Annotated in this window: 199 protein-coding genes, 1 tRNA gene and 1 riboswitch (1 of these 201 running past the window's edge); of the genes, 93 read left to right on the forward strand and 107 right to left on the reverse strand. The window is 47.5% G+C overall.

Annotated elements, in window-relative coordinates:
* Window positions 1–7: 7 nt before the first annotated feature.
* Entirely contained in the window at window positions 8–724 is a 717-nt protein-coding gene (locus EXU85_RS25040) for an SDR family oxidoreductase (protein WP_142774707.1), read from the forward strand.
* A 167-nt stretch (window positions 725–891) separates the two neighbouring features.
* Here EXU85_RS25040 and EXU85_RS25045 read toward each other — a convergent pair whose 3' ends face one another.
* Window positions 892–1,371 (reverse strand): ankyrin repeat domain-containing protein, encoded by a 480-nt coding sequence (locus EXU85_RS25045; protein WP_142774708.1) that lies wholly within the window; start codon window positions 1,369–1,371, stop codon window positions 892–894.
* 87 nt (window positions 1,372–1,458) lie between these two features.
* Between EXU85_RS25045 and EXU85_RS25050 the strand changes: the two genes are divergently transcribed.
* Together EXU85_RS25050 and EXU85_RS25055 are read left to right on the forward strand one after the other, a co-directional pair.
* Window positions 1,459–2,685, forward strand: a complete 1,227-nt coding sequence (locus tag EXU85_RS25050) for an FAD-dependent oxidoreductase (protein ID WP_142774709.1) — start codon at window positions 1,459–1,461, stop codon at window positions 2,683–2,685.
* A 171-nt stretch (window positions 2,686–2,856) separates the two neighbouring features.
* The gene (locus tag EXU85_RS25055; protein WP_142774710.1) at window positions 2,857–4,029 is read left to right on the forward strand and encodes an exo-beta-N-acetylmuramidase NamZ domain-containing protein; all 1,173 of its coding nucleotides are present in this window, start codon (window positions 2,857–2,859) and stop codon (window positions 4,027–4,029) included.
* Between the two features lie 151 nt (window positions 4,030–4,180).
* Here EXU85_RS25055 and EXU85_RS25060 read toward each other — a convergent pair whose 3' ends face one another.
* The 3 genes from EXU85_RS25060 to EXU85_RS25070 all read right to left on the reverse strand — a co-directional run bounded on the left by EXU85_RS25060 (window position 4,181) and on the right by EXU85_RS25070 (window position 10,191).
* Window positions 4,181–5,323 carry an efflux RND transporter periplasmic adaptor subunit gene (locus EXU85_RS25060; protein WP_142774711.1) on the reverse strand — a complete coding sequence of 381 codons (1,143 nt, stop codon included), beginning with the start codon at window positions 5,321–5,323 and terminating at the stop codon, window positions 4,181–4,183.
* Window positions 5,324–5,436: 113 nt separating this feature from the next.
* On the reverse strand, window positions 5,437–8,664 hold the full coding sequence (locus EXU85_RS25065; protein ID WP_142774712.1) for an efflux RND transporter permease subunit: 3,228 nt from the start codon (window positions 8,662–8,664) through the stop codon (window positions 5,437–5,439).
* An 87-nt stretch (window positions 8,665–8,751) separates the two neighbouring features.
* Window positions 8,752–10,191 carry a TolC family protein gene (locus tag EXU85_RS25070; protein WP_142774713.1) on the reverse strand — a complete coding sequence of 480 codons (1,440 nt, stop codon included), beginning with the start codon at window positions 10,189–10,191 and terminating at the stop codon, window positions 8,752–8,754.
* Window positions 10,192–10,421: 230 nt separating this feature from the next.
* Between EXU85_RS25070 and EXU85_RS25075 the strand changes: the two genes are divergently transcribed.
* The 3 genes from EXU85_RS25075 to EXU85_RS25085 are packed head-to-tail and all read left to right on the forward strand — an operon-like array spanning window position 10,422 to window position 12,136.
* Entirely contained in the window at window positions 10,422–11,279 is an 858-nt protein-coding gene (locus EXU85_RS25075) for an Rpn family recombination-promoting nuclease/putative transposase (RefSeq protein ID WP_142774714.1), read from the forward strand.
* A 51-nt stretch (window positions 11,280–11,330) separates the two neighbouring features.
* Window positions 11,331–11,774 (forward strand): GNAT family N-acetyltransferase, encoded by a 444-nt coding sequence (locus EXU85_RS25080; RefSeq protein WP_142774715.1) that lies wholly within the window; start codon window positions 11,331–11,333, stop codon window positions 11,772–11,774.
* Window positions 11,775–11,815: 41 nt separating this feature from the next.
* Window positions 11,816–12,136, forward strand: coding sequence for a hypothetical protein (locus tag EXU85_RS25085; RefSeq protein WP_142774716.1), 321 nt, complete (start codon window positions 11,816–11,818; stop codon window positions 12,134–12,136).
* Window positions 12,137–12,239: 103 nt separating this feature from the next.
* On the opposite strand, the gene EXU85_RS25090 is transcribed toward EXU85_RS25085, so the two are convergent.
* Complete coding sequence (locus EXU85_RS25090; protein WP_142774717.1) at window positions 12,240–12,833, reverse strand: Crp/Fnr family transcriptional regulator; 594 nt, start codon at window positions 12,831–12,833, stop codon at window positions 12,240–12,242.
* Between the two features lie 111 nt (window positions 12,834–12,944).
* Between EXU85_RS25090 and EXU85_RS25095 the strand changes: the two genes are divergently transcribed.
* Window positions 12,945–13,361 (forward strand): OsmC family protein, encoded by a 417-nt coding sequence (locus EXU85_RS25095; protein WP_142774718.1) that lies wholly within the window; start codon window positions 12,945–12,947, stop codon window positions 13,359–13,361.
* A gap of 359 nt (window positions 13,362–13,720) precedes the next feature.
* On the opposite strand, the gene EXU85_RS25100 is transcribed toward EXU85_RS25095, so the two are convergent.
* Window positions 13,721–13,921, reverse strand: a complete 201-nt coding sequence (locus EXU85_RS25100; RefSeq protein ID WP_142774719.1) for a hypothetical protein — start codon at window positions 13,919–13,921, stop codon at window positions 13,721–13,723.
* Window positions 13,922–14,115: 194 nt separating this feature from the next.
* On the opposite strand from EXU85_RS25100, the gene EXU85_RS25105 reads away from it, so the two are divergent.
* Window positions 14,116–14,703: a hypothetical protein gene (locus EXU85_RS25105; protein ID WP_142774720.1), complete on the forward strand. Its 588-nt coding sequence runs from the start codon at window positions 14,116–14,118 to the stop codon at window positions 14,701–14,703.
* Window positions 14,704–14,732: 29 nt separating this feature from the next.
* Here EXU85_RS25105 and EXU85_RS36035 read toward each other — a convergent pair whose 3' ends face one another.
* On the reverse strand, window positions 14,733–14,861 hold the full coding sequence (locus EXU85_RS36035; RefSeq protein WP_256366006.1) for a hypothetical protein: 129 nt from the start codon (window positions 14,859–14,861) through the stop codon (window positions 14,733–14,735).
* A 148-nt stretch (window positions 14,862–15,009) separates the two neighbouring features.
* Complete coding sequence (locus EXU85_RS25110) at window positions 15,010–16,122, reverse strand: TlpA disulfide reductase family protein (protein ID WP_142774721.1); 1,113 nt, start codon at window positions 16,120–16,122, stop codon at window positions 15,010–15,012.
* Window positions 16,123–16,305: 183 nt separating this feature from the next.
* Here EXU85_RS25110 and EXU85_RS25115 point away from each other — a divergent pair, with 183 nt between their 5' ends.
* The 3 genes from EXU85_RS25115 (at window position 16,306) to EXU85_RS25125 (ending at window position 19,171) form a co-directional block, all read left to right on the forward strand.
* Entirely contained in the window at window positions 16,306–17,079 is a 774-nt protein-coding gene (locus EXU85_RS25115) for a MerR family transcriptional regulator (RefSeq protein ID WP_142774722.1), read from the forward strand.
* A 152-nt stretch (window positions 17,080–17,231) separates the two neighbouring features.
* A complete protein-coding gene (locus tag EXU85_RS25120) occupies window positions 17,232–17,909 on the forward strand; it encodes a response regulator transcription factor (RefSeq protein WP_142774723.1) in 678 nt (225 codons plus the stop codon).
* The gene (locus EXU85_RS25125; RefSeq protein ID WP_142774724.1) at window positions 17,906–19,171 is read left to right on the forward strand and encodes a HAMP domain-containing sensor histidine kinase; all 1,266 of its coding nucleotides are present in this window, start codon (window positions 17,906–17,908) and stop codon (window positions 19,169–19,171) included. Before EXU85_RS25120 ends, EXU85_RS25125 begins: the two co-directional genes overlap by 4 nt.
* 78 nt (window positions 19,172–19,249) lie before the next feature.
* On the opposite strand, the gene EXU85_RS25130 is transcribed toward EXU85_RS25125, so the two are convergent.
* Window positions 19,250–20,062, reverse strand: a complete 813-nt coding sequence (locus EXU85_RS25130; RefSeq protein ID WP_246859239.1) for a DUF2490 domain-containing protein — start codon at window positions 20,060–20,062, stop codon at window positions 19,250–19,252.
* Window positions 20,063–20,274: 212 nt separating this feature from the next.
* On the opposite strand from EXU85_RS25130, the gene EXU85_RS25135 reads away from it, so the two are divergent.
* Window positions 20,275–22,185: a S9 family peptidase gene (locus EXU85_RS25135; protein WP_142774726.1), complete on the forward strand. Its 1,911-nt coding sequence runs from the start codon at window positions 20,275–20,277 to the stop codon at window positions 22,183–22,185.
* Between the two features lie 171 nt (window positions 22,186–22,356).
* Here EXU85_RS25135 and EXU85_RS25140 read toward each other — a convergent pair whose 3' ends face one another.
* The 6 genes from EXU85_RS25140 to rsmA form a co-directional block, all read right to left on the reverse strand.
* Entirely contained in the window at window positions 22,357–22,911 is a 555-nt protein-coding gene (locus EXU85_RS25140) for an arsinothricin resistance N-acetyltransferase ArsN1 family B (protein ID WP_142774727.1), read from the reverse strand.
* 86 nt (window positions 22,912–22,997) lie between these two features.
* Window positions 22,998–23,315 (reverse strand): DUF3817 domain-containing protein, encoded by a 318-nt coding sequence (locus EXU85_RS25145; RefSeq protein ID WP_142774728.1) that lies wholly within the window; start codon window positions 23,313–23,315, stop codon window positions 22,998–23,000.
* Between the two features lie 2 nt (window positions 23,316–23,317).
* Window positions 23,318–23,782, reverse strand: coding sequence for a hypothetical protein (locus EXU85_RS25150; protein ID WP_142774729.1), 465 nt, complete (start codon window positions 23,780–23,782; stop codon window positions 23,318–23,320).
* A gap of 113 nt (window positions 23,783–23,895) precedes the next feature.
* On the reverse strand, window positions 23,896–24,810 hold the full coding sequence (locus tag EXU85_RS25155; protein ID WP_210422405.1) for an AraC family transcriptional regulator: 915 nt from the start codon (window positions 24,808–24,810) through the stop codon (window positions 23,896–23,898).
* A gap of 13 nt (window positions 24,811–24,823) precedes the next feature.
* Window positions 24,824–26,176 (reverse strand): magnesium transporter, encoded by a 1,353-nt coding sequence (gene mgtE / locus EXU85_RS25160; RefSeq protein WP_142774730.1) that lies wholly within the window; start codon window positions 26,174–26,176, stop codon window positions 24,824–24,826.
* 67 nt (window positions 26,177–26,243) lie between these two features.
* Window positions 26,244–27,050, reverse strand: a complete 807-nt coding sequence (gene rsmA / locus EXU85_RS25165; RefSeq protein WP_142774731.1) for a 16S rRNA (adenine(1518)-N(6)/adenine(1519)-N(6))-dimethyltransferase RsmA — start codon at window positions 27,048–27,050, stop codon at window positions 26,244–26,246.
* Between the two features lie 142 nt (window positions 27,051–27,192).
* Here rsmA and EXU85_RS25170 point away from each other — a divergent pair, with 142 nt between their 5' ends.
* Complete coding sequence (locus EXU85_RS25170; protein ID WP_142774732.1) at window positions 27,193–28,575, forward strand: TlpA disulfide reductase family protein; 1,383 nt, start codon at window positions 27,193–27,195, stop codon at window positions 28,573–28,575.
* Window positions 28,576–28,580: 5 nt separating this feature from the next.
* Here EXU85_RS25170 and EXU85_RS25175 read toward each other — a convergent pair whose 3' ends face one another.
* Entirely contained in the window at window positions 28,581–30,326 is a 1,746-nt protein-coding gene (locus EXU85_RS25175) for an Ig-like domain-containing domain (RefSeq protein WP_142774733.1), read from the reverse strand.
* 153 nt (window positions 30,327–30,479) lie between these two features.
* Here EXU85_RS25175 and EXU85_RS25180 point away from each other — a divergent pair, with 153 nt between their 5' ends.
* From EXU85_RS25180 to EXU85_RS25215, 8 genes are all read left to right on the forward strand, one after another.
* Complete coding sequence (locus EXU85_RS25180; protein WP_142774734.1) at window positions 30,480–31,985, forward strand: hypothetical protein; 1,506 nt, start codon at window positions 30,480–30,482, stop codon at window positions 31,983–31,985.
* A gap of 100 nt (window positions 31,986–32,085) precedes the next feature.
* Entirely contained in the window at window positions 32,086–32,529 is a 444-nt protein-coding gene (locus EXU85_RS25185; protein ID WP_142774735.1) for a hypothetical protein, read from the forward strand.
* Window positions 32,530–32,629: 100 nt separating this feature from the next.
* Window positions 32,630–34,120 (forward strand): hypothetical protein, encoded by a 1,491-nt coding sequence (locus EXU85_RS25190; RefSeq protein WP_142774736.1) that lies wholly within the window; start codon window positions 32,630–32,632, stop codon window positions 34,118–34,120.
* Between the two features lie 101 nt (window positions 34,121–34,221).
* Window positions 34,222–37,656, forward strand: a complete 3,435-nt coding sequence (locus EXU85_RS25195) for a hypothetical protein (protein ID WP_142774737.1) — start codon at window positions 34,222–34,224, stop codon at window positions 37,654–37,656.
* 104 nt (window positions 37,657–37,760) lie between these two features.
* Window positions 37,761–39,083, forward strand: a complete 1,323-nt coding sequence (locus tag EXU85_RS25200) for a hypothetical protein (RefSeq protein WP_142774738.1) — start codon at window positions 37,761–37,763, stop codon at window positions 39,081–39,083.
* A gap of 231 nt (window positions 39,084–39,314) precedes the next feature.
* Window positions 39,315–39,917: a TIGR02281 family clan AA aspartic protease gene (locus EXU85_RS25205; RefSeq protein ID WP_142774739.1), complete on the forward strand. Its 603-nt coding sequence runs from the start codon at window positions 39,315–39,317 to the stop codon at window positions 39,915–39,917.
* Between the two features lie 48 nt (window positions 39,918–39,965).
* The gene (locus tag EXU85_RS25210; RefSeq protein WP_142774740.1) at window positions 39,966–40,703 is read left to right on the forward strand and encodes an FkbM family methyltransferase; all 738 of its coding nucleotides are present in this window, start codon (window positions 39,966–39,968) and stop codon (window positions 40,701–40,703) included.
* A 119-nt stretch (window positions 40,704–40,822) separates the two neighbouring features.
* On the forward strand, window positions 40,823–42,232 hold the full coding sequence (locus EXU85_RS25215; RefSeq protein ID WP_142774741.1) for a WG repeat-containing protein: 1,410 nt from the start codon (window positions 40,823–40,825) through the stop codon (window positions 42,230–42,232).
* A gap of 126 nt (window positions 42,233–42,358) precedes the next feature.
* On the opposite strand, the gene EXU85_RS25220 is transcribed toward EXU85_RS25215, so the two are convergent.
* The 3 genes from EXU85_RS25220 to EXU85_RS25230 all read right to left on the reverse strand — a co-directional run bounded on the left by EXU85_RS25220 (window position 42,359) and on the right by EXU85_RS25230 (window position 44,759).
* Window positions 42,359–43,180 carry a hypothetical protein gene (locus EXU85_RS25220; RefSeq protein ID WP_142774742.1) on the reverse strand — a complete coding sequence of 274 codons (822 nt, stop codon included), beginning with the start codon at window positions 43,178–43,180 and terminating at the stop codon, window positions 42,359–42,361.
* A 94-nt stretch (window positions 43,181–43,274) separates the two neighbouring features.
* Window positions 43,275–44,417 (reverse strand): hypothetical protein, encoded by a 1,143-nt coding sequence (locus EXU85_RS25225; protein WP_142774743.1) that lies wholly within the window; start codon window positions 44,415–44,417, stop codon window positions 43,275–43,277.
* Window positions 44,418–44,423: 6 nt separating this feature from the next.
* Window positions 44,424–44,759 carry a PKD domain-containing protein gene (locus tag EXU85_RS25230; protein ID WP_142774744.1) on the reverse strand — a complete coding sequence of 112 codons (336 nt, stop codon included), beginning with the start codon at window positions 44,757–44,759 and terminating at the stop codon, window positions 44,424–44,426.
* A 162-nt stretch (window positions 44,760–44,921) separates the two neighbouring features.
* Between EXU85_RS25230 and EXU85_RS25235 the strand changes: the two genes are divergently transcribed.
* Window positions 44,922–48,617 carry a PAS domain S-box protein gene (locus EXU85_RS25235; RefSeq protein ID WP_142774745.1) on the forward strand — a complete coding sequence of 1,232 codons (3,696 nt, stop codon included), beginning with the start codon at window positions 44,922–44,924 and terminating at the stop codon, window positions 48,615–48,617.
* Between the two features lie 582 nt (window positions 48,618–49,199).
* On the forward strand, window positions 49,200–51,290 hold the full coding sequence (locus EXU85_RS25240; RefSeq protein ID WP_142774746.1) for a reprolysin-like metallopeptidase: 2,091 nt from the start codon (window positions 49,200–49,202) through the stop codon (window positions 51,288–51,290).
* Window positions 51,291–51,381: 91 nt separating this feature from the next.
* Here the strand turns inward: EXU85_RS25240 and EXU85_RS25245 are convergent, their stop codons facing one another.
* The 3 genes from EXU85_RS25245 to namA form a co-directional block, all read right to left on the reverse strand.
* Complete coding sequence (locus EXU85_RS25245; RefSeq protein ID WP_142774747.1) at window positions 51,382–51,942, reverse strand: collagen-like protein; 561 nt, start codon at window positions 51,940–51,942, stop codon at window positions 51,382–51,384.
* A 237-nt stretch (window positions 51,943–52,179) separates the two neighbouring features.
* A complete protein-coding gene (locus tag EXU85_RS25250; protein WP_142774748.1) occupies window positions 52,180–53,037 on the reverse strand; it encodes a neutral zinc metallopeptidase in 858 nt (285 codons plus the stop codon).
* A gap of 104 nt (window positions 53,038–53,141) precedes the next feature.
* Window positions 53,142–54,212: an NADPH dehydrogenase NamA gene (gene namA / locus EXU85_RS25255; protein WP_142774749.1), complete on the reverse strand. Its 1,071-nt coding sequence runs from the start codon at window positions 54,210–54,212 to the stop codon at window positions 53,142–53,144.
* Window positions 54,213–54,386: 174 nt separating this feature from the next.
* On the opposite strand from namA, the gene EXU85_RS35860 reads away from it, so the two are divergent.
* Entirely contained in the window at window positions 54,387–54,569 is a 183-nt protein-coding gene (locus EXU85_RS35860) for a DUF6582 domain-containing protein (RefSeq protein ID WP_246859240.1), read from the forward strand.
* A gap of 37 nt (window positions 54,570–54,606) precedes the next feature.
* On the forward strand, window positions 54,607–54,675 hold the full coding sequence (locus EXU85_RS36245; RefSeq protein ID WP_371732054.1) for a hypothetical protein: 69 nt from the start codon (window positions 54,607–54,609) through the stop codon (window positions 54,673–54,675).
* Window positions 54,676–54,771: 96 nt separating this feature from the next.
* On the opposite strand, the gene EXU85_RS25265 is transcribed toward EXU85_RS36245, so the two are convergent.
* The 8 genes from EXU85_RS25265 to EXU85_RS25300 form a co-directional block, all read right to left on the reverse strand.
* Window positions 54,772–55,056 carry a hypothetical protein gene (locus EXU85_RS25265; RefSeq protein ID WP_142774750.1) on the reverse strand — a complete coding sequence of 95 codons (285 nt, stop codon included), beginning with the start codon at window positions 55,054–55,056 and terminating at the stop codon, window positions 54,772–54,774.
* Window positions 55,057–55,172: 116 nt separating this feature from the next.
* Complete coding sequence (locus tag EXU85_RS25270) at window positions 55,173–56,204, reverse strand: SDR family oxidoreductase (RefSeq protein ID WP_142774751.1); 1,032 nt, start codon at window positions 56,202–56,204, stop codon at window positions 55,173–55,175.
* Window positions 56,205–56,288: 84 nt separating this feature from the next.
* On the reverse strand, window positions 56,289–56,885 hold the full coding sequence (locus EXU85_RS25275) for a chemotaxis protein CheB (RefSeq protein WP_142774752.1): 597 nt from the start codon (window positions 56,883–56,885) through the stop codon (window positions 56,289–56,291).
* Window positions 56,867–57,676 (reverse strand): protein-glutamate O-methyltransferase CheR, encoded by an 810-nt coding sequence (locus tag EXU85_RS25280; protein ID WP_142774753.1) that lies wholly within the window; start codon window positions 57,674–57,676, stop codon window positions 56,867–56,869. Before EXU85_RS25280 ends, EXU85_RS25275 begins: the two co-directional genes overlap by 19 nt.
* A gap of 109 nt (window positions 57,677–57,785) precedes the next feature.
* Window positions 57,786–58,151: a response regulator gene (locus EXU85_RS25285; RefSeq protein WP_142774754.1), complete on the reverse strand. Its 366-nt coding sequence runs from the start codon at window positions 58,149–58,151 to the stop codon at window positions 57,786–57,788.
* Between the two features lie 95 nt (window positions 58,152–58,246).
* Window positions 58,247–61,861 carry a response regulator gene (locus EXU85_RS25290; protein WP_142774755.1) on the reverse strand — a complete coding sequence of 1,205 codons (3,615 nt, stop codon included), beginning with the start codon at window positions 61,859–61,861 and terminating at the stop codon, window positions 58,247–58,249.
* A 20-nt stretch (window positions 61,862–61,881) separates the two neighbouring features.
* Window positions 61,882–63,474: a response regulator gene (locus EXU85_RS25295; protein WP_142774756.1), complete on the reverse strand. Its 1,593-nt coding sequence runs from the start codon at window positions 63,472–63,474 to the stop codon at window positions 61,882–61,884.
* Window positions 63,475–63,901: 427 nt separating this feature from the next.
* Complete coding sequence (locus EXU85_RS25300; RefSeq protein WP_142774757.1) at window positions 63,902–64,966, reverse strand: winged helix DNA-binding domain-containing protein; 1,065 nt, start codon at window positions 64,964–64,966, stop codon at window positions 63,902–63,904.
* A 192-nt stretch (window positions 64,967–65,158) separates the two neighbouring features.
* On the opposite strand from EXU85_RS25300, the gene EXU85_RS25305 reads away from it, so the two are divergent.
* The gene (locus EXU85_RS25305; RefSeq protein WP_142774758.1) at window positions 65,159–65,926 is read left to right on the forward strand and encodes a cupin domain-containing protein; all 768 of its coding nucleotides are present in this window, start codon (window positions 65,159–65,161) and stop codon (window positions 65,924–65,926) included.
* A gap of 147 nt (window positions 65,927–66,073) precedes the next feature.
* Here the strand turns inward: EXU85_RS25305 and EXU85_RS25310 are convergent, their stop codons facing one another.
* The 4 genes from EXU85_RS25310 to EXU85_RS25330 all read right to left on the reverse strand — a co-directional run bounded on the left by EXU85_RS25310 (window position 66,074) and on the right by EXU85_RS25330 (window position 70,311).
* Complete coding sequence (locus EXU85_RS25310) at window positions 66,074–67,120, reverse strand: SMP-30/gluconolactonase/LRE family protein (RefSeq protein WP_142774759.1); 1,047 nt, start codon at window positions 67,118–67,120, stop codon at window positions 66,074–66,076.
* 77 nt (window positions 67,121–67,197) lie between these two features.
* A complete protein-coding gene (locus tag EXU85_RS25315; protein ID WP_142774760.1) occupies window positions 67,198–67,986 on the reverse strand; it encodes an alpha/beta hydrolase in 789 nt (262 codons plus the stop codon).
* A 556-nt stretch (window positions 67,987–68,542) separates the two neighbouring features.
* Window positions 68,543–69,433, reverse strand: a complete 891-nt coding sequence (locus EXU85_RS25325; protein WP_142776830.1) for an alpha/beta hydrolase — start codon at window positions 69,431–69,433, stop codon at window positions 68,543–68,545.
* A gap of 227 nt (window positions 69,434–69,660) precedes the next feature.
* Window positions 69,661–70,311 (reverse strand): hypothetical protein, encoded by a 651-nt coding sequence (locus EXU85_RS25330; protein WP_142774761.1) that lies wholly within the window; start codon window positions 70,309–70,311, stop codon window positions 69,661–69,663.
* 299 nt (window positions 70,312–70,610) lie between these two features.
* Between EXU85_RS25330 and EXU85_RS25335 the strand changes: the two genes are divergently transcribed.
* From EXU85_RS25335 to EXU85_RS25345, 3 genes are read left to right on the forward strand one after another with little or no spacing between them, the layout of a single operon-like run.
* Window positions 70,611–71,162: a DUF4468 domain-containing protein gene (locus EXU85_RS25335; RefSeq protein WP_142774762.1), complete on the forward strand. Its 552-nt coding sequence runs from the start codon at window positions 70,611–70,613 to the stop codon at window positions 71,160–71,162.
* Between the two features lie 25 nt (window positions 71,163–71,187).
* A complete protein-coding gene (locus tag EXU85_RS25340) occupies window positions 71,188–71,670 on the forward strand; it encodes a hypothetical protein (protein ID WP_142774763.1) in 483 nt (160 codons plus the stop codon).
* A 2-nt stretch (window positions 71,671–71,672) separates the two neighbouring features.
* Window positions 71,673–72,176, forward strand: coding sequence for a hypothetical protein (locus EXU85_RS25345; protein WP_142774764.1), 504 nt, complete (start codon window positions 71,673–71,675; stop codon window positions 72,174–72,176).
* A gap of 5 nt (window positions 72,177–72,181) precedes the next feature.
* On the opposite strand, the gene EXU85_RS25350 is transcribed toward EXU85_RS25345, so the two are convergent.
* The 5 genes from EXU85_RS25350 to EXU85_RS25370 form a co-directional block, all read right to left on the reverse strand.
* Window positions 72,182–74,020, reverse strand: a complete 1,839-nt coding sequence (locus tag EXU85_RS25350; RefSeq protein ID WP_142774765.1) for a hypothetical protein — start codon at window positions 74,018–74,020, stop codon at window positions 72,182–72,184.
* 42 nt (window positions 74,021–74,062) lie between these two features.
* Complete coding sequence (locus EXU85_RS25355) at window positions 74,063–75,307, reverse strand: VCBS repeat-containing protein (protein WP_142774766.1); 1,245 nt, start codon at window positions 75,305–75,307, stop codon at window positions 74,063–74,065.
* 96 nt (window positions 75,308–75,403) lie between these two features.
* On the reverse strand, window positions 75,404–78,268 hold the full coding sequence (locus EXU85_RS25360; RefSeq protein ID WP_142774767.1) for a PVC-type heme-binding CxxCH protein: 2,865 nt from the start codon (window positions 78,266–78,268) through the stop codon (window positions 75,404–75,406).
* Between the two features lie 95 nt (window positions 78,269–78,363).
* Entirely contained in the window at window positions 78,364–78,966 is a 603-nt protein-coding gene (locus EXU85_RS25365; protein WP_246859241.1) for a DUF1080 domain-containing protein, read from the reverse strand.
* Window positions 78,967–79,310: 344 nt separating this feature from the next.
* Window positions 79,311–80,978, reverse strand: coding sequence for a tannase/feruloyl esterase family alpha/beta hydrolase (locus EXU85_RS25370; RefSeq protein WP_142774769.1), 1,668 nt, complete (start codon window positions 80,976–80,978; stop codon window positions 79,311–79,313).
* Between EXU85_RS25370 and EXU85_RS35500 the strand changes: the two genes are divergently transcribed.
* From EXU85_RS35500 to EXU85_RS25380, 3 genes are all read left to right on the forward strand, one after another.
* Window positions 80,977–81,138 carry a hypothetical protein gene (locus EXU85_RS35500; RefSeq protein ID WP_168207869.1) on the forward strand — a complete coding sequence of 54 codons (162 nt, stop codon included), beginning with the start codon at window positions 80,977–80,979 and terminating at the stop codon, window positions 81,136–81,138. The two genes, EXU85_RS25370 and EXU85_RS35500, sit on opposite strands and share 2 nt — an antisense overlap.
* Before the next feature lie 103 nt (window positions 81,139–81,241).
* On the forward strand, window positions 81,242–81,589 hold the full coding sequence (locus EXU85_RS25375; protein ID WP_142774770.1) for a hypothetical protein: 348 nt from the start codon (window positions 81,242–81,244) through the stop codon (window positions 81,587–81,589).
* Window positions 81,590–81,705: 116 nt separating this feature from the next.
* Window positions 81,706–82,227 (forward strand): ferritin, encoded by a 522-nt coding sequence (locus EXU85_RS25380; protein WP_142774771.1) that lies wholly within the window; start codon window positions 81,706–81,708, stop codon window positions 82,225–82,227.
* Between the two features lie 61 nt (window positions 82,228–82,288).
* Here EXU85_RS25380 and EXU85_RS25385 read toward each other — a convergent pair whose 3' ends face one another.
* Together EXU85_RS25385 and EXU85_RS25390 are read right to left on the reverse strand one after the other, a co-directional pair.
* Window positions 82,289–82,555 carry a ferredoxin gene (locus EXU85_RS25385; RefSeq protein WP_142774772.1) on the reverse strand — a complete coding sequence of 89 codons (267 nt, stop codon included), beginning with the start codon at window positions 82,553–82,555 and terminating at the stop codon, window positions 82,289–82,291.
* 51 nt (window positions 82,556–82,606) lie between these two features.
* On the reverse strand, window positions 82,607–83,815 hold the full coding sequence (locus EXU85_RS25390; protein ID WP_142774773.1) for a DUF6371 domain-containing protein: 1,209 nt from the start codon (window positions 83,813–83,815) through the stop codon (window positions 82,607–82,609).
* Between the two features lie 286 nt (window positions 83,816–84,101).
* On the opposite strand from EXU85_RS25390, the gene EXU85_RS25395 reads away from it, so the two are divergent.
* A complete protein-coding gene (locus EXU85_RS25395; protein ID WP_142774774.1) occupies window positions 84,102–87,137 on the forward strand; it encodes an NHL repeat-containing protein in 3,036 nt (1,011 codons plus the stop codon).
* A 95-nt stretch (window positions 87,138–87,232) separates the two neighbouring features.
* On the opposite strand, the gene EXU85_RS25400 is transcribed toward EXU85_RS25395, so the two are convergent.
* Window positions 87,233–88,273 (reverse strand): exo-alpha-sialidase, encoded by a 1,041-nt coding sequence (locus tag EXU85_RS25400; RefSeq protein WP_142774775.1) that lies wholly within the window; start codon window positions 88,271–88,273, stop codon window positions 87,233–87,235.
* A gap of 482 nt (window positions 88,274–88,755) precedes the next feature.
* Here EXU85_RS25400 and EXU85_RS25405 point away from each other — a divergent pair, with 482 nt between their 5' ends.
* Window positions 88,756–92,640 (forward strand): sialate O-acetylesterase, encoded by a 3,885-nt coding sequence (locus tag EXU85_RS25405; RefSeq protein WP_142774776.1) that lies wholly within the window; start codon window positions 88,756–88,758, stop codon window positions 92,638–92,640.
* A 22-nt stretch (window positions 92,641–92,662) separates the two neighbouring features.
* On the opposite strand, the gene EXU85_RS25410 is transcribed toward EXU85_RS25405, so the two are convergent.
* Together EXU85_RS25410 and EXU85_RS25415 are read right to left on the reverse strand one after the other, a co-directional pair.
* The gene (locus EXU85_RS25410; RefSeq protein WP_142774777.1) at window positions 92,663–93,397 is read right to left on the reverse strand and encodes a LytTR family DNA-binding domain-containing protein; all 735 of its coding nucleotides are present in this window, start codon (window positions 93,395–93,397) and stop codon (window positions 92,663–92,665) included.
* 79 nt (window positions 93,398–93,476) lie between these two features.
* Window positions 93,477–94,532 (reverse strand): sensor histidine kinase, encoded by a 1,056-nt coding sequence (locus EXU85_RS25415; RefSeq protein ID WP_246859242.1) that lies wholly within the window; start codon window positions 94,530–94,532, stop codon window positions 93,477–93,479.
* A 304-nt stretch (window positions 94,533–94,836) separates the two neighbouring features.
* Here EXU85_RS25415 and EXU85_RS25420 point away from each other — a divergent pair, with 304 nt between their 5' ends.
* Together EXU85_RS25420 and EXU85_RS25425 are read left to right on the forward strand one after the other, a co-directional pair.
* Window positions 94,837–95,472: an intradiol ring-cleavage dioxygenase gene (locus EXU85_RS25420; protein WP_142774779.1), complete on the forward strand. Its 636-nt coding sequence runs from the start codon at window positions 94,837–94,839 to the stop codon at window positions 95,470–95,472.
* A gap of 108 nt (window positions 95,473–95,580) precedes the next feature.
* The gene (locus EXU85_RS25425; protein WP_142774780.1) at window positions 95,581–97,968 is read left to right on the forward strand and encodes a TonB-dependent receptor; all 2,388 of its coding nucleotides are present in this window, start codon (window positions 95,581–95,583) and stop codon (window positions 97,966–97,968) included.
* Window positions 97,969–98,040: 72 nt separating this feature from the next.
* Here the strand turns inward: EXU85_RS25425 and EXU85_RS25430 are convergent, their stop codons facing one another.
* The 7 genes from EXU85_RS25430 to EXU85_RS25460 all read right to left on the reverse strand — a co-directional run bounded on the left by EXU85_RS25430 (window position 98,041) and on the right by EXU85_RS25460 (window position 108,306).
* Window positions 98,041–98,436, reverse strand: coding sequence for a VOC family protein (locus EXU85_RS25430; protein WP_142774781.1), 396 nt, complete (start codon window positions 98,434–98,436; stop codon window positions 98,041–98,043).
* A 166-nt stretch (window positions 98,437–98,602) separates the two neighbouring features.
* Window positions 98,603–101,251 carry an ABC transporter permease gene (locus EXU85_RS25435; RefSeq protein WP_142774782.1) on the reverse strand — a complete coding sequence of 883 codons (2,649 nt, stop codon included), beginning with the start codon at window positions 101,249–101,251 and terminating at the stop codon, window positions 98,603–98,605.
* Window positions 101,252–101,261: 10 nt separating this feature from the next.
* Window positions 101,262–101,948: a hypothetical protein gene (locus EXU85_RS25440; protein ID WP_142774783.1), complete on the reverse strand. Its 687-nt coding sequence runs from the start codon at window positions 101,946–101,948 to the stop codon at window positions 101,262–101,264.
* A gap of 147 nt (window positions 101,949–102,095) precedes the next feature.
* Entirely contained in the window at window positions 102,096–104,723 is a 2,628-nt protein-coding gene (locus EXU85_RS25445) for an ABC transporter permease (RefSeq protein WP_246859243.1), read from the reverse strand.
* Window positions 104,720–105,058 carry a PadR family transcriptional regulator gene (locus tag EXU85_RS25450; RefSeq protein ID WP_142774784.1) on the reverse strand — a complete coding sequence of 113 codons (339 nt, stop codon included), beginning with the start codon at window positions 105,056–105,058 and terminating at the stop codon, window positions 104,720–104,722. The genes EXU85_RS25445 and EXU85_RS25450 overlap by 4 nt, the downstream gene beginning before the upstream one ends.
* A 232-nt stretch (window positions 105,059–105,290) precedes the next feature.
* Entirely contained in the window at window positions 105,291–107,924 is a 2,634-nt protein-coding gene (locus EXU85_RS25455; protein ID WP_246859244.1) for an ABC transporter permease, read from the reverse strand.
* A 43-nt stretch (window positions 107,925–107,967) separates the two neighbouring features.
* Entirely contained in the window at window positions 107,968–108,306 is a 339-nt protein-coding gene (locus EXU85_RS25460; protein ID WP_142774785.1) for a PadR family transcriptional regulator, read from the reverse strand.
* Between the two features lie 328 nt (window positions 108,307–108,634).
* Here EXU85_RS25460 and EXU85_RS25465 point away from each other — a divergent pair, with 328 nt between their 5' ends.
* The 3 genes from EXU85_RS25465 (at window position 108,635) to EXU85_RS25475 (ending at window position 112,833) form a co-directional block, all read left to right on the forward strand.
* A complete protein-coding gene (locus EXU85_RS25465; protein ID WP_142774786.1) occupies window positions 108,635–109,609 on the forward strand; it encodes a YihY/virulence factor BrkB family protein in 975 nt (324 codons plus the stop codon).
* Between the two features lie 197 nt (window positions 109,610–109,806).
* Complete coding sequence (locus EXU85_RS25470; RefSeq protein ID WP_142774787.1) at window positions 109,807–111,504, forward strand: sodium/solute symporter; 1,698 nt, start codon at window positions 109,807–109,809, stop codon at window positions 111,502–111,504.
* A 102-nt stretch (window positions 111,505–111,606) separates the two neighbouring features.
* Window positions 111,607–112,833 carry an MFS transporter gene (locus tag EXU85_RS25475; protein WP_142774788.1) on the forward strand — a complete coding sequence of 409 codons (1,227 nt, stop codon included), beginning with the start codon at window positions 111,607–111,609 and terminating at the stop codon, window positions 112,831–112,833.
* Window positions 112,834–112,960: 127 nt separating this feature from the next.
* Here EXU85_RS25475 and EXU85_RS25480 read toward each other — a convergent pair whose 3' ends face one another.
* From EXU85_RS25480 to EXU85_RS25505, 6 genes are all read right to left on the reverse strand, one after another.
* A complete protein-coding gene (locus EXU85_RS25480) occupies window positions 112,961–113,473 on the reverse strand; it encodes a GNAT family N-acetyltransferase (protein WP_142774789.1) in 513 nt (170 codons plus the stop codon).
* Between the two features lie 151 nt (window positions 113,474–113,624).
* Window positions 113,625–113,978: a hypothetical protein gene (locus EXU85_RS25485; RefSeq protein ID WP_142774790.1), complete on the reverse strand. Its 354-nt coding sequence runs from the start codon at window positions 113,976–113,978 to the stop codon at window positions 113,625–113,627.
* A 38-nt stretch (window positions 113,979–114,016) separates the two neighbouring features.
* Window positions 114,017–115,531 (reverse strand): amidase, encoded by a 1,515-nt coding sequence (locus EXU85_RS25490; protein ID WP_142774791.1) that lies wholly within the window; start codon window positions 115,529–115,531, stop codon window positions 114,017–114,019.
* A 176-nt stretch (window positions 115,532–115,707) separates the two neighbouring features.
* On the reverse strand, window positions 115,708–116,280 hold the full coding sequence (locus tag EXU85_RS25495) for a hypothetical protein (protein ID WP_142774792.1): 573 nt from the start codon (window positions 116,278–116,280) through the stop codon (window positions 115,708–115,710).
* A gap of 158 nt (window positions 116,281–116,438) precedes the next feature.
* The gene (locus tag EXU85_RS25500; RefSeq protein WP_142774793.1) at window positions 116,439–117,530 is read right to left on the reverse strand and encodes a glycoside hydrolase family 130 protein; all 1,092 of its coding nucleotides are present in this window, start codon (window positions 117,528–117,530) and stop codon (window positions 116,439–116,441) included.
* A gap of 69 nt (window positions 117,531–117,599) precedes the next feature.
* Window positions 117,600–119,168, reverse strand: coding sequence for a M61 family metallopeptidase (locus tag EXU85_RS25505; protein WP_142774794.1), 1,569 nt, complete (start codon window positions 119,166–119,168; stop codon window positions 117,600–117,602).
* Between the two features lie 206 nt (window positions 119,169–119,374).
* On the opposite strand from EXU85_RS25505, the gene rpmH reads away from it, so the two are divergent.
* From rpmH to EXU85_RS25535, 6 genes are all read left to right on the forward strand, one after another.
* A complete protein-coding gene (gene rpmH, locus EXU85_RS25510; RefSeq protein WP_046576258.1) occupies window positions 119,375–119,542 on the forward strand; it encodes a 50S ribosomal protein L34 in 168 nt (55 codons plus the stop codon).
* Window positions 119,543–119,638: 96 nt separating this feature from the next.
* Complete coding sequence (locus EXU85_RS25515) at window positions 119,639–120,064, forward strand: ribonuclease P protein component (protein WP_142774795.1); 426 nt, start codon at window positions 119,639–119,641, stop codon at window positions 120,062–120,064.
* Between the two features lie 75 nt (window positions 120,065–120,139).
* The gene (locus EXU85_RS25520; RefSeq protein ID WP_142774796.1) at window positions 120,140–121,798 is read left to right on the forward strand and encodes a S41 family peptidase; all 1,659 of its coding nucleotides are present in this window, start codon (window positions 120,140–120,142) and stop codon (window positions 121,796–121,798) included.
* Between the two features lie 121 nt (window positions 121,799–121,919).
* Window positions 121,920–122,609 carry a tRNA (adenosine(37)-N6)-threonylcarbamoyltransferase complex dimerization subunit type 1 TsaB gene (gene tsaB / locus EXU85_RS25525; protein WP_142774797.1) on the forward strand — a complete coding sequence of 230 codons (690 nt, stop codon included), beginning with the start codon at window positions 121,920–121,922 and terminating at the stop codon, window positions 122,607–122,609.
* A gap of 178 nt (window positions 122,610–122,787) precedes the next feature.
* Complete coding sequence (locus tag EXU85_RS25530; protein ID WP_142774798.1) at window positions 122,788–123,570, forward strand: type III pantothenate kinase; 783 nt, start codon at window positions 122,788–122,790, stop codon at window positions 123,568–123,570.
* Between the two features lie 371 nt (window positions 123,571–123,941).
* Entirely contained in the window at window positions 123,942–124,625 is a 684-nt protein-coding gene (locus EXU85_RS25535; RefSeq protein WP_142774799.1) for a hypothetical protein, read from the forward strand.
* A gap of 3 nt (window positions 124,626–124,628) precedes the next feature.
* On the opposite strand, the gene EXU85_RS25540 is transcribed toward EXU85_RS25535, so the two are convergent.
* The 3 genes from EXU85_RS25540 to EXU85_RS25550 all read right to left on the reverse strand — a co-directional run bounded on the left by EXU85_RS25540 (window position 124,629) and on the right by EXU85_RS25550 (window position 126,772).
* The gene (locus EXU85_RS25540) at window positions 124,629–124,820 is read right to left on the reverse strand and encodes an Arc family DNA-binding protein (RefSeq protein WP_142774800.1); all 192 of its coding nucleotides are present in this window, start codon (window positions 124,818–124,820) and stop codon (window positions 124,629–124,631) included.
* Window positions 124,821–124,924: 104 nt separating this feature from the next.
* Window positions 124,925–125,773, reverse strand: a complete 849-nt coding sequence (locus EXU85_RS25545; protein WP_142774801.1) for an SPFH domain-containing protein — start codon at window positions 125,771–125,773, stop codon at window positions 124,925–124,927.
* A gap of 126 nt (window positions 125,774–125,899) precedes the next feature.
* Window positions 125,900–126,772, reverse strand: a complete 873-nt coding sequence (locus tag EXU85_RS25550) for an AraC family transcriptional regulator (protein WP_142774802.1) — start codon at window positions 126,770–126,772, stop codon at window positions 125,900–125,902.
* A 148-nt stretch (window positions 126,773–126,920) separates the two neighbouring features.
* Between EXU85_RS25550 and fucP the strand changes: the two genes are divergently transcribed.
* The 4 genes from fucP to lysS all read left to right on the forward strand — a co-directional run bounded on the left by fucP (window position 126,921) and on the right by lysS (window position 132,175).
* The gene (fucP, locus tag EXU85_RS25555; protein ID WP_142774803.1) at window positions 126,921–128,174 is read left to right on the forward strand and encodes an L-fucose:H+ symporter permease; all 1,254 of its coding nucleotides are present in this window, start codon (window positions 126,921–126,923) and stop codon (window positions 128,172–128,174) included.
* 245 nt (window positions 128,175–128,419) lie between these two features.
* Complete coding sequence (locus tag EXU85_RS25560) at window positions 128,420–129,211, forward strand: SDR family oxidoreductase (protein WP_142774804.1); 792 nt, start codon at window positions 128,420–128,422, stop codon at window positions 129,209–129,211.
* Window positions 129,212–129,302: 91 nt separating this feature from the next.
* Entirely contained in the window at window positions 129,303–130,322 is a 1,020-nt protein-coding gene (locus tag EXU85_RS25565) for a zinc-binding alcohol dehydrogenase family protein (RefSeq protein WP_142774805.1), read from the forward strand.
* Window positions 130,323–130,420: 98 nt separating this feature from the next.
* A complete protein-coding gene (gene lysS / locus EXU85_RS25570) occupies window positions 130,421–132,175 on the forward strand; it encodes a lysine--tRNA ligase (protein WP_142774806.1) in 1,755 nt (584 codons plus the stop codon).
* 70 nt (window positions 132,176–132,245) lie between these two features.
* On the opposite strand, the gene EXU85_RS25575 is transcribed toward lysS, so the two are convergent.
* Entirely contained in the window at window positions 132,246–132,443 is a 198-nt protein-coding gene (locus EXU85_RS25575; protein ID WP_142774807.1) for a cold-shock protein, read from the reverse strand.
* Window positions 132,444–132,781: 338 nt separating this feature from the next.
* Between EXU85_RS25575 and EXU85_RS25580 the strand changes: the two genes are divergently transcribed.
* Window positions 132,782–133,003, forward strand: coding sequence for a PspC domain-containing protein (locus EXU85_RS25580; protein ID WP_142774808.1), 222 nt, complete (start codon window positions 132,782–132,784; stop codon window positions 133,001–133,003).
* A gap of 70 nt (window positions 133,004–133,073) precedes the next feature.
* On the opposite strand, the gene EXU85_RS25585 is transcribed toward EXU85_RS25580, so the two are convergent.
* From EXU85_RS25585 to EXU85_RS25595, 3 genes are all read right to left on the reverse strand, one after another.
* Window positions 133,074–134,105, reverse strand: a complete 1,032-nt coding sequence (locus EXU85_RS25585; RefSeq protein WP_142774809.1) for a glycosyltransferase family 2 protein — start codon at window positions 134,103–134,105, stop codon at window positions 133,074–133,076.
* A 105-nt stretch (window positions 134,106–134,210) separates the two neighbouring features.
* Window positions 134,211–134,543: a YbaB/EbfC family nucleoid-associated protein gene (locus EXU85_RS25590; RefSeq protein WP_142774810.1), complete on the reverse strand. Its 333-nt coding sequence runs from the start codon at window positions 134,541–134,543 to the stop codon at window positions 134,211–134,213.
* 101 nt (window positions 134,544–134,644) lie between these two features.
* Entirely contained in the window at window positions 134,645–136,660 is a 2,016-nt protein-coding gene (locus EXU85_RS25595; RefSeq protein WP_142774811.1) for a gliding motility-associated C-terminal domain-containing protein, read from the reverse strand.
* Window positions 136,661–136,868: 208 nt separating this feature from the next.
* Between EXU85_RS25595 and EXU85_RS25600 the strand changes: the two genes are divergently transcribed.
* Both EXU85_RS25600 and trxA read left to right on the forward strand, forming a co-directional pair.
* Window positions 136,869–138,176: a bifunctional 3,4-dihydroxy-2-butanone-4-phosphate synthase/GTP cyclohydrolase II gene (locus tag EXU85_RS25600; protein ID WP_142776833.1), complete on the forward strand. Its 1,308-nt coding sequence runs from the start codon at window positions 136,869–136,871 to the stop codon at window positions 138,174–138,176.
* Between the two features lie 89 nt (window positions 138,177–138,265).
* A complete protein-coding gene (gene trxA / locus EXU85_RS25605; protein ID WP_142774812.1) occupies window positions 138,266–138,571 on the forward strand; it encodes a thioredoxin in 306 nt (101 codons plus the stop codon).
* A 76-nt stretch (window positions 138,572–138,647) separates the two neighbouring features.
* On the opposite strand, the gene EXU85_RS25610 is transcribed toward trxA, so the two are convergent.
* From EXU85_RS25610 to EXU85_RS25620, 3 genes are all read right to left on the reverse strand, one after another.
* Window positions 138,648–139,118, reverse strand: coding sequence for a hypothetical protein (locus EXU85_RS25610; RefSeq protein WP_142774813.1), 471 nt, complete (start codon window positions 139,116–139,118; stop codon window positions 138,648–138,650).
* A 131-nt stretch (window positions 139,119–139,249) separates the two neighbouring features.
* Window positions 139,250–140,527 (reverse strand): AGE family epimerase/isomerase, encoded by a 1,278-nt coding sequence (locus EXU85_RS25615; protein ID WP_142774814.1) that lies wholly within the window; start codon window positions 140,525–140,527, stop codon window positions 139,250–139,252.
* A complete protein-coding gene (locus tag EXU85_RS25620) occupies window positions 140,520–141,533 on the reverse strand; it encodes a bifunctional heptose 7-phosphate kinase/heptose 1-phosphate adenyltransferase (RefSeq protein WP_142774815.1) in 1,014 nt (337 codons plus the stop codon). The genes EXU85_RS25615 and EXU85_RS25620 overlap by 8 nt, the downstream gene beginning before the upstream one ends.
* 210 nt (window positions 141,534–141,743) lie before the next feature.
* Here EXU85_RS25620 and EXU85_RS25625 point away from each other — a divergent pair, with 210 nt between their 5' ends.
* Entirely contained in the window at window positions 141,744–142,784 is a 1,041-nt protein-coding gene (locus EXU85_RS25625) for a methyltransferase (protein ID WP_142774816.1), read from the forward strand.
* 26 nt (window positions 142,785–142,810) lie between these two features.
* On the opposite strand, the gene EXU85_RS25630 is transcribed toward EXU85_RS25625, so the two are convergent.
* The 3 genes from EXU85_RS25630 to EXU85_RS25640 all read right to left on the reverse strand — a co-directional run bounded on the left by EXU85_RS25630 (window position 142,811) and on the right by EXU85_RS25640 (window position 146,278).
* A complete protein-coding gene (locus EXU85_RS25630; RefSeq protein ID WP_142774817.1) occupies window positions 142,811–143,497 on the reverse strand; it encodes a CAP domain-containing protein in 687 nt (228 codons plus the stop codon).
* A 556-nt stretch (window positions 143,498–144,053) separates the two neighbouring features.
* A complete protein-coding gene (locus tag EXU85_RS25635) occupies window positions 144,054–144,413 on the reverse strand; it encodes a DUF5958 family protein (protein WP_142774818.1) in 360 nt (119 codons plus the stop codon).
* 65 nt (window positions 144,414–144,478) lie between these two features.
* Window positions 144,479–146,278 carry a thiamine pyrophosphate-dependent enzyme gene (locus EXU85_RS25640; RefSeq protein WP_142774819.1) on the reverse strand — a complete coding sequence of 600 codons (1,800 nt, stop codon included), beginning with the start codon at window positions 146,276–146,278 and terminating at the stop codon, window positions 144,479–144,481.
* A 229-nt stretch (window positions 146,279–146,507) separates the two neighbouring features.
* Between EXU85_RS25640 and EXU85_RS25645 the strand changes: the two genes are divergently transcribed.
* Entirely contained in the window at window positions 146,508–146,966 is a 459-nt protein-coding gene (locus EXU85_RS25645; RefSeq protein WP_142774820.1) for a hypothetical protein, read from the forward strand.
* 133 nt (window positions 146,967–147,099) lie between these two features.
* Here EXU85_RS25645 and EXU85_RS25650 read toward each other — a convergent pair whose 3' ends face one another.
* The 4 genes from EXU85_RS25650 to EXU85_RS25665 form a co-directional block, all read right to left on the reverse strand.
* The gene (locus EXU85_RS25650) at window positions 147,100–147,288 is read right to left on the reverse strand and encodes a hypothetical protein (protein WP_142774821.1); all 189 of its coding nucleotides are present in this window, start codon (window positions 147,286–147,288) and stop codon (window positions 147,100–147,102) included.
* 123 nt (window positions 147,289–147,411) lie between these two features.
* Window positions 147,412–147,855: a cold-shock protein gene (locus tag EXU85_RS25655; RefSeq protein ID WP_142774822.1), complete on the reverse strand. Its 444-nt coding sequence runs from the start codon at window positions 147,853–147,855 to the stop codon at window positions 147,412–147,414.
* 277 nt (window positions 147,856–148,132) lie between these two features.
* A complete protein-coding gene (locus tag EXU85_RS25660; protein ID WP_142774823.1) occupies window positions 148,133–148,738 on the reverse strand; it encodes a DUF1684 domain-containing protein in 606 nt (201 codons plus the stop codon).
* 48 nt (window positions 148,739–148,786) lie between these two features.
* Window positions 148,787–150,364 (reverse strand): M20/M25/M40 family metallo-hydrolase, encoded by a 1,578-nt coding sequence (locus EXU85_RS25665; RefSeq protein ID WP_246859245.1) that lies wholly within the window; start codon window positions 150,362–150,364, stop codon window positions 148,787–148,789.
* 139 nt (window positions 150,365–150,503) lie between these two features.
* Here EXU85_RS25665 and EXU85_RS25670 point away from each other — a divergent pair, with 139 nt between their 5' ends.
* Window positions 150,504–152,147, forward strand: coding sequence for an amidohydrolase family protein (locus EXU85_RS25670; protein WP_142774824.1), 1,644 nt, complete (start codon window positions 150,504–150,506; stop codon window positions 152,145–152,147).
* An 11-nt stretch (window positions 152,148–152,158) separates the two neighbouring features.
* Here EXU85_RS25670 and EXU85_RS25675 read toward each other — a convergent pair whose 3' ends face one another.
* The 3 genes from EXU85_RS25675 to EXU85_RS25685 all read right to left on the reverse strand — a co-directional run bounded on the left by EXU85_RS25675 (window position 152,159) and on the right by EXU85_RS25685 (window position 156,291).
* A complete protein-coding gene (locus tag EXU85_RS25675; RefSeq protein ID WP_142774825.1) occupies window positions 152,159–152,467 on the reverse strand; it encodes a hypothetical protein in 309 nt (102 codons plus the stop codon).
* Between the two features lie 581 nt (window positions 152,468–153,048).
* Window positions 153,049–153,435: a hypothetical protein gene (locus tag EXU85_RS25680; protein WP_142774826.1), complete on the reverse strand. Its 387-nt coding sequence runs from the start codon at window positions 153,433–153,435 to the stop codon at window positions 153,049–153,051.
* Between the two features lie 375 nt (window positions 153,436–153,810).
* On the reverse strand, window positions 153,811–156,291 hold the full coding sequence (locus tag EXU85_RS25685) for a ribonucleoside-diphosphate reductase subunit alpha (RefSeq protein WP_142774827.1): 2,481 nt from the start codon (window positions 156,289–156,291) through the stop codon (window positions 153,811–153,813).
* A gap of 610 nt (window positions 156,292–156,901) precedes the next feature.
* On the opposite strand from EXU85_RS25685, the gene EXU85_RS25690 reads away from it, so the two are divergent.
* From EXU85_RS25690 to EXU85_RS25715, 6 genes are all read left to right on the forward strand, one after another.
* Window positions 156,902–157,171 (forward strand): type B 50S ribosomal protein L31, encoded by a 270-nt coding sequence (locus tag EXU85_RS25690; protein WP_111348381.1) that lies wholly within the window; start codon window positions 156,902–156,904, stop codon window positions 157,169–157,171.
* A gap of 145 nt (window positions 157,172–157,316) precedes the next feature.
* A complete protein-coding gene (locus tag EXU85_RS25695; RefSeq protein WP_142774828.1) occupies window positions 157,317–158,003 on the forward strand; it encodes a response regulator transcription factor in 687 nt (228 codons plus the stop codon).
* Window positions 158,004–158,111: 108 nt separating this feature from the next.
* Complete coding sequence (locus tag EXU85_RS25700; RefSeq protein WP_142774829.1) at window positions 158,112–159,479, forward strand: cell wall metabolism sensor histidine kinase WalK; 1,368 nt, start codon at window positions 158,112–158,114, stop codon at window positions 159,477–159,479.
* A gap of 187 nt (window positions 159,480–159,666) precedes the next feature.
* Window positions 159,667–160,929 carry a TolC family protein gene (locus EXU85_RS25705; protein WP_142774830.1) on the forward strand — a complete coding sequence of 421 codons (1,263 nt, stop codon included), beginning with the start codon at window positions 159,667–159,669 and terminating at the stop codon, window positions 160,927–160,929.
* Between the two features lie 83 nt (window positions 160,930–161,012).
* Complete coding sequence (locus tag EXU85_RS25710) at window positions 161,013–162,092, forward strand: efflux RND transporter periplasmic adaptor subunit (RefSeq protein ID WP_142774831.1); 1,080 nt, start codon at window positions 161,013–161,015, stop codon at window positions 162,090–162,092.
* A 131-nt stretch (window positions 162,093–162,223) separates the two neighbouring features.
* Complete coding sequence (locus tag EXU85_RS25715) at window positions 162,224–165,355, forward strand: efflux RND transporter permease subunit (protein WP_142774832.1); 3,132 nt, start codon at window positions 162,224–162,226, stop codon at window positions 165,353–165,355.
* 57 nt (window positions 165,356–165,412) lie between these two features.
* Here EXU85_RS25715 and EXU85_RS25720 read toward each other — a convergent pair whose 3' ends face one another.
* Window positions 165,413–165,994 carry a hypothetical protein gene (locus tag EXU85_RS25720; protein ID WP_246859246.1) on the reverse strand — a complete coding sequence of 194 codons (582 nt, stop codon included), beginning with the start codon at window positions 165,992–165,994 and terminating at the stop codon, window positions 165,413–165,415.
* 72 nt (window positions 165,995–166,066) lie between these two features.
* On the opposite strand from EXU85_RS25720, the gene EXU85_RS25725 reads away from it, so the two are divergent.
* The 3 genes from EXU85_RS25725 to EXU85_RS25735 all read left to right on the forward strand — a co-directional run bounded on the left by EXU85_RS25725 (window position 166,067) and on the right by EXU85_RS25735 (window position 168,724).
* Entirely contained in the window at window positions 166,067–166,825 is a 759-nt protein-coding gene (locus EXU85_RS25725) for an acyl-[acyl-carrier-protein] thioesterase (protein ID WP_142774833.1), read from the forward strand.
* A gap of 106 nt (window positions 166,826–166,931) precedes the next feature.
* Window positions 166,932–167,837, forward strand: coding sequence for a DUF1338 domain-containing protein (locus tag EXU85_RS25730; protein ID WP_142774834.1), 906 nt, complete (start codon window positions 166,932–166,934; stop codon window positions 167,835–167,837).
* Between the two features lie 47 nt (window positions 167,838–167,884).
* A complete protein-coding gene (locus EXU85_RS25735) occupies window positions 167,885–168,724 on the forward strand; it encodes a sugar phosphate isomerase/epimerase (protein ID WP_142774835.1) in 840 nt (279 codons plus the stop codon).
* Between the two features lie 78 nt (window positions 168,725–168,802).
* On the opposite strand, the gene EXU85_RS25740 is transcribed toward EXU85_RS25735, so the two are convergent.
* The 9 genes from EXU85_RS25740 to EXU85_RS25780 form a co-directional block, all read right to left on the reverse strand.
* On the reverse strand, window positions 168,803–169,873 hold the full coding sequence (locus tag EXU85_RS25740; protein WP_142774836.1) for an aminotransferase class I/II-fold pyridoxal phosphate-dependent enzyme: 1,071 nt from the start codon (window positions 169,871–169,873) through the stop codon (window positions 168,803–168,805).
* Entirely contained in the window at window positions 169,870–170,898 is a 1,029-nt protein-coding gene (locus EXU85_RS25745) for a dipeptide epimerase (protein ID WP_142774837.1), read from the reverse strand. Before EXU85_RS25745 ends, EXU85_RS25740 begins: the two co-directional genes overlap by 4 nt.
* Window positions 170,899–171,015: 117 nt before the next feature.
* On the reverse strand, window positions 171,016–171,663 hold the full coding sequence (locus tag EXU85_RS25750; RefSeq protein WP_142774838.1) for a response regulator transcription factor: 648 nt from the start codon (window positions 171,661–171,663) through the stop codon (window positions 171,016–171,018).
* An 82-nt stretch (window positions 171,664–171,745) separates the two neighbouring features.
* Window positions 171,746–172,573, reverse strand: a complete 828-nt coding sequence (locus tag EXU85_RS25755; protein WP_246859247.1) for a sensor histidine kinase — start codon at window positions 172,571–172,573, stop codon at window positions 171,746–171,748.
* Window positions 172,570–173,223 (reverse strand): hypothetical protein, encoded by a 654-nt coding sequence (locus EXU85_RS25760; protein ID WP_142774839.1) that lies wholly within the window; start codon window positions 173,221–173,223, stop codon window positions 172,570–172,572. Before EXU85_RS25760 ends, EXU85_RS25755 begins: the two co-directional genes overlap by 4 nt.
* 185 nt (window positions 173,224–173,408) lie before the next feature.
* Window positions 173,409–173,969, reverse strand: coding sequence for a hypothetical protein (locus EXU85_RS25765; protein ID WP_142774840.1), 561 nt, complete (start codon window positions 173,967–173,969; stop codon window positions 173,409–173,411).
* 330 nt (window positions 173,970–174,299) lie between these two features.
* Window positions 174,300–174,950, reverse strand: a complete 651-nt coding sequence (locus tag EXU85_RS25770; RefSeq protein WP_142774841.1) for a response regulator transcription factor — start codon at window positions 174,948–174,950, stop codon at window positions 174,300–174,302.
* A 106-nt stretch (window positions 174,951–175,056) separates the two neighbouring features.
* Window positions 175,057–175,866 carry a sensor histidine kinase gene (locus tag EXU85_RS25775; protein WP_142774842.1) on the reverse strand — a complete coding sequence of 270 codons (810 nt, stop codon included), beginning with the start codon at window positions 175,864–175,866 and terminating at the stop codon, window positions 175,057–175,059.
* 680 nt (window positions 175,867–176,546) lie between these two features.
* A complete protein-coding gene (locus tag EXU85_RS25780; RefSeq protein WP_142774843.1) occupies window positions 176,547–176,867 on the reverse strand; it encodes a hypothetical protein in 321 nt (106 codons plus the stop codon).
* A gap of 511 nt (window positions 176,868–177,378) precedes the next feature.
* On the opposite strand from EXU85_RS25780, the gene EXU85_RS25785 reads away from it, so the two are divergent.
* On the forward strand, window positions 177,379–177,930 hold the full coding sequence (locus EXU85_RS25785) for a fasciclin domain-containing protein (protein WP_142774844.1): 552 nt from the start codon (window positions 177,379–177,381) through the stop codon (window positions 177,928–177,930).
* Between the two features lie 80 nt (window positions 177,931–178,010).
* Here the strand turns inward: EXU85_RS25785 and metH are convergent, their stop codons facing one another.
* The 5 genes from metH to EXU85_RS25805 all read right to left on the reverse strand — a co-directional run bounded on the left by metH (window position 178,011) and on the right by EXU85_RS25805 (window position 185,702).
* The gene (metH, locus tag EXU85_RS25790; protein WP_142774845.1) at window positions 178,011–181,802 is read right to left on the reverse strand and encodes a methionine synthase; all 3,792 of its coding nucleotides are present in this window, start codon (window positions 181,800–181,802) and stop codon (window positions 178,011–178,013) included.
* 104 nt (window positions 181,803–181,906) lie between these two features.
* Window positions 181,907–182,014: riboswitch (SAM riboswitch) on the reverse strand.
* Window positions 182,015–182,122: 108 nt separating this feature from the next.
* A complete protein-coding gene (locus tag EXU85_RS25795; RefSeq protein WP_142774846.1) occupies window positions 182,123–182,485 on the reverse strand; it encodes an SxtJ family membrane protein in 363 nt (120 codons plus the stop codon).
* Window positions 182,486–182,488: 3 nt separating this feature from the next.
* The gene (locus EXU85_RS35505; RefSeq protein ID WP_012928744.1) at window positions 182,489–182,638 is read right to left on the reverse strand and encodes a DUF5989 family protein; all 150 of its coding nucleotides are present in this window, start codon (window positions 182,636–182,638) and stop codon (window positions 182,489–182,491) included.
* A gap of 8 nt (window positions 182,639–182,646) precedes the next feature.
* The gene (locus tag EXU85_RS25800; protein ID WP_142774847.1) at window positions 182,647–183,810 is read right to left on the reverse strand and encodes an SGNH/GDSL hydrolase family protein; all 1,164 of its coding nucleotides are present in this window, start codon (window positions 183,808–183,810) and stop codon (window positions 182,647–182,649) included.
* Window positions 183,811–183,839: 29 nt separating this feature from the next.
* Window positions 183,840–185,702, reverse strand: coding sequence for a carbamoyltransferase (locus tag EXU85_RS25805; protein WP_142774848.1), 1,863 nt, complete (start codon window positions 185,700–185,702; stop codon window positions 183,840–183,842).
* A 233-nt stretch (window positions 185,703–185,935) separates the two neighbouring features.
* Here EXU85_RS25805 and EXU85_RS25810 point away from each other — a divergent pair, with 233 nt between their 5' ends.
* Window positions 185,936–186,823: a Ppx/GppA phosphatase family protein gene (locus EXU85_RS25810; protein WP_142774849.1), complete on the forward strand. Its 888-nt coding sequence runs from the start codon at window positions 185,936–185,938 to the stop codon at window positions 186,821–186,823.
* A gap of 201 nt (window positions 186,824–187,024) precedes the next feature.
* Window positions 187,025–188,392, forward strand: coding sequence for an ATP-binding protein (locus EXU85_RS25815; RefSeq protein ID WP_142774850.1), 1,368 nt, complete (start codon window positions 187,025–187,027; stop codon window positions 188,390–188,392).
* A 128-nt stretch (window positions 188,393–188,520) separates the two neighbouring features.
* On the opposite strand, the gene EXU85_RS25820 is transcribed toward EXU85_RS25815, so the two are convergent.
* A complete protein-coding gene (locus tag EXU85_RS25820; protein WP_246859248.1) occupies window positions 188,521–189,372 on the reverse strand; it encodes a hypothetical protein in 852 nt (283 codons plus the stop codon).
* Between the two features lie 145 nt (window positions 189,373–189,517).
* On the opposite strand from EXU85_RS25820, the gene EXU85_RS25825 reads away from it, so the two are divergent.
* From EXU85_RS25825 to EXU85_RS25900, 16 genes are all read left to right on the forward strand, one after another.
* Window positions 189,518–190,468 carry a GNAT family N-acetyltransferase gene (locus EXU85_RS25825; RefSeq protein WP_142774851.1) on the forward strand — a complete coding sequence of 317 codons (951 nt, stop codon included), beginning with the start codon at window positions 189,518–189,520 and terminating at the stop codon, window positions 190,466–190,468.
* 153 nt (window positions 190,469–190,621) lie between these two features.
* Window positions 190,622–191,524 (forward strand): hypothetical protein, encoded by a 903-nt coding sequence (locus tag EXU85_RS25830; RefSeq protein ID WP_142774852.1) that lies wholly within the window; start codon window positions 190,622–190,624, stop codon window positions 191,522–191,524.
* Between the two features lie 17 nt (window positions 191,525–191,541).
* Complete coding sequence (locus EXU85_RS25835; protein WP_142774853.1) at window positions 191,542–193,062, forward strand: arylsulfatase; 1,521 nt, start codon at window positions 191,542–191,544, stop codon at window positions 193,060–193,062.
* 45 nt (window positions 193,063–193,107) lie between these two features.
* Window positions 193,108–194,124, forward strand: a complete 1,017-nt coding sequence (pseB, locus tag EXU85_RS25840; RefSeq protein WP_142774854.1) for a UDP-N-acetylglucosamine 4,6-dehydratase (inverting) — start codon at window positions 193,108–193,110, stop codon at window positions 194,122–194,124.
* 95 nt (window positions 194,125–194,219) lie between these two features.
* Entirely contained in the window at window positions 194,220–195,392 is a 1,173-nt protein-coding gene (gene pseC / locus EXU85_RS25845) for a UDP-4-amino-4,6-dideoxy-N-acetyl-beta-L-altrosamine transaminase (protein WP_142774855.1), read from the forward strand.
* Entirely contained in the window at window positions 195,389–196,075 is a 687-nt protein-coding gene (pseF, locus tag EXU85_RS25850; protein WP_142774856.1) for a pseudaminic acid cytidylyltransferase, read from the forward strand. The genes pseC and pseF overlap by 4 nt, the downstream gene beginning before the upstream one ends.
* Window positions 196,076–196,167: 92 nt before the next feature.
* Window positions 196,168–197,199, forward strand: a complete 1,032-nt coding sequence (pseG, locus tag EXU85_RS25855) for a UDP-2,4-diacetamido-2,4,6-trideoxy-beta-L-altropyranose hydrolase (protein WP_142774857.1) — start codon at window positions 196,168–196,170, stop codon at window positions 197,197–197,199.
* Window positions 197,200–197,225: 26 nt separating this feature from the next.
* A complete protein-coding gene (locus EXU85_RS25860) occupies window positions 197,226–197,717 on the forward strand; it encodes a GNAT family N-acetyltransferase (RefSeq protein ID WP_210422407.1) in 492 nt (163 codons plus the stop codon).
* 47 nt (window positions 197,718–197,764) lie between these two features.
* Window positions 197,765–198,826, forward strand: a complete 1,062-nt coding sequence (pseI, locus tag EXU85_RS25865) for a pseudaminic acid synthase (RefSeq protein ID WP_142774859.1) — start codon at window positions 197,765–197,767, stop codon at window positions 198,824–198,826.
* A gap of 85 nt (window positions 198,827–198,911) precedes the next feature.
* The gene (locus EXU85_RS25870; RefSeq protein ID WP_142774860.1) at window positions 198,912–200,411 is read left to right on the forward strand and encodes a lipopolysaccharide biosynthesis protein; all 1,500 of its coding nucleotides are present in this window, start codon (window positions 198,912–198,914) and stop codon (window positions 200,409–200,411) included.
* 106 nt (window positions 200,412–200,517) lie between these two features.
* The gene (locus EXU85_RS25875; RefSeq protein WP_142774861.1) at window positions 200,518–201,324 is read left to right on the forward strand and encodes an FkbM family methyltransferase; all 807 of its coding nucleotides are present in this window, start codon (window positions 200,518–200,520) and stop codon (window positions 201,322–201,324) included.
* A 97-nt stretch (window positions 201,325–201,421) separates the two neighbouring features.
* A complete protein-coding gene (locus EXU85_RS25880) occupies window positions 201,422–202,393 on the forward strand; it encodes an FkbM family methyltransferase (protein WP_142774862.1) in 972 nt (323 codons plus the stop codon).
* Window positions 202,390–203,682: a glycosyltransferase family 4 protein gene (locus EXU85_RS25885; protein WP_142774863.1), complete on the forward strand. Its 1,293-nt coding sequence runs from the start codon at window positions 202,390–202,392 to the stop codon at window positions 203,680–203,682. The genes EXU85_RS25880 and EXU85_RS25885 overlap by 4 nt, the downstream gene beginning before the upstream one ends.
* Before the next feature lie 58 nt (window positions 203,683–203,740).
* The gene (locus EXU85_RS25890; RefSeq protein ID WP_142774864.1) at window positions 203,741–204,499 is read left to right on the forward strand and encodes a glycosyltransferase family 2 protein; all 759 of its coding nucleotides are present in this window, start codon (window positions 203,741–203,743) and stop codon (window positions 204,497–204,499) included.
* A gap of 239 nt (window positions 204,500–204,738) precedes the next feature.
* Window positions 204,739–205,713, forward strand: coding sequence for a 6-phosphofructokinase (gene pfkA, locus EXU85_RS25895; protein WP_142774865.1), 975 nt, complete (start codon window positions 204,739–204,741; stop codon window positions 205,711–205,713).
* A gap of 187 nt (window positions 205,714–205,900) precedes the next feature.
* Window positions 205,901–207,397: a thioredoxin-like domain-containing protein gene (locus tag EXU85_RS25900; RefSeq protein ID WP_142774866.1), complete on the forward strand. Its 1,497-nt coding sequence runs from the start codon at window positions 205,901–205,903 to the stop codon at window positions 207,395–207,397.
* A 102-nt stretch (window positions 207,398–207,499) separates the two neighbouring features.
* Here the strand turns inward: EXU85_RS25900 and EXU85_RS25905 are convergent, their stop codons facing one another.
* Window positions 207,500–208,411 (reverse strand): DUF58 domain-containing protein, encoded by a 912-nt coding sequence (locus EXU85_RS25905; protein WP_142774867.1) that lies wholly within the window; start codon window positions 208,409–208,411, stop codon window positions 207,500–207,502.
* Window positions 208,412–208,628: 217 nt separating this feature from the next.
* Window positions 208,629–209,063 carry a septal ring lytic transglycosylase RlpA family protein gene (locus tag EXU85_RS25910; RefSeq protein WP_142774868.1) on the reverse strand — a complete coding sequence of 145 codons (435 nt, stop codon included), beginning with the start codon at window positions 209,061–209,063 and terminating at the stop codon, window positions 208,629–208,631.
* A gap of 273 nt (window positions 209,064–209,336) precedes the next feature.
* Between EXU85_RS25910 and EXU85_RS25915 the strand changes: the two genes are divergently transcribed.
* Both EXU85_RS25915 and ychF read left to right on the forward strand, forming a co-directional pair.
* On the forward strand, window positions 209,337–209,663 hold the full coding sequence (locus EXU85_RS25915) for a DUF3276 family protein (RefSeq protein ID WP_142774869.1): 327 nt from the start codon (window positions 209,337–209,339) through the stop codon (window positions 209,661–209,663).
* Window positions 209,664–209,941: 278 nt separating this feature from the next.
* Window positions 209,942–211,042, forward strand: coding sequence for a redox-regulated ATPase YchF (gene ychF / locus EXU85_RS25920; RefSeq protein WP_142774870.1), 1,101 nt, complete (start codon window positions 209,942–209,944; stop codon window positions 211,040–211,042).
* Window positions 211,043–211,127: 85 nt separating this feature from the next.
* Here ychF and EXU85_RS25925 read toward each other — a convergent pair whose 3' ends face one another.
* Entirely contained in the window at window positions 211,128–212,441 is a 1,314-nt protein-coding gene (locus tag EXU85_RS25925; RefSeq protein ID WP_142776838.1) for a DUF5103 domain-containing protein, read from the reverse strand.
* A gap of 157 nt (window positions 212,442–212,598) precedes the next feature.
* On the opposite strand from EXU85_RS25925, the gene EXU85_RS25930 reads away from it, so the two are divergent.
* Window positions 212,599–213,543, forward strand: coding sequence for a bestrophin family protein (locus EXU85_RS25930; RefSeq protein ID WP_142774871.1), 945 nt, complete (start codon window positions 212,599–212,601; stop codon window positions 213,541–213,543).
* Between the two features lie 37 nt (window positions 213,544–213,580).
* Here EXU85_RS25930 and EXU85_RS25935 read toward each other — a convergent pair whose 3' ends face one another.
* Complete coding sequence (locus EXU85_RS25935) at window positions 213,581–214,639, reverse strand: PA0069 family radical SAM protein (protein WP_142774872.1); 1,059 nt, start codon at window positions 214,637–214,639, stop codon at window positions 213,581–213,583.
* Between the two features lie 153 nt (window positions 214,640–214,792).
* Window positions 214,793–216,775, reverse strand: coding sequence for a ribosomal protection-like ABC-F family protein (gene abc-f, locus EXU85_RS25940; RefSeq protein WP_142774873.1), 1,983 nt, complete (start codon window positions 216,773–216,775; stop codon window positions 214,793–214,795).
* Between the two features lie 111 nt (window positions 216,776–216,886).
* Between abc-f and EXU85_RS25945 the strand changes: the two genes are divergently transcribed.
* The 4 genes from EXU85_RS25945 (at window position 216,887) to EXU85_RS25960 (ending at window position 219,119) form a co-directional block, all read left to right on the forward strand.
* Window positions 216,887–216,959, forward strand: a tRNA-Thr gene (locus EXU85_RS25945).
* A gap of 323 nt (window positions 216,960–217,282) precedes the next feature.
* Window positions 217,283–217,639 carry a Crp/Fnr family transcriptional regulator gene (locus tag EXU85_RS25950; protein WP_142774874.1) on the forward strand — a complete coding sequence of 119 codons (357 nt, stop codon included), beginning with the start codon at window positions 217,283–217,285 and terminating at the stop codon, window positions 217,637–217,639.
* Between the two features lie 271 nt (window positions 217,640–217,910).
* Entirely contained in the window at window positions 217,911–218,345 is a 435-nt protein-coding gene (locus tag EXU85_RS25955) for an ester cyclase (protein WP_142774875.1), read from the forward strand.
* A gap of 453 nt (window positions 218,346–218,798) precedes the next feature.
* Window positions 218,799–219,119 (forward strand): hypothetical protein, encoded by a 321-nt coding sequence (locus tag EXU85_RS25960; protein WP_246859249.1) that lies wholly within the window; start codon window positions 218,799–218,801, stop codon window positions 219,117–219,119.
* 239 nt (window positions 219,120–219,358) lie between these two features.
* Here EXU85_RS25960 and EXU85_RS25965 read toward each other — a convergent pair whose 3' ends face one another.
* The 3 genes from EXU85_RS25965 to EXU85_RS25975 form a co-directional block, all read right to left on the reverse strand.
* Complete coding sequence (locus tag EXU85_RS25965; protein WP_142774876.1) at window positions 219,359–219,835, reverse strand: DUF2269 family protein; 477 nt, start codon at window positions 219,833–219,835, stop codon at window positions 219,359–219,361.
* The gene (locus tag EXU85_RS25970) at window positions 219,835–220,254 is read right to left on the reverse strand and encodes a DUF4267 domain-containing protein (protein WP_142774877.1); all 420 of its coding nucleotides are present in this window, start codon (window positions 220,252–220,254) and stop codon (window positions 219,835–219,837) included. The genes EXU85_RS25965 and EXU85_RS25970 overlap by 1 nt, the downstream gene beginning before the upstream one ends.
* 73 nt (window positions 220,255–220,327) lie before the next feature.
* Entirely contained in the window at window positions 220,328–220,903 is a 576-nt protein-coding gene (locus EXU85_RS25975; RefSeq protein WP_142774878.1) for a Crp/Fnr family transcriptional regulator, read from the reverse strand.
* A 233-nt stretch (window positions 220,904–221,136) separates the two neighbouring features.
* On the opposite strand from EXU85_RS25975, the gene EXU85_RS25980 reads away from it, so the two are divergent.
* A complete protein-coding gene (locus EXU85_RS25980) occupies window positions 221,137–221,442 on the forward strand; it encodes a hypothetical protein (RefSeq protein ID WP_142774879.1) in 306 nt (101 codons plus the stop codon).
* A gap of 7 nt (window positions 221,443–221,449) precedes the next feature.
* On the opposite strand, the gene EXU85_RS25985 is transcribed toward EXU85_RS25980, so the two are convergent.
* Window positions 221,450–221,641, reverse strand: a complete 192-nt coding sequence (locus tag EXU85_RS25985) for a hypothetical protein (RefSeq protein ID WP_142774880.1) — start codon at window positions 221,639–221,641, stop codon at window positions 221,450–221,452.
* A gap of 271 nt (window positions 221,642–221,912) precedes the next feature.
* Here EXU85_RS25985 and EXU85_RS25990 point away from each other — a divergent pair, with 271 nt between their 5' ends.
* On the forward strand, window positions 221,913–222,518 hold the full coding sequence (locus tag EXU85_RS25990) for a hypothetical protein (RefSeq protein ID WP_142774881.1): 606 nt from the start codon (window positions 221,913–221,915) through the stop codon (window positions 222,516–222,518).
* Between the two features lie 229 nt (window positions 222,519–222,747).
* Here EXU85_RS25990 and EXU85_RS25995 read toward each other — a convergent pair whose 3' ends face one another.
* Window positions 222,748–224,133 (reverse strand): serine hydrolase, encoded by a 1,386-nt coding sequence (locus EXU85_RS25995; protein ID WP_168207870.1) that lies wholly within the window; start codon window positions 224,131–224,133, stop codon window positions 222,748–222,750.
* 140 nt (window positions 224,134–224,273) lie between these two features.
* Between EXU85_RS25995 and EXU85_RS26000 the strand changes: the two genes are divergently transcribed.
* Window positions 224,274–224,750 (forward strand): hypothetical protein, encoded by a 477-nt coding sequence (locus EXU85_RS26000; RefSeq protein WP_142774883.1) that lies wholly within the window; start codon window positions 224,274–224,276, stop codon window positions 224,748–224,750.
* 618 nt (window positions 224,751–225,368) lie between these two features.
* Here EXU85_RS26000 and EXU85_RS26005 read toward each other — a convergent pair.
* The 4 genes from EXU85_RS26005 to EXU85_RS26020 all read right to left on the reverse strand — a co-directional run.
* A complete protein-coding gene (locus EXU85_RS26005; protein WP_142774884.1) occupies window positions 225,369–226,541 on the reverse strand; it encodes a glycosyltransferase 87 family protein in 1,173 nt (390 codons plus the stop codon).
* 219 nt (window positions 226,542–226,760) lie between these two features.
* On the reverse strand, window positions 226,761–228,191 hold the full coding sequence (locus tag EXU85_RS26010) for a hypothetical protein (protein ID WP_142774885.1): 1,431 nt from the start codon (window positions 228,189–228,191) through the stop codon (window positions 226,761–226,763).
* Window positions 228,192–228,660: 469 nt separating this feature from the next.
* A complete protein-coding gene (locus EXU85_RS26015) occupies window positions 228,661–229,767 on the reverse strand; it encodes a hypothetical protein (RefSeq protein WP_142774886.1) in 1,107 nt (368 codons plus the stop codon).
* An 836-nt stretch (window positions 229,768–230,603) separates the two neighbouring features.
* Window positions 230,604–230,686: the final stretch of a hypothetical protein gene (locus EXU85_RS26020; protein ID WP_142774887.1), read on the reverse strand. 97 nt of this gene lie beyond the right edge of the window; only the last 83 of its 180 coding nucleotides appear in the window; its start codon lies beyond the right edge, outside the window; the stop codon is at window positions 230,604–230,606.

Here is a 230,686-nt window from a genome sequence, read left to right on the forward strand (position 1 = left end):
ATTTCTCATGGCAGATAGTACAAAAACAGCCCTTATTACAGGCGGATCGAAAGGCATTGGCTACGGCATTGCCGAAGTGTTAATTAACGAAGGTATCAAGGTTGCCATTACCAGTCGCTCATCGGTAGCCGCTGAGTTAGCAGCCGCGAAATTGAATGAAATTAAGCCGGGTTATGCGCTCGGTGTAGCCGCCGATGTGCGTGATCTGGCATCGCAGCAGAAAGCGGTAGAGACTATTTTAAGCCAATGGGGACAACTGGACTATGTAATTGCCAATGCAGGCGTAGGTCACTTTGCTCCCATCCAGGAACTCACCCCCGAACAATGGCACGAAACCATCGACATCAACCTGACCGGCGTTTTTTACACCGCTAAGGCCACGCTGAATGCGTTGAAAAAATCGGAAGGGTACTTCATTACGATTGCGAGTCTGGCAGGCACCAATTTCTTCGAGAACGGAGCTGCCTATAATGCCAGCAAGTTCGGTTTGGTAGGCTTCACGCAGGCCGTTATGCTCGATCTGCGTAAAGAAGGCATCAAAGTATCGACCATCATGCCGGGTTCTGTGGCTACCTATTTCAATGACCACCAGCCCAGCGACAAAGATGCCTGGAAAATCCAGCCCGAAGACATTGGCCAGATCGTTTCCGATTTACTGAAAATGAACCCTCGTACGTTACCCAGCAAAATTGAGGTACGCCCTACCCGACCAGGCGGGAAGTAAGCGAGTCGATGGCTTGATGGCGCAAGGCTCCAGCCTTGTGCCTACTATTCACTTGTGCCTACTATTCACCAGCCTCCGGCCGGAACTTGCTAAGTTTAGTTCGTATAGGCCAGAGGCCGGTGAATAATGGGCACAAGACAAGAGCCTTGCGCCATCGGCTTGTTTCATTACAACAGTTGCAACGCTTCCTCATTTCCCTGCTGAATAGCCAGATCACGAGCGCTCAGCCCGCGATTATCTAAAATGGACGTATCTGCTCCTGCCTCGAGTAGTACTTTCACTAGCTGATTCCGGCCAAATAATGTAGCGAACATCAGCGCGGTACCCCCATTTCCATTTTGCAGGTTCAAGTCAGCCCCGTGCTCAATTAGCAGGCGGGCAATCTCGGGATACCCTTTGAACGAAACGCCCATTAATGCCGTATTACCACTCGCGTCCTGCCCATTCACATCAGCCTTGGTATCCAACAAGACCTTAGTGGCGTCCAGATGGCCGCCATAGGCAGCTAAAATCAAGGGTGAGAAACCTTTTTCATCCTGTATATTCACATCGACGCCAGAAGCAGTCAGCTGATTAATAGTAGCAACATCGCCTTTTCGAGCGGCATCAAAAAGTAAATAGTCGGGAGGGTACGAATAAAAAGACATGAGAAACTGTATGATTGAAAATTCGTTGTCAATAAAGGAGTAAACAACCTCAACAGGATTATTTGTTTCAAAAACGACCATATAGCGATGCAACAGGCTCACCAAAATCAGAGAGTACTTACAACACGTTGCTGTATTGTGGGCGGTGGCCCAGCTGGTATGATGCTGGGTTTTCTATTGGCCCGGTCGGGGGTAGAGGTGATTATCCTGGAAAAACATAAAGATTTCCTGCGCGATTTTCGGGGTGATACCATTCACCCATCCACGCTGGAATTACTGGTTGAACTGGGTTTGTTAGATGAGTTCCTTAAACTTCCTCATCAGGAACTACGGGCGGTTCATGCAACCATTGAGGGAAAAACTATTCCGATCGCCGATTTTGCTCACTTACCCACAACCTGCAAGTTCATTGCCTTCATGCCCCAGTGGGACTTCCTGAACTTCCTGGCCGACAAAGCCAGGCAATTCCCGACGTTTCATCTGCACCTGGAAACCGAAGCCACTGATCTGATTGAGGAAAGTGGGAAGGTCGTAGGTGTGCGAGCTACTTCACCCACGGGTGAATTGGAAATACGGGCCGATTTAGTCGTGGGCACCGATGGCCGCAAGTCTATCATCAGGGAAAAAGCGGGCCTGACAGTTCAGGATTTTGGGGTTCCGATTGATGTATTGTGGATGCGGATTCCGAAAGATCCTGCGCTCGGCGAACAGTCATTAGGGTATTTTAAATCGGGCCAGTTCATGGTTCTGATTGACCGTCAGGATTATTCCCAATGTGGCTATATCATTCCGAAAGGTCAATTTGAGCCATTAAAACAACGGGGTATTGCGGCCTTACAAGCCGATATTCTGAGCCTGGCCCCGTTCGTCGGCAACTATGTAAAGGAATTAAAAACCTGGGATCAAATCAGTCTGCTGACCGTCAAAATTGACCGTTTACGGCAATGGTATAAACCGGGCCTCTTGTGCATTGGCGATGCCGCTCACGCCATGTCGCCAGCGGGTGGTGTGGGGGTCAACATGGCCATTCAGGATGCCGTTGCTGCGGCTAATCAACTGACAGCTTCGCTTCAAAAGGGCCCTGTTACTAGTGCCGAATTAGACCGTATTCAACGCCGACGTCTGTGGCCGGTTCGAATTATTCAATCGGGACAAATTTTCGTTCACAAGCGGCTGATCAATGCCTCAGTAACCAACCCGGCTACTTTTCCCCCAGTCATTCTCTGGTTGTTCAAACACGTATCGTTGATCCGTCGCTTGCCCGCTTACCTGATTGGTGTTGGCCCGCGGCCCGAGCATATTCGTATGAAATAAGATGGTCATCCCATCAACCTGAACCATCTTGTATGTGGTGTCGGACTCTAAAACCCGACACCGTGAGGCTTCTCAAAACCTACTGTAATTCTGTTTAAAAAGGTTTTGAGAAACCTCACGTGTCAGTTTTAAGAAACTGACATCACGATATAACACAAAGCTCCTCTTTCCATGACAGTCGAATTTGGCGTAGATATTTTTCTAAAACAAGCAGCTCACTATCAACACCAACGTTTGGCACTCGTCACCAATCAGGCGGCTACAACTGCGGCTTATGTACCATCACGGCAGGCGTTACTTTCTGCTGGCTACCAAATCGTTAAGCTATTTTCTCCTGAACATGGCTTGGAAGCAATTGGCGAGGATGGCCTGTTGATGCCTAATGGACTTGATGCCTTAACTGGCCTACCAATTATCAGTTTATACGGTAACAAGCTTCAACCTTCAGCTGTAGATTTAGCCGATGTGGATGCTGTTATCTTGGACTTACCTGACGTCGGTTGTCGCTTTTACACATACTTGTGGACGCTCACGTACATCATGGAAGCCTGTACGCTCCACCAGAAGCCGTTAATTCTCCTTGATAGGCCCAATCCTATTTCGGGGCGCATGGAGTTGGCAGAAGGGCCGTTATTAAATGAGCGTGTATGTTCTTCATTCATTGGCCGGTGGCGTATGCCATTGCGCCACTCCTGTACGTTTGGCGAACTGGCCATGTATTGGCAACGGCAACGAATGTCTACCTTACATCTCACGATTAGTAAAGCAGAAGGCTGGCATCGGGAAGCGTTTTCGAGGGATTGGAAGCCGTCTTTTGTACCAACTTCACCCGCTATGGTCAATGCCGAAGCGGCTTTATTGTATCCCGGTTTAGGTCTGCTCGAAGCTACCAACCTCAGCGAAGGTCGCGGCACGGCAACGCCCTTTCAAATCGCGGGAGCACCCTGGCTGAAGGCCAATCAAGTAACTACTCAGTTCAATGAATTGGGCTTATCAGGCATTATCGGACGAGCCATTACATTTACACCACAAAGTGGCAAATACGCAGGACAACTATGCCGGGGAGTCATGTTTCATGTTATGGATGCAGCTAGCTTCAAACCCGTTTTGTCTGGACTGCTTTTCATCAAACTAGTCTATGATCACCAGCCAGATGACTTTACATGGGCGACCTATCCAACCCACGTCAATCCGAGCGGAAAACATCATCTGGATAAGCTGTTAGGCATTCCCGATTCGGAATCACTTTTTGAGTTCCCTATTGCAGAGTTCACAAAAACGCTTCACAAACTGCTGATTTGTGAAGCGTGGGTTGGCGAGATAAGGCCGTATTTGTTGTACTGAAATGTGGTGATTCCGGATTTACAGTGGTGTCGGATTCTTAAAATCCGACACCGTGAGGTTTCTCAAAACCTACTGTAATTCGTTAGGTTTTGAGAAACCTCGCGTGTCAGTTTCTTAAAACTGACATCACAATAACCTCACAATAGAAACTCTACTTCTTCACACTCTTTACTTCCTGACCGTCCCGAATTTCTTCGGAAGCGGTTTTCACAATGGTCATGCCGGGTTGTACATCGCCAAAGACTTCGACTAAGCTATCCAGCACGTTGCCTTTTTGTACCGATACCCATTGCGCCCGGTTGTCGTTGACTTTGATCACAAACATTTTTTCGCTGGAGCTAACCACCGATGTTGTAGGCACGAACATGGTTTTGCCCGTTCGTTCGATTGGCATTAACACTTCAGCGTACATACCCGCTTTCAGTTCGTGGCCGGGATTGGCAACGTCAAATTCAGCCATCATAGAGCGATTGGCTTCGACCAGACTTTGGGCAGAACGGGCCAGTTTCGCTTTGAACTGGCGGTTAGGCATGGCGTTCACCGTAAAGGAAACGGCACTTTTTGCCTTTAGCTGATTGGCAAACGACTCCGGAATGGCCACCGTCAACCGCAACGTCCGACTGTCTTCCAGTACGAACAACGGCTTGCCACTATCGCCTGCACCAACTAAGGCACCAGGACTGATGTTCCGTTCAATTACCATACCATCGAAAGGAGCCGTAATAGTGAGGTATTGCCGAAGTTCGGTTTTGGCCTGGTAGTTCGACCGGGCAGCCTGAACCGTACCCCTCGCTACGGCTACCATGGCACTGTCGCCCTGCATTCTGGCCAGTGCCTGATCGATTTCATTCGCTGATACAGCACCTTCCATCTTCGCCGTTTGTAGCAAGCGGTTATACGTTAATCGGCTGGCACGAGCACGAGTTGTTTGCTCCACCAACGTAGCTTCCTGCGCCTGAACCTGCGCCTGTGCCTGGCTCAACTCCGAAATCACTTCGGGCGCATCGAGTCGGGCCAGCACCTGCCCTTTGCGAACCAGCGTTCCCCGATCCACCGAAATATCGCGCACAAAACCTTTCACTTTGGCGTACATGTTCACCCGATTCCAGGGCTTCAATTCGCCGGGCAAGGTAACGCGTTTGCTGGGTTGTAATTCCTGCACAGTCGTCACCGCAACCTGCTGGGCTTCGGGTTCTTTCGCGGCAGTCGTTTTATTATCGCTGCTGGCCGTCGAGCAGGCGGCAATTCCGGCAGCAGTGGCGACAGATATGGTTAGATTAAAAAACGATTTCATATAGACAATGGTTGACTAATTGACTGTTCTTAACTGGTGATTCTGTAGATTCTAAATCGTAGTTATTTTATTCCTCAGAAACCATAGAATCTTCAGAATCAAAAGAATCTATACTACACACTATGACTCAGTTCCTGATGGTAGAATTTGCTTTCCGGATCTTCCGGGTCGAGTGATACAGATTGGGTCGTGGCTTTCGCCTGAAGCTGCGTAAATACACAGGGCAAAATCAGGAGAGCCGCCAGTGTAGAGGCAATCAGTCCACCGATAACGGCTTGTCCAAGTGGGGCAATCTGATCACCCCCTTCACCCAGCCCCGACGCCATCGGCACCATACCAGCAATCATGGCAATACTGGTCATCAGAATCGGCCGAATCCGGCTGTTAGCAGCCAATACCACCGCCTTACGCGTATCGCCAATTTCCAGCCGCAGGTTCTCCGCATTGGTTACCATCAGGATGGCGTTAGCTACCGATACCCCCACCGACATAATCAGCCCCATGTACGATTGCAGATTCAGCGTAGCGCCACAAGCCAGCAGCATAAGTAACGCACCAGCAACCACGGCAGGAATAGCCGCCAGAATCACTAGTGATAACTTAAACGATTGATAGTTAGCCGCCAGCAACAGGAAGATGATCACAATGGCTACCAGCAGACCCGTTTGCAGACTGTTCAGTGTATCGGTCAGCAGATTCGTTTGTCCACCCATTTCGACAAGCACACCCCGAGGAGGTTCACCCGCTTCTTTGATGGCATTTTCCACCGCTTTCTGAGCCGACCCAAGGTCTTTTTTCTGCAAGTTTGCCGTAATCGTTACCAGTCGGTTTGGGCCAGCGCGGTCATATTCGCCCGGTGCCGTACTCTCCGAAAACGTGGCCACATCTGATAACAGCGGGCGCATTTCGCCACTTCGCAGGGGAATGTTACCAATGTCGCTGGCACTGCTCATCTGGTATTCAGGAATCTGCACCTGTACCTGATAGGCCAATCCTTTCGACTCATCAAGCCAGAGATTTTTATCCGTAAAACGGCTGGACGATGTAGCGGCCACCATTGAGCGGGCAACTTGTGTCGATGTAACACCCAGTTGACCAGCCCGTTCGCGGTTCATGGTTACGTTCAGAACCGGGTAAGCGAGTGGTTGGGGAATCTGCACATCGCGCAGGAAATCAATTGTCAACATCCGCTCCCGAATCTTGTTGGCAAAGCGTCCGGCTTCTTTGATGTCTTTAGCGGCAACCGTCACCTCAATTGGCGTCGAGGCTCCCTGACTCATGATTTTTTCGGTCAGCTCAATCGGTTCAAACGAAATGCTGGCAGCCGGCAACGCTTTGGCAATTTTCGTCCGAAGTTCTTCTTTTAGATCATCCATTTTAACAGGATGCTCTTCCTTTAGCGAGACCTGCAAAACAGCTTCATGAGGCCCACTGTTGAACACGAAAATGTTGGACGTACCGTAGCTGGAAGGAACCGTTCCGACATAAGCCGATGAGATTTCTACGTTATTTTTTCCGACAGATTCTTTAATGATATCCAGCACTTTCAGCGTAGCCATTTCAGTTCGTTCCACCCGCGTTCCATCGGGAATACGAAGGCGCATCTGAAACTGGTGGCTGTTGCCGTGCGGCAGAATATCCGTTCCAATGAATAGAAAGCAGGCAACGATAATAGCCAAACTACCAACCAAATAGCCGCCAACAATCAATCCTCTTCGGTTCAGGATTTTTTCAAGTAGCGAAGAATACCGTTGCTTGAATTTCTCAAAACCAGTCGCATTCTTGACTGGATGAGCACCCTCCTCAAGCATGGCATGGCGCTCCTGCGCATCAAGTGCTAATGTTGGCGCTTCATGAGTTGGATGGCTTTTCAGCAGCCAGTTGGCTAGCACTGGAACGAACGTTTGCGAGAGCAGGAACGACGCGATCATGGCAAAACCTACGGATAGCGACAGTGGCAGGAACATGGATCGGGGTACGCCACTCATCACGAACGCGGGGGCAAACACAGCCAGAATAGCCAGCAGAATCAGGAATTCCGGGAAAACAATTTCCTTACAGGCATCCCAGATGGCAACAGCTTTCGGTTTACCGGTTTCCAGATGCTGGTGAATATTCTCAATCGTCACCGTAGCCTGATCCACCAGAATCCCGATGGCCAGCGCCAACCCCGATAGGGTCATGATGTTGATGGTTTGCCCACACAGATTCAGCATGATCACCGCCGACAGGATCGAAATCGGGATGGTCACAACTACAATGATTACACTTCGCCAGTCGCGGAGGAAAAGTAGTACCATCAAACCGGTTAGAACAGCTCCAAGAATACCCTCGGTTACGAGGCTTTTCAGAGCGTTGGTTACGTACACCGACTGGTCGAATTCGTAGGAAATCTTGACATCTTCCGGCACCGCAGCGCGAAGTTCAGGTAGGGCTTTTCGAATGTTATTCACCACATCTAGCGTGGAGGCATCCGACTTTTTAACCACCGGAATATAGACAGCCCGACGCCCATTCACCAACGCGTAACTCACCGTTACGTCGGCACCATCTTCTACCGTACCAATGTCCCGCACGAATACTGTCGGTCCTGAGCCAACCCGAATCGGGATGTTCAGAAAATCTTCCGGGCGTTTTATCAGCGAGTTAACCGGTGTCATCAACGCCTTATCGCCGATGCGAATATTACCCGCTGGCGAAGGCTGGTTATTCGTCACAATCGATTTAATAACCTCTTCGGGCGTTAGCTGATAGCTACGCACCAGTTGCGGATTCACCTTGATGATCACCGTCCGCTGGTTACCACCGAACGGCGGTGGACTGGATACCCCCGGAATCCTGGAGAACATCGGCCGCACCCGCGACGAAGCATAATCCTGTATTTCGTTCAGTGATCGGCTCTGGCTCTCAAACACCAGCTGTCCAACCGGCACCGAACTGGCATCGAATCGGACGACCTGGGGCGGCACCGTTCCCTCCGGCATATAGGCTTTAGCCCGCGACACGTTATTGGCAACTTCGGCAGCCGCCTGCGCCATGTCCGTTCCCGGATAGAACGAGAGTTTAATCAGCGAAAGCCCCTGAATGGTTTTCACGTCGATGTCGCGGATACCCGACACATACAGGAAGTGATCCTGATAACGCGTCGCGATGAAGCCGTCCATCTGGTCGGGGGCCATACCGCCATAGGGCTGCACCACATAAATGGTGGGCAAATCGAGGTTCGGGAAAATGTCGACCGGAATGGTAAACAGCGACATCACCGAAAAAAATAGAAGCCCCATAACCGCCACAACCACCGAAATGGGTTTACGCAGCGCGGAACGAATGATGTTGTACATAAAAAACTGGGTTTGCAGTTTGATGTTCGAGGTTTGGAGTTAGGCATTCGCAACCTCGAACGTCAAACTGCAAACCTCAAACTGCCTTTATTTCACCTGATTCATAAACAGCGATAAATCCCCTTCAGCAGCCGCTTTGAGCAACAGAAACCGCCATACATTACTAACGGCCACATACCCATCGACTTCAGCACGATTCAGCGTAACGACCGTTTGGAGTAGGGTTACCAAATCCGTTAAGCCGCTTTCATAGCGCGATCTTGCCTGATTGTAGGCTTGCCGGGCGGCCTGTAACTGAATGGGGGCTTGCCGGGCCTGTTCAAGCGCAACCTGATATTGCGTGTCGGCTTCCTGGTATTGACGGGTGATCTGCAATCGCTGCGTGTTAAATAACTGCCGCGATCGTTCCACCTGAAATTGATCGGCCTGATAATCCTGCCGGGTACGGAGCATGTTGGTCAGATTCCAGCGGGCCACAACACCAACCAGGTAATTACCAACCTGATAACCAAGGCCCTTCAGTTGATTAGTCTGAAAAATATCGCCCTGCTGATTCGAGAATCCCGAACCCCGTGCATTCCCTACGCCAACCAGCGAAATAACGGGCATTCCAGATCGCTGGGTCGCCAGACTGCGAGCCGCCGACAGGTTTATCTGCGATTGAAATAACTGCAAGGTCGGGTTCTTGGGCGAAAGCGAATCGGAGAGAAAAGTACCGTTTGGGAGCGCGGTATAAAAACGCATACTATCTACCCGCATAGTAGGCTGGAGCTGGCCTGCCAGTTCGGAGAGCCGGAGCCGCTGCACTTGCTCCTGCTGCTGGCTGCTTAGTAAAAGCAAGCGTGCCCGAACGGCTTCGGCGGTAGCCAGCGAACTATCGACACCCGCCCGCATCCCCGACCGGACACCCGCATCGACTACTCGCTTGAAGGTCTGCGCCCGATCCAGGTTACTACGCTGGATTTGAACCAGTTTCTGGTTGATCAGCAGGAGCAAGTAAGCATCAATGGTGCGAACCTGGTGCTGAAAGATCTCATTCTCGTAATCAACCTGACTCCGCTGAAGATCGGCTTTAGCGACGCCCAGATTAGCTTTGATACGCCCAAATGTAATGGCTCGCCACTCGATGGACGCGCTGGCATAACTCCCGAAACTTCCCTGGGAAATGGCGTTAGCCCGAACACCGCCCGAAGTCGAGATATTCGTGCCTTCGTTCGGAAAAAAGGAATTATTTAGGCTGTTACTGGTGGCATAATTGTACTGATCCTGAAGAATCACCGTGGGCAGTAATTCGGTCCGACTGGCCTGGAGTCGTCGCTCGGCGCTACTAACTTCGGCCTGTTTGGATTTCAGGAACGGATATTGCCGAACCGACTGCTCGACTACCTGATTCAGCGTGAGCGATTGCCCCGACGCCTGAAACGTCAGCAGGCTCGTACCCAGCACCAGAAGACAACCGGTTCGGGTTCGGTACGCAAGACGACTAGAGAATCGCTGCCGGGAGCAATGAAAAAGAGCGTGTTTCATTCACAACAACCTGACCGACCTTAGGCGACGGTACGATCAGGTGTCTACAAAACACGATCTCAAATTTGGAAACATTTGGGAAAAAGGGGCTTTGGCAGAAAGAATTGGGGGTGTTTGGAAGATTTGTCGAACAGAATAGAGTTCTCAACAAAGTAGAATTAATGTCACAAAAATCATCAAAATAAATACTAAACTTTTCTGAAGTTAATTCTTGTGGTTAATATTGGGCTATGGAAATACCCGAAATTAGTGAACAACGCTTTATACCAATTATATCCGACTATGGATTTAAAGCCACTTTTGGGAATGAAGCGAATACGCTTTTTCTACGTACTTCTCTTCAGGCTTTAATTAAATCTTCGGTTCCAATCAATGATGTGCAATTTGAAAAGAATGCTTTTGAAGCCCTCACCGTGGATAGTCGAAGTGGAATCTATGATTTAGCCTGCACTGACGAACAGGGCAATCAGTTTATAGTTGAAATGCAGTTAGCCCATGCGCCTAACTTCATCCAACGCATGAAATTCTATGCTCTTCATAAATTCAATACCTTAGTCGAACGTGGGCAATTCAATTATTCAAACCTTCCTAAAATATATTGCATCGCATTTTTAGAAAAGAGTATCCTACCGATCACCAGTTACCATACTATAGCCAATCTACGAAGTGAATCAGGCGAACTCATAGATAGTCAAATGTCGTTTATCACTGTAGAATTAGCTAAATTTGACAAGGATACAGCTGATATTCAAACTGATTTAGAAAAACTGATTTTCACCATGAAGACGTTGCACACGGTCACGGAACCAACTCAGTATCCGGCTTTTTGGAATGAAGAATGGTTGAAGAAAGCTATTGACGAGTTAGACACGCGAAAAATGTCTCCTGAGGAGCGATTTCAGTTTGCCCGTATCACAGCTATCAATGCAGAGGCTGTGAATGCAGAAAAGAGAAAGATTGAGGAAATGAAGGCAGAAGCAGTGAAAAAAGCACTAATTCGACAAAAATTATCAATTGAAGAGATTGCTGAGGATAATGACGTTTCAACTGATTTTGTCCTTAATATTCAGAATCAACTCACTGAATGATAGCGACTTAAAAGTTAATATACATCTATTCCACTTAACAAAAGGATGGATATGATCCTCCTCCCTATCCACCAAACCCTCTCCGAAAACACCCAATTTCTCAATCACCCCGATTGTGAACCGGGGCTTTCGATGACGATTGAGTTTTTTAACAAAATAGGCTACCATCCGCCCTGGATCGGCTATTACGCCCAACTCGATGGCAACTTGGTGGGTGGTTGTGCATTCAAAGGAAAGCCTAAAAACGGGCGGGTGGAAATCGCGTATGGTACCTTCCCTCAATACCAGCATCAGGGCGTTGGTGCCGAAATGTGTAACCAACTGGTACAGCTTGCGCTAGAAACCGATCCTACCGTTACGGTCACAGCCCGGACATTGCCCGAGGAAAGTTACTCCACCCGTATTCTCAAGAAAAATGGCTTTGTGCACCTCGGAACCATCTGGGATGACGACGATGGCGACGTGTGGGAATGGGAATATATTCGATCAAAATGAGCCGAAATTAGTTAACCGTTTATACACTACATTTTATCCGGATGACTATAGAACTGTATACGGCTCCCATCAACGATTCGCAGGGGCCCGTTGATTCCCCCATCTCCAACACAATCGGAGAACTCCCCGACCAGGAACCCACGCTCGATCTGGGTGATTTGCTGGGTAGCTTCGATTCACAGGACGAAGCGCTGGATTTTATTCAGAACCAGACATTATCTCAGGGCCAGTCCGTTATCGACACCGTGACCGTCCTATTCAACCCCTATACGCATGTTGAATTATTGACGGTCACGATTCAGAACGAAGATCAGTCAACCCATCCTAAGAGCTATTATCTGGTCACGGATGAGGGCTATTAGATAATTGTCATTGATTGTCATTGGTTGTCATTGATTGTTATCTAGTGGAAGATTCTGATAATCAATAACTGCCAATGTCTACTAATGATAATCAATGACAATCTTATTTATGGGCTAGTTGCGCCCGGATACGGCTGAGGGATGGTCCTTTGATACCCAGATAAGACGAAATATGACCCAGAGACACCCGGTTCAGAATATCCGGAAAGTTTTCTACCAGATCAATGTAGCGTTCCTCGGCTGTTTGCGTCAGTAAACTTTCCGAGCGCATTTGATTGAACAGAAAATACTGCTCGGCAAGGATACGACCGAAGCGCTCCCAACTGTGCGATCGTGGGTAAAGTTGTTGTAGATCTTCCCGGTCAATCACCAGTAGCTCTGCATCTTCCAGCGCTTCAATCAGGTAGGGGCAGGTGGTTCTGGTCAACAGTCCTTTCAGCGAGGTTAGGAACATGTGCTCGGGAATGAAATAGAGATTGTGTTCCAGTTCAGTTTTTGGATCAATGTAATACACCCGAAACATGCCTTTCAGCACGAACCCCACTTGCCGACAAACCGAATTCTGGAAATTAAAGAAGTCATGTTTGGCAATTTTCCTGACGTGCCAGAATTCATCCGCCAGTTGCATATCCGCTTCAGGAAGTTGGGCAAACTGTTGTAAATGTTGGTGTAGTACGTCGTGTGGGCCAGAAATCATATTTTTATCTTATTCTTACGCTTTTTAACATAGGTGAAAAATAGGCAACAATTGACCGTCTACTTTTGTCCTATCAAAAACAAATCGCTAACAAATCTAAATCATACACTCATGAAAATCACACGCAGCTCTTCAGCACATTGGGCCGGAACCGGAAAAGATGGAAAAGGTAGCCTGACTACAGCCAGTACCGTTCTCAATCAAACACAATATTCGTTCAACACCCGTTTCGCTGATGGCGTGGGCACCAATCCAGAAGAACTGGTAGCGGCTGCACATGCAGGCTGCTTCGCTATGCAATTAGCCTTCAATATTCAGGGAGCAGGTTTTGCCGCCGATTCATTGGATGTCAAATGCACTATTACGCTGGAAGACAGTGGCATTACCAGCTCTAAATTGACGCTTACGGCTAGTGTACCAGGCCTGGACAAAGCTAAATTCGATGAACTGGTTGACCACGCCGAACACAATTGCCCCATCTCGAAACTATTCAATACCACCATCAGCGTCGACGCTACGCTGGCGTAAGAGACTGTCTAAAAACCCCTAAATCCCCTGAAGGGGACTTTCTCTAAGCACGAGCAAAGTCCCCTTCAGGGGATTTAGGGGTTTTTAGACAGCTTTTTAGTAGAATTTAATAAGCCAAAGACCGTCAGGATGCTCTTTACAAATGGCATCCTGACGGTCTTTGGCTTATTAACTAACGAAGCCGTTTAAACTTTCATTTTCTAGCTAGAATTTGCGTGATTTTTTGTCCTGGCGTCGGGCCGGGTGGCCGGAGCCATGACAAAAAACAATTCAGTTTTAACGAAATTTAGAAAGTTTAAACAGCTTCAATGAACAAAATGGCAAACCAGTTTGAACTTGTTTACCAACAAAGCTGAATTTCAGAGAGGACGATTAACTGTTGGACGATCGTTAGGAACATGTCGTGCCGGTAACATAGTCATCTTGCGAGGGGCATATTTCGACGCAATAACAACTCGTTCAGGAGTGGCCTGGGTCATTGGTTTACTAACCATAACCAGTGCAATGATCAACAGAGATGCGAAAAAGACGCTGATGAGCAAACAGTGTTGGAATTTCATGGCTATAGAGAGTTTATGAAAAATAACTTAAATTCGTCTGATACACTCCTTACGTCTCAGGCTACTTTCGTGTTGCACTCAATTGCAGGAGATATGAAGTGTAACGGCCTAATCCGGCAAAAACACCGTCTATTTGGCTTATTTTAACGTTTTTTAATAAGCGTACATCCATTTTGGGTGATCAACTCCTTGCCATGACTACACCGCTGAAATTGCTCACATCGCTGGACTGGACGATTCAAACAGTTCGGTTTTTCAAAAATCACTTTTTATTCATCTTCGGATTAGGGCTGATCGCTGCATTTGGGCGGGCTATTCAATTGAAGGCTTTCGGCCCCATCAGTCCAGTATCGCATACACTGCTCGAAATCGTAGTAGAGTCGGCCCGTGTCCTGATTTTCGTCTATGCGTTAGGGCTTACCCATATAAAAACGGGCATCGTTCGCCTTAGCCAGCTTATTACAAACAAGCAGAGCCGTAAACAGAACTGGCGGTTGGCGATCCAAAAAATGAGGGATAAATGGCCTAGCTTACTGATTAATCTACTAGCGTTTTCGCTTATCGCGCTGCTGTTCAATAAGCTGATTAATCACATTGCGTATGAGACGTGCCTGTACATTACGTTAAAGGCTCGCGAGATTATTTCCAGCCAATCGTCGGAATGGGCGATCATTCTGTTCTTCAAGAATATATCTGTTATTCCCTTCACGCTGGTTTTCAATGCCCTGTTTTGTCTTTGGCTCGTGAATCGGTTACCCAAGCCTGTAGCCTTTAGGGGATAAAATTGGCCGATCACAACCTACGGGCAAGACTATTGATCCAGTGTTTTCACCATACCAATAGCTCCCTCATGGGGCGCTGTCATACTTAGCGTAATTAAGGTACCAATAAGTAGTGAAGCGAAGATGACACCGAGTAATAAGCAGTGTTTGAATTTCATGAGTAGTGTTGTTTCAGATGGAAGGATGATACAAAAATGAGGTATAACCTCCCCTCCTCCTACCCTAAATTGACCAAGCGTCTATTATAGCCGATAAACGGCCCAAAAACGAGTGTAAATCACATTGAGACCTATTCTCAACTGGGTATTACTTCTTTAACAACTGCTGTAATTTCTCGTCCAGTTCTGGAACAGACATATCGCGTCCAATCATTATTTTGTTGGCGTCGAGCAATAGATTATCAGGCATTTGGTCTATAGCAAATGCTTCCATTACTGATGACTGGCTAATGGAATCCAAAACCTGAAGCCATGGTAAACGGTCTGGCGTAGTGGGTATGATACCAGCATTTTTATCGATATCGAATGCGACCGTAACTATTTCCAATCCGAGTGGGTGATAGGTAGCGTACAGCTTCTTTAAATCATAATGCCGTTTCTGGCAGGGTAATATGTACTGGCTGGAAAAATCGACTAAAATATACGTTCGTTCAAGTTTTGATAACGTAATTACTGAACCAGATGGGCTGGGTAAGCTAAAGTCTGGGGCTTTATTTCCCAGCTTTTTACGATCCAGTTTCTCGTTCAATTCCCGGTAAGATGGATAAGTAGCAAAAGCAGACAAGCTGTCGAATAAACGTGATGTTTGAGAATAGGAGAACGAGTTAGATGCAAAAAGATACCAACTACAGGGTAGTAACGGGTGGTTCTGAATTAAGCTGATTAGCTGATCGTCATCGACCTTACGTAGGGAATCTGCAGTCTGTTCAAGTTTGAAGGCAACAAGCGAATCACCAGCTTGTAGGGCAGAAAATGTTTCGGAATGCAGATCAGGTCGGGATTCGCGAATCTGCATCAGGAAATCTAGTTGATCTACCCATAACTCGCTGCTGGCAGAGCCCGTAATTAACGGCTTAGCGAAGGCTCCTGGCTCAATCCCAATATTGATGGTTGGTGAGTCGATAAAAAAGTGGATGTCGTCTTGATTCCCCTCAATCCAAAGATAAGCCGGACTAGGTTCACCTAACCTGACGGTGAATGTAGCACTCCGGTTCATTATCGTAGTGGTGTCAATAATAGGTGACCCATGTATTGGTTTAGCCACGACCATTGCCTGTTTACCTTCCCAATCTTTAGGAAAGAAACCGTTAATTTTACTAGTAAGCTGCGCTTGCAAACAGCCCGGTACGGCTAGGAGAAACACAGCCCATAACCAACCTAAAGACCAGTACTTTTTTTCTTCCTGTAGAATTACTTTCATCTGAGTCGTTATGTAGAACAGCCAGTTTTTAACAGCGATTAGTAACTGGATAAGAACGTTATATTGCCTTATTATAATCTAAGGAGTAGGTTCATATCCAAATAAAAAAAGTGAAACTTTCTCTTGACTCTCCCCTTACGTCATAGCCTACATTTGTTTCGTCAATCTGAACAAGGCGTTTCCATGAGACAGTATTCTGTGAATAATCTGGCGAAACTAGCGGGTGTTAGCGTGCGCACGCTGCACCACTACGATCGTCTGGGTCTGTTAAAACCAGCTATCCGTACGGAGGCTAATTACCGGCTATATAGTGAGCAAGAGTTAATCCGACTGCAGCAGATTCTCTTTTACAAAGAACTCGACTTCTCGTTAAGCGAGATTCTGGCTATTCTGGAAAACCCGGGTTTCAACATGATAACGGCGCTGGAAAGCCATAAGCTGGCACTCCAGGCCCGGCAATACCGGCTCTCAACGCTACTCATGACGATTGACAAAACAATTTCAACCTTAAAAGGAGAACGAGTCATGTTAACGAACGAAGAGTTATACGAAGGCTTTCCCAAGGGTCTGGCATACCGGCAGGAAGCCATTACCAAATACGGAACCGAGGAAGTTGACGCCAGCGAGCAAAACCTGCGTCAACGAGGTAAAGCGGGCTTTGAGCAATTAAAAGCCGACCAGAAGGACATTGCCAAAACACTGGCTGGAATGCTTACGATAGACCCGACCAGCACGGCAGTGCAGGAACAGATCGCCCGCCATTATGCCAACATCCAAGGGTTCTGGGGCGAAGAACTTTGTCAATCAAAAAATATGTCGGAGGCCTATAAAGGGTTGGCGAAGTTGTACATGGATGATCCTCGCTTCACGAGCCAAAATGGACAGGAAAACCCTGAATACGCGGCTTTTTTGAACAAGGCAATGGTGTATTTTGCAGATACACAGATTAAAGCGTAGAGACGCAATCCCTTGCGTCTCATTTCGCGTCAGCATTTTTTTGTTCAGTAAAAAACCATCCGGGGTATGAGACGCAAAGGATTGCGTCTCTACTTCCAGAATCTTTCCAACATTGCCCCCTACATTAGTGCTCTGGTAGAACAGACAACGGGATGAAAGTACTGGTCGTAGAGGATGAACAGGGGTTAGCCGAAAGTATTACGGACTACATGGTGAAGGATGGGTACATCTGCGAAACGGCCGCTACGTTTCGGGATGCCGAGGAGAAAATTCACCTGTACACCTACGATTGCGTAATCGTTGACCTGACCCTGCCCGATGGCAATGGGTTTCAGATCATCGAAATGCTGAAACGACTCATTGCCACCACGGGCGTCATTATTATATCGGCCCGTAACGCATTGGAAGACAAACTAAAAGGGCTGGAAATCGGCTCCGATGATTACCTCACAAAACCATTTCACCTATCTGAACTGAACGCGCGTGTAAAGTCCTTGCTCCGTCGGCGGCAGTTTGGTGGCCATACCGAAATTCGGTTTCAGGAAATCGTGGTGGTGCCGCTTACCCGCAAGGTGTTTGTAAATGGACAGCTCACAACCCTGTCCAGGAAGGAGTATGATTTGTTGCTGTATTTCCTGTCTAATGTGGATGTAGCGCTGACTAAAGCGTCTATCGCCGAGCACCTGTGGGGCGACAACATTGACTCCGCCGATTCGTTCGATATGGTGTATTCGCATATCAAAAATTTGCGTCGGAAATTGCTGGAAAAAGGGGCCGCCGATTACGTACAATCCATCTACGGCATCGGCTATAAATTCAGTCAGCCTTGAAACTGCTCACCAAAACCAACCAGATTTACTTAGGTTTCTCGCTGGTCATTTACCTGCTCACGGCACTGGTATTTTACCAGATTATCCGGTTGTTGATTTACGACGAAGTTGAAAGCCGGTTGCGGGTTGAACGGCGGGATTTTGAAACCTACGTACGTGCCCATAACACCTGGACAGACAGCCCTTATTTTGTTGAAAACAAGATTGAAGTAGTCCCAGTCAGCAAACGAGGGACCATTAGAGAAGCCTTCACCGATACGCTTATCAAAAATCGATATGACGACAAACTGATTCCATTTCGGCAATTGACGTTCTATGAACCCATTCAGGGTGTTATCCATCGCGTATCGATTCGCAAATCACTGATTCAGACGTACCGACTCATCGAAGTGATCAGCGTAGCGATGGTACTCTTTTTGGGCTTGTTATTACTGGGCATGTTCTGGTTCCAGCGAAAACTGTCGGGGCGTCTCTGGCTTCCGTTCTACGATACCTTGTCACGCATTAAACGGTTCGATCTTAACAACGACACATCCCTGGAATTGGACAAACCGGAAATTACGGAGTTCAATGAGTTGAATGATGTGTTGCAGAAAATGGCGGCTAAAATGCAGCAGGACTATCGGAGTCTGAAAGAATTTACCGAGAATGCCTCCCACGAAATGCAAACACCGCTGGCGCTCATCAATGCCAAGGTCGAGCAACTTATTCAAACAGAACAACTTACTGAAACGCAGACCAACTGGATCGAAACCATCTATCAGGCCTCCCGGCGCATCTCGCGCCTGAATCAGGGATTATTGCTGCTGGCTAAGATCGAAAATCGGCAGTTCAACGATACGCATATCGTGGATTTAGCAAGCCTGTTAACCGAAAAGCTAGCCGACATGGACGAAGTTCTATCGTTCAAACAGTTGTCGGTACAGGTACAAACAACGACGCCATTTGCCGTTCAGCTTCCGTCCTCGTTAGCCGATAGTCTGGTCACGAATCTGGTCAATAATGCCATCAAGCACAATCAACCAAATGGGCATATTGAATTGACTTCAACCGCTGAACTACTGTGTTTAAGCAACACCGGCGGTCAGTTGGTATCAGACCCGGAACGATTATTTGAACGGTTCAAAAAGGAAAGTACCGGCCCCGATTCGGTGGGATTAGGGCTGGCCATTGTTCGGCAAATCTGCGATAGTTATGGGCTTCAGATTTCCTATCGGGAAACAGGGGGCATCCACCAATTTTGCATTTCCCGGATAGATTAGTTTCGACAGGATTTACAGGATGAACAGGATTGGTTTTACAGAGGCTATCCTGTTCATCCTGTAAATCCTGTCGAAAAATTAATCTGGCTGTGTTGGTAATCTCTCCGACGCACTTTTACGTTTAAGCCGATAAATCAGTCCTACAACAAGGTTATTTTTTCCGGTTGCCGACTGGGGTGTATAAACGCCACTTTCAAACGTAGCTGGGTTATAATTCGTCTGGTTTACCCAGCCAACCTGCAAAATTAATTGCTGATCAAACTGATAGCCGATACCCGCATAAATCCGGTTTCGCTCAAAGGTTGGCCCGATTGGATTCAGGAAAATCTCGTCGTACATCGACAAAAAGGCCGTTTTAGCCGTAACCGTGTGGTTATTGAGTGGCACGAACATATTTAGTCGATAGCGAATCCGGTTTCGATACGGGGTAGTCCCGTCGCGATTATCAAACCACCGCTGTTCTATCCGGTACCGGTGTTCAAACTTCAGCCGGGACAGATACTGATTGATAGTGAATTGCTCCCACAGGCGTTTTTCAATTGTCAGCGGTCCATCCGATAAGGCCTGGTAGTCATAGGTTGCGTATCGACCACCGGCAACCATAACCGAGAAATTCTTGTCTATATCGTAACTGATCCCACCTTTCAGTTCATTGTAGAAATACTGATTAAATACGCCATTACTCCGGGCCTGTACTTCGGCAAAACCGCCCCATTTTTTTTCACCTCCCGGCAACACGAGTGTACCAATTAACCAGGTTCCCCAGGGCGTGGCCGGTGTTAACGATGTTTGTGCCAGACTACGGCTGAGGGTACAAATGAATAAACTGATTGTAAAATAAAACGTGACTCGAAAGCGGTTCACCATTGTATGGTTTGTTACGGTTTGCAAAAGTAGAGCAGATTATGCAGACATTACTATCTGTATAGCACTATTAACAATTTGATAATAATACCTATCCTGCACCTCAGAAATACCTATAAATCAAATCATTACGAAAATTCTACATTCAACCGCTCTGGTTAGATTTTAATTGCCAACTTTGTTCAAATCAGTATTGTGCCCGGAACGTCCGAACTCATTTCTCACCAAACTAGCCAGACATGAAAACACCCTTAGTCCAACAGTTGCGTTTCGCACTAATCCTTTCTCTATGCTTCAGTAGAGTTTTAGCCGGTCCTGCACCTAAGCCAGCTGCCGTTCCCAAATACACGATCGAGCAGTTCATGAAAACCATCCGGTTTGGTGGCTCAGACATTTCGCCCGATGAACAGAAAGTACTTTACAGCAGTAATCAGGATGGTGTGTTCAACCTGTATGAAATTCCGTTCAATGGAACCGGCCAGCCTAAACAACTGACTTCCTCTAAAACCAACGCTATTTTCGCTATTGGCTACCTGCCCGATGGCCGAATTCTCTACAGCAGTGACCAGGGTGGTAACGAACTGAATCACATTTATTTGCGCGAAAAAGATGGGCGCATAAAAGACCTTACTACAGCCGACAAAGCAAAGTTTCAGTTTGGGGGACTGAGTCACGACCGCAAGAGTTTTTTCTATCAATCCAACCTGCGGAACCCGGCGGCTTTTGATCTGTACGAGATGGACATAGCGACCCTGAAACCCAAACTCCTGTTCGAAAATCCGGGCGGTTTCTTCCCCGGCGATGTGTCGCCCGATAAACGCTATATCGCCCTTGCCAAAACGATCACAACGACTAACAGCGATACGTACCTCTACGATTTACAAACCAAAGAAACCAAACTTCTGACGAAGCACACCGGCGACGTAAGCAACGGCCCAGAAGGATTCACGCCCGATAGCAAGAAGCTTCTCATCTCAACTGATGATGGCAATGAATTCTCCTACGTAAAAGCCTATGATCTGGCTACGGGACAAAGCACAGTGCTTGACAAGGCGAATTGGGATATTTCGAGTGATTATCTCTCCTATCGTGGTCGTTACCGCGTGCTCTCGGTCAATAACGATGCCCGTACCGAACTAAAGATTATTGACAACCGTACGAATCAGCCAATCAGTTTACCGGCGCTACCGGGTGGCGACATCACCGGCGTAAACATCACGGACAGCGAAGATCGGATGACCTTTTTCGTCAATAGTTCCAATTCGCCTGCAACGTTGTATTCGTACGATTTCAAATCCGGCAAGGTAACCCCACTGGTCCGTGGGTTAAATCCAGAAATCAATGCGGAGGACCTGGTTTCGGGCGAAGTGATTCGGTACAAGTCGTTTGATGGTATGGAAATTCCGGCCCTGCTCTACAAACCGAAAGATGCCAAACCGGGCGATAAACTCCCGGCGATCTTATCCATTCACGGTGGTCCGGGCGGCCAAACCCGGTTGAACTACTCGCCTTTGGTACAGTACCTGGTGAACAACGGTTATGTGGTTTTGGCCGTGAACAACCGGGGCAGCTCAGGCTACGGCAAAACGTTTTATGCCGCCGATGACCGCAAGCACGGCGACGCGGATTTGAAAGACTGTGTCGAATCGAAGAAGTTTCTGTCCGCAACCGGCTATGTTGACCCACTGAAAATTGGTATTATGGGTGGTTCCTACGGCGGTTATATGACACTGGCGGGCCTGGCATTTACACCCGATGAGTTTGCGGTTGGCGTCGATATTTTTGGTGTAGCGAACTGGATTCGCACCCTGAACAGCATGCCCGAATGGTGGGGTCCCCAACGAGATGCCATGTTCAAGGAAATCGGTCATCCCAAAACAGACTCTGTTGCGCTTTACAACAAGTCGCCGTTGTTTCACACGAACCGGATCAAGAAACCGCTGCTCGTTATCCAAGGAGCCAACGACCCACGCGTGTTAAAGATTGAGTCGGATGAGATTGTGGCGAATGTGAAGAAAAACGGCGTGCCAGTCGAATACGTTACCTTCCCGAATGAAGGGCACGGTTTCGTAAAAAAGGAAAACGAAATTACCGCCAACAAAGCGATCAAAGAATTTCTGGACAAATACCTCCGTGGACCAGGGCAATGATGCCAAACGCAGTTATTGAAGCGTGATGTAGCGTGATGTCAGCTACTTATAGCTGACAAATGAGGTTTCTCAAAACCTACTGTTTGTACCGTTAGGTTTTGAGAAACCTGAGGTGTCGGTTATAAGTAACCGACACCACACCGGCACAGCAAAGTGGTCTCTAGCAGTCGTCTAGAGGCCATTTTTCATTAATTCTAACTGGGTTATCGAAACTGGCAGAACTGGGTTTGACTGATAGGGTTGCAGCGCTAATTGAAACCAGGCTACACTATGCCACGCCCCCATTTTATAACCGATATTCGAGTAGGTTCCAATGTGTTCGAAACCTACCGAGCGATGAAACGATTCGCTTTTGTGATTGGGCAAGGTAATCCCCGCATAGGCATTGTAGTACCCCTGCCGACGCAACAACTCAAACAATCGGGCATACAACTGCCGGGCAATCCCTTGCCTATGGCCATCCGGGTGTACATAAACCGATGTTTCAACAGACCATTGGTAGGCCGTTCGGTCGCGGTGTTTCGATGCGTAGGCGTAACCCAATAATCGCCCGTCGGACTCGGCTACCAGATAGGGAAGCTGCTGCTGAATGGTCTGGACTCGGTCGGTAAATTCTGCCACCGTTGGCACATCATATTCAAACGTAATGGTCGATCCCGTAATGTAAGGCGCATAAATGGCCAGAATAGCGGGGACGTCGGCAGGAGTAGCAAAACGAACGGTCATAGCCCAGGCAAGATAAGAAAACCTTACCAACGAGCCGTCGGCAGACTAATTTCATATGCCATATCTTGGAGATATGGCATATGAAATTAGTCTGCCGACGGCTCTATTTTGCTCAGTATCTTTTTATCGATGTAGAATGTACCAAATGGAACCAGACAAGCGAGCAATACCTTCCAGGTCGTAGTTTTAAATTTCCACTGGTACTCAACGCCGACACTTATCGTATTGAAAACGAACAGTAAAAACAGTACGCCATGCACGGGCCCGATTGCTTTCACGAGGGTCGGATCGCCAAACATGTGTTTTGCCGGAACGGCAATACCGATCAACAGCAGTAACGAAATACCTTCTAAAAGGCCAAGGAGCCGCAACCGGCCAATGTTTGTAGTGAGGAAGTTTTTCATGGTTAATAGGATCGAAAATAAGGTCGGGTCGCCAGGGGCGAGAATGGCCACGGAATGGCGATAAAGATGATGAACAACGCAATGGAAAACCAGATCAACATCGTCCTGAATTTCTCATGATCGGTTGGCCGACGCTTTGCCAGGGCAGAACCAACGGTCAAAATGACCACCGAAACAAGCATCAGCAGGATATGGATGAGTCCGAAAAATGCCGTGTCGATATGGCCAATTTCGCCTTTAGCATTAGCCCAAAAGTACTTAATAACCGGACTCGTGAAGTAGAGTGTGAAGCCTATTACTAACTGAATGTGAGCAATCGTAGCCGTCCAGTGACGCACTGAATTATCCGTCTTCGTAAATACAGTACCTGATCTATAACCTCGGTACGCCCTTACAATGGCATAGACCAAACTTAACAAAACCAACCAGCGAAACAGCGAATGGGCGACCAATAAAGACGAATACATATTCCTGTCAGTACGATAGTGGCCCGCCTGTTTAGCAGTCCCTATTCCATAAAAAAGAGTCCTGCAAAGGTCACGGTTATGGCAAAATCAGGCTAGGACTAACAACGCGACTTTTAGGACGTTTCAATCATCTTACGAAACGCTACGGGCGTAATACCCTCCTGTTTTTTGAACAGCCGACTAAAGTAGGAAGGGTCAGCCAGGCCAATTTCAGTAGCTATTTCACTGATCGACAACTTACTTTGATACAGCAGCACTTTTGCTTCCAATACAATGGCTTCGTCGATCCATTTGGTAGGCGATTTTCCTGTAATTGTCCTGACTGCTTTATTCAGGTGGTTTGGCGTGATATTCAATTCGGATGCGTAATCGGTTACACGATGGCTGGTTTTGATCCGATCGACCAATAGTTCTCTAAATCGGTTCGCAATACCCACCGAATGAGTTTGTGTACTGGCCGAAACTGGTTTATATACCCGGTTCACCTCGCACAGTAATGCAATAAAATACGACTGAATGATGTCCAGGTTCGCCAGGCCATTCTCTGAATAATCGAGCAAGATTCGTTTAAGCAGACGACGGACAAATTTTGAGGTCTGTTTATCCAGTTGAATACGTGGATTACCCCAAACCCGCAGAAACTCGAAGTCTTTGAGCAACTCGTTTTTACCAAATTTCCCGATCACAATGTCGTCGTGAAAATTGCACAGATAGCCGTGATTTTCATCAACGTTATTGAACGAATACACCTGGCCAGCGGGCACAACTAAACACTCATTCTTGAAAATCGTGTAGGTTTCACTACCAATCGTCATTACCGCTTCGCCATCGGTGAGGTAAATAAACGTATGCGTTGTGGAGCGAATAGGCGGAACCGGAAGCTTGATCAGGCGAATCAGTTCCTCAACTTTTACGATAAAGAACTTCCCGAAATCGGACTTTAAAATAGCATCCAACTGCTGTTCGGGCTGCATATACGCATCCCGAAATGTTTCTGTACTGTAGATTCGTATGTTAGTTTTCGGCACCCCTATTGATGAATTAAACCTCCGCCAGTAACCACTGTGCAATCAGGAAATACACGCCGATGCCAATCAGGTCATTGGCCGTTGTGATAAACGGCCCTGATGCCACCGCCGGATTAATTCCGATTCGATTAAGCAACAACGGCGTAACCGTCCCCATAAACGAAGCCAGTAACACCACTGCCAGCAACGACGTTGCGACGACAAAAAATAGCCGTGGCTCGCCAATAATGAAGGTATAGGTACCCGCAATCAGGCCTACAACCAGTCCGTTAATGATCGCCACTAGCAGGGTTCGTACGAGCCGCTTTGCCATGGTCATGCTCAATCCAGTTGTATCTGTCAGGCTTTGCAAAATCAGGGACGACGTTTGAATACCCACATTCCCGCCCGTTGAGCCAATAATGGGAATAAACGCAGCCAGGGCAGCTACTTTCCCTAATTCACTCTGAAAACCATTGATAACGGTTGCCGCCAACAGGCTCCCAACGGCACCCGCTACGAGCCAGGGAAGCTGTACTTTCGAGCGCTGCCAAACGCTATCGTCCTCCTCTACTTCGCCCGATAAACCCGAAATAACCTGAATATCTTCTTCAGCCTGTTCAGTAATTACGTCGACCACGTCATCAATCGTAATCCGACCAAGCAGGCGCTGCTGCACGTTCACGACCGGAATGGCGTCCAAATCGTACTTCTGCATCAACTCGGCCACTTCGGCAACAGGTCGATAGGTTTCGACAAAGACAACATCGTCGTCGTAGAGGTCAGCAATTTTGGCGTTTTTGCGAGCCAGCACGATCTTCTTCAGCGATATCAACCCAAGCAGTTTGCCTACTTCATCGACCACATAAACGGCATAGACATTTTCGACATCTTCGGCTTGCTGGCGGATTTCTTCGATGCAGGCATTGACCGTCAGGTTGACGCTGATCTTGATCAACTCCTTCTGCATCAAACTACCTGCAACGCCGTCTTCATAATGCAGTAAATCCAGGATAAAACGGGCCTGCTCCCGATCTTCCAGAAACCCAATAACCTCTTCCCGCACCTGAATAGGCTGCTCATTCAGCAAATCCACGGCATCGTCGGAATCCATCTGGTTAATGAACGGAGCCAGTTCTTCCGACGTAAAAAGTTTGAGCAGGTTGGTTCGTTCAGTAGGGTCGCTATTGGCCAGGATTTCGGCCCCAACCGATTTATCCAGCAGGCTTAGCAGATAATGCGCTGATTCGGGCTCCAGCTCGTCCAGAATCCCCGAAATATCGGCCGGAAACAACTCCTCCATCTCAGTCCGCAGCAGCTTCTCATCGCTCGCTTCAATAGCCGACTGAATATGATCGAGATAGTCTTTTGTGAGTTCGAAAGTCATTGGGTAAGGGGGAGAAATGGGAGGAGCGGGAGTAAAGGGAGAAAGGTTTGCAACGTTCCTCCTCCCTTTACTCTCGCTCCTCCCTTTCCTCCGTCATAAGCTTTGTTAATTCCACAAACTGCGCTACGCTTAATTGCTCGGCGCGTTTATCCATGAACGGACTGGCGAGGGCAGCTTCGGGTGGATTTAGGGGTTTCAGGGCGTTACGAAGCGTTTTCCGTCGCTGACTGAATCCATGCTTTACCACCTGCGTAAATTTGCGTACATCGCAACCGAGGTCTGTTGTGGCATTTCGCCGGAGGGATAAAACACCCGAAAACACTTTTGGTGGCGGATTGAACACCGTCGGGTCGACGGTAAATTCATACTTAATATCGTACCAGGCTTGCAGCAATACGCTCAGAATACCGTAGTCTTTATTGCCCGGCCCAGAGGCCACCCGTTGCGCTACTTCGCGCTGAAACATACCCACAACTTCGGGCACCCGATCGCGCATGTCCAGCACTTTGAACAGAATCTGGGTCGAAATATTGTAGGGAAAGTTGCCGATTATGGCAAACGACTCGGTGCTATCCGGCTGCTTGGTCGGGAGTAAATCGGGGCGGATATTCAGAAAATCGGCGGGTAAAATATGACCTTCCAGCACAGGAAAATTCAGTTTTAAGTAGTCAACCGATTCTCTGTCAATCTCGATCACGTAGGTTTCGAAGCGCGTATCCTGCAGTATAAACTGCGTCAGAACGCCCATACCCGGCCCAATTTCAAGGACTTTCTTGTATTCACCATGGCCGGTCAGAAGCTCAGCAATGCGTTGGGCGATGCTAAGATCTTTCAGAAAGTGCTGACCGAGTTCTTTTTTGGGTTTGACGTACATGGACGGGCTTGTTTTTGATCGTTTCAGCGATCCGGCGCAAAGGTACGGGGCCAGGCGTGAATAATCAGTGTTTACCTGTCACCCTGACTTGCCAATATCCGGATTATTGGTAATATTTACAGACGATCAAGCCTTACTACCCATGAACCCTATCCGCACGTCTTTAACACTAAGTCTTTTTCTTATAACAACTGATTTCCAGGGTTTTGCCCAAACGCCAAAACCCTCAGCGGCTTTTTTCTTTAACCAGTTTCAACAATCTATTTCTCATAAGAATCTTGACTCCGCTTTTTATAATGCGGAGCAACTTGCTTTAGAAAATAAGGCAATTTTGAACTCCCTCCTCCACGATAGCTTTGCCCAAAGCTTTATTACACCTGTAAACCCAAGAGTTGATACAGTCTTTGTTAAACAGCTCCTGGAAAAGCTATATACCGGTAATGTACCTTTACAGCAAGCTGTATATCCATTGTATAAATGGGTAGAGGTAAGAACTAAGATTAGCGATACCGCCAAAATCCACCAATTGATCAATAGTTTTCTAATTGCACAGGCGCGGTCTGAAGAAGAGATAGGAAATCGGATTGATCGCTATTCGCTATTGATATGCAGAACCTTAAAACTACGTCCCGTTTACTCTGCACTGGCTGATACCTTATTTGAACGAACACGCCAACGACTGGAGCACGCTGTTAATGGCGTTTATTATCAAGCCACCGAAGATCGACGTCAACGTACGATCAGAGCCTATTTTCGCTACCTAATGGCGTACACAAACTTAACAAAAGCGAATGAAGCCTTACAACAAAATAAGCTTACCAGGGCGGAATCGTATCTGAAAGAAGCTTCCCTAGCCGGTCCAGATGACACAGATCGGCAAATGAAGTCAGCTTATTTCTACGAAGCTGTATTTCTACTAAATGGGCAGGAAGATTTCCACGCACGTTATGCCAACTTCCTGGTAGCCAAAGGGGATACAGCTAGTGCCGTCGATGTATTGACAGAATTGACACTAGCTGATCCTGGAAATATTGACTTACTCAAAACCTATTACCAGAAGTCTGCTTATTCTAAAACCCCTTTTCAAACCTACTGGACACAACAACTGAATGCCAAATTAAAGCCGACAGAATCATTTCGACTAACTGATTTAGACGGAAAGATTATTGACTATGAGCAATATCGAGGAAAATGGGTACTGATTGATTTCTGGGGCACCTGGTGCAAGCCTTGTGTAGAAGAACTCCCTCGTTTCCAGAAATTCTACAGCGATCTACTGAAGACCGAGCAAAAAAATATTGTCGTTTTTACAGCGGCATCCCGTGATACCGAGCCGAAAGTTCGAGAATTCATGAAGAAACAAGCTTATACCTTTCCCGTTGTTATGGCCAACGACGCTTTTATCAAACAATTCCGCGTAGGTGAATTTCCGACTAAAGTACTTATTACTCCTCAGGGCAATCGGATGAAAATTCCGTTTGGATCAAATTGGGTAGAAAGGATCAAAATTTATTCGGAGAACTGAATTACTCAGAAATCAGTATCCGTTAACTCAAAGTTTTGCTTGACCCGAATTGTGCCGTTCTCCTCCGTGCCGGGGGCATAAATGATACGTTCGGGCTGGAGTCCCTTTTGCACATTACCAATGTCGCGCTTTCGGTTGCCGTTGGCGTCAACAATCAGGCGAACGCGATAGAGACCAGGTTTGAGCCGACCGAAACTGTAGTTTGAGTTGCCGTAAGCCGTTCGAATTACGTTGTACTTCTCATCCAGCAGTTCTACAATGAAATTCTTTCCTGCCGAGCCAAGCGTAGTGGGGCTAACACGACCGGCAATCAGGCCGTAGCTGTCTTCTTCAGCAATTGTATATCGCGCTGAATACCGCGCCATTGTATCGCCCTGAACACTAATAAACGCGCCTTTTTGCAGCCTGAACAGCAGCGTATCGCGCAAATTGGATTGCCGTTTGATAATCAGGCGCGAGTTGTTGTTGCTCCAGGTCAGATCTGCCGCCGTGAGCTTGAGCGGTTTCGTACTATCTGGGCCGATGATGATCAGGTCGGTCTTAAACTGAAAGATCGGCTTGTTAAATACCAGCGTGAATTCCAGATTTTTATCAATGGGTTCGCCCGACGGAGGGTTTATCTGAGCCGTTAGCGCCGTTCTGTTTTTAGCCTTGGTTTTCAGAGGAGAAAAATAAATTCGCTCCCTAAGTTCGGTAACGTTTCCCACGGAGTCCTCAGCCACAATGGTCAGATGAAGCGTATCACCGGCCGCGCGGTTGGCGGGCCGGAAAAGCCGAATCATCTTGGGATTTTCCAGAAACGACACCAGCGTATCCCCGGTGTAAGGCGCCAGGGCGGTCGTGGTGGATGCAACTGGGGTAGCCGTAGCCGTGGTAGAAACTCCTGATGTTGATACGCCCGACGTAGATACAGCTGTTGTCGTTATCGGCTTTCCATAGCGCAACTTATAACTGGCAATGCCACTGCTCAATTCCAGCCCCAGGGTTTCATCGGTACGTTCACGTCGGCTAATGCGCGGCTTCCCATAGCCCCGGAAAGCTACCAGATTCACATCGCTATAGTTGTGGGTAAAGTTTAGGACACTATCCCGGAAGGCCACCCGCTCACCCGGTGTGTTATTTACCAGATTCAGGTCTTTGTCATCGAAGCCGTAGACTTTATACAATCCCGCCTTTACGTTTTCGATGCGAAAGTTGCCACTGCTGTCTGTACGGGCAAAGTACTGCGGACGTTTTCGGTTAATGGGTAGCGTGTCGGTCGAGGCAAACAGGCCCACTACAAACCCTAATAACGGCGTGCGACTTTCGTCATCCACCACGTTGCCTGTCAGAAAAAGGGAGTCGATAACCGGTCCCGTACTGAAAACAACTTTGGTATTTTTGGCAATGTTCCGTTCCGTAATGTCCTTGATCCCATCGGCAAAATCAATGGTATAGGTTGTATTGGGCAGGAACGGCTTATTAAAGTTTAACCGGATACCCAGGGGCAGCGATTTCACGACAAACGTATTGCTGTCCTGGGGCGTAATGGTAATTTTTTGCTGGAGGTTTTCGCTGTTCACGTATTCGTCAAACTCCAGTTCAATCGTTTTCCCCGAGTAGTTCAACTGGCGGGGAGTGGGCATACTGCTCACTAATTTGGGGGCCAGGGTATCTTTCTTACCCCCAGGTGGTTGAGCCACCTGCGCGCAGTTTTGGAGAAGAATCGGGAGAGACAGTAAGAAAATTACGACAAAGTGGCGAAACGTCATGTTGGGGAATTCAAAGTCTGTTCGGTGACACCGAACTACGTATTCAGAACTACAAAGGTAAACGTCCGTTCATCGTTAATCTGTACCGATTGACATAAAATGGGTCGCTGGTTCGTTACGTTCTATAGAAATTTAAGAAAAATTAACCGTTGCATGACCCACCCCCGTTTTTATGTACTAGTACTTCTCGTTGTATCGGCGGGATGGTTATCGGGCTGTTCCAGTTCAGCAGACCAGTTAGACGAGCAAATTAGCGATGCACTGGATGATAATACCATCGACGTAACTGAAGCCGATGCCCTTCGGGTATTTGTAGGACAGGAAAGTAAAGAACTTGGCAAAGATAAAAAGACGGCAGCCCTGCTCACTCCCGATGGTAAGCTCGAAGAATCGGCCCTGCTGGCTTACATTAAACGTAATCGCACCTACCGCAAATTAGCGAAAGAAGGAAAAACCCCTGCCGTCAAGTTGTCGGGTGCGGTGGCTTCGAGTAAACCCATGCGGCTGAAACTCTATCTGGAAGCCAGTGGCAGTATGTTTCCCTACGATGCTCCGGGCGGAAATGGCGCGTTCAAACGTACGCTCAATGATGTGTTGACCGAGTTCGACGCGGTCAATCCGGGTCAGGGGAAGCTATTCGTGGTAAACACCGAAGTTAATGATCTGGGCTTGACACTGCCGCAGTTTTTTAAGGAGAAAAACATCTTTACAGTAGCAAAGACCAAAGGCAAAACTACCAGTACTGACTTCGAGAAGATTTTCACGGATATCCTCAGCAACACCTCCGGCGACGATCTAAGTATTTTAGTATCAGACCTGATTTATTCCGACGCCAATCTGACGGGCATGAGCGCTCAGAAAACCCTGGATGCGGCCAGTTCGCTACTTACAACGGTGTTTAATCCTTACGCCAGTACGCACTCGATGCTGGTGCTGAAATTCAACGCCGATTTTGACGGAACGTATTATAGCTGGAACAACGCCAAGAAAAAGTACACGGGCGAACGTCCATATTACCTCTGCCTGATTGGTCGTAATGAAACCATGCAACGGCTCTACCAGGATCAGGCCTACCAAACCATCCGTCGATTCGATCAGCTACCGGGCTTTTCTGATTCGTGGTTCTTCGGTCGAGATGAGAAAGCTACTACCCCATTCTACAGCATATTGGTAACTGACCCGGCTCGCAAAGGACGTTTCAAACGGTCTGACGACGAAGTGCGTAGTCATGCCAAAGCGGTTCACGCCATTACGGATATTCAGCCTGACGTAACCGACAAAAGCCTGACGATTCCCGTAGCCGTTGATCTGTCGGCCTTGCGGGTGCCAGCCTCGTTGTTGACGGATGCCAGTCAGTATGCCGTAGAGGGGAAAGACAACTTCAAGGTGTCAGCGGTACAAACGTATTCTGGCGCTAATGGAACTACCCATAAACTAGTACTGACGACAGACAAACCCGCGCGAGGTGAGCGTACAGCAACGATTCGGCTTCGTCGGCAGTTCCCCCCCCGCTGGATCGCCAATACCAACACTACCAACGATGCCGCGCCCGATGCCAACTCAACATTTGGCCTTCAGAACCTGTTACAAGGTGTCGAACGTGCTTACAACCCAAACAACCAAACCGAGTATTTTACGTTGACTATTAAGTTAAACTAGGTTTGAGGTTTGTAGCTTGAAGTTTGAAGTTGGCCGAGGCTGGAGAAACGTCAAACCTCAAACTACTAACCTCAAACCTTACTTATCAAACTAATCCCACATGGAAGAATCACTCTATAACTTTTACAATCTGTTTGTTAACGGCAACCTGCTCGAAGATCTGTATCAGGAAGAACTGCTGTCACCACTTACCTGGACGGCTATCGGGCTGGCCTTTGTAGTTGCGTTTGCATTCTACATCTGGCCGTTCAATAAGGTGAGCTTCAGCGGCATGGGCAGCTGGCTGCTTATGGATGGCATAAGCGCGCTATTGTTGTTCATCATTACGCTGGTCACCTGTTACCAAAAAGCGAATCAGGATATCCCGCGCGACGAAGCCGACCCCAATCAGGGAACCTTATTCGATCAGGGCATCAGCGTATTTTTGAGTTACGCCTTCGAAATGGCCTTACTCACCGCTCTCATTTTCTTCATTATCTCCATGGTGATGAAGAATTTCAGTAAAAACGCAAAACACCGGCCCATGCTGTGGCCATCAAAGTAAGTTCCAAGTTTGTAGTCTGATGTTTGAGGCTGGCTGACGCGTCCAGAATCCTGCGTCAGCCAACCTCAAACATCAGACTACAAACGTCAAACCAACAACTATGGCTAAACTATTTGTCTTCGCGATTGGCGGAACGGGTTCTCGGGTGCTGAAAGCCCTGACGTTTTTGCTGGCCTCTGGGGTTAAACTCAACAATACGGATGAGGTAATTCCCATTGTGCTGGATCCTCATGCCACCAACGACGACCTGCTCCGGACCAAAGATTTACTGCGTGAGTACGGCAACATCCGCGCGGCTCTGCAAACCAAACCGACTTCCGGTTTTTTTGGCACTGAGATTAAAACTCTGAACCGTTCAATTGGGGGCAATGCCACCATTGCTGATACCTATGTTTTTGAATTACAGGGGGTTCAACAGGAAAAATTTCGGGATTACATCAATTATGAGGGCTTAGATGGCCCCAGTAAAGCCTTCGCCAGTTTGCTGTTTTCGGAGGAAAATCTGGAAACCAAAATGGATATTGGGTTTGTAGGCAACCCAAATATTGGGAGTACGGTATTGAATCAGTTCCGCTACTCCGATGTGTTTCAGGCCTTTGCAGAGAACTTCGGAGCCAACGACCGGATCTTTATTGTTAGTTCAATTTTTGGTGGAACCGGCGCGGCTGGTTTCCCGATTCTGCTCAAAAATATTCGGGGAGCGCAGGCCATTGGACAGATTCCCAACCCGGCTTTTCTAACCAACGCCAAGATCGGTGCGGTATCGGTGATGCCGTATTTCAGCCTGACCACCAACGACAACAAGCTGATTGATCCGGCTTCGTTCATCGCCAAAACCAAAGCGGCTCTCAATTACTACCAGAAGGGTGTGAACCCATCCGTAAACGCGCTCTATTACATCGGCGACGATCAGACGAAAGCCTATACCTACGACCCCGGCGCAGGCGGGCAGAAAAACGAAGCCCATTTTGTGGAAATGGCATCAGCTCTGGCCATTGTCGATTTCATGAATATAGACGATGGTAGCCTATCGGTCACCAATGGCAAGCCAACGAACCCGGTTTACAAAGAGTTTGGTATCGAGCAGGACAGCATCAGCATTCAGCTGGGCCATCTCGCCAATCCGACCAAGCAACTCATTAGTTTACCCCTGTCCAAAATGGCGCTGTTCAGTACGTATCTGAGCCAACGAATTCGGCAGGCGGCTGGCACGGTTCAGTGGTCAAAGGCCAATCCAACCATTTCGACTTCATTCCTGAATTCTGGCTTTTTCAACAGCGTCAAAAATTTCGATGCGGCTTTCCGGCAGTGGCTGTCCGAAATGCGTGAGAACAAACGTTCGTTTGAGCCCTTCCTGCTCGATGCGGGCAATCTGGGCCATACGGTTCGGGGGTTCGAGCCAAAAAAACGCAGTATTTTCGGTGGGGAATCGGATGTAAAACTGGACATCGTAGACGATTTCGACCAGACGCTCAACAAAACCGCCGAGGGAAAAGCCTACGGCAGCGAAGCCGATAAATTCATTCAGTTATTCTCGGAAGGAACCGACCAGTTCGTCCGCGAGAAACTGCCTAAAGTGATGGACTATTAAAACGTCATTAGGTTGTCATTGATGGTCATTACTTGTCATTCCTGGTGTCTAACAATTAATGACAAATAATGACCATCAATGACAACAAATGACCCTTATTTATGCCAACAACATTCAGCTTACATAACCCTACTCCTGGCCTGCACTGGTACGTCAGCAAACCGCTGGGCACCGACCAGATTGCGGCCATTCGTGACCCTCAGGGTGGTCAAACCATAAAACAGCCCACCTCTATTCCAAGTCCATTTGCCCGGATGGATCTGGTGCGTTCGGCCTTCCTCAATCTGGCTCTTAGGCCCGACCTGAGCGGCACCATGAACGATCAGCGTGTGGTATCCGACGCGCTCGATGTGGGTGAGTTATTTTTCAACTACGACAAGCTCAAGACTTACATCACCATTACTCCCTTCGACGTTCAAACCGATCTCAACCGGCTTCGCCAGTCGACCAATCAGGGGCACAAACGTCTTGGTGATGCGCTAAAACTCTTTCTGGATCAGGATGCGCCCGAGTACAATTTCGGGGATATCAACCGCCTGTTCGTACTGAGCTACCGGGGGCGGGTGGTTGGCGGAACATCACCCAAAACGTTGTTTTTCAGTTCAGGCAACGATCTAAGTTGGGTCGATGTATCGATGGGAAATGATCGACTGTTCGACGCATCCGTTTGCCCGTTGCACCAGCGTGACATTGAATACCAGAAGTTCTGGTACGCAATCAAGCAGTTCATGCCCAACTTCCGCGACCGCTTCCGCGAAGTAGACGACTACCTGAACCGAAGCCGTAGTCTGTTGCAGCAGCAAAACCCGAGCTTGTTCTACGAACATATCGAGTCGCATAATGGGCAACCGTTGCTAACACGCGAAAAATTCGATCAGGATTTCGATGAACTGACCACCGGACCGGGTGATATTGTGGAAGTACTGGGTTTCCCGCTTCGTAAGAAAAAGTCCGATGCCCGCGCAATCGACAAAGTCAGTGATTTCATTATCAAGTCTGATAAGTACGCCCGGCTGAATCCAAATCAACCACGGCCAATGGCGCTACAAAACCGCTTTTTCCGGCAGTTCATGTACGTACCACAGGCGCAGTGGAACTCGAATACGCCGGTGCCCTACTACGCCCGCGAGTCGTGGCGCGACAACCAGCGTCCCTTACCAGGTCAGCCCGGAAATTACCCCTGGCTCACGGTCAGTGATTTGCTGGAGCCCTACCTGATCCGGCTACCCTTCCCAACCGATCGGGGTCGGTTCTTCGATGGAAATCTACAAACGCCCGCTACCGACAAAGGCTTTCTGCTTCCGCTCAAAAAGGATTTCTTTGACTTCTTCGATGTCGATGATTTGCTCACGGGTCGGGTTCGATTGAAGATGACCCCACAGGGGGGCGGGATCAATGTAACGCTCGATATTCCGGTCACAGCGCCCAACCAACCCGGTAACCAGTTCGTCACTTTCGAACGGGTGTATAGTCTCACAGCGGGCACCTCAAGTGCACCGAACGAAGCCAGTAACGAGGGCATCATTGTCGAGAATTCATTTACGGTCAACATCTATCCGTTTGTTCGGTCGGGTGCGGTTACTGTACCTGCCGATTATCGGGTGCAGCTTATTGAATCGGGTTTCGATAGCCAGAACCAATATGAGCTGGCCTATTTCGGCCAGAAGGACAATGCAGAGGTAAAAGCGGAATCGAAGCATCAGCGCACAGTCCGTCAACAGAATACGGATGGATCGAGTGTGTATTATGTACTGCGCGAGGAGTTCGATTACTTACAGGCGAACATCCGTGGCGATGGCCGTGAAATGAATGGGGTGCTCATTCCGCGCTGGCAGTTGTATAACGGCGGTAGCAAGCAGTTTGAGTTTTCGGTGGATTTTGGGACAACCAATACCCACGTTGAATACAAAGTGGATGGGGGATCACCCCGCCCGTTCGACGTGGCCGAACTGACCCCACAGGTAGCTACTTTAGTAGCTCCGGCGCAGTACAATCCGGCCCTGTTCGAGTTGTTTTTGCTGTACGACCTGGAGTTCGTTCCGCCAACTATCGGTCCCGGTCGCCCGGATAATTTCCCGACACGAACGGCCATTGCCGAGCCGATGAATCTAAGTTTCAATCAGCAGACGCAGGCGCTCGCCGATTTCAATATTCCATTCTACGTAGAGCGGCAACCGGCCGGTTCCAACCGCATCACCACCAACTTAAAATGGGCCAAAACCAGCGACCAGACCGAACGTCGTGTCGAGGCTTTCCTGGAAGAGTTGCTGATGCTCATCAAGAATAAGGTGCTGACCGAAGGTGGCAATCTGGCCCAAACTACAGTGTACTGGTTCTTCCCCGCCAGTATGACCCCCGGCCGGGTGAGTCAACTCCGCGCCGACTGGCAGTTGCTGTATGACCGCTATATTGGCGGGTCGGCGGGTCGATTGCGCGAGGTGTCGGAGTCGGTAGCTCCATTCTATTATTACAAACAGAATCCAACGTTGAGTGCATCGGCCCGGCCTGTTATTAACGTGGATATTGGTGGTGGCACATCTGATGTGGTCGTGTATGAACGCAACGAGCCTAAGCTGTTGACCTCGTTCCGGTTTGCGGGTAATGCCATCTACGGTGATGCCTTCAGCGAATACGGTGCGGCCAGTCACAACGGTTTCGTGCGCAAATACGCCGACCGGATTCAGACATTGCTGGATAGCCAGAGCCTAGGTAACCTGAGTGATAACAACCGGCGAATTCTGGATACAAATCGGTCGGAAGACATTATGGCATTCTGGTTCTCCATCGAAAAAAGCAACGATGTGAAAGCCAAAAGTATGCTGTCGTTCAACGGCATACTAGCCAAAGATGAGGATCTGAAAGTAGTATTCGTGTTGTTCTATTCGGCGCTGCTTTACCATATTGCGCGGCTGATGAAGCACCGGAATATCAGTTTACCGGGAGCCATTACGTTTAGCGGGACGGGCTCGAAACTGCTCACCATCATTAGTTCCGACGATCAGATGCTGGGTAAACTGGCACGGGCAATTTTCGAGAAAGTATACGATCAAACGTACGATCCCAGTGGACTAACGCTGTTTTATGAACGTAAGGGCCCTAAAGAAGTAACCTGCAAAGGCGCACTTATGCAGCCCGCCAACAGCCGCCCGGTTGATACCGAGGCTATTAATTATGTCTATCCGGCTACCTTTAATGACGAGTTTCCGGCATTAACGTACGCTGACTTACGCAAGCCGGAAGTGATCGACTCGTTGCTGAAAGAAACCAATGCGTTCATCGACTTCTTCTTCGCCATCAACCAGCAGTTTAGTTTCGTCAGAAACCTGAATGTATCGGCACGGTCGCTGGTGATTGCGCAGCAGGAGCTACGAACGCACCTGGACACCTCGCTTATGGACGGTATTCAACGGAAAGAGGGCGATGTGGCTGCGGAGTACAGTGGCATGACCGACGCCCTTGGCGCACCGATTGAAGAAACGTTGTTCTTTTATCCACTCATTGGCGCCATTAACAAATTAGCCAACGCATTAGCGTAAAATAGGGTCATTCATGGTCAATAATTGTCATTGGTAGTCATGTATGGTTACAAATTACAATCACTGGCTATGAATGACAACTAATGACTATGAATGACAAACTTATGCGAACAATCCTCTTTTTTATACTAACTCTGCTTACAACCGGATCCTTCGCTCAGAGCATCAACCAATCGGCGGTTGATACGATGACGAAGGATGTGGCCATTGCTGTTTTTGGTAAAATCAGCCAGGAAAAAGGTCAGTTGAAAGCGCAAACCATTTATACCCAGTTACTAAGTTGCAGCGATGGGTGCGATCCGCAGACCATTATCCGCACCGTTGGGAGCTGGGATCAGGTTGGCGTAAAAATGCAGGAGCTGAGTGAACTAAAAAACACAGCGGCCTTTAACACGATGTCGCCAGAAGAAGCAAACGCGGCTATTCGGAAGCAGTTAGGTACTTTCTATGCTCGATACAAAGCCGACAACAATTATGGTAAGCCGCTCAACTCATCGGTACAGGCGCAGATATTGGCTAAAATTGACCGCATGCTACCGCCCGCTGTGGCCCCTGAGCCAACCCCAACGGTTTCGGAAAGTGCATCGGTTTCTGAAGCGGTGCCAGGTAATGATATAGACCCGGCAGCCTTTCAAATTGGCAAGCTAGAGCGTGAAGGAAAGGAACGAGAGGAAAAACAACTCTGGATGATGATCGTCAGTGGATTAGTTGGATTGTTGGTCGGCGCAGGAGCCATTTATTTATTATTATACCGGTCAGCGCAGGCCGAACTGCAAGCGTTACTGGCGGAAAACAATCGGCTGCGAAATTCCCTGGAATCATTCCAGAAAGCTAATTCTGGTAACAATGTCAATACGGTACGAGTCGACTATCGTCAGAAAGCAGATGCTTACGACGCGATTGCTAGGGAACTGGATACTGATAAACCGCTGGTTGTGATTCGGCAACTGAAAAAACAAAGTGGCGATGTCCCGCCAAAATCCGCGCCCGTTGTGCGCTCGAGTGAGCCCATTGTTGAGCCAGTTACAGCGCCTGAACCCGTTCAGATTCAGGAGCCGACACCCATCGTTCAGGTGCCTGAGCCTCTACCAGCCCCTACCCGCTCGGAAGTATTCTATTTCCCCCCACCCGATCCAAACGGACAATTCGATCTATCCCAGAAATCCGGCTCACTCTCCCCCGAATCGGCCTACCGGTTCAGTGTTAGCGCCGAAAACCCATCGGTAGCTTCGTTCCGGTTTGAGGCCGAACCAGGCCGTCTAGCACGGTTTCTGACGTATCGAAACTACATGATTGAACCCGCCTGCGAGAGTGAGAATAGCTATACGGCTACCCACACCCGTATTACGATGCGTCGGGATGGGACCGCAATGCTCGAAAACGGAGTCTGGCGCGTGAAGACAAAGGCATTGATTCGGTACGAATAAACAAGGCCGATGGCAGTGCGAGGATTGTCTATATCACCACTGTCGCTGAAATCTTTGAGAAGTTATACCACAAGAAAGAAGAGCACCACGCCTGAGATATGCTCATTTTTTGACAGGATTACAGGATTAACAGGATTGATTTTATCACCAAAAATTCTGTTAATCCTGTAATCCTGTCAAAAAATTATGTACCCAGGCGTCTTGTCCGGGTCGCTCATTCGTTACATAGGTATGAAAACCACACATGTTAGCTTATTGGCTATCCGATTCACTATATTCATCTGCCTGTTCGCAATAACCGTTTACCTGTCAGGTTGTTCGGGATGTTCACGATCTGGAAGTCATCAGCCGCGCAAAAGCAAACATAGTAAGGCAGATCAGCCCAGGAGTCAAACGGCCCAGACAGCAGCCCCGATACCAAAACCAACCCTAACCCAAATTGGGAGTGGCCCCACGGAAGTGGCTATGGAAAAAGAAAAAGGCGTTTATAAAGTCCCGGTTATCATTAATGGCCATCCCATGAAATTCATTCTGGATACCGGCGCCAGCCTGATTTCTATATCCTCCACCGAAGCCGAGTTCATGATGAAACAAGGCACAATTACCGAAGATGATATTGTAGGCCAGTCGCGGTTTGAAGATGCAAATGGCGACTTATCGCCCGGTGATCTAATTCGGCTAAAATCCGTGCAGATCGGAGACCGGGTTCTCGAAAATGTGACGGCCAATGTAGTGCGTAGTACAAAGGCTCCTTTGCTGCTGGGTCAGTCGGCGTTATCGAAGTTTGGTAAAATTTCCGTGGATTATCGACGGAACACGGTGACGTTCGACTGAAATTTGGTGTTTATTGCAGGATACTGCATTCCGACCCATTTGACGACCATGAATAAAACGGTAATTGACTACGTAAAATCGGTTTTTTCCGCCTTTGGCCTATTCGTTGCTCGTCGATATCCAAACGCGGTAAATGGTCATGACCTTACGTATGATCTGAAGGTAGTGGTCCACAAGGAAAATCCGCTTTGTTTTGATATAGGTGCTAATCGTGGGCAAACCATAGAACTACTTAAAAGCTGCTTCCGCAGCCCAGCTATTCATGCGTTTGAACCCTCATCTGCTACCTTTGCGGCCTTAGCAAGCCAATCGTTCGGTCCACAGGTAAAGCTTCACCAGCTTGCCTTGGGGGAACAGGCAGGCGTTGCTGAGTTTCGGAATTACACTCAATCGGAACTGAGTTCATTTCTTCCGATGAATGTCAACAAATCAGAAAATATATTTGCGGAAGAGAAGCTAATTTTGGCCGAATCCGTTCAGGTAGATACGCTGGATCATTTCTGTGCAACACACAGTATTGAGCAGATTGATTTACTTAAAATTGATACGCAGGGCTTTGAACTTCCAGTGTTGCGCGGAGGAGCTGAACTGTTCCGAAAAAAACGGGTTGGAGCCGTCTTACTGGAACTGAATTTTGCCCCCCTGTACGAAGGGCAATCCGATCCGCTGGAAATTCTTGCGCTGATGCGCATCCACAACATGCGACTGGTTGATTACTATGAAAAAGAACGGGCAAGTGGTATGGAGCTTTCCTGGACAACTGCCCTCTTTATGCGATATTCTTAAAACAAATAGAACGCTGATTCTTATGATCTTTAAGAACAGGTATGATTTTAAAAACTAATTTAAAGATCATCCTAAATCATATTAATCATAACAATCAGCGTTCTATTCAACGCCATCCAATGACTGAAACCGAACTGACCGACCGACTTCGCGAAGCCATTGTTCTCGACGGGCCCGACGTTTGGCGAACCAACGGCTACCTTCAGGATGCACAACAGGCAGGCCTTCCGTTGACCGACGCGCTGAAGCGGGCAAACGAAATAAGCCAGGAAGTAGCCAATAACAGCCTGTTGTTCCAAAACATACAGGCTCGTATTGCCCGTCTGGCTCAGCCTTCACGCGCTCACCTGATTGATCAGGATCTGAATCAGATTGTCAATGCGGCTACTTCGTTAAAGCTCTCTGCGGATTTTGTCCGGAATCGCTGGGTTCCCCTTGTCCTGCAACGTCTGGCTCCTACTCCGGCTCCAAAACCAGTTGAGCCTGTTGTAGTGGTGCCTCCTGCACCTGTAGTCGCTCCTATTGCTAAACCCGACACGTTTGAGGAGTTAATCAAATCAGAACCGGAATTACCCAAACCAGAGCCTCAACAGATTACGGTTCGTGATCCAGAGCCAATCAAACCACCTGTTACGCCACCACCTGTAGTGGTTGAACAACCGGCCCCAACAACGTCATCTAGCCTGCCAGAGCCCCCGCCTATTGTGCGCTCCTTTACGGCTACTCCTGCCCGTGTGCATAAGGGCCAATCCGTAACACTGGCCTGGGAAGTCGAGAATTTGCTGGCCGTAACAATTGATGATTTAGGAGAGGGTCTGTCGCCCACTAATCGGGGCTGGGTTAAACCGACGAAAAGTACAGACTATACCCTTTTTGATGCGAATAACAATCCATTGAGCACCGTTCGGGTAGATGTGATTCCCCGCGACCGGAGTGGCGTTTATGGCGTTTTATTCGCGATGGCGCTGTTGGCCATTATCTATTGGTTTATCAAAAGCAGTAACTCTCGCCCCCCTGAGCCAAAACCAAAGCGTAAAACTGAACAAAGAACCAGTTCGAGACAGGAAGAACAGTCAACCGAAGTTTCGGCAGTAAGCCATCAGGAACCCGATAAAGAACCCCCAACAAGTGAAGCGATCGATTCGCCAACGGCTGCTCCAAACGAACCGACCGTTGCCTCGACCGATGTCCCTCAACGCGAAGACAAACCTATAAACAAGCCTCTAGAAGCGAAACCCGTTATACCCGAGCCTGAAACAAAGCCCGCTACCCCAGCCGATGCCCGGCAGGGAAAATACGAAGAAGCTTTCGGCAACAAATTGTACGACAAAGTAGAACTCGGAGCCGATGAACGCGGCTGGCGACGGGCCCGTAGCAAAGGACGCTGGGGATACATCAATGAAGATGACGAATGGGTAATTCAGCCCGAATTTGAAGCCGTTACGCCCTTCCGCGGCAACACAGCCGCCGTATTCCTCAACGGCCAGCTCATGACCATCAACCGAAACGGCGAACAGGTGAGGAATTAATGTTGGTGAAAGTAGTGTAGTTAGTGTAATGAGTGAAGTAAGTGCAGTAGGAAAAACACTCCTCCACCAACTTCACTTACTTCACTCATTACACTAACTACACTACTACACTCACTCCACCAATCGCTAATTCCCCAACACTACACTTAGCTTCTGGAACGATGTCCAATAGCCCGAAGCGGCTAACCCGATGCCATTTCCGGGAAGCATTTTGAAGGCGTAGGGACTCGTTCGGATTTCCTGGGCGTTAATGTAAAATCGTAGCGTTTCTCCTTTGCGCTGAATCATCAGTCTATTCCGGTTCTTTTCAACCGACACGCCGGGCAGGAAGTAATCGCCGGGCATATAATCGCTAAAGGTTTTTCCGTTGGCCACGCGGATAATCGATACTTCGCCCTTCACATTCAGCATAAAGGCCGAATAATTGAGCGAATCTTTTACCCCAAAGAGCACTCCACCTGTTGGAACCTGACCAGAATCGGCTAATACATCAACTTTTATCGTGAAAAGATCAGCCCGGTTCAGATTGATATCGGTGGGCAACTCAACAGCACTGAACGCCACTTGCTGGGTGTTTGTATTACGCTTTCGAATGCTGTAACGCCCCATCCCAATCTGATAATTGTAATCCCCATGATTACCCGCTTTCCAGCCATTCCGGTTGGTTGCAAAATCGCCTGTAAAAGCGGGCCGAAAGTCGGGACTGGACGACGTGATAACAGGAGCAGGCTCCGCTTGTTCAGTGGGCTGGACTACCGGTTGAGGAACAGGGGCCGCTGGCGTATTAACAGGCCGGGCAGTGGCCAATCGAGCGGTTGCTTTAAGCGTTACTTTTTTCCATTCGCTGGAAGCCGAATAAACTGCCGATTTTGTACGTCGCCCCGTCGACTGCGCAACGCTGATGACCGATACCAGAACGATAAAGCTACTTGTCAGGAACAGACGCATAATTAATGAGTGAAAGAATGAGAGAGTAAAAGAGCGAAAAGCTGCATTAGAATTTTCACCACAACGGAGAAGCATTCTTTCACTCTTTCGCTCTTTAAAACGAGTACCGTACAACAGCCGTCATCTGTCCGGCCTGAAGACCGGGCCGAAGTGAAACCCCATCAATACGCCGGGCTTCTTTCTGAATCTGAGTATTACGCAGGCCTTTAATAAAGGTTAGAATCACATCGGCAGCCGCCACAACTACAGCACCTCGGGTAGCCATGAAATACCGATGGTGGTGGTCGTTGGCAGTTTGGTAGTAGGGTTCCCCCGCCGTCGCGTTCTTCTGATCCTCGTAAATAGCAAAGGCATCCTGCGATTTTTTCCGCTCTGCCAATCCATAGGCAATCAGCCCATAACAGCCGACCGTCAATAACGGACGCAGGCCAATTTTGGGTTTCGGCAGTTGCACAAAAATATTCCCAATACCCGGTGCCACGGCCGACAATAATGCCCAGGCGGGTCCGGCATAGCGCATTCGTTTAGGCCGAACCGTATCCGCTACCGCAGCCGTCGGGGCAGGTTCAACAGATTGCACTACGGCGATGGTTTGTGAGGCTGGTTGTTGTGGAACCGGCGTTGAAACCCCTACTGAAGCCGGTGGCTGAGAGGGCGGCACAGCAACCACAGGCGTGGGCGTGACTGGCTGCGAGGGTACAGAATCAGCTGCGAAAATGGATGGTTTTGGTCGAGTTGTTCGGTTACGTGATGATGTCGACGTTTTCGATATGGGTTCTTCACGAACGACAGATTCTTTTGCTGTTGGCTTTGGCGGAACAGGCTCCGGTTTAGGCGTTGTCACAACCGGCTTCTGAACGGCTACGGGCTCCGGTAGGGTTGTGGGTTGGGAAGCAACGAGCGGAACGCTTGTTTTCACCAGCACTTTTGCCTGAACTTCTTCATTTAATGAATACCCATTGGCCAGCGCATCCCAGATAATCCGTCGATCAGACCCCGCCGTAATCTGAGTGCCTACATCGCCCCGCACAAATTCGGGCAGTATGCGTAACGGTCCCCGCAAGCGACTACGTATCTCAAAATAGACAGAGTCGCCAGCACGGGCATTCATGAGATCATACCGAATTTCGAGTTGTACCGAATCAACCACATAAATCCGAACATTTCGGACGCGCTCCTGCGCCTGGCCCGGCAAAACCAGAAATAGGCAAAGAAAAAAGAGGAGAAGTAGGCGCATAATGAGTTAATTGCTGACAGTAACTTGCCGGGTAGCCGTAAATTTATCATCGCACGAATTGGCAATACTGAGCGTAATCGTGTACGTGCCAGGTTGATCGTAGCTGTACGTTACTCGTGTACCAACGCGGGTTTTCCCTTTATTATCGCCCGGGTCCCAGCCAGCAACGCCGATGTCGCCCTGGGGATTATCCAGAAAAAAAGTAACATCTAACTGCCCAACTGTATAGCCAATCGAAGCCGACGGTTTCGCGCATACAGGGAAGTTTTTTTTCGTTAGATCAAAGGGCTCACAGGCTATTGTAGCCAGCCATACCAGTAAAAAAACAGAACGCTTTAGCATAATTATCTGCTCGGACGTAACAAAGTAAGCAATACTTATGGAACGAAATACAGTCTATTAGGGAAATCCGTTTCTTGTGCTGATTTCCAATTTCAGATTCAGTCGTTAACGGAACCCAACATTTTCGTAAATTTATACAACTCACTGCCTTTGCCTTACGCCATGCGCTGGTCTGCCAAAACCAAAGATGAATTAGTGGCCGAAATTCAACGACTACACCACGAACGCGACGGACTCACCTTGTCTGACGCTCAGCCTATATTCAACGTTCGCCAAACCGTTGACCAACTCAATTTAGTTGGTCTCACCATTGAGCGCGACGGAACCCTTAGCTATGCCAATCCGTATACGTACCGCGTTACAGCCTGGCAACCCGAGGATGTTATCGGCAAAAACTTTTTCGAAATCTTCATTCCTCCTACCGACCGTGCCCGACTCGAAATCGAATTCGAAGACGCTTTAGTGAAAGGAGGATTTCCCGAACAAAAAGAAATCACCCTCCTTGCCCGCTCGGGTGCTTTGCGCAATGTGCAACTCAACTCCGTAATTATCAATGGCGATGATGGCCATGTGTCGTCGTTTACCGTTATTGGCGAAGATGTAACAAACAAACGTCGGGTTGCTTCTGCCCTATCCAATACCAACGCGCAGCTTCAGGATTTGGTCGATAACACGTCCGATCTGATTCAGTTACTAACGCTCGATGGCAAATTTATCTTCGTGAACCGTGCCTGGCGCGAAGCGCTTGGATATAGCTCCGAAGAGATTTCGGCACTGAACCTGCGGGATGTTCTTCACCCCGATTATGCCACCAGTACACTCGGTCTGCTCAGACGCATTCAGGAAGGCGATAAACTCCCTTATGTTGAAACCGTTTTTCGGAGTAAAACCGGCAAAACCCTGTTTCTATCCGGGAGTGTCAACTGCCGGTTCGATAACGGTCGTCCTACGGCCTTCCGCTGTATTCTGCACGATACAACAGGCAAAATCCGGGCCGAAAAATCGCAAAAGCTCTATTACAGTATTGCCAACTGGACAATTAATACACCCAATCTTGGCGAACTATATCATAAAATTCATGAAGAACTAGGCAACATTATCGACGCGCGTAATTTCTTCATTGCGCTCTATGACTCCACCAAAACGTTTTTATCCTTCCCGTACTATGTTGATGAGTACTTCGGGAGTAATATGCGATTTACCAAACGGAAATTAGGGAATGGCATTATTGAATACACCATTCTGGCCAACAAGCCTTTATTTCTGTACGAGCGGGACATTCGTCAACTGGAAGAGCATCATAACATTGATCTGTATGGGCAACGCCAGCCGCAGGTAATGCTAACGGCCCCCCTTCGAATTGGCGACGAGATTACGGGGATCATCGGCGTAAAATCGTACGACGATGCGCAGACCTATGGACCCCGTGATCTGGAGTTGCTGGAGTTTATTTCGGGACAGGTGGCGCTGGCCATTGCCCGAAAGCAGTCGGAGGCACGCCTGGATAAGCAGAACGCCCGGCTGAACGCCATTTTCGACAGTAGTACGTATTTGATCTGGTCGGTGAATAAAGCGCTGCAACTCACCTCGTTCAACAAAAACTACGCCCGTCTGATTGAATATCAAGTCCATGAAACACCAGCCATCAAGGCCAGCGCGCCCGAACTTGGCTGGCGCATGATTGGGGATGACAATCGACAACGACTCGAAGAACATTACCGGAAAGCTTTCCGGGGGCATGCTCAGAATTTTGAACTCCATTTTATGACCCCCAGCGGTGAAACGTATTATGAGTTTCACCTCAACCCAATTTTACTGGCGGGTGGTGTTATTGACGAAGTATCGGGGATTGCCCGGAACATCACCAACCGCCGACGGGCTGAAATTGCCACCCGGCAGAGTGAAGAAAAATTCCGGGGTATCTTCGAAAATCTACAGGACATTTATGCCCGGGTAGATCGAAAAGGGCGCGTTACGATGATCAGCCCATCCATCTTTAAACGAATGGGGTACACGCCGGACGAAGTGCTGGGCCAGGAGATAACCAAGTTCTTTATCGACGAAAATGCGATTCGGCATGCCATGTTCAAACTAGGCCGGAATCGGAGCCTACGTAATTTCGAAGCGAGTATGCGTCGGAAAGATGGCAGCGAACGCCAGTACATGTTTAACATGCTGATGTTGAACGATGAACCGGGCAGTAACTCGGTAGTAGCTGTACTGGCCCGTGATATCACCGAGCTGAAAAAGCAATCGGCCGAGTTAGTAAAAGCAAAAGACGAAGCCGAACGGTCATTGAAAGTAAAAGAGCAGTTTCTGGCCAACATGAGTCACGAAATCCGAACGCCCATGAACGGGGTTATCGGCATGATTGATCTGCTGAACGATACGCAGTTGGACGAGGAACAGCGTAGCTATGTAAGAACCGTTAAACGCTCGTCGGAAACGCTGCTGAACATTCTGAACGACATTCTGGACCTCTCCAAAATTGAGGCCGGAAAGATGGTTCTTCACGAGTCGCCGGTAGCGTTTAAGGAGATTTTTGAGAAGCTGATTGCGCTCTTTGGTCAGCAGGCCAATTCTAAAAACAATGATCTAACGTATCATCTTGGGCCAGACCTGCCCACGTTTGTCATTGCCGACCAGACCCGGTTACTGCAAATTCTGTCGAATCTAACCAGCAATGCCATCAAATTCACTGAGCACGGTTCCATCCGGGTTGAGGCTTCGCTGATTAGCAAGCGGGGTAAATTCAACCGGATTCGGGTGGCGGTTAAGGATTCAGGGATCGGTATTTCTCCCCAGAATATTAACCTGCTGTTCAATTCGTTCAGTCAGGTAGATACGTCCTCCCGGAAATCATTCGGTGGTACGGGACTTGGGCTGGCCATTTCGAAAGAACTGGCTCACCTGATGAAAGGTGAAGTGGGCGTGGAATCAACGGTTGGCATGGGTAGCACCTTCTGGTTCACGATTGAACTGAAAGAAACCGCCATAAGCCCAACGCAACAGGCGACCGAAGTGGCCGAGATTGCCCTGGCCAACTTCTTCAGCACCTACCATCCGAATGTATTATTGGTCGATGATAATGCGGTGAACCGCAAAGTAGCGAGCGAAATCCTTCGAAAGTCAGGCTGCATTGTCACTACCGCCGACAGTGGCCCGGCCGCTATTCGGGAAGTAGAATCCAGAGAAGCAGGCGCTACTACCGGCGAATACGCGGGGTTTGATGTCATTTTTATGGACATACAGATGCCGGATATGGACGGTGTTGAAGCCACTCGCCGACTGCGCGAACAGTTTGGCAAACGCCTACCGACCATTGTAGCCATGACGGCCTATTCGATGAAGGAAGATCGGGAACGCTTCATCAGTCAGGGTCTGGACGACTATATTGCCAAGCCAATCCGTGCGCAGAGTCTGGTTGCCAAGGTCAAAGAGCTGACGGATGCAAATCGTGCCAAACATGCTCCTGAGCTTCCGGTGGCACCCGTAGCCAAACCCATCATGAAGGTTGCCGAACCCGCTTTACCCATTATTGACGAAGAGATTGTTGGGCAACTTCGCGACATAGGCGGTCAGGATTTGGTAGACAGCATCATGGAAGAATTCGTAACAGAAGCCAGTGACCTGGTCAACGGCTCGCTATCGGCTTACTCGTTGGGTGATATTCCGACCGTTAAGAGCCATCTGCATACCTTGAAAGGCAGTGCTGGTACCATCGGAGTATCCCGCGTAGCTGATATTGCGCGTACCGCCGAAGGTAAATTGAAACTCAACGATACCAGTGGGTTGGCCGAAGCATTACAGGCACTCGAGCAGGCATTCGAGGAGTTTTTGGCGGAGTGGAAGAAGTAAGTACGTACAGACGACTTTTATATACCCGGCAATGGAAAATACCAGTTCATTGCCGGGTATTTTAGTTAGTCATCCGCCAAACTCGCGTAGGCTTGGACATCGAATTCCTGAGCAATCCGTCACTCGGTTGGGAGCCTCCAGAATAACGTGATTAACCCTCCATAGTGGCCAATTTGCGCATGGCATGAATCTTGTATACCTGCATCAACCAAGGAGTTCTCAATCATTTATAGGAGCGATTTCTCCCCGGATTCGTTTCATCATCTCCCAAAACAGTCAGTAGATTATCAGTAGTCACCCGAATTTGACCGGCGAGTATATACTTGGCTTTAAAATTGCCGTTCACTAGGTTACTTATTTATAATCACTGGACAGGGAAGTTGAACAAACCAGGCTATTGAGGCCTTTGTCCATACTTTCCTGAATACCTCACTAATCAGTTAGGGTATCGCATGCTCAATTGGCTATACTAAAAAGAGTCATACGATCGCATTTGGCACTATGAGTTACTGATCTATGGGCCTACTGATTCGTGCTATAAACGAGCATCTGTGACATCGACTTTACTTAACCAACTCCTACATGCAGCCAAGGTTTTACCTAAGCAAGATTGCCTTTTCTATCATGTTCGTCATGGGGACTTTCATTGTCAAAGCCCAGCAAACCTATTTTACATCAGCCCCAACAGGTCGGATGAAAATGGATGTTTCCATGACCAGAAACATAAAAAAGCTATCGTTTTATTTACTCAAAGAAGATCAATTACGAAGCTATTTAGCCAAAGCACCCCTTGAATTCAGAAATAATGGCACGCCACTACCCCTGGAGGTCCCGTTACCAAACGGTATGCTGGAAACATTTGCGATGCAGGAGTCGCCAATACTTTCCGAAACAGTAGCTGCCAAACATCCCGAGATCAAAACGTATACAGGTAAGGGTAAAACCAACTCAAGCTATACTATTCGAATAAGCTTCACAGCCTTAGGCTTTAATGCTATAATGTTAGGCCCAAACCACGATGCAGTTTATTACGATAAAGTATCGAAAGACAACTCGGATCCTTTATACCGGGTTTATTTCGCCAGTGATGCCGAAAAACAACCATTGACAAAAACGTTTGGGCAATCCAGTAAATGCGGAAGCCCGGATGCAAAAAATCGCCTGAAATTCCCGGATAAAGATACCAAAGGAGCCCGCAGAAGTGCGGCTGGTTCGGGCGATATGCTTCGCACGTTCCGGTTAGCCGTAGCTGCCGATGCTGAGTTTACGAATCAGGTTGCTTATGGCGGAAACGGGGTTTCGGGGGGAAATGTCAATCTCGCATTTGCCGGTTTGGTTGGTTATGTTAACCGGATCAATGCCATCTATAGGACAGAGCTGAGTGTTGCCTTTACCCTGATTAGTGATCTAAACCTGGTGTATGCCAACACTGCCACCGACCCCTACTCGAATGATGATCAGATTACAATGATGGATGAAAACCAGGCCAATCTGGACGCCGTGATCGGAAACGCCAATTATGATGTAGGTCATGTGTTGGGGTATACAGGTGGATCTGGCGGAGGTATTGCCAGCAGTCCATCGGTATGCGATGACCCATACAAAGGGCAAGGCGTATCCGGCGTAGGCGACGGTTCGTACGCCCCCGTTTTTGACGATCAGTTAATCGCACATGAAATGGGGCATCAGTTTGGCATGAGCCACAGCTACAATAGCAGCGTGCCTGTTTGCACAACTCGTACGCCCGAAACGTCCGTTGAGCCTGGTTCTGGCACAACCATCATGAGTTATGGATTTACCTGTAGTGATGCCACCGGAAATGATGATTATGAAGCTACGTATCAACCATTTTTGAATTTCCATACGGTCAATTACGATCAGGCCCAGGCGTACATCAGTACATTAACCTGTTTCACCGCTACAGCAACGAATAACTCGATTCCGGTCATTTCGTTACTTCCTGCCAATACAACCATTCCCAAATCTACCCCATTCGCCTTGACCGGTACGGCTACCGATTCGGATGCGGGTAATGTGCTGAGTTACTCCTGGGAAGGAACCAATACGGGCCTGATTAATCCTGATGTAACAACACTAGCCAATACGGCTCAGCCTCCTTTTTTCAGGAGCTATGAGCCGGTAGCTTCCGGAACTCGCTCATTCCCTCGCTTAACCAGCATCTTAGATGGCACGAATTCGGCAAAAGGAGATAAACTTCCATCGGTAGGTATTACCACAACTCACCGACTCACGGTACGCGACAATGCCGGTGGTGTTACGTATGGTGACGTAACGGTAACGATTGCCGACAATTCTGGGCCGTTTTTAGAAACGACCAATTTAGCGGGATCTTACCCCGGCAATTCAACAAAGACGATCACCTGGGATGTAGCCAATACAACAGCGGCCCCGGTTAGTTGTACGAGCGTAGCTATTTTATTGTCGACCGATGGTGGGTTAACCTTTCCGACCACGCTGGTTGCCAACACGCCCAATGATGGCAGTGAAACCATTACGCTTCCGGCGGTTCTGACCAGTGCGGCCCGCATCAAAGTGCAGAGCAGCAACAACATTTTCTTCGACATTTCAAATACCGACTTTTCCATTGTGGCTCCTCAGGCGGTGATCTGCCAGTGTCCACCCATAACCGTCACGGTAATCTCAGCAAAGTAGAAACCAGTCGATGTCACGCCAGCGAAGGTTGGAAAAGGGCTCTTTTCCAACCTTCTTTTTATGGGTTAGGAAATGGTATCTGGAAACCTAGTTAATCAGGAATATTGAAGGCTTTTTTAACGGCAGCATAATCGCTGTAGTCAATGGCTGCTTTACGCCCGCCCACAGCCAGAGCACCGGGTATAATCACATATCGGAATTGCTGCGTACCCAATGCATAGGAAGCTTTCAGTTCAACGCGTCCTACATAAATACGTTGGTGAACTGTGTATGTAGTACTGCCAAAGGTCTCGGCATAGGGTAGGCTGAGAACGCGCCCACCTTCACTCCAGTACACCCGGATATCGGCTTTGTCCAGTACTTCCTGAGTAATGGGCGTAGCTGTTATGTTACCAGTATAGCTACTCCCGCTTCCCGTAAACGTAGTACTAATCCAGGGCGAGTACTGCACATTAGCGGTTCCGGTAGCTCCGGTAGCACCTGTAGCCCCCGTTGGACCAGCCGGCCCGGCAGCACCTGGGGCTCCAGGTGCTCCGGTTGCCCCCGTATCACCTTTAGGACCAGGATCACCCGCTTTGGGCTGACAGCGTTGAAAACTAAATGCAGCAAAAAACAAAACAGAAGCAACGGCAAATACATGTAAACGTTTCATGGTGCAAGTTGATTAGTAGTTTAACATTCTCTTGACTAGGCGAATGTCTAAACCATTTTATCAACCCACTAAAAAACAACCTCAAATCACGTAGTAATACGCTCACTATCAGGACAAAGCCCCATTCAACCTCTGCCGTTAACTCAATATCCACTCATAAGTACAGCTATTGTAGCTGTGTCAACGCACAAAAAAACCGGAGCTGGCTGGCTCCGGTCTTTGGGCTGGGAAGCAACCCTACTGCAAGTTTGCGTCTTCGCGGCTGTTAAAGGTATCGCCCTGATTGATATCACCTGTTTTAAGTCCTTTCTTGAACCAGTACACACGTTGGGCAGAACTGCCATGTGTAAACGCATCGGGTACAACACGCCCCTGAGTCTGCTCCTGAATCTTATCGTCGCCAATGGCATTGGCCGCCGTCAGAGCAGCCTCGACGTCATTTTCGTCAAGCGCAATACTTTGTCCCTGGGCATGATGCGCCCATACGCCCGCAAAAAAATCGGCCTGTAGCTCCAGGCGAACCGATACTTTATTGTAGTCACGTTCGCTCAATCGCTGGCGCAGCTGGTCTGTTTTGTCCATAATACCCAGTTGCTTCTGCACATGGTGCCCAATTTCGTGCGCCACTACATAGGCCATGGCAAAGTCGCCGGGGGCCTGGAAACGCTGAGCGAGTTCATCATAGAACGACAAATCAATATATACCTTCTGATCTTCAGGGCAGTAGAACGGACCCATTGCCTGCTGTGCCGTTCCGCAACCTGACGACGTTGCTCCCCGAAACATCACCAAAACTGGTTTCCGATACTGGGCACCCTGTTCTGAAAATAATTTCGTCCAGACATCTTCCGTACTGGCCAGCACTTTTTTCGTAAAGTGAGCTGCATCATCGTCGGCCTGTGGGCCAGACGGGGCTTGTGAAGTTGCCTGATCAGGTGAACTCTGGTTCAGAATATCTGACGGATTGCCACCCAGCAACATAACAATAATGGCTATCACGACGGAGCCAATTCCACCGCCAACGAGTAGTCCTCCCCCACCGCTTCCCCGGCGGTCATCTACATTATCGCTTTCTCGTCCTCCTAACCAACGCATAAATTTTCCTGGTTAATAAATGGTGATTATAAAAATGGTTCTTTACTTCCTGCTGGCAAGATTACTGTTTCTAGCGCTAAAATGTTTAGTTCTACCGCAATTATTCATCGGGGCCGGGCTCGTTCGTACTGGACTGGCCAGCTGATGGCATTGTCCATTGCCTGAGCGGCATGAAGTGGGAAATACGGGTCTCGCAAAAACTCGCGGGCCAGCAGTACCAGATCAGCCTGGCCCGAGGCCAGAATTGTATCGGCCTGTTTGGGCGATGTAATCAACCCCACCGCAGCTGTCATGATACCCGTTTCCTGTTTAATACGCTCTGAAAACGGAACCTGATAGCCGGGTTTAACCGGAATTTTAGCCGTTGCCACATTACCCCCTGTTGAACAATCCACAACATCAACCCCTTTCGTTTTAAGAATACCCGCCAACTGAACTGAGTCGTCGATTGTCCAGCCGCCTTCGGTCCAGTCGGTAGCCGAGATTCGCACAAAAAGTGGTAGTTCGTGTGGCCATACGGTTTGGACGCGCTCGATCACCTCCAGTAACAGCCGAATCCGATTATCGAAAGAACCTCCATACTCGTCCGTTCGATGGTTACTCAAGGGCGACAGGAACTGATGGAGTAAATAGCCGTGGGCGGCATGGATTTCGGCAACCTGAAAACCTGCGGTAAGTGCCCGTTGAGCCGCCGTCTGAAAATCCGCCAGCACCTTGTCAAGGCCTTCGATTGTCAAGGCCAGTGGGGCATGTTCGGTTCCCTGAAACGGAATAGTGCTGGGGGCTACGGTTTGCCAGCCCCGCTCTTCGGTTGGGGCAATCATGTTGCCACCTTCCCAGGGTCGACGGTGGCTTGCTTTACGACCAGCGTGGGCTAGCTGAATACCCGCCACGGCACCGTTCTGTTTGATAAATTTGGTAATGCGTTTCAAACCGTCGATGTGATCCTCTTTCCAAATGCCTAAGTCATCGGGAGATATTCGACCTTCGGGAGAAATGGCGGTTGCTTCGGTAAAAATAAGGCCTGCGCCCCCAACCGCCCGGCTACCGAGATGCACAAGATGCCAGTCGTTGGAGAAACCATCCTCGCTGGAATACTGGCACATAGGCGAGACAACAATACGATTTTTAAGCTGAATGCTCCGGATGGATAACGGAGAAAAAAGTGCTGACATAGGGCTAAGTAAATGGATAATGTAGAATGAACAATGGACAATGCAGGATGGATAAACGTCCTGATTAATAGCGTGTTAACCATTATTCATTAGCCATTATTCATTGTCCATTAATTTGTAAACATTCAATTCCTGATTATCGTTGATTAAATCTACTCAAACAACTCAACGACCATGGCAAATGACCCTAAAATTGATCGGCGCGATGACCGCAACGGCGGACCGGTCACACCAACCGAAGGAGAGCACAAGTACGGCGACGTTGAATTCGCCGATCGAACCAACAAAAAATACCCGATCGATACACCCGAGCACGTTCGGGCTGCGTGGAGCTACCGAGCGGGCGGCCCCGATTAACCATAAGGACAACGCAGCTAAATATGATTCTGAAGAAGTGACTACCATTAAAGAGCGCATCAAAAAAGCTGCCAAGAAGCACGATGTAGCTATTGAGGACGCATAATTACAGACTGTAGTACCGACCGGGCCGGTCGGCATTACAACAAAACGCCCGGCTTAAAAGTCGGGCGTTTTGTTTATGCAGTACCGTAAGTCAGGCCTACAGCTTTTCTTTTACAACCTTAACGTCTTTCTTAGCGCGGTCTTTTACTAATTCGCCTTCCATTTTCACACGCTCCTTCCGATGTTCTTTGAGTGCGGCTTTATCGCCCGTCATTTTAGCGGTTTCCCGTGCGGCTTTGTTAGCTTTCAGAGCGGCCTTATCGCCTGCTACTTCCGCTTTCGCTTCCACAACATCCGCTTTTTTCTTCAGTTTACTATCCTGGGCCTGAGCCATGCTCAACGAGAACGCAAGCGCTGCAACAACAACAAGTACTTTTTTCATAACATTTTTGGGCAAGCCCGTTAGTGAGTGATTTATTCGTACAACCATCAGAATGACCGAAGCACGATATATACTTAACACGAACTAAGTAATCTTGTTTAAAATCCGGTCGGAGCTCAACGTCGAATTTCATTGTTTTGCTGAGCGGCCTGGTCAGTGAGGGTCGTCAGTACCGATTCTGACAAAGCAGTTTCACTGTTTTGTCCCAGGGCACGTTGTTCACCTATGCCGCCGGCATCAGGTAGCATTCGGGCAGCAACTGACATTAACTCAGCTATCAGGTTGGGAGCACTTCCTTGAATAGAGACCCCTAGTTTAGCGGGAAGCGTAATGATGCGTTCGGCTTCTCCATACCGGCAGGCATCAATAATTTCACGGGCCGCTTCGGTTGAGTTTATTGTTAGTAACGGTATTGAGTCACTGATTTTAAACGCGGCATATTCTTTCTCGTTCTGGCCTTTGAAGAGGGCATTTCGCGGGCTACCCGTTCGCATCAGGCCTGGGCAGATGGTCGTTACATACACGCCGTCTTTTTGCACTTCGGTACGGAGCCCCTCAGAGTAGCCCACAAGTGCGAACTTGCTGGTTGAGTACGTCAATAGGTGCGGTACCGCTATTTTGCCTCCCAATGAAGCAATATTGACAATACGACCTTGTTTGCGTAGCCGCATCTGAGGTAGTACTGCATTGATCATGTGGTAAGCTGCCCAGAAGTTCGTATCCATCGACTCCCGAAAATCAGCCTCGGTCGTATTTTCATAGGGCGATACCAGAATAATTCCGGCATTGTTGATCAGCACATCAACCGGGCCAAGTGCTTGCCGAGCGTTTTCGACAAAGTCCTCAAGTTGGGTCTTATCGGTAAGGTCGCAGGTTTGCGTATAAACAGCTACACCGTAGCTAAGCAATTCCGTCCGGGCTTTGTTGAGTTCGTCCTGGTCACGGGCACACAGGGCAAGGTTTGCGCCTTCTTTCGCCAGCAACCGGGCCAGTTCAAGTCCCAGTCCGCGTGAACCGCCCGTAATAAGTACGGTTTTACGCTGGAAATCCAGTTTGCGTTTCTGAGCCAAACCAGCCTTGAGTGCCACCCAGGCACCCATACCCGCTAATCCCCACAGAATAGCCTTTGTTTGAATTGAAACAGTCATATGCAGCAATCATATCGTTGAACTCACATAACTGCTGATTAACTGAAAGGTTATCTGTCTCGAATTTAGGTTCTACTGAGAAGATCACTGGTGTGGTACCTGATTCAGCGCGTTGACAAATGAAATGAGTCCCTTAATGTCAAGCACATAATCAACAGGAGCACTCAGGATGGCCTGTTGCGGCATAAAGGCCACCTGGGCCGTTTCGGGTTGTTGAACCACACTCATACCCCCTGCTCGTTTAATAGCATTCAGCCCGTTAGTGCCGTCGGCATTAGCACCTGATAATAAGATGCCCACCAGAGAAGGGCCATAAACATCGGCAGCCGACTCAAACGTGACGTCAATTGAAGGGCGACTATAGTTCACCTTTTCAGAGTCGTCCAGGGAGAAGGTGCCATCCTGTTCGATCAGTAAATGGTAGTCGGCGGGGGCCAGGTAAATTGCGCCCGGCTCAATAACATCTTTATCATCTACCTCTTTAAGCGGAAGGCTGGTTTTAAGCGAAAAGAGATTCGCCAATGTAGAATCAGCGGTATTTTTTCGGTGAAGAATAATAATCAGGGCAAACGACAAACTGGGCTTTAGGGCCGGTAGCAGTTTCAGCAAAACGTCGATACTACCCGTAGACCCACCAATGAGCACCACGTTACAGGTCGACATTAGTTTACTTTCCGCCATATCTTTTCGTTCTCAACTTGCTTGAATTTAGGCTGTATGCTGGAAAACTTCAGGGTTTCTTTAGCGCCGAGTGCCAGGTAGCTAAGAGGCCCCAGACTTTCGTTGAACAGCGTTAAGACGCGTTCCTGTAAGGCTTTGTCGAAATAGATCAGCACGTTACGGCATAGAATCAGATCAAACTCATTGAATGAGCGATCTGATACTAAGTTATGGGTAGAGAAGACCATTTTCTCAGCCAGCTCTTCTTTGAATTTAACGTGGCCATATTGCGCCGTGTAGTAGGTTGAAAAATCCTTTTTGCCGCCCGAGAGAATATAGTTTTCGGAATACTGTTTCATGGGTGCCAACGCAAAAATACCTTTTCGGGCCGCTTCCAGTACTTCCGAGTTGAGGTCTGTGGCGTACAGTAGCGATTTGTGCAGCAGATTGGCTTCTTTAAGCAGAATAGCCATGGAAAACACCTCCTCTCCCGTTGAACAACCCGCATGCCAGATTCGGATAAACGGCTTGGCAGCCAATGTACTGAGCACCTCTGTTCGGAGGGTTTTATAGAAGATCGGGTCACGGAACATCTCCGTTACATTCACCGTCAGTTCTTCAACAAATCGCTTCAGGTAATCCGTATCCGACCGTATCCGGTAACGCATCTCGGCAAAACTCGGGAACTTATCTAAGGACCAGAGCCGGTTAATCCGACGCTTCAACGACGCTCTGGCGTAATGGGTAAAGTCGTACCCATGCACCTCAAGCAAATCATTCAGCAATAGATCAACCTCTTTTTCATCAATCATAACTAATTAATTGATAGATGATTTCATACAATCTAACGTCGATTTCTTACTTAAGCGAAGTTAAACTGAGCTATATTTTTTATGTGGCCCCAGCGGGTCATACATTTCCTTAAACGCCGGATAGCAGTTGTAACAGGCGGTCTACATCAATAGGTTTTGCAATGTAATCCGTTGCTCCGGCCCGCAAACACTTTTCCCGATCACCAACCATGGCCTGTGCTGTAACCGAAAAAATAGGCGTGTCTTTTCGGTTTTCCAGGTTTTTGATGCGCGGAATCGCTTCGTATCCGTCCATATCAGGCATCATCATGTCAATCAGGATCGCGTCGATTACCGCATCGGTTCTAAGTATGTCCAGGGCATCCCGAGCGTTCAGGCAAGACAGACACTCAAACGACTTGGCCTTCAGCGTAGCCGTCAGCGCAAAAATGTTCCTTGAATCATCATCGATTATCATGACTCGTTTTTTAGGCATAGTGTTGGAATGTTTGGTTTGAGGTTTGTCGTTTGAGGTCTGAGGTTCCTCCGGTAGCAGTCAACATCAAACGTCAGACGTCAAACCTCAAACTGTTACGATCGATCATACAACCAGACGCGCAGTAGGGACACAAGCTGGTCAATATCAACGGGTTTAGTAATATAATCGGATGCGCCCGCCTGAATGCACTTTTCCCGGTCGCCGGTCATGGCCTTGGCTGTAACGGCAATAACGGGCAGGTGCTTCCACTTGTAATGCTCCCGAATTTTCCGGGCCGTTTCGTACCCGTCCATCTGAGGCATCATCATATCCAGCAATACGATATCAACGGCCGGATTTTCATCTAGCTTTTGTAAGGCTTCTTTTCCATCCAAAGCGGCAACAACGGTCATGTTATATTGCTCCAGTGCCTTTGAGAGGGAGAAAATATTCCGTACATCATCATCGGCAACCAGCACCGTTTTATTGGTAAGCACCTGGCTTAGTCCCCGCATCTGCTTCGACCCACCGTTGCTGCTACTCTGCTGTTTGTTCTCCTCCACCAAATGCAAAAAGAGCGACACCTCATCGAGCATTCGCTGATACGAATGAGCCGTCTTGACAATAATCGAGTCGGCGTATTTTTTGATCTTCAGTTCCTCGGCCATCGACAAACTTTTGCCCGTAAAAATGATGATAGGCAGGTTTTCCAGTCCAGGGTTTTTCTTGGCTTCTTCAAGCGTTTCGTAGGCTTTATGATCTGGAATACCCATGTCCAGAATCACGCAATCTACTTCTTTTCGTTTCAGGGCATTAACCCCCTCCGCAATGTTACTTTTCAGTTCCGACGTAATGTTGAACGTTTCCAGAAAGTAAGCTAATGCTTTGGCATGCTTGGGGTTATCTTCAATGATCAGTACTTTTTTATGATTCCGATCCAGGACATACTCCAGCTTTTTGAATACATCCTGCATCTGTTCAAACGCCATTGGCTTATCTACGAAGTCGATGGCTCCTTTCAGCAAGCTTTCATTCTTGAGTTTGTGCGACGACATGATGTGCACTGGAATAGGTCGGGTTCGAGGGTCCGCTTTCAGGGCGTCCATTACCTCCCAGCCACTCATGACCGGCAACTGAATATCCAGCAGAATACCAATTGGTTTATAGATAGCGGCCAGTTTCAGCCCTTCATCACCCCGCACCGATACAACGCCTTTATAGCCTTTTTTCCGGGCATAGTCCAGCAACGATTTCGCGAAGTTCGTGTCGTCTTCAATAATCAGAATGGTTTTGTCTCCTTCCGCAATTGTGTTTCGATCATCGGGGATGTCGGCCGGAATGGTGGCGCTGATGTATTTATCAGGAACCCTGGTTTCAACGGGTACTGGCAGCTCCAGGGTTGCTGGCTTTATCGTTTTTTCGGTCGGTGTTTCTACATCAGCCCCAGATACGGGCAGGAGTACCGTGAATTCGCTCCCTTCATTAACTGTACTTTTAAGCTTGATCTCCCCACCCAGCAGTTTAGCCAGTTCACGGCTAATGGATAAGCCTAAGCCTGTTCCACCATATTTGCGTTTGGTTGAGCCATCCGCCTGCTGGAACGCTTCGAACACAAGCGGCTGTTTTTGAACAGGTATGCCAATACCCGTATCCTTGACCACAAAACAGAGTGTTTGTTCGCTGCTTCGGTTTTGTGCTTTGTTTTTCTGGATCGTTAAGGTGACACTGCCAGTAGATGTGAACTTGATGGCGTTTGACAGTAAATTCTTAAGAATCTGCCCCAACCGCATTTTATCCGTTTCAATAATCTTCGGCACATCAGGCTCAACGAGAATGGAAAAGTCCAACCCTTTCTCTTTAGCCAGAAGGCCAAACAGAGACTGCAACTCATCGGTCACTTCAGGAATAGCCACCTGCTGATAATCCAGTTTCATCTGTCCGGCTTCAATCTTGGACAGGTCGAGAATTTCGTCAATGAGACCAAGCAGCCCGTTACCCGACGACTGAATCACCTTGGCGTATTCGACCTGATCATCGTTCAGGTTCTCCTCCGTATTTTCGGCCAGCAATCGGCTCAATAACAGAATGGAGTTGAGCGGGGTCCGAAGTTCGTGCGACATGTTGGCCAGGAACTCCGATTTGTACCGGGTTGCCAGTTCCAGCTCATCGGCCTTTTTCTGGATCTCATTGGTTTTCTCTTCCAGCAGAAGGCCTCGTTCTTCGAGTTCTGTATTGGTTTGCTGGAGTTCCTCCTGTTGTACCCGAAGTTCTTCTTCCGAGGCCTGGAGTTTCTGCGCCTGCATCTCCAGCTCTGCATTCAGGTTTTCCAGTTCATTGTGCTGGGCCTGTAGCTCCTCCGACTGTGCCTGCGTTTCTTCCAGAAAATTTTGCAGCTTACTATAATCCAGAGCAGCATTAACCCCAATGGCTATTGCTTCCAGATTACGTTCGATAAAGTCGATAACTAACGGATCAGGTTTGCGCAGGAAACCCAGTTCAAGGGCACCAACGCAGGTATCGGCGTACACCAGTGGGGCAATTACTAAAGAGGTCGGATGTGTATCGCCCAGGGAAGACGAAATCCGGCTATAATCCTGAGGTACATCTTCGACAATAATTGTTTTTTTACGTTCAATCACCTGTCCAAGCAGCCCTTCGCCGGTTCTGACCATAGTGGACACTTCTCGGGTAGCATAACTACCGGCCAGCTTAAAACTCGCGTCGCTATCAACCAGGTAAACCGTTCCCAGTGGTGCGTTCACATAGTTGGCGATGGTATCGATTAACTGGGTGCCCAACTTTTTCAAATCTTTCTCACCCCGGATTGAATCGCTCAGCGCAACCGAACCAGCCTGTAGCCAGTTTTTATCGTTTAAGTCTTTGAATGTCTGCTCGAGTGAGGACGCCATCTGGTTCAGCGCCTTCGATATACGACCTAGCTCATCGTCCCGTTCGTCTGTGCTTCGTACGGAATAGTCACCTCCCGCAATTTCCTGGGTGATGTCTTCCATGACGGCAATCCGGCCAGCCGTTTCAATGTATTTCTCCTCGTCCAGCTTCTGCCGGGCAATCCGGTCATCCAGGTCCTTTTTGATTCGAAAGTACGTAAAGGCCGTAATCAACATGGAGACTATGGCGGCAATGACAAGCAGGAAGGGTGTATAGGTGATATAAATCTGTTGCTGTTCTGTCCGGGATTTAAGTAAGTTTTCTTCCTCAGCTTTCATCTTGCTGATAATGATCCGAAGGTTATCCATGACGAGCTTACCCTTCAGCATTTCTCGATGCCGCTCAATGGTATCGCGAAGGAATCCCCTATTTCGCCTGACCAGACCAATAACCCGCTGCATCTGCGCAAACTTGGCGTCGTAAAGTTCTTTTGCCTCGGCGAGGTTCTTTTGTTGATCTGGATTATCAATGGTTAATTGACTGAGTCGGTCATAGCTGCCCTGTACTTTTCCAAAACTGCCGTTGTAGGGTTGCAGAAAGAGGGGATCGAGCGTAACCAAATAACCGCGCTGGCCCGTTTCGGCATCTTTCATGAACGAGATAATGTTCTCCGCTTCAATAAGTACCTGATTGGTATGATTAACCAATTTTGAATTGCTGATCAATTTCTGGATGCTGTAAAATGACGCAACAAGGCTAATCAACAATAAAAGGGTTGATATCGTAAAGACGATTTGTAATTGGCGGATAACCGAATTCGACGTTGAATATCTGGGCATGAGTGTGTGGCAGGGGTAGCTTAAATAGGTTCGTTAACAACCAGTTGACTGGCTTGTTGTACGGGTAAAACGAGAATAAACCGAGTACCTTCATCAACGCGACTCTGGGCCCAGATTAGGCCGTGGTGCTTATCAACATTCTTTTTAGCAATTGCCAGGCCAATTCCGGTACCTTCGTAGGTAGTTCGATTATGCAGACGCTGGAAAATTACGAATATGCGATCCAGAAACTTTTCGTCAAATCCAATCCCATTGTCCTGCACTATAATCCGGCAATACGCACCTTCTGACGACGGACTACCCTCAACATCTTTTGTATCAATTAGCTCGGCACTAATCTGAATGAGAGGAGGTACCCCATCCTTGTAAAATTTGAGTGCATTGCTAATCAGATTTTGAAAAATTTGCCGCATCCGGCTCGGCATTGTTTCAATAACGGGCAGTTTATCAATCGTAATTGTAGCCTTTGTTCTACTAATCGCTTCGTCAAAATCCAGTAGCAGTTCGTCCAATAAGACATTCAGGTCAGTGGGTTGGAACGACTCGGGATTCGAGAGCCGGGAATAGGCCAGTAAATCATTGATCAGTGACGACATCCGGGCCGACGATCGGATGGATCGGTCGAGGTAGGCAACGGCTTCCTCATTGTCTTTGAGGTACTTTTGTTTTATCGTATCGTTGAGCAGTTGAATCTTTCGGAGGGGCTCTTTTAAATCGTGCGATACCACCCAGGTGAATTGCTGTAATTCATGGTTGGCCCGCTCCAGTTCTACGTTTTTTAGCAGGAGTTCATTGGTTCGTAACTCGACTTGCTGTTCCAGCAGTTCGGCAGCCAGTTTTTGCGGATGGATATCCGTAAAGGTTCCAATCCAGCGTGTTAATACATCCTGCTGCCGGATGGGGAGTATACGTAACAGATGATAGCGGTATTCACCTGTCAGTAAATCCTTCAGGCGCACCTCACGGGTAAACTCCATTCCCTGCTCCAGTGCCATTTCCCACTCATGACAAACGTCATCCTGCGGGTGAGTTTCGGGAAACGACTTTGAATTGGTAGAATAGCGATACCAATGTTGATTCACATATTCGATCTGGCCATCCGATGCCACCGTGAAGGCCATTTGGGGCAGCGAGGCCAGAACGGCCTGTAACTCCTGAAAACGGGCCGCTAATTCTTCCTGCGCCTGCTTTCGAACGTCAACTTCTTTCCGGAGTGAATCCTGCGTGGCTCGCAGTTCCTGTTGCTGCTCGTAAAGCCTGTGCAGTGTTTTCACTTTTAAGACCAGAATATCCGGATCAACAGGCTTGGTCAGGTAATCAACTCCGCCAGAGGTATAGCCCTGGGTAATGAATTTTTTTTCGGTATTGACTGCCGATAGGAATATAATGGATGTATCGCGGGCTTTGCTGAATCCAGAAATAGCATTGGCTACTTCAAAGCCATCCATACCTGGCATTTGTACATCAAGAATGATAACTGCATAGTCCGTTTTAAGGATTTTCTTCAAGGCTTCTTCCCCAGATTCGGCAGTATCCACTGAAAATCGATGCAGTTCAAGAATCTTCTTTAGGGGAAGAATATTCTCCTGTCTGTCATCAACAATTAGAATCATGTCAGGCTGTTAATTAGAACGTTGAATAAAAAGTCAGGGGACTCTTGAAGAGCGAGTTACAGCAAAATATATATACCATATTTTACTTTTTATCACCTTAACGCTCCCAAAACTTACCCAGGACACAAAATAAACTGATAGTTAGCCCTATTCCCTGATTATGGAGCAAGTAAATAAGCAACTAATCAATTAAAGAAACATAAAATTAGTGAGTTGAGTGGATATTCCCCAGTTCTATAGCACTTGGCTAAAAATAGAACCCTGTGCTTAACTAAGGCGAATATAGTCTTACAGTCCTGATTATGAAGAATTTCACGGAGCCTAATCGACCAGGCGGGGCATGACTCACGAAGGGGAAGTATTACTTACTGGCACTGGTTTACATTGTGCCCTCACAGTAACTATGAGGGCAGGAATTTTCAGTTACTTAGTAAAACCCCAGAAAGGCACGGTATTGGCTACCTGCGACTGAAACAGCCTGAAGCTGCTCCTCCGACAGCGGGAAGAATAAACTCGTTTCAATAGAAACGGTATCTTTTTTCAGGGTTCGTTTCCAGGTGCCTGCTACCTGTCCGTCAACGACTACGACTGGACTAAATATACCATTCCCGGCGCTTACAATCTGGCTAAACTCCAGGGTTCCTAACGCGGCCGACCGGTCTTTATACGCCACCAGGTACTCATCAAATGAAGGCAACAGATGAACCAGTGGGGAGAGGTTCTGCAAAGAAGAAGTAGCCGACGCCATCCAGTACGTCTGCCCATGCATGGTTTCGGATACGAGTGCCGCTTTTGCCAGTTGCAGGCCTTCTTTAGCTTCTGTACTTGTCAGCCCCGACCACCACACAAAATCCGACAGCGTAGCCGGGCCGTGGCTCGTGAAATAGCGCCTGGTGAGTGTAGCTACTGCTTCATCACGTTCCAGCGCCTTCGTGCCGGGTGCCCATTCGTCCAGTAGGGTGAATGTAAACTCTTTTTCCCGTCGGTTACCGAAACAGATGAGCCCATCGAAAGCGGCATTACCTAACAAAAAATTCAGGCGTAAGTCGTGGGTGAGAATACCCGCCCGGTCGAGTGCCAGTTTCAATTCGGGGCGGGTTAGTTGCTGGCCACCTGCTAACGCCAGCGCTATAACCTCCTTGCTTTTCTCCAGCACATTATCGTCCAGATTGAGTTTACGATAGTGAGTTCCACAAATTAAGCGGAGCCGGTGTCTTACCAATGCCAATACCCAGCGAATATCCTCAGCGGCTACGAAGTGTAATGTACCCCGTAAAGCCCAGGTACGAATGATCGATTTGTCGGCAATGGCCTGCTCAATGGCAGCATCGGTTACCCTGGGTAGCCGAAGGCCAACAGCCCACTTGGCTGCGGCATAATCCTGAGCCTGCATAGCGCCAAACCAGCCCACCACATCGGATGGCCTGGTAAACAGGGGCTGAACCAGCTGCTGATGAATAAGTCGATTCTGAACGAGTATGGGGTCTGACATAAGAAGCCATTTGATAAAACCGCCTATACGGTTTGTCGTACAAAGTAATGTACCACCCCTGACAGCTCTATGTCAGCAGCAAATTCCCGTTCGTAAATTTCCGCAAATTCAGTGCACGTTCTTCCTTTTCAACGGCCCAGGAGTAGTCATTTCGGCCAGTTGTCTTATGATACCAAATTTTTCCATTTTGTCATGGTGTCCCGCGCTACGTTCTTTGTTCTTTTCAGCCTGAGTGCTCAACTGGCATTCGGCCAGTCGATTGATTCCAAAACATATGTGTGGGCCGACGCACCGGTAACCAAAAGAGAGGTTTCTGAACAGAGAACGATTCTGGAAGGCAACACCACCGACTTTCGCCATTTGAAGGTGCATGCAACTACGCTCATGCCTCATCGGGCTCCGCACCCGGCCCATAAACACGACGACGAAGAGTTGATCATTATTAAAGAAGGCAAGCTTACGGTAACCATTGAGGGAAAAACAAAAACACTAGGTGCCGGAAGCGTGGCCTTACTGATGCCGGGCGATGAGCACGGCTTTGAAAATAAGGAAGATACGCCGGCCACCTACTATGTAATGCGGTATGAATCCAAAGAACCTACAGACCTGGACCGAGGCAGAAAAGCGGGTGGCTCGTTTTGGATAGACTGGAACGAGGTACCATTTCAGCCACACGATAAAGGAGGAATTCGGCGGATGTTCGACCGGGCTACGGCCATGACGAAACGGTTTGAAATGCATGTGACCACCCTTAACCAAGGCTTGTGGAGCCACCCACCTCACACGCACCGAGCGGCTGAATTCCTATTGATGGTTACCAATTCATCACAGGAAAGTATCAATGGGAAACTCTATTCCGCTACAGTAGGTGACCTGATTTTTCTGGAATCTAACGTACCACATGCGCTGCAAAATACGAGCCAGGGTAGTTGCATGTACTTTGCCTTTCAGTTTGAATAGCTCCTGTCTATACTACATCTAATCCAGCGTGAATAATGGCCGCATAGCGGTTTGATGTTTGTAGCAAAAGGTCCTTTCGCTACAAACATATCGTACCTACGGTACTTAACAAACTTGATAATCAAAGAAAACAACCCACTATTCACGTTAATTCAGCGGTAGCACAAGAATGGTCGGTTTTGCTGCTGAAAAGTTAGGAACGGGTTTGCCGGCATCATCAAAAGCCTCCCACTGGCTATTGGCGATGTAGTATAACTGCTTACCTACTACAACACCCAGGGTAGGCTCAGTACTGAGTGGATGATCTACATCCAAGGGCTCTACCCGCTCGATCGCTGATGTCGTTTTGTCCAGATAAACCCGGATGACCTTGTAGGGTTTCTTCCGATTTTGAATGGCAATCAGGCTATTCTGGTAATAATAGAGCCCATCGATTCCACTCAGATCGGCTGTTTGCGCGCAGGAAAGGCAGGTTACTCGTTTTGTTGATAAAGTAACGGATAACAGTCCGCGCCGGTAATCGGCGACATACAGAGTTTTCTCATCGTCGGATAAGGCCAATCCCTGTAGGGAACGGAACAAGGTATCAGTCAGAAAAGGAGTTACAGTTTTTGCGCCGACGTCAAGGCGATAAATCCAGGGGGAGCGGCTATCGGTGGCATACACCGTTCCACTTCTTGATACCGTTAAATCGCCTAACAAGTGAGGCTTTCCATCATCGGGCACTGGGTAATTGTGCAGTAGTTGCCTGGTTTTCAGATCGTAGGCAACGAGTGCGGTATGTCCATCGCTGGTAGCCGTAATGCCTTTGGCTTGTGCTAGCGCCGAACTACAGCCCCACAGTAAGCGCCTTGCCGGATCTACTTTCAAGCCGAACATCCCCCACAAGCTATCGACAGGTTGCGAGAAATCGGTAGCGCCTTTTTTAACCGAATAGCTGATTAGTTTCCGCTCGTGAACACTGCTAATATAGAAGGTTTCGGTCTGCGAATCGTAGGCAATTCCTTCCGTAATCAGACCGGTTTCTGGTAACTGAAAGGCAACTTTACTCCGATGGGCATTGGCGTCTGAAGGTTGACTCTGCGCGTAGTTCATAGACGAAAAACCTACTTGCAAAGCGGCAAATACCAGGCAATAAGAAGTAGGAAAACGTGCTGTAAATGCAGCGAATCTTGAGCGTAGGAACGTGTTCATAGGAAGGCGTCATCTCGACAGTTCAGTAAAGATGACGCATTTTTCCACAAAGGCTAGCACCGTTTTATTCGTATAGCTTACGCATGTTTATCCAGCCAGTCCAGAATATAATCGGCATCTTCTTTCCAGGTAGGTTGCCCTAGCACAAAGTGATTACGGCCTTCGAACTTTTTGTATTCCAGAACGGAACCATTGGATTTATAAGCCTCAAAATTCCGATGGTTGAGGTGAGCGGGTATGATGTTATCAAGACTGCCCGATGTAAGCAGCAGTGGAGCGTGTGGTTTGTCAAAATCCACATGAGCAGCGCTGGTTAATCCCCCTCTGGCCACTTTTTTCGACTCTGGAATTGTGTTAGCCTCATAAGCTGCTTTTTGCTCGGCCAAAGGCATGTCGTTAACGAAGGCATACTGCCAGTCTTCGAATGACATCAGGTAAGTTTCTTCAAGGTCAGTAAACAGGCCAAGTGCTTTCCAGCCCGCTTTTAAAAATGAGAACTCATAGGGAAATACACCTTGTGGTGGCACCGAGTGAATGGCAACGCCAGCCGCAGCCAGATCCCGATTCACGATGATCTGGGTAACGAGTCCACCTAATGAATGTCCGATCACGATTGGCTTTTCGGGAAACGATTTCACAATGTTCGCATAATGATCAACCAGCTCAGCCAATGATAAATTGGCCAAATCGGTATCGTTCGGCTGTCTGGCCCGTAACTCAGCGGCAGTACCATCCTTAAACGGCCAGGCGGGGGCTACTGTCGTATATCCTTTGCTTTCAAAATACGCTTTCCACTCATCCCAGCCACTATTACTAACAAAGGCTCCTGTAACAAACACCACATTTTTTGTTTTACTCGTTTTCATGATTACGCTGTTTTATAGTTTATAAAAAGGAATACAAACCGTTCAGTATCAGCACGAGCCAAAGCGCCTATCGCCTGTTCCCCTTGTGCGTTGAACAGGACAAAAGTCAGCAGATGATGGTACACAATTATTAACCCAGGTTAAAATCGTCGAGCCGTATTAACGACTCGCCATTCTTTTTCGGATACGGCTCAAGGATGGTCCCTGAATACCCAGATAGGACGAGATATGATAGAGTGGGATGGCATTATAAACTTTACATGATAAGCCCTGAATACACCATCAAGAATGAAGCCAAGGTGCTTGCAAACATTTTTGTACTCGTTGTAGAACTCCCCTTTTTTATACTGTTTCCTTTGCCAATAGGGTATCGATAGTGAAAACGCGTCTTCGTCAATATCCGCAAAAGCCCGTAAGGCGTGTCTCAGTAAGTCGATATCGGCCATGTCTGGATGCACAGTTTTTAACGCAAAGGCGCAAGGTATTTCGCAAAGAACGCAAAGATTTATATCCATTGCGCCCTATGCGAAATACCTTGCGCCTTTGCGTTAAAAAATCACGATGTTGCGCCGACGAATTTCAGCAAATCACGGTAGATGATATTATTCTTCCAGAATAGTTGTGTGGCCATGGGAATGTGCTTCTTACCGGGCAACGTGGCAAATTCATGCTTGATACCGAATTCCTGAAGTCGCTGACGGAACCGCTTTGAGCTGTCGAGAATGCTGGGATAGGTATTCTCACCTACGTATACCAGCATAGGCGGGCTACTCGCTCCTACGAAATAGATGGGCGATACCGTACGCCAAACGGCGGGTACTTTCCCATAAGCCACCAGGTAAGACTCGTCGCCGGGATACTCCATTTTGGTAAGGTACCCAAACATATCTAAGCCTGCTGCATCATCGAGAATAGCCCCTTTCACTGGATTTTTAGTCATTCCTAATCTGGCAAACAACTGTGTATCGGTAGCTAGCAAAGCCGCTAGTCCTCCACCCGCCGAGTGGCCCATTACGAAAATTCGGTTCGGATCACCCCCATAGCCCCCAATGTGCTGCGTAACCCACTGAACGGCCCTGGCGCAATCATCGGCCATAGCGGGCACCTGAACGTTAGGCGAAAGCCGGTAATTGATAATTACGGTAACCACCCCCTGTTTGGCCAGACGCCGACCAATAAACCAGTAAATATTTTTGTTCCCGCTATTCCAGGCCCCGCCATGAATGAACACAACCACGGGCCGCCCCGTAGCCGATTTTCCGCGTGGGGTGTAGATATCCAGCACATGACGTTCGGCGCTGAAGTCAGGAGCTGTTGGCAATATATAAGGCACATCTTTGGTACGTCGGCTGTTCACCGAAATAGCGTATCCACTCATTGAAAACAGGAATACAACCAGTAAAATCAGGGCGACAGGAACTTGCCAGAGTAATCGCAAAAGAACCATTTTGGGGGACCTCATCAGAAGGAATTAGACACTGCGAATTCCCGCAGATAGACGTATAGTACGTCAATACATACCACAAAAATAAAGTTCTGGATTGGTACGAATAAATAAAGGGTTGATAAACACAAAGGGTACGTAGCTCATAAAAAGTTATTGAGTTATTGGTTATTTGCTGACTATCAAGGCTTAGCCAATGACGAATTACCTCATTACTTAATAACCAGTACTTACTGACAGAGCTGATTATATGCCAGCACCATCTCCCCAAATTGGTTCCAGTTGCGTCGACTGGCCATTGGATAGTGCCTGATAAAGGCCGGGCAATCGCCAAATAGCTTTTCATGTACGGCTTCCATGTCGCCCCGTTTGGCTAGTTGTGCATCCCGACCATTTTTCAGGACAATATAGCTAAGATCCTGCCGGTTGGTCTCGAACGTAAAATTTCCGAACGTGTACTCAGATGTTTTCTTCCAGCCAGCTACATCAAAATACAGGGCAACTCCCCCACCTGGCGGGGTCAGGCGCTCCAGTAGCATAGGCTTATCACTACGTCGGGGATTAGGGACACGTTCAAAAATCACCATTTCCCGGTCTCTCGGAATGTAGCCGGTTGCGTACGCAAAATCGGGTATCCGTTGAGCAAGTAGCTGTAGTTCAGACCCTTTTTGTTTGATCTTATTCCCATCATTAGTGCGAATGACGACACTCGCGGGAGAATCGTTCAGGAGTGAACCGACCCTTATCTGGCCACGGATGGTATCGTTCTGGAGTGTAACCACGTAGCCTTCGCTCCACATCGTAATGGCACCAACCGGGTTATACTGTGCCCAGCAAAACGTAGTGGTTAGTAGGGCAGCGGCAATCAATATAGTTCTCATAAATGGCCTTACATACATGAACAATGGCGAAACTAATTAGCCTGGCTACCATACCGAACAGCATTCTGCATGAACCGTAGAATAAGCCTTGTGAACGGACGAAGTGAGCGTATAAGCTAGTAAAAGGAGCGTATTGACTTAATACGCTAAACGATATATTGTGCTTTTCCCACTACTTATCGACCCAATTCCTCCCACTGTCAACTCCGGCTGGATAGACCTCACTTAGCGCCCTACTTTTGAGACGGTTTACAATAGACCACTCTCTTTTTTTAACGCCTTAATCAAGTTAACCAACCATGCATAGTGTATTTCTAGCGGCATTGACAGCCAGTCTGTTTATCGTCGGTGCTGTCCGGGCCGATTGTCCACCTGTCCTCACCAATGGGAAGCTCCACGGCATCCTGCCGGTTGTTAACCAAACCGTTACCTATACAGAAGTAGTCGATTGTGGTACGGTTTCGCAGGCCGATCTATTCCGGCGGGCCCGCCTGTGGCTCACTCAGTCTTTCCACTCACCTACCGATACCTTTTCACTGAACGACAAAGAAACGGGGGATTTAGTCGGTCGTGTTACGCAAGTGGTGACCCTCCCCCGATCCGAGAGTTCGGCAGGGGGCGTTTATACATTTCGGTACAGCTTTATTGTGGAGTGTAGTAACCGCAAATACCGGGCAACTCTTACGCAGATTACGCTGGAGAATCCCGGAAACGCTCGCCCAATAGCTATTGAAACCTACTGCGAGAAGAACGAGAAAGATCTTCAGGGTATCTATTCAGAACTCGACAAACACCTTAAAACTACGCTGGTAACCCTTCAGGAAAACGTCAAGAACTACAAAGCGTTTTGACAACTGAATCACAGTCCCTCATCGAATGAATCGTACAACAGTTGCCTATTTAATAGGGCCTGAATTGATCTGGCTTTTAATGCTCACGGTTGCCGCCAGTATCGTTGCGTTTAACCAACCGATTGTTAGCGGGGGCCATTTCAAACTGATATGGATGAATTGGTACTTGCCTACAGTTGGGGTTATCCTCGCCTTCATACCCTTGTTTTGGGCACAGGGTAATCCATGGTGGTGGCTGGCTCGAACGATTATCTCTGGCCTGATAGGCGTTGGTTTGCTAGTCGGTTATTTATCTAAATCAGCCAGTTACGATGACATTCGGGATGTAGGCGTTATCATGGGATCTCTTTTATTCGTTGGGATTGGCTGGACAATATTGTTAGGAGTAGGGTCAATCGTTTTGTTTTTCCTGATGGCCCACTGGCCATTTCTGCCGGTGTTGAAATGGATATTAATTCTACTCTCTCTGGGGCTTATTACATTGAGAATCTCGTGGGAACTTATGTAATTATGAACCGTACCCTTACCTATTTGCTCGGCCCCGAACTGGTTTGGCTGGGTATGCTGGCCATCACCGGACTGATTAGTAAGCTTAGCCAGCCACTTCCGGCCAATGATCATGACAAATTGCTCAACATCGGCTGGTTCCTGCCAGCACTGGGCGTTATCTTCGCTTTTACAACCTTCTTCTGGGCAGCGGGTAGCCACTGGTGGTGGTTAACCCGGATTGGCATTGCCAGCCTAATTGGCAGTTACTTTGTTGTTAATTTTTTATGTGAAGCTGCCCGCTACGGCGACAGTCGCGACTCAGGAATCGGCTCGGCGTTTATGGCCTTTATTGGGTTAGGCTGGATGGTTCTATTCGCGATGAGCTTTTTAGCCGCTCTCTGCTTTTTGGTCAAATGGCCTTTCCTGACTGTCTTTAAATGGCTGTTGATCGCTATCGGCGGGTTAACCATCCTCGGGCTTCTCATCGGCTGGTTAGCCTCATTCGGTGCTACTAAAGGGTCCTGATTGCGCTAGCAATCCAGAATCCACGTTCCGAAGGGCTCTATCCAGTGTTTATCTCCATGCGCTAAGTCCAGTGGTAGTTTTTCCGAAGGGACAGGCGTAATTCGATAGCCTTTCTGAAAAGGTTCAGGCAGTTGGACCGGCAAAGGATGGTCGGTGTGATTCGTAATCAACCAACGCCGACGCTCTCCCTGAACAAGCAGTAAAGTACTGCACGCCAGCGGATTGTTCGTTTTTGTATGCATCACCTGCCCTCCCCGAAATACCAGTATTTCAGCCAATAACACAGCAACCGGATACCGTTCAGCCGCTTCGGAAACAATTCCCTGCTGGCCAACGGTCTGGTAATACGTTATGGCTCCTGCCCCTGCTTCGGCCAGATACTTAATGCTACCCAGGGTCCAGCCAGCTAGCCAGCGTGAGGGTTGGCGGGCATCCGTTTTCTGGGCATTGCTCAGGATACGATTGGCTGGATCACGCGCATCGGGGTTGAGCCGCTGACGCAACGTAACAGACGATACATACACAGCCGAAGCCCCAGAGAATGACCTCGCTGTCTGTACCGTATTGCCCTGTCCATCAACCGTTTCTACAATCGATCGTTTATCGAAGGCGTGTGCCTGCGGGTGAACGGCATAACTGATAAAGTCCAGACCCTCTGTTGAAATCCGGTTACGGTTCAGCTCTGTAAAGTTGTAGTTTGTTCCTGCCCCGACACGCGTATGCGGTAGTTCATGTCGTACCGTATTGAGTGCCAGACGAAGCATGTCAGCATTGGAGACAACCTCATCGGCTGAGAGCACCAATAAGTCGGACACAACTAGCTGGCTTTGCTGAACTGTATTCAGAAACGCCCGCAGTTCAGCCGTATAATTGGCCGATAGCTGAAGGGCTACCAACAACGGCCAGCCCAGCGTTTGTGCAGTAGCAACGTTCAGCAAAAACGTAGTCTCCCAGTCTGCCTGACGGGGCGATACGTCGATTCGATAGTGGTCGAACGAGCAGGACTGTACTGCCTGAACAAATGGCTCCGAAAGCGTATTGGTTTCGGTTGAGGCACTTACACCGAGCGCAGGCAAGGCTGTTCGTTGTTCGTCAACCACCTGGATAACAATGTCGTTGAAATTACTTTCAGGACGGCTTGGCAACGGTTGTTCAGGGCGAAACAGAATTCGCTGGTGAACCTCTTCGCCTTTCTGAAGCAAAACCGGAACGGGAAGATTATGTGGCGTACAGAACGTCTTGAACGACGCATCGGTCCAGTTACGCTGGTCTTCCGTTTCAAAGATATCGCCACTCATTTCCAGCTTAAACCAATACCGGCCCGCGTGGAGCCAGCGCATGCCGGCTAGTAGTTTAAATGGGTTCTCCGGGTCGATGATCTGCGGAAAATGGCTTACCTCGACCTTACCATCGGGATGAATCAACTCACACGGCTGGCCAGCCGTACCCAAAATAGGGTGCAGGATGCAGAAACCCGCCCGGTTTTTCAGGAATGGCTGGTGCGCAACTCCATCGATAGTCATCGAAAACTCACCCGAGGCTGTCCCTTCGGCTACGACATCCCAGACAAAAAACGTTGTGCCATCCTGCTCATAGTGGCAGGTGTAACTTACGCGAAATCGGTCAGGATCAACTGTCCATTGTTCATTCGAGAGAATGGGGGGCCACGTACCCCAATTTTCATCCCGAATCGCGAAGTAGACCATTCGCAGAATCTCATGATCCGCCCAACGGAAATACCGAAAAAATCCATTTTCGTAGCCGACTGTCAACGGCCCCATCCGCAGTTCGGTGAGTGGAGGCAGTGGCGTTTCGGCTTCGTATACTGTTTGGTTCGTGGTCATGTATAATTGGCGGATTGAATCTAAAGCACAACCCTTAAAGCCTCATTTCCTGATTTTATTCTCAAACAGGAAAACCCCATTCTTGTTGGCAATAACGATATCGGGTTTCTTGTCGCCATTCATATCCTGCGCCACAATGTTAAGGCCTGCACCTGAGTCATTATCAACGATATGCTCTTTATAGTAAGGCTCCTTGCCGGGTGTAAACTCAAACCACATCAGGATACCCGGATCACTGTCGCCAGGGTCCCGACCGTGGTGGGCCAGAAATCGCTTTCCGGTAATATAATCCTTTCGGCCATCGCCGTTCAGATCAGCCATAATAGACGAATGCGTCTGAGCGGTGGTGTTGCTCATCAGGTGGGTTTTGAAATTGATTTTACCCTGTTCGTCCATCACCTGCTCATGCCACCAGACGCCAAGCTTGTGCGCCGATGCACTGACTACGTCGTTTTTCCCATCCCCATTTACATCCAGAACCTGCATATGTGAGCAAGGCTCACCCAGATCGGCCGGATGAAACACCCAGTTACCGGATTTAGTATCGACGGTTCCTTCAAACCAGCCTTCCCGAATCACAACATCCTTACTGCCATCTTTATTCACATCACCATAGCCGATGCCATGAGAAAAAATCTCAGTTCCGGGCACATTTTCGGCACTCAGAGCGAATCGTTTCCATTCCGTTTCGCCGGGTTTTACGGGTGGCTTTAACCAGACAATCTGTTTCTTCGCCTTATCGCCACACAGAATATCGAGTCGCCCATCGCCATCGATATCAATAAACCCCGGCGATTCGTTGGCAATACCCACGGAATCGGCAATAATATGCTTGCTCCACTCACCGGGCTTGTTCTTCGGGTTTTCAAACCAGAAAGCAGGTTTACCAGGAAAGTCGATGATAACGACATCGTCCCAGCCATCCTGATTGACATCCATGCCCAGATTCAGGAATGAATCGCTATACTCCTTTCGCGGATCGTATACGCGGGACGGAGCCATCTCATGACGGGTCCAGTTAGGGGCTTCGAACCAATAATAACCAGCCACGATATCCATTTTGCCGTCTTTATTCAGATCGGCCACGGCAACCCCTTCCGAAATAAAATCGCGGGTGAGGGTGGTTTTCTTAAAGTTGCCCGCAGGAACAACCGTACTGGTTGCTCGGGCATCCGTATTACCTGCCTGCTGCTGACGTACCTTGAACAAGGTTTTTTCCTGCTGGCCATAGGTGCTCGTAAGCAAGCAGGAAAGGAGGATAGTGCTTAGACTTAGCTGTTTATTCATAGTGTAGGTTCGTAATCTGAGGGCTTCGCCCCCAGTCAGACTATGTAACCCTTCAGGGTTATGAAGTAATGGACTTTTACATGGCGACTCCGAATCTTACTCCTCCAGCACCTTGGCAATCAACGCCTGGAGTTCATGAGTTTCGTGCGAATGATCCAGTTTACCCACCCGGTCGTTCAGGTCTTTCAGCACTTTCCTGGCATCGTCTGTACCGATGGCCGCGATCCGCTGAATGGTGTAGGGCAGTTGCTTGGGCATTTTTGATTTTTGGGCCATTTCCAACGCCCGTTTCATGTCGATGGCTGCTAGCGGTTCAGACGCATACCAAAGCAGTAACGGCAGGTTATGATCGTCTTTATCCTCCGATTTCTGAACCAATGCCTCCAGCACCTCCCAACGCTGGCTCGGCTCCAGCCGAAGCATAGCCGAAGTCAGATAAAGTCGTACCAGCGCCGAGTTATCTGATTGCGCCAGAGCGGCTAACCGTTTCAGCGTTTCTGTAGAAACGGCTTTGTTTTCGGCCAAAAGTTGTATGGCCCAGCTTCTGACGTATTCATTTTCATTGCTCAGCAAATCAGCCAGTTCCTTTTCGGTCAGACCTTTGGTCACGTGAAGGGCCCAAAGCGCGCGAAGTTTACGGGTAGCATCGGGGTTTTTAGCGAGAATTTCTTTCAGAGCTTTATGCACCTTCTTATTCGGGCCACGCTCCTGCAAAATGGTTCGAGCCTGACGCACATACCATTCGTTTGGATTTAGCTGGGCAGCAACCAACTCCATGTCCGATGCCTTGGTCAGATCCACCTGTACCCATTTATCGTTTTCATGGGAGATTCTGAAAATACGGCCCATGGTTTTGTCGTGTACATCTGGATTAGGGCTGTGACATTGGTTTTTATCGTACCAGTCAATAGCCCAAACCGATCCACTGGCATCGTACTTGAAATTCAGCCACTGCGACCAGGAATCGTTCATGGCCATGAAATCAGGTTTGTGGGTAACCACATAGCCTGAACCCGTACGGGTTGGGTGATCCTGGTTAAACCGGGCTCCGTTGATATTATTCATAAAAATATCATTGCGGTAGTCCTGGGGCCAGCTACCGCCGAGGTAGATCATAGCTCCGGAATGGGCATGACCACCACCCGCCGAAGCCGACCGGAAGTTACCGGCATGCGGTCCCCGTTCGCCCAGCCAGTGTACGTGGTCGGCATGGGTTTTAATGTCGTCGTAGGTATAGGGGTTAAAATGCTTGCCACCCTGACGCTGGTACCGTCCGCCCTGGATCATGTGATACATGTGCGGAATAACACAGGCCGTGATGAATGCATGCCCGTAGTCGTTGAAATCAAGTCCCCAGGGATTGCTAGTTCCTTCGGCAAAGAGTTCGAACTGGTGGGTGGTTGGATGATACCGCCACACACCCGCGTTCAATTTCGTTCGTTCCGAATCAGGAGCGCCTGGCTTACCAACATTCGAGTGGGTAAATACGCCGTGGGTGCCGTACAGCCAGCCATCGGGTCCCCAACGCAGACTGTTCAGCGTTTCGTGAGTATCCTGAGTACCCCAGCCATCGAGCAGCTTTTGAGGTGGTCCGGTTGGTTTGTCGTTTTTAAAATCTGCCGGAATGAACAATAGATACGGTGCGGCCCCAATCCATACACCCCCCATACCCACTTCAATACCACTAACCAGGTTCAGTCCTTCGGTAAAGACCTTCTTCTTGTCTAGTGTTCCATCGCCATTCGTATCTTCAAAAATAAGGATGCGGTCTCGGCCCTGACCTTCGGGAGCCGGAACGGGATAGGTGTGTGATTCAACTACCCAAAGTCGGCCACGGGGGTCGAGCGTAAAACAGATTGGTTTGACAATATCCGGTTCGGCGGCTGCCAGTTTGATGGTAAACCCGTTGGGGGGCGTCATGGCCTGAGCCGCTTTGAGACCAGAAAGGCCCGCATTCAGGACGGGATCTAAGGGGGGTAGTATGATAATGTCTTTTTGTTTCAGCTCATTCGGGAAGTTCGGGCGGGTGGGATAAAACAGAAACTCATCAAAATTGATATGCGCCCATTTATCATTCGGGATGTAAGGAATCTGCGAAATACCGGTCTCGTTGTCGACAATCCGAATGAAGATATCCTGATTCAGATACGGTTGTAAATCAACCACAACCGGCTGAAGGGTTGCCCGCCCCTGCCCTGTACTGTGAAAAATGACTTTATCTGTACTGGCCTGAACAAGTTCTACCCGCGTATCCTGCAACGCCCCACCCGACACCCGAAACGCAGCAAAGGGCTGTGTGACCGTAAACGGTACCGATGTTAACGTACCGATCTGCTTATAGTTTGTGGTGCCTCCGCTGCTCAGGAAATACGTTCCGGCAAAACCAATCGTCATGTCTTTTTCATGAACAGGAGATGGGTCCTGATCGAAAATCGGGCTGGTAAACGCATCGCCGGTAGCGGTCCAGTCTTTCAGCGTACCCGTCTCGAAATTCAGATTTAGGGGTTGTCCGTTTTTCATGGGCACCTGTCCGGCAATGGTTGCTGTTGAGATGGTCCCTTCTACTACCTCAAAACTTCCAACCATACCCGCAGCCCGGTGGCCCGGAACGGTACAGTAATAGGTATCGCTTTTATCGGCAGTAAATGTGATACTGGTGCTCGCTCCCTTCTCCTGAATGGTCTTGCTTTTGAGACCCAGTTTTTCCAGAGCGATATCGTGCGTCATTAGCTCGGTATCCGTAATGGTAATGCGGACCCGGTCGCCTTTATTGGCCTTTAACGTCGGATTACGGGTTCCGTCCTTGGCAAAGTAGCCCAGCATAGATGCTTCCAGTCCATACTCCCGGTCAACCTTCTCGGTTTCCTGAGCAGGCTTCGGTTTGGCAGACTGTGCCGTGCTGTACGTACTGGGCAGAAGAATGACAGAAAAAAAGAGGATGAACAAACGAAATTTAGGCATAGGAATAAGTCGTAAATTGTTCAACATTAGGCAAGTTACTAATTTTCAAATGGGTGAGTAAGCGCATTCTATTTGGCCAGCGGCTAGTTGGGTATTTACAACTCAGATATTGTCAGGTCTCGGAATTCAACCTGGGCGACCCCTCCGCTATGGATCTGAACGGCAATGACTCCTTTTTGAGGGATTTTACTATCTTTTTCAATGTAGTCGCAGGTTTTCACGCCATTGATGTACAACTCGTGCCGGTTGCCTTTACAGCGGATGATGTAGCTATTCCAGCCGTCTTCTTTCAGGATACGCTTCAGAATGCTCAAGTCTCCGCTTACTAATTTCTCCCGTCGATGTTCATCATATAGGTCACCCCAGTAACCATTGCCAATGTCGGCCTGATAGCCAATGATTTTAGTACCCTCAAGGATAGATCGGTATTGAATGCCACTATTGATCATGCCCGTAGCCGGATCGCCATGCAGTCGAAACAGGCAGCGAAATTCAAAATCGCCGTATTCTTTTAGGGTATGCAGATAGGTGTTTTCCGGAATCTTTTTAACACCGTCACCGCTTTTAATCATGCTGTCGGCTACAGACCATAAGGCTGCCTGTGCCGGATCGACGGTTTTCCAGCCAGTCAGGGTTTTTCCATCAAATAAGGATACTGTTTTCCCCGGTGATTGGGCAAAAACCGGTAATCCACCCACGATTTGACAGAATACAATAAGGTGTAAGGTTAGAAATCGGCCTGAATAGCCTGACCCAGAAAAAAAACAATTCCAATATGATCTCATCCTTTTCCTAATTTCGGATACTGTCCTGCTTGTGTCTCTATAAAGTGGCAGCAATCCCCCTTATTACTCATTAGGTTAGGGTGTATTTATTTTTTAGACAGGATTACAGGGTTAACAGGTTTTTTATCCCCTGACAACCCTGTTGCTCACATAATCCTGTCTACAAGGAGGAACCACCTGTGCCGATAATCAGCCGAATTATACGTGGCCGAACCCCTCAGGCTACCCTTTAAATCAGTTAATTTATCTGGTAATACTCACTTCAGGTATCGCTTGGCAGGAGCCAATACGTTGCCACGTGGATAATCGACACCCTGATAACTGGCGGGTGAGTTAGGATCTCCACGAGTATAGCTGGGAAGCTTCGGGTAGGGATAGACAGGTCGTAGGAATCGAACGCCATTAGCAGGCACTCCACCCGTAAAAGCTGTCGCAATCAGTTTATCGGGTGTAATACCCTTTTCGACCCAATTTATAAGAGCCGTTACTATATCATGCTCGCTATCCTGAGGAACATTGAGGGCCAGAGTCTGCCCACAATCGTTTAGTCCCGGTCCGCCACTACAATGAGCCATTCCTGGAATCAGGTAGAAGCGAAAGAAATCCGTCGTTCGGTTTAGTCCTCCCTGCGCTTCAATTACCCGCTCATAATACGTAACGGCATCCTGAAAAGGAACAAGGGGATCGGCCGTCCCCGAATACATGATTAGCTTTCCGCCCCGCTTTTTCAGGGGCTCTAAATCAGGATTGTTCGCGTTTAAGATCGGCGCTAGCAGTGAATCCATCTTGTCCTGATCCCGATCAAAGTCAAAGGTCGAATAGTCGAAGTTGCTGCCAAACACCCATTTGTACTGGTAAAAAAGTGAAGGGGGAGACTGTTTGGGATTTTGTTGATACTCCAACCCGGCTCCTGAATTTTCGCTCCCCAAGGGTATCGGCGTATAAATTCGCTCGCCCGTCCGGGGATTGGTTGGGCCAGCGTAGATTTTTTTCAGAGCCGTCACTTGAGCGCTGGTGAAGCAAGTACCATCGTCAGTACCATTGGGGCATTTGGGAAGCGTTTCCGGATCGAACTGGCAGGCACGGGGATCGGTCAGGAAGTTATCGCCGGGCGCGCCCCCATCTTTACCGGCACAGGCGTTGATTACAGCACTGGTGAGTAGGGCTATCTTTTCCTTTGGCAGAAACGCGCTGCCCGGTACCTGATTCGTCACCTTATAATTCCAGACAAAACCCGTATGTAAGTGAGTCCGGTTATTGGCGGGGGCTCCAGCCAGAATTCCGTTGTAATCATCGGGATACCGCTGCGCTTCCATTAACGCTTGTTGCCCACCCGTTGAGCAACCTGCGAAATAGGCATGGTGGAATGGCTTTTTGTAATACGCCTGGGTAACGGCCTTGGCAGTCATGGTCATTTCGTGCGTAGCCCGGTACCCAAAATCCACCCATCGTTCAGGGTGGCCAACGGCCTCGTTGGCGTTGGGCGACGTTCCCATATCGGTATTGGTCGTTGCAAAGCCACGTTTTAACCCATTAGCCAGTGCTGAATACGAAATACCCCCCGCCCCTCCGCCGGTACCCGTACCCAGAAATCGCTCATTCCAATTGGTCTGCGGAAGCCACACTTCAATCCGAATGGTTGATTCCGGCCTGGGCTTTAGCGTAGCCGCCACCCGGCAAAAAGCAGGTAGATTAGCAATGGCCTGACTACTACCCGGTGGTGTGAACGACCCCGCCGGTACACAGTCAGCCGTGGTAATGGTAGCTCCCGGAAATGTCATAGCCGCAAGTCGTTGGCAGGCGCACTCAGCCGTAGTTGATGAACTACCCGTCGTATTCGGTGCACGTTGGGTCTGGGCATGCAGGCCAGGCGTATTCAGCAGAAAAAGAAGCGCAACGGCGAACAGATAGTTTTTATAAACCATGTTGATTACCAGTGAATCGGTTCAGGAATTGAGTTCTGTAGCGTTTAGGGACGTATTCGTACCCAATACGTCCTCTCTTCTAAACCCGAATAACCTTAGTCCTTACTTACGTCCTGCCCCTAAAGAAGCTAAACAGGAAAGCGGTAACCAGGAGGCTTGACCGACTTCATTCTCAATTAATTTAGAAAGATTTCAAATAGATGTACTTTGATAGACTATCTGCTTGTATATTTGTGTCAACTAGAAGTGGAATACTCAAAACTATGCAAGTAAAGTACACGGCTGAATTATACCGTAACGAGAAAGGGGCAACTTATCAGTGTGATCTTACGAATCGGGTCATTGTTGAGTTTATCGATCTTGAGATTCAGTTTAGAGTGCAGGATTTTGCTGCGTTTCGGCGGAAAGTCAATACCATAGATATCAAGGCAATGTTGTTCGATCTGTCGGATGCGGGCGATTTTAAAGTCCTGGAATCGCCAGCCAACCAACTGGCACATCGCCTTACGCTTTGTGAGATCATTCAACTTCGTGACCTGCTCAACGGCACAAAGTTCGCTCTGGATCTCAGATCAATGCTTCAGGAAACATTGGGCGAACTGGTAGCTTAAGTATCAGTAGTTTTTTTGTTAGACTGATTCTAAATTTTCGGCAAATTCTTCTTGTTCAAACAACAAAGGTCTATTTTGCGTCTTATAAATTAAGAACCGCCTAAAACTATATAGCTATGAAGGATTTGCTCCGTATGCGCACCTCGTTGAAAGAGGAAATTGAGATTGCGCTGAACGCTCAGGTAAAAATGGAAGCTGAAGCTTCTCAGAAATACCTGGCTATGGCCGCCTGGTTAGAGCAAAATGGCTACGAAAAGTCGGCTAATTATTTCTACAAACAGTCGGACGAAGAGCGTGGGCATTGCCTGAAAATATTCCGTTATATTACAGAAGTAGGTGGCATCGCCATAACCCCTACGGTTGGCGAAGTGCAACAGGAATACGCCACCTTCAGAAGTGTTTTCGAACTAGCTTTACAGAGCGAAATAGCCGTTACCTATGCTATTAATCGGATCGTGAGCAAATGTCGTCAGGCAGAAGACTACGCCACAGAAGAGTTTATGATGTGGTTTGTGAAGGAGCAGCGTGAAGAAGAACGCAACGCCCGGCGCGCCCTCGAATTAATTGAACTCATTGAAGAAACAGGAACCGGTAAGTTTGTCCTTGATAAAGAGATCGCTAAAATCGGTGGTGAGTAATAAAGGTTCGTCAAACCTATCTTAGTAAAAAATCCAGCACCTCAATCAGGTGCTGGATTTTTTACTTTTCGAGAATCAACTCGTTGAAAAGCGACTGCACCTGCCATACCGAGACGTTGCTGAACCAACGATTTTGGGGCTGGAAACAAACAATAGGGGCTTCCTTACATCGGTCTGTGCAGTCTATTTTAATCAGTTCGACGGTGTCTTTTAAGCCATGATCTCGAATCGACTCTTTCAGTTGTTTACGCACTTCTTTGTGTTTGCCGCATTTGCTGCCATCGCACACAAAAATGGATTTTTCGGGAAAATTTAGTTTATGACTCACGTTCTATACCTGCTCTACACCCAGTGATTACCCTACAAATATAGGGTGAATTTAGCTGTCCCATTCGGGTGAGTACTCAATCCACTGGTCCAGTAAAAAATCCGCCAGGTCTAATCCAGCGTCTTTTTCCTCTTGGGTGGCATTATCTTCCAGATAGGTCGATACCGTAATCTGAAACCCCTGCGCGAGTAGATCCCCAGCCACCCGGTTCCAGCGATCAAAGGCACTCCCATCTTTCGAGAGGTCTGGAAAGAGTTCTATTTTTCGCCCGCGTAACGGAGCCAGTCGCTCTGCGTTTAAGTAAGATAAGGCCCCAACAGCCAGCCAGATAAAACCAGGGAAATAAGGAGTGCTGATAACCGCCGTTTTGGGTGCTTCGACAATAGCCACCGGCTGATCGGCTGGGGCGGTCAGCAACTGTGGCAACCCAAATAAACAAGGCGACTTTTGAACATCATTACGCTCATCGAGGTAAGCCGCCAGCCAGGCTGGGTAAGGCTGGTTCAACGCATCGCACCGCCGGGCATAGGCTGAATGCACCCAGGAGGTTCTACTTCTCCGTTCACCATCCTTTACTACGTATTTGACCGTATGGAATGTATCGTCAAATAGTTTGATCTGGCCTCCCCGTATGCGCTCCAGTTCGTCGATGTACCAGAAAACACAAGCCCCCGGCCAACGGCCCGACGTACCAATAGCAAATCGCTTCAGTAGCGTATCGGCAACCGGCACCCCGAAATGGCGACGCAACAGGAACGCAAACTGATTGAGATGATAATGGCCCAGCGACTGGTTAAAAACGTCTTCAGGAATCGTAAAAACCGGGCTCTGTTCAATAGGCAGCCCGTTTCCACCAGGGCGGGCTTCGGGCTGGTCAAACAAAAAAGCAGCAACCCGTTCGGCTTGTTCGAGGGTGGCGCTCTCCGTGTGAATCAGATTCGCAATGATGCTTTGTTTCGATACCCCTTTATGTTTCTGCTTAGCCGCGCTGGAAAACCAGGCCCGAGGTATAGGTTTGCTTGTGTAACGCGCTTTCACTTCATCAGCATACGACAGGCCAGATGGACCTTTCTGATACGGGTTGAGGTGATAGCCACAATTACTTTCCCGATCACACCGGCCATACTGATCAGGTAACGGTTCACCGGTTTGCGTGTCTACATAGCGGCTTAACGTCCTGCGATGTTTAGGCCCACAATTCGGACAGTCCGTTTTGATTGCTTTTTTTGGTAACTGATATCGAAATGTAGTTTCAGGCATGAGGCACTGTCTGAAATGAGAAGCATTCAAGTTATGGAATAACCGAATTTACGCAACAAACAGTGCCATTATACCGGCATATTGCAGTTATTCATAATCTTTAGTTAATCGATAGTTCAGCGTCAGGCTTAGGAATCCCTAAAAATTAATTCAGTCAATATATTAACAATGAGCGATTTAAATACGATTTTAGAGCAGCAATTAAGCGTTCTCTCTACGTTTATCATTGATTATTCTGAATATCCATTTAATTTTCATCTGTTTATTTACTGTTACCTCCTAACCCATGAAAAAACATCTCCTAGTCTACAACTCAGTCAGATTGGCTATACAGGCCACTCTAAGTACCCTCCTTGTTTTAGTAACCCTACGACTATCCGCTCAAACTATCACTACGGTAGCTGGCTCTTTACTGAAAGGAGACGGTGGCCCGGCCACCAGTGCAGCCCTGAATAATCCTGCCGGTGTAGCCGTCGATGGCAGTGGGAATCTGTTTATTGCCGATCAGACGAATCACCGCATCCGTAAAGTAGCCACCGACGGTACGATTACTACCGTAGCCGGTACAGGCTCCTATGGCTACAGTGGCGATAACGGCCCCGCAATTAATGCCAACCTGGGTAATCCTTCGGGGGTAGCGGTGGATGGAACGGGCAATCTGTTTATTGCCGATCAGAGTACCCATACCGTTCGCAAAGTAGCTACCGATGGCACCATCACCACCGTAGCCGGAACGGGTACCCAGGGCTATAGTGGTGATACCGGACCAGCTGTCAATGCCAATCTGAATAGTCCCTATGGGATTGCGGTGGATGGTAGCGGCAATCTGTTTATTGCCGATCAGGCAAACCACCGCATCCGTAAAGTAGCTACCGACGGCACCATCACCACCGTAGCCGGAACGGGCACCCAAGGCTATAGTGGTGATACCGGACCAGCTGTCAGTGCCAATCTGAGTACTCCTGCGAGTGTAATAGTAGATGGTGCTGGGAATCTGTTTATTGCCGACCTGGGAAATAATCGTATCCGTAAAGTAGCCACCGATGAGACTATTACCACCGTGGCAGGAACTGGCAGTTTTAATTTTAGTGGGGATAATGGCCCAGCTACCAGTGCAGAATTGGCCGGCCCCACGGGCGTGGTTCTCAACGGGGGGAATCTGTTTATTTCCGACCAGTCAAATAATCGCATTCGTAAAGTAGCGACCGATGGCACCATCACCACCGTAGCCGGAAACGGTACTCAGGGGTTTAGTGGAGATAATGGTCCCGCTACCAGCGCCAATCTGAGCAGTCCATCTGGTATAGCAGTGGATGGCACAGGAATCCTTTTTTTTGCCGATCAGACAAATAACCGAATCCGTAAGGTAGCCACCGACGGTACCCTTACCACGGTGGCGGGCAATGGCACAACCGACTTTAGTGGGGATAACGGACCAGCTATCGATGCAGCCCTGAATAGCCCATCTGGTGTAGCGGTCGATGGCACAGGGAATCTGTTCATTGCCGACCGCACAAACAATCGAATCCGCAAGGTAGCTACCAATGGCACCATCACTACCGTGGCGGGTACAGGCACCTATGGTTTTAGCGGGGATAATGTGGCAGCAATCAGCGCAGATCTGGCGAATCCAACGGGTGTGGCGGTGGACGGCAGTGGCAATCTATTCATTGCTGATGCGGGCAATCACCGTATCCGCAAGGTAGCTACCAATGGAACCATCACTACCGTAGCTGGAAACGGCACCAATAGCTTTGGTGGAGATAATGGCCCAGCCACCGATGCGGCTCTGGCGAATCCAACGGGTGTAGCGGTGGACGGCAGTGGCAATCTATTCATTGCTGATGCGGGCAATCACCGTATCCGCAAGGTAGCTACCAATGGAACCATCACTACCGTAGCCGGAAACGGCACCAATGGCTTTAGTGGGGATAATGGTTCAGCCACCGATGCGGCCTTGACTAACCCAACGGGCGTGGCGGTGGACGGAATGGGAACTCTGTTCATTGCAGATCAGACTAACCACCGCATTCGTAAAGTAACTACCGGTGGCACCATTACTACGGTTGCCGGTACAGGCACCAACGGATTTGATGGAGATAATGGCCCGGCCACCAGCGCTCAACTAAATACACCTTCAGAGGTAGCGATAGATGGCAATGGCAATTTATTCATTGATGATACATTTAACCACCGCATTCGTAAGGTAACCCCCGATGGTACCATTACTACCATAGCTGGCACTGGCTCTCAAGGGTTTAGTGGAGATAACAGTGCGGCCACCAGTGCCCAGCTAAATGCTCCATTTGGCGTAGCCGTCGATGGCACTGGCAATCTGTTCATTGCCGATCAGGCGAATAATCGTATCCGTAAGGTTAGTGCGCCAGCCAGCGTGAGTGTAAGCCCAGCCAATCCAACAGCCGTTTGCGCTGGCAGCAATTTCAGCCTTACGGCCACTGCACTTGGCTTCACTCCCGCTTCGTATTCCTGGAGCAGCCAACCCAGCGGACTAACGGCCAGTGGAGCAACGCCCACGTTTACAGCCCCTTCTGTGGCCAACCCAACGACTTATACACTAACAGTTACCGCCACCGATGGTACGGAGACTGCAACAGCGAGTGTCACACTATTGGTCAATGCCTTACCTGTGGCCAGCTTGACAAGCAGTGGCCCCCTGAATGCTAGTGTGACCAGCGCGACACTAACGGCGAGCGGAGGCAGTTCCTACACGTTTGGCGGACCAGGCCTGGTAAGTCAGAACAGCGTATCCGGCACAGCACTGGTCAATGCGTCAGGAATCTACTCGGTAACCGTTACTAATAGTGCTGGTTGCACCAATATCGCTAGTGTTTCACTTACAGGTACAGATTTAACGCCTATCCTGATTTTACCCCAGGCTAATTTCCCCACAACGGGTAGCGTAGGCAACTTCCTGGTGAATATTTTTGAAGTAAATGGGCTACCAACCTCCATGAACAATGTGACGATTACAGTGACGGCCCCTCCAGGGTATACCGTCTCATTTACCAATGGACTCACGAGTATCGATGTATCGGGAGGTAGTGAAAACCCTGTACCTGTAGATAACCCAAACTGGTCCGTAACAAATACCGTGTCTGACCGCCAACTCACACTAACCATGGCCAATGGTGGATTTATTTCGGCGGGTGGTAAGGCCGTATTAGGTTTCAGTATGACTCGTACAACGGCGAATTCGGGCAGCTTATGCAATATCCAGGTGAATGTTAATGATGATGCTTCACTAACCTATGATGGCAACTTGTTAAATAATACCTACTCCCGAGTAATTAACGCCCTGTAAATCAGTGGGGGTCAGCCTCCGTAATCGAACTTGATTACGGAGGCTGACCCCCACTGATTGTATCCTCTTTTACGAACGCTCGTAAACATCACTTACTATCCTTTTTTCGGGTCCAGCACAACGTGTTTAATGCGCTGGCGTTTCCAGGTATAGGTTACGTGAACAAGACCATCGGCGGTTTGAATCACGGCTGGATACGAATATTCACCCGGTTCGTTTTCGAGAACAGCCAGGGTTTTCCAGGTTTTACCATCGTTGGAAATGGCGATATCGAGGGGTGTACGTGGCCCACTCTTACCCATAACAGGCGACGTTGGGTTATAAACCAATACCTGCCGACCATCTTTCAGGGTCACAGCATCTGTACCTGAGTTAGGATTAGGAAGGGTCGTTTTCTGCAAAGGAGACCAGGTTTTACCATCGTCCTTCGACCAGGTTTCCAGAATGAATCCACTTCTCTGGCTACGGCAAAGAGCCTGCAATTGCCCATTTGGGTAAAACAAAATACTTGGCTGAATTGCCCCATCATTTATTCCATCGTTGATCGGGGCTGTTTTCTGCCAGGTTTTTCCCCAATCGCTGGTTCGCTCGAAATGCACCCGCCAATTATGATCTTCCGAGCTTGTTGGACAGAGTAAAGCGCCCGAAGCCAGTAAAACCGGCTTGTTTTTAATGGGGCCTAAAATACCATCGGGCAACCGCTCCGCAGCCGACCACGTTTTCCCTCCATCTGTTGACCGTTTCAGCAAGCCCCACCAGGTTGAGGGACTGGGACCAACTTTGTAGAATAAAATTAATTCGGCACCCGGTACCTGAAACAAAACCGGATTCCAGCAAGGCAAACGCTTGCCATCGGGTTGAACACCCGTTGCTACCTCAATGGGTGTTGTCCAGTTCGTTCCCGTTTGGCTACTCACCCAAATACCCACATCAGGATGGCGCTCATGTGTGCCTCCAAACCAGGCCGCTACCAGGCCCTTAGGCGTTTCTGCCAGGGTGGATGCATGACACTCCGGGAAAGGAGCCTGTTCATAGATCAATTCGCTGCGAAGAATCGCCGGGTTGCCCGATTGCGCTAAAACATGGTGTGCAATCAGGAAAAAGGGAATAATAAGAGAGAAGGATAAGGTTTTCATACCCCAACAATACGATAAGCTAAACAAATTAGCTAGTCGCTTTACAAACTTCATTGCAGATGAGTGCAGCAAATGGAGTTGGTAGGAATAATGGATGACAATTGTCATCCAATGCATTCATTGCCATCGGCACATTTCTTGTAATACTATAGATATGAGCCAACTAACCCTTCAAAACTAACAGGCTTATACTACAAGAATAATACCCATTAAATATACCCATAAGAGTATAGTGAATACAATTAATTTATATAAAAATCTAGATATTACTATTTATTTAACCATTATCCATAGTCAAATCAGCTGGAATTTCTGACTAATCCTCAGCTGACAAAGAAAAAAAACAGTGTAAGCTGACATAAGCATGTTGCCAAATATCATGCCAAATCCATTAAAGCCCTAGAAGGGAAAACCGACATTAGCCCATTTTTCACCGTTTTCAGTGAATCTAAAAATTGCTTTCCACACTAAAATAGACTCATATGATTAACAATTACAAAGAAGTAAACAAGGTCGCTGGAGTACGCTTATTTCTATGGCTTTTCTTGCTCATTCCGACCCTTGTTTCTGGCCAATTCCAGCTTACTTTCCCGGTATCCAGAATCGTTTTTCAGCGAGACAATTCGAATCAGGCCGCCGTTCCAGTTCATGCCGTAGTACCTTCGGCCGTCACACAGCTTAAGGTACGGTTAGTTGTGCGGCAGGGTGGTACAACTACAGGTTGGACAACCTTTACGCCCACGAATGGTGCGGTTTCGGGCCGTGTCCTTTCTGTTCAGGGAGGCTGGTACGATCTGGAAGCCGAAGCCTTTACGGGTGCGGTGAGCCTGGGTATCAAACGAATTGAACGGGTGGGCGTTGGCGAAGTTCTACTTGCCTCGGGCCAATCCAATGCGCAGGGTTTTCCGTATACGACGGGGGCATCTGATGATCGCGTTTCCTGCCTGAATTATTATGATGGACAAATTACCGAATCCCGCTTTCCCTTAGTGTTTAGCCACTTATCGGTTCCAACGTCGGTTGGCCCAACAAACTCGTCCTACATCTATGGTATGCTGGGCGACAAGCTTGTACAGCGGTTGGGTGTACCTGTCCTGATTTATGGATCGGGCATTGGTGGCACATCGTCCCTTCAATGGCGTCAATCGGCAGAGGGGCAGGTTATTCCGGAGAGTGCTCAATGGGACGGAGCCGATGACCTACGACCGTACCGGGCCATCAAGGCAACCTTGAATCATTATGTGCGCAGAACGGGCCTTCGGGCTATTCTTTGGCATCAGGGAGAATCCGACAAAGGCAAGCCCGCTTCAGATTATATCAGCAACATCCAAAAACTCATCGAGGTCAGTCGTCAGGACATAGGCGTTTCAACGGTGCCCTGGGTCATTGCGCGGGCTTCCTGGATTGACGGTAGCCCTGACCCTGCTATAGTTCAGGCACAGAATCAACTGATTTCTCAGGTTCCGTATTGCTATGCAGGGCCTAATACGGATCTGTATGATAACAGCTACCGGCAGGAAGGTACTCACTTCCTGACTTCCTTTTATCCGCAACTGGCCGAACTCTGGAATCAGGTCCTCACCACCAGTTTCTTCCAGCAGTCGCCCCCTTACACATTGCCTCAGGATGCACCCCGGATCACGGTTGGCCTGCCCCAGCCAGCCTACCAATATCAGGGTGGCCATTTGGTTATTCCTTTTCTTGACGAAGCGCCGGATGGCCCCGAATCAGGGGTTACCTATACAGCTCAGTTAGTTTCTTCGACTGGCCAGTTTGTCACCAATCTGGGCGTGGGAAATACCCGCCCTTTACGTGTTACGCTCCCAGATAATCTGACGGCAGGAACCTACCAAACCCGGATTGTGTCATCGGCAACATCATCTACCCTTAGCCCGCCGATTACAGTTTTTGCGCCAACCTATCCCAAAAAAATGGGCACGGGACTAACCGGGCGCTATATGAGTGGTTCCGACCCAAATGGCCCAGCCTTATTTACGCAAGTGGATGGGCCACTGGATATGACGTGGTTTGATACAGGCCCTACTCCCTATATGCCAATCCGTGATTGGATCATCAGCTGGACCGGTCAGGTAGAAGCTCCGGTTACAGGTACGTATACGATTAAAACCAGCTACGACGACGCCATCCGTGTCTGGATAAACGGGCAACTCGTAATTGATGATATAGCAGCTCATGCCTGGCCTTTCTACATAAAAGGACAAATTACCTTGCAGGCAAATCAGCGGTACGACATTCGGGTTGATTTGTTGCAGTACTGGTACAATGCCCAGCTCCGATTGCAATGGATTGTGCCAGGTACCACACAGGCGGTTTATATTCCAAAAGATCGGCTCTATCCATCTACAACGCCAGTGACCACATCAGGTACGTCGCTCAAAGTCGTTTTCCCAAGTCCTCGAGCTGTATTTCAGAGAAACAATGCCAACACCGGCCAAATCAATATAAAGGGATTATGTCCAGCCCAAACCGAACGTGTTGAGATCAGGGTTTCGCCAGTAGTATCGGGTTATGGACAAAACAGCGATGCATTTGTCGTATTGGACAATCAACCTGCTAATGGTACGTTCTCTGGCTCTGTTACGGCAACTGGTGGCTGGTATAATCTGGACATACAGGCCATTGTCCAAAATAAGGTGATCAGCCACATCCGGGTAACCCCTGTTGGCGTAGGGGAAGTGTTTGTTATTGCAGGGGAGGCTAATGCACAGGGGATTAATCCGATCCGGTCCGTTGTATCCACAACCGACGACCGCGTAAGTAGTGTTCCTCATGTCAATTATACCGACACAACCCGGCTTCCGCTACCTCCTCAGTTCAGCACGCTGGCCGCCGATAAACCGATTGGCCCACACGGTAATACGGCCTGGTGCTGGAGTGAATTAGGGGATTTATTGACCACTCGGCTAAATGTGCCCGTTCTGTTTTACAACACCGCCTGGGCAGGCACAACCGTTCGTAACTGGCGGGAAAGCATGGAGCAGGGAAATACAACTACCCTGGATGGAACCCCCATGCCAGCAGGTATGCCCTACAGTAATCTTAAACGAGTCCTGAAGGACTATGTTCCCCTGACAGGCTTACGAGCCATATTATGGCAACAGGGTGAAAGCGAGTACTACTCAAGCAACCCCCAGGCAACAAATTATGCAACCGATTTAAAAGCGATGATTAATCGAAGTCGATCTGATGCCGGTTTTGCCCAACTTCCATGGATAGTTGCCCGAGCTTCGGTCGATAACACGACAAGCCTTTTATACCCATCCGGGAGTTACGAACCCGTTACAAATCGACAAAATGAGGTTATACAAACAACGGCACAAGTGCTGGCTGGCCCCATTACCGATACAATCCAGATACCCAGGCCCGGTGGTATTTATTTTCAGGGAACTGGTCTTACCCGATTATCTAAAGCCTGGGATACAGCCCTGACAAGTGCAGTCTGGGCAATGACAAGCCTGGCAGCCCAGCCACCAACCGTAAGTGATCTTAGCCTGATAGCTCAGGCAGCCACTCGGGTAAATGCAGTAAACCAGGACATTCCCTTTAGAGTAACTGTTGTGAATGAAGGTAAAACAACTGCTACGAATGTAAAGGTGCGTAGCTTTTTACCTGATCATCTTCAATTTACGGGGAGTTCATCGATGTCTCTCGTTCAGGGTAGCCTACTAGCCTCCATTCCTAGTCTGGCCACTGGTCAACGAACTACGTTATCTTTTACAGCCCGGCCCCAGTTGCCCGGCTCTTATCAGGTAGCCAGCGAAATCGTTCGGGCTGATCAATTGGATCAGGATTCGCGACCAAATACCAGTATTAGTGATGGCGAAGATGATGCAGCCTGGGTAGACTTCCGTACACCCGAAAGCACAGCATCGGTATTTACGGTTGCCACCTCCCCAAATGCGCCAGTGTTACCTGCGGTTGTCAGTGCACAGCCCTTCGCTGATCCAAACAAAGCTGATCTTAGTTTACGATTAATGACAAACAGTTTGGCAAGCTTGTCGAATGTGCCTATTTCCGTAAGCCTGATTGTGAAGAATACGGGCGCTTTGACAGCGCAAAATGTGCAGATTGGTTGCCTCTTACCAGCTGGTATATCATTTATCAGCAGCCCGAACATGAGTTTGGTTAGCAACACGGTTCGCGGTACGATAGCCAGCATTCCTGCGGGCGGGGTATCTGTACTCACATTTACCATTACGTCTACAGCAGCCGGGAACAAAGTCCTTCAGGCTCAAATCGAAGCGGCTACTCCGCTGGACCCAGACTCTACACCCAATAACGGGTTTACGAATGGGGAAGATGATATGGCCACACTAACCATCCGAGTGGGTGGGATCACGCCCTAAACAAGTTTAGGGCGTGATCCATTTACGATCGGAGGTTGGTCAATGCTTTTTCAACGTCTTCCTTATAATTCCGGCCAATCGGAATTGGACTGCTATCTTTCGACGAACCGGTCAACACCAATCGGTTGCGTTCGATCCGGGTGATTCGCGCAACTGCTACGATGAAGGATTTGTGGACGCGAATAAACTGGTTCCTGGGAAAAATGTCATGCATGGCTTTAATGGAGCCTTTCAGAACAATTTTGCCGGTTGTTGTATAGATAATAGCATAATCTTTCAGCCCCTGAATATACACCACGTCATCAACAGTCAATTTGATCCGTTGCACACCACTTTTCACAAATATGGACGTCGACAAATCACTGGCAGGGTTGTCTTCCAGTCGGGCGTTTTGTTCTTTCAGGGATAAAAAATCACGAATTTTATGGATGGTCTGGACAAACCGGGGGAATGAAATGGGTTTTAGTAAAAAGTCGATAACGCCTAACTCAAACCCTTCAAATGCGTAATCGCGGTAAGCTGTTGTGAAAACTGTAATGGGCGGATGAGGCAGTATTTTCAGAAAATCAAGGCCGTTCATGCCGGGCATCTCAATGTCCAGAAATAGTATATCAGCTTCGTGATTTTCCAGATACAAAAGCGCATCGTACGCATTGCCGAACTGGTGCACAGGCCCAATAAAATCCAATCGGCTGAGATAGCCTTCCAGCACGTCACGAGCCAGTGCCTCATCATCAATGAGTATGCAGTTTAACATGGTAAAAAAGGAGTAAACGCAAAGAAGGTTACGCAAAGAGCGCAGAGAAGTAATTTGCGTGCACTTTGCGTTTATATTTTTAAAGTTTATTGTCAGCAAATGAGATACATAAAGCCGCCTTGTACGTATCAAACCCATCTTCTGTTTGAAGTGTATAGCGTCCGGGATAGAGTAGCTCCAGGCGTTTTCGAAGATTGACAAGGCCGATACCGCCTTTCTGCCCGTTTGGCTGAACCGCTGGTTTATTGTTTTCTATCGTCATTTCCATGGCCGTTGGTTTCAGCGTCAGTGTGCCATGTAGCCAGGATTTCCCTACCTGTTTACCAACTCCGTGCTTAAACGCATTCTCAACTAAAGGCAGCAGTAAAAGTGGCGCAATTTCACGCCCGTTTGGGTTTCCGGTGATAGTGAGCGCAATGTCTGAATGGTCTCCACAACGGATTTTTTCCAGCTCGATGTAATTCTGCAAATAGCCAATCTCCTTTTCGAGGGGCACCCGAACATCATCGCTATCATAGAGCATATACTCCATCATTTCGGATAACTTCAGGACCATATCCGGGGCCAGATCAGATTTTTTGAGCGTCAGCGCATAGAGATTATTCAGGATATTGAACAAAAAATGGGGGTTCACCTGCGACCGTAAAAAATTCAGTTCGGCCTGTAGTTTCTCAACCGTAATCTTCTGAATCATACGCTGCTGCTCGTACCAGTCGATACTTAGTTTCAGCGGGACCATCAGCCCTAGATACCAAAGGGTGCTGAAGAAATTGTACGATATCGTTTCGATCCAGTCGCGATTTCGGGTTGGGGCAATAACGAATCCGTAAATGATAAAATCGTAAAAACCCTGTACTAACAGATAGCAGAGTATAGACAAAAGTACGAGTGAGAAATAGCGAAGATAACGCCCTGTCAATAAATAACGGGGTAAAAAATAATGCAGATTAAGGTACGCAATCCCAATTAGCAACCCAACCCGGACAAGTACACAAGCCGCAAAATAAGGCAACCCGGCCTTGTAAATCAGGTATCGTTTCTCGTACAGAAAAAAGCCCGTAATCAATACCCAGTAGGCCGTATGCACCAGCGCATATTTAACCGGGATGGTTCGGTTTGAAAGTGGAATTTTCACTCGTCTGTCCAGAAAGTCCATAAACTGGTAGCCTGGACGGCCACGTCCGGGAGAATACTATGTATGTCAAACCCGGATGTGGCCGTCCAGGCTACTACGCTGTAAATGAACGCAAAAGAAAAACACCCTGAAAATTATATCGACCAACGACCAAAAAAGTAGAGAAAGGGAATTGACGTCCGCAACTCGTCTATTTTTCTGATCGTTGGTCTATTATTTTTTGGGATGAAGAACGCTTGCCGTTGCTTTACTGGCGTATCGGCCAACGTGCTGATAACCTGAACCATTTCAACAGCTTATACACATGAAAAATCACTGGTTAATTCTGCTTCTCGCCATGCTATCCACTACGCTGAACGTACTAGGACAGGATAATAAAGTTGGCGGCCCCTGCGAAGGGTGTGAAGCCATTCTGGAGAGTCCGGTTCCCTTCGACAAACTGGATAGCTTCCTGAAAATGCCGGATGCATCATGGGATGGGAAGAAGCCTCTTGGGATAAATGGAATCGTTTATAAGGCAGATGGAAAAACACCCGCGTCGGGCGTTATGCTATACATCTACCATACCGATGAAACGGGCCATTATCCAAAAAAAGGTGATGAAAAAGGCTGGGCAAAGCGGCATGGGTACATCCGTGGCTGGATGCGTACCAACGAAAAAGGAGAATACAAATTTGTTACACTTCGGCCAGCGTCCTACCCTGGCCGTACCGATCCAGCCCATATTCACATCACGGTGAAAGAGCCGGGGCTCAACGAATATTACATTGATGAATACTTGTTCGATGATGACCCGCTGCTAACGACTTCGGCCCGGCAGAAACTGGAGAATCGGGGTGGCAGTGGCATACTGAAACTCAAGGATGTAGGCAACATGTATAAAGCCGAACGGCATATCTACCTCGGCAGGAATATTCCGAACTACCCAGCGAATCAGTAAATCATAGGACCTGATTTAGTCGCCTTGGCCCCCTTTCAGTAGATAGGGCTGGCCAACTATTGCCCTGACTATAATACCGTTGCGTGATTCCTAATAAACTACCTACTTATGAAGCGCATCGTTTTCATTCTACTTCTATACTTATCTGGTACGCAAGCGTTGAAGGCGCAATTCGTTGATAGTCTGGGATCTGTAACAGGTACTTTTGCTGATTCTATCACAAGAAAGGCCATTCCGTTGGCAACCATTTTGCTGTTTCAGCAGACTAAATTGGTCGATGGTACGCTAACCGACAGCCAGGGCCATTTTGTATTTAACAACCTTCCATTGGGCACGTATTCTCTTGCGTTTAGTGCTGTAGGGTATCGACCAACCCAAACGAATGTATGGACGATACAGACTCAACACCCTACCCAGAATTTAGGTATTATTGCCGTCCATCAGGATGTAACAAACCTACAGGCAATAACGGTTAGAGGGCAAAAACCGCTGATTGAACAGCGGGTCGACGGCATTACATTCAATGCGGAGAGTCTGCCTTCTATTGCGGGAAGCGATGCATCGGATGTGTTGCGCAAGGTACCGCTGCTTTCGGTCGATGCAACCGGTGGACTTTCCATGCGAGGGAGTTCCAATATTCGAGTCTTCATTGATGGCAAACCGTCCGACCTGTATGCTTCGTCGGTGGCCGATGCGTTAAAGTCGATCTCCGGTGAAAGTATTGTCAAGGTTGAACTCATCACGCACCCGTCTGCCCGATACGATACAGAAGGTACGGATGGCGTGGTAAACATCATCACCCGAAAAAACCGTGATAATGCCACCAATGGCACTATAAGTGCTGTTTTGGGGAACCGAAGCGAAATCCTGATGGGGGACATACAAAGTAAGTACGGAAAATGGCTGGCGAAACTGGATGGATACTACCAACCCTACTGGAACCGTAATGGCTCCGTGCTGGAACGCGAAACAGGCCCGTTCCGCATCATCCAGAAAAACGAATCCCGGCAATCCGGCAACTACGTCTATGGTGGAGCCAGTCTGTTATATAGCCTCGATACGTTAAACACGCTTACTATGGGCTATCGACTGCGCAGGTCGCCTTATCAGACGCACCTGCTTTCAGCTAATTACACAATAGCTAATGAGCAGCTTACGCCTACGTTTCAACGAAGAATCGAAAGCCCCTTTAGCAACAACGGCAGCACGTTTTCGGCAGGCTACACCAGAAATTCAGCAGATAAGCAAAACGGATCACCGAAACGCGAATTCTCGCTATTGGGAATGTATTATCTGTTCAATGGTACCAATCGCTACGATATGGAGCAGGTAGCCCAGACTCCTTATAAAGAAAACTTCTATGGGAAAACCCTGAACCACGACCTGCTTATTCAGGCAGATTATACTCAATTATTTACGGATAAATTAAAATGGGAAACCGGCGGTAAACTCACACGTAAAAACCTGAAAAGCGACAGTTGGTTTGGGATTTATGATTTTGCAAATCAGGACTTCGCGAACGACGTGATCCGGTCAAACGGGTTTTCGTACCAGAGCTCGATTTATGCGCTGTATGCCAATTTGAGTTTCCAGCTAAAAACCTGGCAATTGATGGCCGGACTACGTTATGAAAAAACAGACTTGGCGGCCTCCTTTAAAGACAATCTACTCCAGCTGCCTTCTTTTCAGAACCTTGCCCCCAACTTGCTGATTAGTAGAAATCTGAACCAGAAAAGCACGCTAAAACTGGGGTATACGGTGAAGCTGGTTCGCCCCTATTTCTCGTACCTGAACCCAACCGTAAACCGGAGCGATTCGCTCAATATTCAATTCGGCAACCCCTACCTCCAGCCTGAAATTACCCGCCGGTATCAGCTTAGCTATTCCCGAAATGGCACCCGGTTATTTACCGATATCGCCCTGTTTTACAACCACAACCAAAATAGCATCGAGACCATCCGAACGGCCCGGCCCGATAGTGTTTTTGAAAGCACCTTTCAAAATATTGGCCGAAATAAACGACTGGGTGTGTCGGTCAATCTAACCTGGAAACCCACTCCCAAAATTAGCCTGGGTGGTACATTGACCACGCAGTACGTCCAGTTGGAGAGTCCTATTATGCAACTGACCAATAGTGGTCTGATGCGCCAATTCGTTCTGAACTACAGCCATAAACTACCCAAAGGCTATAGTATCGACTTCTATGGGTTCTTCGATGCAAACAGCATCCAGTTACAGGGCTATCGGAGCGGTTGGAAATACTACAGCCTGACGTTCAGTAAAAAATCGGCCGACGATCGATTTAACCTGAGCCTTCGGATGGACACACCCCTGTCACAATACACCTTCATTGATGAAGTAATTACCACCAACGCCTTCCATCAGCGTCAAACGACACGTTACCAGAACCAGAATCTTCGCCTTACAGGCTCATTCAAATTGGGCCGGAAACAAATCAAAAGCCCCCGCGTACGGCAGGCAGAGAACCCAGACTAGAGCAGTGCTGTCTAAGATGCTTTGATCATACCCATGGGCTTCAGTCCGTGTATAAAAGCCCACCTCGAGCAATCAGTTTTGTCGCTCGCCGTAGCAGTAGCAAAGCCCATCTGGCGCAACAACAAAAAAGACTTTCCATTCAGTAGTGCCATAGGTTTGATGATCAAATTTCGGTTCGCTTTTTTCCAGCCCATTTGCCTTTAATTCCGCGAATGCCTTTTCAACATCATCTACTTCAAAGAAACAGCCATCCTGGGTTGGATCACCTCCATTTTCGGCCAGCCCAATCTGAAATCCGTTTTTATCTATAGTAGCTGATTTATAGGGGCTGTCTTGCCGGGAAACCACCCGAAATCCCATAATCATTTCGTAAAATGGGATCGCTGCCTCCAAATCAGGAACTGGCAAATTCATCTTATCCTGCTGGTAAGGCCAGGCATTTTTAATCGTTGCGTTGGGCGTTTCCATTTGGCTTTGTTCGGGTTGTTTAAGGTAATTTATCTATGTAGTTAGAATTTCGGGTAGGCATGAGTAAAGACGCCTTCACGATACATCCCAGCGCAATGTTAACCCCCTTACAACGTATTCTTTTTACGTTGTAAGGGGGTCAGTTAAAAAAATCCTGTTGTAGGGCTTATTCACTCCGCAAACTCTTCACCGGGTTCATTAAAGCCGCTTTCATACTCTGGAAACTGACCGTCAATAGAGCAATCCCTACCGCCATCAGGGTAGCTAAGGCGAATATCCACCAGTCGATGGAAATCCGATATGGAAAGTCGTTCAGCCAGCTACTCATGGTCCACCAGGCTATGGGCGTGGCGATAACGGAAGCCAGGAAAACCAGTATGATAAAATTTCTTGACAACAGCCCCATGATTGTTAGCACACTGGCTCCCAGTACTTTCCGGATACCAATTTCTTTGACACGCTGTTCCACGCTGAATGCGGCAAGCCCGAACAATCCCATACAACCTACAATGATGGCAAGGACCGCGAATAGCCAGAGCAGCTCGGATAGTTTTTTTTCAATACTGTACATTTTCCCATAGGTCTCGTCCATGAACTTATAATCCAGAGGAAAGTTGCGGGAGAACCTGTTCCATACGGTGTTGATATACGCTATCGTTTTCTGCATATCGGCCTCTCGGACTTTTACTGCCACTTTAAACAGTTCCTGCGGCACCATGTGGATCACGGCAGCCGTAACTTTCTCATGAAGGCTTTTGTAGTGAAAATCTCTGACTACCCCTATTATCTTTCCTTTTTTAATCGGATTAGTCGTGTCGGTGGGTGCCCATTCGTGCCAATTTATTCGCTGGCCCAATGCTTTCTCAGGGGAGCTAAAGCCAAACTCCTTTACAGCGGTTTCGTTAATGATAAAGGCTTCCTGCACATCTGTCGACATGTCTTTTGAAAAATCCCTACCAGCAATAAGCTGTAACCCAACTGTTTTCAGGTAGTTATGATCGCCAACAAACATATTTACGGAATAGTCTTTTCCGCCATTCCTGCCTGGAAGTGTAACACCGTCCCCCGCAAACTGGTCGCCCGGAAGGCCATAGCCCGATGTAACAGCAATTACATTGGGGGAACGTCTGAGTTCGTTTTTAAAGGTTTCCAGCCCTTTCCCGGCTACATCGCCCTGTGCCTGAAAATAGATAAGCTGTTCTTTACTAAACCCCAGATCCTTATTGTTCATATACTGGGTTTGCCTGAACACGACAAGAGTTGAAATAATAAGCAATGAAGAAAGCCCAAACTGCACAACAACCAGCACCTGCCTGAGCCAGGGTGTACCGTTGCGGGATAGTTGTATATTTTTCAACACATTCACCGGCTGGAAACCAGATACAATGATGGCTGGATAGCTCCCCGCCAGTATACCCACCAATAGGGTTGCCCCCAAGAGCAACAGGCACAGTTGCGGATCTGTGAACGGGTTAAAGGCTATTGCTTTGTCGGTGAAACGATTCAAGGCTGGAACGACGATCAACATAGCGATTAACGCAATGAGCATAGCCATTATGGCCACCAATATCGTTTCGCCCAGAAATTGAAAAACGAGTTGCCAGCGTCCTGCACCAACTACTTTTCTGACTCCGATTTCTCTGGCTCTTCGGAACGATACGGCTGTAGCCAGGTTGATAAAATTGAAACAGGCAATAACAAGCACAAACAGCGCTACGATCATCAATGCGTTTACATAGCTTTCATTGCCACGGATGGCATTGTCAAAGGTAAAATCAGCCGAGCCAAGATGAATAGCCTGGAGCCGCTGAAAAAAAGGGAGCATGACCGTATCGCCGGGTTTGATGATTTCGGTTTTTACATACCCCTGTAATTTGTTTTGCAGGAGCCCAATATCCGTTCCCGGTTTTACTTTTACATAGGTATAAAACTGGTTCCAGGTCCACCTTTCCATTCGGCTTGGCGGGATACCCACACTGGAGAAAGACATCAGGAAATGAAAATCCAGATGAAAATGATCCGGCAGTGGCGCAAGCACGCCTTTTACGGTATAATCAAACGTATTGATTTTGATGGTTTTACCAACGGGATTCTCCTCTCCGAAATATTTTTTTGCCAGTTCGCTGGTAAGAATAATTGTTCTCGGAATATCAAGAATGTCAGCAGTCACCACTTCCTTTTCTAGTGGCAAAGCAAATAGCTGAAGAAAAGACGACTCCACAAACCAGCCTTTATCTTCATAGTTTTTCTGGGTGCCTACATCCATCAAAAATCGATCGGGAGCCATCAATATCCGGGCAGTTGTATCCACTTCAGGATAGTGCTGTTGCAGGAAGCTCGCGTAAGCCGGAGCAACAACTGCTGCCTTAGTGGTTGTATTGTCTTTGGTTCGTTCGGTATAAATGCGGTAAATGTTCTCGCTATCGGGTATGGTTTTATCGAACTTCCATTCATCCCATACAAACAGGCCAATTGCCAGACAGCCGACCATGCCTATAGCCAACCCGGCAATATTGATGGCCGAATAAGCTTTATTAAGCAGCAGATTTCTAAAAGCGATTTTAAAATAGTTCCGGATCATAACGGGGCTAAAAATTGAGGTCTGTTCGTATCCTTGTTTACTAATTTTCCGTTGGCGGACAAAGGGCGGTAAAACCGACACCACATTCAGCACATAGCGCAAGGTAGCCTGCGTCTTGCCCGCCCGCTGATACCAGTACGCGTAGAGTTCATCTAAATCGCCTTCAACCTCCTCCAGTGTTTCTTCGGGATGCAGGTGGGTCAAGAGCCAGTGGGCCCAGCGGGGTGATTTCATGGCAACGGGATTACTCTTTGGGAGTTACCACCAGGTCCCTAAAATGAGCGTCGGTTCCTGGGCCAACCCAAAGCCCAATTGCTCCTTCCTGATTCGGGCCGTGTTTCAGATCGTTTACGATTAACGTGGGCTGTGCAGCCCCATGAACGTACAGTTTTGCTTTATCTCCCTGAATTTCAATCCTCACTTTTGTCCATTCGCCTTCTACTAGATCCACGTACGATTCATACTTTTCTGGTGTTTCTTTTCGGTTTTTCTGCCAGGGAAAGCCGGGGTATGAAATGTATTGTACCGAGTGGTTTCGTCGGACCTGATCATCGGCCCGACCATTGGTTGGCCGCAAATAGATACATTCAAATTTGGAATCATCGTCGGCAATTCGAAATGCAATGCCCACAAATCCACGGGCAAGCTCACCTGCATTACTTAAGAGTTTACCAGCTAGTTCCAACTCGATTATGCCATTTTGGAAGCGACTGTTTTTAATTTTAGCATAGGACACTTCTGTCATAACACTGCCCAAATCGACGACTCGAACACTTGGCTTACCAAGGTAAGTCTCTACAAATACCTTTGTATTAATTGGTATTAGTCCATCTGTGTTAGTCAGGGAAAGCTTTGTTTCACGAACCTGCGCTACTCCAGCGCTAAAACATAGGGGCGTTAGCATTATAGAAAGCAATACTGTTATTTTCATTGGTTTAATTTTGTTATAAAACTCACTACAGTCTCAATGTATCCAAAAGATTGGCTCTTGCCTGTCGTAGTAAACGTACCATTTTAGGGTTTAAAGCAGGGAGCATGGAGCTGGGTAGGATGCCTTTTCTGCGTTCTCGTCTCCACGCTATTCGCTGCGTAAGCTTTTCACTGGATTCACTAAAGCCGCGTTAATGCTCTGGAAACTGATCGTTAACAAAGCAACACCAATAGCCAGCAGAGCTGCCAGGGAAAACTCCCACCATTCCACATCAATGCGGTAAGCAAATTCCTGCAACCAGCGATTCATAGCCCACCAGGCAAGAGGTGAAGCAATGACAATAGCGATTAAAACCAGTTTAAGGAAATCCTTCGACAGCAAGGCTAAAATGCCGGGTACAGATGCGCCTAATACTTTCCGGATACCGATTTCTTTGGTTCGGCGCTCCGCCATGTAAGCCACGAGTCCAAACAATCCCAGACATGAAATCAGCATGGCCAGCAACCCGAATACATCAACCAATTTATTAACCTGCTGCTCACTTCTATACAGGCTATCATACGCACTATCCAGAAACTGATAACTAAATGGGTAATCCGGGTTAAATTGCCGGACCAGCCGCTCAATATCGGAGAGGGCCCTCTCTGTTTGACCAGCACGGATTTTTACCAGCACATAACTAGCATTTCCGTCGTCGAACGCCAGAATCAGCGGAGTAATGGGCTGATGAAGCGACTGCAAATGAAAATCCTGAATCAGACCAATAATTGGGCCTTTACCACGCCAGAATTCTATTTCCTGGCCTATCGGATTAGCCATGCCCATCAGTTTAGCCGCTGATTCATTAATGATATATCCGCCCGAATCAATTCGATTATGAGTCCTGAACTCGTGCCCAGCCAATACAGGAATAGCCATGGTTTTGGCAAAGTCAGTCCCGACAAAATCACCTGAAACTTCCGTTGGTTTATCAGGGTCTTTCCCGGACCACTTTAGATCACCCGAACCACTATCGATGTTGATAGGCAATTTGTTAACGGTTACGGCAGATGCTACTGTAGGCAATCGCAGCAACTGCTGCCGGAACGGTTCTGGATGACCTGATTTGAGAATATCCCCTTCCAAGGGAATCGCTACAACGTCCATCCGATTCAGACCGAGATTTTTCGTATACAAATAGCGCATTTGTCGCCCAATCGTTAGCATACCGACAAGCAGGAAAACGGCCAGCGAAAACTGAAACACAACCAACACCTGACGGAACGTTGCCGGATTAGTGCCAAGTGACAGGAATCCCTTCAGAATACGAAGCGGAGGTAGACCTGACAAGAATAAGGCTGGATAACTTCCAGCTAATAAACCGGTTATGAGTATTAGCCCGCTGATGCCCAGCCAAAGCCCAGGACTCATCAGGTTAAGTGCCAATTGTTTTTCCAACAATGTATTAAACGTTGGTAAGACATACCAGACGATACCCAACGAGATAACGGCCGCCAGCAGACTCATTACCATCGATTCGCTCAGGAATTGGCCCACCAGAGCGAAACGCCGAGCCCCAACTACCTTCCGAATGCAAACTTCTTTAGTCCGCAACGCCGACCGGGCCGTGGATAAGTTCATAAAATTGATACAGGCAATAACCAGAATGAACAGAGCCACAAGGGAAAAAATACGTACATATTCGATACGTCCACCAGTTGATTTTCCATTCTGATAAACCGAATACAGATGCTGGTCGACGATAGGCTGTAAAATGGGGTAGATTCTGCCTTCTTTAGCACTTTTCCAATCGGTGTAACGACCATAAATGCCCTTCATAGCTGCCTCAGCCTGTGCCAATGTTGTTTGTGGATTCAGGCGAACGTAGGTTTGAAATGGGTTATCTCCCCAGGTTTTCATCCACTCCTGCTCGAATGTCCTGAAATTAGCAATCCAGTCAAATTGCAGTGTCGATGTGGTTGGTAAATTTTCAATAACAGCCCCTACCGTGTAGAGCTTATCATTATTAAGCTGCAATTGCTTTCCTAACGCAGGCTCATGAGGAAAGTATTTTTCGGCCATTTTACGGCTAATAATGATATGAGTCGGATTCGCTAAGGCCTCTTTGGGGTGACCGGATAAAGTAGGCACATCAAATACGCCGAAGAAATCCTCGGTGGCATAATAGCCTTGCTCTTTGGACGGTTTCTCGTCTGCTGTCGGGTTGGTTGTTCTGACCAGCACATTTGGCCAGTTGGCCACCTTAGTCACATGGGCTACTTGTGGAATATCCTTTTGAATGACCCCTTGCAAAGGGCCAGGGGTCGATAAGGTAGTTAGCACTTCGCCATTACGCTCAAGATTATAATGAACTACGTAGATCTTTTCGGCATCTGGAAAAAAACGATCATAACTAAGCTCATCGTGCATCCACAAACCAATCAGTAGATTGCAGGCCATGCCTAAGGCCAGCCCAGTAATATTGATGAATGAAAAAGCCTTATGACGTACAAGATTCCGCCAGGCAACAATGACATAATTACGGAGCATAGCAGGGTACAAATTTGAAGGTTGATACTCGTGTTGTTTGTGTTCTCGTCTTCGCACAAAGGGCGGTAGCACCGATACTACATTGAGCACATAGCGCCAAGTCGCTTGTGTTTTTCCCGCCTTACGATACCAGTATACGTACAGCTCATCCAGATCGCCCTCTACTTCCTCCAGAGTTTCCTTAGGGTGAAGTCTGGTTAAGAGCCAGTGAGCCCAGCGGGGCGGGATTTTATTAGGCACGTTCATAAACCACTTAACTGTACCGTTTTAGGTGGAATTAGTTGCCAAAGCTCCTGCCGGAGTTGCTGAATGTCCTGAAGCGCCCGGCTGCCCAGGGCTGTCACCCGGAACAGGCGCTTGCGCCGTCCACCCCGTTCAGTCGTACCTCCACCTAATTCCGAAGTCACAAACCCTTTTTCTTCCAAACGGATAAGGGTATTGTGTACTGTGCCGAACGTTACGATTCGGCCCGTGTGCTCCTCCAATGCTTGGCTGACGGTAACCCCATAACCTTCCCCATCCAGAATCGCTACCATCAGCAACACTACTTCCTCAAACTCGCCTAAATACGTGCGACGCATGGCTTTTTTGTATTAGTTTATATTTTATCGTACAAATCTGCGGCCAACTAGCGAACATGGCCTAAATAGCCCATTTAGGCCGTTTAACAACTTTATAGCCAGCTAAATCTGTCCGTAAATGGACACAGCCCTGTCCGTTGGAGGACAAAATGTTATTTGTTATTACACGGAGATTCACAAAGAAAAAAGAGATACACTGAGGACTTTGTGTATCTCTATATTACAACCCTTCCTACTCACTCCGCAAGCTCTTCACCGGGTTCATCAAGGCGGCTTTTATACTCTGAAAACTGATTGTCAGCAATGCGATTCCGATTGCCAGCAATCCGGCCAAGGCAAAAATCCACCAGGAGAGATCAATTTTGTAGACGTACTCCTGTAACCAACGGCTCATCCCAAACCATGCAAGTGGCGACGAAATGAGGATAGCGACCAGGACCAGTTTTAGAAAATCCTGTGAAAGCAGCGCAACGACACTCATCACCGACGCGCCCAGTACCTTACGAACCCCGATTTCCTTTGTGCGTTGTTCGGCAGTAAAAGCCGCCAGCCCGAACAATCCTAAACAGGAGATGAAAATGGCCAGAAAGGCAAAGTAGTTAGCCAGCGATCCAACAACGGTTTCGCTACGGTACAAGGTCTGAAACGCTTCATCGGCAAACCGGTACCGGAACGGAAACTTTGGATTTAGTTGCCGAGCCAGCACTTCCAGACTCGCGAGTGCCTGTTTCGTCTGTCCAGGTTTAACGCGCACAATAATAATTTGCCCGTCGCCTAATTTGGCGATAAATGGTTCAATGGCGGTATGCATCGAGCTTTGGTGGTAGTCGGCAATAACCCCCACAATGGTTCCGGTTTTGCCCCACATGGTCAGTGGTTTACCAATTGGATCGTTGTAGCCAATCCGCCGGGCAGCCGTTTCGTTAATGAGGAAATTGGCCGAATCTGCCCCAAAAGCCTTCGAAAAATCTCGCCCGGTAACTTTTACTTTCAACGTTTTCGTGAAATCGTAATCAACCTTAGAGAACTGAAACTGAATGCTGGCTTTCGGGTCTTTTCCAGGCCACTGCACATTTCCTGTACTTCCAAATCCATTGGTGGGTGTGCCATCCATTTTGGTTACGGACTGAATCCCCGGCATTTGCAACAACTCTTCCTTAAACGTATTGTATTTAGGCCCCAGCTCGCCCTCAGACGACACATAAAGCATTCCCTCCCGATCAAATCCTAGATTCTTGGTTTGAATAAAGTCGATTTGTCGGTATACGATGATGGTTCCGATGATGAGCAACATTGACAGGGCAAATTGAAAAACCACCAGTCCCTGCCGGAAAAATCGCGCGCCTGCCCCGAATCGTACAGTACCTTTCAATACCCGAATCGGGTTTAGCGACGATAGAAAGAGGGCAGGGTAGCTTCCGGCAATCAAACCCGTAACAAGTGCCATCCCGACCAAGATAACCCAGAATGAAGCATCGGTAAAATGAAACGCAATATGCTTCTCCGTCAGGCTATTGAAGGTAGGCAGCAACAGCCAGACAGCGCCCAGCGCAATCAGTAAAGCCATGCATGTCAGTACCATAGCCTCGCCAATAAACTGCCCGATTAGCCAGCCACGCCCGGCACCAACCACTTTTCGAACGCCCACCTCACGGGCTCGTTTAACGGAGCGAGCTGTTGCCAGATTCATAAAATTGATGCAGGCAATCAGCAGGATAAAAACGGCCACAATCCCAAACAGCCGTACATAGTCAATACGCCCCCCATCCTGATAACCGTTCTTGAAATTGGAATACAGATAAGCCTCCTGATAGGGTTGCAGAAAAAGCTGAATAGCAGAACCGCTCTTGGTCATGCCCGGATTGCGGCTTTTCAGAAACGACTTCATCTTGGCTTCCAGACGGGCCGGATCAGCAGGTACGCCATTCCGATCTACAACTAGCTGAATGCGGGTTTCAAGCGCGTTGGTCCCCCAATCTTTCAACCATTCGTTATGATTTAGCAGGTCCTTCCAACTCAGCAGATAGTCGTAGGTTACCGAGCTGGCTGCCGGGACATCAAAAACGGCGCTAACCTGATAATCCTCTTTGTTGCCGATCCGAATGCTTTTACCCATAGCCGCCTGCGGGCTACCAAAATAGTTTTGCGCTAGTTTTTGTGAGATCGCAATGGTATTCGGCCCGTTCAAGGCGGTTTCGGCGGTGCCAGCCAGTAATGGAATACTGTACATTTTAAACCAATCGGCCCCGGCCCATCGTCCTTTCTCTTTATTGAGCTTATCCCCCACCAAAAACGTGCGTTCTTCTTCCCAGGAAAGCCCGGCCGCATATGCGATTTCGGGAAATTCTTTTTTCAATTCCTCAGCAAGCAAAGCAGGGGTCCCGTTCCCAGCCTCTACCTTGCCATCGTAAAACTGACGCTCCATCACATTATAAAGCTGCGGACCGTTGGCATGATAGGCGTCTACGCTGAGTTCATCCTGAATCCAGAGCACAATAACGAAGCAACAGGCCATTCCAAGGGCCAAGCCCAGGATATTGATAGCCGAAAACGATTTGTTGTGGGCGATGTTCCGCCAGGCGATTTTCAGATAATTGCAAATCATATCAAACTGAAATAATGAGGGTTGAGGATATGTACTGTAGTAACTAGATGTCCGTTGGCCGGAGCGCCGGAACGATTTAAAAAAGTACGGCCTCAAATAATGTAACACCGCCCATCCATACTCCCGACGGGCTTTAGAAAGACCCACTTCCTGAATACGTTTATAAAACACCTCATGCAAATCCCCCTGCACATCTTCCAAAAGACGAGGAGACAGGAAGGTTTCTAACAGACGGTCGGCCCAGCGGGGTGGTGCATTCATAATTCATTATCCATTATTCATTATCAATTATCCATTCCCTCTCTTACCCCCCAATCAATTGAAACTTGCCCGGTGGAATAGCTTTCCAAAGGCGACTTCGCACCTCCTGGATATCATTTAACGCCCGTACGCCCAGGGGTGTCAGCGTAAAAAATCGTTTGCGTCTCCCACCCCGTTCGGCCGTTGCGCCACCCATTGTTGAGGCCAGATAGCCCTTCTCTTCCAGTCGGTAGAGCGTGGCATGCACAGCACTCATGGTTATTGAGCGTCCGGTCTGCTGCTGAACATCCTCCCAGACGTTGACCCCATAGGCATCTGTCAGGCAGGCGGCCACAACCAGTAACACAATTTCTTCAAACTCCCCCAAGAAGGCTCTTCGCATGGCAGTAAACGACGGAAGTATTAGTTGTAATTTTGCAGGACAAATAGCCTGCCAAACGAAAAAAGGGCTTTTAGAAGCGGAATAAAGGCTTTTAGGAGGGATTCACTGTCCGAAAACGTACAGTTCCTGTCCGCTACTGAACACAAACCGCCTGGGCAATTTCGCCCCTATCCTGATATAAGGCCTGGTTTGATAACAACAGCCGTCTATTTGGGTTATTCAGGTAGCTGAATCCGCTTGTTCAACTTTAGGATAGCCTTTTACATCCATGATGCATCTTCTGAAGCGGCTCTACCCGAAGCTGTTCGCTGACTCAATACCAATGCCTATGGCAACTAAGAAAACTAACACCGATAAAGGCTTCTTTTCAAACGCCTGGATTGTCTTACGTGATTCATTCAATGGCTTCCTTGATGACCGTTGTTTGAAATTGAGTGCTGCTCTGGCCTATTACACTATTTTTTCGCTGGCTCCGCTGCTCGTACTGGTCATCTCCCTGACTAGTATCTTTTTTGGCGAAGAAGCCATTCGTGGCGAAATATTCGGCCAGATCAATGGTCTGGTAGGCAATGAAGCCGCCAAGCAGATTCAGGACATGATAAAAAGCGTGGGCCTGTCGGGGAAAACCAGTACTGCCCTGGCTATTGGCATTGTTACGCTGGTGCTCGGTGCAACCAGTATCTTCGTCGAAATTCAGGATTCGGTTAATCTGATCTGGCGGGTTAAACCTAAGCCGAAGAAAGGCTGGCTAAAACTGATTAAAGACCGATTGTTGTCTTCTTCGTTGGTAGTTAGTCTGGGCTTCCTCCTGCTGGTATCGTTAATTGTTAACGGAATGGTGCTAGCGTTAAGCAATCAACTCACGCGTTTTTTACCCGGATTTGGCGTTTATGTAATTAGTGCGATCAATTTTCTGATCAGCACCTCGGTCATTACAATTTTGTTTGGTGTTATTTTCAAAGTACTGCCCGATGCCAAAATAGGCTGGAAAGATGTGCGTTGGGGAGCCATCTTTACGGCGCTGCTGTTCATGCTCGGGCGCTACCTGATTGGTTTGTACATCGAAACCACCAGCACCAGTTCGACCTATGGCGCAGCTGGCTCTCTGATCGTCATTCTGACGTGGATCTATTACACAGCTGCTATTCTCTATTTCGGAGCGGAATTCACGCAAGCCTATGCCAATCATTTCGGTATCCGAATTGAACCCGCCGACTACGCGGTGTACGTAGAACAAACTGAACGCGAGCGCGAAGTTTCCAAAATACCAATCCAGCAAAAAGTGGAGCAGGCTAAGAAATAACTGATTAAACACAGAGACACCGAGAACACAGACAAATACATTATCTCTGTGTTCTCGGTGTCTCTGTGTTTAATCAGCTGTATATATAGTACTGAATTAGCTAATCTTTAAATGATTTTAGCCGACAGTAAGCCTATTTGGAGAAATAATTGCTTTTTTACAGGCTGATTTCACAACCTATATTTCGTACTGCCACAATGAACCAACTTACCTTAACCGATTACGTTATTTTCTTTCTCTATTTTATCGGTGTTTCTTCGTACGGCTACTGGATTTACCGTCGAAATCAAAAAACCAAACAAGACACTAAAGATTTCTTTCTGGCCGAGGGGTCACTAACCTGGTGGGCCATCGGAGCGTCCCTGATTGCCTCTAACATCTCCGCTGAGCAGTTCATTGGTATGTCGGGCGATGGCTATCGCTTCGGGGTCGCTATTGCGGTGTATGAATGGCTGGCGGCAATCTCACTAATCATTGTAGCAGTGTGGTTCATTCCCATTTATCTCAAGAACCACATCTACACGATGCCGCAGTTTCTGAGCACGCGCTACAACGAAACGGTAAGCCTGATCATGGCCGTTTTCTGGCTGTTCCTGTACGTATTTGTCAACCTGACTTCCATTTTATTCCTTGGTGCGCTGGCTATCAGCAGCCTGGTAGGGGGCGACAGTTTTCATACCATCATTATCTGCCTGAGTCTGTTCGCGATTTTCATCACCCTGGGTGGCATGAATGTCATTGGATATACGGATGTTATTCAGGTTATGGTGCTTATCATTGGTGGTCTGGTTACTACCTATCTGGCCCTGCAACAGGTTAGCCTGACATTAGGACTGGACGGGGGTATTATTTCGGGACTGGGTGCCATGATCAAAGATGCCGACGACCATTTCCACATGATTTTCGAAAAACCGGATCCTGGTGCGTCCCAGCCTGACATCAAGCGCTACCTAACGTTGCCGGGTATTGCTATGTATCTCGGTGGCATGTGGGTTGTTAATCTCAACTACTGGGGTTGTAATCAGTACATTACCCAGCGTGCCCTGGGGGCCGACCTTAAAACGGCCCGTACCGGTATTCTCTTCGCAGCCCTGCTCAAGATTTTTATGCCAATCATCGTTATGCTGCCCGGCATTGCCGCTTATGTGATTCACAAGAATGGCGGGCTACAGGGCGAAATGCTCCGCAACGGGGTTGTATCGGGCGATAATGCTTACTCGGCAGTACTTACGTTCTTGCCAACCGGTCTGAAAGGCTTGTCGGTAGCCGCTCTGACAGCCGCTATTGTGGCTTCGCTGGCGGGTAAAGCCAACTCGATTTCGACCATTTTTACCCTCGATATTTACCAGAAGTACATTAACAAAAACGCGAGTGAAGCTCGTTCACTCTGGATTGGGCGAATCACCATTCTGGTGGCGGTAGCATTATCTATTGCGCTGGCCTGGGAGGATGCGCTTGGTATTGGTGGTGAAGGTGGCTTTACGTTCATTCAAAAATATACCGGCTACATCAGCCCCGGTATTTTCGCGGTGTTTTTGCTAGGTTTCTTTTGGAAACGCACCACTGGTGTCGCGGCTATCGTTGGCATTTTGGGAGGCTTTGGTTTTGCGGTTCTGTTTAACAACTTCGCTCCCAGGCTGTTCGGCCCCGAAACGATCATGTATTCCTCATTCCTGAACAGCGAGGGCGTGTACGAGATTCCGTTCTTGGTTGCCATGGGCTGGGCGTTCTTTTTGACCGTTGGCCTGATGATACTCATCAGTCTGGCCGGGCCAAAAATAAACCCTAAAGGACTGGCTATCGACTCGTCCATGTTCAAACTGGCACCAACCAACCTGGCAATGGCTGTTATTATTGTGATGCTGGTTTCAATGCTTTACATCCGATTCTGGTAAGCGAATAAAACTCGGTTAAAGAAGACGTAAACCAAAGATGGTCGCTCAGGCGGACCACTCCTTTCGTTTACGTCTTCTTCTTTTCTTTTACCCTGTAAACGTATGACCTCCTCTTCTAACTCCCTACGCCCGTTGTTCACCCTTCCAGTCATTGTAGCTGCATTGGGGTATTTTGTGGACGTATATGATCTTCTATTATTCAATATTGTCCGGGTCCCTAGTTTGAAAGACCTTGGCCTGTCTGAAGCTGACATCTCCCTGGTTGGTGGTAAGATTATCAATTATCAACAGGCCGGTTTGCTGGTTGGCGGCATCCTATGGGGTATTTTGGGCGATAAACGGGGAAGACTGTCTGTCCTGTTTGGGAGCATTATTACCTATTCTGTGGCGAACCTTCTCTGTGGTTTTGTTCACGATCCCCAACTCTATGCCTGGCTCCGATTTATAGCTGGGCTGGGTCTGGCTGGAGAATTGGGAGCAGGTATCACCTTGGTAAGTGAAATTTTACCCCCACGTCTACGTGGGTACGGGTCGTCGTTGGTGGCCGGTGTAGGCTTGTTAGGCGCAGTGGTAGCCTACTTTACCGTTACCCTGTTCGACTGGCGTACAACTTACTTCATTGGTGGTGGGCTGGGTTTAGGCTTACTACTCCTGCGGGTAAGTATCCTCGAATCAGGTATGTTCAAACGTGCCCAGCAAACGGGCGTGTCGAGAGGAAATTTCTGGGCTTTATTTCGAGGAAAAAATCAGACTCTACGCTATTTACGTTGCATGGGTATCGCTCTTCCGACCTATCTGGTTATCGGCATTCTAACCACCTTCGGGAATGAATTCGGGAAAGCCTTAGGCATTCAGGAGGCCATTCAGCCAGGGCGTTGCGTGATGTTTACATATATCGGTATGGTTATCGGCGATTTGTTAAGTGGTGCTTTAAGTCAATGGCTCCAGTCACGCAAGAAAGCCATTGGCCTTATGATGGGAATGGCGTTCCTTTTTATGGCCATTTACTTATTTGGCGGGATTAGCTCAACAAGCACATTCTATGCCGTCTGTGTGGCAATGGGCTTTAGTATCGGCTACATTGCTATGTTCCTGACCATTACGGCGGAGAGCTTCGGCACCAATCTCCGGGCTACAGCTACCACGTCTGTAGCCAACAACGTTCGGGCAACTACATTGCTTACGATTCCGGCTTTTCAAGCTATGAAACCTTCGTTGGGTGTGATCCACTCAGCGGCCATTGTCGCCATCATCTGCTTCGGCCTTGGCCTCTGGTCATTGCTCACGATGGAGGAAACGTACGGAAAAGAGCTGGATTACAGCGAATAATGCTGCCAGGTTCGCCTTAGTATGAGCTTATCTACTGGAATGCTTAAGTAAAACTCGTCTCTATCTAAACGGCTACGTTAAGAATCTTTAACAGGGTGGAGAGTACCCGTATCTTAGTTTCCATATTTTAAACGACATAAGCATATAAAGCCTGATCGATGACCTGGCCATCCTTAATCGCACTTCGACGCATGATACCTTCCCGTTGATAGCCTGCTTTTTCGAGCACTTTCATTGAAGCCGTATTACGAAGGAACGGAACGGCATACAGGCGAGTTAGTACAAATTCATCCAGGGCGTATTGAGTAAAGGCCTTTAAAGCGGCTGTCAGAATGCCACGTCCCCAGTACGTTTCGCCTAACCAGTATCCTACTTCAGCCGAACAACGCTCTATGTCTTCATGGAGAACCAAACCGATACCCCCTACTGCTTTGTTCTCGACAGTGATAGCAAAGTTCGTTTCAGGAGAAGCACCCACCACTAACTCAATCCATTGATGCGCATCGGCTTGTGTATAGGGATGTGGAAAGCGATCTCGCAGGTTCAGCCAAATCTCTTTGTTGTTGGCATAATGAGGCAGGTTCTGTTCATCGCCCCGTTTCCAGGAACGGATGGTGCATAGGCCACAGTCAATATGCATAGCTATAGCAGTTCGTTTTAACCTGGACATCACTATTTCCCATACGTATCTGGCCTCTCGGAGTCCTATCTTTACTTATGCAACTGAGCTGGCAATAATGTAACTCTCCACATCATCATCATACCGCATAAGCACTATTATGTAAACAAAATTAAAAATATGCTACCTTCAACCGACGCTGAATCCGTTTCGGCAAAGCAATTCCAGCCTGGTAATCCTGGAGCAACGCTTCCTCCCGATTACGCCGAAACCAAGTTTGCCTGATCAGGCCAAAACCCGTTGGTATGGCACCTACCACCCAGATTGGTGGGGCAAAAAGTCCACCCAACACATAACACCCGCCTACCATTGTATAGATTTTTCCCGATGATCGTTTATCGGCAAAGAGGTGTTGCACAGCTACCAAAGTATCCTGTCTGGAATACGTTTTAGCAGGTAAATCAGGCAGCGCGTATAGGCTTGAAAAAGCTGAACAGCAGAGTACGATGAAAATAGACCTTTTCATAAGAAACTGTTTTTTGTTCAAACGTTGTACTAAGGCGATTACAAAGTCGGCCGTTTATCAAACCACGGCTTGGCCTGTTCCAACTGCCCCGCAAGCCGAAACAGAGTTGCTTCATCGCCGAGTTTAGCCGCAAACATAACGCCAATAGGCAACCCATCTGCCGACCAGTGCAGCGGTACCGACATGGACGGTTGACCAGTCATATTGGTAATGACCGTAAACGAAATGTAGCCCAGTGACCGTTCGGCCAATGCCTCTACCGTTTTGCTGCCATTCAGGTATTTCAAACCGCCGAAGGAGTCAACTAATTTTAAAAGACGCTCTTCCGAGTCCTTGTTTTGAAATGTACCCATCGCAATAGGCGGCCGGGGTAAGGTTGGCGTCAGAAACAGATCATAGGTTTCGTGCAGTTGCCCCATACTGCGGTTGAGCGTATTCCACCGGCGTTTCTGATAAGCAGCATCAGCAGCTGAGAAGCCTTCAGCCAGTCGTGCCTGCGCCCAGGTATTTAACTCTACATCCGTCCGTTTAACGGGCCTCCCCAGGTATTCACTCAACTGACGAAGGACAGCCGCCGTTTCGCCGAGTACGTTCACAAAAAAGGCTTCGGTAACAATCGTTTTTTCATAGGGAAGGGGAATTTCCTCAACCGTATGCCCTAATCCTTCGAGTAATCGGGCCGTTTCCTGAACGGCTTTAACACATTCCGGATCAGTCGTTTGTGAGGGCATTAGCGCCTGTGTGGCGAATGCAATTCGCAATTTACCCGGCTCTCGGCCAACTTCCTGTAGAAATGGTCGCTCGGGTGGCGCAATACCATATGGATCACCCGCCAGCGGGCCAGCTATGGCATCCAGCAGAGCCGCACTATCACGCACGCTTCGTGTAACAGCATGGCCCGCTACGGCCCCATTCCATAACTCACCAAAGTTGGGGCCGAGCGTAACACGCGCCCGTGAGGGTTTTAGCCCAAACAATCCGCAACATGAAGCCGGAATCCGAATGGAACCTCCGCCATCGGTTGCGGTTGCAGCCGGAACAATTCCAGCAGCTACAGCAGCAGCTGACCCACCACTCGACCCACCCGGCGAGTGGGTCAACTTCCAGGGGTTATGGGCAGGTCCGTACAGTTTCGATTCAGTGTAGGGTGTCAGGCCAAATTCCGGCGTGTTGGTTTTTCCGAAGAAAACCAGGCCAGCGGCTTTGAGCCGTTTGATCACTTCGCTATCCGCCGTTGATACATAGTTCTGATAGCCCCGGCTGCCCGATTTCATTGGTGTTCCCGCCCACTCTAACTCCAGATCTTTCAATAAGAATGGCACACCCCGCAATGGTCCAGCCTCCGGTAAGTGATTGGCCATGTCGCGCCCTTTGTCATATAGGGGCGTTACAATAACATTGAGCTTAGGATTAACGGCTTCAGCTCGCGCAATGGCCGTTTCGAGAAGTTCGCTGGGGGTTACTTCACCCGTGCGAACCAGTTCAGCTAATGCTGTTGCATCCTGTTTGACGTATTCGTCGAAAGACAGGGTTTGAGAGCGGGACGTTTGCATAGAAATTGAGTGGAAATGGCTGAATATGCCCGTTCATTAACATGTACATCATTACGGTTAACAAAGACATTTATAGCGCACCTATACCGCCCAGCTTTCAGTCATAATCCCATACTGAAAAATTGACAGGCCATTAGCTCTGGTATTGTAGGAGATAATAAGGATATGCTGGCATTTTACGAACCTGCTGTAGCGATAGAAACAGGCCTGGACAAAGACAAGACAGAATAGGCTCCAATTGCCATATAATCCTTGTTGCTCAGTTCAGGTGCAAACTCTTCCAATTCGGCAGGGGGTATCATAAAACTAGTGGTACCCTCCTGGTTTATTAACTCAAAGGCTAATCTGGTAAATAGAGTATAAGCAAATAGTCCTACAATCGGATCAATATCACTAAAGGAAAGCTTCGTATGCTGTACAATTATTGTCATAATTGCACTCTTTTTACCAGGGAGTAAGGTACTCAACAGGTAGTGCCCTTCCGTTACCAGTTCAACGAAATCAGTAGTAATCGTCAAGTCAAAATCGGGGATAGAGGCTGTCAAACGCGCATGCTTCTCTAAAATTCGCAACACTAATCCTTTACCAATATCAGTTTGTAATTGTCGATGCAGGCAAACGAGTAGTAAACTAATTGCTAATCGGTGAACTTGTTTTATACTCGTTTCAGGTTGATTAACCCGTTGGGTTACGTTTTCAAGATACGATTCGTCATCAAGCAATTGCCTAAAAAAAGAAGTGTTCTTCATAAACGATTTAGGTTTAGCTATGGAATAGGGTACCAGCACAACTATGAACGCTTAGACGAGAAATTTGACCATTCGTTTCTCACTAGTGACATAGAACTGTACATCTATTCTCATAGCTTCCACCAAATCGGTTAGACTAACGCTACCGCGGATCCACTTTATTGTTTGGCTACGGCCACGCCAATTTTCGAGTCGGCCGTACCGTAGTACAAAAACCACCGCCCTCGAAACGGGACCATTCCCTCCAGAAAACATACCTGATTCACTTGCCCCTCCATCTCATAAGGCTGGTCGGGTTTAATAAAGTGGTTTTCCGACCGATCAATGAGTTTGGTCGGATCATTCGCATCGAAAAGTAGTTGACCGCCTGCATAGGCTCCTTCAGCCAGATTGACATCGCCATTCTTTGCATCATTCATCCCATTGTAAATCAGCAAAATACCATTTGGCGTCAGCATGGCAAATGGACCTGGTTCAATCAGTCGATAGTCATGCTTTCCTTTGCGCGACTCAGCAACAACCAGTGGTTTACCACCCTCTGTGTCAAGTGGTTTCCAGTGCAGCAGGTCATCGGAAGTGGCCAGGCGGAGTTGCGGTTTATCTCCCCAATACATCCAGTAGTGGCCGTTTATTTTCTGTGCCACTAATCGACTGCCAACCCGTTTGCAAACAATAGCCCCCGACTTTGACCAGTTGTTACGGTATTTCCCGTTGTCGACATCATCGAAAGCCAGGCCTTGTTTATGCCAGTTAATCAGATTCCGCGATGTGGCTACGCAGAGACGGGCTTTGTCGCCGTCGTAGGCAGTATAGGTCATTACATACACGCCATTGGCGCTTTCAACTACGCGCGGATCTTCGCAGCCTCCCTCCCACTCATAGATTTTCATGGGATCGTTAGCGGGATAAAAAACGGGCTTTGGCATTCGTTTGAAATGAATTCCATCGCTACTGACCGCCAACCCCAGCCGCGACGTACCACCCACCCGTCGAACCGTATCTTCAGCGCGATAAATCATATATACCTTTCCATTACGCACTACGGCTGATGGATTATATACATCTTTTTCCTCCCAGCGAACCGTTTCATGGCGTACCGGGCAACTGAATGTTGTATTGGTTTTAGCCGCCAAAATCGGGTTGTACGCATTCTCTTTTTGAAACGGCCCAAGCATCCAGGGCTTTTCAGGTTTCGACTGGGCCAGTAGGCAACTGGGTAATAGGGAAAGAATTAAGAATAAACGGATCATTAATTTGTAGGAAAGGGGTTCTAGAATGGTGCAAGGCCGGGCCACGTTGGCTCTGGCCTTGCACCATCGTTATTTTGCTACTACGTTCTTGCCTAACTTTTGTTCCGGCACCAGTTCGGCATGCCCTTCGTGCATAGGTTGAGTCAAACTACCCCCAAACCAGCGCGCCCGTTGCCTGGCACCTGCAACATCGTCTAATTCCAGTAGCCGAATACCACCCGGATGATCGGTAGTCGGCTCTTCGTAAACGACCTGTAAACCAACCCAATCCAGATACTCATTGAGTTTGGTTTCGAGAGGTTGATTACCAAAAACACATAGCTCATAATACCACTCCAGCGATTCGCCCACTACGGTTTCGGTGACTGTCCGGTAGTCATCCAGTGTATAGCCTATGAAGGGTTTTCCAAACTGTTGCCACATGATGCGCATTACGTCGTCCAGGGAATGGGCATGATTGGTAAGTCGGCGGATATGTAGATCCAGAATCAGTGCGGCAATGGCTCCTTTATGATAGACCGATACTTTGCGGTCGGGCACGCCTTTATCGTAGCCATCGAGCCACAAATCCCAGGAGGATTCAGTAAGCGACTGAAACGCTCGTCCGTTATTCTCAAAATGTCGTTTAAACAGTACCTGAAGCTCCTTCAGATAGGCTTCATTGGAGAAGACGCCGGCTTGTCGAAGCATCAAATCGCCATAGTAGGTTGTTACACCTTCTGCCACAAAGCAGGTTGAGAAGTAGTTTTCCTTCGTAAAGTCATATGGTAGCAGTTCAACAGGCCGAATGCGGATAATATTCCAGGCATGGAATAACTCATGCGACGATACGCCCAGTAAATCCTGGTATAGCCCTTCCCCTTCATCATTGGGACCAAGTACCAGCACCGTTGAATTACGATGTTCGACGCCGTGATAGTAGGGTACGGGTAAAATCAGCGTCAGAAAATGATAGGTCTCTTCTGGGAATTCGCCGTAGAGATCGAGTTGTTTCTGTGAAAACCGGGTAAAATCCCGCACAATTCGTTCGACATCAAAAGTAGGATCACCATCCGTCCGGCGACCACCCTGAATCCAGACATGAAAAGGCGTTCCCCCAACTTCGTACTGAATGTGCTGAATAACGGGCGCGGCTATAAGCGGACAATCGACCAGCTCATAAAAATCAGCTGCATGAAGCATTTTAGGACCTGATTGAGTAAGACCACAGGCAATTGTCCAGGTATCAGGAATATCAAGTTCCAGCGTACATGGATCCGTAATCCGTCCTTCGGCATACAGGCACAGGTTAACAGGATTCACATACAGTAGCGTATCACTCACAAAACTACTACCCGCATTCAGTTGATTAGGCGTAGTTAACAGCGCGTAATAATTGTACTGGACGGTTAGTTCGGTGGCACCGTTTGTCTGTACCAGCCAGCGATCTTTTGTGATTTTACGAAACGGGAGCGGATTTCCCTGACCATCGACAATAGAAAATCGCTGAATATTTTTGGCAAACTGCTGCAATTCATAGCGTCCCGGTCGCCAGGCTGGCAATTGTAGCTCTACCTCCGGTGTACTAATATCGGTTAGCCGAGCGTCAATGGCGATGTAATGAGGAGTAGTTTGATCAGAAGAAAGCCGATAATGCATTGGTGTTGGTTGAGTAGGTTAAGTATGTGAAGTTGTTTGGCAAGTTCAGAGCGTAAAGCGTATTCTGTGCAACTTACTACACTTATTTCACTTACTACACTTCATTGACTGATTACAAATCTAAAACAAGGCTTGGTAAACTAAGTCTGTTCGCGTATCTTTGCGGACTCATTTGGAAAAACAAGAGTTTTAGGACAAGATAGATCATGAAAAGAACGTACCAACCATCAAATCGTAAGCGGAAAAACAAACACGGCTTCCGTGAGCGGATGGCTAGTGCCAATGGCCGTCAGGTTTTGGCCCGCCGTCGTGCCAAAGGCCGTCACAAACTGACCGTCTCTGACGAGAAAAAAGGCGAACGCTTTAAAATTTAATAGTCTGACCTGGGCCGCCGGAGCGGTTTGATGTCCGACGTTTGATGTTTTAGATCATAGAAAGCATCAAACTACGAACTACAAACGTTAAACTGTATGCCGCAAACCTTCAGTAAATCGGAACGGCTTTGCAGCAAAAAAATTCTCGGAGAATTATTTAAAAAGGGTAGTGCGACCGGGTCACGTCAGACCGTAGGGACGTTCTACCTTTTTCCATTTCGGGTGCTCTATCTCCCCCAACCCGAATTTACTCCCGAAAGCAACGTTTTGTTGCCAGCTATTGTCATTACGGTACCGAAACGAACCTTTAAGCGCGCCGTTGACCGTAACCTCATTCGTAGACGGGTACGGGAAGCTTATCGACTCAATAAGTATCTATTTAATCAGGAAAAGCCTTTACCCGGTCAATCAAGACCGGAATATATTGCCTTTCTTTATACCGCAAAACAGATAATTTCGTTTGAAGAGATAGAAAAAGGTATGAAATTAGCTATAGCAAAATGTATATTGAAGAATGTATAATGAAGAATATGTCCCGTCTACTCTTCAGCATTCATTATACATTTTTCAGTATACATTCTTCATTCAAAAGCTACTATGCGCTTCCCTAAACGCCTTACTCTTTTAGCCTCGTCAGTGCTTGTAGCCGGTGGCATTGGTTTTTTCTCGTTTAAAAACGATGATCGTTTTTTCGAAATCGCCCGCAACCTCGACATCTACGCCACGTTGTTCAAAGAATTGAATCTGTATTATGTAGATGAGATTAATCCAAACCGGATGGTGAAAACCAGTATCGACGCCATGCTGAAGGCGCTCGATCCTTACACCAACTTTTTTGCGGAGGATGAAATCGAGGACTACATGACCATGACCACCGGTCGTTACAACGGCATTGGTGCACTTATTGGACAGCGCCAGGGAAAGAGTATTGTACTGATGGTATATGAAGGAACGCCTGCCGAAAAATCAGGCCTTCAAATTGGTGATGAGGTCATAAAAATTGATGGCATTGATATAAAAACGCGCAAAGAGTCTGATCCGGGCAAGTTGCTGAAAGGGCAGAATAACACCGCTGTAAAGCTAACTGTACAGCGATACGGGGAGAAAAACCCCGTTGAGCTCAGTGTCATTCGCGACGTAGTAAAAATGACCAATGTGCCTTATTACGGCATGATTTCGGAAGATGTTGGCTACATAGACCTCAAGGATTTTACAGCAACGGCTTCACGGGAGGTGCGTACAGCCTTTCAGGAATTGAAGGGCAAGGGCATGAAGAAACTTATTCTTGATGTTCGTGAAAACCCCGGTGGACTCCTCAACATGGCCATCGACATCTGTAATACGTTTATTCCAAAGGATTCAGAGGTTGTTACAACGAAGGGGAAAGTGACCGAGTGGAACAAAACCTACACGGCGCTGAATCCACCACTTGACCTCGAAATGCCAATTATTGTGCTGACGAACAACCACAGCGCATCGGCCGCCGAAATTGTATCGGGGGTGATTCAGGATTACGACCGGGGTGTTTTGATCGGTCAGCGTACGTACGGCAAGGGCTTAGTGCAAACCACCCGCGAGTTATCGTTTAATACCAAGCTTAAAATCACCACAGCTAAGTACTACATTCCAAGTGGACGTTGTATTCAGGCCATCGACTACAGTCACCGCAACCCAGATGGTAGTGTTGGCAAAATTCCCGACTCTCTGAAAACAGCATTTAAAACTAAAGCCGGTCGGGTGGTGTATGATGGGGGTGGTGTTCTGCCTGATGTAGTCATTGAAGCCCAAACACCAACGCCTATTGCCCTTAGCCTGACGAACAAAGGGCTGATTTTCGATTATGCCGTGAAATACCGTCACGAACACCCGAGTATCAAACCCGCCCGTGAGTTCCGTCTGACAGACGCTGAGTACAGTGATTTTGCCAAGTGGGTAGGCGACAAAGAATACGACTATACTACACAGGTTGAAAAAGACCTCGGCACACTCGAAGCCTCAGCTAAGAAAGAAAAATACTTCGATCAGATTCAGGATCAACTCAAATCGCTTAAGACCAAGATGTCGCACAGCAAAGACGCCGACCTGAATACGTTTAAAACGGAGATCCGGACGTTGCTTGAGCAGGAAATTGCGGGCCATTATTACCTGCAAAAAGGCCTCAAAGAAGCCTCATTTGCTACGGATCCTGAAATGAAAGCCGCTTTGGACCTCTTCAAGGACATGGGTCGGTACTCAACTATTTTAAAAGGAAAATAATAAAGGGGAGGAAGGAGGAAAGGGAGGAGGGGGAAGAAAGGGTTGCTGACGCAAGAATATCCCTTTCCTCCCTTTCCTCCCTTTCCTCCCTTTCCTCCCTTTCCTCCCTTTCCTCCCTTTCATGCTCATTCTCTCTCTCGATACTTCCACAGCCAATTGTTCCGTGGCTCTCCATCAGGGTGGCAGCCTGTTGGGTTGTTATGAACTCTTTACAGAACGCACGTCTGCATCTATGCTTACAACACTTATCAGTGATGTTGTTCAGCAGGCAGGATATGAGTTAGGGCAATTGGATGCAGTGGCCGTAGCCAAGGGGCCAGGTTCCTATACGGGGCTGCGTATTGCGGTATCAACGGCTAAAGGGCTATGTTTTGCGTTAGACAAACCGCTGCTGGCCGTAAATACGTTAGCAGGTATGGCTGGTCAGGTGCGAGAATACTTTCCTGCCGGTTATACCCTGTGCCCCATGATTGATGCCCGCCGGATGGAGGTCTATTGTGCCTTTTATGACACAAGTGGGCTTGAAATCCAACCCACATCGGCACAAATCATTGACGAAAATTCATTCAGTAACTGGCTGACACTAGGCCCGGTGGTGTTCTTCGGCGATGGGGCCGCAAAATGCCGGTCACTATTGGGCGAACACCCAAACGCTTTCTTTCCTGCTATCCATATTGTCCCATCAGCCCGCACGATTGGCCAATTGGCAACCTCAGTTTATGACGCAGGTCAATTCGAGAATTTGGCCACTTTCGAGCCATTCTATCTGAAAGACTTCATAACTACACAGCCTAAAAAGCTGGTGGTTTAATCAATCCTACAGTATTATTTGCCCAATCTCTGACAGGATTACAGGCTTTATAGAGTAGTGCTGACTGTAAAATCCTGCCTTATCCTGTTAATCCTGTCAAAAACATAATTTATCATAAAGCGAGAATCTGCGGTTTTTCCCCTTATTTCGCCCCGACAACCGTCTATTTCCCGCTCCTGTGCAGATTATCGTTGATATTGGCAATACCGACGCCGTTTTCGGACTTTATGACCAAACTACCTGGCAACACATCTGGCGTACTCCTTCCTGGCGTGAAGAATCAGCAGATTCCTACGAACGTCGGTTGCGGCTCTGGTTGCTCGAAGCCAGTATCCCACTGAGTGCGATCAAAACTACCGTACTGAGTAGCGTTGTGCCCGATTTAACGCCTACTATGCGGGCCATGCTAGCCGAATTGTTTGGATTTGACCCTGTGGTAGTAGGACCAGGCGTTTATCCGCTATTACCCCTTGAGATTCTGCGTCCGCACGAAATAGGAGCCGACCTTGTGGCTAATGCGCTGGCAGCTTATACGCGCTATAAACGGACATGTGTTGTTGTCGATTTTGGTACGGCCCTGACGTTCACCACTGTGTCGGGGAAAGGCAAAATTTTGGGAGTGGCTATTGCACCTGGCCTTAAAACTGCCATCCGGTCGTTATTTGCCAATACCGCCCAACTACCCGAAGTGCCCATTGAAGTGCCTTCGTCGGCGCTTGGAACCAGTACGACGCATGCTATTCAGGCGGGCGTAGTATTAGGCTATGAAGGCTTGGTTCGCTCTCTGGTGAGCCGGATTCAAACCGAACTCAACGGCGACTGCATAGCCGTAGCAACAGGTGGCCTCTCGGGTCGGATTCCATCGTTGCACGATGTTTTTACCGACATCGTTCCGTCATTGACGCTGGAAGGTGTTCGTTTGATTGGTGCATTCGTTACGTCGTCAACCAATAGTAGATAACCCTCGTAAACGAGTATTAATCGCTAGCCCTCTGCTATCACATTTTTATCGATGTGTCGACAGAGGGCTTTTAGCTATTGTACTATTTAAAGAGCGACAAAAAAGTAGAAATTATTTTGAGACCGTATAATAAATCTCTTTCATATCCTGTATTTAACCTAAAAGTAGAAAAATAGAACATTACATTTCTTTTCTCCCATCCGTTCTATTCTATCTAAACATAATTAAATAATAAAGAATAGGATAATTTTTTAGCTGATAACAAGCTACTTACCTATTCAGTAACTTGATGTAGGCGTCTTACCCCATGCATGTATTTATGAGGGTGCCAGACACGAAGAGATTCTGCTTCTTACCTAACGTCAACAACGATGAAAATACGCTACTTTCTTACATCACTCATTACAATTGTACTTTTTCATGTTTTTTCTATCCAGGCTGCCTTGCCCAAGCCAACCTGGCAATCCGGTAAACTAACGCTCAGGGACAAGACCGTTTTAGAAGGCGATTTAAGTTATAATTGGTTAATGGAAACCGTATTGTTTCGCCAGACTGATGGTCGAGTGCGTACGTTATCGGCGAATCAACTTAGTCAGTTCGGCTGGTTTGACTTTTCTATTCATAAGTATAGGGACTTTAGAGTCCTCGCGCGTGATGAGCCCAACGTGCCTAGCAGACCGGCAATTTTCGAGATTTGTATGGATGGATCGCTGGTTGTTGTCAGGCATTTACGACAACGGCACGGTTTACTCAATCGTACGTTTACTCATCCGGCCTACTTCGCGGATCAGCCAGAGATGGCACAAAACACCGATCATTTCGACTACTTTGTCTACGATGCGGGTCGGTTACGGGCACTGGAGCGATTTCACACCGACATTTATGAGCCCTTGATGAGGGCGCACGACAAAACATTACAGCACTACGTACAAGTCCATAATATTAATGACCGAAGTCTATTGGGCCGACTACTCGTAATAGATCGGTACAATACACTAGTGGAGCAGGATGCTAAAACTGCTTCGGCTAAAGGTATTGTTGTTGCACCCGAATAGCTGTTACTCATCAGAAGGCGTTGATGACTCACTATTAGATGCCTGCACCCGCTTTTTCCGTTTCTTAAGCGCATCGTTAAGCAGAAACTCAATCTGCCCATTCACGCTCCGAAACTCGTCTTGCGCCCAACGTTCCAGTTCCTTCAGCGTTTCGGGTTGTATTCGTAAGACAAATGCTTTCTTTTCAGCAGCCATAGGAAGGGGGAGGAAAAGGACGAGAGGGAGGAAAGGGGCGAGAGGAGTTCGGGCGTCAGCCTTTTCTCCCTTTATTCCCTCTCCTCCATCCTCCCTTTCCTCCTTTAATTATACAACGTTCCAGCATTAACAACGGGGCTAACTGACTTTTCACCACAGAGCACAACCAGCAGATTACTGACCATTGCGGCTTTACGTTCCTCATCTAATGCAATAACGCCATTTTTCTCAAGGCGTTCCAACGCCATTTCAACCATACCAACTGCCCCTTCCACAATCAAACGTCGGGCGGCTATCATAGCCGATGCCTGTTGACGCTGGAGCATAGCGCCCGCAATTTCAGAGGCATAAGCTAGGTGGCTAACGCGGGCTTCAATAATATCAACCCCGGCTCGTTCGAGTCGTTCGTTCAGTTCCTGCTCCAGAAATACATTGATCTGGCCCGTACTATCCCGCAAGGTTACCGATGAGGTTTCGTCTTCCATGTGGTCGTAGGGATACGAGTTCGCTAACTTCCGAACGGCCGCTTCCGATTGAATCTGCACGAAGTTCACGTAGTTGTCCACATCAAATAGGGCTCTGGACGTGTCTTTCACCTGCCAGACGACTACGGCCGCAATCTCCACAGGGTTACCCATTTTATCGTTGACTTTCAGGGTCTGTCCATTCAGGTTACGAGCGCGCAGGCTGATCTTAGTTTTACTATAAAGCGGGTTTACCCAACGCAAACCGGTTTCCTTGATTGTCCCTACATAATCCCCGAAAAACGTAGCGGCCATCCCTTCATTGGGGTAAATCACGACAATGCCTTTGAGAATGAATCCACCCGCAACAAATAATAAAGCGCCGACAACTGAGCCATAACTTACAAATAGGGCTGCCAGGCCAAAACACACCAAAGCAAGCAACACAAACAGATAACCAGAAACGGCAATAAGTTTTTTCTCTTCCATGACCGTAAGGATTCAGATGAATAAGTAATATCATTTTGATAGCACAATGATACTGAAAATTACTGTCGATCGGTCAAAATATAGAGGAGTGGTCAGCCAACTCCACCAATGGCAGTAGACGGATAGTTATAGATTATTACGGTGGAAACGCTGATAACTCAGGGGGCTTTGTCCTGTAACGGCTTTAAATTTCTCAAAAAAGCAGGTTGCGTTTTGGAATCCACTTTCGTAACAGATCTGCTGAATGCTTCTTCGATTGTCAATTAGTTGACGGCAGGCATGGCCAACCCGTATTTCTGTCAGAAACTCCGAATAGGTCTTACCCGTGCGAGACTTGAAATATCGGCAAAATGAATTGGGGGAAAGACCCGCCACAGAGGCAACATCATCCAGCCTTATTTTCTGTTTAAACTCTCTGAATGTAAATTCATAAATGGCGTTGATCCGCTCATTTTCCGCATCGGCAAAGTCGTATTCGAAACCGAGTGAGGAGAGCAATTCGACTTCTTTTGCCTGGGCAATAGCCAGTAAGCAATCTAGCAACGCAATTAATTGGTAAGCGCCTTCCAACTGATAAAGCGTTTCAATTTTTGAACCGATCAAGGCTCGGTCAGCCCCCGTCAGCAGAATTCCTCGTTTCGCTTTTTCCAGAACCTGTTTGATCGGCTTAGTTTCGGGTAGCGTCAGAAACCGATCTCCCCAGAAATCTTCCGTAAAATGAATAACGGTAGCGTAAGGCTGTAAATTCTGATTATCAGGCAGTTCCTGCTCATCATAGCGCCAATAATGGGGCAGATTGGCCCCTACAAGCACCACATCGCCCGGCCCAAATCGTTTAATATTATCACCAACAAACTGGGTGCCAGTGCCTTTGTGAAACTGAATCAACTCAACTTCAGAATGGAAATGCCAACGGTTATTTATATTAGGCGATTGATCCTGCCGTACACTGAACGAACGGGTAGGTCCAGTACTTACTTTTAATAATTGGGGTTTCATAAAAATATTCTTCAGGAATAGCCTTATTTCTGAAGTCATGCCAATATAGCTTAGTATCTGGGTAAATTCCTACAAAATAGGAGTTAAGAAATAGAGTTACTTTGTACCGTAATCTTACGGGATTTACACCTAAACCCAAAAAAGTCCTGTGTCTAAACCTGATACCCGCTTCGCCGTCGCTTTAATAACGGTTCTCTTCTTTCTTTGGGGATTTGCGGTGAATCTGAATCCCATTCTGATTCCGCACCTCAAAAAGGCTTGTCAATTAAGCGATGTTCAATCAGCTCTGATTGATTCCGCTTTTTACATTGCCTATTTTCTTATGGCTCTGCCCGCTGGCCTATTTATGAAACGCTACGGGTACAAAGCAGGAATTACGTTTGGCTTATTACTATTTGCTGGGGGGGCCTGTTTATTTTATCCGGCAGCTGACGCACGGCAGTTCATTTTTTTCCTGGTGGCTCTGTTCATCATTGCAAGTGGACTAACCCTATTAGAGACAGCGGCAAATCCGTATATCACCGCCTTGGGCGATGCTGAAACAGGCACACAACGGCTCAACTTCGCCCAGTCTTTCAATGGATTGGCAGCCTTTCTGGCTCCTCTTGCGGGTGGCAAATTTATTCTATCAGGCAAGAATTTGTCGACTACTGAGCAGCAAGCTATGGGGCCAGAACAATTCGAAGCGTATCTGAAAGCGGAAGCATCGTCGGTACAAATTCCATTTCTAGTGATTGGGGGCGTTGTGTTGCTGGTGGCGTTGCTGATTAGCCGTACTAAGCTACCTGTTATCAAGGAGCAAGAAGACTCACCAACAACGAGTCAGGGCTCTATTCTCTCCGAAAAAAATCTGGTTCTGGGCGTAATTGCTCAGTTTTTCTACGTGGGTGCACAGGTCTGCATTAGTAGTTTTTTTATCCGGTTCGTAGGGCAGGTAGCCGATATTGGCGAAAAAGAAGCGGCTGAGTTGTTATCGTTTGCTTTGCTCGGCTTTATGGTTGGTCGCTTCTTCGGTACGTTCCTTATGAAATACATTACTCCCCCTCATTTACTGGCTATCTATAGTCTACTCAACATTGGATTACTGGCAATTGCGGTGTTTGGTCATGGACAACTAACAGTTTATACGCTGGTTGGCGTCGAATTTTTCATGTCGATCATGTTTCCTACCATTTTTTCGCTGAGTATTCGGGGATTAGGATCCAAAACAAAGTTGGGATCATCCATGGTCATTATGGCTATTGGGGGCGGGGCTGTTTTTCCAGTCATTATGGGTCGTGTTTCTGATCTGACCACGATGCAGATGGCCTACCTGGTTCCAGCTATCTGTTTTTTACCGATTCTGTATTTTGCCATAAAGAATTTTTCAGTCAAGAACGTGACGCTAACCGCTTCACATTAGTAAGTAATTAATTTGAATTCTGTTGATTCTATAGATGCTATTGATTTATTAATAACCAGAATCCAGAGAATCACTAGCGTCTATTGAATAAGTCCTAAAGAATCATCCTGCACTCGAATAAAGTTCAGGACAACGTCAATAACTCCATTATGTAGGAGTTTTTTCATAGGTTGGTAGTTCGGAAAGCCCCACCGGCTTGCGTGAGGGCTTTCTTTTTTTCATCGAACATGTAGTTAATCATAGATATGGACTTACAACTGCAAAACAAGGTTATCCTCGTTACAGGTGGTGCCAAGGGCATTGGCGAAGGCATTGTAAACGTGTTAGCCACCGAAGGTGCCATTCCTGTTATTATTGGAAGAAATGAAGCCGATAATCAGAAAGTCGTGGCGGAAATTGAAGCTGCCGGACATCAGGCCTTTCAGGTTGTAGCTGAACTGACCCAGCCCGAAGAATCAGCCAAAGCTGTTCAGGCTGTGCTGAGCCGATTTGGACGGATCGATGGGGTTGTTAATAATGCTGGCGTAAATGATGGCGTTGGTCTGGAAAACGGCAATTACGAGTCGTTTATAGCTTCACTTCATAAGAATCTGGTCCACTACTACCTGATCGTGCATCATGCGCTACCTGCACTGAAGGAATCAAAGGGAGCCATCGTCAATATCACCTCTAAAACGGCCGATACAGGACAAGGAGGCACTTCCGCTTATGCTGCCGCCAACGGCGGACGCAACGCACTGACCCGCGAGTGGGCGGTCGAGTTACTCAAATACGGCATCCGGGTTAACGCCATTGTTGTGGCCGAATGCTGGACACCCCTCTATGAACGCTGGATCAATACCTTACCCAATCCAGACGAAAAACTGGCATCGATCGTTGCGCATATTCCCCTCGAAAACCGGATGACAACCGCCGAAGAAATTGCCAATACCACTGCATTTTTACTATCCAATCGCTCCAGTCACACTACTGGTCAACTCCTTTACGTAGATGGCGGGTACGTTCATCTCGACCGGGCCTTAGCTAATGCTTCTTAAAATAAGTTTGTAGTTTGTCGTTTGAGGTTCGATGTTTCCGGCCTCAGTGAACCTCAAACTACAAACTACAAACTACAAACTACAAACTTTAATGCAAACCTTAGTCTGTACAACGCCAGGGCAGTTAATCTATCAATCAGGTATCAAGCCGGAGTTGACTCCCGGAAATGCCATCATACAGATTCGGCGAATTGGCATCTGTGGTACCGATCTCCATGCGTTTGAAGGAACACAGCCGTTTTTCAATTATCCTCGTATTCTAGGCCATGAACTAGCCGGAGAACTCGTTGAAGCCGACGATGCTCCTGGATTTGAGTCCGGCGAAGCCGTAACCTTTATTCCTTATTTTAACTGTGGGCATTGCATTGCCTGCCGATCGGGCAAGCCCAATTGCTGTGCAAGCCTTAGCGTAAGTGGTGTGCATGAAGATGGGGGCATGGTGGAATACTTATCGGTTCCCTCCTACTCCTTAGTGCATGGCAATGGACTAAGTTTCGACGAACTGGCTTTAGTAGAACCTTTATCCATTGGCGCACATGGGATTCGCCGGGCCGGTGTACAGCCGGGGGAGTGGGTGCTGGTTATTGGCGCTGGTCCCATAGGATTGGGCGTAATGGAGTTTGCCCGGATTGCCGGGGGTAACGTGATTGCCCTCGACATCAATGCATCACGACTTGCCTTCTGCAAAAATCGGCTGAACGTGAAACACACGGTATTGGCAACAGATCCAGATGTGCTGGAGCAATTGGCAGCGATCACAAACGGCGAAATGCCTACCGTAGTAATTGATGCAACGGGTAATCTGCGTGCTATTAACAATGCCTTTCAGTATATGGCCCACAGCGCTCGTTATGTCCTGGTTGGCTTGCAGAAAGGCGAAATTTCGGTCAGTCACCCGGAGTTTCATAAGCGGGAGGGCACCCTTATGAGCAGTCGAAATGCAACCCGACAGGATTTCGAGCATGTGATTGCCTCCATGAAAAATGGCCAGGTCGATCCAACGACCTACATTACGCATCGGGTAGCCTTTGGGCAGGTTCGCGACGAATTTGCCAGCTGGCTCAACCCGGCCAATGGAGTGATTAAGGCGATGGTGGAAGTAAATCCGTAGGTAACTAATGCCGCTACTCTGCAAACGCCAATCCTTTTCACTATTTTTGCGGCCTTAATTACTGGTCAACCTGCTGATTGACCAACTTATTGACAATCATGCAACTGAGTGAACAAGAAATAAACCGCCGACAAAAGCGCGAAGAATTAATGCGGATGGGAATCGACCCCTACCCCGCTGCACTAGTTGACGTAACGGCCACTATTGCCGATATCCGGGAGGCTTTCCCAACTGCTGAACCCGAACAGGATTTCTCGGGCGACAAACGCTGGGGCAATGTCCAATTGGCAGGCCGATTGATGGTATTCCGCATTAGCGGCAGTGCATCCTTCGCCGAAATACAGGACTCTACCGGGCGGATACAATGCTACTTCCGGCGCGACGACATCTGCCCCGGCGAGGATAAAACACTGTATAATACCGTCTTTAAGAAACTCTTAGATATTGGTGATATTATTGGTGTTCGGGGTCATGTATTCACGACCAAAACCGGCGAACTGTCGGTTTACGTGAAGGAATTTAAGATCCTGAATAAATCACTACGACCATTGCCTGTGGTAAAGGAAGTCATCAATGAGCAGGGGCAAAAAGAAACCTTCGACGCCTTTACAGATCCGGAGCAACGTTACCGGCAGCGATATGTGGATTTGATCGTGAATCCGCAGGTGCGCGATGTATTCGTAAAACGGACGAAACTGGTGAACTCGATTCGGCAGTTTTTGAGCCAGAAGGGCTATCTGGAAGTCGAAACGCCCATTTTACAGCCGATCCACGGCGGAGCAACCGCACGCCCGTTCAGCACCCACCACAACTCGCTCGACATGACGCTCTACATGCGGATTGCCAACGAGTTATACCTGAAGCGCCTGATTGTGGGCGGTTACGACGGTGTGTTCGAGTTTGCCAAAGATTTCCGGAACGAAGGCATGGACCGTACGCACAATCCAGAGTTTACCCAGGTTGAGTTCTACGTTGCGTATAAAGATTACCTCTGGATGATGGACACCATCGAAGAGATGGTTGAAAAAGTAGCGCTGGATGTAGCCGGAACCACCAAAGTTACTGTCGGCGAAAACGTTATTGATTTCAAACGCCCCTGGAAACGCCTGACCATGTTCGAGGCTATTCAGGAATATACGGGTGTGGATGTATCGGCTATGGAGGAAGCTGAACTTCGGCAAGTGGCCGAAAGTCGGGGCATTAAAGTCGATAGTACCATGGGCAAGTCGAAGTTAATTGACGAGCTATTTGGCGATGCCTGTGAACCGAACTTGATTCAGCCGACATTCATTACAGATTACCCCGTTGAGATGTCGCCGTTGACCAAGAAGCACCGAAGCAAACCAGGCCTGGTAGAACGGTTCGAAGCTATTTGCAACGGAAAAGAAATCGCGAATGCCTACTCAGAGTTGAACGATCCTCTCGATCAGCGCGAGCGTTTTGAAGAGCAGTTGCGCCTGGCTGAACGGGGTGATGAAGAAGCGATGGTTTTGGACGAAGATTTTCTGCGTGCCCTTGAATACGGTATGCCGCCAACGGCAGGTGTTGGTTTGGGTATCGACCGACTGGCGATGATTATGACCAACCAGCCATCTATCCAGGATGTTCTGTTTTTCCCGCAGATGCGCCCCGAAAAGAAACTGGAGCAATCTGATGAAAGTGATTTTGTAGCAGCTGGCGTTCCAATTGAGTGGGTTCCAGCGGTACAGAAATTAGGCTTTCAAACGGTAGAACAACTTCGTGCAGGCAATCCCAACAAACTCTTTAACGACCTTGGGGGTGTTCGCAAGAAATTAAAAATGGATGTTCCTATGCCTAGCCTGGATCAGATAAAGGGCTGGACAGGCAATTAAACAAGGAAACCCCCACCTGAAAACCGGGTGGGGTTTCTATTTCGTTAGTCGATGCTGGAGAGTAATCTAATTAGCTAATTTTCTGCACCTTTACGGCATTGAGTCCTTTTTTGCCGTCTACCACTTCAAACTGCACCCGGTCTTTTTCCCGAATGGTGATCCCATTCAAGCCAGTGATGTGAACGAAAATGTCTCTGTTGGTACCATCTTCAACAATGAATCCGTAGCCTTTACTTTCGTTAAAGAATTTTACTTCACCTGTTTGCATAAAACGTAAACAATTAAACAATTAAACATTTAAGGGGTCAGTTATTAACAAAGATTCAGGAAACAAATACCGTAACATCGAATTGTTAAGATATTTAGTTGAGAATCAACGAACTTTGTTAAATGTAATGGTGAAAATGGCACTTATGTGCCGTTAACCCCGTCACAACACAAAGAAAACAAAAATGTTCTGACTTCAATTAGTTTAGAGGGACTTTTTACCTAATTTCACTAAGTTTATATTGGCTTTCTTCGTAAACGGCAAACATTCTATCAAATACCATCGTTAGTTTTACAGTTTAGTACTGACCGGGTATTACACACTTCTGAACAAAAAAAATGAATAAGATTCGTTATTTTGTTGAAAGCCAGGCATTCGGTGTCTGTTCCCGTTTAGGGGAAAAGATGAATATCTCAGCCAGCAGTATTCGTTTATATTTTATCTACACCTCTTTTCTGACCCTTGGCTCCCCAGTTGTTCTTTATCTAATACTGGCTTTCTGGATGGAAATGAAAAAGCATATGCGTCGGCACGCACACCCAACCATTTGGGAGTTGTGAACGTATAAATGAATAATGGTTAATGTAAAATGGATAATGATCCAGCGTTGAGATCATTATCCATTTTACATTAACCATTATTCATTTCTCCAAACGTCTTCCTGCCTTTGGCAAAATACTGCCAGACAATACTTTTAGGGTATAGTTTTACCTCGGTTATCTGCTGTTGCTTCAATACCTTCCGTTGCCGGTGAAGTTTCGGTACTGCGCCGTAAAAAGCGAAGTGCGCCCGCACAATAGCCCACACATCAGGCCATTGCCCTTCCCGTATAAAGAGCAGTGATGATACGCCATCCATCACCAGCCGGAAAAGAATTTTGGCCCATAACCAGCCATCCGCGGGCCAGTTTTTGTAGAGCATCAGCAGGCTGTTCCGGTAATTCAGAAAGGTTTTATGCGGATTAGATTTGTGGAGCGTACCTCCCCCAACATGATAAACCGTCGACTGGCCACAGGCCCAGACTTGGTAGCCTAATCGCTGGATTCGCCAGCACCAGTCAATTTCTTCCATGTGGGCAAAAAACGATGCATCGAAACCACCCGTCTGGTGAAATACCTCAGCCTTTACAAACAGGCAGGCACCCGTTGCCCAGAAAATCGGCCGGTTGTCGTCGTATTGTCCATGATCGGTTTCGAACGTAGCAAACACACGTCCCCGACAGAAAACGTAGCCTAACCAATCGACAAAGCCACCGGCAGCTCCCGCATGTTCAAACAGCTCGCGCTCACTATATGAACGAATCTTGGGCTGGCAGGCTGCAATAGTCGGATTGGCTTCCATCAGATCAAGCACAGGCGAAATCCAGCCAGGTGTTACTTCAATATCGGAGTTGGGCAGAACATAATAGGTAGCACCCCCATAGTGGGTTCGAATGTGATCGAGAGCCAGGTTGTAACCTCCTGCATACCCCTCATTACGAGGAAGTTCAATAACGCGAACGTCGGGGAACGTAGCTCGCAGAAAGGAAACGGAGTTATCAGTAGAAGCACTATCGGCTACATAAACCGGGTGTCCATCGGCAGTGGCCAGAACCGCAGGCAGAAATTTGGCTAAAAACGGTTGTCCGTTGTAATTAAGAATAACGATGGCAAGGGTAGTCACACCGCAAATTTACGATTTACAAGTTACGGTTTTCAGTATCCGGCGGCAAAGACTCTGCTAAAAACCGACTACTGAAAACCATAAACTGTATACCGTATACCTTTTTTAGCCCATCAGACCATCCAGATTCAGGCCGGGAATGTTAGGCAATAGTCCTTCGGTGGCCTGACGGAGGTGTTCGCGGGCTTTTGTTTCAACATTGCCCATTGCCTTGTTGGTAGCTGCAACAATGAGATCTTGTAACATTTCACGGTCGTCGGGCCGTATCAGATCAGGATCGATTTCTATTTTCAGGACGTTTTTCAGGCCATTCACCGTCACTTTAACTAATCCAGCTCCCGATTCACCCGTTTCGGTAACGGCACTTAGGGTTTCCTGAGCATCTTTCATTCGGGATTGAACTTCCTTCATCTTCCCGAACATATCCATCATATTCATAGTCTTAAGTAGTTAGTAAGTAGTGGAGTAGGTGTAATAAGTGGAGTGAGTGAATCGAACTTACGCATTACACTTACTCCACCTACTTCACTCCTTTCCCATTATCTAATCAACAACACGGCACCGGTCCGAACAGTTTTCACGCCGGTCAGATCAATTACTTCAACGCGGTACATATACTGGCCGGGTTGGGCATCCTGATCCTTTACTTTACCATCCCATCCCTGGTTTTTATCCCTTGTGTCATAAACAACTTCTCCCCAGCGGTCGTACATGATCAGTCTAAACTGATCGAAATAGACTCCTTTTACAACAAATGTATCATTCAGCCCGTCATTATTTGGGGTGAATGCATCAGGTATCCAGATTTTAGCTTCGCGCCGGAAGGTAAAGAAGTTCGAATAGCTGACTGTTCCATTTTCAGAAATAGCAATGATCCGGTATTTCTGCGATTGTATGTCCAGATCCGTAGCACTCAAATCATAATGCGTATTAACACCAATATTTGTGATCTCTCGTCTGGTATTATTCACGGAATCGATTACTTCGATCACATAGTTACCTGTTTTCTCCGGATTAAAAGGAGATTCGGCCGTCCAGTCAATACCAGTCTCTGATTTTGACGTTAAAAAAACCGTACACACCGGGCTCGACGGGGCTGATTTCAGTCCACAATTACTAATGTAGGTTACCTCGTAACAATACGAACCTGTCGATGGGTCTACGGTTTCATCAATGAATGTATTCTTATTCGCGACTGTGGCAATTTCCTGATACGTACCCGAAGAGCCACTGGCGCGGCTGATGATGAGCGTATAACTGGCCGATGCACCTGTGGTCGGCAACGAGGCCACCAGGCGGGGATGGTTATCTTCTATTGATACAACCGTGCTGCCCAGGTCACCCGGTAGTTCGCCGTTAATGCCCAGTACACAGGTAGGTGCCGATGTGACAACGGTCTGTGCAGTACCCGAAATAGTGGCTTCAAGCGTATAGCAATACTGCGCTCCACAGGTAATGTTACTGGCATCACTATAAGTACTGGCAGCACTATTCGTTAGTGTACCAGAAGGCAGGTTATTTTTATAGATAACGTATTTTCTAAACTGCGTTGTTGCCGATATAGTCCCGGCGTAGGGTTGCCAGCTTAGGTTATTTTGCTTGTTAGCCGCTTTGGCATCTAGTACCAGACTGCATACTTCGTCAGATTTTAGGGGGGTGCTATTACAGGCGTCCTGCGTTTGTACCTGAAAGCACTGAACCTGTTTGGCATCGGTCTGAACGGTAAACGACCCCGCGCCCGTACCATTCTGGCCTGTTGCGGTATAGGTTCCGTTTACCTTCTGATAAAGTTGCACCGATGAGCCAGTGCTGGCCTGATAGGTAATGTCAATCGAATTGTCACTGACCGTTTTTAAAGCTGTGATAATAGGCTGTGCGGCCGTAGCAGAAACCGTAATAGGTGCTGCCTGGGTTATTGTTGATCGGCAACTGGCTGGAGCGTTGTAAATTCCCTGTAGCGTTATCGTATAAGACCCCGCATTTGAGTAGGTATGAGATAGCTCAAGAGCCATCTCGGCGCGTGTTTTTTGTTCCCGAACACCATCGCCCCAATAAATTTCGTACAGATCATACTGCCCTAATGTCGATGCATCGGGAACGATCTGAGCTCTTCGGCCTGAGCAAGACTTAGCCGTAAACTTCACCTGATCAACGGGCAGAACGGTAACTTCCTTACACAAGATCGTGCCCGTCCCCGTTCCATTACCACTACCTCCCTGTATAATTGTATACGAGCCAGGAGCAGTATAGGAAAAAGTGGTCGATGTTGACAGGGTAACTTTGTCAATCGAACTCTTACCATCATACTGAAAATTATACCCGGCATTGATTATAGTACCTGGCACACCGACAATAGTAACTGGCGAACCAACGCAGATTTTATCTTTACTGAGGGAAAAACTACCGGGGAATAGTGGATTTGCACAGGCATTCTGGGCCTGAGCGGCAGGCGATCCGCCGAAGATCAGTAGGCCAACCAGCGCCATAATTATCCAATAAGCCACTACACTGGCCTTCGCCCCAATTTCAATCAGCCACAATCGTAAAATTCGCACAGAGGGTCTTTTTTATCGTTTTTTAATTTAGTCCTGCCTATGCTTGAAAACGGCTCAACGGACATTTTCGCATCCGGCGAAACGTATCTTTCTTAAAATCAGTTTTCAGATCAAACTGAGTGTAGGTCAACTGTATTTTCTGGCCATCTGGACAGCCAGCGAATTAGCTACCAAATATACTTTCACCGACACGCATAGACCAAAAAAGATGAGCAATAATAGTACCAACTCTGAAGGCACTGGCCAACAGCCAATTGCCGGTAACGAGTTAAACCAGGCCGACATAGTACCTATCCGGCTGGACCGCATTGAGGAAGCTATTGCCGATATCAAAGCGGGCAAAATTGTGATCGTAGTCGATGATGAAGACCGCGAAAATGAGGGAGATATGATCTGTGCGGCCGAAATGGTTACGCCTGAAATGGTCAATTTCATGGTGCGCGAAGCCCGTGGACTCATGTGTGTTCCGCTAACGGTCGAACGCTGCGAGGAACTAGGTTTAGACATGATGGTCACCAGCAATACATCGGTTCATACCACGCCCTTTACGGTGTCGGTTGATTTATTGGGTCGTGGCTGTACCACAGGGATATCAGCTTCAGACCGGTCAAAAACGATTCAGGCGCTGGTCGACCCCACCACTGTACCAGATGACCTGGGACGCCCTGGTCATATTTTCCCACTTCGGGCGGTAGAGGGTGGCGTTATTCGTCGGGCGGGCCACACCGAAGCGGCCGTCGATCTGGCGAAAATGGCGGGTCTGTCACCCGCGGGTGTGCTAATCGAAGTGCTGAACGAAGATGGTACCATGGCCCGATTACCTCAATTGCGGGTGATGGCCGACCGCTTCGGGATGAAGCTCGTTAGTATTCAGGATATGATCGAGTACCGTCTCCGCACCGAAACGCTGATCCACCGGGAAATTGGTGTGGATATGCCCACTGCCTGGGGGCATTTCGACCTGATTGCCTACAAGCAAAGTAACACGGGCGATACGCACTTAGCGCTCATAAAAGGCAGTTGGGAGCCCAATGAACCTGTATTGGTTCGTGTGCACTCTTCCTGCGTTACGGGCGACATTTTCGGCTCCTGCCGGTGCGATTGTGGCGCACAGCTACATGCTGCTATGGAGATGGTGGAAGCCGAGGGCAAGGGTATAATTGTGTATATGTTTCAGGAAGGGCGAGGCATTGGGTTGATGAACAAACTGAAAGCCTATAAACTTCAGGAAATGGGCCGTGATACCGTCGAAGCGAACCTGGACCTGGGTTTGCCTATGGATGCCCGCGACTATGGTATTGGCGCGCAAATCCTACGGGATCTCGGTATTCGTAAACTACGGCTTATCTCAAACAACCCGAAAAAGCGAGCTGGTTTAATGGGTTATGGTCTGGAAATCATCGACACGGTACCCATCGAAATTAAGTCTAATCCTCATAATGTACGTTACCTGCAAACAAAGCGCGATAAGATGGGTCATACAATCATGAATGAGCCCGTCAACGAAGAACAATAAAAGTAGTTTCATGTTTGTAGTTCGAGGTTTGACGTTGTAATGAACTCCAAACCTCAACCTACAAATGTCGGACTTCAAACAACATTTCTATGAACAAGCAATCATTCAAAGACCTCATTCAGGGCGATAAGCCGGTTCTGGTCGATTTTTACGCCGATTGGTGTGGTCCCTGTAAACAACAGGCTCCTATCCTGAAACAACTTACCGAACGCGCTGGCGACAAAGTCCGGGTCATTAAAATTGATGTGGATAAAGCGCAGGCAGCCGCTCAGCAATATCAGATTCGGAGCATTCCAACGATGATTATGTTTAAAGACGGCAAGATTGTCTGGCGTCAATCAGGCGTTCAGCCACTGCATACGCTGGAAGGACTGGTGAAGCAGTTTGGTGCCTAACAGGCTAAACACTATTGAATAAACAAAAACGGGCTGGATGAGGAATCCAGCCCGTTTTTGTTTACTTCCACACGCCTTATTTCTTCGCAAAGTTCTGGAGATTCGTAAGCGCAATCACGTTGATTATCTTCCATTGTCCGTTCAGCTTCTCCACTACCCGGGTTTCTTTCGACGTGGTTTTCCCGTGGCTATCTACTAAGGTCTGATCGTAGCTAACAAACGCCATATTACCATTCTGGTGAATCGTGTAATTGGCGTTCTGAACCATAACTTTATCCGTTACTTTGGAGCTTTTAAACTGACTGGCAAATTGTTTTTCCAGATCGCTCCAGCCTTTTATGAGCCTGAAATCTCCGCCATATAAGTTAGCGGCAAAGTTGACATAAGGGGTATGCGCCCAGGCATTTGACCACCTCGTTTTATCTCGTGTAAAAAAACCTTCGGTCTCATTAAGCAGCACGCGCTTAATGGCATCGTTGTCGGCCTGAGCCAGACCACGCAGAACGGTACTCAGCAAAAGGGCAATTACCAAAAGTGAGGTTTTCATGACCGTAAAAGGGTTGATTTAACGGTCAAGTTATTGAAGTAAATTAAAATATACAACTATAATTTTGCACTTTTTCTACATAATAATAAGCTCAATCCGTTTAAGCAATCAACTGGAATAAGAGTACATTTTTAATCGCTTTTTATAGTTATCAGTTTATCCAGCCGCCGAATCGATTGCACTACCGAACGAACGGTATGGTAGTTGATTTTCCAGGAATGGCTCATGTGCGTCCAGATGGGAACACCCTGCCGGGTCATAAGCGGCCACCACTCTCCTACTTTATGGTTAACCATTTTGTCCAGTACGAATCGGTGAACGTTTGCGTAGGCATTCCAATATTTTTCATCGCCAAGAATCCGATAGGCATCTAAAAAACCAATCAGCACCTCAGCCTGCTGCCAGAATTCTTTTTCGCGATCGTATACGTCACCACTATGCGATCCTTCTACGAAAACGCCCCCATGCTCCCAGTCTACCCCGTAGTCAACGGCGTGTGAGAAGGATTTTAACAGTTGATCGTGATAAGTATCATAAGGGAGTTGAAGTATATCGAGGGCGTGAATCAGCAACCAGGCAAACTCACCATTATGGCCATAGCTGGTGTTATCTTCAGCCTCCCGCTTAATGCCATCTTCCGTAAACCGATCCCAGCCCCAAATGACATCGAACTTGATTTGAGGAGCCACCCGCCAGTCGGCCCAGAACTGTGGCACACCTGTACCATAGGTTGGGTGCATGATTTTCGTAACCAGAAGTTCAATAACTTCCAGCAGTTTACGACGATGAATAGGCTCCTGTGTGCATTCATATAGGGTTGTAAAAGCCTCCATTAAGTGCATATGGGCATCGAGCGTTTTACGGTCACCTCCGGCAGCGCCCGGCCCTTTCAGCGTCCAGTCACGGTGAAACATCTCGAAATAGCCACCGTGGCAGGTATCCACTACATATTTCTGCAACAGATCGAACACCTTCCGTGCATAATCTATACCACGCGTATCGCCCGTTGCCAGTGTATATTCGCTCAGGGAATAGATGGCAAAACTTTGACCGTACACGATTTTCTGATCGTTCAGCACCTCACCTTTGCGGTTCGTCATCCAGTAAAAGCCGCCGTGTTCCTGATCCCACATGTTAGTCAACAGATAGTCGACGCCGTGACGGGCCATATCAGCCAGTTCGCCAGTACCAAAACCGGCCCGATGAGCTGACGAATAGGTATAAATAGAACGGGTTTGCGCAATGAGCGATTTCTCATCTTCGCCTGAATCGTTCCCGTACTGATCAAAGTGAGTGATAAAGCCGCCGTTTGCGCGGTCGACGGCCCGTTGCGTCCAGAAAGGCAATAACTCATTGGTCAGGTGATCATGTAACTCCTGACGATACTGTTGTAAGGTTTCGTTAGTCATGAGAATGGTAGGTGTTATTCAGGGCAAGGATTTCGGCCAGGCTGGCTGTACCGGTTTGATTTAATTTCTGAACCGTAACGGCAGCCGCAAGATTAGCGATCGCCAGGGCCTGCTCGGGTGAAGCACCAGCACCTATGCAGGCCGCCCAGGTTGCCACAACGGTGTCGCCTGCGCCAACGGTATCGAGTTCCCCTTGTAGTGGCAGTCCTGCAACTAACTGTGCGCCGGCATCATCCAGGTACAAAATCCCATTGTGACCGCGTGTAATCAGCAAGGGGCCACCGCTTTGTTCGCGAAAGGTATTGCCCTGTTGGATACACCAGTCCAGATCAGGGTGTTCGGGCGCTTCGATGCCCAGAAATTTGGCGAGTTCGGCTGTGTTTACTTTTAGCGTAGCCTGTTGTACCAACTTTCCGACATCACGCATATCGACCAAAAACTGAACATTGGGATAGCGGGCAATTAAGTCATTAAGGATAGTAGCCCGATTGGTAGCGAGTAACGGATTAGCAAACTGCTGGTTAATGATCACTACATCGAGCGTAGTTAAGGCTTGCTCCAGGCTCATGATCAGATCTATAAAAACGGCATCATCCAGCGTATTGGCAATACCGAAATCGATCCGGTTAGCCTCCTGGCCGTTTAGATTCGGTTTGGTGTACAGGCAAGTATCCCAATTCTGGTCGAGTACCCGTAAATGCTGCGTCTGCACACCCAGCGAACGGAATAAATGTTGCATCTCCCGCCCGAATAAATCATTGCCTACACAGCCAATCACCTGAATATCCGAGACGCCCAGAGCGACCAGATTCTGAACGACATTACCCGCAGCACCTAGTGATGCACTGGGTTGGCTGCCCCAAAATACCTCCAGCGCTGTTTCAAGAGATAGTTCGCCAGTTTGGGTTTGTAGCGTAAAATAAAGGTCAATGGCAAAGTCGCCGATAACGCCCACCTTCAGGGAAGCAAAGCGCTGGAAAACTGTTTGAATAGCTGTGCTTGTCATTAAATCGTGTTAGGGTTCTTTACTATGACACAAAACCCATTACTATGGGCTAGCTACTCACTACTTTTTTTCTAAAAGAGCATTAACTAAAGGAGACAGGACATACACCACGTCTCTGAAGACGTGGTGTATGTCCTGTCTCCTTTAGTTAATGAGCTCTATCTTTGAAGTCCAATTTTGTCGCTCATCTTTTAGTTTACGATATCCGTTATGACCCAACCCGACCTCGCTCCAATTACACGCCACTTGCGAGCAATGTTTGGCTCCCGATTGTTACTGGCAGCCGTTCATCATCTGCATGTATTTGAGGAATTAAGTAGTGCCCCCCTATCCCCACTTGACTTACGCAATCGTTTACAGGTAGGCGAACGTCCGGCAATGGTATTATTTCCGACTTTGTGCGCTATGGAACTACTCGAGCAGGACGAATTGGGACGGATAGGCATCACCGAATTAGGTCGCTATCTGGTACAAACCCAAACGCCTAATTTAACGGGCTACACGGGTTTAGAAAAGGACGATCCAGGCGTACTCGAAATGGCTATCCGACTTAAAAACGATGGCCCGCTTCAGGCACCAGACGGTATTTCATTTGTGAAGGAAGGCGAAGAACCCTCCCCTATGGACGACCCTGAGTTGTCTCGAAAATTTACCCTTGGCCTGGCCGGACGCGCCCGTCATCTTTCGCCCATTGTAGCCATGAACCTGACCAAACGAGAAGGGCATTTACTGGATGTTGCAGGAGGCACCGGCTTTTACACCTACGAATGGCTGCTGATTAACCCCGACTCCACGGCAACTATACTGGATCGTCCGGCGGTATTGACCGTAGCGACTGAACTACTGGATGAATTCAGCCAAAGTGGTCGGCCGGGGGCAGATACGGTGAAAGATCGGGTAACGTTTCTATCGGGCGACATGCTAACCGATGCGCTTCCCCAAGCGGATATTTTACTGGCAGCCAGTCTTTTTCACGACTGGCCAACACCCACCTGCCAGCTGCTTGCCCATCGCTTTGCCGCAGCCCTGCGCCCCGGTGGCGAATTATGGGTACACGACGCTTTTCTGAATGATGGCTTAGATGGCCCACTAGCTGTTACCGATTATTCGGCCCAGTTGTTCTGGAATACCAAAGGCCGTTGTTACAGCCGCGCCGAATACCGAAGCTGGTTTTCGGCGGCTGGCCTTAAGCCGACTGCCGAAAATATTCCGACGCAGATGGATTATGGACTGATCTGGGCAAAAAAATAGGCTGATCGGTAGAGAAGGGAATACGTCTAATGATCAGCCTGAGCGAATAAACGTTTTGTCCCAAAATTCTGCACCAACCGCCCAAATGGCGCTTTTCGCTCCCTGAACGGATTGGTCGACAGGCGGCCTGCACAACCGACATGCGTGAACAAAGGGTTAAGTAAGTTAGCCCGGTGATGGGGTGAATTGAGCCATTGCGTTACCGCATATCGAGCGTAACCAGCATAGGTGTGCGGTTGAAAAATCTGGCGGGTTTGAGAATCCAGGTACTCGTATTGATGCGTTCGTTTATTCAAACGGACGCAGAACCACTCAGGTGTATCTATCGTTTGGTATTGGCCAATATTTTCGGCAATTCGCCAAAACTGCTTTGTTTGATTGTCAATGCGTTTCATGGGCGTCAACTCACTCAGGCTATGAAAATTCTCATGGCCGTAATAGTTGTAGGCTATCATTGATTGAGCGTGTTTTTGGGCGGCCTGATACAAAGCCAAATCATACTGTAGCAAAGTTAAACCTGCCTGCCGACGGGCTTCATTCGTAGCCTGAAACAGGGCAATATCCAATAAGAGTGTATCGGGCTTTTCCAGGTCTATAGTTTGCTGGCTTATAGACTGAGCAAAAAAAGTCTGATCACTCAAGAGGTAACCCTCCGGCAGGTTATTTATAGTAAACACCCACTGGCACACATGAAACACCATCCACCAGTTCATAGGCTGGATTTTTATACTGAGCAAGCGTATACTAAGCTGTTTTTCAGCACGAAAAGGCCTCAGTAGGCTGATTTTACTCGTAGTTTTTAAGCTAGATTATGCGGCTGATTCTTACATAATCCAAGCGATCAAGAAGGTAAAAAACGACATTAGTGAGGCCTTAAAAAAGTCCGGTATTGTACGTTTCCTGCATATGCCGCTCAACCACAGCCATCACTAATCGATTTGCCTGATCAGAATTTAATCCATACTGTTTGGCTAGTCCTTTGTTAACTGAATTTTGCAGTACCCATATTGCATTCTCTTGCTTATGTACGGCAATAGGCTTCGTTATTATCTCGTCATAGGTAAGGAAATCAAAGTGAGTCTGGGTTTCAGAAATGGGTTCTGGTTCTGATGATTTTGCCTGTGTTCCTGTTATTCGCTTATACCACAGCTTTGTAAGGGTGACAAATTCGCATCGAAAGCTGGGGTTATTGTATATATCATCGACTAGCGCATGATGTCTCGCTAGTATAGTCTGTACGATGTCAGGCTTCGAGAAATCCGAATACCACTATTCGCCTGGGTTTTCCTTTTCCAGCGCGTAGCTCCGTTGGTAAGCTACCTTAAATACGTAGAGTAGCAATTCAGCTATTTTTTCAGGCTCACCATCAGGCAGGAATACCAGACGTGGCCTGAATCGGCGAGCTTTCAGCGAAATGCAAGGCGTATCTGTAGGATTTAACGAGCTATCAACTATCGCCTGTTCAATATCAGCATCAACGGGATTCAATAGCTGTATCAGCGAATAAAGCTCATACAACCATATCTTTTTTGCGTGCTCATCCAGTTGGTTAAAGCGCTCAAGACTATCACTAACGGAATAGACGCCATGCCCGAATTGATAGATCGTTATTTCTTCTTCTAAGCTCATAGCTATTGATATATAATCTCCTAACGATCAACCTACTACATTAGAAAGAATAAGCATTTGATTACTTACCCTCTACCGGGCAAAATATCCAGCAAACTGCGTCCTTTAGTAGCAATGGCCTCGTGAAACTGATTGCTGATCACGTTTTTGATAATTTCACTCCGATCACGCTCCCCACGAACAAGGGCTTTGGCAAATTCGATAGCTTGTTCAGTTGTGATTTTTCCTGGCATAGGCGGCTCATTCTGGTCAACAATGGCATCTACTACAACAGGGCCATCATGGGTCATCGCTTCCCGAATAACTACTTCGGCCTGTTTGGGATCGTCGATCGTGAAACCCTTTGCTCCACAGGCGTTGGCATAGGCGGCAAAATCAATGGGTTGTAAATCGACCGCAAATTCGGGGTTGCCCTCCATCACGATCTGTTCCCATTTGATCTGGCCAAACGAATTGTTGTGGAAAATGAACACCTTAATGGGTAGTTTGTATTTTACCGCTGTAGCCAACTCGCCCATGAGCATGGTGAAGCCACCATCGCCCACTAAAGCGACAACCTGCTTACCAGGATGAGCCACTGACGCAGCAATGGCATAGGGTAAGCCCGAAGCCATTGTAGCTAATAGCCCCGAGGTTGAAAATTTCATATCTCCCCGTATCTGAATATGTCGGGCGGCCCAGGTCGTGTTATTGCCACAGTCGCAGGTAACGATAGCATCGTCATTCAGGAGTGGACTAAGCGTATGCGGAATCACCTGTGGTTTCATTGGAATCGTATCCTGGGTGCCCCGTTCGGTCATCAATTCGTTCCAGTAGGTCATTCGCTGTTGCGCTTTCTCCAGAAAACTGCGGTCTTTTTTACGATGAATTAATGGCAGTAAGGCCTGTAACACAGCTTTACTATCGCCCATCAGCCCGACTTCAACGGGAGTTCGGAGGCCAATATGGGATGGGTCAAGATCAATCTGAACCGTTCGGGCCTGGCCTGCTTTAGGGTAAAATTCGAGGTATGGAAACCGCGTTCCAATCATGATCAATGTATCGCATTCCTGCATTGCATCCTGCGAAGGAGCCGTTCCCAGCAATCCCAGACCGCCCGTGGTGTATGGATCATTATCGGGTACAACACCTTTGCCCAGCAAGGCTTTGATAATTGGACCACCTACAGCATCGGCCAGGGCGAGTACTTCGTCACGGGCACCTAGGCAACCCCGACCAGCAAAAATTGCCACCTTTTCTCCCGCATTAATCAGATCGGCCGCTCGCTGTAACTGGTTCGCATCGGGAACAACTGTCTGACTAACCTGAGTCGCGCTACTATGGTTAGGAACGTTGGTCGACGAGCGGGTATCATCACGTATTGTCCAGTCCTGATAATCTTTCGGGAATGAAATGTGTGTTACCGTACGCTGACCCAGCGCCGTGCGAATAGCCTGATCCAATACGTTAACGACGTGGTCTGGCCCCATAACCCGCTCGTTATAAACGGCCACATCGGCAAATACTTTGACCAGATCAACATCCTGTTGAAAAAACGTTCCGCTAATATCATGGGCGGTATGCCCGGTGATCGCCAGTACGGGCTGAGCATCATATTTGGCATCGTACAGGCCGTTGAGCAAGTGAATTCCCCCGCAACCTGATGTGGCTATGCAAACTCCGAGTTTACCCGTGAATTTGGCATAACCGCAGGCCATAAAGGCAGCCGCTTCCTCATGTCGCACCTGAATAAGCTTAATCTTGTCTTGTCGGTTTCGCAGTGATTCATAGATGCCATTGATACCATCGCCGGGAAGACTGAATACCGTATCGACACCCCATTCCAACAACCGTTCGACCAGTAGGTCGGCTCCTGTCTTTGCCATACTAGTTGATAATAGAAACGTACACTGATTCTGTACGGTTAACCACCAACTATTCTCTCGTGTTTGGAAGCCTCCCGGAGATTAATGAATCTTAATGACAAGCCAAGAATGAGTCAGTCTATGGACAGTTGATAACCCAGATGCATACTAAGTAAAATTTACTAAGTAGTTCACGCAACTTCAACCAGGGTTACGTCGTATTGTACAAAAATCTAAACGCGCTTTTCCTATGAAACTTCTTGTGCTTCTACTAGTGGGATTGGTTACTACGACATTTTCCTGCAAAAAATCCGACGACGTGGCTCCTGCTACGACAACCGCGACTACAATCGATGTAAAATCGGTGATGCCAACCGGCAATTGGTCTGTTAGTTTATTCCAACAACGAACAGAAGATAAGTCGTCTAACTTCAAAGACATTACGTTCGTATTCTCGGCGGATGGGTCTGTGACTGCCACTCAGGGAAACAAATCGACCAAAGGGTCCTGGATTTATTCACCTGCTGTAACCTACTATGGAGGAAATGGGCTTTCCTCGTTAACGCTCAACTTGGGAACATCGAAGCCATTCGATCTGCTAAATCGAACCTGGAACGTAAATACGGAATCGACTACGTCAAGCCTTAAGCTCGACAACAAGGAACCGCTTGAAGATGAGCACCTTATTTTTCAAAATAGCAAACAGTAATACTAACCCATAAGAATAAACAATGGCTCTTTGGTAAGTAACTATCTTACAGCCACTTACCAAAGAGCCATTTAACTAAAAAGCCTGGCTGAGAGGCCAGGCTATAGTAGTATACGTAGTTATTCCTTAGTGATTACCGATACTCCTTTTTCCGTTTGATTGATGTCCGTGCAGCGACTTCGGCTTGAAATTTAATCTTTAGCTGTCGGTCAAGATCTCTATCCCGTGGCACATAAATACTGGTTTTACCATCCGAGGACTTCAACATCCAGTATACATTATCGGTGGTGGGGGGAATGGAGGTGTAAATCGGCTTACTCATAATATAGGAGATAAGGATGAGCCGGGTGTCCGAGTGGCACCTGGTCTATAAAGATAACCCTATTTATCCCCAATTAGTGTCAATTGTGAAAATATGGTTTATAAACCGAGTTGTCGATTCCGTTTATACAGCCTTTTTCACCTCAACGGCATTGAGCCCTTTGGGTGTTCTGGTCACTTCAAACGTTACCTTATCACTTTCACCAACGGCATCTATAAGGCCATTCATGTGCACAAAAATGCTCTCCTGACTCTGTAAATCCCGTATAAAGCCGTATCCTTTCGACGCATTGAAGAAGCTAACAATACCCTGCCTGACGCTGTCCTGCGGGGCCATTGCTTCCTGTTTTGATACGCCGATCTGAACATCTTCCTGATCGATCGTTCTCTTTTTTCTTGGGTCTGGTGGCGTCGAGGTTATGTTCCCGTTTTCGTCCACATAGGCCAACATCTCATTAAGCCCTTGCCCTTTCTGGGCGCTCGCTTTCCGTTCTTCTCGCTTTTCTTCCTTGTCTTTTCTCTTTTTTTGTCTTGCTTTTTCTTTTTCTTTTTTACTAAATGTCTCCATTCCTTATCGGTATTAAGTGAGATCAGCCTGCGTGTGTTCGTCAGGATGTATTATTAGAGAGGTGGGTTACTTCGACGGCACTCCGCCCATCTATGAGGGTTTAGATACCCCACTAATTAGTCAACCCGATATTTGCCGAATAAGTTGTTTCTTTGAAATAATATTCACAAATCGGCAGAAAGCGGCAACAATGAAGGGTTGTTTAGCTGCCTGTATTCCCTAATCCAACCCGGAATTATCTGGCTTTCAGCACCTTTCGGTGTGCGAAATGCGCCCATCAATGCGCTTTTCCATAGTTCTTTTCGCCAGCAGTAACGGGGACTGATAGCAGGTTCTGTGTAGGGGGAATTGGGCAGGGATAACCCTCCTGATAGGCGCAGTAGGGGTTATAAGCCTTGTTAAAGTCGATGGTCAGGTGGCCGTTCTGAATATCGCCGGTTCGAAAGTCGATGTACCGGCCGCCCCCATACGTTTCCATACCCGATGTGGCATCCTTGAACGGTAGAAACAGATAATCGCGGTATTCGGGCATGCGGATCACATTCAAGTTCCGATAGAGGGTCAATGTCTGGGGCTTACCATTGAGCACAAACGACAGGATGGCATAGGACACATGCGGCCTGGTTTGCCCATTGTAGGTAGGCATCTCAAACGGCTCAGCCTTGGGCGTTAATTGCACCGTAGCCGTTACCTGATAGGTGGAGTCGGGAGCGTAAAACTGGATATACGCCAAATCCTCCTGCGCTTTTAATGGACCACCCGCCGATACCAGTAAATCCTTTTTATAGGTTTCGCGGTGTTTGGCGAGCTGTTCAGCAAAAGGCGCCTGGGCCAGAGCAGCCGTTGTCAGTAAGGTTGTGAACAAAAGGAGCAGGAGCCTCATAATTTTATAGTTTTTGTAATTCCGAAAGGTAGGAATCACAAAAATACGTCATGGTAAGGGCGTCGTCAGAATAGCCAGACAGGTTTTTATTCCCGTCCGTAAATTCCCCAACCGCAGGTTTTCGTTCGGGCTGTGCTGATTGTTATCCATGTTCACTAACGGCACAATGACCGCCGGAACTTTCAACGCCTGAATGAACGGAACCACGGGTACGGTGCCTCCCATAATTCGGATGATGACAGGGTCTTTACCAAAGCTGCTCGTAACCGCTTTCCGCAGCCAGCTACCCATCGGTTCGTTGATATTGGTACGGAAAGCAGGCGTTCCAGCATTACCTTCGAAGAACACGATTTGGCTATACTTCAGCCGTTCTTCGGACGTTGGCACGTGATCCAGTACGGTGAAGCCCTGTTTTTCAATGTGTTTACGAACCAGCTCAACCATCCGTTTGCCATCCGTTTCGGGCACCAGCCGAATATCGAAACTGGCTACGGCTTCTTCCGGAATAATGGTACCAGACCCTTTCCCCACCACGGCAGCCTTCATACCCCGAATGTTCAGCGATGGATACTGAAGCGACTCCTGATAGTTAGCACCCACTTTCTCTTCGTCGGCAATCAGCAAGGTTTTGTTGATGTCCTGTTTATTATCGGGCACGGCGGCCATGATTTTTTTGGTGGCATCGTCAAACGTAATCCCATCGTAGAAACCCGGGATCAGCACCCGCCCCTGCTCATCTTTCATGGACGTAATCAACCGGGCCAGTCGAAAGGCCGGATTGGGTGAGTAATTACCAAAATGGCCGCTATGCTGCTGCGTGATGGCCCCATAGGTTGTCATGGTGAAACCAGCATTGCCCCGGCACCCAAAGGTCAGGGTCGGGATATTGGACGAATGCATGGGGCCATCCATGACAATCATGTAATCGGCCTTCAATTTCTCTTTGTAGGAATCCAGCGCGCTTTTTAAGCCTGCCGAACCTTTTTCCTCCTCCGTATCGATAATAATCTTGATGTTAAAAGGTGGAGTCTGTCTCTCGGCCTGCGCAATGTCGAGGGCATTCAACATCATAATGATCGGCCCTTTATCGTCTGAGGTAGAGCGACCAAACAGTCGCCATTCATCGTTGACAACCGTTTTCGGCAGATCCCCCCCCAATTCTTTATAGTCACCGGTGCTCGTTTTTTCTTTGAATACCGTCACCCACGGATCTTTCTGATTCCATTCGGTAGCCCGTACGGGTTGGCCATCTAAATGAAAATAGAACAGAACCGTTTGTGTTGCCTTCGGGATGGATTTCTCCGCTAAAAACAGCGGCAAATGCGTGGTCTTGAGTACGGTTGTCTGAAAGCCTCGTTTCGCGAACGCTTTTTCGGTCCAGGCAATATTTTTGTTAATATCCTCCGCATTGACCGCATCATTTGGGAGCGACACATAATCGCTGAGTTCATCGAGAGCAGGCCATAGCTGTTTCTCAACCAGCGCGTCCATTTTAGTAACGCTCAGTTTTTGGGCCGAAACACCCAGTGATAACTGAAGGCAGGCTAACCCAAAAACAAGTCGTATAAAAAGTCTATTGAGCCGGTGTGTTTCTGTCTGCAACGGATTGATTTTTCTGGTAGCCATGGTAAGATGTAGTGTCAGTTCGCTCTATAGCTAAATACGGCAACCCAGCCGACAATACCAATTAATCTACCTCTAATACCTATTTACACAATATAAAATAGTAGATTATCCACAAAAAGAAAAACACTACTCAACTTCTATGTACTCATCGTCTGGCCGCCCCTTATGCATCATGGGGAATGTAGTTGATTCTCAGGGACGTGAATCCGTTAAAACGATTCTTGTTCAAAACGGTCAAATCAAGACGATTCAGCATGGCAAAGTACCACTCTCACTTCCGGATTTGATTCTACTGGAACTGGCTGATGATGAAGTTATTTTTCCGGGTCTGATCAATTTACATGTCCATTCAGAGTACAATATTTTCCCACTCTGGCAAAGCCCAGCGGTCTGGAGCAACCGGTATCAATGGCGAAACAATGAGCAATACCTTCGGGAAATAAAAAGCTTTAAAGACTACATTGAATCGCGTTGGGTAAACGATTATCTGGGCTTTGTGCAGCCCATAGTCCAGTCGCTTACGAAGGAAAAGGCAGAACCGGCAACGGCTGTTTCGATGGCCTCGGCCATCAGCGAAATCCAGAAAATGTACGGCGTTGTTACTGAATTACAGGCCGTAGCGGGCGGCACTACGCTCCTTCAGCAAACCATTAAGTTAGAAAATAACGGCAGCCTGCCGAGCTTCATCGTTCGGAATACCGGCGCTCCTCAGGAACTAGGGCTTCCGGTTACGAAAAAGGTATTTTCCGTGGTCGATTTTGTCAGGCCAGGCCCGAATTTCGATCCGTCCGGCAGCCCCTTACAGGCCAATGATGATACCTCTGGCTGGCCCATGATGCGCCACCCGAGTTTCGATGATTTTCTGCAATCCGTTCAAAACGGCAATAACCGATTTTATGCATCCATCGCACATATTGCCGAAGGACGATCAGGCTATCTTCAACGTGGAAAACCCGATGGATTCAGCCGGCGGGAGTTTACTGAGTTTCGGAAAGCGCTCGCGCAACTCCATAATCCTGAGTTCCTGAAAACGGCTCATCTGACCTTAACCCATGCCTGTGGCTTAGATTATTCCGACCCGACCACCCTCGATTTCCTGCGCGACAATCACATCAGCATCGTTTGGTCGCCGGTATCCAATCTGATTCTCTATCGCGATACAATCCCCATAAAAACGCTGCTCGATCACGGCATTAACGTGTGCCTGGGCTCCGACTGGGCACCCAGCGGTAGTAAGCATGTTTGGGATGAACTGAAGTTTGCCCGACATTTCTGCGATGCGGTATCCCTCGATATCAGTAATGCACAACTATTGGCCATGGTTACCCGAAATCCAGCCGAAGCGCTGGGCCAGGCAAAAGCCGGAGCCATTGAAACAGGCTACAACGCCGACTTCTTCATTTTACGCAAGCAATCGGCCCGGCAACCCGCGTTAGATGCATTGCTAACAGAGGATGACCATTCGGTACGGTCTACCATTGTGAATGGCCGGATTATCTACGGCGACGAAAATCTGTTTGTGGATACGTTAGCTGTCGATTACCAGCGCATTCCAGCCACGGAAGGCACTGCGGCTGCCCAAAAAGTAGTAAGTATCAACTCAGCCCTGAACATTGATCTAATGAAGTCCCTCACTCAGGTCGATTCGCTGATGCACCGTTTCGCTACGGAGACCTTGCAGTTACCGCAACTCCGGCGCACCCGCCTACTCTCCTCCGACGACCATTTCTACCAGGTACGAATCAAACTTGTGAAGACGTATTTAGCGGATTTGCTGAAATGAGTTCAATCTTGCTATGGGTTATACACTTTCCGTAAACTATCTGCATAAGCCTCCGTATGCGTTTTAGCCAGCAATTCGTAGCCCTGATCAATTAACTCCTGATAGGTAAGCTCTTCGTTCTTCACCCCATGCTTGGTATTTTCGGCAACTGCCTGAGCGCATAACTCATGGTTGATGGAATCGTTTTTAGGTTTCGATCCCACCCGAATGTCGTACCACATGGTTGTGCTATTGTATTTTTTGTCCAGCGGCTGCTGACCGCACCCAATCAGGCTCAAGACAAGCAGGGGCATTACCAATACTTGGGTAAGTTTCTTCATGATGGCAAGTTACGATATAAGGAAACCCAGTGGTAATCGGCGTCTAAGTCCATGAGGTAAACAAAAGCCCTTAACGAACCTACTGAATAAGTCCAGCAAGGGCCAAATCATACACTTGTAGCTTCTTATTGAGCAGGCCGTTTTTTCTGCTCCGCAGGCGATACGATCAAATCGAAATTGCATACTAAAAAGATAGTGTTTTAAAGCAAAATAATCTTTGGTGGCTCAATAATTGTGAAAACGCTGGACGAAAGAGTATTTCTTCTGCAACTAACAATAAAAGGCAATTCTTGCAAAGTCACCCTTTGTGAAATAAAAAGCCCCGAACTAGCGAGGCTGTAAATGTTAACAATTCTTGGCTATCCAGTCAGTAAAATCCCGCTTAAGAACACCCATCGAACGTAGATTAGAGAAGATATGATTGATTGGTATTTCCTTTTTCGAACCCCAGAATATAATCGATCTGGTACAATTTGGACAACGCCATTTTTCGTGAGAAGCCTCTGTAGATTTATATGTACAACCTTTAAATTTAAGAAAAGATATCCAGCAGGATACCTTAATTGAATCCATTGCCCCCATTATGCAGTGACGTATTTTTCTTCAATAACCGTCTCTGCCGGAAGATTAAAGGTATCCTTAATTGTGTTAGTATCCAGAAACTGAATATTTCTTAACTGCTTGGTTAGGAATGGTTTTCGCACCCAACCATACTGGCGCAATTCGATATACAAGTCAGATTCTGGCAAATGCATAAGGTTATCAATATAATCTTTTAGGACAATGTCCATAAGCATATGTCTAGCCTCTTCATCTGTATCGCCATAGCCTGTAAGATTTAAAGATGGTATATAATTCATAAAGAACTCACCGTCTTTAAAGCTAACTAGTCTTAACTCAGCCTGAAATCTCCTTTCACTCTTAGTTCTATTTATTTTTATATGCTCCTCTGGATGTTTTTTTTCCATGACAATGCTGATTTAAAGGCACTTATCCTACAGAAGAACGTAACAACTTTACGTTCTTCTGCAAAAAGATCAACATTGCAATCTAATTGAAAGTTTTGATACTATTACAAATCGTTATAAACACGATTTGGTTAGTAAATTATTAAGTGGGCCGTTTCCAAATTAGTGGATCAAGGCTGATTTGCCAATCACGGTATACGCTTGGGTTTGGGCTATCAGGGCTTTGCCACAGATTATACCTGTCAGGGAGTTAAGTTGCTAATACTCAAACGTTGCAATGCGTGGTTAATAGCTAATCCTAACCCCATATTAACACAACTCCCGGCCATGTCAAGCACAGCCGGGAGTTATCAATTTTCAATATATCAACCTAAACTACGATCCACACATCTCGCAACCTTCTGGGTCATCGAGTGAGCAGGTCATGGCGGCATATTGCTGTTCCAGATCCGTTACCATCGGTACGGGCTGGGGCGTCGTGTTTTGGGCGTGCTCCTTGGCGTACTGTACGTAATCGAGGGGTTTCTCTACCGTAACGGCTTCGGTTAGGACTGCTTCCAGTTGAGGCTCGGCCTGTGGCTGTACCACGGTGAACTTCACGGCATCGGCAGCGGCCTTCGTACGGAGGTAATACATACCTGTTTTCAGACCCGCTTTCCAGGCGTAGAAGTGCATGGACGTCAGCTTGCCGAAGTTAGAATCCTGAATGTGGATGTTCAGCGACTGCGACTGGCAGATGTACGCGCCCCGATCGGCGGCCATGTCGATGATGTGCTTCTGCTTAATCTCCCAAACCGTTTTGTAGAGGTCTTTGATATTCTGCGGAATATTCGGAATCGCCTGTACCGAGCCGTTGGCCAGAATCAGGTTATTCTTCATGGCATCGTTCCATAGACCCAGCTTCACGAGGTCTTTGAGCAGGTGCTTGTTCACAACAACGAACTCGCCCGACAATACGCGACGGGTGTAGATGTTACTCGTGTACGGCTCGAAACACTCGTTGTTACCCAGAATCTGCGAGGTCGATGCCGTTGGCATGGGTGCCAGCAGCAGCGAGTTCCGCACACCATGTTCAACAACGTCTTTCCGCAGACTTTCCCAATCCCAACGATTCGACTTAGGCTTAACACCCCACATATCGAACTGGAACACGCCTTCCGAAATTGGCGAGCCTTTCCAGGTTTCGTACGGACCATATTCTTTGGCCTGCTCCATCGACGAAGTCATGGCACCAAAGTAAATCGTCTCGAAAATATCTTCGTTCAGGCGACGCGCTTCCTCCGACTCAAACGGCATCCGCAGCATGATGAAGGCATCGGCCAGTCCCTGCACACCCAGACCAATTGGCCGGTGACGCATGTTACTCCGACGAGCCTCTTCAACTGGATAATAGTTGATGTCGATGATTTTGTTCAGGTTGCGGGTGGCCGTTTTGGTCACTTCATACAACTTCTGGTGATCGAACCGCATGATGCCGTCCTTACCTCGTGTAATGAACTTCGGCAGGGCAAGCGATGCCAGGTTACACACCGCAATTTCGTCGGGAGCCGTGTACTCGATGATTTCGGTGCAGAGGTTACTCGACTTAATGGTACCGAGGTTCTTCTGGTTCGATTTCTTGTTAGCCGCATCCTTATACAGCATATAAGGCGTACCCGTTTCGGTTTGCGATTCCAGAATTTTGAACCACAACTCCTGCGCTTTTATCGTCCGGCGGGCACGGCCTTCGCGCTCGTAGCGCTCGTACAAAGCTTCAAACTCATCACCATAGCAATCGGCCAGACCTGGGCACTCGTGTGGGCAGAACAACGACCAAACATCGTCGGCTTCCACCCGCTTCATGAACAGATCAGGCGTCCAGAGGGCGTAGAACAGATCGCGGGCGCGGCCTTCTTCCTTACCGGAGTTCTTTTTCAGATCCAGGAAGTCAAATACATCGGCATGCCAGGGTTCCAGATAAATGGCGAAGGAGCCTTTCCGCTTCCCGCCACCCTGATCCACATAACGGGCTGTATCATTAAATACACGCAGCATCGGTACAATCCCGTTGCTGGTTCCGTTGGTGCCTTTAATGTAGGTTCCCGTTGCCCGAACGTTATGGATGCTCAGGCCAATACCACCCGCCGATTGCGAGATTTTGGCGGTTTGTTTCAGTGTATCATAAATTCCGTCGATGGAGTCGTCCTTCATGGTCAGCAGGAAGCAACTCGACATCTGTGGCTTCGGTGTACCGGCATTGAACAAGGTCGGCGTAGCGTGCGTAAACCACTTTTCGGAAAGCAGATTATAGGTTTCGATAGCTGCGTCCACATCTTCCATGTGAATCCCAACAGCTACCCGCATCAGCATATGCTGGGGGCGTTCGGCAATCCGGCCGTCCAGCTTTAGCAGATACGATTTTTCGAGAGTCTTATAGCCGAAGTAATCATAGCCATAATCCCGATCATAAATAATGGTTGAATCCAGCAGAGCCGCATGCTGACGAACTACATCATACACCTCTTTCGAGATCAATGACGCATTTTCGCCCGTTTTTGGATCTTCATACTGATACAGTTTCTTGATGGTACCGGAGAACGATTTGTTCGTCTCCTTGTGCAGGTTCGAGATGGCAATCCGAGCGGCCAGGATGGCGTAGTCGGGGTGCTTGGTCGTCATGGAAGCTGCGGTTTCAGCGGCCAGATTGTCGAGTTCGGTGGTTTTTACCCCATCGTACAGACCACTGACAACTTTTACAGCCACTTCAACAGGCTGCACATAAGCTGGGTCAAGACCATAACACAGCTTCTCGATTCGAGCGGTGATTTTGTCGAACTTGACGGACTCCCGGCGCCCGTCGCGTTTGATAACGTACATACGTATTTCGGCTAGTTAAGTATGGAAAAATGTTGACTGCATACAGGTTACGGTTGAGATTGAATGTATATGATGGTTAATTATAAGAGGTAGTATAGTGTCATCTATTCAGACGAGAAAGGAAAAAAAGTAACCAAAAAACTGAACCTCAGTAGTTACCCAAAGGTGTAGCGGATGGCGTTCTAAAGTTCCTTTGAAAAAGACGGAAAAGCAACCCGGAAGGTTCGGGTGTTTTGATAAATCCTTGAAACGTTCAACTCTTCAGGCAGGTTAAGAAATTGTTAAGTCGTCAGCGTTAGCGACTTATCAATACCCCAGTGGAGAGCTATTCTTAGAAATTAATAAAGCGATTTTTATTGATCGGAATGTGGGGCCAAACTCTGGCGAGCACTATTCCGTGGAGAAAGCGTACGGTTCGGAAATGTATGAAAAAAGACGCAGAGGACCAACTGTTTATTACCGCATTATTAGGCAACGGTTCCAGTTTAACCAGTTCGTTATCAGCCTGAAAAAGAACCCACAAAAAGGCTTGGCAATCCTGATAAAAACCGTACCTTTGCAGTCCTTTTCGGTCGGAAACCGAGAAGATGACAAGAAACTGAGATTAATCATGAAAAAGGGCATTCACCCGGATTACCGCGAAGTGGTATTCCACGACCTGTCGAGCGATTATAAATTTCTGACCCGCTCAACGGTTCAAACCAGAGACAGCATCGAGTTCGAAGGCAAAACCTATCCGCTCGTTAAGATCGAGGTTAGTTCGCAGTCGCACCCGTTCTATACGGGCAAAAACGTACTGCTCGATACAGCCGGCCGTGTGGACAAGTTCCGCAAACGGTACGGTACAAAAGAAAACGCAACCCCGACTTCGCAGTCGTAAGCTGGTCATCGTTTCTCTTTTTAACGATCACAAAACTCCCTCGTTACGGATATCTGTAACGAGGGAGTTTTTTTATGGTAAATTTTAGTTGCTTATTGGTTATTAAGTTGAGCGTTGACTTAATAACCAACTCAACGCTCACGATATGAAGAAAATACTGATCATAGAAGATGACCGGCGTATAGCCCAGAATATCAGCCGGGGGTTACTGGAAGAAGGCTATGCCACGGAGGTCGTCTATGAGGGTCTGAACGGACGACAGATGGCGCTGCAACCCGGTGTCGATTTACTGATCCTGGATATCAACCTACCCGGTTTAAGTGGCTTTGAAGTCTGTAGGAGTGTGCGGGCCGAGAAACCACAGTTGCCTATTATTATGCTCACGGCACTGGGAGAAATTGAAGACAAAATAGAAGGCCTGGGTCTAGGAGCTGATGATTACCTTGTGAAACCATTCGATTTCCGCGAGTTGGTGGCACGGGTAGCTACCTGCTTCCGGCGTTCATCGTTCATTAACGATCCAATTACAGAAGACATCTGTCAGGTAGCCAATCTGACGGTCAATCTGAGCCTTAAGGAGGTTCGGCGAGACAATACACTCATTGACCTGACCGCCCGCGAATTTGCCCTGCTGGAATACCTGATTCGCCACAAAGGCCGGGTTCTCTCGAAAATGGATATTGCCGAAACCGTCTGGAATCTTAACTTCGATCCGGGTACGAATGTCGTGGAGGTGTATGTAAATTACCTGCGCAAAAAAATCGACCGCGATTTTGAGCCTAAACTGATCCATACCCGGCCGGGTATGGGTTATGTGTTGAAGGAGGAGTAAAGGGAGGATGGAGGAGAGGGAGAAAGGGGATGCTTAATTTCGTTTCTCCCTCTCCTCCATCCTCCCTCTCTTCCCTTCCTCCCCCTCCCCCCTTTCCTCCCTCTCACCATGACCATCCGCAACCGCATCGCCCTACAGTTCTCACTCATTGTCGCTACGATTCTGATCGTTTTTTCGGTGCTGATTTATCTGGTGTCGGCTACGTACCGGCGGGAGGAGTTTTACGAGCGGCTCAAAAATAAAGCCCGTACTACCGTTCGCTTTTTAATTGAAGTGAAAGAAGTGGATCGGGAGTTGCTTAAAATCATTGATCGTAATACGCTCACGGCCCTGATCGATGAGAAAGTTCTGATTTTCGATGCCAGGAATCGTCTGATCTATTCGAGTGTCGATGATCAGGTCATTCATTTCCAGACAACTCTACTGGACGAGGTTCGGCAAAAGAAAGAAATTGAAACGTTTAGTGAGCACAATGAACTGGTCGGGTTGCTCTACCAGCAGAACGGTCGGGACCTGGTCGTGTTAGCTTCCGCCTACGATCAGTTTGGGAAGAGTAAGCTGGAAAATCTGCGATTAACCTTAGGCTGGGGATTGCTGGCGGGCCTGAGCATTACTATTGGACTGGGTATTTTCTTTGCCGGTCAATCCTTACGCCCCATCAGCCAAATCAATCAGCAGGTATCGACCATTACAGCGCTCAATCTTCAGCAACGACTGGACGAAGGCAATCGGCAGGATGAGATTGCCCGACTGGCCATGAACTTCAACGACGTACTGCACCGGCTGTACCAGGCCTTTGAACAACAGCGAAGTTTTGTATCGCATGCATCGCATGAACTCAGAACACCCCTGGCCGCGCTGAAGTCAGAGATCCAACTGGGTTTACGCCGACCGCTAACCGTAGCTGAACACAAAGAGATTCTGATCAACTTACTTTCAGATACCGATCGGCTCATTGGCTTGACCAATAGTTTACTACTGCTGGCCCGAACGCTGGAAACAAGCAATCAGGTATCGTTTCGGACTGTTCGCGCTGATGATGTTGTTTTTCTGGCTAAAGATGAACTGGTAAGTGCCAAGCCCACGTACCGAATTGCAGTTGACTACAGCAATTTGCCGGAAACTGAGACCGAAACACTTGTTAAAGCAAATGAGGAACTGTTGAAACAAGTGTTTCTCAACCTATTCGATAACGCCTGCAAATACTCACCAGACCATACTGCCCAAGTACGCATCAGCACAGATAGTCAGTATTGCCGGATCACGGTTCAGGATAAGGGGATTGGTATTTCACCACACGACCAGGCGCATATTTTCGAACCATTCTACAGATCAACTAACGTTCTCGACTATCAGGGATTTGGCATCGGCTTATCCATTTGTGCGAAACTCATTGAACTCCACATGGGAACCTTATCAGTTAATAGCAACCTGGGCGAAGGCAGTACGTTTACCGTTTCGCTACCGCATGTGTGAGGGCACTTACATATTAAACCTCACATTCCGCTGATTAAATCAGCCTTAACACACTTATACGGTTAAAATCAAGCCTTAATAAGAGTCTCTAATAATTTTCTAATCTTTTTATAAACTCCCTTTAATGTCAATTTAAGCTCCCTTTAATACAAATTAAAGACCTTTGTAGCCCTATTCATGTCAACTCATGCGGCTGCTGCTGATCGTCTTCTTTAGTTTCTTTTTTTTCCAGAATACCAAGTCTGCCCTGGCGCAGGATTCCCTTCACATAAGCCTTCGGCAAGCCGATAGCCTGTTTCTGAAAAACAATCTGCTGTTATTGGCCGAGCGATTTCGGATCGATGCCAGTCAGGCGCAGGTACTACAAGCCAGTTTATACGATAACCCAAACGTAACGCTGGAGGTTAGCTCGTTCAATAGCGAAACCCGGCGGGTGCTGGACGTAGGAAGGCAAGGTGAGAAAATCATCTCGGTGCAACAATTGCTTTATACCGCCGGAAAACGGAATAAACGCATTGCACTTGCATCGGAAGCGGCCCGCCTGACCGAATTAGAATTGCTCGATTTACTGCGCGGCCTGCGCTTTGATCTACGGAGTCGGTTCTACTCCATTTACTTTCAACAGCTGACGCTGAATCGATTTAATCAGCAGATTGCTACGCTTGAAACTACGGTGTCGGCCTATGAAAAGCAGTACGAACGAAATAACATTTCGCTTCGTGAATTGCTTCGGCTCAAAGCGCTACTGTTTCAACTCAACAACGACCGAACGGAGATCGTATTCCAGTTGGCCGACGATCAGCGGGCTTTACGGACGCTCTTGTCTGTAGATCAACCCATTCAGCCGCGCGTTCGAGACGCAACGTTACCCCGTTATCACCTGCCTACGCAACCTGACGACACGCTCCAGCAAATGGCCCTTCGCAATCGGCCCGATCTAAAAGCGTCGGAGTCACTCATTCGACAGGCTGAACTGAATTATAATTTACAGAAGTCGCTGGCCGTACCAGATTTACGCGTAGGCGGCACCTACGACCAGGCAGGCAGCTATATTCAGAACTATGTTGGCCTGTCAGTATCGGCCGACATCCCGGTTTTCAACCGCAATCAGGGAGCCATTCGGGCAGCCCGTAGTCAGATCAATTACCAAAGTCAGTTACAACGCCAAAAGGCCATTCAGGTCGGCAACGAAGTAGTAACCTCACTGCAAAAAGTTCGGGAGGTCGAACGGCGGGTTCAGTCTATTGAACGCTCGTTTACCGATCAATTCGACGAGCTAAACCGGGGCGTTATTATCAGCTTCCAGAAAGGCAATCTGACACTCATTGAATTTGTCGATCTGATTGAAGCCTACAACGATAGTGTTCGCCAGCTCAACCGCCTGAAAGCCGACCGGATTAGCGCCTACGAAGAACTGAATTACCTCGTCGGTGAAGAATTATTTAGGTAGTACCGGGCGTCTTGTCCGGACGAAATAAGCACTTAGTCAAATTACCCTTACTTACATGACCGGACAAGATGCCCGGTACTACAATGAAAATCACTGTTTTTTTGCTGCTCAGTTGCCTGACCTTTTTCTTCTCCTGTGGCCCTAAACCAGCACCGGAAGAGGAAAAAGCATTTATGCTATCCGATACGATGATGCACCGGATTCACCTCGATAGTGTGGTTATGCAGCCCGTTCGAAGTGAACTGACGCTGGTGGGTAAAGTCATGGCCGACGAGAACCGGGTCATTAAAGTGTATCCACTGGTAGGGGGCAATGTAGAAGACGTACGAGTAGAACTGGGCGATTACGTCCACAAAGGCCAGACATTAGCCTCCATTCGTTCGGGCGAAGTGGCCGATATAGAACGGCAAAGCATCCAAGCCCGGTCAGACTTGCTGCTGGCCGAGAAAAATCTGCGGGTAGCTCAGGACCTGTTCGAAACCAAGCTTACCTCGCAGCGCGAAGTGGTAGCGGCTCAGAAAGAGGTGGAGAAAGCTCAGGCCGAATCGAATCGGGTAGCCGAAGTCTCTAAAATTTACGGCCTTGGCAAAACGTCAATGTACACCGTAAAAGCCCCCATCGACGGTTACGTGATCGAGAAGAATGTGAACCGGGGTACGCAACTTCGTTCCGACAATGCCGGCAACCTGTTTACAATTGGTCAGATCAGTGAGGTTTGGGTATTAGCCAATGTCAACGAAAGCGACATTGGGCGGGTACGGATGGGAATGGATGCCTCCATTCAAACGCTAAGCTATCCTGACGATCTCTTTCATGGCCAGGTCGATAAAATTTATACGGTACTGGACCCCGGCACCAAAGCCATGACCGTTCGGATCCGCCTGAATAACAAGGCGATGAAACTACGCCCCGAAATGCATGCGACCGTTACCTTACGCTACGAAGACGGTGGTCAACTAGCTACGGTACCTGCGGGCTCAGTCATTTTCGACCAATCAAAACATTACGTCATGGTCTTCCGGGGCCGCTCCGACATCGACACCCGTGAGGTGAATGTTCTCAAAACTGTTGGCGACATCGCCTATATCAAAACGGGCCTGAAACCGGGCGAACGCGTCATTTCTAAAAATCAACTCCTGGTCTACGACGCCATCAATGATTAAAAAGGAGGAGAGGGAGGAAGGAGGAAAGGGAAGAAGGGAGTAGGGAAGGTGACACTAATTAAGTAACTATTCCTATTCCATTTCCTCCCCTTCCTCCTTCCTCCCTCTCCTCCCATTCTCCCCCCTTTTCCATGAACAAATTCATCCGTGATGTCGTCGGTTTCTCCCTAAAAAACCGCTTTTTCATCTTTTTCATGACTATTGGGCTAATAGCAGCCGGAGTAGTCAGTTACCTCAACGTACCGCTTGAGGCTTTCCCTGACGTAACCAATACGCAGATCATTGTTGTAACGGAATGGAATGGTCGTTCGGCAGAGGAGATCGAGCGATTTGTGACTGTACCCATCGAAATATCGATGAGCGCGGTGCAACGCAAAACCAACGTTCGCTCCATCACCATGTTTGGGCTGAGCATTATCAAAATCATTTTTGAAGATGATGTCGAAGACTTTTTTGCCCGCCAGCAGGTCAACAACCAACTCCGAACGGTATCGCTACCCGATGGCGTTGAACCCGATGTGCAACCTCCTTATGGGCCAACGGGCGAGATTTTTCGTTTTACGCTCAAATCCCCCTCCCGCGACAGTCGCGAATTGCTCACGCTGCATAACTGGGTCATTGATCGCCAGTTACGTTCGGTGTCGGGTGTGGCTGATGTAGTGGCGTTTGGTGGCCGCGAAAAGAGCTACGAAATCCGGGTGAACCCGACGCAATTAGCTAAATACGACATTACGCCACTCGAAGTCTATCAGGCCGTTACGCGCAGCAACATCAACGTGGGGGGCGATGTGATCGAGCGAAACGGACAGGCGTATGTGGTGCGTGGTATTGGGTTGCTCACCTCCATTCAGGATATTGAAAACCTGATTGTGGAAGATTTGGACGGCAACCCCGTATTGGTTAAAAACGTAGCCGAAGTGGCGGAATCGAACCTGCCGCGCGTGGGTCAAGTGGGGCTAAATGACAACGATGACGTAGTTGAAGGCATCGTGGTGATGCGGAAGAACGAAAACCCCAGCGAGGTCCTGGCGCGCGTCAAGGATAAAATTGCTGAGTTAAACACCCGCATTCTCCCATCCGACGTAAAGATGGTGACCTTCTACGATCGCGATAACCTGATCAGTTTCTGCACGAAAACCGTTCTGCACAACCTCACCGAAGGGATCATTCTGGTTACGGTGATCGTATTTCTGTTCATGGCCGACTGGCGGACAACCATTATCGTTTCGATGATTATCCCGTTGGCATTGTTGTTTGCGTTCATGTGCCTCAAGTTGCGGGGCATGTCGGCCAACCTGCTGTCGATGGGTGCGGTGGATTTCGGTATCATCATCGACGGTGCCGTCGTCATGGTCGAGGGGATATTCGTTTCGCTCGATCATTTGGCGCTTAAGGTGGGTATGCCCAAGTTTAACAAAATGGCTAAACTAGGGATGATCAAGAAAACAGGTGGCGAGTTAGGTAAAGCCGTTTTCTTCTCCAAACTGATCATTATCACGGCCTTATTACCTATTTTCTCCTTCCAGAAAGTGGAAGGCAAGATGTTTTCGCCCCTGGCCTGGACACTGGGTTTTGCCTTACTCGGTGCTTTGCTATTTACCCTCACGCTGGTGCCGTTGCTGTGTTCTATTCTGTTGAAGAAGAACGTACGAGAACGCAACAACCCCTTGGTCAATTTCTTCGACCGGATTGTGATGGCGGGTTTTACCAAGTGCTACGCCAACCGGAAACTAAGTCTGCTGGCAGCCGTAGCTTTTATGGCAGTTACGTTCCTGTCCTCTACCCTGCTCGGTACGGAATTCCTGCCGACACTCAATGAGGGGGCGTTATGGGTAGAGGCCAAACTGCCTATGAGTAGCTCGCTGAATCAGACAGTAGGCATGGTACGGATACTTCGGCAAAAACTAATGGATTTTCCGGAGGTAAACGGTGTGTTATCGCAAACGGGCCGCTCCAACGACGGCACTGACCCATCGGGCTTTTATTACGTGCAGATGCAGGTGAACCTCAAGCCCAAAGACGAATGGAAGCGTAAAATCACCACCGACCAGCTGATCGAGGAAATGGATGGTCGGTTGAAGCAATTCCAAGGAATCAACTATAACTACTCGCAGCCCATTATCGACAACGTGGCCGAAGCCGTGGCGGGTATGAACGCCAGTAACGCGGTTAAAATCTTTGGCGACGATCTTAATGAACTAAATAAATTAGCCAATACGGTTATCGCGTCTATCCGCGATGTGCCGGGCGTGAAAGACGTGGGGATTCTGCGTAACATTGGCCAGCCCGAAATCAGTGTTCTGTTCCATGATCAGAAAATGGCACTTTATGGGGTATCCACCGCTGATGCGCAAGCCGTTATCGAAATGGCCATTGGCGGCAAAACAGCCTCGATTCTCTATGAAGGGGAGCGCAAGTTCGATATCCGGCTCCGTTACGGCGAAAGCTACCGTAAAACCGAAGAAGACATTATGCGACTGATGGTCCCCACGCTACGGGGCAGTAAAATTCCATTACGCGAAATTGCCACCATCCGCGAGGTAACGGGCCCCGCGTTCGTGTACCGCGACAACAACAAACGATTCATTGGCGTCAAGTTTTCGGTACGGGAGCGGGATTTAGGCAGCACCATCGCCGACGCTCAGAAACGGGTTAATGCAGCCCTAAAGAACTTACCCAAGGGATACTCCATCAACTGGACGGGCGAGTTCGAGAATCAGGTTCGGGCTACCAAACGGCTCGGGCAGGTAGTTCCGTTGAGTCTGGCGGCTATCTTCGTGATTCTATTCATCCTGTTCGGCAATGTGAAAGATGCGGGATTGGTGCTGCTCAACGTGCCCTTTGCGCTGATTGGTGGCATTCTGGCGTTGCACGTAACGGGCATGAACTTCGGGATTTCGGCGGGGGTTGGCTTTATTGCCCTGTTCGGGATTTGTGTGCAGAATGGCGTTATCCTGATTTCGGTATTCAACACCAACCGCCGGAACAAAATGCCCATCGACACCGCCATTCGGGAGGGCGTTCAAACGCGTATCCGTCCCGTCATCATGACGGCGCTCATGGCCGCCATCGGTCTGCTACCAGCCGCCGTTTCGACCGGTATTGGCTCCGAAACCCAGAAGCCGCTGGCCATTGTGGTGATTGGTGGACTGATTACGGCAACCATCTTAACCCTGCTGGTTTTCCCGATTATTTACCGCATGTTTTACCGCCAGAATGTAGCGCATACCCCCAGAAGTCCTTTGGCGGTTGCGGAGGCTTGATTGTTGGGAGTAGTGAATACTAAGCCCAACAGGGGAAACATAATCCAGCTCGCAAAACTACTTTTTGAGTTTTTTATAGAGATACTTGCCTAGCAACCAACTCATCGCTAGACTGTAAGCGATTAACTTGCCTGGGAGTAAAATAACCTGTATGAACACGAGCCATCTATTGTAGTCATCCGATATACGAAATGGGTTATCTATGAGTCCCCCAAACCAGCCAACGTTGGTATAATCAGGTGTGGCGGTAACAGAATGGCTTATCAGTACATAAAGGACTAAAAAACATAGTTTGAAAAGTACTAGCCTGGCCCCTGCATAAAACAGATTGTAAAACACCCAATATAGGCCAATACCCAACAAAAGCAGACCGATTATAATAGACAACCAAATGAGCCATTTCTTCGGCGGGTCATCATCATCGTCTGGCTCCGGCGGATTCACCTCTAACTTACCTACTGGGCCAGGATTAAGTGGTTCAAAGACCCATTCCAATAAACTCATAGATAGATTTTTTTGCTCTAATTTAGAATGCTCAGTAATGTGAGGGGAGAATTTATGTCGATTGGCTTCGCGAATATATCGCTGGTCGAAAATTGTGTTCGTTTGTACTGTTGAGTAGATACTACGGGGCTTCATGGTAATAAAATAGCCTTTACATCAAGTTGCAACAAATTGATGGTGATTCATGCTTCGTCGTACCTTTGAGGCATGGCATTTATCCAGACAGATACCTTTACATTGCGCGGTTATGAGTGCGATGCGTTCGGGCGAATGAGCATTCCGGCCCTGATGAACCTGATGCAGGAATCAGCCAATCGAAATGCAATTGAATACGGCATTGGCATTTCTGATTTGGCCGAACGGGGATTTGGCTGGATGCTGATGCGCTTCCGACTCAGAATGCACGAGTACCCGCGTTATGGTCAGACCATTCGACTGTTGACCTACCCCACCGAAGTCGAGAAGTATTTCATTTATCGTGAGTTTCAGGTATTGGCCGAAGATGGCACCCTACTGGCCGATGCCACCAGTACGTGGCTCGTGTTCAGTATGGAAAAACGGGCCATGGTATCCCTGCCCGACTTTATCCGCAGCCTAAGCCCGCCAACCGATATTCCAAAAACGGCGGTTGCTCCGCTGGCAAAATTATCATCCAGACCTATTTTTCAGTCGGCAGATTTTGAACCAACCCACACCAAAACTATGGAAGTCGGTTGGCTCAGTATCGACCAGAATCAGCACGTTAACAACGTGGCTTATGTTGAATGGCTACTCGAAGCCGTTGACAGTGAGACCCTGCAAACGCGGAAATTAGCCGAAATTGATTTAGTTTACCGAACCGAAAGCCACTGGCGCGATCAATTGCAGATTCAGTCGGTCGTTGAAACCCCACAGGCATTCCTGCACCGGATTATTCACCCCGAATTTGGTAAGGATGTGCTGCTGGCGAGAAGCGTTTGGAGTTAATTTTGTCATGCTGACGAAGGAAGCATCTTCGTTAACCGCAATGTATTCCAGCTATGGTAACGGCAATCGACGAAGATGCTTCCTTCGTCAGCATGACAAAAAAACTATGACTACTTCACCAACTCAAACTCTTGATGGCGTACTGGGCGGGCTGATGCGCCGATACAGTGAGCGCGTTCCCGATGTGCAGAACGTTATTAACGCCATGCTCGATGCGGGCATCATTCAATCGCCGGACGAAATTGAAAATGACCACATTGCCTTCCGGACAATGGGTGTACCGAATCTTGGAATCGCGTCGTTCGAGAAAATTTTCCTTCACTACGGGTATGAAAAACGGGATGAGTTTAATTTCACGGGGAAGAAACTAACGGCTTACTGGTACAGTCCACCTGAATCACAGTACCCACGCATTTTTGCCAGTGAGCTACGCGTTCATGAACTCTCCGAGGAAGCTCAGCAAATCATCCATCGCTACACCGATACAGTAACTAGTGATCCAGTCGATTCGCTGGATTTAGATGATGCCAACGCTGTTGATCAGTTTCTACACCAGCCACTCTGGCAAACGCCAACACTTGCCGATTATCAAACCTTATTGGCTGAAAGTGAATACGCGGCCTGGGTGATCTACAACCGCTATTACCTGAATCATTTTACGATTAGCGTGCATAACCTGAAGCCGGGCTATAACACCATCGACGAGTTTGTTGCCTTTCTGGAAACTAGTGGATTCAAGCTCAATTCAGCAGGTGGTACGATTAAAGTTAGCCCAGACGGCGACCTGCGGCAAGCCTCCACTGTAGCACAAATGATTGATGCCGACTTTGCGGGTGGGGATATTTTCCGCATTGCGGGTTCCTACGTAGAATTCGCCGAACGACGTGTACTCCCTCCGTTTCGCGACTTACCCGCCGACCAGATCACTCGTCAGCATCGGCGCGAAGGTTTCGAGACTGGCAATGCCGACAAGATTTTTGAAAGTACGTTTACGACCCAAACAGGTAGATAGTTTACGGTTTAACGTTTCACTTGAAACCATCACTAAGCCCTGCATCCATGAAAGCTACTTCTACTTTTCTATTCGCCGGACTACTTTTATGTACTCTGGTCGTAATGGCGCAGAAACCCGCGCCAGTCGGTTTGCAACTGTATAGCTTTCGTAATCAGTTTGCGAAAGATGTTCCGGGTACGATGGCCAAAGTGAAAGAAATGGGATTTCGGGAAGCGGAAATTGCCGGAACGTACGGACTTAGCTTATCCGATTTCCGTAAATTACTGGATCAGAATGGCATTAAAGCCATCAGCACGGGAGCAAGTTTTGAGGATTTGGACTCGAACGTACCGAAAATTGTAGCGGAAGCTAAAGCCCTGGGCGTAAAATATATCGTCTGCACCTGGATTCCTCACACTGGTGATGCATTTACGATACAGGACGCAGACCGGGCTGTCGATGTATTTAACACCGCCGGAAAATTACTGGCTGGTAACGACCTCACCTTGTGTTACCACAACCACGGCTATGAATTTCAAACGTACAAAGACGGCACATTTTTCGATTACCTGGCCGACAATCTTGACCCCAAATCAGTCCATTTCGAGATGGACGTATTTTGGGTAAAATCGCCTGGTTACGACCCCGTTGCCCTGCTACAGAAGTATCCGAAACGCTTCCTGCTGATGCATCTAAAAGACCGTAAACCTGGCACTCCCGATAGTCAGACGGGGCACTCCGATGTTGAATCGAACGTTGTGCTTGGTCAGGGTGATGTGGGCATTGCGGCCATTATGAAACAAGCGAAAAAATCGGGCGTGAAGCACTATTTTATCGAAGACGAATCATCGCGCTCCATGGAGCAAATGCCGGGCAGTCTGGCGTTTTTAGAAGGGTTGAAATAGAGGGTTTTAACCGCAAAGGTCGCTAAGGGTAGCGCAAAGGTCACAAAGATTGTTTTCTCTGCGTTCTTTGCGCTACCCTTAGCGACCTTTGCGGTTAAACCTATTTACTATCTCTGCTATTTCCTGAATGTCCTCTGAGGTATGAAAGGCACTGATCACAATTCGGGTATTCGCCCGATCCGCGGCTGTGGGGTAAGCGAATGAGTAAACCAGAATTTCGTGTTCGAGCAGGTAAGCGTACAACTCATCGTGTTCGGTGAAGAAAACCGGATAGCCCGTCGCATGCCGGAATAAGCCCGTTGGCAGTAACAGTTTCTCGGCCAGCAGGATGTTTCGCTGAAGTTGCTCATATCCTTCGGCATACAAGGCATCGGCCTCAAGATAGGCCGCCAAATTCGCAGGAGGCATTGGTGAACAAGCCCCAAAAAATGCCGTTCGGCGCAGGCTGGTTAGTATATCGGCATTACTAAAAATTACCCCTCCCGGCATACCCATCGCCTTTGCCAACGAAGCTGTAACAATCAATTGAACGTTGGGTTTATGACTGATTTGTGGCCAGATACCCCGCCCCTGATTAAGTACACCCAATCCATGCGAATCATCCACAACAACCGTAATAGGCCGATCATCAGGCAGGTTGTTTATCCAGTCAAACGCATAATAATCTGAACGAACGGCATCGAGCGCATTAGTCAAAATTGCAATCGGTCCAGGGGCAACCGTTTGGAGCTGACTGGAGAGTTGCGCAGTCCAATCGGCAAACGACATCGAAGGTAACGTAACCATTGGCTCGTGCCAGAGCGCTGGGTGTGCAGTTGGTGCATACACAAACGTGCCGGCCTGACCACGTAGCCAGTTGATAACGACCTGCCCGGCCATCATCCCCGATGAGACCGTTAGTGCAGCCTCGGCCCCAACGACCGAAGCCATCTTGGCTTCGGCTTGTTCATAAATACCCAGGCGTACATTCCCATTACGCGAACTACCAAAAACGGTTCCATATTGACCGATGGCCTCTCTCATCAGTTGCTGGAAAGATGGGTGTTGGGGTAACCCCAGGTAGGCCGTACCACTAAAAAAACGATATGCCTTTCCCTGGTGGATTATCGTTCGATTGGGAAGTTGGTTTATTTCAAAAAAATCACTCATTCAGGTAATAATAACTTCGTCCCTGTGCCATTCTCATCGGCATAAACGACTTTTCCATAATCGAAGGTAACACCGGTAGCGGGGTCGTTGGCAATCAGCATGGCTCCATCTAAATCGGCATAATCGAGCAAGGGAAGCAATTGGGCAATGGCCGAAATACCCACACTCGACTCAGTCATACAGCCTACCATTACCTGTAGGCCCAACTCACGGGCGCGGGCAATCATTCGTCGGGCGGGCGTTATGCCGCCACACTTGGTCAGCTTAATATTTACCCCATGGAAATAGCCCGCACAGCGGTCAACATCGGCTTCAACAATGCAACTCTCATCGGCAATAATGGGCAGCGCACTCTGCTCGTAAACCTGTTTAGCCCCTTCCCAATCATTGGCCGGAAGTGGCTGTTCAATAAACTCAACGCCCAGATCACGCAATAGCTTCGATTTAACAATTGCATCCGTTGCCATCCAGCCACAATTCGCGTCAACCCGAAACACGGCATCGGTATGCTGGCGTAATGCCTGAACCAGACTTATATCTTTATCTTCCTCAGGCCGACCCAATTTAATTTTATACAGTGGCCAGGGGCGTTCCTGCATTTTTTCAACCATTTGGGCTGGTGTATCAAGTCCGATTGTGTAATCGGTCAGGGGCGAATTGGTGGGATCGAGATTCCAGATTTTGTAAAGTGGTTTGCCCTGTCGTTTAGCCCATACGTCCCAGGCAGCCTGGTCAAGTGCACAGAGGGCAAATGGATTTTGCTCCAGATAGGGATGCATATCGGCCCAAAACTGTTCGGGATCTGCTAGCGTATGGGCTTCGATACGATCGCGAATGGCTTCGAGCGCGGCTACCATGCCCTCGATTGTGATTCCGTAATAGCGCGTAGCGGTGGCCTCACCAAACCCTCTATACGCACCATCGCGCAGTTCAACAATCAGCGTTGGCTGCACATCGCGACTATCATGAGCAATAGTAAACGTATGGTTCAGGCGTAGATCAACCGGATGAAAAAACAACTGCATAGGTCTGAGACTTTCAGCAAAGATAGGGATAGTCGGTGTAGTACGTGAAATGAGTGGAATAGGTAGAGCGTGTAACATCGTGTTAACTTACTCCACTATTTCACGTACTACACTCAACTACAATTCGATCAATGCCATTCGTAATGCCTCAAGCACCATACCCACCCGACTTTTAACGTTCAATTTCTGGAACAACACTTCCCGATAACCATCTATTGTTCGGGGAGCCAGGCACATTATATCGGCAATTTCAACATAGGTTAAATCACTGGATGCGAGTTTGAGGAATTTAAGTTCGCGCTCATTTAGCTGAGGTATAGCTGGACTGTTGCCCGACTCACCTGGCTTTAAGTTCCGGATGAGTTTATTCGTCAGGAATTCTGAATAGTAGTATCCTTTCTTACTAACCTCATCCAGCGCCAGCCGTAATTCCGACGGACGACACCCTTTCAATAAGTACGCCCGAACGCCCAATCTGACCATTCTCGCCACCTGTTCCTCCTTATCAAACATAGAGAGCGCAATCACTTTCACTTCAGGATGGTTCTGTTGAAGGTACTTCGCCGTCTCAAAACCATCCATTTCAGGCATTTTCAGATCCAGCAAAAGAATATCAGGAATCTGCTTGCGCTTGAGATAACTAATTAGTTCGCGGCCGTTTTCGGCGACAAACAGCATGTCGTACCCATCATATTTTTGGATTAGCTCGGAGAGTGCCTGAGCGAGCAGATTATGATCGTCAGCAATAGCAACGGTTGTGGACATTTGGCGTAAGAGGGAGATTAGCTTTGTGCCTGAAAGTTAACCCGTTAGCCCGTTTTCTACACTATGTTGAATTAAGTATTTTCTAAGTAGATAAACTTAGTGGTAGTTTAATTTCAATACGAGTTCCTAAGCCTTGTTGTGTATCAACCAGGCAAGTACCTCCCAACAGTTGGGCACGCTGATGCAGGTTGCGCATGCCTGACCCCGATTCACCTACCTGCCGGTTTGCAGTCTCGCTCAACTCAAAGCCCCGACCGTCATCAGCAATGGTAAGAACAAAGATAGTGGACTGGTAATCAACGATAATTGTAAGCGTTTTAGCGCCAGCGTGTTTAATGGCATTGTTAAGGGATTCTTGAGCCATACGAAACAAAATAATCTCGGCTTCATTACCGAGTTCGCAAGGTTCACCAATTATCTGTAAATGAGTCTGGTAGCGTCCTGTTTGATTAATGCGCTCCAGTTCCAAGCCTAAGCTTTCCCGCAGCCCGAATCGTTGAATAGTGCCACTATCCAACGTTTTAGCTAATTGTCGGACCGCCAGAATCGTTCCCTCAATAGTTTGTACCATCCGGCTCACGGCTGACTGATGCGACGACTGCGTAAGTTCTTCCTCCAGCCCATTCAGGTGTAACATAGCTACCGAAAGCATTTGCCCAATGTTATCATGTAATTCCTGACCGATGTATTCGAGGGTTTGGTTCTGAGTTTCGAGTTGCGATTGGAGAAGTTCGCGCTGGTAAGTTTCGTGAAGAGCTTGTTTTTCTTGCCGAAATTGGGCTTGACGGCGGCTAAAAAGTAGAGTAAATATAATACCAAACGTAACCAATAATACTAATACTATTGTAAAGGCAATAAACGAAATAATTATTTCATGTAAATCATACTCAATATGGGTCTGAGTCATCATTCTCTGAAAGTGCGTTGCTTAGACAAAAAAGCTACAATAAATAAAGAATATAAAATCCAGTTAGTAGTTATTCGAATACGCTCAAATAAAAGCAAATAAGTCTTACCGCCGTATGTTGCAATAAAATTATAAGCGCTTAGATTAAATAAAGTAATAATGCTAAATAGTAACCAGCCCATACTAATCCAAAACAATGGGTAATCAACAAATGAATATGCAGTTTGAGTATTTAGCAAATTTTTCAAGTACAACAATACTATAACGATTATGAGCAAACTACAAATCGATTTAATAGTAGTTGGATATTGCTTAAGTAGTACTGAAAAATTCACAACAGTATCAATTAAAGTAGCTACTAAAACGATACTTATAAAAATAAATATTAAATATTTATGCAGAACTAGTTCTTGTCGATACATTATCGCAATTAATATAAATTGAATTACAGCAAAAGGCCTGTATACAATTAAATTGTTATGGATTAAACGAGCTAAAAACCAAGCCATTAGTTCAACTATTAACGTTACTATAATAAGTAATAGTGCATAACGACTGGCACGCGACAGAATTCGAAAACGAATAGCTCCCGTAATAATTCCTAAAATCAGAATAGAATGATAGACAGTAAAATACCAAGGGTATTCAATCATATAATTGAAATAGGACTTTAGCATTTCACTAATAGTTGGTTATTGACCCTGCTATTTAAAAATAAGTGCATTAATATATGAATAAGCCTATAAAGCTTAAATAAATGTTTTATACTTATAATTACAGTTGACTCATAGCCATAAAGCATTTATTTAAGCACCAATCATCACTTACTATATTTCAGTTAGGCTTGTAAATTGTCTCTTGAACTTGGTAGAGTGATAAAATCAGTTCCAGGGCAATCCGGCGGACAAGGTTTCCCATCATCTAAAACTGTCCCTTCCGTTTCATTAGGAAGGGGTGCTCCTACTCTAAAATGCCCTTCTGCATCTTCAGCTACTAAAACAAATGACATTTTATACTTCTCAATACCTATATCCTGAACCAGACCAGGACAGACCCTTATTTTGCCCGAATTGCCTGCTAAGTCAAGCAAATTCCTTACCTCGTTAGCGTCATAGCGTACCATTGTTACCTTCAAGAATGACAGCAGTGGAAGGGTTATAAGTTTCATTTTCTCGGCATACAGTTCGCGCATTGCCTTACCTTTGCTCACCGGTATGACCTGTGTAATCGATTCATATCCATCAATTCGATTTAATATCGCAATTTGAGAAAGTACTAATGCACTTTCTGATGCGATTTCTTTAAGGGCTAATTCTGATAATGGAGATTTTTCGTCAGCAAAATCCTTTAACTGCTTAGCCAAAATCTCTAAACGTTCGGTAAATTCAATAGACGTCATAGTTATAAAAATGAAAGTTTCAAAAAGTTAATTAGTTAACAATGCGAACATAGTTAGGTCTCTAAGCAGAAGCAACTTCAACTCCAGCTCACCTCCTAATAACCAATTAATTATCAGCACTTTACCGACTACACAATTAAGTAAATACGGGGAATTTCCCGTATCCGACACCGTCTATTTCAGCACCTTATTTCCGGCTAATCACCCCTACTCTACGTCCTATATACTTCCCAATTTTATAGCGTCATTTTTATCCGCCATACCTTCCTGATGTCAGTTCCGCCGGGCCCAGGTCCGGCGGTCTGTTTCTATATAACATCAATTAGTTTATTACAAGTCGATCAACCCGTGTCGTACGGCCTCGATCACCATACCTACCCGGGTTCGAACATTCATTTTTTGAAAAACGGCTTCCCGATAACCATCGATAGTGCGTGGGCTTACGCACATTTTATCGGCGATATCATTATAGGTCAGTTCGCTACAGGCAACTTTCAGAAATTCGTACTCGCGCTCATTAAGGTTAAAGGAGGAAATCGAGCCGTTCCCAAGGGGTGCATTCAGATTACGAACAAGTTGGGAAGTCAGAAAATCGGAATAGTAGAACCCTTTCGTCATCACATCATCCAGAGCTTGGTGAAGCTCCTCCGGGCGACAATCTTTAAGCAGATAACCCCTGGCCCCATTGCGAACCATACGGACGATATGGTCTTCCCGGTCAGTCATCGATAAAGCCAGCACACGTACCGATGGGTACTGCTGTCGAAGTTGCAGCGCTGTCTCGAAGCCATCCATAATGGGCATGTTCAGATCGAGCAATGTAATGTCAGGAAGTTGATTACCTCGTTGCAATTGATCGAGAAAATTGCGGCCATTAGCAGCTATCAGCAAGATTTCATAATTATCAAATTTCTGGATCAGGTTGGACAGCGCTTCGGCCACCAGGTAATGGTCATCAACAATAGCAATGGAGACAGGCATGGCTTACGTAAGGATGAGTTCCTTGTTACTCACTGAAAAGTAGAGCCTTAAACCAATGAATCCAATACCTGAATCCAGTTATTTTTATCTCCTACACATTTATGGTTTAACTGGATTGGTTACGGGGGATCTGGATTTCTATACGTGTTCCAGCACCAGGTTGGCTCACAACGCTACAAGTACCACCCAAGAGGCCAGCCCGCCGGTGCAGATTCCCCAAACCAGCCCCGGCTTTATCGAGCGTACGAGCCGCAGCATCCGGAACCGAAAAACCCCGGCCATCGTCGGAAATAGTTAGACAAAAGGCATCGACCTTATAATCAGTTATAACTGTAAGCTTCTGGGCCTCTGCGTGTTTAAGTGCGTTATTGAGCGATTCCTGCGTCATACGCAGCAACACCATTTCAATTTTCTCTCCCAATAAATAAGGGTCGCCAAGTGTGACTAACTCGGCCTGTATACTACCAGCTCGCTGAATACGCTCCAGTTCAAGGGTTAAGCTGGAAAGTAGTCCAAACCGGCCTACCGTATCATAATCCAGGGTTTTGGAAAGCATCCGTACATCAGCAATGACCGTCCTTACTAAATCTCGGGTTTGCCGAACCGACTGCTGGGTATCGGGTTCAGCGGTTTCATTATCGAGGGTATTTAGTCGCATCACGACCACAGTAAGCAATTGACCTATATTGTCATGCAGGTCGTGCGCAATTTGCTGGAGGGTCTGATTTTGAATTTCGAGCTGAGACTGGAGAAGTTCACGCTGATAGACTTCCTCAAGCGTAATTAATTGTTGCTGATGCGCTTTGTATCGCTGTTTATAAAGGACGAGTAATAACGTAATAAAACCTGCTAACGAAAGAAAAAGCAACGTACCTATTGATATAATTAAGATAACATCAGGTGTCTGGGTTGACATAGTACTTAATGCCTATTACTGTTTAGCGAATATCGTAGGTATACGTATAATGCCAATAAAAAAATACCAAACAATACAAAATCCATCAATTCATGAATCCAATAAACAGTTAAGGTATTGGATACCGAATTTGTGATTAAGTAATCCATTAACCCCTGCACAAAAAAATTACCCAACGACGTGAAAAACAAACCTGCCGCGACCCAAAATAAAGCCTCTTGCTCTAAAGCTGAAACCTTAACATCAACAAAAATCCTCCAAAGATAATGACCAGATAAACAGGAGATTAACACATTAAATAATGTACTTTCGTAGGAATTATACTGGTTCCAGGATTGAACCGTAAATGATAAAATTAAGGAGATACAAGCAAATAAGCCTATAGACAGCCAGATGAGTCGTTTACTAAAAACTGACTTCACTAATTGACTAAATAGTAAGCCGTATAATGTATATTGTACGATTGGTAAAATGTGGTATATGTGTATATTATCTTTTTGTGCGACCCGCAATAGATAGATTGCATAGATCGTGGCAGCAAATGTTGCTGTTATATTGATAGTTAGTAATCGAAGCGGGGGCGTAAGCACCCGGTAATTTATTGTATATAAATAAGTACTTACGCCCATTAAGGTAATGTACAAAAACGTATCCCACATAATACGGATTAAAATAACAGATTAATCTGCGTAACGATCACTTTTCTCCAAAGGACATGGGGGACGTTGACAGCAACAGAGTGCTGCTGTAGTATCTATATCATCCCGGGCACGGCCATCTTCCTGGGTTGGCGCAAGGAACAAAAAATGCCTGTTCTGCTCGTCAATGCCATAATATACTTTAACATGCTCTGATTGATTAGCCTCAAGTATCTTTTTAAGGTCAGCCACATCAAAGAAGTCTCTTCTAAAGAAGTTAGTCAACTTCAAGTCAGTCAGTAATTTTTCATAGCGCTCACAAGCCTCCTTGAGCTTAACGGGGTCAGTAGGAAATTCATCCATTATGTATCAGTAGTTTTTTGGTTTAGCCAAACCTAAGCCCCCATTTACTTATAAACAATACCATCTTATAGATAACCTAATAAACATCACAAGCACAAACCACTGAAAATCAAATACTTAATAGTAAAAATAGTAAGTTAACAAGGGGATTCCAGTAAAAATACGGGAAATCACCCCTACAAAAACCGTCTATTTCCCCTTTTCATTTTGAGCAAATACCACCTATTTTGATTATATCTTCTATCCAGAATTTATAACGCTAGCTCTCCACTCCTCTCCACTCCTACTATCTTCCCTATTTCGCATTTCCGCCGGACCTATGTTCGGCGGTTTGCTTTTACAACCCTGCCCCTTATACCTTGGCAAGCAAAATCACTACTAATCAGATACTTAAAAAATAGTTTACCCTAGTTTAAATCCAAACCGTACAGTACTCCCGTAAGTCTTCCCGTTGATCGACACACAGTAACACATTCAGTACACATTTCAACTAATTTCAAAAACAACGACAATGAAGACGATCAAATTCGCATTTGCCCTACTCAGCTTAGTAGCCATCAGTCAGGTTTCATTTGCCCAGGAAAAAACGGTAACGGTGGGTGGCGCACCCATGTATCCGTCCAAAAATATCATTGAGAACGCAGTAAACTCGAAAGATCATACCACACTGGTAGCGGCTGTTAAGGCGGCTGGTCTTGTTGAAACGCTTTCTGGCCCAGGCCCATTCACGGTGTTTGCCCCTACCAATAAAGCCTTCGATAAACTGCCAAAAGGCACGGTAGAAACGCTGGTAAAACCAGAGAACAAAGAAACGCTGACCAAGATCCTGACGTACCACGTGGTACCCGGTAAAATGAGTGCTGCCGATCTGATGAAAGCTATTAAAGATGGTGGTGGTAAAGCTACGCTGACAACGGTATCAGGTGGTACGCTAACGGCTATGCAAAAAGGCAAAAAGATTGAATTGACGGATGCTAAAGGTGGTGTTTCAACAGTTACGATTGCCGACGTAAATCAGTCCAATGGCGTGATTCACGTAATTGATACTGTCTTGATGCCATAAGGAATTGGGTTACTAGATCATAAAAAATCCCCGGAGATAGCTCTGGGGATTTTTTATTAAAATATACTTGAGGTTACGATCTACACATCATAACTCAACACCGGGCTCAGCCATTTTTCAACCTCGTCAACGGGCATATCCTTCCGGAGAGCATAATCCAAAACCTGATCTTTATTGATTTTTCCGACAGGGAAATACTTGGATTCCGGGTGTGAAAAGTAAAAACCACTCACCGATGACGCCGGATACATGGCATAACTTTCGGTTAATTCAATATCGATCTTAGTGGCATCCAGCAGATTAAACAAGGTTGCCTTCTCGGTGTGGTCGGGGCAGGCCGGATAACCCGGTGCGGGCCGAATTCCCTGGTAAGCCTCTTTAATCAATTGCTCATTTGGTAGATTTTCGTCGACGGCATACGGCCAGAATTCCTTCCGAACACGCTCGTGCATCCGTTCTGCAAACGCTTCGGCCAGGCGATCGGCAAGCGCTTTCACCATAATGCTGTTGTAATCGTCATGGTCGCGATCATATTTTTCGATCAACGCTTCAATGCCAATACCGGCCGTTACAGCAAATCCACCAATGTAATCTTCCCGGCCGCTTTCCAATGGCGCAATGAAGTCCGATAAACAGAAGTTTGGCAAGCCGGGCGCCTTCTGATTCTGCTGGCGCAGGAAATGCAATACGGTCCTGGTATCGTAGATCAACTCACCTGCTGAACTCACCGCCGTTTGCGACTGCGCTTTGCTGATTTTGTATTCAATGTGCTGATGGGAGCCGTGACGCTCACAGGGAACCTCCCGAGTGTGTTCTTCAAAATCGTGGAGCAACACGTCATCATCAGCCGAATTGGCAGGGAAGAATCCAACAACGGCCTTTGCTTTCAGGAGTTTGTTATCAATAATTTCCTGCAAAAGCCGGTTCGCATCATCGAACAACTTTTTAGCTTCCTGTCCAACAACCGCATCTTCGAAAATAGCCGGGTACTTGCCGTGCAATTGCCAGGTCTGGAAGAATGGTGTCCAGTCGATGTACTTTGCGAGTTCGGCAATATCATAATCCTCGAAGTACCGGTTGCCCAGAAACGTTGGCTTGGTAGGCTCAAACGAACTCCAGTCTATTTTTGTCCGGTTATCGCGCGCCTTGGCAATACTCAGGCTGGCTTTTTCTTTCTGCCGCCTAGCGTGATCATCCCGAAGTTTAACGTACTCAGCTTTAATCTCTGTGAAGATTTTATCCCGCGTACCGTCTGTATCACTAACCAGTTTTCCGGCAACCGGAACGCTCCGACTGGCATCCAGCACGTGAACTACCGGCCCCGAATAGTGTGGATCGATCTTAACCGCCGTATGCATCCGTGAGGTGGTTGCGCCCCCAATTAGCAACGGCATGGTAAAGCCCTGCCGCTCCATTTCTTTTGCTACGCCGACCATTTCATCAAGCGAAGGCGTAATCAACCCACTCAATCCGATAATGTCTACGTTATGTTCGCGGGCAGCGTCCAGAATTTTTTGGGTCGGCACCATCACTCCAAGGTCAATAATCTCGTAGTTATTGCAACCCAGCACCACACCAACAATGTTTTTGCCAATATCGTGAACGTCGCCTTTAACCGTTGCCAGCAGGATTTTTCCGGCATTCTGGGATGTATCTCCCCCAATAAGTTTCTCGGCTTCAATAAACGGGGTTAAATAGGCCACCGCTTTTTTCATTACCCGCGCTGATTTAACTACCTGAGGCAGAAACATTTTACCCGCCCCAAACAGATCACCCACTACATTCATACCGTCCATCAATGGACCTTCAATGACGTGCAACGGTCGTTCTACCTGCTGCCGGATTTCTTCAACGTCCTGGTCAATATAATCGGTAATGCCTTTGATAAGGGCGTGCTTGAGACGTTCCCGAACGGGTTCGAGCCGCCAGCTTTCATCCTGAACAATGACTTTCCCTTTCGCTTTCACCGTTTCGGCAAAATCGACCAGGCGCTCGGTGGCATCGTCCCGACGATTGAGAAGTACATCTTCGCAACGCTCCAGCAACTCTTTTGGAATGCTATCATACACTTCCAGTTGCCCGGCATTCACGATACCCATATCCATACCGGCCCGAATGGCGTGATACAGAAAGGCCGAGTGCATCGCTTCCCGTACAACATCGTTACCCCGGAAACTAAACGAGATATTCGATACGCCCCCACTCACTTTGGCTAGCGGCAGGTTTTGCTTGATCCAGCGCGTTGCGTTGATGAAGTCAACGGCGTAGTTGTTGTGCTCTTCGATACCCGTTGCTACAGTCAGGATATTGGGATCGAAAATGATATCCTGTGGAGCAAATTTGACTTTATCGACCAGAATCCGGTACGCCCGTTCGCAGATTTGAATGCGCCGTTCGTAGGAGTCAGCCTGCCCGGTTTCGTCGAACGCCATTACCACCGCAGCCGCACCATAGCGTTTAACGAGTTGTGCCCGTTCAATGAATGCCTCTTCGCCTTCTTTTAGGGAGATGGAGTTCACAATGGCTTTTCCCTGGACGCATTTCAGGCCAGCCTCGATCACTTCCCACTTTGAGGAATCGACCATGATAGGGACACGGGCAATATCGGGCTCGGCAGCAATCAGGTTCAGGAAGGTTTTCATGGCCTCCACCGAATCCAGCATGCCTTCATCCATGTTGATGTCAATCACCTGCGCGCCCCCTTCAACCTGGCCACGGGCAATACTCAGGGCTTCATCGAAATTCCCTTCTTTAATGAGCCGGGCAAATTTCTTTGACCCTGTTACGTTCGTTCGTTCGCCAACATTCAGGAAGTTGGTTTGCTCCGTAATTTTCAGGGGTTCCAGGCCGCTCAGCTTTTGATAAGGCTCAGCTTCCGGCAATTGCCGGGGCGGATATTTAGCCGCCACATCCGCAATAGCACGGATATGATCGGGTGTAGAGCCACAACAGCCGCCAACAATATTGACGAAACTACTTTTAATAAAATCTTCGATTTGAGCCGCCATCATATCCGGCGTTTCATCGTACTCACCAAATTCATTAGGCAAGCCCGCATTCGGGTAGGCTGACGTAAAAAATGGTGCTTCTTTTGCGAGTGTCTGAATGTAAGGCCGCATTAAGGCAGCACCAAGCGCACAGTTTAAGCCTACACTGAGCAGGGGCAAATGGGAAACCGAGTACAAAAACGCTTCGGTCGTCTGCCCCGATAATGTACGACCACTGGCATCGGTAATGGTGCCTGAGATCATGATGGGCAGAACCGTCTTCTGCGGATTTAAATTGAAATATTTGTCGATGGCAAACATAGCTGCCTTCGCATTGAGGGTATCAAAGATTGTTTCGACTAGCAGCACATCTGAGCCACCATCCACTAAACCACTCACCTGCTCATAATACGCATTGACCAAATCATCGAACGTAACAGCCCTATAGGCGGGATTGTTCACATCCGGCGACAGGGAAGCTGTACGGTTCGTTGGTCCCATAGCACCGGCGACAAAGCGCGGTTTATCCGGATTCTGACGTGTAATTTCCTCAGCTACCTCTTTGGCAATCCGGGCCGATTCATAGTTGAGTTCATAAGCCAGTTCCTCCATGTGGTAATCGGCCATGGCAATGGTTGTACCACTGAAAGTATTGGTTTCAATAATGTCGGCACCTGCTTCCAGATATTGCTTATGGATCGCCTTGATTATATCCGGTTTCGTCAACGATAACAAATCGTTGTTACCCTTCAGATCATGTGGCCAATCCTTAAATCGTTCACCCCGGTAATCCGCATCAGTCAGGTTATACCGTTGGATCATCGTACCCATCGCACCATCAAGGACGAGGATGCGTTCGTGGAGGAGTTCGTATATCGTTTTCAAAAGCGAGTTATAGAAGGCTTGGTTATTAGGGCTACTAACAACCAGCACACTTAAAAAAGTCCAAAAAGATAAAATGACTTACAGAAAGACAGATAGCAGAAGGCTACTTATCTATCCCGCTACTAAGCGGGAGGAAATTGGCACCAGTTCCTGGAGTTGGTTGGTTGCCAAGACATCATCGGGTCCGTTCCCTCCGTCTTTCTGGATAAGCTACAACAAAAATAGACAAAAATAGGGTACGCCGACACGCAGCATACCCTATTTTTAAGATTCTATTGATTCTATGATAGTTACAGCTAATCTAGTCGCATCAACAATAGCTACCAGGTCTGTTCCAAATCCTCTTTCGTGTACTGGTGATTCCGCTCGTTGTAAAACGACTTTTCGTTCGTCCGTTTAATATCCAGCGGATTTTTCGACGTCAGGCGATACAGCAACGCAATTGGCCATAAAAACACAAAAAACAGGATCGACAAAATGATCTTGCCATTGATGTTTCCCAGTATTTCAGCCACTTTGAACCAGGCCTTCACAATCAAATCACCAACTACCGGAATAGCCAGGCTCAGCAAGCCAACGGCTGCTGCTGCATAAAGCCACCAGGGTGATTTAAACACAAAATATAACACAACCAGACCAGTCACGATGACCAGCTGGGCCTTTACTTTTTCGGTAACATCCATGCCTTAAAACAACGTATAGATAAATGGAGCAACGGCAGAACCGCCACCAATAACAATTAGAACACCGATGAGTAACAGTAAAATAATCATCGGAGCCAGCCACCATTTTTTGCGCTGCTTCATGAATTTGAAAATGTCCTGCAAAAATTCCATGTCTACTTTTAGTTTATTTGCTTGTTAACAGATGGCGCCTGAACAGTACCCGGATTCGACTGCATAAGTCGAAACAAAGCATCGCCCACACGCTGATTCACCAGAGCACTGGCATGGCCATCATTACGGCCTACAACCCGATCGTTCGGGGCAATATCGCCCATGAGTTTACCAACATCCAGAATGGGTACGTTACTGCGTTGAAAGAAGTCAACTACAGGTTTAACGTACACAGCTGTTTTTTCAATATTGTGCGAGAACGGAAACATAACAACGTAAAAGCGGGAATTATGCTCCTGTGCGTAGGTTATGAATTTGTTAAGGTCGCTTAAGTGGTCGTTAATAATGGCCGGTGTGCCGTAGGCAGTGCGGGCGTATGTATCAAAAGGCGCAAAATTACCGTGTGGAAACTGCCAGTATAAATAATTGAGCAAATACGACTTAATAAACAGCGACTGTACAGCGCGGGGCATATCCGAATACGGCTCAAATCCAGCAGGAACTAACCCATGATCGCGGGCTACCTTTTCAATGTCGTTCGGGAAATACTGCAAAACCAACACGTCAGGCGTTTTGCCAAACTTTACCAGCCGAGCGTATTCATCACGCGTATCGGAGCCTGATATACCGAGGTTGTATGTTACATACTCTTTGGTACCTAATTTTTCGCTAAGAACATTCCCGTACCGTTCGTCAGCTGATTTGAGACCGTGACCCGACGTAAACGAGTCGCCCACCACCAAAACGTTCTTTTTACCTACTGTATCAACTTTTGTCGTATCCCGATAATCGCCGACCATGGGAGGCCAGTAGCGTTCAAACCAGATATGCGATGCCAGTGTAAGACCTCCTTCCTGGCTTTGGGAAATGCACATAAAGATGATCTCAACAAAAACCAACAGCCCAACAAGTGGAACAAACAGGGTGGCTAAATTACCAAGAAACTTCGGTGGCTTCGGATTTTTGACAACGCCATAATAGTAGCAGCGAAGCAGTTCAATAACGATCAGCACCAGGATACACCCTTTTGCCAGTCGAACATATACGTTATCAAACAAACCTTTGTGTGGGTAATCGAACGTAACATGCAGTCGATCACCGTAATACAAAATAAAGGCCAGGAATCCGAGCAAAAGCAGACGGACGGCACTGGATACAAGTTTTGATCCCATCAGGACAGATCGTTCGGGAGTGTGTTTGGCTAGTCTAAAACAAATTCTTCTTTCCAGTTATCTTTCTCCTGCCACTCAGGTTGCTGGCGCTTATCGAACAGGAAATTACCGACCACCAAATAATCCATTTCGGTACGCATGAAGCAACGGTAGGCATCATCCGGCGTAGAAACGATAGGCTCGCCCCGTACGTTGAAACTGGTGTTAACAATGACGCCATAGCCCGTAAGTTTCTTAAACGAGTCGATCAACTGATAGTAGCGCGGGTTGGTATCTTTATGAACCGTTTGAATCCGGGCAGAGTAGTCGATGTGCGTAATGGAAGGTAAATCGGAGCGCTGATAGTACAGCTTTTCGCGCAGTGGGAAACTGGCATAGTCGGCAGGAACGGGTGTCCGGCGACTTTCGGCTACCGGATGCACTAGCAGCATATAGGGTGAAATACCGTCATAATCAAAATACTCGGCACAATCTTCGGCCAGAACCGAGGGAGCAAACGGCCGGAAGGACTCGCGGTATTTGATCTTCAGATTCAGTTTTTTCTGCATTTCGGCGTTCCGTGGATCACCCAGGATACTCCGTCCACCCAGGGCTCTTGGACCAAACTCCATCCGCCCCTGTACCCAGCCAACTACATTGCCTTCAGCTAATAAACGGGCCGCTTCGGTACTTAACTCAGCAAAATCCGTAAAATGAGTTGAAACAGCTTTATACTTAACAGCCATCAACTCAACATCCAGATCCGAAAACGTTGGTCCCAGATAAGAGCCCCGCATGGCATCGCGCTCGGTGGTAACTATACGTTCTTTACCAAAATAGATGTGGTAAGCTGCCAGGGCTGCTCCTAACGCGCCACCCGCATCACCGGCGGCTGGCTGAATAAAGATGTCTTTGAACAGGCCAGCAGCCTGTAGTTTTCCGTTCGATACACAGTTCAGTGCGACCCCACCCGCCATAACCAGTGCATCGGCATTAGTCAGGCGTTTGGCTTCACGAGCCATATTTAGCACCACTTCTTCGGTCAGATACTGAATAGCCAACCCCAGATTACAGTGATAATCTTTCAGTTCATCTTCAGGCTGACGCTGCGGAAATCCAAACAGCTCTGCCCATTTGGCCTCTTTCACCATGGTTAGGCCAGTAGCATAATCGAAATACTCCTGATTGAGCCAAATGGACCCATCGGGGCGAAGGTCAACTAATTTTTCTTTGATGATGGCCATATACCGGGCTACATCAGGCGAATTTGGGTCCCCATAAGGTGCCAGACCCATCAATTTATACTCGCCGGAATTTACCCGAAAGCCCAGAAAATAGGTAAATGCCGAATATAACAGCCCCAGCGAGTGTGGGAACCGCATTTCTTTCAGGATAGAAATGTTTTTACCCTCCCCTAAACCTATGGAAGCCGTTGCCCATTCGCCAACGCCATCGACGGTCAGAATAGCCGCCCGCTCGAATGGAGATGGATAAAAAGCACTGGCTCCATGCGAGAGGTGGTGCTCAGGAAAAAGCAGTTTCACTTTTTTAGATGGGTCGTATCCTAGCTTCTCTAACTCCTGACGAATGAGCCGCTTAAGAAATAATTTTTCTTTCAACCAAACCGGAATCGATAGCAAAAAAGACCGAATTCCCTGGGGAGCAAAGGCGTAATAGGTTTCAAGCAGCCGCTCAAATTTGAGCAGTGGCTTATCGTAAAAAACAATGGCGTCTAGTTTATTGAGATCGGCCCCGCCATACTGAAGACAGTATTTAATAGCCTGAGCAGGAAAACCCGGATCGTGCTTTTTACGGGTAAATCGCTCTTCCTGAGCAGCGGCAACGATACGACCATCTTCAATCAATGCAGCTGCCGAATCGTGATAAAAAGCAGAAATACCTAATATAGTCATGTACTATGATACTGGACAAACAGCGCCAAAAGTAACTGATTTTTTTGGCAAACATACCATATGACTTACTCTACGGTAAACCAGCCACTAACGAGGAATTAGACTTTAGGGAGGCAAAAAAGAGTATCTTTGGCCCAAATTAATGAGTGAATGAGCGAATTAGTGAATGAGCGAATAGAAGCTACCAATCATTCACTAATTCGCTCATTCACTAATTCACTAATTGATTAATAATGAAACTGGCAGCCATTGATATCGGTTCCAACGCAGCTCGTCTGCAAATCTCAACAGTCTTGCACAACGATAGTCTGGTCAGCTTTAAGCGTGTCGAGTATGTACGCTTTCCGCTCCGGTTGGGACATGATGTGTTCAATTTTGGCGCACTGACGCCGGAAAGTGAAGCGCGTACCACTAAACTTCTGCAAGCCTATAAACTGCTTATGGAGTTGCATGAGGTAGAGGGCTACATGGCCTGTGCTACATCGGCCATGCGTGAATCATCGAACGGCCACGAAATAGCCGACCGTATTGAAGCCGCTACAGGCATTAAAATCCACATTATAGACGGCAGTAAAGAGGCAGAACTCATCAACAATGTAGTGGTTCAGGCCCTTGACGATCAACAATATCTGCACATTGATGTTGGCGGAGGAAGTACAGAGCTAAATGTTTACGAAAACCGAAAAAAAATAAATTCCAAGTCGTTTAAAATAGGCTCCGTTCGATTACTGGAAGGAAAAGAACATAAAGGAGCCTGGCGTAAAATTGAGGATTGGGTCGAGGATAATGTTGACGCAACCCGCGAAATTACGGCAGTTGGTACAGGAGGTAATATCAGCAAATTGTTTAATCTGGCCTCCAAAACCTCAGAACTGGAAACAACCCGAACCGAGATTGAACGCATTCGGGATTACATTGCGAGCTTCAGTCAGGAAGATCGTATCAACAAGCTTCGCCTGAATGCCGACCGGGCCGATGTGATTGTACCAGCCGCCGACATTTATATTTCAGTGATGAAGTGGGCTGGTGCCAGCAGAATTATTGTGCCAGATTTGGGTTTAAAAGATGGAATTATTCAACAAGTGTACGCGCAACGGGGTAAACGGAAGTCTATGCCCTGAAAGGCTATTCCAGTTGGAATACGATGGAAATGATACATTCGTGCTGCAAAAAAAAGTCAGCCTACCACTAACTTAATTCAAAAAATAAAGTAACTGGTAGGCTGACTTTTTCACGAGCGCATTAAATTTGGTTAATCTTTTATTTCCGGCTATATATTGCGGATTAGCCCGGCAAAAGAAGTAATTATTAACTACCGTAACATGGATGTACTGCCAACTGCTCATTTACAGCAGCGACTTGATGCCCTGGCGCTTGAAAACACCTTATTGAAGTCTCAGATTGACCAGCAGGGAATCAATCAGCGCTTTCTTCTGGAGTTCTCAGACCGATTTGCCACGTACAAGGTTGGTGATGAGTTCTTTCACTCACTCGTTAGCTACATTACCGAGCAAACAAAGCTTGACTATGTATTTCTGGGCGAGTTGGTTGAACCGTCGCCGGGTGCATTTGCCATTCGTACGTATGCCCTTACCGCTAATGGCCAGACCGTTGGCAACATCCAGTACGACCTTCCCGATGGTCCCTGTGAGCAGGTTATTCAGGGTAAGCTATCTACCTACCCCAGCCAATGCCGGCGACTCTTTCCTAAAAACCAAACCCTGGTTCAGTTCAATGTGGAAGGCTATATTGGCTATCCATTATACGACACGAAAGGCCATGCGTTCGGGATACTGACCGTCATGCACCAATCGCCTATTAACGAACCAGAGTACATTGCCTCGCTTTTAAAAATTGTAGCCAAACGAGCCGAATTTGAACTTGAACGGATTCGCTACGAAACAGAACTGAAAGAAATCAATCAGACCCTGTTAGAAAAAAATCAGGAACTCATACACCGGAATGCCGAATTGGCCTCATTCAGTTATGTCGCTTCGCACGATTTGCAGGAGCCATTGCGTAAAATTCAGGCCTTTGGCGATCGGTTGAAGACAAGCTATGCCCCCAAATTAGACGAAGAAGGGACAGATATTGTTGACCGAATGGTTCTGGCAGCCAAGCGCATGTCGATGCTTATCAAAGACTTACTCGATTACTCCCGGCTCACGCTTCGCTCCGATAGTTGGGGACCTCAGCCTTTAGCGGCACTAATGGGTGTTGTAGTAAGCGAATTGGAAATTAGCATTCAGGATACGGGGGCGCTGATCCAGGTAGGCAAACTGGATACAATACCTGGCGATGCCAGTCAACTTATCCAGTTATTTCAGAACCTGCTTTCCAACGCAATCAAATTTATGAAACCTGGCACTGTGCCCCATATTCAGATTGAGAGTCGGCGGGTCAGTAGCACAGAACTCCCGGCAGCATTTTTGCCAATAGCTACCCAGACCGAATACTGCCAGATAGACATCTGTGATAATGGAATCGGATTCGATGCCCATCAGGCAGAACGTATATTTGGTACATTCCAGCGACTGCATGGACAGGGTAAATATCCCGGTACTGGCATTGGCCTGGCTATTGCCAAAAAGATTGCAGAAAATCACCGGGGATACATCATGGCAATGAGCCAACCCGGTAAAGGAGCCACATTCAGTGTCTACTTACCAACACAGGACGTCCTAAACTAACTGTACTCAAGTAATAGACCGTACCGTTCGGTACTACAGGCAAAAGCGCACTCGTTTTCGCTGAAATGACAAACGGTTAAACAGCTTCCAGAACAGAAGCATCCATAGAATCAATAGAAACTAAAGAATCAACGTACTCTCGTTAGTTTCTGAATAACGATGGGTACGCACCGAACAGGCGGGCAGGCGCAGGATATGTTTGCCAGCGTTACCGACCGTTCGACAAAGCAGCCGAATACGCTGTATATTCTCACTCCATACGTCTCCGGTTTACCCGTACGCGTAAGATTACGAACAATAATCCCATCACTGGGTATTGGGTGGCTTTCGCCAGAAAATAATCCATTGTTTGCGACTTCATACCGATCCGTTGGCTCAAAGCCAACAATGCCCACCCACCCATCAGCCGCCGACTCCGATCCAGTACAGGTTGCTTCCTGCGCCTTAATAGTAGCCGTTGCGTTTGCTTTAATTGTAACTGTAACTAAGGCAAATGGTCGGCAATTGGCATCGGCAGGTAGGGGCTTTACCAGACCATAGACATAATATACTCTGTCTGTAGTTGATGTAGTTGGGGGGAAAGCAATGGTTCGCATAGTAGCGATGCCATTTGATGAAATCAGTTCGCCAAGAGACGTTCCATCCGTGCGATCATAGGGATTCGTTTGCGGGCTATCAAATCGTACTAACTCGATCTTATCCGGCCAGAAAACGCTGGTCTTAACCTGTAAGCTATCAATGATGTAGCCGGTACAAGCTGTTACCGAAGTCTGATCCGTGTTGGCAATTGTTGGACAATCAGCCGCCTGCGCTAGCGTAGTGAGAGGAGTTAAGAACGAAAACAGTACCAGCCAGATACCTATACCTATGGTGCTGATTAGTGATTTAGTAAAGGGAGTTGATTTTCCTACTTCAGATGAGGACTGATTACTCCCTGCATATCGCCTGAAATTAAGCGCTACTGCGGTTAGTTGCTTCATACATTTCGCTTCATTACGGTTACTCTGCGTTATGGGTTAAACCACAAAGACCGTTATTAACTGTTAAACCGGCCGTCACAAGCAAGGACTTGCCGTTACTTACTGCATGCTAGTATCGTCGCAACAAGTGATACAACATATTAACATGAACGAATATACTATCCTACTCCAACAAAACCCAAAACCAGCTGATGTTCCTGAATTTCACCAATGTGGTTTTCTATTTAATGACTACAATCATCTTCGGCAACAAGACGAAGGCTACCTTTATTTACTGACAGCCCTGAACAAAACCACTCGACGAGCCGATGCCCGATGTGCTTTTTTTATTCGTTCCAATGAGGCTGTTAGCCCTCAGGCAGCACCATTTGGCTCTATCGAATTTTCTAAAACACTCCCAGAGCCAGTTTTAGTTAATTTCCTGGATTTGCTTGTCGAAACTGCTCGCACAGTCGACGTTGCTAGTTTGCGGATCGTTAATTACCCGAACTGTTATGCACCTGAACAAGCCAGTCTTTTGACTACCCATTTGATCAATCATGGTTTTCGCATACGAGAAACAAGTCAAACGTTCTTTTTACCTATTACCGCCAATCCGTTTGAACAGACGATTACCCCCGCTGAACGCCGACGATTGCATAAATGCAGGGAAGCTGGCTTCCAGTTTATGCATTGGAAAACTCCAGACATCAGTAAGGTGATTGAATTTTTACAGGGAACTCGCTATCAGAAAGGCTACCCACTCACTATAGCGCCAGAAAAGCTAACCAACCTACTACGAGGTTTCCCAAATCACGTTTCTGTTTTTACGGTAAATGATGGCGTTAAACCCATTGCCTTAACAGTAGCGGTGCGCGTTCGGGAGGATATAGTGTACAACTTCCTGCCAGCCTCGCATCCCGCTTATCACACATTTAGTCCTATGGTTATGCTCATAGGTGAGCTGTTCGCCTATTGTCAAAAACAAAAAATCAAACTACTTGACTTAGGGGTGTCACTCGATGATAACCACCAGCCTAAACCCAGTCTGATACGTTTCAAACGGAACCTAGGTGCCCAGGAATCCCCCAAACTGGTTTTCGAGAAGCTGTTTTGACAGGATTATTTTCAACAGGATTACAGGATTAACGGGATTTTCAAGAATCAAACCTGCTTAATCCTGTAATCTCGCCCAGTCGTATCTAACTCCGGTCTGCTATTTTCTTCGTTATTTTGTAAAAAAAAGGCTGTCTTAGCAGGAGCCTACTGCATGATTGAAGCTGGGTTTAATTCGGTTAATCAATTCCTGAGTGAGTTGTTTGCATCGCTGGTATCGCTACTGAAGGTGGCGATTCGTGGCCGTCATACTACCCGGTTACCGGATCGGCAACGGCCCATTTGCTCGGTGCTAGGTAATGGTCCATCTTTAAAGGAATCCCTGGTTGATCAGTTCGACTTTATTAGTCAAACCGAAATTGTTTGCGTAAACAACTTCGCGCACGCCGATATTTTCACCCGCCTACGGCCGCAGGACTACGTCATTTCAGACCCCAACTACTTCGTTTTCACAGAACAAACCACCGACCGCGACGACATTCGCCGGACGTTGTCTGTTTTCCTGGAGAAAGTAGAGTGGCCCATGCTTTTGTATGTCCCACACTTTGCCAAAGGCTCTTACCTGCTGGGCAAGATTGAGCAGGGCAATCCACTCATTAAGGTCGTCTATTTTAACTATACGGTTGTTCGTGGTTTCCAATGGCTGGTTTATTGGCTCTACGCGAAAGGACTGGGCATGCCACAGGCACAGACGGTTATTATTGCTGCTCTGGCGCTGATGATCAACCGGAAGTTCGATGCCATTTACCTCTTCGGAGCCGATACATCCTGGCACGAGGAAATCCGACTGAACGACAAAAATCAACTATTAATCAAGCAGATACATTTTTACGATAAACCTAAAGACGTATCGCACCAGCCCGTGTATTCAGATGCACACCGGCAACGCACCTTTTCGATGGCGTCGCAGTTTCTGTCCTTTCACAAAGTATTTCGAGGGTACGAAGTAGTGCGTGATTACGCCGACCATCGGGGCGTTCGGATCGTAAATGCCAGTGCTAAAAGTTATATCGACGCGTTTGAACGGGAACCAGTTAGTCAGTCGATAAGCCAATAAATACGTCCTAAACACCTATGCAAACGAAGTTCCTTTTCCTGCTTCTTGGTAGTTGTCTGCTTGGCAAACCGGTTGCTGTTGCGCAACAAAAGCCCAATATTGTACTGATTTATGCCGATGATTTAGGGTATGGCGACATAAGTTGCAATGGCGCCACAAAAGTCCGTACACCGAATATTGACCAGATTGCGAAGGAAGGATTGCAGTTTACCAATGCCCATGCCTCCTCCTCAACCTGCACGCCCTCGCGCTATTCGCTGCTGACCGGTTCGTATGCCTGGCGGAAAACAGGAACGGGCATTGCTCCCGGCGATGCGGCTTTGCTGATTCCAACCGATCGGGTTACGCTACCCGGTATTCTTCAACGGGCCGGTTATAAAACGGGCGTAGTAGGCAAGTGGCATTTGGGCTTGGGCCCTAAAGGTGGGCCCGACTGGAACGGCGATATCAAACCTGGTCCACGGGAAATTGGCTTTACTTATTCGTTTCTCCTGCCTGCCACCGGCGACCGTGTGCCCTGTGTATACGTAGAAAACCAGCGTATCGTTGGCTTAGATCCCACCGATCCCATTCAGGTGAGCTATAAAGGTCCGATTGGCAATGAGCCAACTGGAAAAGATCATCCTGAATTACTCAAGATGAAGTACTCGCACGGGCATGATCAGACCATTATTAATGGCGTTAGTCGGATTGGCTACATGAGTGGTGGCAAGTCGGCGCGGTGGGTTGATGAAGAAATGGCCGATGTACTGACTGGAAAGGTAAATCAGTTTATCGAAACCAGTAAAGGCAGGCCTTTTTTTGTTTATTTCTCTACACACGACATACACGTTCCTCGTTTACCCAATTCCCGTTTTTTGGGTAAAAGCGGCATGGGACCGCGTGGCGATGCCATTCTCCAGTTAGACTGGTGCGTAGGCGAAGTCATGAAAACGCTGGATCGACTTGGATTAAAAGAGAACACGATGGTTATCGTCAGCAGTGATAATGGCCCTGTTGTTGATGACGGTTACCAGGACCAGGCCGTTGAAAAATTGAATGGGCATAAACCCGCGGGGCCCCTTCGCGGAGGGAAATACAGTGCGTTCGATGCTGGAACCCGGGTTCCTTTTATCGTGCGCTGGCCTGGAAAAGTAAAGCCGGGGAAATCAGACGCCTTGGTCAGTCAGGTAGATTTGGCCGCGTCATTTGCGACACTAGTTGGTCAGCCATTGGCGAAGGGAGAAGCCGCCGATAGCTTCAATACACTGGATACATTTCTGGGACAAGCTAAAAAAGGCCGGGAGTACGTTATAGAACATGCCATAAATGGTACGCTTTCATTGATAAGAGGTAACTGGAAATACATTGAACCCTCCAACGGACCGACACTTAATACTGATACCAATATTGAAACAGGTTACTTGCCAAAGCCGCAACTATATGATTTAAAAGCCGATCTGGGCGAAACGAAGAATCTGGCCGAGAAATACCCTCAGATTGTTGCCGAACTAGCCACGTTGTTACAGACCGTCCGAGACAAACAAGATACGAAATAGACAGCTTTTTACACGGACCAACGGTCCACTCAGTACCTACAACCAATGCTTGATTTATCGAATAAATCCATTTTGATTACGGGCGGCACCGGCTCCTTCGGCAAGAAATTTGTCGAGATGGTATATCAACGTCACCCGGATGTTAAACGCGTGGTCATTTACTCCCGCGACGAACTGAAACAGTTCGAGATGGCGCAGTATTATCCCCAGCCCAAGTACAAGTCCATCCGGTTTTTCATTGGCGATGTGAGGGATGGCGAACGGCTCAAACGGGCCTGTGAAGGCATCGACATCATTGTGCACGCAGCCGCGCTGAAACAGGTACCAGCGGCTGAGTACAACCCGATGGAATGCATCAAAACAAATGTATTTGGGGCCGAAAATGTCATCAACGCGGCTTTAGATAACGGCGTAAAACGTGTGGTTGCTCTTTCGACCGACAAAGCTGCCGCCCCTATCAATCTCTACGGAGCTACCAAACTTTGCTCCGATAAGCTATTCGTAGCCGCCAACAACATGAAAGGCAGCCGCGACCTTCGGTTCTCGGTTGTGCGTTATGGTAATGTAATCGGCTCGCGGGGTTCGGTGGTACCGTTCTTCCTGGAAAAGCGGAAAGATGGTGTTTTGCCCATTACGCACCCCGATATGACCCGTTTCAATATCTCCCTCGAAGAAGGTGTCGAAATGGTGTTTCACGCGCTGGAACATGCCTGGGGCGGTGAGATTTTTGTGCCCAAAATTCCATCCTACCGCATCACAGACGTAGCCACGGCCATAGGTCCCAACTGCGAACAGAAATTGGTTGGTATCCGTCCGGGGGAGAAACTGCACGAGGAAATGATTACCGAAACCGATTCGCTCAACACGGTCGAGACGGATAAATACTACGTCATTACCCCCTCAACGCCTACCTGGAGCATTGATGACTATATGCAGGCCTTCAACGGGCGGCAGGTTGAGATGGGCTTTAAATACAACTCCGGCACCAACACCGATTGGCTCAACGTCGATCAGCTACGCGAGCAGATTCGGGAGCACGTTGATCCTGATTTTAATGTATAATGAACAATGAATAGTGTAAAATGAGTATCAGGCAGCTTGATCTCATTACTTACTAACCATTTTTCATTATACATTTTTCATTATACATTTTGATTATGTCTCCCATTCCATACGGTCGTCAGCATATTACAGACGAGGACATTGCGGCCGTGGCCGAGGTACTTCGCGGTCCATTCCTGACGCAAGGGCCTCATATCGGTGCGTTTGAAGCTGCTTTCGCTACGTATGTGGGCAGTCAATACGCCGTAGCCATAGCCAACGGAACAGCCGCCTTACACCTGTGCTGCATGGCATTGGGCGTGAAAGAAGGTACACGCGTTATTACAACGCCCATTACGTTTTCAGCTTCGGCTAACTGTGTCCGGTACTGCGGGGGCGAGGTCTATTTTGCGGACATTGATCCCGAAACAGCCTTACTCGACATCAACGCCGTCCGAGCTTTACTGGAACAGCATCCGAAAGGCTATTTTTCGGGTATTATTCCCGTCGATTTTGCCGGTTATCCGGTTGATCTGGCTGCCTTCCGTGAACTGGCGGTTGAGTATGGTTTGTGGCTTCTGGAAGATGCCTGCCATGCACCAGGCGGTTCATTTGTAGATCGTAAAGGCATAACTCACCGCTGTGGCGATGGGTCGCTGGCTGAATTAGCCATTTTCAGTTTTCACCCTGTTAAACATATTGCAGCTGGCGAGGGTGGCATGATTACAACCAACGACGAAGCACTGTATAAACACCTGCTTCGGCTCAGAACGCACGGCATCACCAACAAACCGGCCGAGTTAACAGAGCCCTATCCCGGCGAACCTGAACGCGGTGGCTGGTACATGGAGTTACAGGAACTGGGCTATAATTACCGCCTGACCGATATGCAGGCCGCCCTGGGAACAAGTCAATTACAACGTGTGGATGCCATGTTAGCGCGTCGGCAGGAAATTGCCAAACGCTACGATGATGCCTTTTCTGGAACCAACGTTACCATCATCGTTCCGCCCGCTCAGGTGAGCCATGCGTATCACCTTTACGTAATTCAAACTGACGATCGGAAAGGGCTTTACGATTTTCTTCGGACGAAAAATATCATGGCACAGGTGCATTACATTCCGGTTCATTTGATGCCCTACTACCGGCAGTTCGGCTGGAAGCCGGGTGATTTTCCAAATGCTGAACGGTATTATGCCCGATGCCTGAGTTTGCCGATGTTTCCCACACTGACCAATGAGGAGCAGGAGTATGTCATTGATGCGGTAAAGGAATTCATGGGCGCATGAGCAACGTAGCCATCATAACGGCGCGGGGCGGCAGTAAACGAATTCCGCGCAAAAACATCCGGCCTTTTTTGGGTAAACCTATTATTGCCTACGTCATTGATGCTTCGTTGCAGTCAGGTTTGTTCAGCGACGTGATGGTTTCGACAGATGATGCTGAAATTGCAGACATTGCAAAAAAATACGGTGCGTCGGTTCCGTTTCTTCGTACTGCCGAAACGGCGGATGATTATGCAACAACTGCCGCTGTGCTGGACGAAGTTCTGGCTCAGTATAAGCAACAGGGAAAGATATTCGATTACGCTTGCTGCCTCTATCCTACCGCTCCCTTCGTCACGCCCGAACTGCTGAAGCGAGCATTCTCAACCCTGACTGACAAACAGTTCGATACGGTGTATCCGGTTCAGCCATTCAGCTTTCCTATTCAGCGTGCTGTACTCCTACGAGGGTCGAAAGTGCAGTGGTTTCAGCCTGAACACGCGCTGACCCGGTCGCAGGATCTGGAGCCGACTTACCATGATGCAGGCCAGTTTTACTTCTTTAACGTAGCCCCATTTCAGCAAAGCAAGCGGCTTGTTACGGACAACTCAGGCGGTATTGTCATTTCCGAAATGGCCGCCCATGATATTGATACCGAGGCAGATTGGCAGGTGGCGGAGTTTAAGTATAAAATGAATAATGGATAATGTAAAATGGATAATGTAAAATGGACAATGCAAGATTCACAGAACCCAGAACAATCATTATCTATTATCCATTTTACATTGTTCATTAAGCTATGAGCCAAATCCTTTTCCGCGCCGATGGTAACGCTCAGATTGGTTTAGGCCACGTGATGCGTTGCCTTGCCCTGGCCGACATGCTGAAAAATGATTTTTTGATGCGCTTTGCGCTTGTTGAGCCAACGCTGGAAGTTAGCGCAACGATTGAAAAGGCTGGGTTGTCAATCGTTTCGCTACCAGAATCGTCGCAACAAACTTCTTTTCTGGCTCAGATCCATCCTGACGAAATCGTTGTGCTGGATGGATATGCTTTCGACGAAGCGTTTCAGCAATCGGTGCAGGAGCGGGCAAAAAAACTGGTCTTTATCGATGATTTGATCGATGGCCATCAAGTGGCCGATGTAATTATCAATCATGCCGGTGGTGTTTCTGATATTGATTATGATGCCGAACCGGATACCCACTTTTGCCTGGGCCCCCACTATGCGCTGCTACGACCGGAGTTTTTGAATCCAGCAGATTATGGTGAGCCCCCTTTGGACGGCCCCATCTTTGTTAGCCTGGGCGGTGCCGACCCACACAATACATCACTAACAGTGCTGGACGCCATTCGACAGGTTGATACTACTCTGGCGGTTCACATTGTTTTAGGGCCTTTTCACCCAAACCGAGCCGCTATTGAATCCTATAAAAGCCAAATACCCAATCTGACCATTCTACAGAATCTGACAGCCGCAGAAATGGTTAACGAATTGCAGCAATGCCGTTTGGCCATTACCGCTTGTAGCACCATCAGTTACGAGGTTTGCGCTGTCAATCGACCCTTGATCGGCATTGTCACCGCCAATAATCAGTCTCGACTAGCGCGGTTTCTGTCCGAAGAAAAACTGGCGCTATCGGTCAACTTCCCAACCCTACTTACGCGTTTGACGCCCGTACTCGGGTTAGACCAGTTGGTAAAATTAGCGATTCAGGCGTTTCAATTTTCGCCTGAAAACGCGGCTGATTTACTTATAAACCAGCGTCGGTTTTTCGATGGTCAATCGCCCGAACGGTTTCGTGCGCTGTTTCGAAAATTAAGTACGTAATTCGGTCAGATGTTCGCGCTATAACTATGCTTACCTACCGAACGGCCCAACCTGCCGATGCCCGTCTTTATTTCGACTGGGCCAATGACCCCGATACCCGCCAGCAGTCGTTTAACTCCGCCCCGATTTCGCTGGAAACGCACACGGCCTGGTTTACGAGAAAATTAGCCGACCCCAACGCCCTGTTGCTTATTTTTTCAAACGATGCAGGACAGCCGGTTGGACAAGTACGTTTTGAACGGACACCGGTAGCGGATATGCCCGACGAAATTATTATTGGTGTCTCCGTCGATGCCCGACAGCGGGGAAAAGGTTTAGCTAGTCAACTGATTCAGCAGGCATGCGCTATTTGCCGGAAACGATGGGACGCCGTCACGATTCACGCTTATATCAAACCGGAGAATCAGGCGTCGAAACGGGCTTTCGAAAGGGCCGGTTTCAAATTGTCGGGCGAAAGCGGTAAATTTGGAGTTGCTGGCCAGCAGAGGCCATGCTTGCTTTACCTTAAAACCTTATAGCCGAACTGCCGTCGCGGTGTTGAAAAGGCCATAGGGTTGATTAGACTATGACAAAAAACCAACCGATTCAGGTTGCCCACCATACTATTAGCCCGGCCCACCGTCCGTTTGTTATCGCCGAAATGTCGGGCAATCACAATCAATCGCTCGACCGGGCCCTGGAAATTGTCGACGCTGTAGCGGATGCCGGTGCTCACGCCCTTAAGCTCCAAACCTACACCCCCGACACGATTACCTTTAACGGAGGATCAGAAGAGTTTTACATTCGGGACGCCAAGTCGCTCTGGGCCGATAAAAATCTCTATAAGCTTTACGCGGAGGCCTATACCCCGTGGGAGTGGCACAAGCCAATTTTTGAACACGCCCAAAAGCGGGGCATGATTGCCTTTAGCTCGCCTTTCGATACCACGGCGGTTGATTTTCTGGAATCACTGAATGTGCCGCTCTACAAAATCGCGTCCTTCGAAAATACGGATCATATTCTACTCAAAAAAGTAGCGCAAACGGGTAAGCCGGTCATTATGAGTACGGGCGTCGCATCAATCGCTGACCTTGACGAGTCCGTAAAAGTGCTTCGTGCAAATGGATGTAAAGATCTTATTCTGCTCAAATGCACCAGCACTTACCCCGCCACGCCCGAAACAACCAACCTGCTCACGATACCGCACATGCGTGAGTTGTTCGATGTACCTGTGGGTCTCTCTGATCATACAATGGGTATTGGCGCAGCCGTAGCAGCCGTAGCCCTTGGAGCGGTAGTACTTGAAAAACACGTTACCCTGCGCCGGGCCGATGGTGGGGTTGATTCAGCCTTTTCGTTAGAGCCCGACGAACTCAAAAATCTCGTTATTGAAACCGAACGGGCACAGCTGGCCATGGGGCAGGTCAGCTACACACTAACCCCGAAAGAAGAAAAAAGCCTGCAATTCAAACGCTCATTATACGTCGTGCGCGACATGAAAGCGGGTGAGCCCTTCACACCTGATACCGTCCGCAGTATCCGCCCCGCTAATGGCCTGCATACCCGTTATTACGACGACATCATCGGCAAAACCGCCAACCAAAACATTCAGGCCGGTACAGCGCTGGCGTGGAATTTTATTCAATGAATAATGTAAAATGCACAATGTATAATGATAAGTAACTGACTCTATTACTTGCACATTCTACACTATTCATTTTTCATTCACCTACATGGGTATCATAAAACGGCAAACCATACAGAGTTCTATTTACGCCTATGCAGGTGTGGCCGTTGGCTTTCTGACACAGGGACTCTGGTTTCCGAACTTATTTGAGGGTACTCAGGTCGTAGGCCTGCTAACCCTGCTAATTTCGCTGGCACAGGTACTATCGCAGGCAGCAAACTTAGGTTTAAACGGCGCCGGGGGTAAATATTTCCCCTTTTTCCGAAACACCGACCGGCAGCACAACGGATACCTGCTTATTGCCTGCCTGACTACCCTTATTGGCTTCAGTCTTTGTGTGCTTATGTTGTGGCTGGCACGCCCCTGGATTGTTAAGTGGTATTCAGCGGATTCAGCTCTATTTGTCGAATATTATTATCTGCTCATACCATTAACATTCTTTACGGTCTATTTTACCGTTTTCGACAATTACGCCCGCTTACTTTATGATCCCGTTACAGGAACGCTGCTACAACAATTTGTTCAGCGGGTGCTGGTTCTGCTGGCAGGTGGGTTGTACTGGCTGGGGTGGGTTACGTTACCCCAATTTTTGGGCGTTTGGCTACTGGCTTTTTTTATTCCATTGGTCGTCATGATTATCAGTGTTGCTCAGGATGAGGCTTTATTCTTCAGCCGTAAGTTTGTATCCGTCAATGCCAACTTACGTCGAAATATGATGCGTTATGCAGGGCTAACATTCACGTCTGCCCTCTCAACACAGATTGTCTGGACCATTGATAAGTTTATGATCAATAGTAGACAAGGCTTGGGCGATACTGGAATTTATGGAACGGCGTCTTACTTTGCTACCGTCATTGCGATACCAGCAACCACCTTATACAAGGTTTCGGGAACGCTTATTGCTGAGTCGTGGAAAACAAATGACCTGGATAATATTGCCAGTATTTACCGAAAAAGTTGCCTGAATCAGCTTATTGCAGGCTGCCTGGTCTTTGTGGGTGTAGCAGCCAATTTACCCAGTGTCTTTCGATTTCTACCTCCCGATTACGAAGCTGGTTATTACGTCATTCTGTGGCTGGGGCTGGGCAAACTGATCGATATGGCCACTGGAGTAAATGGCATCATTATGAACACTTCACGCTATTACACCTACGACTCATTGTTTTTTGTCGCACTTGTTTTTATTACCATTGGCGCTAACCTATACTTAATACCCCGTTTTGGCATCAATGGTGCCGCTATGGGAGCCGCGCTGGCAACAATGCTCTTTAACCTGGCCCGGACACTGTTTGTCGGCTTTGCGTTTCGAATGCAACCCTTTACGTGGCGAAATCTTGCTGTTATTCTGTTAGGCCTTGCCGTATGGTGGATCGCCATTCAGATTCCTTACCCTGATGCAGATGCACCAAAGTGGCGATTTATCCTGGATATTGGCTGGCGTTCAACAATGATTAGTGCCTTGTTTGGTGGAGCAGTCATTGGCCTAAAACTCTCTACCGATATTAACCAGACGGTAGAGGGATTAAGAAAACGGTTTTTAAACTAGTTTGACGTTTGATGTCCAAAGTTTGACGTTCCTAATAGCAAGACCATCAATAGCTATCAACCTCAGACTTCGAACATCAAACTTCGAACATCAAACCAGTTCACCCATGTGGGTTTTTCGATTTTTATTTACTGAAACGGCCCGGCTCCTGCGCTCGGAGGAGGGTCGTCGGTTATTGGGATTAGCGGTCCGTTACGGCGACAGACCACGGAATCAGGCCATTGACGTCACGTTTGGACCCTATCGATTTAGGGTGCCTGACCCACTGTCGTTTATCTGGCAGTACCGCGAAATTTTTGTCGATGAGTTTTATAAATTCACGACAACGAGCCCCAACCCAGTTATTTTCGACTGCGGCACTAACATTGGTACGAGCGTTGTGTACTTCCGGCAGAACTACCCAACTGCCCGCATCGTAGCATTCGAGGCAGACGAACATATTAGTGAAATTTTACAACAGAACCTTCGCCAAAATCAGATTTCGGGCGTTGAGGTAATTACAAAAGCGGTTTGGACGAATGAGGAAGGAATCTGGTTTGGCAGCGACCAGGCCGACTCGGCCTCTATTTTCTCACAAACCGACCGAAAACTGGTGCCCTCTGTTCGCCTACGTGATGCCCTCCTGCGCGAAACCCGCATCGACATGCTCAAGATGGATATTGAAGGAGCGGAAACCGCCGTACTCACCGATTGCCACGATGCACTGGCCCACGTTCAAAACCTGTTCGTTGAATTCCATGCGTACCTCGACCATCCGCAAACCCTGGCCGACGTTATGAAAGTCCTTGAAGGCAGCGGATTTCGGTATTACATTAATACTAGCCAGTACCGTCATGCCCCCCTGGTCAACCAGCGTTACAAAGGCAACGACAGCATGGACCTGCAATTGAATATCTTTGCATATCGAAACTAGTAGAGAAGTGAAGTAGGTGAACTAAGTGAAGTGAGTAAAGTCCATGACGCACTTCACCTACTTCACTTAGTTCACCTACTTCACTTACTAACTAATAATGATTGACAAAATCCTTTCCCGCCCTGAGTTTCAAACCGAACCGCCCGTACTGGTGGACATTGGTGCGTCGGGACAATTGCATGGCCGTTGGAAGTCGTTTGCCAAATACGCTGTTTGTATCGCCTTCGACGCCGACGATCGTGACTTTGGCTACGTCGAAAGTGAGTCCAGCCATTTTCGGAAGCTCTACACGTTCAATAATATTGTTACCGGTCCAGACTCGCCTAAGGACGATACGGAAACGGCAAATTTTTATTTAACAGTTTCGCCCCACTGCTCCAGCCTGCTGCGGCCCAGACCCGACTTGATTCAGGAGTATGCGTTTGCACCCAAGTTTGAACCAACTAAAGTCGTTCAACTGAAAACGCGCAGCCTTCGGTCAACGCTCGATAGTCTGAATATTAAGCAGGTAGACTGGTTTAAAACTGATTCGCAGGGTACTGATCTCCGACTATTCCGTAACCTCGGCGACGATCGTGCGAAGCGCGTGTTAACAGCTGAATTTGAGCCCGGCATTGCGTCGATCTACGATGGAGAGGACAAGCTTTACCAAGTCCTGCAATTCATGGAAGAAACCGGCAGTCACTGGCTAGCCGAGCTACTGCCAAAAGGCTCACCCCGTATCACGCCCGCTTTGCTGGACAGTTTCACCAATCAGCCGTTAGTGAAAAAGTTTGTTTTGTTTTCCCTCAAAAATAGCGCGGTCTGGGGCGAAATGACGTACCTGAATCGCTTTGCGGATGAAGCCACGCTTACGCAACGAAATCTGCTTCTGGGCTGGGTTTTCGCTACAACGCTGAAACAACACGGATTTGCGCTTATTCTGACCCAGAAAGCAAAAAGCCTATTCTCAGACCCGATTTTTGCTGAGCTGGAAGCCTATTCCCGTAGGCGTATTTGGGGGCGTGTTTTCGGACTTGGCTTCTGGCCCGAGGTTGTCAAAAAATTCGATAAACTACTGGGGCGGTGAGAGTTACGCACCTTAGCAACTACCACTTATTTGGCGGGGCAGCTGTAGCGGCCAATCGGCTTCATCGGGCCTTAGAAAAACAGGCCTGGTCAAACCATAACGTCGAAAGTACAATGCTTGTTGGCGTACCCAACCGATTGGAAACGCATCGGCCAGAACCGGGTGTTGTGTACCTGGCCAATAACTTTCTGGCCGAGCAAACTGCCTTTGGGCGATTTGTGGCTGAGCGGTTGTATTTTTTACCTTACGAATGTGATAACTCCGTTCGATTTCAGTTTTCACCGGCCCGGTTCGGCGCTACGCTTGACTTCCATCCGGCCATTCAACAGGCTGATGTTCTGCACCTTCATTGGATTAACTTCGGGTTTTTATCCATTGATGGCCTGCGTTCTCTGTTCAGCTTAGGCAAGCCCATCGTCTGGACGCTTCATGACCAGTGGGCGTTTACGGGTGGATGCCATTACGCGCGTGGCTGCAACCATTTTCTGACCCATTGTCGCCAGTGCCCGTACCTAAAAAAACCGGGCGAACATGATTTATCGGCTCGGGTTTTCGAGCAAAAACAGAAGCTGTTTGGCAATGCCCGTGTGCATTTTACGCCCCCGAGTCATTGGTTAGCCAGTGAAGCGCAACGAAGTGCATTACTTCGCGGTTTTCCGTTCACGGTCATTCCCTATGCTATTGACCAGGCGGTTTTTTGTCCGGTTGATCGTGCAGAAGCAAACACACGTCTTGACCTTCCTGATACCAGCAAGCCAAGGCTTTTATTTGGTAGCGCGAACGTAACGGACACTCGCAAAGGATTTAAGTATTTCGCTGAAGCCCTGACGCTTTTACATCAACAACATCCTGACTTAGCGCCCGAGATTTTAGTGTTCGGCAAAGGCCGCTCGTATCTGCTTAACGAATTACCTTATCCTGTTCGTCATCTCGGTTTATTAACCACCGAAGATGATATTGTGGCGGCCTACAACGCAGCCGATGTGATGATTGTACCGTCTCTGGAAGATAACCTGCCCAACACCGTAATTGAAGCCATGGCCTGTGGAACGCCTGTCGTGGGCTTCCGAACGGGCGGCATTCCTGAAATGATCGACCATCAGCAAAATGGTTACCTGGCCGATATTGGGTCTGCCCAGCAACTCGCCGACGGGGTAGCCTTCCTATTGACCCACCTGCGCCCGGAAACGTTACGCCAAAACGCCCGCCAATCCGCGGAAGCCCGTTTCTCCGAAGACGTAGTAGCTAGACAACATATTGAGTTATACTATAAATTATTGAATGAGTGAATTGTTGAATGATTGACAACCTCCAAGTCATTCTACATTCTACATTCTACATTCTTAAATGCCAACCGTCTCCATCATCACCATCACGTATAATGCCGAGCGGTTCCTGGAACGCACGATTCAGAGCATTGTGGCTCAGCAGACAACAGACTATGAGTATATCATAATTGACGGAGCCTCAACAGATGGAACACTGGCGATACTAAAACGATACGAAAGCCACATCACTACCTGGATTTCGGAACAGGATTGTGGGCTTTACGATGCCATGAACAAAGGCTTGCACCAGGCCAAAGGCCAGTATGTCTGGTTTATGAATGCGGGCGACGAAATTCACGATCCGCAAACATTACCGAATCTGCTGGCGCGGATTAAAGCAACAGCGGCCGATGTGTATTACAGTGATGCCTTATTTGTTAAAGATGATGGCGGTCGGCGCTCCGGATCGCCGGTGGGGCTACGGAGTGTCGTTACCCCGCACAGCTTACCGTACAAGCTAGTGTGGCGTGATATGGCCTTTGGCATGAAAGTTTGCCATCAGGCCTTTGTAGCCAAACGAGCTATTGCGCCCGATTATCCGATAAACAATCTCAGTGCCGATTTGGACTGGGAAATTCGTTGCCTGAAAGCAGCTCAAAAGATTGAATTTGTACCATTCGTTTTGTGTAAGTACTTATTGGGCGGACTGTCTGTACAGCAACATCGGCAATCACTGATCGATCGATTCAAGATCTTAGTCACCCATTTTGGTTTGCTCACCACACTACGCAATCATGTTCAGATTATACTACGAGCCCGGCGGTTTAAAAAACAATGAATATGTGCGTTTTATCTATGCATGAAATGAATCTTGGGCAACCATGTATAACGTCCGATTTTAAAAATATCAGGGCGTTACCAGTACCATTTACCCCATTTTGTGAAATTTAGATGAAAACAATGGGATAATTACCAGACAGATGCCTTTAGATTGGGAAATGCGGATAAATTTGCGGGGTTTATTTCGCAACCTACCTGACCTTTTTGTGCAATTCCGTAAAAAAATTGATTTAACCTATGAAACGAATAGCTGTTTTTACCTCAGGTGGTGATGCACCAGGTATGAACGCCTGTATCCGGGCTGTTGTCCGGGGGGCGGTCTATCATGGTCTCGAAGTATTCGGCATCCGCCGGGGGTACAGCGGAATGATAAATGGCGATATTTTTCAGATGTCTTCGCACTCGGTCAGTAACATCGTGCAACGTGGAGGCACCATCCTAAAATCGGCCCGCAGTAAAGAGTTCATGACGCCCGAAGGCCGGGCTAAAGCCTTTGAACAACTTAAGAAATTCGACATTGAAGGCCTGGTTGCCATTGGTGGAAACGGTACGTTTACAGGGGCCACGCTTTTTTATGATGAATATGGGATTCCAACCGTTGGCGCGCCAGGCACAATTGACAACGACCTCTACGGAACTGATTATACCATTGGATTCGATACAGCGGTAAATACGGCCTTAGAAGCCATCGACAAAATCCGGGATACTGCCGACTCGCACGACCGGATTTTCTTTATCGAGGTGATGGGCCGCGACTCTGGCTACATTGCTATTCAGTCGGGTATTGCAGGCGGTGCCGAGATGGTCATGGTCCCCGAAGTCCTAACCCCTATCTCCGAGGTTGTCGAAATACTAAAATCAGGTTGGAGTCGTCAGAAATCCTCGTCCATCGTTGTTATTGCCGAAGGCGAAGAAGCTGGTATTGCCACGGAGATTGCCGAAAAGATTCGGCAACAGGTTGACTCCAACATGGATATGCGCGTTACAACACTCGGACATATTCAGCGCGGGGGTATTCCAACCGCCTACGACCGTATTCTGGCCAGCCGACTAGGACTTGGTGCGCTTGAAGGGCTCATGAACGGCGAAAAGAATGTTATGGCCGGAATTGTCAATAATGAACTGGTGTATACGCCCTTCCGCGATACCATTAGACTACCTAAGCCAATCAACGAAGATTTGCTGAGGATGGTGAAGATTCTGAGCGTGTAAGTAATGAATAATGTATAATGAAGAATGGATAATGAAGGAAGCAGCCCCTTCATTATCCATTCTTCATTATACATTATTCATTTTGTGTAGACTATACTGAATATGGCAAGCGTTTTGTAGTCAGTGTACTTGTTATCAACTACCATAAGTTTGACCCTATTTCCTTCGAAGATACGTACCACCCTGTATGAAAAATCTACTTCTCACGGCTCTGTTCAGCTTCTTTTTACTACCGGCTGTATGGGCACAATCAACCACCGGAACGCCAGCTGACGGTTTCCGTATCACTGGTCATATAAAAGGGCTAAAAGATACAACCTGTATACTAGCTCATTATTTTGGCGCTACTCAATACATTCCGAAGGATACGGCCCGTGTAGATGGAGCCGGGAATATGGTTTTCGAAGGCAAAAAAAGCCTGCCGCAAGGTCTATTCCTCGTTGTAGTTCCTAAAAAGGGATACCTGCAACTGCTGGTTACCGATGATCAGCAATTTTCGTTTGAAACCGATACCACTAACATGATCAAAAACATGAAGGTGACCGGTTCTAAAGAAAACGAGTTATTCTACGCCTATCAGCAACAGCTTAGCAAACTCTCGGAGGAAGCCCAGGTGTTAAACATGCAGAAAAAGATTCGGACTGACGCCGTTTCAACTACGATGCTGAATAAGCAAATGGGCGATTTGCAAAAACAGGCCAATGACTACCGGACTCAGTTTCTGAAAGAGAATCCAACTATGTTCGCAGCCAAGTTACTGAAAGCAACTGCCGAACCCGAGGTACCGCCCGCCCCTAAAGCATCCAATGGGCGACCTGACTCCGTTTGGGTGTTCAACTATTTCAAAAATCACTTCTGGGATGACTTTGACTTCGCAGACGAGCGTTTTGTCCGCACCCCGTTTCTACAGGGGAAAATAGAGCGGTACATTAAAGAACTTACTGTTCAGGTGCCTGATTCGCTTATTAAAGAAGCTGACTTTTTGGTAAACAAAGCGATTGCAGGCAAGAATAGTGAAGTGAAGTATTATACCATCTATTACATCACCAGCCAGTACGAACAACCAAAAGTGATGGGTACCGATGGGTTGTTTGTGCACATGTTCGAGAAGTATTATAAAACGGGCATAATGACCGTATCCGACTCCTCAACGCTGAAAAGCATTGGCGAACGGGTAGCCACACTAAAACCTAATTTGGTTGGTAAAATCCTGGTTGCACCCATCATTAGTGATACCCTACGTCGAGCAATTAATTTTCCAGCCATTAAGGCGGATTATACGGTTGTATTTTTCTACTCACCAACCTGCGGACACTGTCGTGAGAGTGCCCCTAAGTTGAAGAAGTTTGTCGATGATTATAAAGGCAAGGGCGTGGAGGTTGTGGCCATTGCCATAGATCAGAGCCCCGAAGAGTGGAAGAAATTCATTAAGGAGTTTAAGCTCGGCAATGCCATAAACGGCTACGATTTCAGCTACCGTACCGATTATCGCCATCAGTACGACGTCTGGACTACCCCGACAGTATACATGCTCGACAAAAACAAGAAAATCCTTGCCCGAAAGCTACCCGTTGAGCAAATCGAAGATTTTATGCTTTTTCACAAACGGCAGCAAGCCGCCCAGGCTACTAAAAAGCCAGCCGCTGTAGCTCCAGCCAATGCGAAAGCGAGTGTGAAGAAATAAAGGAGAAAAGGGAGGAAGGAGGAGAGGAAGAAAAGCCGGTTAGAAATACGTTTGAGTATCTTTTGCCCCTTTCTCCCTCTCCTCCTTCCTCCCTTTTCTCCTTTATTTCATTTTTGTTCGCTTCACCAGATACGATGTCAGAATCTGATCGAAGCCCTGGGCGATGTCGGCTTCGATGAAGTCGATCTTGTATTGCCCACAGCGCATTTTCAATTCCTGAAAATAAGTCTTCACCGCTTGCTGGTACGTTTCTCGCACCTGCCCTGGCTGTAGTTTAACCTTCTCGCCCGTTTCGAGGTCAATGAATTCATAAGGGCGTTCGTCAAAGGCGAATTCTTCTTCTGTTTTCTTATCCGTAACGTGAAACAGGAGCACCTCATGCAAATTATGACGAAGGTGTTGCAACGCAGAAAATAACGCATCCGCCTTTTCGCTATTATCGAACATATCGCTAAAAATCACCACCAGCGATCGTTTGTTAATTTTTTCAGCTACCTGATGAATCACATCAGCGGCTGAGGTCTTACGCAGGGGCTTAGGCTGTAACATCAGCAGATCCAGTTGCGTAAAGAGTTTATGAACGTGCGACGGGGTCGATTTAGTAGGTGTTTGCAGGTCAATCTGATCGGCAAAAGTGGTCAGGCTCACGGCATCTTTCTGCCGTTGTAACATATACGCCAAGCAGGCAGCTGCCATCACACTGAATGTCATTTTTCCATAGTTAGCCTCTGGATAATACATCGATGACGACGTATCGATAAGCAAGTGGCAACGTAGATTCGTTTCCTCTTCATACCGTTTAACAAAGAGTTTCTCGGTCTTCCCAAACACTTTCCAGTCGATGTGCCGCGTGGTTTCGCCCGTGTTGTAAAGGCGGTGCTCCGCGAACTCGACGGAAAATCCGTGAAATGGCGATTTATGTAGTCCGGTAATAAAGCCTTCGACCAGTTGGCGGGCCAGAAATTCAACGTTGCCGTACGAGCGTACCTGGCCCAGATTAAGCGGTTGTTTCATTGGATGTAGTTTGAAGTCTGTAGTTTGAGGTTTGAAGTTGGCTGCTGTAGGCATAGCTGACTGCACCGGAGGGCCGCAGTAGCCGGCTTCAAACCTCAAACTACAGACTTCAAACTACATCCAATTTAACGCAAAAACCGAACCGTTCGACATCTCCGGCAGGAATTGCACAGGGAAATGGCGAACGGTTCGGTAAAATGCAGCCTAAAGAGGTAGGTTACAGTACAGGTTCCAGCATAGGCTGGTACGCAATGGGGGCATCAAATGCCGAAGGGGTCAGCGAAACGGGAAGACCCTTCCCAACAACGCGGAGCGATACATTGGCAATTCCTTTCGAAACCATGCCAAGTGCATGAGCAGCCGCATGCGTAAGATCAATAACGCGGCCTTTGGAAAAAGGCCCCCGATCATTGATTCGTACAATTACTGAACGTTGGTTATCCAGATTTGTCACTTCAACCAACGTGTTAAGCGGCAGGTGACGGTGGGCACCTTCAAGGGCTTCGGAACTAACTCGTTCACCGTAGGCGGTCTTACGACCATTGAACTTCTTGGAATAAAAAGACGCTTTGCCTTTCTGTATGAGGCTCGGAAGAGCCTCCGCCGGGTTTATGTTGCTAAAAAACAACATAATGGACATGATTAAACTCATACAGCTTTTGGTTACGTGAAAAAAATAGACGAATAGCATGAAGGTTACCTTACCACATACCACCCGTCCCCAAAAAGTGCAATTCCTGTAAAACAAAGATAGCACACAGAGACTTAACTACCAAGCGTTTAGCTAAAAAACTGTGGAATCCTCTCCACAACTGCATTTGATTTTGTGGTTATTCTACCCCAAAATATATTTATACGCATTCTTTTTGTTCTTTCCCTAATGACCGTACTTTAGCGTTTGTGAACCTATTAAACCTCACTGATTGTGGACGAAAGAGACCGGGAGAAAATCTATTCAAGACGAGTTCGGGCGGGTAAGCGAACGTATTTTTTTGATGTTAAATCAACCCGTACGAACGATTATTACCTAACCATTACCGAGAGTCGCCGGCATCCGCAGGGCGAGGGCTTTGTGTATGAAAAACACAAGATGTTTCTCTACAAAGAAGATTTCGATAAGTTCGTAGAAGCGTTGCAGGAAACGGTAGAGCATGTAAAAACCGAACTCATGCCCGAAGTAGATTTTACGCAATTTGTTCAGCGAGAACGCGACGAGCAGGACGATTTCGCTAGTGAACTTAAATGGGAATAAATGGAGTGTTGATTTACGACCGCGCGGGCGGCCCCGTTACAAGTTACGATTTTACTGAATGATTTAGACTCTACTTCCTTACTTGCTACAAATAACAGTTAGCCCTCGGCACCAATGCCGAAGGCTTTTTTTGCGGTCCGCCGTAGCGGTTGTATTTTTGCAAAAAACAAAGAGCGAAAGAGTGCAAGAGCGAAAGAGCGGGCCGCCTAAGCGGTAAAGAGTACCCAAACGGGCTACTCTCTCGCTCTTGCACTCTTTCGCTCTTTCATAATTGAACTATGGGACTTCAATGTGGAATCGTGGGTTTGCCAAATGTGGGTAAATCGACACTATTTAATGCAATTTCGAGCGGGAAAGCCGAAGCGGCCAACTATCCGTTCTGTACAATAGAACCTAATGTAGGGGTAGTAACCGTACCCGACGAACGCCTGGACCTGCTCGAAGGGCTGGTAAAACCCCAGCGCGTGGTGCCAACCATTATCGAATTCGTTGACATTGCCGGTTTAGTAAAAGGCGCTAGTCAGGGTGCTGGGTTGGGCAATAAATTTCTGGCGAACATTAAGGAAGTCGATGCCATTGTTCACGTGGTTCGGTGTTTCGACGATGATAATATCGTTCACGTTGAAGGCAAAGTCAACCCAGTGTTCGACAAGGAGATCATCGATATCGAATTACAACTAAAAGATTTAGAGTCAGTTGATAAGAAAATTCAGCGTATCGACAAAGCTGCCCGTGTAGGCGATGCCAAAGCCAAGGCTGAACTGGAAATCCTGAAACTCTATAAAACAGCGCTTGAGGCAGGTAAAAGTGCCCGTACCGTACAGGTGTCGCCCGAAGAACGAGAAGCTGCCATTGGCGATATTTCACTCATGACCGTGAAGCCCGTTATTTATGTGGCGAATGTAGACGAAGGCTCACTACCGAATGGGAATGTGTATTCAGATGCGCTTCAGGAAGCGGTAAAAGACGAAGGCGCTGAAGTAATTATTATCAGTGCGGGTATCGAATCGCAGATTGCCGAAATGGAAGACCCCGAAGAACGAGAGCTATTCCTGGGCGAGTACGGCCTTACAGAGTCCGGTCTAAGCAAACTGATCAAAGCCTCTTATAAACTATTGGGTTTGATTACCTACTTCACCGCGGGCGTGAAAGAAGTTCGTGCCTGGACAATTCACCGGGGTTGGAAAGCCCCACAGGCTGCGGGCGTTATTCACTCGGATTTCGAGCGGAAATTCATCCGGGCACAGGTCATGAAACTACCTGATTTCTCGCAGTTCAAAACCGAAGCGGGCGTTCGTGAAGCGGGTAAACTGGCCGTAGAAGGCAAAGAATACGTTGTTCAGGACGGTGATATTATGGAGTTTCTGCACAGCGCCTAGTTGGTGGCTGGTGGAGTAAGTGAAGTGGGTGGAGTAGTTGAGTGCGTACCTATGTACCCATTCCACTTACTCCACCAATCACCAATCATTTCCGTTTATTCAACCCTATTTTCCGGTACGCAATTAACTGATCGGCGCGGGAAGCGGGTGGGCGATGGTACACAAAGACTTCATAGTCATTTTCGGTGGACGAATAGCTGCCTTCCATAAAATGCTCATCTACTTTGGGTGGTGAACCCGTGGTTTTCCCAATATAATCGTAGTTATATACGCCTTGTTTAAGCAGGATAGAGGCCCGATAGGCCCCCAGCAAGGCATCGAACGTCATGCGGTTACGGTCATTCAACTGCCAGAAATTGAATGCGCCATTCACGTATACATCCCAACCCTGTATTTCAGGTGTTTTAAGCGTAAAAACTGTCTCGATATAATCAGCGCCCGTAGCCCCATTGCCGGTTTCGCGATGGTCGATGACAAATTGACCATTGAAATCATCGCTCTGGATGTAAGGCCCCTGATTACGCGACCGATCGACCTGTACATAGACCACATTTCGGTCGGCAAGTCGGTCAATCCGATCAATATAGTTAGCGCGGGATAATACCGTTCGCGTATCAAAAAATCGGAATTCATTCCCCCCCGGCATGGTGTTACTCAGGTCAATCAGCCGATATTCAAGTGTCTGATCGAAGGCCTGTACATTGGTGGGGCGCAGTCCCCGTAGTACGCGATCATCGCGGTAATTCTGGCGAATAACTACCTTAAAATCATCCTGTGGCGAAATCACCTGATACCCCCGGTAATTAATATTCAGGTCAATTTGCTGATCGGAGAATTGGCGGGACGGGTCTGATGAGAATCGCGCTTCGGCAGCTACTGTTACCCGATTCTGGTACGTACTAAATCGCCGGGTAAAAATGATATTGTTTCGATTACGCTCGTCGTATACCACCAGCAGGTAATTACCGGGCAGTTTGACGCGGGGGAGCGTAAACCAATAATGGTAATAGGGAATTTTGGTATTAATCGAGTTCTGGTATTCCGTAATGGGGCTATCGTTGTACTCGTAGGTAAACTCAATATCGTTCAAAATAGAGCGCTGCCAATCGGCATTGCAGTGAACAAGCCGGGCACGAAACGAACGGTAGTTGGCCGTCAGGTCGTCGAATTCGAGTTGAAGGGGCACCTGTTCATCCAGCGAAATAACGGGCGGATTCAGCGTTAGGGATGGTGATGCGGCATTCCGATCAAGTTGGTTGGCACTAACCTGCGGAAACAGCAGCACCGTTTCAACTTTAGGATCATAAATATGGTCAATCGTTTCAAGTTGCTGGCCCCTGAGCGGAGCCGTTAGTATCCCCAAAAACAAAACGGCAGATAATCTGGCAAGAACACGCATCCAATCTAATTTTAGCACAATGAAGTTAAAATGGAGTTAATAAGAAAACGCTATGGAATCCACTTGATTATACAAAGTTGTCAATGTCATCGGATTTAACCGTTGTTATCATCAGCAAAATCACGTATGATTATAGTCTACTCAGCAATACAGGCATATGGTCAATTATAATCCCAAAGACTGGTTTCGGTTTATCATTACGTTTAACCGAGCCGATACAGTACGCAAGCTACTGCCAATCTTAGTAGCCGTTGGCGTTTATTCATTCATTATTGTCCACTTGCTCGAACTATTTGATTTGAGCGAAAACCCGCACCTGAAGAACTTCTCGCTCATGCACACGCTGCTGAGTTTCGTTATTTCGATGTTGTTAGTCTTTCGCACAAACACCGCCTACGACCGCTGGTGGGAAGGACGAAAATTGTGGGGCTCATTGGTGAATAACTCCCGAAATCTGGCACTGAAACTAGACCAATTGCTGGAACCTGACCAAGTTGAAGCGCGCGAGTTTTTCCGGGCTATGGTTCCCAACTTCGCCTTCGCGCTCAAAAACCATCTACGGCAACAGCCATTCGAACGCGAGTTTACGGATGCATCTTCCTTTAGCATTCAATCGCTACGCTTGAATGAACACGTTCCTCAGCAGATTGCGCTGATTATCTTCGGCAAGATCAACGAATTACAGCGCCGGAATATCCTGATTCCCGAACACCTGATACTGCTGAATACAGAAGTCCAGTCGTTGATGGATATTTGTGGAGCCTGCGAGCGGATCAAAAACACGCCTATCCCCTTTTCGTACAGCTCGTTTATCAAGAAATTCATTTTCATCTATTGCCTGACACTACCCATCGGATACGTGTCAAACCTTCATTATCTGGTCATTCCGCTGGTCATATTCGTTTTTTATGTACTGGCCAGTCTTGAGATCATCGCCGAAGAAATTGAAAATCCATTTGGTACCGACGACAATGACCTGCCCCTCGATACCATCTGCAAGGGCATTCATAAAACTGTAACGCAGTCGTTTGATCATAAACTTACGCTGGAACAGGCCGAGCAAATCAGCGAAAAACAAAAAGGATTTTCGTACGAGAAATAACGCGTGTAGTGCCGACCGTCCCGGTCGGCACTACACGCTACTCAAACAACCCCAATTGCCCCGCCGGACGGAACAAAGCCGTTGTAAGCTGTGGAGGCTGGCGATCACTAAGGAATTTCTGACAACCGATCCGGTGTAGTTGGGCGATATGCTGGGCATAGTTTCCCTGCCCCGACATGCGCGTTTTGAAGCGGGAATCGTTTAGTTGTCCCCCATGACAATCGGCAATCTGATTCAGAACGCGCTCGGCACGGTCGGGAAATGCTTGGTTGAGCCAATCGGTAAACAGAGGCCCAAGTGCTCCATTGAGTCTGACAATCGTGTAGGCAGACCAGCAAGCGCCTGCATCAGCTGCCTGTTCAATTAGTTTGGGAATTTCATGATCATTCAAACTGGGAATAATCGGTGCTGTCATAACCCCTACCGGAACTCCAGCCTGATGTAATATGCGCATCGTTTTAAATCGTTGAGCTGCCGTAACTGTTCGTGGTTCCATCAACAGCCGCAGCTTTTCGGTTAAGGTGGTAATGGAAATGGCTACATTCACCAAGTTAAGAGCAGCCATGGATTTCAGAATATCTAAATCGCGGAGAATCAGGGCGTTTTTTGTAATGATCGAAACGGGGTTTCGGTAGTGTAGGCAGAGCGCCAGCATGCGTCGAGTAAGCTGGTACGCACGCTCGGCTGGCTGGTAGCAGTCGGTGTTGCCTGAAAAATGAATGACTACGGGTTTGTACGAACGCGACTGAAATTGTTTTTCAAGCAAATCAGGTGCGTTTTTCTTGACCATGATTTTGCTCTCAAAATCTAACCCGGCAGAAAAGCCCCAGTATTCATGGGTTGGGCGAGCATAGCAGTAGATACAACCGTGCTCGCAGCCTTGGTAGGGGTTGATCGACGCCGAAAAGCCTATATCAGGGCTATTCGGGCGACTAATAATCTGCTTAGGTTTTTCTTCGAAAAATTGCGTTTTTAACGCCGGATCGGGGAAATCATCATCGCCAAAATCAGCCCCTTCTTCCAGTTCATAGCGATGAGCCGCAAATGAATTAGCGGTATTGAACTGCGCTCCCCTGCCTTTTTTGTAGTCGCCCATAATCGTACAAATAAAACATAATTATAGTTTACTTGTACGATATTACTGGTTTATAGTTTACGGTATTCGGTTTACAGTAGGCTGACGCACCAGTATCTTCTTGCGTCAGCCTACCGTAAACCGAATACCGTAAACTATAAACGATAAATCAACTTACGCTAACTTCTTCTCCCATTCTTCAGCTTCGAGCATAGCCATTTCCCACTCATCCTGCAATTGATTGATTTGGGCGGTTACGTGTCGGTACTCGTCGTTCTTGGCCTGCATCAATTTGTCATCGCCATAGGTGGCTGGATTGGCAAGCTCGGTTTCAAGCCATTTTTTCCGTTCTTCCAGTTGGGCAATTTTGGTTTCCGATTCCTGCGCCTGGCGATTCAGGTTCTTAAGCGTCTTTTGCCATTCTTTCCGTTCATCGTCCGATGCCCGGCCATTGGTGGCCTTCCCATTTGTCGATTGCCCATTTGCAGTTGGCAATGGGCTCGTTACAGGCTGCATCTTGGAGTTATCGACAGGTTGCTTCGATGGACCTATACCCTGTGCCTTACGCTCTTCCTGCCACCACTCATATTCATCGTAGGTTCCAGGATATTCTTTAATCTGCTCGTCTTCGATGTACCAGATTTTGTTGGCAATCTGCGATACGAAATACCGGTCGTGGGAAACAACCACATACGTGCCTTCGTATTGCTGCAAGGCCTGAATCAGGATATTTACCGACTGCATGTCCAGGTGGTTGGTCGGTTCGTCAAGCAGCAGGAAGTTTGCTTGTGAGAGCAATACCTTCGCCAGTGCCACACGCGATTTTTCTCCCCCCGACAATACTTTGATTTTCTTGAACACGTCATCGCCCGAAAACAAAAAGCAGCCAAGTACCCCACGCAATTCCCCATCCGACTTGGTCGGGTTTGCCTGTTTGAGTTCTTCAAGCATTGAATCCTCCACCCGAAGCGACTCTAACTGGTGCTGGGCGTAAAAGCTGAACGAGACATTATAGCCTAAAACGCGTTCGCCATCAATGGGTTCTGAACCCGAGATGATGCGCAATAGCGTCGATTTACCGCGTCCGTTAGCACCAATTAAGGCCACTTTATCGCCCCGTTCGAGACGGGCTGTTGAGTGAGTCAGGATTCGTTTTTCGCCGTAGGCCTTCGAGATATCGTCTAAGTGTAGAATATGCCGACCGGGCTGCTGCGAGAAGTTAAACTTAAAATTAACCCGAGCATTGCTATCGATCACATCATCGACAAGCTCCATGCGTTCGAGTTGTTTAACCCGGCTCTGGGCTTGTTTAGCCTTCGAGGCTTTCGCCTTAAATCGTTCGATAAAACGCTCGGTTTGCCGAATTTTAGCCTGCTGGTTTTCAAAAGCCCCCTTCTGAATCTCGTTTCGGAGGGCCTTCTCTTCCATATAGTACGAGTAATCGCCAGCATAATAATTCAGTTTCGCCCCCGACACTTCAACAATCGTATCGACCACATTATCAATGAATTCCCGGTCGTGAGAAACAACAATTACGGATCCTTCGTAGTTCTGAACGTATTTTTCAACCCACTGAATGGAGGGTAAGTCCAGGTGGTTGGTCGGCTCATCAAGCATAAGCAACGACGGTTTTTCCAGCAGCAGTTTTGCCAGCATCACGCGCATTCGCCATCCCCCGGAGAATAACTTCAAAGGCCTATGCAGATCATCTGTCGAAAAGCCAAGCCCTTCCAGAATCTCTTCGGCTCTGGACTGGATGGTATAGCCATCCAGCGCATCGAATTCCTCCTGCGCCTTGCCTAATTTATCTACCAGATCGTCGGTATAATCAGTCTCCATTTTATGGAGCAACTCCTCAATCTTAATTTGCAATTCATTTTGCCGGGCAAACGCCTGCATTGCCACGGAGAGAATTGATTCGTCGGTCTGGTATGAAAGCAGATCCTGGTTCAGGAAACCGATCGATACATCTCCTGCTTTGGAGATTGTCCCCCCATCGGGCTGGTATTCGCCATTAATAATTCGAAGTAGTGTCGATTTGCCGGTACCATTGAGGCCGATCAGACCGATTTTCTGGTTGGGCTTGATATGAAGCGAGGCATTATCGTAAAGCGCCCGGCTTCCGAGGTAATATGAGAGGTTTGTGATGGAAATCATGGATGCAAATTTACCAAAAAAAGAACGGATACTTGCGTTCTTAAATTCCAAACGGTTATATTTGCACCGCACCGGCGGCCCGGTCGCAAAAGCCACTAAAGGCAGTCATAAGCCTCCTTAGCTCAGTTGGTAGAGCACTTCATTCGTAATGAAGGGGTCGTAGGTTCAAGTCCTATAGGAGGCTCAACTTTTGAATCAAGCACTTAACAAATACGTTAAGTGCTTTTTTTTGTAAGATTGCAAAACATTTTGATGGGTTGATTTCAGACTAAACAATCGCCTGCCAAGCAAGTAGATTTATTAAAAACGAGTGGGCAGAGCCAACAAGCTTACTCACAATTATGATAGTAAAGGCTATCAAGATATTTCAGCCAATGCTTGTTGGCTTAGTCAAGCCGCTTGGTCTCCTCGACGCTATTGCCATTATGTTTTAACTAAAAAGTTCGGAGTAGTTAAAGCCCATGACAGCGACAATTAATATATTGGCACTTATACAACTAGTTCGTCATGCTTGACACTCTCAAAAAGACGACACAATTAGATGGAGATGCTTGGTTGTCATTCAGCAATATTGTGACTCACCAGCAATTGATGAAAGGCGAAACTCTAGTACAGCCTGGCCAAATTTGTAGGCATATATTCTTCCTGCAAACTGGACTTATACGGAGTTTTTATCTTAAAGAAGGGGATGAACGGAATGTAGCGTTTAGTCTTGAAAACTCGTTTCTAACGGACTTGAAAAGTTTGCGTAATCAGGAGCCAAGCGAACTAACTATCCAAGCACTTGAGCCCTCACTAGTGCTGAAAATGGCCAAAATAGACCTGATTAATCTGTATCAGCGTCTCATCAGATTGAAGCTTTAGGCAGAAAGTTAGTAGAGTCTTTTTTAGAAGAGCAGGAGGAATACGCGTCTTGGTTTACCTTGTATTCGGCTAAAGAACGCTATGATTTGTTAATTCAAAAGAAGCCTGAGTTAATTGAAAGACTTCCGTTGGGTCAATTGGCATCTTTCTTAGGAATTCGCCGGGAAACATTAAGCCGAATCCGTCGCTTGAAGTAATGCTTTTTTGACTTTTGTCACACATTTTTCGCTTACGGGCTGTCTACTTTTGCTTCCATTAAACTATAGAAGCAATGGACATAACTCAAACGAAGCAATTGGCAATCAACTTCATTGAAGAAATTTGGAATCAACAACAGTATGCTAAACTGGATGATTATCTTCATCCTGACTATGTTGACCACTCCCTACCAACGCCCCTAGCCCCCAACAGAACTGGCTTATTAAAGTGGATTCAAGCCACCAGTCAATCATTCTCGCATCAGACTGTTATCGAGGATCAAGTTACCGAAGGAGACAAGACAATTCTAAAAGTTAAACTGTTGATGACCCATATTGGGTTATGGCGTGGTATCGAAGCGACCAGGGCTCAGGTCAGCACTACAGGGTATCGATTCTACCGATTAGCCGATGACAAGATCATTGAACATTGGGCTGCCATTGACGGTACAGTGTTAGAGGCCCAATTGAAACATAAAGCAAGTGAAGGTTGCAAAATTCCGGAATAATGTATTACTATACGATCAAGCCTATTGTAACTAATAGTCTGATTTCTCGTTTAATTCACTTTCCATAAAGTGAGTTCTTCAACGGCTCTAGGAAAGGGGCAAAGTTAGCCAATCCTAAGTTTTGTACTTTTCCAGAGGTATTATATCATTTGCTTGACCATTATACGGAGGAGTACTATGAGCAGCAAAACGGTATCGAGAAAAAGGTTAGGGAGTTGAGTTATACAAGAACTACAGCCAAGTGATGGGTCGGGGACATGTTTTGAATACCACCTATAGAGTCAATAGTTGCCTTCTAAAAGGAGTAATGCTAACAACCCCTTTATAAAACGATGAAGCGATCCATTCTGCTGCTTACCCTGAGCCTTGGCCTGCTCTCCCTATCCCAGGTACAAACCTTGTATCTTTTTTGTCTTACCCTCTTCGAATACGTATTTTAGTGAGGCCATAAAAATGGCTAGCAGCTTCGTTCTCTACGATCAATTACGGGATAGGTCGGGGAGCGAAGCCTATTCGTTTCACGATATCGCCTGGGAACTCTCCGCGCTAGCGGGTCGGTCCATCGCTTACCAAAGCAGCGAGCTGGCGTCCTACATCGCGCAGAAAGTTGCCGCCGGATTCCCCGACTTCGTCGCCAACTTCTTTGCCCAGTGGGGTGCCGCCACCCAAAACGGCATGCTGGCCGGGACAGATGATACCGTCGAGCGTCTGCTTGGCCGCAAGCCAACTTCGTTGCGGGAGTACCTGAAAACGACTTACTTCTCGGGTACTTAATCGCTCATCGTGGCGGACAATACCCATGTATCAATTTATCCAGGCCAAGAATATGGTTTGTGTATGCATGTGCGATCCCGTATCGGCATGGCCACCGCTCGGGATCGCACTTCGCGGATCAATCATAGTACATTTCTTAACGCTGATCTGCTTTCCTGTTCATCCAGTAAATGGGCTAGATAGTGAAGCCCTATACCCTGGTTGTGGACAAGGGAGGGCGATCGTTTAGTTGCCTCAGGTTAAGTAAATTTAAAGACCGCCAGGATAATTATGGCTAGAAACACCAGCAGTTGAACCGTGTGAAACCAAGTCAGTTTTGTTAGGGTGGGTTGGATGGGCAAACTTAGGCCACTCCCTTCAGCAAACAGGTTGTTTCTTAACCACTTCATCTGGGGGTTGCCTACGAGCAGGCCATTCAGGGGAAGCAGCAAGATTAATATAAGTTTTACTTGAAGCCAGAACTGCTGCAAGTAAACGCCCTCGGTTAATATCATCAGACCAACTCCGGAAATGACCAATAACACCCCACCGGCTAGTAAGATCGGACCCAGTCTCGACAGGAGTCTAAATAGACCAACGGATGCTTTATCCTGCGACTTTAACAGACTTACAAACCAGCGGAATGCCACAAACTCGCTAACCGTAGTGCCGGCCATGAGCACCAAGCCGGAAAGATGCATAACCAGCAACACTTGTTGTAAAATGAATGAATCCATCAGGTCGTTGGTTTGTAACTATTTCTGAATAATAAAAAACTGGCGATGACCATGTAAACCGCCGTACCGCCATGGACCAGCAAGCGGGGCAGGTCCACTCCGTTCTGTTGGTAGATCAGCAAACAGTCGGTAAAGGGGATGATGATGGCAGCCGTAAACACGTACGCGGTCGCTTTTTTCATCCGGGTCAACCCCAAAGCCAGCAGGGCTAGGCCCGAAAAAATATCGCGTATCCCCTTTATGCGGCCGTAGGTAAGGGCTGAATCCGTCAGGGGTCCTATCCCAAAATCGTCCATGCTAAGCTGGGGAGCCAACATAAACCGGAGACCGATGAGGAGAATTGCCAGTGCGATGGACAGAGTCATCCAATAGGATGCCGACCGCCAGCCCCAGGGGGCCGGTACATGTTCTGTTTTCATAGTGTGCTTGTCGTGATCGATTCTGACCACAAAGCTCTCCACTAAAAAACAGCCGCTAGTTCACCCAGGTTAATTAATGGGTCTGGGCCATTCGTTTTCGAATGCGGCTCAGGGATTGGGGCTTGATGCCTATGTAGGAGGCAATGTAATACTGGGGAATGCGCTGAGCTATATCGGGAAACTTTACCAGAAAGGTCTGGTAGCGCTGCTCGGGAGGGTCGGTGTAGAGGGAGTTAATCTGGTGGATGGCACTCACAAAAACCTCGCTGATGGCCAGCCTTCCAAATCGTTCCCCCTCTTCAACTTGTCGATACAACAGGTCCATATTGGCTTGGCTAATGCTATAGACTATCGCGTCTTCCAGGACCTGAATGTTGGTCTGAGAGGGTTGCTGGGGCAGAAAGCTGGCGTAATCACAAACAAATTCGCCTTCTTTGTTAAAGTAGCTGGTTTTTTCCTCCCCATCGATACTGGCATAATAGCGGACCAGGCCCTTCTCAATAAAGAAGACGTTTTTGCAGACCTGCCCGGCCTGCAGAAGATGCTGGCCTTTAGTAAGATTTAGTTGTCGAACTAAAGTGGCAATGATGGCTTCATCGGCGGATGAGAGGGGAATATAGTGCTGAATGGCTTTGAGCAGTCGATCCATGTTCAAAAATAAGCATGGAATCAATTTGTTGAACAAGCAAAAAAAGAAGTATGGGTATGATCGCTGCGGAGAAGGCCTTAGGTGGCAAACGGGGGCGTCGAGCGTTTTAAACGCCATTTATCTTATTTCTTTCGTTTAAGAAGAGCCTGCCTACCAATAATTAGTTTATCCAGGTTCGCTTTAGTGTTAGTCAGGACCACACAGCCACTTCCTAGCTCAGGGAAAGCTGATATATGCGTGGGAAGCCCCGGTGTACTCCTCAGCGATTAAGCTATCGCGATTATATCCGTGCTGTAACCAGTCTCCAGGAGTCAACCAAAAACAGGATTAAGATCCAAACCATCTTTAAAGCGATACTTCAGCAGGCTAGCCAGTTGGCTAAGTCTTCGGAGTGGGTGGAGCGGGACTTGCGGTTTGAAGCGCTGGCCGAGTTCATCGAAGATCGGCGAGAATCGTTCCTGCTGGATCTGGCACATGGGGGTGTAGTGGATGACGGGGCTTTAGATCTTTATAATGAACGGGCAAGCCGTTTTACCTAAAGTTGACTCAATCGGGCCACTTTTCCAGGCCAGCAGCAATACGTAGTGCCCGTTGCACATCTTCCCAATAGTATCCGCTGTCATAACCGGTAGACAAACGGTCACAGATACTCAGAAAATCACTTGCCGCTTCAACGCGCTGTTTCTGGGTTGCTACTGGATCGGGTTGAGGAGATACTTGATCGAATACGCCTTCCATGCCAAAGATTAAGCGTTATAGACCATAAAAATCCCCATCGGTTGACCCGTTGAGGCTGAAGAAGCATATCAGTTATAAAACGGTAGTTCGGGCGATTTATTGTGATCCCTGAAACGGGAGAGGCCCTATTTATCACTTTCTTCCGGTGATTTATCTAATGGCTGCTAGTTGGCTTTATTTCAACGACCGTTCGTAAAAGGCCATAAACTAAAAATGAGCTATCAGGTCAAATAGATATGCATAGCTTGCTATAAAATAACCAATCCTAACTATGAGAAAGCTACTGCTGCTTTATCTGTTATGTCATGGCTGGTCCAGTCAAGCTCAGGCTCGACTGAATCTACCTATTGACAGATCTTTGCCCTTTAGCCGCCATACTTGGTTAGCAGGCTTTCAAATGGGGTATTCAAAGGGCACTTATAGTAATGAGCGGTATTCGGCTACTCACCTGTATGGAAGCTATTTTGTAGTTGATAAACTAGCTATTGGCTTGGCTGCCAGCCGGGGTCAGGAAAACCTTGGGGCCGCTCAGGATGTAGCTATTTCTGTAGGGCCTATGGTACGCTATCAATTCACGCGCACTCGTTTATCGCCGTTTCTAGTAGGCTCTTATCAGTTTGGGCAAGCTACTGTTTCCGGCATACGGTATAAAGTTAGTCCCTCGGGTACGACTACATCGGCTGACACGCAGAACAGACCGATTCAATCTCGTTATGTTGGTCTGGGTCTGAGCCTTCGAGTGATCAAGGCCTGTCGGCTTGATTTACTGCTTACTTGGCAAGACAAACCCGGTGCTACCGAATTAGGTTTTAACGGACAGTACAACTTATTGCAAACCCAGCTTGGGGTTAATTATTTACTTGACCGGAGACGATAGTTCTGTCGTTTGTGGATTGAACCCAAGCTCTAAAAACCCGTGTGCTACGGGTAGTCGTTGCCAGTTGTTCAAACAAGCTGTTGCGTTTAAAGAGTTGGGATATCAAAGCTCTTTTCGTCTCACTTGGGAGGGTTCTGTGAGCCCTTTGTAACTGTCAGTTACAAGATCAATTTGAGCAACTAATCTGGCAGGGGAAGCTATGCCTACCACTTTCTATACGCCATCTTTTTTACCGTACTAATTCGGCCAGATACCCTTTGGCATTTTCGTTCGTCGGATCTTTTTCAACTGCTTCCTGGTAATAAAGAATCGCCAGTTGTTTCAATCCTTGCTTGGTATAACAGTCGGCTATTAATTGATAGATATACGAATAATCGCTCAGTTTGCCGTTTAAGGTTGCGCTCAATTCGAAAAGCCGAATGGCGTCATCGTAACGCTGCCGACGCATGATGTATTTTCCTGTATTCACCAAATCCCCGATTTCGAAGCTGAGGTCATACCGATCCTGCTGATGCTCCCTGACAGCTCGGTAGAAAGCAAGTCCCTGGTTGAAATCAGCCAGTACTTTTTCGCGAAGATCCAGGTATAACGACCGTCTTGGAACCATATAGGGTTGACCCTTCAGAATAGCGATGATGCTGTTGGTCAATGCATGTACCTTAAATTGCTGGCTGTTTGTCATCAGAATAACAACGATATTGTTCTCCACATCATGCGTCATTAGCGCTTCGTAGTTGTAGTTAGAGCCATGATGCTGATGCCAGCTCAGTTTGTCGGCCTTAAAAACAGCATGGCCCAGGCTACTTTCGTTGCCGCCAAGATCGACTGCCAAGGCTTGCATGGCCGCTTTGTTGACCAATTGATAGCTATCCAGCTTAACGAGCCAGCTATACAAATCATCAATGGATAACCGGGGCCAGCCGCTCATTTGTTGATCGTAGGTGCTTTCTTTAAAATTACTGTCAAACGCCCGCGCCATTTCCGGCGCTGTTACCGGCAGATCCATGAACGTATGGTTCATCTGCATCGGTTTCAGTAGCTGGTCGGTTATAAACGCATTATACCCCTGGCCCGAAACGACCTCGATAACCCGATGTTGAAGATACACATTGCTATAGCTATAGGCATAAGCTTTCCCCGGTCTAAAGGCTAATGTTTTCAGACTTTTCAGTTCAGCAAGTAGCTGCTGATCGCTCGTAGCCCCGCTAATGGGCAGTCCACTCGTGTAGTTGATCAAGTGCTTGAGTTGGATGCTGTCGGCCCAGGCAGGTAGACCGTTCAGGTACTGACTGAGCCGGTTGTTGAGCGACAGTTTCCCCTGTTGTTGCAAAAGCAATAGGCCTACGCCGTTGAACTCCTTGGCAATGGAGCCAATGTCGAATAGCCTATCGAGGGTCATTTTTTTGCTTCGACTGCCATCGGCATAGCCAAGGCTGTTCCGGTATTGGATCGTTCCCTTATGAACAACCAGTACGTTCCCATTGAAAACGCCCAACTGATGAGCCGCCTGCATGAGTGAATCGATCCGGGTGCTGAGCTGATTCTGAGCGAACGAATGGACAGAATATAGCCCCCAAATGGACAGATAGAACAATTTTAAGCGGTAAGCGCGCATAGACATAGGCGTGAAAATCAATCAATAATACGACGGATACACGTGCTTGAACTGGTTAAACTTGCCAACCGCACGACCCGTTTGTCAACGACACCTGAACCCATTTCGGGACGCGTATCTTTGCGCATTCGCCAACGATCATGACGAGACTAAAAGGGTTGATTTCCTGGTTTAACCTGGTGGGTTTGCTCGCGTTGGCGGGCTGTCAGCAGGACTGGGCCAGACCGGAACGTATCCGCCTAAAGCTGGGAGATCAGCCGGCATGGGCGGCTTTAAACTGGAATGGCCAGGGCTGGGAGGCTACCAACGGGACATCCCACCAACAGATATTCTGGCTACGATTCCGCATTCGGCTGGATGCTGCAGGAACTGCACATAAACCGCTGGGTCTGAAGATTATCTCGCTGGGTTCTTTCGAGGCTTTCTGGGACGGACGATTGATCGGCCACAATGGTCAGGTTGGTCGTACGAAAGCCTTAGAACGCCCCGGCCATCATGCAACCTGTTGGCTCTTACCTGATTCCGATGCAAAACCTGGCCTTCATGTGCTGGCCCTAAGCGTGTCTAATTTCTATGCCCGCACGGGCTACAGTTTTTATAATAGATCGGGTAATTGAGTGCTTTGAGCTAAGGCGGATATCATCTCTTCCCCACTATCAAATAGCTGAGTGGAAATCGAGTGGCTTAAAGTTTTAAAAGCATCCAAAAATAAGTATTGGTCGTCCTCATTATTGTCGGCAACCCAAATTTGGGGTGGGTTATTAGTAGGCATAAAGCCGATTCATTTCGATTGAGCATCCGCTAATTTCGTTAGCTTTGGTGTATCTTCAAGTGCTCTCAATAATAAATGGTTTAACACCAGGACAATTCAAGATAACTCTAATCGAAATGACGTTTATTTCACAAGATTTGCAGCTGCTGACATATGGATTCTAAAAGACCCAGATATCATATATAACGGTGACGACGCTGTATGGGATTATACTATTACTGTGAGCATATCTCAAGAAAATTTAAACAACACAATAGCAGGGCAAGGGGCCAACCTGGTCCACAGCCAGCAAAGTATCCGTTTCAGGAAGTCTATTGTAATTATGAATTTGAGTATATTCTTTCAATCAATAAAATAGTCTCAAGTTTTCAGAAGCAACTAGATAGAAATATATGCAAGGTGGTTGTGCTTAGAAGTAAGCACTTCGATTCTAGTGACTTTCGTATATAGCCTATCGTTAGATTTAATCCAGGTCCAGATTTTGCTGATGAACAGTTGGTTGAGGGAAATGCATCAAATAAAGGATACGAAACCAGATTAACACGCAAGGGAGAGCTTTCAGGCTGTAAGGTACTACAAAATTCATTCGTATTGTGGCGGGAAATATATCACTTGGGGACATAACGGTTAAAATAAAACAACTCAACAATAAGATCCAGTCAAGGCTCGATTTTGGACAAACAAACCACCAACATAATACACCAGTAACAGCAATGATGTAAGCAGGTGATTCTGCAACTGGGTTGAAAACTACCTGGAAAACTAAAATAGATGCCAAAAGCAAAATTCGAAAGTTGTAATCGCTATAACGTTGGCGATGTATATAGACTGTACAAAAAAGTACCACACCAATCCCAATTATACTGGCCGTCGCTATATTGGGAGATATAGACAAATGTATTAGACGATGAATAGAAATATTAAGCCATTTGTCACTATCCGTTTTTATAAATAATTCTCTGATCCATAACTCATACTGCCAGAGGAGTTTAGCTGGCGAAGTTAGTAATAGAGGTAATAGCCCTAAAACAACTGACCATAGTATCATAGACGCAATGAATACACCTTTTTTAGGATAAAGTATGAACAAACCTGCAGCCACCAAGCTGTAAATCTTTATATTAAATCCAATCATAATAAAAAAAGCAGCCCAAAAGGGCTGCTTTTTTTCGAAACTAATAAACGCAAAAATTGATAATGCCGTGATTAACGGATTTGTCTGACTGTTCACAATCGAGGTAAATAATTCGTGAAGGCCAAACCAATAGGCAAATACTTTTTGCTGATTTGTAATCGGCAACTTTTGGATAGCATAGACCCATACTCCTGCAAATAATAATTGCCAAAAAAATAAGCCAACGGAATAAGGTAGAGCAAATATTGGAGCAAATATTGCAGCGAATGCCGGGGCATAATGATAATGATCTTCATATTGAGCTGGATATAAAGCGTATAAGCTTTTTACTTCTAATAGATGATAAAGAGAGTAATAAAAAATAGAATAATTATTCGAGCCCTCCCATCCTACAATACGAATAGTGGCAAAAAGTATTAATAAAAAATAGATCCCATAAATAAAGCGAAAGTCACTAAAAATTGATAAGCTAAAAAACGACTTTGAAGTTGAACTGAGCATTTGGTATCAAAAAATAATAGTTAGCATTACAAAACAATTTATTTTATTGGTTCCTCATTTATTGAAAATTTTAAAATTTAGGAAAATACTAATGAAATTTTCAATCATGATTGTTTACCAATGGTCATTAATTTAGCCTATAGATTATTAATCTCAGTTTGAAAATTAATAATCTATAAGCTAAATCATTAAAATGACATAACTTGGACAGATTATTAATTATTGGCGAGCGTAAATAGAGGTATATTGGTCTTGGAAAATCCGCTTAAAAGCACCAATCCGCTCTGGCACGCTAGATGGGATTTCATAGCTCGCATTTTTAAATCCGTCACTGACAATATATTTTACACTGTCTCTATCAGCCATCTTAAAAAAGGCTGATAAAGGAATTGGGCCATATCTCCTTTCCATTAAATGGTAATAGGTTAGACCATGTATCTGGTAGTTACTTTGCTGCCCCCAAAAAAAGCTGATAGGAGCAATGATTTTTGTGTGTAACTGAGGCATGTGTTGCGCTAATTGAGTATTATATGTAGGTATGTAAACCTCTATATAATTTTCTTCTAATACTTTAGCAACGCTAAATAGAGAAAAAATGAAGTAACCCACCAATAACCATTTACCGGCTGATTGATACCTAGGTGATAACAATGGTAAATAAGTTATCAAATAATCAGAAACTAGCAGGACCATCCAAGGCACAAATAGAAGGAAGTAAAAGTCAAAATTACTTTTAGAGAGAACCCAAAATATACTAACTAACAAGACCAAGTACAAAAGGACAGGTTGTGACAACCGAACGTATCTTCTAAATATCAGTAGACAAAGTAGAGCTAAAACTGATAATGGGACCTCGCCATGGCTATGAAAGAATAATTGATGATAGTTGAGCATAACACTCAACTTATCACTAAGTTTTAAGCCAGCCTGAGTCGCAGGATCATTTAAAAACTGCATAATCATCCTGTCAATATTTCCATCTAACAAAGCATCTAATCCATATAAACTCAGTGTTATTCCACTGGCTATGCCAAACCAGATAGAAGACCGCCAGCCCATACGTATAAAGGCCCACAGGAGGCCTGCCATTAGATAAATCAAACCATTCAAATGGGTGAGTGCTGCCATGCCAGCCAAAATACCTGCCAGACCTAATCTAGTGGGGTGCCCCTCTGATCGGTCAAGTGCAACATAAGATGCAAAGCCTAGAGACATACACATTATTTCGGGGCGGTTGACAAAAAAGTACCGTATAAGTGTACCGCAACCAAAGTAAAGAAGAACTGCTAGCCAGCGTTGCTCAGCAGATTGTCGACGATTATAATACCAAATAAGAAATCCGGTTAGGCATCCAAATATAGGTGTAAGTAATTTACTGAAAGCCAAGGTAAAACTTGTGGCACTCATCCATAAAGCACCTGCGTAAACGAATAGCTTATGAAATACATAAATTCGGTCTTCCCAGCCATTATACCCTCTAAAGAATTCTGATCTAACCCAGCCATCTTTAGCTAACCAATATGATTGTTCCGCAAACCAAGCATCATCGAAATGAGCTGTACGGTGATAGTAAGTTAGGCCAAGGCTGCCCAATAAAACCAGAAGCGCATATTGATATGTACGTAACTTGAAAAGAAAAAACGGTGTCATGGAATTGAGAATAACATATTTTTGAACAAACGCTCGTCATCTGACTATTAACACGTCCAAACGTAGTAGAGATAATTGTGTAAAATTGAAGAAAAGAGTTGTAAACGACTTTATGTTGATGATTAAAAGCTTTTTCCCGTGGCAGAAATTTATCGTTTTAGTGGAATGTCGGTTGATCGTTGATACTGTTTAGGTATCTAGGTAGGAGAGTATTTGGCTTCGGTAAAAAGATATTATATGCTGATCTATTAGGCTATGAATTAGAATTAGACAGATCTACTGAAAATTGTACTATATATATTTGATATATAAATAATATAATATATATATTCTTTGTAAATAAAATAGTTTACTAATAGAACTTTTTGAAAATAATACCGCAAGACAGATGTCTTGCGGTATTATCTAGACAATTATGTTGAAATATAGTTAACCTGCAAGTTATATTTCACTTTAAGCGGCTCCTGCACTACCACAGAACAGAGCTTGAAACGGTATAAGTAGCCGGTTGCCCTAAATCTGTGGTGTATCCTGGATTGCCCTGAGAAATACTTCCATCGATTGAATAATTCCAAAGAACAGCATCGTCATCTGCACTTAGTGAGCCGCCAAGATTCTCATAGTATAGATCAACCGCTGCTAAGGTTGTCAAATATACTTGAGTTGTATAGAGACCAGCTACAATATGCTGAGTAGGAAAAGTATGACTGCGATATAAGCCGGCCACGGTTGGATTTATTGTACCATTCACTCCACAATTTGCATTCAAATAGAAGTCATAATCTATTCTTCTATAATCTGCACTTTGTCTCCAAACCCAGTTGCCCCAAAAATCTTTGGTCTCATATTCTAAATATATACCAAAATCCAATGCCGTAAATTTTTTACCTGTACTTGGATAACCTGACACATAGCTCTCAGTAAAAATCTTAGTACTATATATATGTCTTCGTCGTTGAGGAACTCCGACAAGCGTAAGGATCTGCATATATTTATTATCACGATCTTGACTTTCCATCCTGCTATAAGTTGTTCTAGCCGACTTATCTTTAACATTTCTCTGTTCAATAATGCGAGCGCCGACTGAATACTTATTTTTCGAGATAGCTGGATCGTGCTTAATTGATTTGAGCTCTAATTCACTTGAAGCCTCATGACGGAAACCATCACTATACCAAAATATTCGATTCCCAATCTGGTACTCCCCATTAAGGTTTATGATCATAGCAAGAGCTATTGGAAAACCAAAGCTGTCCATCATTTTAATAGCGTTATCGTCAGTACCTTTTAGATAAGTAGCACCAATAGATTCCAATCCTGTCTTTTCACCCCATTGTAATAACTCAGTAGGAGTTTTATTCACTAAGCCATTTCTAATTTCAGTAAACGAAGAAACATCTTTGAAGACAATTCTCCCATTTTCTACTTTGTACTTTTGTGACGACGCTCCGACAGCTGAGTTAGTTGGCTGAACATCATTAGGCTTGATGCTCTCACAAGACATGGCTAATTGAGAGGCCACCAATAAAATGGCTGCTAAAGCGAGCCGATAGCTCGCTGTAAAGAAATAATTCATAAATTTGATTGTTTTAGTATAATTAGTTGAATTGATTACACCCCACTTCTGTCGCCAAACTGTCGTGGGGTTTTTCGTTGGCAATTAGTCAACTATTTTTAACTTATTTTAACGTCAAAAATAGCATTCTTGAAAAGTTTATAATCTAACAATACGGTAACATATAGTTTATCATACTATTAGTTTGAGTAATATTTTCGCTCTTTCGCTAAGTATATATACACTGGTTTTCTAGTAAAGTATTATCCGTAGGATTTATTGATAATTTTTTATAATGTAATTTTAATATGAGTTTTTTCTCAAAGCACATCCATATTTTCTGATCATTTACCGATGGCATTGAATAAATTCTTCTAAAATTTATATTATTAAAAAGAAGCTTATACATTAGTCTACATAGTATTTTCCATGTACTAGACCACGGGAGATTTACGGTTTTTCGTTGGGAGATTTCCCGTTTTTAACGAGCTTATTAGAAGAGAGCAGAAGTCTTACCCTTTTTTTACATCTGGCTAATTTCTCAAGAATTGAGGTGGGCCGATTTCGCCGGACACTTTTAATTTAGAGTTTGATTTAAATTAGCTTGGTAATACTGCTTCTCAAAATTAATTGGTGATTGATAGCCTAAGGCTGAATGCAAACGCCGAATATTATAATACCCTTCGATATAATTAAATAGCCGCACAGGCGGCCATGTCATCATGAGCATCTTGTAAGTTATCAAAGCAGCCGCACGGGCGGCCCCGCATCTTCTAATAATTCGGCTTTTAGACGGCTCCACAATGATTCCGCATGGGCATCGCTCCGGCGACCCGGTCTGATACGGATTGTCTTTCTCAGCCATACTCTGCCGACAAGCCCATTTGTCGAGCCGCTTTTGGAACACTTTGCCGAAATACTGTCCACCCTGATCGGACCG

The sequence above is a fragment of the Spirosoma sp. KCTC 42546 genome, assembly GCF_006965485.1.
Taxonomy (GTDB): domain Bacteria; phylum Bacteroidota; class Bacteroidia; order Cytophagales; family Spirosomataceae; genus Spirosoma.

Coding starts and splice junctions, on each gene's coding strand:
- EXU85_RS26005 (WP_142774884.1), bottom strand. CDS start 226,541: ATGCTCAGTTCAACTTCAAAGTCGTTTTTTAGCTTATCAATTTTTAGT.
- EXU85_RS35500 (WP_168207869.1), top strand. CDS start 80,977: ATGTTGATTACCAGTGAATCGGTTCAGGAATTGAGTTCTGTAGCGTTT.
- EXU85_RS25635 (WP_142774818.1), bottom strand. CDS start 144,413: ATGAGCTTAGAAGAAGAAATAACGATCTATCAATTCGGGCATGGCGTC.
- EXU85_RS25965 (WP_142774876.1), bottom strand. CDS start 219,835: ATGGATTCATTCATTTTACAACAAGTGTTGCTGGTTATGCATCTTTCC.
- EXU85_RS25140 (WP_142774727.1), bottom strand. CDS start 22,911: ATGACCGTTCGTTTTGCTACTCCTGCCGACGTCCCCGCTATTCTGGCC.
- EXU85_RS25890 (WP_142774864.1), top strand. CDS start 203,741: ATGCCAACCGTCTCCATCATCACCATCACGTATAATGCCGAGCGGTTC.
- EXU85_RS25690 (WP_111348381.1), top strand. CDS start 156,902: ATGAAAAAGGGCATTCACCCGGATTACCGCGAAGTGGTATTCCACGAC.
- EXU85_RS25970 (WP_142774877.1), bottom strand. CDS start 220,254: ATGAAAACAGAACATGTACCGGCCCCCTGGGGCTGGCGGTCGGCATCC.
- EXU85_RS25820 (WP_246859248.1), bottom strand. CDS start 189,372: ATGAAGCAACTAACCGCAGTAGCGCTTAATTTCAGGCGATATGCAGGG.
- EXU85_RS25620 (WP_142774815.1), bottom strand. CDS start 141,533: ATGACAAGCACAGCTATTCAAACAGTTTTCCAGCGCTTTGCTTCCCTG.
- EXU85_RS25795 (WP_142774846.1), bottom strand. CDS start 182,485: ATGGATGTTACCGAAAAAGTAAAGGCCCAGCTGGTCATCGTGACTGGT.
- lysS (WP_142774806.1), top strand. CDS start 130,421: ATGCAACTGAGTGAACAAGAAATAAACCGCCGACAAAAGCGCGAAGAA.
- EXU85_RS25300 (WP_142774757.1), bottom strand. CDS start 64,966: ATGTCAGACCCCATACTCGTTCAGAATCGACTTATTCATCAGCAGCTG.
- EXU85_RS25490 (WP_142774791.1), bottom strand. CDS start 115,531: ATGCAAACGTCCCGCTCTCAAACCCTGTCTTTCGACGAATACGTCAAA.
- EXU85_RS25085 (WP_142774716.1), top strand. CDS start 11,816: ATGACTATAGAACTGTATACGGCTCCCATCAACGATTCGCAGGGGCCC.
- EXU85_RS25810 (WP_142774849.1), top strand. CDS start 185,936: ATGAAACTGGCAGCCATTGATATCGGTTCCAACGCAGCTCGTCTGCAA.
- EXU85_RS25220 (WP_142774742.1), bottom strand. CDS start 43,180: ATGCGTCTGTTCCTGACAAGTAGCTTTATCGTTCTGGTATCGGTCATC.
- EXU85_RS25630 (WP_142774817.1), bottom strand. CDS start 143,497: ATGAACTGGTGGATGGTGTTTCATGTGTGCCAGTGGGTGTTTACTATA.
- EXU85_RS25660 (WP_142774823.1), bottom strand. CDS start 148,738: ATGAGGCTCCTGCTCCTTTTGTTCACAACCTTACTGACAACGGCTGCT.
- EXU85_RS25395 (WP_142774774.1), top strand. CDS start 84,102: ATGAAAAAACATCTCCTAGTCTACAACTCAGTCAGATTGGCTATACAG.
- EXU85_RS25175 (WP_142774733.1), bottom strand. CDS start 30,326: ATGACGTTTCGCCACTTTGTCGTAATTTTCTTACTGTCTCTCCCGATT.
- EXU85_RS25870 (WP_142774860.1), top strand. CDS start 198,912: ATGGGTATCATAAAACGGCAAACCATACAGAGTTCTATTTACGCCTAT.
- EXU85_RS25505 (WP_142774794.1), bottom strand. CDS start 119,168: ATGCATTATCGGCTTTCTTCTGATCAAACTACTCCTCATTACATCGCC.
- EXU85_RS25390 (WP_142774773.1), bottom strand. CDS start 83,815: ATGCCTGAAACTACATTTCGATATCAGTTACCAAAAAAAGCAATCAAA.
- EXU85_RS25800 (WP_142774847.1), bottom strand. CDS start 183,810: ATGGGATCAAAACTTGTATCCAGTGCCGTCCGTCTGCTTTTGCTCGGA.
- EXU85_RS25575 (WP_142774807.1), bottom strand. CDS start 132,443: ATGCAAACAGGTGAAGTAAAATTCTTTAACGAAAGTAAAGGCTACGGA.
- EXU85_RS25480 (WP_142774789.1), bottom strand. CDS start 113,473: ATGCATATTGACTGTGGCCTATGCACCATCCGTTCCTGGAAACGGGGC.
- pseC (WP_142774855.1), top strand. CDS start 194,220: ATGTCTCCCATTCCATACGGTCGTCAGCATATTACAGACGAGGACATT.
- EXU85_RS25345 (WP_142774764.1), top strand. CDS start 71,673: ATGAACCGTACCCTTACCTATTTGCTCGGCCCCGAACTGGTTTGGCTG.
- EXU85_RS25880 (WP_142774862.1), top strand. CDS start 201,422: ATGATTGACAAAATCCTTTCCCGCCCTGAGTTTCAAACCGAACCGCCC.
- EXU85_RS25430 (WP_142774781.1), bottom strand. CDS start 98,436: ATGGAAACGCCCAACGCAACGATTAAAAATGCCTGGCCTTACCAGCAG.
- EXU85_RS25150 (WP_142774729.1), bottom strand. CDS start 23,782: ATGTATTCGTCTTTATTGGTCGCCCATTCGCTGTTTCGCTGGTTGGTT.
- EXU85_RS25780 (WP_142774843.1), bottom strand. CDS start 176,867: ATGGATGAATTTCCTACTGACCCCGTTAAGCTCAAGGAGGCTTGTGAG.
- EXU85_RS25215 (WP_142774741.1), top strand. CDS start 40,823: ATGACTGAAACCGAACTGACCGACCGACTTCGCGAAGCCATTGTTCTC.
- EXU85_RS25145 (WP_142774728.1), bottom strand. CDS start 23,315: ATGAAAAACTTCCTCACTACAAACATTGGCCGGTTGCGGCTCCTTGGC.
- EXU85_RS25420 (WP_142774779.1), top strand. CDS start 94,837: ATGAAAAATCACTGGTTAATTCTGCTTCTCGCCATGCTATCCACTACG.
- EXU85_RS25680 (WP_142774826.1), bottom strand. CDS start 153,435: ATGGAAAAAAAACATCCAGAGGAGCATATAAAAATAAATAGAACTAAG.
- EXU85_RS25655 (WP_142774822.1), bottom strand. CDS start 147,855: ATGGAGACATTTAGTAAAAAAGAAAAAGAAAAAGCAAGACAAAAAAAG.
- EXU85_RS25485 (WP_142774790.1), bottom strand. CDS start 113,978: ATGAAAAGGTCTATTTTCATCGTACTCTGCTGTTCAGCTTTTTCAAGC.
- EXU85_RS25785 (WP_142774844.1), top strand. CDS start 177,379: ATGAAGACGATCAAATTCGCATTTGCCCTACTCAGCTTAGTAGCCATC.
- EXU85_RS25400 (WP_142774775.1), bottom strand. CDS start 88,273: ATGAAAACCTTATCCTTCTCTCTTATTATTCCCTTTTTCCTGATTGCA.
- EXU85_RS25990 (WP_142774881.1), top strand. CDS start 221,913: ATGAGAAAGCTACTGCTGCTTTATCTGTTATGTCATGGCTGGTCCAGT.
- EXU85_RS25265 (WP_142774750.1), bottom strand. CDS start 55,056: ATGAAAAAAGTACTTGTTGTTGTTGCAGCGCTTGCGTTCTCGTTGAGC.
- pseI (WP_142774859.1), top strand. CDS start 197,765: ATGACAAAAAACCAACCGATTCAGGTTGCCCACCATACTATTAGCCCG.
- EXU85_RS25315 (WP_142774760.1), bottom strand. CDS start 67,986: ATGAAAACGAGTAAAACAAAAAATGTGGTGTTTGTTACAGGAGCCTTT.
- EXU85_RS25670 (WP_142774824.1), top strand. CDS start 150,504: ATGTACTCATCGTCTGGCCGCCCCTTATGCATCATGGGGAATGTAGTT.
- EXU85_RS25295 (WP_142774756.1), bottom strand. CDS start 63,474: ATGATTCTAATTGTTGATGACAGACAGGAGAATATTCTTCCCCTAAAG.
- EXU85_RS25325 (WP_142776830.1), bottom strand. CDS start 69,433: ATGGTTCTTTTGCGATTACTCTGGCAAGTTCCTGTCGCCCTGATTTTA.
- tsaB (WP_142774797.1), top strand. CDS start 121,920: ATGCTCATTCTCTCTCTCGATACTTCCACAGCCAATTGTTCCGTGGCT.
- EXU85_RS25835 (WP_142774853.1), top strand. CDS start 191,542: ATGCAAACGAAGTTCCTTTTCCTGCTTCTTGGTAGTTGTCTGCTTGGC.
- EXU85_RS25985 (WP_142774880.1), bottom strand. CDS start 221,641: ATGGAAGGCGTATTCGATCAAGTATCTCCTCAACCCGATCCAGTAGCA.
- EXU85_RS25270 (WP_142774751.1), bottom strand. CDS start 56,204: ATGACTGTTTCAATTCAAACAAAGGCTATTCTGTGGGGATTAGCGGGT.
- EXU85_RS25520 (WP_142774796.1), top strand. CDS start 120,140: ATGCGCTTCCCTAAACGCCTTACTCTTTTAGCCTCGTCAGTGCTTGTA.
- EXU85_RS25875 (WP_142774861.1), top strand. CDS start 200,518: ATGTGGGTTTTTCGATTTTTATTTACTGAAACGGCCCGGCTCCTGCGC.
- EXU85_RS25775 (WP_142774842.1), bottom strand. CDS start 175,866: ATGTCAACCCAGACACCTGATGTTATCTTAATTATATCAATAGGTACG.
- EXU85_RS25305 (WP_142774758.1), top strand. CDS start 65,159: ATGGTGTCCCGCGCTACGTTCTTTGTTCTTTTCAGCCTGAGTGCTCAA.
- EXU85_RS25750 (WP_142774838.1), bottom strand. CDS start 171,663: ATGTCCACAACCGTTGCTATTGCTGACGATCATAATCTGCTCGCTCAG.
- EXU85_RS25710 (WP_142774831.1), top strand. CDS start 161,013: ATGAAAATCACTGTTTTTTTGCTGCTCAGTTGCCTGACCTTTTTCTTC.
- ychF (WP_142774870.1), top strand. CDS start 209,942: ATGGGACTTCAATGTGGAATCGTGGGTTTGCCAAATGTGGGTAAATCG.
- mgtE (WP_142774730.1), bottom strand. CDS start 26,176: ATGACTTTCGAACTCACAAAAGACTATCTCGATCATATTCAGTCGGCT.
- EXU85_RS25720 (WP_246859246.1), bottom strand. CDS start 165,994: ATGAAGCCCCGTAGTATCTACTCAACAGTACAAACGAACACAATTTTC.
- EXU85_RS25045 (WP_142774708.1), bottom strand. CDS start 1,371: ATGTCTTTTTATTCGTACCCTCCCGACTATTTACTTTTTGATGCCGCT.
- pfkA (WP_142774865.1), top strand. CDS start 204,739: ATGAAACGAATAGCTGTTTTTACCTCAGGTGGTGATGCACCAGGTATG.
- EXU85_RS25770 (WP_142774841.1), bottom strand. CDS start 174,950: ATGCCTGTCTCCATTGCTATTGTTGATGACCATTACCTGGTGGCCGAA.
- EXU85_RS25545 (WP_142774801.1), bottom strand. CDS start 125,773: ATGGAAGAGAAAAAACTTATTGCCGTTTCTGGTTATCTGTTTGTGTTG.
- EXU85_RS25550 (WP_142774802.1), bottom strand. CDS start 126,772: ATGAAACCCCAATTATTAAAAGTAAGTACTGGACCTACCCGTTCGTTC.
- EXU85_RS25285 (WP_142774754.1), bottom strand. CDS start 58,151: ATGCCTAAAAAACGAGTCATGATAATCGATGATGATTCAAGGAACATT.
- EXU85_RS25730 (WP_142774834.1), top strand. CDS start 166,932: ATGACTACTTCACCAACTCAAACTCTTGATGGCGTACTGGGCGGGCTG.
- EXU85_RS25640 (WP_142774819.1), bottom strand. CDS start 146,278: ATGGCAAAGACAGGAGCCGACCTACTGGTCGAACGGTTGTTGGAATGG.
- EXU85_RS25445 (WP_246859243.1), bottom strand. CDS start 104,723: ATGAACGTGCCTAATAAAATCCCGCCCCGCTGGGCTCACTGGCTCTTA.
- EXU85_RS25700 (WP_142774829.1), top strand. CDS start 158,112: ATGACCATCCGCAACCGCATCGCCCTACAGTTCTCACTCATTGTCGCT.
- EXU85_RS25075 (WP_142774714.1), top strand. CDS start 10,422: ATGGAAATACCCGAAATTAGTGAACAACGCTTTATACCAATTATATCC.
- EXU85_RS25115 (WP_142774722.1), top strand. CDS start 16,306: ATGAGACAGTATTCTGTGAATAATCTGGCGAAACTAGCGGGTGTTAGC.
- EXU85_RS25375 (WP_142774770.1), top strand. CDS start 81,242: ATGCAAGTAAAGTACACGGCTGAATTATACCGTAACGAGAAAGGGGCA.
- EXU85_RS25410 (WP_142774777.1), bottom strand. CDS start 93,397: ATGTTAAACTGCATACTCATTGATGATGAGGCACTGGCTCGTGACGTG.
- EXU85_RS25515 (WP_142774795.1), top strand. CDS start 119,639: ATGCCGCAAACCTTCAGTAAATCGGAACGGCTTTGCAGCAAAAAAATT.
- EXU85_RS25470 (WP_142774787.1), top strand. CDS start 109,807: ATGAACCAACTTACCTTAACCGATTACGTTATTTTCTTTCTCTATTTT.
- EXU85_RS25050 (WP_142774709.1), top strand. CDS start 1,459: ATGCAACAGGCTCACCAAAATCAGAGAGTACTTACAACACGTTGCTGT.
- EXU85_RS25180 (WP_142774734.1), top strand. CDS start 30,480: ATGACCCACCCCCGTTTTTATGTACTAGTACTTCTCGTTGTATCGGCG.
- EXU85_RS25825 (WP_142774851.1), top strand. CDS start 189,518: ATGAACGAATATACTATCCTACTCCAACAAAACCCAAAACCAGCTGAT.
- EXU85_RS25310 (WP_142774759.1), bottom strand. CDS start 67,120: ATGAACACGTTCCTACGCTCAAGATTCGCTGCATTTACAGCACGTTTT.
- EXU85_RS25565 (WP_142774805.1), top strand. CDS start 129,303: ATGCAAACCTTAGTCTGTACAACGCCAGGGCAGTTAATCTATCAATCA.
- EXU85_RS25590 (WP_142774810.1), bottom strand. CDS start 134,543: ATGAATATGATGGATATGTTCGGGAAGATGAAGGAAGTTCAATCCCGA.
- EXU85_RS25195 (WP_142774737.1), top strand. CDS start 34,222: ATGCCAACAACATTCAGCTTACATAACCCTACTCCTGGCCTGCACTGG.
- EXU85_RS25275 (WP_142774752.1), bottom strand. CDS start 56,885: ATGGCGGAAAGTAAACTAATGTCGACCTGTAACGTGGTGCTCATTGGT.
- EXU85_RS25600 (WP_142776833.1), top strand. CDS start 136,869: ATGAGCAATAATAGTACCAACTCTGAAGGCACTGGCCAACAGCCAATT.
- EXU85_RS25925 (WP_142776838.1), bottom strand. CDS start 212,441: ATGCGTGTTCTTGCCAGATTATCTGCCGTTTTGTTTTTGGGGATACTA.
- EXU85_RS25185 (WP_142774735.1), top strand. CDS start 32,086: ATGGAAGAATCACTCTATAACTTTTACAATCTGTTTGTTAACGGCAAC.
- EXU85_RS25500 (WP_142774793.1), bottom strand. CDS start 117,530: ATGATCCGTTTATTCTTAATTCTTTCCCTATTACCCAGTTGCCTACTG.
- EXU85_RS25245 (WP_142774747.1), bottom strand. CDS start 51,942: ATGAAACGTTTACATGTATTTGCCGTTGCTTCTGTTTTGTTTTTTGCT.
- EXU85_RS25060 (WP_142774711.1), bottom strand. CDS start 5,323: ATGAAATCGTTTTTTAATCTAACCATATCTGTCGCCACTGCTGCCGGA.
- EXU85_RS25460 (WP_142774785.1), bottom strand. CDS start 108,306: ATGCGAAGAGCCTTCTTGGGGGAGTTTGAAGAAATTGTGTTACTGGTT.
- EXU85_RS25805 (WP_142774848.1), bottom strand. CDS start 185,702: ATGACTATATTAGGTATTTCTGCTTTTTATCACGATTCGGCAGCTGCA.
- EXU85_RS25235 (WP_142774745.1), top strand. CDS start 44,922: ATGCGCTGGTCTGCCAAAACCAAAGATGAATTAGTGGCCGAAATTCAA.
- EXU85_RS25905 (WP_142774867.1), bottom strand. CDS start 208,411: ATGAAACAACCGCTTAATCTGGGCCAGGTACGCTCGTACGGCAACGTT.
- EXU85_RS25065 (WP_142774712.1), bottom strand. CDS start 8,664: ATGTACAACATCATTCGTTCCGCGCTGCGTAAACCCATTTCGGTGGTT.
- EXU85_RS25955 (WP_142774875.1), top strand. CDS start 217,911: ATGGACATAACTCAAACGAAGCAATTGGCAATCAACTTCATTGAAGAA.
- EXU85_RS25725 (WP_142774833.1), top strand. CDS start 166,067: ATGGCATTTATCCAGACAGATACCTTTACATTGCGCGGTTATGAGTGC.
- EXU85_RS25105 (WP_142774720.1), top strand. CDS start 14,116: ATGACTACACCGCTGAAATTGCTCACATCGCTGGACTGGACGATTCAA.
- EXU85_RS25200 (WP_142774738.1), top strand. CDS start 37,761: ATGCGAACAATCCTCTTTTTTATACTAACTCTGCTTACAACCGGATCC.
- abc-f (WP_142774873.1), bottom strand. CDS start 216,775: ATGATTTCCATCACAAACCTCTCATATTACCTCGGAAGCCGGGCGCTT.
- EXU85_RS25900 (WP_142774866.1), top strand. CDS start 205,901: ATGAAAAATCTACTTCTCACGGCTCTGTTCAGCTTCTTTTTACTACCG.
- namA (WP_142774749.1), bottom strand. CDS start 54,212: ATGTCAGCACTTTTTTCTCCGTTATCCATCCGGAGCATTCAGCTTAAA.
- EXU85_RS25930 (WP_142774871.1), top strand. CDS start 212,599: ATGGTCAATTATAATCCCAAAGACTGGTTTCGGTTTATCATTACGTTT.
- EXU85_RS25440 (WP_142774783.1), bottom strand. CDS start 101,948: ATGAAAATAACAGTATTGCTTTCTATAATGCTAACGCCCCTATGTTTT.
- EXU85_RS35505 (WP_012928744.1), bottom strand. CDS start 182,638: ATGGAATTTTTGCAGGACATTTTCAAATTCATGAAGCAGCGCAAAAAA.
- EXU85_RS25755 (WP_246859247.1), bottom strand. CDS start 172,573: ATGATGACTCAGACCCATATTGAGTATGATTTACATGAAATAATTATT.
- EXU85_RS25980 (WP_142774879.1), top strand. CDS start 221,137: ATGCGTGGGAAGCCCCGGTGTACTCCTCAGCGATTAAGCTATCGCGAT.
- EXU85_RS25190 (WP_142774736.1), top strand. CDS start 32,630: ATGGCTAAACTATTTGTCTTCGCGATTGGCGGAACGGGTTCTCGGGTG.
- EXU85_RS25615 (WP_142774814.1), bottom strand. CDS start 140,527: ATGACTAACGAAACCTTACAACAGTATCGTCAGGAGTTACATGATCAC.
- EXU85_RS25370 (WP_142774769.1), bottom strand. CDS start 80,978: ATGGTTTATAAAAACTATCTGTTCGCCGTTGCGCTTCTTTTTCTGCTG.
- EXU85_RS25225 (WP_142774743.1), bottom strand. CDS start 44,417: ATGCGCCTACTTCTCCTCTTTTTTCTTTGCCTATTTCTGGTTTTGCCG.
- EXU85_RS25380 (WP_142774771.1), top strand. CDS start 81,706: ATGAAGGATTTGCTCCGTATGCGCACCTCGTTGAAAGAGGAAATTGAG.
- EXU85_RS25495 (WP_142774792.1), bottom strand. CDS start 116,280: ATGAAGAACACTTCTTTTTTTAGGCAATTGCTTGATGACGAATCGTAT.
- EXU85_RS25465 (WP_142774786.1), top strand. CDS start 108,635: ATGGCAACTAAGAAAACTAACACCGATAAAGGCTTCTTTTCAAACGCC.
- EXU85_RS25100 (WP_142774719.1), bottom strand. CDS start 13,921: ATGAAATTCCAACACTGTTTGCTCATCAGCGTCTTTTTCGCATCTCTG.
- pseG (WP_142774857.1), top strand. CDS start 196,168: ATGAGCCAAATCCTTTTCCGCGCCGATGGTAACGCTCAGATTGGTTTA.
- EXU85_RS36035 (WP_256366006.1), bottom strand. CDS start 14,861: ATGAAATTCAAACACTGCTTATTACTCGGTGTCATCTTCGCTTCACTA.
- EXU85_RS25425 (WP_142774780.1), top strand. CDS start 95,581: ATGAAGCGCATCGTTTTCATTCTACTTCTATACTTATCTGGTACGCAA.
- EXU85_RS25350 (WP_142774765.1), bottom strand. CDS start 74,020: ATGACCACGAACCAAACAGTATACGAAGCCGAAACGCCACTGCCTCCA.
- EXU85_RS25760 (WP_142774839.1), bottom strand. CDS start 173,223: ATGATTGAATACCCTTGGTATTTTACTGTCTATCATTCTATTCTGATT.
- EXU85_RS26010 (WP_142774885.1), bottom strand. CDS start 228,191: ATGACACCGTTTTTTCTTTTCAAGTTACGTACATATCAATATGCGCTT.
- EXU85_RS25935 (WP_142774872.1), bottom strand. CDS start 214,639: ATGGGCGACTACAAAAAAGGCAGGGGAGCGCAGTTCAATACCGCTAAT.
- EXU85_RS25040 (WP_142774707.1), top strand. CDS start 8: ATGGCAGATAGTACAAAAACAGCCCTTATTACAGGCGGATCGAAAGGC.
- EXU85_RS25450 (WP_142774784.1), bottom strand. CDS start 105,058: ATGCGTCGCACGTATTTAGGCGAGTTTGAGGAAGTAGTGTTGCTGATG.
- EXU85_RS25055 (WP_142774710.1), top strand. CDS start 2,857: ATGACAGTCGAATTTGGCGTAGATATTTTTCTAAAACAAGCAGCTCAC.
- rsmA (WP_142774731.1), bottom strand. CDS start 27,050: ATGTACGTCAAACCCAAAAAAGAACTCGGTCAGCACTTTCTGAAAGAT.
- EXU85_RS25405 (WP_142774776.1), top strand. CDS start 88,756: ATGATTAACAATTACAAAGAAGTAAACAAGGTCGCTGGAGTACGCTTA.
- EXU85_RS25910 (WP_142774868.1), bottom strand. CDS start 209,063: ATGAGTTTAATCATGTCCATTATGTTGTTTTTTAGCAACATAAACCCG.
- EXU85_RS25560 (WP_142774804.1), top strand. CDS start 128,420: ATGGACTTACAACTGCAAAACAAGGTTATCCTCGTTACAGGTGGTGCC.
- EXU85_RS25705 (WP_142774830.1), top strand. CDS start 159,667: ATGCGGCTGCTGCTGATCGTCTTCTTTAGTTTCTTTTTTTTCCAGAAT.
- EXU85_RS25330 (WP_142774761.1), bottom strand. CDS start 70,311: ATGAGAACTATATTGATTGCCGCTGCCCTACTAACCACTACGTTTTGC.
- EXU85_RS25080 (WP_142774715.1), top strand. CDS start 11,331: ATGATCCTCCTCCCTATCCACCAAACCCTCTCCGAAAACACCCAATTT.
- EXU85_RS25715 (WP_142774832.1), top strand. CDS start 162,224: ATGAACAAATTCATCCGTGATGTCGTCGGTTTCTCCCTAAAAAACCGC.
- EXU85_RS25665 (WP_246859245.1), bottom strand. CDS start 150,364: ATGGCTACCAGAAAAATCAATCCGTTGCAGACAGAAACACACCGGCTC.
- EXU85_RS25435 (WP_142774782.1), bottom strand. CDS start 101,251: ATGAAATCACCCCGCTGGGCCCACTGGCTCTTGACCCACCTGCATCCC.
- EXU85_RS25095 (WP_142774718.1), top strand. CDS start 12,945: ATGAAAATCACACGCAGCTCTTCAGCACATTGGGCCGGAACCGGAAAA.
- EXU85_RS25455 (WP_246859244.1), bottom strand. CDS start 107,924: ATGAATGCACCACCCCGCTGGGCCGACCGTCTGTTAGAAACCTTCCTG.
- EXU85_RS25210 (WP_142774740.1), top strand. CDS start 39,966: ATGAATAAAACGGTAATTGACTACGTAAAATCGGTTTTTTCCGCCTTT.
- EXU85_RS25580 (WP_142774808.1), top strand. CDS start 132,782: ATGAATAAGATTCGTTATTTTGTTGAAAGCCAGGCATTCGGTGTCTGT.
- EXU85_RS25135 (WP_142774726.1), top strand. CDS start 20,275: ATGAAAACACCCTTAGTCCAACAGTTGCGTTTCGCACTAATCCTTTCT.
- EXU85_RS25645 (WP_142774820.1), top strand. CDS start 146,508: ATGAAACTTCTTGTGCTTCTACTAGTGGGATTGGTTACTACGACATTT.
- pseB (WP_142774854.1), top strand. CDS start 193,108: ATGCTTGATTTATCGAATAAATCCATTTTGATTACGGGCGGCACCGGC.
- EXU85_RS25625 (WP_142774816.1), top strand. CDS start 141,744: ATGACCCAACCCGACCTCGCTCCAATTACACGCCACTTGCGAGCAATG.
- EXU85_RS25860 (WP_210422407.1), top strand. CDS start 197,226: ATGCTTACCTACCGAACGGCCCAACCTGCCGATGCCCGTCTTTATTTC.
- EXU85_RS25745 (WP_142774837.1), bottom strand. CDS start 170,898: ATGCAGTTGTTTTTTCATCCGGTTGATCTACGCCTGAACCATACGTTT.
- EXU85_RS25950 (WP_142774874.1), top strand. CDS start 217,283: ATGCTTGACACTCTCAAAAAGACGACACAATTAGATGGAGATGCTTGG.
- EXU85_RS25650 (WP_142774821.1), bottom strand. CDS start 147,288: ATGAGTAAGCCGATTTACACCTCCATTCCCCCCACCACCGATAATGTA.
- EXU85_RS25360 (WP_142774767.1), bottom strand. CDS start 78,268: ATGCCTAAATTTCGTTTGTTCATCCTCTTTTTTTCTGTCATTCTTCTG.
- EXU85_RS25685 (WP_142774827.1), bottom strand. CDS start 156,291: ATGTACGTTATCAAACGCGACGGGCGCCGGGAGTCCGTCAAGTTCGAC.
- EXU85_RS35860 (WP_246859240.1), top strand. CDS start 54,387: ATGGCAAATGACCCTAAAATTGATCGGCGCGATGACCGCAACGGCGGA.
- EXU85_RS25090 (WP_142774717.1), bottom strand. CDS start 12,833: ATGATTTCTGGCCCACACGACGTACTACACCAACATTTACAACAGTTT.
- EXU85_RS25280 (WP_142774753.1), bottom strand. CDS start 57,676: ATGATTGATGAAAAAGAGGTTGATCTATTGCTGAATGATTTGCTTGAG.
- EXU85_RS25830 (WP_142774852.1), top strand. CDS start 190,622: ATGATTGAAGCTGGGTTTAATTCGGTTAATCAATTCCTGAGTGAGTTG.
- EXU85_RS25110 (WP_142774721.1), bottom strand. CDS start 16,122: ATGAAAGTAATTCTACAGGAAGAAAAAAAGTACTGGTCTTTAGGTTGG.
- EXU85_RS25355 (WP_142774766.1), bottom strand. CDS start 75,307: ATGAATAAACAGCTAAGTCTAAGCACTATCCTCCTTTCCTGCTTGCTT.
- trxA (WP_142774812.1), top strand. CDS start 138,266: ATGAACAAGCAATCATTCAAAGACCTCATTCAGGGCGATAAGCCGGTT.
- EXU85_RS25335 (WP_142774762.1), top strand. CDS start 70,611: ATGCATAGTGTATTTCTAGCGGCATTGACAGCCAGTCTGTTTATCGTC.
- EXU85_RS25170 (WP_142774732.1), top strand. CDS start 27,193: ATGAACCCTATCCGCACGTCTTTAACACTAAGTCTTTTTCTTATAACA.
- EXU85_RS25230 (WP_142774744.1), bottom strand. CDS start 44,759: ATGCTAAAGCGTTCTGTTTTTTTACTGGTATGGCTGGCTACAATAGCC.
- EXU85_RS25120 (WP_142774723.1), top strand. CDS start 17,232: ATGAAAGTACTGGTCGTAGAGGATGAACAGGGGTTAGCCGAAAGTATT.
- EXU85_RS26015 (WP_142774886.1), bottom strand. CDS start 229,767: ATGAATTATTTCTTTACAGCGAGCTATCGGCTCGCTTTAGCAGCCATT.
- EXU85_RS25735 (WP_142774835.1), top strand. CDS start 167,885: ATGAAAGCTACTTCTACTTTTCTATTCGCCGGACTACTTTTATGTACT.
- EXU85_RS25250 (WP_142774748.1), bottom strand. CDS start 53,037: ATGCGTTGGTTAGGAGGACGAGAAAGCGATAATGTAGATGACCGCCGG.
- EXU85_RS25610 (WP_142774813.1), bottom strand. CDS start 139,118: ATGAAAACCTCACTTTTGGTAATTGCCCTTTTGCTGAGTACCGTTCTG.
- EXU85_RS25070 (WP_142774713.1), bottom strand. CDS start 10,191: ATGAAACACGCTCTTTTTCATTGCTCCCGGCAGCGATTCTCTAGTCGT.
- EXU85_RS25765 (WP_142774840.1), bottom strand. CDS start 173,969: ATGACGTCTATTGAATTTACCGAACGTTTAGAGATTTTGGCTAAGCAG.
- EXU85_RS25695 (WP_142774828.1), top strand. CDS start 157,317: ATGAAGAAAATACTGATCATAGAAGATGACCGGCGTATAGCCCAGAAT.
- EXU85_RS25290 (WP_142774755.1), bottom strand. CDS start 61,861: ATGCCCAGATATTCAACGTCGAATTCGGTTATCCGCCAATTACAAATC.
- EXU85_RS25740 (WP_142774836.1), bottom strand. CDS start 169,873: ATGAGTGATTTTTTTGAAATAAACCAACTTCCCAATCGAACGATAATC.
- EXU85_RS25815 (WP_142774850.1), top strand. CDS start 187,025: ATGGATGTACTGCCAACTGCTCATTTACAGCAGCGACTTGATGCCCTG.
- EXU85_RS25960 (WP_246859249.1), top strand. CDS start 218,799: ATGGCTAGCAGCTTCGTTCTCTACGATCAATTACGGGATAGGTCGGGG.
- EXU85_RS25975 (WP_142774878.1), bottom strand. CDS start 220,903: ATGGATCGACTGCTCAAAGCCATTCAGCACTATATTCCCCTCTCATCC.
- EXU85_RS25475 (WP_142774788.1), top strand. CDS start 111,607: ATGACCTCCTCTTCTAACTCCCTACGCCCGTTGTTCACCCTTCCAGTC.
- EXU85_RS25675 (WP_142774825.1), bottom strand. CDS start 152,467: ATGAAGAAACTTACCCAAGTATTGGTAATGCCCCTGCTTGTCTTGAGC.
- EXU85_RS25535 (WP_142774799.1), top strand. CDS start 123,942: ATGAAAATACGCTACTTTCTTACATCACTCATTACAATTGTACTTTTT.
- EXU85_RS25340 (WP_142774763.1), top strand. CDS start 71,188: ATGAATCGTACAACAGTTGCCTATTTAATAGGGCCTGAATTGATCTGG.
- EXU85_RS25540 (WP_142774800.1), bottom strand. CDS start 124,820: ATGGCTGCTGAAAAGAAAGCATTTGTCTTACGAATACAACCCGAAACG.
- EXU85_RS25240 (WP_142774746.1), top strand. CDS start 49,200: ATGCAGCCAAGGTTTTACCTAAGCAAGATTGCCTTTTCTATCATGTTC.
- pseF (WP_142774856.1), top strand. CDS start 195,389: ATGAGCAACGTAGCCATCATAACGGCGCGGGGCGGCAGTAAACGAATT.
- EXU85_RS25995 (WP_168207870.1), bottom strand. CDS start 224,133: ATGCGCGCTTACCGCTTAAAATTGTTCTATCTGTCCATTTGGGGGCTA.
- EXU85_RS26000 (WP_142774883.1), top strand. CDS start 224,274: ATGACGAGACTAAAAGGGTTGATTTCCTGGTTTAACCTGGTGGGTTTG.
- rpmH (WP_046576258.1), top strand. CDS start 119,375: ATGAAAAGAACGTACCAACCATCAAATCGTAAGCGGAAAAACAAACAC.
- EXU85_RS25205 (WP_142774739.1), top strand. CDS start 39,315: ATGAAAACCACACATGTTAGCTTATTGGCTATCCGATTCACTATATTC.